This is a genomic window from Methylocystis parvus, from assembly GCF_049675845.1.
Lineage (GTDB): Bacteria > Pseudomonadota > Alphaproteobacteria > Rhizobiales > Beijerinckiaceae > Methylocystis > Methylocystis parvus_A.
The window spans coordinates 765127-984444 of the sequence record NZ_CP187161.1 but is presented as its reverse complement, the minus strand read 5'-3'; the positions used below and the strand labels follow the sequence as shown (position 1 = coordinate 984444).

At 64.4% G+C, this 219318-nt stretch carries 211 protein-coding genes, 2 tRNA genes and 18 pseudogenes (1 of these 231 only partly in view); 113 read left to right on the top strand and 118 right to left on the bottom strand.

Going from position 1 to position 219318, the window contains the following annotated elements; translation table 11 throughout:
• Positions 1-47: 47 nt before the first annotated feature.
• The 4 genes from ACPFMJ_RS05300 to ACPFMJ_RS05285 all read right to left on the bottom strand — a co-directional run bounded on the left by ACPFMJ_RS05300 (position 48) and on the right by ACPFMJ_RS05285 (position 3363).
• Complete coding sequence (locus ACPFMJ_RS05300; RefSeq protein WP_424362805.1) at positions 48-1376, bottom strand: sigma 54-interacting transcriptional regulator; 1329 nt, start codon at positions 1374-1376, stop codon at positions 48-50.
• A 523-nt stretch (positions 1377-1899) separates the two neighbouring features.
• Positions 1900-1975, bottom strand: a tRNA-Asn gene (locus ACPFMJ_RS05295).
• A gap of 75 nt (positions 1976-2050) precedes the next feature.
• On the bottom strand, positions 2051-2962 hold the full coding sequence (locus ACPFMJ_RS05290) for a sugar kinase (protein ID WP_424362803.1): 912 nt from the start codon (positions 2960-2962) through the stop codon (positions 2051-2053).
• A 59-nt stretch (positions 2963-3021) separates the two neighbouring features.
• Positions 3022-3363, bottom strand: coding sequence for a HesB/IscA family protein (locus ACPFMJ_RS05285; RefSeq protein ID WP_424362802.1), 342 nt, complete (start codon positions 3361-3363; stop codon positions 3022-3024).
• Positions 3364-3408: 45 nt separating this feature from the next.
• On the opposite strand from ACPFMJ_RS05285, the gene ACPFMJ_RS05280 reads away from it, so the two are divergent.
• Positions 3409-4632, top strand: coding sequence for a deoxyguanosinetriphosphate triphosphohydrolase (locus tag ACPFMJ_RS05280; protein WP_424362801.1), 1224 nt, complete (start codon positions 3409-3411; stop codon positions 4630-4632).
• Positions 4633-4652: 20 nt separating this feature from the next.
• On the opposite strand, the gene ACPFMJ_RS05275 is transcribed toward ACPFMJ_RS05280, so the two are convergent.
• Positions 4653-4838 carry a hypothetical protein gene (locus ACPFMJ_RS05275; protein WP_424362800.1) on the bottom strand — a complete coding sequence of 62 codons (186 nt, stop codon included), beginning with the start codon at positions 4836-4838 and terminating at the stop codon, positions 4653-4655.
• A 109-nt stretch (positions 4839-4947) separates the two neighbouring features.
• Here ACPFMJ_RS05275 and argS point away from each other — a divergent pair, with 109 nt between their 5' ends.
• From argS to glpD, 12 genes and pseudogenes are all read left to right on the top strand, one after another.
• Positions 4948-6729: an arginine--tRNA ligase gene (gene argS / locus ACPFMJ_RS05270; RefSeq protein WP_424362799.1), complete on the top strand. Its 1782-nt coding sequence runs from the start codon at positions 4948-4950 to the stop codon at positions 6727-6729.
• Between the two features lie 78 nt (positions 6730-6807).
• The gene (locus ACPFMJ_RS05265; RefSeq protein ID WP_424362798.1) at positions 6808-8139 is read left to right on the top strand and encodes an SPOR domain-containing protein; all 1332 of its coding nucleotides are present in this window, start codon (positions 6808-6810) and stop codon (positions 8137-8139) included.
• 115 nt (positions 8140-8254) lie between these two features.
• A complete protein-coding gene (gene nagZ, locus ACPFMJ_RS05260) occupies positions 8255-9256 on the top strand; it encodes a beta-N-acetylhexosaminidase (protein WP_424362797.1) in 1002 nt (333 codons plus the stop codon).
• 128 nt (positions 9257-9384) lie between these two features.
• Complete coding sequence (locus ACPFMJ_RS05255; protein ID WP_424362796.1) at positions 9385-9876, top strand: hypothetical protein; 492 nt, start codon at positions 9385-9387, stop codon at positions 9874-9876.
• Between the two features lie 104 nt (positions 9877-9980).
• Positions 9981-10649, top strand: coding sequence for a hypothetical protein (locus ACPFMJ_RS05250; protein WP_424362795.1), 669 nt, complete (start codon positions 9981-9983; stop codon positions 10647-10649).
• 300 nt (positions 10650-10949) lie between these two features.
• The gene (locus tag ACPFMJ_RS05245; RefSeq protein WP_424362794.1) at positions 10950-11762 is read left to right on the top strand and encodes a segregation and condensation protein A; all 813 of its coding nucleotides are present in this window, start codon (positions 10950-10952) and stop codon (positions 11760-11762) included.
• Between the two features lie 12 nt (positions 11763-11774).
• A complete protein-coding gene (scpB, locus tag ACPFMJ_RS05240; RefSeq protein WP_424362793.1) occupies positions 11775-12524 on the top strand; it encodes an SMC-Scp complex subunit ScpB in 750 nt (249 codons plus the stop codon).
• Positions 12525-12662: 138 nt separating this feature from the next.
• Positions 12663-12878: a twin-arginine translocase TatA/TatE family subunit gene (locus ACPFMJ_RS05235; protein WP_424362792.1), complete on the top strand. Its 216-nt coding sequence runs from the start codon at positions 12663-12665 to the stop codon at positions 12876-12878.
• Positions 12879-13035: 157 nt separating this feature from the next.
• A complete protein-coding gene (locus ACPFMJ_RS05230; RefSeq protein WP_424362791.1) occupies positions 13036-13491 on the top strand; it encodes a Sec-independent protein translocase subunit TatA/TatB in 456 nt (151 codons plus the stop codon).
• A pseudogene (gene tatC / locus ACPFMJ_RS05225) lies at positions 13488-14275 on the top strand (twin-arginine translocase subunit TatC). The gene ACPFMJ_RS05230 and the pseudogene tatC overlap by 4 nt, the downstream one beginning before the upstream one ends.
• Before the next feature lie 218 nt (positions 14276-14493).
• Positions 14494-15828, top strand: coding sequence for a serine--tRNA ligase (gene serS / locus ACPFMJ_RS05220; RefSeq protein ID WP_424362790.1), 1335 nt, complete (start codon positions 14494-14496; stop codon positions 15826-15828).
• Between the two features lie 257 nt (positions 15829-16085).
• Positions 16086-17546 carry a glycerol-3-phosphate dehydrogenase gene (glpD, locus tag ACPFMJ_RS05215; protein WP_424362789.1) on the top strand — a complete coding sequence of 487 codons (1461 nt, stop codon included), beginning with the start codon at positions 16086-16088 and terminating at the stop codon, positions 17544-17546.
• 205 nt (positions 17547-17751) lie between these two features.
• Here the strand turns inward: glpD and ACPFMJ_RS05210 are convergent, their stop codons facing one another.
• A complete protein-coding gene (locus ACPFMJ_RS05210; RefSeq protein ID WP_424362788.1) occupies positions 17752-19476 on the bottom strand; it encodes an acyl-CoA dehydrogenase in 1725 nt (574 codons plus the stop codon).
• Between the two features lie 128 nt (positions 19477-19604).
• Between ACPFMJ_RS05210 and ACPFMJ_RS05205 the strand changes: the two genes are divergently transcribed.
• The 4 genes from ACPFMJ_RS05205 to ACPFMJ_RS05190 all read left to right on the top strand — a co-directional run bounded on the left by ACPFMJ_RS05205 (position 19605) and on the right by ACPFMJ_RS05190 (position 22380).
• Entirely contained in the window at positions 19605-19829 is a 225-nt protein-coding gene (locus tag ACPFMJ_RS05205) for an FmdB family zinc ribbon protein (RefSeq protein WP_424362787.1), read from the top strand.
• Positions 19826-20698 (top strand): alpha/beta fold hydrolase, encoded by an 873-nt coding sequence (locus tag ACPFMJ_RS05200; protein ID WP_424362786.1) that lies wholly within the window; start codon positions 19826-19828, stop codon positions 20696-20698. Before ACPFMJ_RS05205 ends, ACPFMJ_RS05200 begins: the two co-directional genes overlap by 4 nt.
• Before the next feature lie 185 nt (positions 20699-20883).
• Positions 20884-21411: a translation initiation factor IF-3 gene (infC, locus tag ACPFMJ_RS05195; protein WP_424362785.1), complete on the top strand. Its 528-nt coding sequence runs from the start codon at positions 20884-20886 to the stop codon at positions 21409-21411.
• A gap of 192 nt (positions 21412-21603) precedes the next feature.
• On the top strand, positions 21604-22380 hold the full coding sequence (locus ACPFMJ_RS05190) for a hypothetical protein (protein ID WP_424362784.1): 777 nt from the start codon (positions 21604-21606) through the stop codon (positions 22378-22380).
• Between the two features lie 12 nt (positions 22381-22392).
• Here the strand turns inward: ACPFMJ_RS05190 and ACPFMJ_RS05185 are convergent, their stop codons facing one another.
• From ACPFMJ_RS05185 to ACPFMJ_RS05150, 8 genes and pseudogenes are all read right to left on the bottom strand, one after another.
• On the bottom strand, positions 22393-23133 hold the full coding sequence (locus tag ACPFMJ_RS05185) for a class I SAM-dependent methyltransferase (protein WP_424362783.1): 741 nt from the start codon (positions 23131-23133) through the stop codon (positions 22393-22395).
• Positions 23134-23969: pseudogene (locus ACPFMJ_RS05180) on the bottom strand (ABC transporter permease).
• The gene (locus ACPFMJ_RS05175; protein ID WP_424362782.1) at positions 23966-24712 is read right to left on the bottom strand and encodes an ABC transporter ATP-binding protein; all 747 of its coding nucleotides are present in this window, start codon (positions 24710-24712) and stop codon (positions 23966-23968) included. The pseudogene ACPFMJ_RS05180 and the gene ACPFMJ_RS05175 overlap by 4 nt, the downstream one beginning before the upstream one ends.
• Before the next feature lie 181 nt (positions 24713-24893).
• A pseudogene (locus tag ACPFMJ_RS05170) lies at positions 24894-25859 on the bottom strand (YVTN family beta-propeller repeat protein).
• Complete coding sequence (locus ACPFMJ_RS05165) at positions 25856-27034, bottom strand: ABC transporter substrate-binding protein (RefSeq protein WP_424362781.1); 1179 nt, start codon at positions 27032-27034, stop codon at positions 25856-25858. The pseudogene ACPFMJ_RS05170 and the gene ACPFMJ_RS05165 overlap by 4 nt, the downstream one beginning before the upstream one ends.
• A 72-nt stretch (positions 27035-27106) precedes the next feature.
• A complete protein-coding gene (locus ACPFMJ_RS05160; protein WP_424362780.1) occupies positions 27107-27508 on the bottom strand; it encodes an EF-hand domain-containing protein in 402 nt (133 codons plus the stop codon).
• 114 nt (positions 27509-27622) lie between these two features.
• The gene (locus ACPFMJ_RS05155; protein WP_424362779.1) at positions 27623-30061 is read right to left on the bottom strand and encodes a TonB-dependent receptor domain-containing protein; all 2439 of its coding nucleotides are present in this window, start codon (positions 30059-30061) and stop codon (positions 27623-27625) included.
• 187 nt (positions 30062-30248) lie between these two features.
• Positions 30249-31562, bottom strand: coding sequence for an ATP-binding protein (locus ACPFMJ_RS05150; RefSeq protein ID WP_424362778.1), 1314 nt, complete (start codon positions 31560-31562; stop codon positions 30249-30251).
• A gap of 120 nt (positions 31563-31682) precedes the next feature.
• Here ACPFMJ_RS05150 and ACPFMJ_RS05145 point away from each other — a divergent pair, with 120 nt between their 5' ends.
• On the top strand, positions 31683-32303 hold the full coding sequence (locus tag ACPFMJ_RS05145) for a response regulator transcription factor (RefSeq protein WP_424362777.1): 621 nt from the start codon (positions 31683-31685) through the stop codon (positions 32301-32303).
• Between the two features lie 65 nt (positions 32304-32368).
• Here the strand turns inward: ACPFMJ_RS05145 and ACPFMJ_RS05140 are convergent, their stop codons facing one another.
• Both ACPFMJ_RS05140 and pqqA read right to left on the bottom strand, forming a co-directional pair.
• Complete coding sequence (locus ACPFMJ_RS05140) at positions 32369-33403, bottom strand: cytochrome-c peroxidase (RefSeq protein WP_424362776.1); 1035 nt, start codon at positions 33401-33403, stop codon at positions 32369-32371.
• A gap of 263 nt (positions 33404-33666) precedes the next feature.
• Positions 33667-33744, bottom strand: coding sequence for a pyrroloquinoline quinone precursor peptide PqqA (gene pqqA, locus ACPFMJ_RS05135; RefSeq protein ID WP_154420341.1), 78 nt, complete (start codon positions 33742-33744; stop codon positions 33667-33669).
• A gap of 325 nt (positions 33745-34069) precedes the next feature.
• On the opposite strand from pqqA, the gene ACPFMJ_RS05130 reads away from it, so the two are divergent.
• The 7 genes and pseudogenes from ACPFMJ_RS05130 (at position 34070) to ACPFMJ_RS05100 (ending at position 40223) form a co-directional block, all read left to right on the top strand.
• Positions 34070-34924 (top strand): xanthine dehydrogenase, encoded by an 855-nt coding sequence (locus ACPFMJ_RS05130; protein ID WP_424362775.1) that lies wholly within the window; start codon positions 34070-34072, stop codon positions 34922-34924.
• A gap of 98 nt (positions 34925-35022) precedes the next feature.
• Complete coding sequence (locus ACPFMJ_RS05125; protein ID WP_424362774.1) at positions 35023-35229, top strand: TOBE domain-containing protein; 207 nt, start codon at positions 35023-35025, stop codon at positions 35227-35229.
• A gap of 263 nt (positions 35230-35492) precedes the next feature.
• On the top strand, positions 35493-36605 hold the full coding sequence (locus tag ACPFMJ_RS05120) for a formylmethanofuran dehydrogenase (protein ID WP_424362772.1): 1113 nt from the start codon (positions 35493-35495) through the stop codon (positions 36603-36605).
• Positions 36599-38236, top strand: a pseudogene (locus ACPFMJ_RS05115) (formylmethanofuran dehydrogenase subunit A). The gene ACPFMJ_RS05120 and the pseudogene ACPFMJ_RS05115 overlap by 7 nt, the downstream one beginning before the upstream one ends.
• Positions 38224-39132 (top strand): formylmethanofuran--tetrahydromethanopterin N-formyltransferase, encoded by a 909-nt coding sequence (gene fhcD, locus ACPFMJ_RS05110; protein WP_424362771.1) that lies wholly within the window; start codon positions 38224-38226, stop codon positions 39130-39132. Before ACPFMJ_RS05115 ends, fhcD begins: the two are co-directional and overlap by 13 nt.
• Complete coding sequence (locus ACPFMJ_RS05105; protein WP_424362770.1) at positions 39129-39938, top strand: formylmethanofuran dehydrogenase subunit C; 810 nt, start codon at positions 39129-39131, stop codon at positions 39936-39938. The genes fhcD and ACPFMJ_RS05105 overlap by 4 nt, the downstream gene beginning before the upstream one ends.
• A 69-nt stretch (positions 39939-40007) precedes the next feature.
• Positions 40008-40223, top strand: coding sequence for a hypothetical protein (locus ACPFMJ_RS05100; protein WP_424362768.1), 216 nt, complete (start codon positions 40008-40010; stop codon positions 40221-40223).
• Positions 40224-40258: 35 nt separating this feature from the next.
• On the opposite strand, the gene ACPFMJ_RS05095 is transcribed toward ACPFMJ_RS05100, so the two are convergent.
• On the bottom strand, positions 40259-40660 hold the full coding sequence (locus ACPFMJ_RS05095; protein ID WP_424362767.1) for an META domain-containing protein: 402 nt from the start codon (positions 40658-40660) through the stop codon (positions 40259-40261).
• A gap of 88 nt (positions 40661-40748) precedes the next feature.
• Between ACPFMJ_RS05095 and putA the strand changes: the two genes are divergently transcribed.
• The 3 genes from putA to ACPFMJ_RS05080 all read left to right on the top strand — a co-directional run bounded on the left by putA (position 40749) and on the right by ACPFMJ_RS05080 (position 45011).
• A complete protein-coding gene (putA, locus tag ACPFMJ_RS05090) occupies positions 40749-43793 on the top strand; it encodes a bifunctional proline dehydrogenase/L-glutamate gamma-semialdehyde dehydrogenase PutA (RefSeq protein ID WP_424362766.1) in 3045 nt (1014 codons plus the stop codon).
• A 125-nt stretch (positions 43794-43918) separates the two neighbouring features.
• Complete coding sequence (locus ACPFMJ_RS05085; RefSeq protein WP_424362765.1) at positions 43919-44431, top strand: Hsp20/alpha crystallin family protein; 513 nt, start codon at positions 43919-43921, stop codon at positions 44429-44431.
• Between the two features lie 103 nt (positions 44432-44534).
• Complete coding sequence (locus ACPFMJ_RS05080; RefSeq protein WP_424363792.1) at positions 44535-45011, top strand: ferritin-like domain-containing protein; 477 nt, start codon at positions 44535-44537, stop codon at positions 45009-45011.
• A gap of 226 nt (positions 45012-45237) precedes the next feature.
• On the opposite strand, the gene ACPFMJ_RS05075 is transcribed toward ACPFMJ_RS05080, so the two are convergent.
• Together ACPFMJ_RS05075 and ACPFMJ_RS05070 are read right to left on the bottom strand one after the other, a co-directional pair.
• Positions 45238-46299, bottom strand: a complete 1062-nt coding sequence (locus ACPFMJ_RS05075) for a methyltransferase domain-containing protein (protein ID WP_424362764.1) — start codon at positions 46297-46299, stop codon at positions 45238-45240.
• 103 nt (positions 46300-46402) lie between these two features.
• Positions 46403-47656, bottom strand: a complete 1254-nt coding sequence (locus tag ACPFMJ_RS05070; RefSeq protein ID WP_424362763.1) for an FAD-dependent monooxygenase — start codon at positions 47654-47656, stop codon at positions 46403-46405.
• A 256-nt stretch (positions 47657-47912) separates the two neighbouring features.
• On the opposite strand from ACPFMJ_RS05070, the gene ACPFMJ_RS05065 reads away from it, so the two are divergent.
• The 3 genes from ACPFMJ_RS05065 (at position 47913) to rlmH (ending at position 50239) form a co-directional block, all read left to right on the top strand.
• Positions 47913-48884 carry a quinone oxidoreductase family protein gene (locus ACPFMJ_RS05065; protein ID WP_424362762.1) on the top strand — a complete coding sequence of 324 codons (972 nt, stop codon included), beginning with the start codon at positions 47913-47915 and terminating at the stop codon, positions 48882-48884.
• A 432-nt stretch (positions 48885-49316) separates the two neighbouring features.
• Positions 49317-49739: a ribosome silencing factor gene (gene rsfS, locus ACPFMJ_RS05060; protein WP_424362761.1), complete on the top strand. Its 423-nt coding sequence runs from the start codon at positions 49317-49319 to the stop codon at positions 49737-49739.
• 20 nt (positions 49740-49759) lie between these two features.
• Positions 49760-50239, top strand: coding sequence for a 23S rRNA (pseudouridine(1915)-N(3))-methyltransferase RlmH (gene rlmH / locus ACPFMJ_RS05055; RefSeq protein WP_424362760.1), 480 nt, complete (start codon positions 49760-49762; stop codon positions 50237-50239).
• A gap of 393 nt (positions 50240-50632) precedes the next feature.
• Here rlmH and ACPFMJ_RS05050 read toward each other — a convergent pair whose 3' ends face one another.
• A complete protein-coding gene (locus ACPFMJ_RS05050) occupies positions 50633-50962 on the bottom strand; it encodes a hypothetical protein (RefSeq protein ID WP_424362759.1) in 330 nt (109 codons plus the stop codon).
• A gap of 17 nt (positions 50963-50979) precedes the next feature.
• Positions 50980-51807, bottom strand: coding sequence for a hypothetical protein (locus tag ACPFMJ_RS05045; protein ID WP_424362758.1), 828 nt, complete (start codon positions 51805-51807; stop codon positions 50980-50982).
• Between the two features lie 681 nt (positions 51808-52488).
• On the opposite strand from ACPFMJ_RS05045, the gene ACPFMJ_RS05040 reads away from it, so the two are divergent.
• From ACPFMJ_RS05040 to ACPFMJ_RS05030, 3 genes are all read left to right on the top strand, one after another.
• Positions 52489-52998 carry a lysozyme inhibitor LprI family protein gene (locus ACPFMJ_RS05040; protein WP_424362757.1) on the top strand — a complete coding sequence of 170 codons (510 nt, stop codon included), beginning with the start codon at positions 52489-52491 and terminating at the stop codon, positions 52996-52998.
• Between the two features lie 15 nt (positions 52999-53013).
• Complete coding sequence (locus tag ACPFMJ_RS05035; RefSeq protein WP_424362756.1) at positions 53014-54117, top strand: alpha/beta hydrolase; 1104 nt, start codon at positions 53014-53016, stop codon at positions 54115-54117.
• Between the two features lie 104 nt (positions 54118-54221).
• Entirely contained in the window at positions 54222-55772 is a 1551-nt protein-coding gene (locus ACPFMJ_RS05030) for an arylsulfatase (RefSeq protein ID WP_424362755.1), read from the top strand.
• Between the two features lie 414 nt (positions 55773-56186).
• Here the strand turns inward: ACPFMJ_RS05030 and ACPFMJ_RS05025 are convergent, their stop codons facing one another.
• On the bottom strand, positions 56187-56393 hold the full coding sequence (locus tag ACPFMJ_RS05025; RefSeq protein ID WP_424362754.1) for a hypothetical protein: 207 nt from the start codon (positions 56391-56393) through the stop codon (positions 56187-56189).
• A 325-nt stretch (positions 56394-56718) separates the two neighbouring features.
• On the opposite strand from ACPFMJ_RS05025, the gene ACPFMJ_RS05020 reads away from it, so the two are divergent.
• Entirely contained in the window at positions 56719-58194 is a 1476-nt protein-coding gene (locus ACPFMJ_RS05020; protein ID WP_424362753.1) for a PLP-dependent aminotransferase family protein, read from the top strand.
• Here the strand turns inward: ACPFMJ_RS05020 and ACPFMJ_RS05015 are convergent.
• The 3 genes from ACPFMJ_RS05015 to ACPFMJ_RS05005 form a co-directional block, all read right to left on the bottom strand.
• On the bottom strand, positions 58191-58466 hold the full coding sequence (locus ACPFMJ_RS05015; protein ID WP_424362752.1) for a hypothetical protein: 276 nt from the start codon (positions 58464-58466) through the stop codon (positions 58191-58193). The genes ACPFMJ_RS05020 and ACPFMJ_RS05015 overlap by 4 nt on opposite strands.
• Positions 58467-58524: 58 nt before the next feature.
• Positions 58525-59475 (bottom strand): hydroxylamine oxidation protein HaoB, encoded by a 951-nt coding sequence (gene haoB / locus ACPFMJ_RS05010; protein ID WP_424362751.1) that lies wholly within the window; start codon positions 59473-59475, stop codon positions 58525-58527.
• A gap of 90 nt (positions 59476-59565) precedes the next feature.
• Positions 59566-61272, bottom strand: a complete 1707-nt coding sequence (locus tag ACPFMJ_RS05005) for a multiheme c-type cytochrome (protein WP_424362750.1) — start codon at positions 61270-61272, stop codon at positions 59566-59568.
• 185 nt (positions 61273-61457) lie between these two features.
• Between ACPFMJ_RS05005 and ACPFMJ_RS05000 the strand changes: the two genes are divergently transcribed.
• Positions 61458-62177, top strand: coding sequence for a metallophosphoesterase (locus ACPFMJ_RS05000; protein WP_424362749.1), 720 nt, complete (start codon positions 61458-61460; stop codon positions 62175-62177).
• Positions 62178-62244: 67 nt separating this feature from the next.
• On the opposite strand, the gene ACPFMJ_RS04995 is transcribed toward ACPFMJ_RS05000, so the two are convergent.
• The gene (locus tag ACPFMJ_RS04995) at positions 62245-62655 is read right to left on the bottom strand and encodes a hypothetical protein (RefSeq protein ID WP_424362748.1); all 411 of its coding nucleotides are present in this window, start codon (positions 62653-62655) and stop codon (positions 62245-62247) included.
• Between the two features lie 118 nt (positions 62656-62773).
• Here ACPFMJ_RS04995 and surE point away from each other — a divergent pair, with 118 nt between their 5' ends.
• The 3 genes from surE to ACPFMJ_RS04980 all read left to right on the top strand — a co-directional run bounded on the left by surE (position 62774) and on the right by ACPFMJ_RS04980 (position 66021).
• Entirely contained in the window at positions 62774-63559 is a 786-nt protein-coding gene (surE, locus tag ACPFMJ_RS04990) for a 5'/3'-nucleotidase SurE (protein ID WP_424362747.1), read from the top strand.
• The gene (locus ACPFMJ_RS04985; RefSeq protein ID WP_424362746.1) at positions 63556-64233 is read left to right on the top strand and encodes a protein-L-isoaspartate O-methyltransferase family protein; all 678 of its coding nucleotides are present in this window, start codon (positions 63556-63558) and stop codon (positions 64231-64233) included. The genes surE and ACPFMJ_RS04985 overlap by 4 nt, the downstream gene beginning before the upstream one ends.
• Before the next feature lie 201 nt (positions 64234-64434).
• Positions 64435-66021, top strand: coding sequence for a peptidoglycan DD-metalloendopeptidase family protein (locus ACPFMJ_RS04980; protein ID WP_424362745.1), 1587 nt, complete (start codon positions 64435-64437; stop codon positions 66019-66021).
• A gap of 101 nt (positions 66022-66122) precedes the next feature.
• Here ACPFMJ_RS04980 and ACPFMJ_RS04975 read toward each other — a convergent pair whose 3' ends face one another.
• Positions 66123-66428 (bottom strand): YkgJ family cysteine cluster protein, encoded by a 306-nt coding sequence (locus tag ACPFMJ_RS04975; protein WP_424362744.1) that lies wholly within the window; start codon positions 66426-66428, stop codon positions 66123-66125.
• Positions 66429-66574: 146 nt separating this feature from the next.
• Here ACPFMJ_RS04975 and ACPFMJ_RS04970 point away from each other — a divergent pair, with 146 nt between their 5' ends.
• The gene (locus tag ACPFMJ_RS04970; RefSeq protein WP_424362743.1) at positions 66575-66901 is read left to right on the top strand and encodes a hypothetical protein; all 327 of its coding nucleotides are present in this window, start codon (positions 66575-66577) and stop codon (positions 66899-66901) included.
• A 234-nt stretch (positions 66902-67135) separates the two neighbouring features.
• Here the strand turns inward: ACPFMJ_RS04970 and zapE are convergent, their stop codons facing one another.
• Both zapE and ACPFMJ_RS04960 read right to left on the bottom strand, forming a co-directional pair.
• Complete coding sequence (zapE, locus tag ACPFMJ_RS04965; protein ID WP_424362742.1) at positions 67136-68275, bottom strand: cell division protein ZapE; 1140 nt, start codon at positions 68273-68275, stop codon at positions 67136-67138.
• Between the two features lie 2 nt (positions 68276-68277).
• Complete coding sequence (locus tag ACPFMJ_RS04960) at positions 68278-68775, bottom strand: GNAT family N-acetyltransferase (RefSeq protein ID WP_424362741.1); 498 nt, start codon at positions 68773-68775, stop codon at positions 68278-68280.
• A gap of 89 nt (positions 68776-68864) precedes the next feature.
• Here ACPFMJ_RS04960 and ACPFMJ_RS04955 point away from each other — a divergent pair, with 89 nt between their 5' ends.
• Together ACPFMJ_RS04955 and ACPFMJ_RS04950 are read left to right on the top strand one after the other, a co-directional pair.
• The gene (locus ACPFMJ_RS04955) at positions 68865-69461 is read left to right on the top strand and encodes an N-acetyltransferase family protein (protein ID WP_424362740.1); all 597 of its coding nucleotides are present in this window, start codon (positions 68865-68867) and stop codon (positions 69459-69461) included.
• A gap of 27 nt (positions 69462-69488) precedes the next feature.
• Positions 69489-69707 (top strand): hypothetical protein, encoded by a 219-nt coding sequence (locus ACPFMJ_RS04950; RefSeq protein ID WP_424362739.1) that lies wholly within the window; start codon positions 69489-69491, stop codon positions 69705-69707.
• Here the strand turns inward: ACPFMJ_RS04950 and ACPFMJ_RS04945 are convergent, their stop codons facing one another.
• Positions 69708-70184, bottom strand: coding sequence for a hypothetical protein (locus ACPFMJ_RS04945; RefSeq protein WP_424362738.1), 477 nt, complete (start codon positions 70182-70184; stop codon positions 69708-69710).
• 27 nt (positions 70185-70211) lie between these two features.
• Positions 70212-70718: an NUDIX domain-containing protein gene (locus ACPFMJ_RS04940; protein ID WP_424362737.1), complete on the bottom strand. Its 507-nt coding sequence runs from the start codon at positions 70716-70718 to the stop codon at positions 70212-70214.
• Positions 70719-70784: 66 nt separating this feature from the next.
• On the opposite strand from ACPFMJ_RS04940, the gene ACPFMJ_RS04935 reads away from it, so the two are divergent.
• Both ACPFMJ_RS04935 and ACPFMJ_RS04930 read left to right on the top strand, forming a co-directional pair.
• Positions 70785-71669 carry a metallophosphoesterase family protein gene (locus tag ACPFMJ_RS04935; protein ID WP_424362736.1) on the top strand — a complete coding sequence of 295 codons (885 nt, stop codon included), beginning with the start codon at positions 70785-70787 and terminating at the stop codon, positions 71667-71669.
• A 111-nt stretch (positions 71670-71780) separates the two neighbouring features.
• Positions 71781-72695, top strand: coding sequence for a hypothetical protein (locus ACPFMJ_RS04930; RefSeq protein WP_424362735.1), 915 nt, complete (start codon positions 71781-71783; stop codon positions 72693-72695).
• Positions 72696-72714: 19 nt separating this feature from the next.
• Here the strand turns inward: ACPFMJ_RS04930 and ACPFMJ_RS04925 are convergent, their stop codons facing one another.
• Positions 72715-73437 carry a hypothetical protein gene (locus tag ACPFMJ_RS04925; RefSeq protein ID WP_424363791.1) on the bottom strand — a complete coding sequence of 241 codons (723 nt, stop codon included), beginning with the start codon at positions 73435-73437 and terminating at the stop codon, positions 72715-72717.
• Between the two features lie 48 nt (positions 73438-73485).
• Complete coding sequence (locus ACPFMJ_RS04920; RefSeq protein WP_424362734.1) at positions 73486-75498, bottom strand: hypothetical protein; 2013 nt, start codon at positions 75496-75498, stop codon at positions 73486-73488.
• A gap of 211 nt (positions 75499-75709) precedes the next feature.
• On the opposite strand from ACPFMJ_RS04920, the gene ACPFMJ_RS04915 reads away from it, so the two are divergent.
• Positions 75710-76492, top strand: coding sequence for a hypothetical protein (locus tag ACPFMJ_RS04915; RefSeq protein WP_424363790.1), 783 nt, complete (start codon positions 75710-75712; stop codon positions 76490-76492).
• A 102-nt stretch (positions 76493-76594) separates the two neighbouring features.
• Here the strand turns inward: ACPFMJ_RS04915 and ACPFMJ_RS04910 are convergent, their stop codons facing one another.
• Positions 76595-77005 (bottom strand): hypothetical protein, encoded by a 411-nt coding sequence (locus tag ACPFMJ_RS04910; protein ID WP_424362733.1) that lies wholly within the window; start codon positions 77003-77005, stop codon positions 76595-76597.
• Between the two features lie 47 nt (positions 77006-77052).
• Between ACPFMJ_RS04910 and ACPFMJ_RS04905 the strand changes: the two genes are divergently transcribed.
• The 4 genes from ACPFMJ_RS04905 to ACPFMJ_RS04890 all read left to right on the top strand — a co-directional run bounded on the left by ACPFMJ_RS04905 (position 77053) and on the right by ACPFMJ_RS04890 (position 80520).
• On the top strand, positions 77053-77685 hold the full coding sequence (locus tag ACPFMJ_RS04905; RefSeq protein ID WP_424362732.1) for a hypothetical protein: 633 nt from the start codon (positions 77053-77055) through the stop codon (positions 77683-77685).
• Positions 77686-78014: 329 nt separating this feature from the next.
• Positions 78015-79106: a GH36-type glycosyl hydrolase domain-containing protein gene (locus ACPFMJ_RS04900; protein WP_424362731.1), complete on the top strand. Its 1092-nt coding sequence runs from the start codon at positions 78015-78017 to the stop codon at positions 79104-79106.
• Between the two features lie 182 nt (positions 79107-79288).
• Positions 79289-79522: a hypothetical protein gene (locus tag ACPFMJ_RS04895; protein WP_424362730.1), complete on the top strand. Its 234-nt coding sequence runs from the start codon at positions 79289-79291 to the stop codon at positions 79520-79522.
• A 149-nt stretch (positions 79523-79671) separates the two neighbouring features.
• Positions 79672-80520: a hypothetical protein gene (locus tag ACPFMJ_RS04890; protein ID WP_424362729.1), complete on the top strand. Its 849-nt coding sequence runs from the start codon at positions 79672-79674 to the stop codon at positions 80518-80520.
• 12 nt (positions 80521-80532) lie between these two features.
• On the opposite strand, the gene ACPFMJ_RS04885 is transcribed toward ACPFMJ_RS04890, so the two are convergent.
• Complete coding sequence (locus tag ACPFMJ_RS04885; RefSeq protein ID WP_424362728.1) at positions 80533-80883, bottom strand: septal ring lytic transglycosylase RlpA family protein; 351 nt, start codon at positions 80881-80883, stop codon at positions 80533-80535.
• A 436-nt stretch (positions 80884-81319) separates the two neighbouring features.
• Between ACPFMJ_RS04885 and ACPFMJ_RS04880 the strand changes: the two genes are divergently transcribed.
• Positions 81320-82105 carry a hypothetical protein gene (locus tag ACPFMJ_RS04880; protein ID WP_424362727.1) on the top strand — a complete coding sequence of 262 codons (786 nt, stop codon included), beginning with the start codon at positions 81320-81322 and terminating at the stop codon, positions 82103-82105.
• Positions 82106-82146: 41 nt separating this feature from the next.
• Here ACPFMJ_RS04880 and ACPFMJ_RS04875 read toward each other — a convergent pair whose 3' ends face one another.
• Positions 82147-82722 carry a hypothetical protein gene (locus tag ACPFMJ_RS04875; RefSeq protein WP_424362726.1) on the bottom strand — a complete coding sequence of 192 codons (576 nt, stop codon included), beginning with the start codon at positions 82720-82722 and terminating at the stop codon, positions 82147-82149.
• A 227-nt stretch (positions 82723-82949) separates the two neighbouring features.
• On the opposite strand from ACPFMJ_RS04875, the gene ACPFMJ_RS04870 reads away from it, so the two are divergent.
• Complete coding sequence (locus tag ACPFMJ_RS04870; protein ID WP_424362725.1) at positions 82950-84122, top strand: AAA family ATPase; 1173 nt, start codon at positions 82950-82952, stop codon at positions 84120-84122.
• A 170-nt stretch (positions 84123-84292) separates the two neighbouring features.
• On the top strand, positions 84293-84607 hold the full coding sequence (locus ACPFMJ_RS04865; RefSeq protein ID WP_424362724.1) for a GIY-YIG nuclease family protein: 315 nt from the start codon (positions 84293-84295) through the stop codon (positions 84605-84607).
• Positions 84608-84926: 319 nt separating this feature from the next.
• Here ACPFMJ_RS04865 and ACPFMJ_RS04860 read toward each other — a convergent pair whose 3' ends face one another.
• From ACPFMJ_RS04860 to ACPFMJ_RS04840, 5 genes and pseudogenes are all read right to left on the bottom strand, one after another.
• Positions 84927-86690, bottom strand: a complete 1764-nt coding sequence (locus ACPFMJ_RS04860) for a hypothetical protein (RefSeq protein ID WP_424362723.1) — start codon at positions 86688-86690, stop codon at positions 84927-84929.
• Entirely contained in the window at positions 86650-86790 is a 141-nt protein-coding gene (locus tag ACPFMJ_RS04855) for a hypothetical protein (RefSeq protein WP_424363789.1), read from the bottom strand. The genes ACPFMJ_RS04860 and ACPFMJ_RS04855 overlap by 41 nt, the downstream gene beginning before the upstream one ends.
• Positions 86791-86890: 100 nt before the next feature.
• Positions 86891-87331, bottom strand: a pseudogene (locus ACPFMJ_RS04850) (vitamin B12-dependent ribonucleotide reductase); the annotation flags it as partial.
• 514 nt (positions 87332-87845) lie between these two features.
• A pseudogene (locus tag ACPFMJ_RS04845) lies at positions 87846-88064 on the bottom strand (hypothetical protein); the annotation flags it as partial.
• Between the two features lie 143 nt (positions 88065-88207).
• Positions 88208-88759: a hypothetical protein gene (locus ACPFMJ_RS04840; protein WP_424362722.1), complete on the bottom strand. Its 552-nt coding sequence runs from the start codon at positions 88757-88759 to the stop codon at positions 88208-88210.
• Positions 88760-88895: 136 nt separating this feature from the next.
• Between ACPFMJ_RS04840 and ACPFMJ_RS04835 the strand changes: the two genes are divergently transcribed.
• Positions 88896-89786, top strand: coding sequence for a GNAT family N-acetyltransferase (locus ACPFMJ_RS04835; RefSeq protein ID WP_424362721.1), 891 nt, complete (start codon positions 88896-88898; stop codon positions 89784-89786).
• 138 nt (positions 89787-89924) lie between these two features.
• Here ACPFMJ_RS04835 and ACPFMJ_RS04830 read toward each other — a convergent pair whose 3' ends face one another.
• From ACPFMJ_RS04830 to ACPFMJ_RS04815, 4 genes are all read right to left on the bottom strand, one after another.
• Positions 89925-90665, bottom strand: coding sequence for a lysophospholipid acyltransferase family protein (locus tag ACPFMJ_RS04830; RefSeq protein WP_424362720.1), 741 nt, complete (start codon positions 90663-90665; stop codon positions 89925-89927).
• Between the two features lie 48 nt (positions 90666-90713).
• Positions 90714-91907 (bottom strand): alpha/beta hydrolase family esterase, encoded by a 1194-nt coding sequence (locus ACPFMJ_RS04825; protein ID WP_424362719.1) that lies wholly within the window; start codon positions 91905-91907, stop codon positions 90714-90716.
• A gap of 29 nt (positions 91908-91936) precedes the next feature.
• A complete protein-coding gene (locus ACPFMJ_RS04820; protein WP_424362718.1) occupies positions 91937-92356 on the bottom strand; it encodes a CopG family transcriptional regulator in 420 nt (139 codons plus the stop codon).
• A gap of 178 nt (positions 92357-92534) precedes the next feature.
• The gene (locus ACPFMJ_RS04815) at positions 92535-94187 is read right to left on the bottom strand and encodes a DUF262 domain-containing protein (protein WP_424362717.1); all 1653 of its coding nucleotides are present in this window, start codon (positions 94185-94187) and stop codon (positions 92535-92537) included.
• Positions 94188-94357: 170 nt separating this feature from the next.
• On the opposite strand from ACPFMJ_RS04815, the gene ACPFMJ_RS04810 reads away from it, so the two are divergent.
• Both ACPFMJ_RS04810 and ACPFMJ_RS04805 read left to right on the top strand, forming a co-directional pair.
• Positions 94358-94909, top strand: coding sequence for an SRPBCC family protein (locus ACPFMJ_RS04810; protein ID WP_424362716.1), 552 nt, complete (start codon positions 94358-94360; stop codon positions 94907-94909).
• A gap of 34 nt (positions 94910-94943) precedes the next feature.
• Positions 94944-95534, top strand: coding sequence for an SRPBCC family protein (locus ACPFMJ_RS04805; protein WP_424362715.1), 591 nt, complete (start codon positions 94944-94946; stop codon positions 95532-95534).
• A gap of 199 nt (positions 95535-95733) precedes the next feature.
• On the opposite strand, the gene ACPFMJ_RS04800 is transcribed toward ACPFMJ_RS04805, so the two are convergent.
• The 5 genes from ACPFMJ_RS04800 to ACPFMJ_RS04780 form a co-directional block, all read right to left on the bottom strand.
• Complete coding sequence (locus ACPFMJ_RS04800; RefSeq protein WP_424362714.1) at positions 95734-96069, bottom strand: hypothetical protein; 336 nt, start codon at positions 96067-96069, stop codon at positions 95734-95736.
• 250 nt (positions 96070-96319) lie between these two features.
• Complete coding sequence (locus ACPFMJ_RS04795) at positions 96320-98674, bottom strand: phage protease (protein ID WP_424362713.1); 2355 nt, start codon at positions 98672-98674, stop codon at positions 96320-96322.
• Position 98675: 1 nt separating this feature from the next.
• Positions 98676-99314, bottom strand: coding sequence for a helix-turn-helix domain-containing protein (locus ACPFMJ_RS04790; RefSeq protein WP_424362712.1), 639 nt, complete (start codon positions 99312-99314; stop codon positions 98676-98678).
• 295 nt (positions 99315-99609) lie between these two features.
• The gene (locus ACPFMJ_RS04785; protein ID WP_424362711.1) at positions 99610-100599 is read right to left on the bottom strand and encodes an ImmA/IrrE family metallo-endopeptidase; all 990 of its coding nucleotides are present in this window, start codon (positions 100597-100599) and stop codon (positions 99610-99612) included.
• A 71-nt stretch (positions 100600-100670) separates the two neighbouring features.
• Positions 100671-101309 carry a hypothetical protein gene (locus tag ACPFMJ_RS04780; protein ID WP_424362710.1) on the bottom strand — a complete coding sequence of 213 codons (639 nt, stop codon included), beginning with the start codon at positions 101307-101309 and terminating at the stop codon, positions 100671-100673.
• Positions 101310-101556: 247 nt separating this feature from the next.
• Here ACPFMJ_RS04780 and ACPFMJ_RS04775 point away from each other — a divergent pair, with 247 nt between their 5' ends.
• Together ACPFMJ_RS04775 and ACPFMJ_RS04770 are read left to right on the top strand one after the other, a co-directional pair.
• On the top strand, positions 101557-102462 hold the full coding sequence (locus ACPFMJ_RS04775) for a hypothetical protein (RefSeq protein ID WP_424362709.1): 906 nt from the start codon (positions 101557-101559) through the stop codon (positions 102460-102462).
• Positions 102463-102574: 112 nt separating this feature from the next.
• Positions 102575-103060: a hypothetical protein gene (locus ACPFMJ_RS04770; RefSeq protein ID WP_424362708.1), complete on the top strand. Its 486-nt coding sequence runs from the start codon at positions 102575-102577 to the stop codon at positions 103058-103060.
• Between the two features lie 313 nt (positions 103061-103373).
• On the opposite strand, the gene ACPFMJ_RS04765 is transcribed toward ACPFMJ_RS04770, so the two are convergent.
• From ACPFMJ_RS04765 to ACPFMJ_RS04735, 7 genes are all read right to left on the bottom strand, one after another.
• Positions 103374-104174: a hypothetical protein gene (locus tag ACPFMJ_RS04765; protein ID WP_424362707.1), complete on the bottom strand. Its 801-nt coding sequence runs from the start codon at positions 104172-104174 to the stop codon at positions 103374-103376.
• A 10-nt stretch (positions 104175-104184) separates the two neighbouring features.
• Positions 104185-104481 (bottom strand): hypothetical protein, encoded by a 297-nt coding sequence (locus ACPFMJ_RS04760; protein WP_424362706.1) that lies wholly within the window; start codon positions 104479-104481, stop codon positions 104185-104187.
• A complete protein-coding gene (locus ACPFMJ_RS04755) occupies positions 104478-104666 on the bottom strand; it encodes a hypothetical protein (protein ID WP_424362705.1) in 189 nt (62 codons plus the stop codon). The genes ACPFMJ_RS04760 and ACPFMJ_RS04755 overlap by 4 nt, the downstream gene beginning before the upstream one ends.
• 54 nt (positions 104667-104720) lie before the next feature.
• Positions 104721-105023 (bottom strand): hypothetical protein, encoded by a 303-nt coding sequence (locus ACPFMJ_RS04750; RefSeq protein WP_424362704.1) that lies wholly within the window; start codon positions 105021-105023, stop codon positions 104721-104723.
• A 462-nt stretch (positions 105024-105485) separates the two neighbouring features.
• Positions 105486-105893, bottom strand: a complete 408-nt coding sequence (locus tag ACPFMJ_RS04745; RefSeq protein ID WP_424362703.1) for a regulatory protein GemA — start codon at positions 105891-105893, stop codon at positions 105486-105488.
• A gap of 11 nt (positions 105894-105904) precedes the next feature.
• Complete coding sequence (locus tag ACPFMJ_RS04740) at positions 105905-106861, bottom strand: AAA family ATPase (protein ID WP_424362702.1); 957 nt, start codon at positions 106859-106861, stop codon at positions 105905-105907.
• A gap of 62 nt (positions 106862-106923) precedes the next feature.
• Entirely contained in the window at positions 106924-108510 is a 1587-nt protein-coding gene (locus ACPFMJ_RS04735; RefSeq protein WP_424362701.1) for a transposase domain-containing protein, read from the bottom strand.
• A gap of 554 nt (positions 108511-109064) precedes the next feature.
• Here ACPFMJ_RS04735 and ACPFMJ_RS04730 point away from each other — a divergent pair.
• Both ACPFMJ_RS04730 and ACPFMJ_RS04725 read left to right on the top strand, forming a co-directional pair.
• A complete protein-coding gene (locus tag ACPFMJ_RS04730; protein ID WP_424362700.1) occupies positions 109065-109607 on the top strand; it encodes a helix-turn-helix domain-containing protein in 543 nt (180 codons plus the stop codon).
• A 489-nt stretch (positions 109608-110096) separates the two neighbouring features.
• On the top strand, positions 110097-111041 hold the full coding sequence (locus ACPFMJ_RS04725) for a YncE family protein (RefSeq protein ID WP_424363788.1): 945 nt from the start codon (positions 110097-110099) through the stop codon (positions 111039-111041).
• On the opposite strand, the gene ACPFMJ_RS04720 is transcribed toward ACPFMJ_RS04725, so the two are convergent.
• On the bottom strand, positions 111025-112257 hold the full coding sequence (locus ACPFMJ_RS04720; protein ID WP_424362699.1) for an FAD-dependent oxidoreductase: 1233 nt from the start codon (positions 112255-112257) through the stop codon (positions 111025-111027). The genes ACPFMJ_RS04725 and ACPFMJ_RS04720 overlap by 17 nt on opposite strands.
• 131 nt (positions 112258-112388) lie before the next feature.
• On the opposite strand from ACPFMJ_RS04720, the gene ACPFMJ_RS04715 reads away from it, so the two are divergent.
• Both ACPFMJ_RS04715 and ACPFMJ_RS04710 read left to right on the top strand, forming a co-directional pair.
• Entirely contained in the window at positions 112389-112796 is a 408-nt protein-coding gene (locus ACPFMJ_RS04715; protein ID WP_424362698.1) for an NADH:ubiquinone oxidoreductase subunit NDUFA12, read from the top strand.
• Positions 112797-112884: 88 nt separating this feature from the next.
• Positions 112885-113661, top strand: coding sequence for a DUF2155 domain-containing protein (locus tag ACPFMJ_RS04710; protein WP_424362697.1), 777 nt, complete (start codon positions 112885-112887; stop codon positions 113659-113661).
• Positions 113662-113692: 31 nt separating this feature from the next.
• Here the strand turns inward: ACPFMJ_RS04710 and aat are convergent, their stop codons facing one another.
• The 10 genes and pseudogenes from aat to lptG all read right to left on the bottom strand — a co-directional run bounded on the left by aat (position 113693) and on the right by lptG (position 121926).
• The gene (gene aat, locus ACPFMJ_RS04705) at positions 113693-114361 is read right to left on the bottom strand and encodes a leucyl/phenylalanyl-tRNA--protein transferase (RefSeq protein WP_424362696.1); all 669 of its coding nucleotides are present in this window, start codon (positions 114359-114361) and stop codon (positions 113693-113695) included.
• A 510-nt stretch (positions 114362-114871) separates the two neighbouring features.
• Positions 114872-115030 (bottom strand): annotated as a pseudogene (locus tag ACPFMJ_RS04700) (acetyl-CoA carboxylase biotin carboxylase subunit); the annotation flags it as partial.
• Between the two features lie 179 nt (positions 115031-115209).
• Positions 115210-115590: pseudogene (locus ACPFMJ_RS04695) on the bottom strand (hypothetical protein); the annotation flags it as partial.
• Positions 115487-115999: pseudogene (locus ACPFMJ_RS04690) on the bottom strand (biotin carboxylase N-terminal domain-containing protein); the annotation flags it as partial. The pseudogenes ACPFMJ_RS04690 and ACPFMJ_RS04695, both read right to left, overlap by 104 nt.
• A pseudogene (locus ACPFMJ_RS04685) lies at positions 115921-116109 on the bottom strand (biotin carboxylase N-terminal domain-containing protein); the annotation flags it as partial. The pseudogenes ACPFMJ_RS04690 and ACPFMJ_RS04685, both read right to left, overlap by 79 nt.
• 9 nt (positions 116110-116118) lie before the next feature.
• On the bottom strand, positions 116119-116727 hold the full coding sequence (accB, locus tag ACPFMJ_RS04680; RefSeq protein ID WP_424362695.1) for an acetyl-CoA carboxylase biotin carboxyl carrier protein: 609 nt from the start codon (positions 116725-116727) through the stop codon (positions 116119-116121).
• Positions 116728-116743: 16 nt separating this feature from the next.
• On the bottom strand, positions 116744-117175 hold the full coding sequence (aroQ, locus tag ACPFMJ_RS04675) for a type II 3-dehydroquinate dehydratase (protein ID WP_424362694.1): 432 nt from the start codon (positions 117173-117175) through the stop codon (positions 116744-116746).
• A gap of 159 nt (positions 117176-117334) precedes the next feature.
• Positions 117335-118132, bottom strand: a complete 798-nt coding sequence (locus tag ACPFMJ_RS04670) for a DsbA family protein (protein ID WP_424362693.1) — start codon at positions 118130-118132, stop codon at positions 117335-117337.
• 108 nt (positions 118133-118240) lie between these two features.
• Positions 118241-120841 (bottom strand): LPS-assembly protein LptD, encoded by a 2601-nt coding sequence (locus ACPFMJ_RS04665; protein WP_424362692.1) that lies wholly within the window; start codon positions 120839-120841, stop codon positions 118241-118243.
• Positions 120841-121926, bottom strand: a complete 1086-nt coding sequence (gene lptG, locus ACPFMJ_RS04660) for an LPS export ABC transporter permease LptG (protein WP_424362691.1) — start codon at positions 121924-121926, stop codon at positions 120841-120843. The genes ACPFMJ_RS04665 and lptG overlap by 1 nt, the downstream gene beginning before the upstream one ends.
• 385 nt (positions 121927-122311) lie before the next feature.
• Here lptG and ACPFMJ_RS04655 point away from each other — a divergent pair.
• From ACPFMJ_RS04655 to ACPFMJ_RS04590, 14 genes and pseudogenes are all read left to right on the top strand, one after another.
• A pseudogene (locus tag ACPFMJ_RS04655) lies at positions 122312-123855 on the top strand (leucyl aminopeptidase).
• Between the two features lie 224 nt (positions 123856-124079).
• Complete coding sequence (locus ACPFMJ_RS04650; RefSeq protein WP_424362690.1) at positions 124080-124484, top strand: DUF4383 domain-containing protein; 405 nt, start codon at positions 124080-124082, stop codon at positions 124482-124484.
• A 66-nt stretch (positions 124485-124550) separates the two neighbouring features.
• Positions 124551-124856, top strand: a complete 306-nt coding sequence (locus ACPFMJ_RS04645; protein WP_424362689.1) for a BON domain-containing protein — start codon at positions 124551-124553, stop codon at positions 124854-124856.
• A 60-nt stretch (positions 124857-124916) separates the two neighbouring features.
• The gene (locus ACPFMJ_RS04640; RefSeq protein WP_424362688.1) at positions 124917-125402 is read left to right on the top strand and encodes a DNA polymerase III subunit chi; all 486 of its coding nucleotides are present in this window, start codon (positions 124917-124919) and stop codon (positions 125400-125402) included.
• Complete coding sequence (locus tag ACPFMJ_RS04635; RefSeq protein ID WP_424362687.1) at positions 125399-126103, top strand: class I SAM-dependent methyltransferase; 705 nt, start codon at positions 125399-125401, stop codon at positions 126101-126103. Before ACPFMJ_RS04640 ends, ACPFMJ_RS04635 begins: the two co-directional genes overlap by 4 nt.
• Positions 126100-127140 carry an ABC transporter ATP-binding protein gene (locus ACPFMJ_RS04630; protein WP_424362686.1) on the top strand — a complete coding sequence of 347 codons (1041 nt, stop codon included), beginning with the start codon at positions 126100-126102 and terminating at the stop codon, positions 127138-127140. Before ACPFMJ_RS04635 ends, ACPFMJ_RS04630 begins: the two co-directional genes overlap by 4 nt.
• Before the next feature lie 187 nt (positions 127141-127327).
• The gene (locus tag ACPFMJ_RS04625; protein ID WP_424362685.1) at positions 127328-128239 is read left to right on the top strand and encodes an ABC transporter permease; all 912 of its coding nucleotides are present in this window, start codon (positions 127328-127330) and stop codon (positions 128237-128239) included.
• Positions 128236-129027 carry an ABC transporter permease gene (locus tag ACPFMJ_RS04620; RefSeq protein WP_424362684.1) on the top strand — a complete coding sequence of 264 codons (792 nt, stop codon included), beginning with the start codon at positions 128236-128238 and terminating at the stop codon, positions 129025-129027. Before ACPFMJ_RS04625 ends, ACPFMJ_RS04620 begins: the two co-directional genes overlap by 4 nt.
• Positions 129028-129055: 28 nt before the next feature.
• Positions 129056-129604, top strand: coding sequence for a CDP-alcohol phosphatidyltransferase family protein (locus tag ACPFMJ_RS04615; RefSeq protein ID WP_424362683.1), 549 nt, complete (start codon positions 129056-129058; stop codon positions 129602-129604).
• 4 nt (positions 129605-129608) lie between these two features.
• Entirely contained in the window at positions 129609-130871 is a 1263-nt protein-coding gene (locus ACPFMJ_RS04610; protein ID WP_424362682.1) for an AI-2E family transporter, read from the top strand.
• Positions 130872-130877: 6 nt separating this feature from the next.
• The gene (locus tag ACPFMJ_RS04605; RefSeq protein WP_424362681.1) at positions 130878-131405 is read left to right on the top strand and encodes a hypothetical protein; all 528 of its coding nucleotides are present in this window, start codon (positions 130878-130880) and stop codon (positions 131403-131405) included.
• A 140-nt stretch (positions 131406-131545) separates the two neighbouring features.
• Positions 131546-133719, top strand: a pseudogene (locus ACPFMJ_RS04600) (RNA degradosome polyphosphate kinase).
• Entirely contained in the window at positions 133712-135238 is a 1527-nt protein-coding gene (ppx, locus tag ACPFMJ_RS04595; protein ID WP_424362680.1) for an exopolyphosphatase, read from the top strand. The pseudogene ACPFMJ_RS04600 and the gene ppx overlap by 8 nt, the downstream one beginning before the upstream one ends.
• A gap of 108 nt (positions 135239-135346) precedes the next feature.
• Positions 135347-135958, top strand: a complete 612-nt coding sequence (locus ACPFMJ_RS04590) for a hypothetical protein (protein ID WP_424362679.1) — start codon at positions 135347-135349, stop codon at positions 135956-135958.
• Positions 135959-136022: 64 nt separating this feature from the next.
• Here ACPFMJ_RS04590 and ACPFMJ_RS04585 read toward each other — a convergent pair whose 3' ends face one another.
• A complete protein-coding gene (locus tag ACPFMJ_RS04585; protein WP_424362678.1) occupies positions 136023-136310 on the bottom strand; it encodes a hypothetical protein in 288 nt (95 codons plus the stop codon).
• A gap of 156 nt (positions 136311-136466) precedes the next feature.
• Here ACPFMJ_RS04585 and ACPFMJ_RS04580 point away from each other — a divergent pair, with 156 nt between their 5' ends.
• The 5 genes and pseudogenes from ACPFMJ_RS04580 (at position 136467) to ACPFMJ_RS04560 (ending at position 143280) form a co-directional block, all read left to right on the top strand.
• The gene (locus ACPFMJ_RS04580) at positions 136467-138131 is read left to right on the top strand and encodes a hypothetical protein (protein ID WP_424362677.1); all 1665 of its coding nucleotides are present in this window, start codon (positions 136467-136469) and stop codon (positions 138129-138131) included.
• 312 nt (positions 138132-138443) lie between these two features.
• Positions 138444-140687 (top strand): annotated as a pseudogene (uvrB, locus tag ACPFMJ_RS04575) (excinuclease ABC subunit UvrB); the annotation flags it as partial.
• Between the two features lie 337 nt (positions 140688-141024).
• A complete protein-coding gene (locus ACPFMJ_RS04570) occupies positions 141025-142248 on the top strand; it encodes a diguanylate cyclase domain-containing protein (RefSeq protein WP_424362676.1) in 1224 nt (407 codons plus the stop codon).
• 150 nt (positions 142249-142398) lie between these two features.
• Complete coding sequence (infA, locus tag ACPFMJ_RS04565) at positions 142399-142617, top strand: translation initiation factor IF-1 (RefSeq protein ID WP_016920926.1); 219 nt, start codon at positions 142399-142401, stop codon at positions 142615-142617.
• 24 nt (positions 142618-142641) lie between these two features.
• Complete coding sequence (locus ACPFMJ_RS04560; RefSeq protein WP_424362675.1) at positions 142642-143280, top strand: Maf-like protein; 639 nt, start codon at positions 142642-142644, stop codon at positions 143278-143280.
• 116 nt (positions 143281-143396) lie between these two features.
• On the opposite strand, the gene alr is transcribed toward ACPFMJ_RS04560, so the two are convergent.
• Positions 143397-144542 carry an alanine racemase gene (gene alr / locus ACPFMJ_RS04555; RefSeq protein WP_424362674.1) on the bottom strand — a complete coding sequence of 382 codons (1146 nt, stop codon included), beginning with the start codon at positions 144540-144542 and terminating at the stop codon, positions 143397-143399.
• A 174-nt stretch (positions 144543-144716) separates the two neighbouring features.
• Here alr and ACPFMJ_RS04550 point away from each other — a divergent pair, with 174 nt between their 5' ends.
• The 8 genes and pseudogenes from ACPFMJ_RS04550 to ACPFMJ_RS04515 form a co-directional block, all read left to right on the top strand.
• Entirely contained in the window at positions 144717-145445 is a 729-nt protein-coding gene (locus ACPFMJ_RS04550) for a trypsin-like peptidase domain-containing protein (RefSeq protein WP_424362673.1), read from the top strand.
• Positions 145446-145507: 62 nt separating this feature from the next.
• Positions 145508-146713, top strand: coding sequence for an MFS transporter (locus tag ACPFMJ_RS04545; RefSeq protein WP_424362672.1), 1206 nt, complete (start codon positions 145508-145510; stop codon positions 146711-146713).
• A gap of 155 nt (positions 146714-146868) precedes the next feature.
• Positions 146869-147615 carry an outer membrane protein gene (locus tag ACPFMJ_RS04540; RefSeq protein ID WP_424362671.1) on the top strand — a complete coding sequence of 249 codons (747 nt, stop codon included), beginning with the start codon at positions 146869-146871 and terminating at the stop codon, positions 147613-147615.
• A 185-nt stretch (positions 147616-147800) separates the two neighbouring features.
• A pseudogene (locus ACPFMJ_RS04535) lies at positions 147801-148034 on the top strand (succinate dehydrogenase, cytochrome b556 subunit); the annotation flags it as partial.
• 90 nt (positions 148035-148124) lie between these two features.
• Positions 148125-149830, top strand: a pseudogene (sdhA, locus tag ACPFMJ_RS04530) (succinate dehydrogenase flavoprotein subunit); the annotation flags it as partial.
• 1 nt (position 149831) lies between these two features.
• On the top strand, positions 149832-150611 hold the full coding sequence (locus ACPFMJ_RS04525; RefSeq protein WP_424362670.1) for a succinate dehydrogenase iron-sulfur subunit: 780 nt from the start codon (positions 149832-149834) through the stop codon (positions 150609-150611).
• 93 nt (positions 150612-150704) lie between these two features.
• Positions 150705-151070 (top strand): hypothetical protein, encoded by a 366-nt coding sequence (locus ACPFMJ_RS04520; protein WP_424362669.1) that lies wholly within the window; start codon positions 150705-150707, stop codon positions 151068-151070.
• Between the two features lie 34 nt (positions 151071-151104).
• A pseudogene (locus ACPFMJ_RS04515) lies at positions 151105-152094 on the top strand (aspartate-semialdehyde dehydrogenase); the annotation flags it as partial.
• A 65-nt stretch (positions 152095-152159) separates the two neighbouring features.
• Here the strand turns inward: ACPFMJ_RS04515 and ACPFMJ_RS04510 are convergent.
• Complete coding sequence (locus ACPFMJ_RS04510; protein WP_424362668.1) at positions 152160-152501, bottom strand: hypothetical protein; 342 nt, start codon at positions 152499-152501, stop codon at positions 152160-152162.
• A 113-nt stretch (positions 152502-152614) separates the two neighbouring features.
• Here ACPFMJ_RS04510 and ACPFMJ_RS04505 point away from each other — a divergent pair, with 113 nt between their 5' ends.
• Positions 152615-153217 (top strand): hypothetical protein, encoded by a 603-nt coding sequence (locus tag ACPFMJ_RS04505; protein ID WP_424362667.1) that lies wholly within the window; start codon positions 152615-152617, stop codon positions 153215-153217.
• Positions 153218-153220: 3 nt separating this feature from the next.
• On the opposite strand, the gene ACPFMJ_RS04500 is transcribed toward ACPFMJ_RS04505, so the two are convergent.
• Entirely contained in the window at positions 153221-153619 is a 399-nt protein-coding gene (locus tag ACPFMJ_RS04500; protein ID WP_424362666.1) for a hypothetical protein, read from the bottom strand.
• Positions 153620-153843: 224 nt separating this feature from the next.
• Between ACPFMJ_RS04500 and scpB (ACPFMJ_RS04495) the strand changes: the two genes are divergently transcribed.
• Positions 153844-154650, top strand: coding sequence for a methylmalonyl-CoA decarboxylase (scpB, locus tag ACPFMJ_RS04495; protein WP_424362665.1), 807 nt, complete (start codon positions 153844-153846; stop codon positions 154648-154650).
• A 9-nt stretch (positions 154651-154659) separates the two neighbouring features.
• Here the strand turns inward: scpB (ACPFMJ_RS04495) and ACPFMJ_RS04490 are convergent, their stop codons facing one another.
• Complete coding sequence (locus ACPFMJ_RS04490) at positions 154660-155463, bottom strand: outer-membrane lipoprotein carrier protein LolA (RefSeq protein ID WP_424362664.1); 804 nt, start codon at positions 155461-155463, stop codon at positions 154660-154662.
• A 132-nt stretch (positions 155464-155595) separates the two neighbouring features.
• On the opposite strand from ACPFMJ_RS04490, the gene ACPFMJ_RS04485 reads away from it, so the two are divergent.
• Positions 155596-156387, top strand: a complete 792-nt coding sequence (locus tag ACPFMJ_RS04485; RefSeq protein WP_424362663.1) for a sulfotransferase — start codon at positions 155596-155598, stop codon at positions 156385-156387.
• A gap of 174 nt (positions 156388-156561) precedes the next feature.
• Here the strand turns inward: ACPFMJ_RS04485 and ACPFMJ_RS04480 are convergent, their stop codons facing one another.
• Both ACPFMJ_RS04480 and ACPFMJ_RS04475 read right to left on the bottom strand, forming a co-directional pair.
• Entirely contained in the window at positions 156562-159099 is a 2538-nt protein-coding gene (locus ACPFMJ_RS04480) for a DNA translocase FtsK (RefSeq protein WP_424362662.1), read from the bottom strand.
• An 85-nt stretch (positions 159100-159184) separates the two neighbouring features.
• Positions 159185-160051, bottom strand: coding sequence for a YihY/virulence factor BrkB family protein (locus tag ACPFMJ_RS04475; protein WP_424363787.1), 867 nt, complete (start codon positions 160049-160051; stop codon positions 159185-159187).
• Between the two features lie 83 nt (positions 160052-160134).
• Between ACPFMJ_RS04475 and ACPFMJ_RS04470 the strand changes: the two genes are divergently transcribed.
• On the top strand, positions 160135-162003 hold the full coding sequence (locus ACPFMJ_RS04470) for a DUF1963 domain-containing protein (RefSeq protein WP_424362661.1): 1869 nt from the start codon (positions 160135-160137) through the stop codon (positions 162001-162003).
• A 44-nt stretch (positions 162004-162047) separates the two neighbouring features.
• On the opposite strand, the gene ACPFMJ_RS04465 is transcribed toward ACPFMJ_RS04470, so the two are convergent.
• Together ACPFMJ_RS04465 and uvrC are read right to left on the bottom strand one after the other, a co-directional pair.
• Entirely contained in the window at positions 162048-163415 is a 1368-nt protein-coding gene (locus tag ACPFMJ_RS04465) for a multicopper oxidase domain-containing protein (protein ID WP_424362659.1), read from the bottom strand.
• 87 nt (positions 163416-163502) lie between these two features.
• Entirely contained in the window at positions 163503-165491 is a 1989-nt protein-coding gene (uvrC, locus tag ACPFMJ_RS04460) for an excinuclease ABC subunit UvrC (protein WP_424362658.1), read from the bottom strand.
• A 147-nt stretch (positions 165492-165638) separates the two neighbouring features.
• Here uvrC and ACPFMJ_RS04455 point away from each other — a divergent pair, with 147 nt between their 5' ends.
• Positions 165639-166748, top strand: a complete 1110-nt coding sequence (locus ACPFMJ_RS04455) for a calcium:proton antiporter (protein ID WP_424362657.1) — start codon at positions 165639-165641, stop codon at positions 166746-166748.
• A 26-nt stretch (positions 166749-166774) separates the two neighbouring features.
• Positions 166775-167419, top strand: coding sequence for a glutathione S-transferase family protein (locus ACPFMJ_RS04450; protein ID WP_424362656.1), 645 nt, complete (start codon positions 166775-166777; stop codon positions 167417-167419).
• Positions 167420-167671: 252 nt separating this feature from the next.
• Here the strand turns inward: ACPFMJ_RS04450 and ung are convergent, their stop codons facing one another.
• The 5 genes and pseudogenes from ung to tolQ form a co-directional block, all read right to left on the bottom strand.
• The gene (gene ung, locus ACPFMJ_RS04445; RefSeq protein ID WP_424362655.1) at positions 167672-168340 is read right to left on the bottom strand and encodes a uracil-DNA glycosylase; all 669 of its coding nucleotides are present in this window, start codon (positions 168338-168340) and stop codon (positions 167672-167674) included.
• Between the two features lie 27 nt (positions 168341-168367).
• Positions 168368-169668: pseudogene (gene tolB, locus ACPFMJ_RS04440) on the bottom strand (Tol-Pal system beta propeller repeat protein TolB).
• Between the two features lie 202 nt (positions 169669-169870).
• Positions 169871-171178 (bottom strand): cell envelope biogenesis protein TolA, encoded by a 1308-nt coding sequence (locus ACPFMJ_RS04435; protein ID WP_424362654.1) that lies wholly within the window; start codon positions 171176-171178, stop codon positions 169871-169873.
• A 7-nt stretch (positions 171179-171185) separates the two neighbouring features.
• Positions 171186-171635, bottom strand: a complete 450-nt coding sequence (locus ACPFMJ_RS04430; RefSeq protein WP_424362653.1) for an ExbD/TolR family protein — start codon at positions 171633-171635, stop codon at positions 171186-171188.
• A gap of 3 nt (positions 171636-171638) precedes the next feature.
• A complete protein-coding gene (gene tolQ, locus ACPFMJ_RS04425) occupies positions 171639-172379 on the bottom strand; it encodes a protein TolQ (RefSeq protein WP_424362652.1) in 741 nt (246 codons plus the stop codon).
• A gap of 317 nt (positions 172380-172696) precedes the next feature.
• On the opposite strand from tolQ, the gene ACPFMJ_RS04420 reads away from it, so the two are divergent.
• Positions 172697-173524 carry a fatty acid desaturase gene (locus ACPFMJ_RS04420; RefSeq protein ID WP_424362651.1) on the top strand — a complete coding sequence of 276 codons (828 nt, stop codon included), beginning with the start codon at positions 172697-172699 and terminating at the stop codon, positions 173522-173524.
• A 2-nt stretch (positions 173525-173526) separates the two neighbouring features.
• Here the strand turns inward: ACPFMJ_RS04420 and ybgC are convergent, their stop codons facing one another.
• Together ybgC and ruvB are read right to left on the bottom strand one after the other, a co-directional pair.
• Entirely contained in the window at positions 173527-173955 is a 429-nt protein-coding gene (ybgC, locus tag ACPFMJ_RS04415) for a tol-pal system-associated acyl-CoA thioesterase (protein ID WP_424362650.1), read from the bottom strand.
• A gap of 292 nt (positions 173956-174247) precedes the next feature.
• Positions 174248-175285, bottom strand: coding sequence for a Holliday junction branch migration DNA helicase RuvB (gene ruvB / locus ACPFMJ_RS04410; protein WP_424362649.1), 1038 nt, complete (start codon positions 175283-175285; stop codon positions 174248-174250).
• 131 nt (positions 175286-175416) lie between these two features.
• On the opposite strand from ruvB, the gene ACPFMJ_RS04405 reads away from it, so the two are divergent.
• A complete protein-coding gene (locus ACPFMJ_RS04405) occupies positions 175417-175854 on the top strand; it encodes a hypothetical protein (protein ID WP_424362648.1) in 438 nt (145 codons plus the stop codon).
• 34 nt (positions 175855-175888) lie between these two features.
• Here ACPFMJ_RS04405 and ACPFMJ_RS04400 read toward each other — a convergent pair whose 3' ends face one another.
• The 5 genes from ACPFMJ_RS04400 to ACPFMJ_RS04380 form a co-directional block, all read right to left on the bottom strand.
• Complete coding sequence (locus ACPFMJ_RS04400) at positions 175889-176461, bottom strand: methyltransferase family protein (RefSeq protein WP_424362647.1); 573 nt, start codon at positions 176459-176461, stop codon at positions 175889-175891.
• Between the two features lie 88 nt (positions 176462-176549).
• A complete protein-coding gene (gene ruvA, locus ACPFMJ_RS04395) occupies positions 176550-177170 on the bottom strand; it encodes a Holliday junction branch migration protein RuvA (protein ID WP_424362646.1) in 621 nt (206 codons plus the stop codon).
• Positions 177167-177532, bottom strand: a complete 366-nt coding sequence (locus ACPFMJ_RS04390; RefSeq protein WP_424362645.1) for a hypothetical protein — start codon at positions 177530-177532, stop codon at positions 177167-177169. Before ACPFMJ_RS04390 ends, ruvA begins: the two co-directional genes overlap by 4 nt.
• Positions 177529-178038, bottom strand: coding sequence for a crossover junction endodeoxyribonuclease RuvC (gene ruvC / locus ACPFMJ_RS04385; protein ID WP_424362644.1), 510 nt, complete (start codon positions 178036-178038; stop codon positions 177529-177531). The genes ACPFMJ_RS04390 and ruvC overlap by 4 nt, the downstream gene beginning before the upstream one ends.
• A 66-nt stretch (positions 178039-178104) precedes the next feature.
• Entirely contained in the window at positions 178105-178548 is a 444-nt protein-coding gene (locus ACPFMJ_RS04380) for an acyltransferase (protein ID WP_424362642.1), read from the bottom strand.
• 9 nt (positions 178549-178557) lie between these two features.
• Between ACPFMJ_RS04380 and ACPFMJ_RS04375 the strand changes: the two genes are divergently transcribed.
• Complete coding sequence (locus ACPFMJ_RS04375; protein WP_424362641.1) at positions 178558-178890, top strand: hypothetical protein; 333 nt, start codon at positions 178558-178560, stop codon at positions 178888-178890.
• Between the two features lie 82 nt (positions 178891-178972).
• On the opposite strand, the gene ACPFMJ_RS04370 is transcribed toward ACPFMJ_RS04375, so the two are convergent.
• Positions 178973-179407: an iron-sulfur cluster assembly scaffold protein gene (locus tag ACPFMJ_RS04370; RefSeq protein WP_424362640.1), complete on the bottom strand. Its 435-nt coding sequence runs from the start codon at positions 179405-179407 to the stop codon at positions 178973-178975.
• Between the two features lie 256 nt (positions 179408-179663).
• Here ACPFMJ_RS04370 and folE point away from each other — a divergent pair, with 256 nt between their 5' ends.
• From folE to ACPFMJ_RS04350, 4 genes are all read left to right on the top strand, one after another.
• Positions 179664-180356, top strand: coding sequence for a GTP cyclohydrolase I FolE (gene folE / locus ACPFMJ_RS04365; RefSeq protein WP_424362639.1), 693 nt, complete (start codon positions 179664-179666; stop codon positions 180354-180356).
• Positions 180356-180742: a phosphoribosyl-AMP cyclohydrolase gene (gene hisI, locus ACPFMJ_RS04360; protein WP_424362638.1), complete on the top strand. Its 387-nt coding sequence runs from the start codon at positions 180356-180358 to the stop codon at positions 180740-180742. The genes folE and hisI overlap by 1 nt, the downstream gene beginning before the upstream one ends.
• 89 nt (positions 180743-180831) lie before the next feature.
• Entirely contained in the window at positions 180832-181101 is a 270-nt protein-coding gene (locus ACPFMJ_RS04355; RefSeq protein WP_424362637.1) for a phosphopantetheine-binding protein, read from the top strand.
• Between the two features lie 286 nt (positions 181102-181387).
• On the top strand, positions 181388-182377 hold the full coding sequence (locus tag ACPFMJ_RS04350) for a patatin-like phospholipase family protein (protein ID WP_424363786.1): 990 nt from the start codon (positions 181388-181390) through the stop codon (positions 182375-182377).
• 48 nt (positions 182378-182425) lie between these two features.
• Here the strand turns inward: ACPFMJ_RS04350 and ACPFMJ_RS04345 are convergent, their stop codons facing one another.
• Both ACPFMJ_RS04345 and ACPFMJ_RS04340 read right to left on the bottom strand, forming a co-directional pair.
• Positions 182426-182857: a CBS domain-containing protein gene (locus tag ACPFMJ_RS04345; RefSeq protein WP_424362636.1), complete on the bottom strand. Its 432-nt coding sequence runs from the start codon at positions 182855-182857 to the stop codon at positions 182426-182428.
• Between the two features lie 138 nt (positions 182858-182995).
• Positions 182996-183769, bottom strand: a complete 774-nt coding sequence (locus tag ACPFMJ_RS04340) for a rhomboid family intramembrane serine protease (RefSeq protein WP_424362635.1) — start codon at positions 183767-183769, stop codon at positions 182996-182998.
• Between the two features lie 424 nt (positions 183770-184193).
• Here ACPFMJ_RS04340 and ACPFMJ_RS04335 point away from each other — a divergent pair, with 424 nt between their 5' ends.
• The 4 genes from ACPFMJ_RS04335 (at position 184194) to ACPFMJ_RS04320 (ending at position 187482) form a co-directional block, all read left to right on the top strand.
• A complete protein-coding gene (locus tag ACPFMJ_RS04335; RefSeq protein ID WP_424362634.1) occupies positions 184194-184814 on the top strand; it encodes a PAS domain-containing protein in 621 nt (206 codons plus the stop codon).
• A 90-nt stretch (positions 184815-184904) separates the two neighbouring features.
• Positions 184905-185519, top strand: a complete 615-nt coding sequence (locus ACPFMJ_RS04330; protein ID WP_424362633.1) for a PilZ domain-containing protein — start codon at positions 184905-184907, stop codon at positions 185517-185519.
• A gap of 101 nt (positions 185520-185620) precedes the next feature.
• Positions 185621-186931 carry a DUF2157 domain-containing protein gene (locus ACPFMJ_RS04325; protein ID WP_424362632.1) on the top strand — a complete coding sequence of 437 codons (1311 nt, stop codon included), beginning with the start codon at positions 185621-185623 and terminating at the stop codon, positions 186929-186931.
• Positions 186928-187482 carry a GDYXXLXY domain-containing protein gene (locus tag ACPFMJ_RS04320; RefSeq protein ID WP_424362631.1) on the top strand — a complete coding sequence of 185 codons (555 nt, stop codon included), beginning with the start codon at positions 186928-186930 and terminating at the stop codon, positions 187480-187482. Before ACPFMJ_RS04325 ends, ACPFMJ_RS04320 begins: the two co-directional genes overlap by 4 nt.
• A gap of 22 nt (positions 187483-187504) precedes the next feature.
• Here the strand turns inward: ACPFMJ_RS04320 and ACPFMJ_RS04315 are convergent, their stop codons facing one another.
• The 9 genes and pseudogenes from ACPFMJ_RS04315 to ACPFMJ_RS04275 form a co-directional block, all read right to left on the bottom strand.
• On the bottom strand, positions 187505-187651 hold the full coding sequence (locus tag ACPFMJ_RS04315; protein WP_424362630.1) for a cysteine rich repeat-containing protein: 147 nt from the start codon (positions 187649-187651) through the stop codon (positions 187505-187507).
• Between the two features lie 102 nt (positions 187652-187753).
• A complete protein-coding gene (locus tag ACPFMJ_RS04310) occupies positions 187754-188113 on the bottom strand; it encodes a hypothetical protein (RefSeq protein WP_424362629.1) in 360 nt (119 codons plus the stop codon).
• 124 nt (positions 188114-188237) lie between these two features.
• Complete coding sequence (locus ACPFMJ_RS04305) at positions 188238-188435, bottom strand: hypothetical protein (RefSeq protein ID WP_424362628.1); 198 nt, start codon at positions 188433-188435, stop codon at positions 188238-188240.
• A gap of 188 nt (positions 188436-188623) precedes the next feature.
• Positions 188624-189448, bottom strand: a complete 825-nt coding sequence (locus tag ACPFMJ_RS04300) for a hypothetical protein (RefSeq protein ID WP_424362627.1) — start codon at positions 189446-189448, stop codon at positions 188624-188626.
• 505 nt (positions 189449-189953) lie between these two features.
• A pseudogene (locus ACPFMJ_RS04295) lies at positions 189954-190768 on the bottom strand (SDR family oxidoreductase).
• 49 nt (positions 190769-190817) lie between these two features.
• Positions 190818-192176, bottom strand: a complete 1359-nt coding sequence (locus ACPFMJ_RS04290) for an MBL fold metallo-hydrolase RNA specificity domain-containing protein (protein ID WP_424362626.1) — start codon at positions 192174-192176, stop codon at positions 190818-190820.
• Between the two features lie 152 nt (positions 192177-192328).
• Positions 192329-193522, bottom strand: coding sequence for a hypothetical protein (locus tag ACPFMJ_RS04285; RefSeq protein ID WP_424362625.1), 1194 nt, complete (start codon positions 193520-193522; stop codon positions 192329-192331).
• A 485-nt stretch (positions 193523-194007) separates the two neighbouring features.
• A tRNA-Pro gene (locus tag ACPFMJ_RS04280) sits at positions 194008-194085 on the bottom strand.
• A 77-nt stretch (positions 194086-194162) separates the two neighbouring features.
• The gene (locus ACPFMJ_RS04275) at positions 194163-194819 is read right to left on the bottom strand and encodes a MerR family transcriptional regulator (RefSeq protein ID WP_424362624.1); all 657 of its coding nucleotides are present in this window, start codon (positions 194817-194819) and stop codon (positions 194163-194165) included.
• Between the two features lie 162 nt (positions 194820-194981).
• On the opposite strand from ACPFMJ_RS04275, the gene ACPFMJ_RS04270 reads away from it, so the two are divergent.
• Genes ACPFMJ_RS04270 through ACPFMJ_RS04255 form a run of 4 tightly spaced genes read left to right on the top strand, consistent with a single transcriptional unit; the run spans position 194982 to position 198409 of the window.
• Positions 194982-196091: a COX15/CtaA family protein gene (locus ACPFMJ_RS04270; RefSeq protein ID WP_424362623.1), complete on the top strand. Its 1110-nt coding sequence runs from the start codon at positions 194982-194984 to the stop codon at positions 196089-196091.
• 11 nt (positions 196092-196102) lie between these two features.
• Complete coding sequence (locus ACPFMJ_RS04265; protein ID WP_424362622.1) at positions 196103-197041, top strand: TIGR04222 domain-containing membrane protein; 939 nt, start codon at positions 196103-196105, stop codon at positions 197039-197041.
• Complete coding sequence (locus ACPFMJ_RS04260) at positions 197028-197864, top strand: DUF692 domain-containing protein (protein WP_424362621.1); 837 nt, start codon at positions 197028-197030, stop codon at positions 197862-197864. The genes ACPFMJ_RS04265 and ACPFMJ_RS04260 overlap by 14 nt, the downstream gene beginning before the upstream one ends.
• Positions 197855-198409: a hypothetical protein gene (locus ACPFMJ_RS04255; RefSeq protein WP_424362620.1), complete on the top strand. Its 555-nt coding sequence runs from the start codon at positions 197855-197857 to the stop codon at positions 198407-198409. The genes ACPFMJ_RS04260 and ACPFMJ_RS04255 overlap by 10 nt, the downstream gene beginning before the upstream one ends.
• On the opposite strand, the gene ACPFMJ_RS04250 is transcribed toward ACPFMJ_RS04255, so the two are convergent.
• Positions 198406-198810 (bottom strand): flagellar export protein FliJ, encoded by a 405-nt coding sequence (locus ACPFMJ_RS04250; RefSeq protein WP_424362619.1) that lies wholly within the window; start codon positions 198808-198810, stop codon positions 198406-198408. The two genes, ACPFMJ_RS04255 and ACPFMJ_RS04250, sit on opposite strands and share 4 nt — an antisense overlap.
• A 190-nt stretch (positions 198811-199000) precedes the next feature.
• Between ACPFMJ_RS04250 and ACPFMJ_RS04245 the strand changes: the two genes are divergently transcribed.
• On the top strand, positions 199001-199477 hold the full coding sequence (locus ACPFMJ_RS04245; RefSeq protein ID WP_424362618.1) for a cupin domain-containing protein: 477 nt from the start codon (positions 199001-199003) through the stop codon (positions 199475-199477).
• On the opposite strand, the gene pqqE is transcribed toward ACPFMJ_RS04245, so the two are convergent.
• From pqqE to pqqB, 4 genes are all read right to left on the bottom strand, one after another.
• Positions 199469-200926, bottom strand: a complete 1458-nt coding sequence (gene pqqE, locus ACPFMJ_RS04240) for a pyrroloquinoline quinone biosynthesis protein PqqE (RefSeq protein WP_424362617.1) — start codon at positions 200924-200926, stop codon at positions 199469-199471. The genes ACPFMJ_RS04245 and pqqE overlap by 9 nt on opposite strands.
• Positions 200927-201074: 148 nt before the next feature.
• Complete coding sequence (gene pqqC, locus ACPFMJ_RS04235; RefSeq protein ID WP_424362616.1) at positions 201075-201830, bottom strand: pyrroloquinoline-quinone synthase PqqC; 756 nt, start codon at positions 201828-201830, stop codon at positions 201075-201077.
• Positions 201831-201889: 59 nt separating this feature from the next.
• Positions 201890-202357, bottom strand: a complete 468-nt coding sequence (locus ACPFMJ_RS04230; protein WP_424362615.1) for a hypothetical protein — start codon at positions 202355-202357, stop codon at positions 201890-201892.
• Positions 202354-203283 carry a pyrroloquinoline quinone biosynthesis protein PqqB gene (gene pqqB, locus ACPFMJ_RS04225; protein WP_424362614.1) on the bottom strand — a complete coding sequence of 310 codons (930 nt, stop codon included), beginning with the start codon at positions 203281-203283 and terminating at the stop codon, positions 202354-202356. Before pqqB ends, ACPFMJ_RS04230 begins: the two co-directional genes overlap by 4 nt.
• Before the next feature lie 252 nt (positions 203284-203535).
• Here pqqB and ACPFMJ_RS04220 point away from each other — a divergent pair, with 252 nt between their 5' ends.
• The gene (locus ACPFMJ_RS04220; RefSeq protein ID WP_424362613.1) at positions 203536-204711 is read left to right on the top strand and encodes an alpha/beta hydrolase; all 1176 of its coding nucleotides are present in this window, start codon (positions 203536-203538) and stop codon (positions 204709-204711) included.
• Between the two features lie 51 nt (positions 204712-204762).
• On the opposite strand, the gene ACPFMJ_RS04215 is transcribed toward ACPFMJ_RS04220, so the two are convergent.
• The 12 genes from ACPFMJ_RS04215 to ldtR all read right to left on the bottom strand — a co-directional run bounded on the left by ACPFMJ_RS04215 (position 204763) and on the right by ldtR (position 216619).
• Positions 204763-206409: a hypothetical protein gene (locus tag ACPFMJ_RS04215; RefSeq protein ID WP_424362612.1), complete on the bottom strand. Its 1647-nt coding sequence runs from the start codon at positions 206407-206409 to the stop codon at positions 204763-204765.
• Positions 206410-206912: 503 nt separating this feature from the next.
• Positions 206913-207725 carry a CDP-alcohol phosphatidyltransferase family protein gene (locus ACPFMJ_RS04210; RefSeq protein WP_424362611.1) on the bottom strand — a complete coding sequence of 271 codons (813 nt, stop codon included), beginning with the start codon at positions 207723-207725 and terminating at the stop codon, positions 206913-206915.
• Positions 207726-207736: 11 nt separating this feature from the next.
• On the bottom strand, positions 207737-208435 hold the full coding sequence (locus ACPFMJ_RS04205; RefSeq protein WP_424362610.1) for a phosphatidylserine decarboxylase: 699 nt from the start codon (positions 208433-208435) through the stop codon (positions 207737-207739).
• Between the two features lie 97 nt (positions 208436-208532).
• Complete coding sequence (gene glp / locus ACPFMJ_RS04200; RefSeq protein ID WP_424362609.1) at positions 208533-209750, bottom strand: gephyrin-like molybdotransferase Glp; 1218 nt, start codon at positions 209748-209750, stop codon at positions 208533-208535.
• 111 nt (positions 209751-209861) lie between these two features.
• Positions 209862-210341, bottom strand: a complete 480-nt coding sequence (moaC, locus tag ACPFMJ_RS04195) for a cyclic pyranopterin monophosphate synthase MoaC (RefSeq protein ID WP_424362608.1) — start codon at positions 210339-210341, stop codon at positions 209862-209864.
• Positions 210342-210469: 128 nt separating this feature from the next.
• Positions 210470-211081 (bottom strand): PilZ domain-containing protein, encoded by a 612-nt coding sequence (locus ACPFMJ_RS04190; protein ID WP_424362607.1) that lies wholly within the window; start codon positions 211079-211081, stop codon positions 210470-210472.
• Positions 211082-211293: 212 nt separating this feature from the next.
• Positions 211294-212085 (bottom strand): indole-3-glycerol phosphate synthase TrpC, encoded by a 792-nt coding sequence (gene trpC, locus ACPFMJ_RS04185; protein ID WP_424362606.1) that lies wholly within the window; start codon positions 212083-212085, stop codon positions 211294-211296.
• A 110-nt stretch (positions 212086-212195) separates the two neighbouring features.
• Positions 212196-213215 (bottom strand): anthranilate phosphoribosyltransferase, encoded by a 1020-nt coding sequence (gene trpD / locus ACPFMJ_RS04180; protein ID WP_424362605.1) that lies wholly within the window; start codon positions 213213-213215, stop codon positions 212196-212198.
• A 136-nt stretch (positions 213216-213351) separates the two neighbouring features.
• Entirely contained in the window at positions 213352-213966 is a 615-nt protein-coding gene (locus ACPFMJ_RS04175) for an anthranilate synthase component II (protein WP_424362604.1), read from the bottom strand.
• Between the two features lie 93 nt (positions 213967-214059).
• Positions 214060-215160, bottom strand: coding sequence for a site-2 protease family protein (locus ACPFMJ_RS04170; RefSeq protein ID WP_424362603.1), 1101 nt, complete (start codon positions 215158-215160; stop codon positions 214060-214062).
• Positions 215161-215239: 79 nt separating this feature from the next.
• Positions 215240-215977 carry a DUF5765 domain-containing protein gene (locus ACPFMJ_RS04165; protein ID WP_424362602.1) on the bottom strand — a complete coding sequence of 246 codons (738 nt, stop codon included), beginning with the start codon at positions 215975-215977 and terminating at the stop codon, positions 215240-215242.
• 129 nt (positions 215978-216106) lie between these two features.
• Positions 216107-216619: a transcriptional regulator LdtR gene (gene ldtR, locus ACPFMJ_RS04160; protein ID WP_424362601.1), complete on the bottom strand. Its 513-nt coding sequence runs from the start codon at positions 216617-216619 to the stop codon at positions 216107-216109.
• Between the two features lie 353 nt (positions 216620-216972).
• On the opposite strand from ldtR, the gene ACPFMJ_RS04155 reads away from it, so the two are divergent.
• Together ACPFMJ_RS04155 and ACPFMJ_RS04150 are read left to right on the top strand one after the other, a co-directional pair.
• Positions 216973-217998, top strand: coding sequence for a bifunctional nicotinamide-nucleotide adenylyltransferase/Nudix hydroxylase (locus ACPFMJ_RS04155; protein WP_424362600.1), 1026 nt, complete (start codon positions 216973-216975; stop codon positions 217996-217998).
• Positions 217999-218233: 235 nt separating this feature from the next.
• Positions 218234-219318, top strand: the 5' portion of a protein-coding gene (locus ACPFMJ_RS04150) for a nicotinate phosphoribosyltransferase (protein ID WP_424362599.1). 310 nt of this gene lie beyond the right edge of the window; only the first 1085 of its 1395 coding nucleotides appear in the window; it begins with the start codon at positions 218234-218236; its stop codon lies beyond the right edge, outside the window.

Genomic DNA, 219318 nt, shown 5'->3' with positions numbered 1-219318 from the left:
ACAATCACTGGACGGGCAATTGCTAGCGGCTTTGCGCTAGCGGCTCGTCACATCCCCAGCTTCTCCAGCTTCTTGCGCAGGGTGTTGCGGTTGAGACCGAGAATCTCGGCCGCCTTCAGCTTGTTGCCGCGCGTCGCCAGGAGCACGCGGCGCAGGAGCGGCGTCTCGATCTCGCGCAACAGCCGGTCGTAGAGATCGGGCGGCGACTGGTTCGCGCCGCGCAACATGTCGCTCACGTAATCCTCCACCGCGCCCGCCAGGGACGGCTTTTGAGGTGCGAGTTCGTTTGGCCTGATTTCCTTTGGCTGCAGCGGCCGACGGGGCTCGCGCGCCAGCTCCGTCCGCACCATTTCCGCCGTTATCACGTCGCTGCTGTAGAGAACGGCGATGCGGCGCAGGAAATTGCTCAATTCGAGAATGTTGCCGGGCCAGTCATATTGCTTGATGCATTCCAACGCCGAAGCGTCGATGCGCGGCGCGGGCAGGCCTTCCTCGCCGGCGAGTTTCAGCACGGCGTCGACGATATCCGGCAGATCTTCGAGACGTTCGCGCAGGGGCGGCAGACGCAACGGCACGACATTGAGTCGGTAAAACAGATCCTCCCGGAACGCGCCTTGCGCAACGAGCTGCGCCAGGTCCCGGCGCGTGGAGGCGATGATCCGCGACGGCACTGGCGTCAGCGCGATTTCCTCTTTCAAAAGGCGCAGGAGCCGCGCTTGCGCGTCGAGCGACAGATCGGCGATCTCCTCGAGATAGAGCGTGCCCCGCCGCGCCCTTGCGATCGCGCTCCAAGCCGCCTCGCCCGGCGCCGCGCTGTCCGGGAAAGCGGATAGCTGCGGATCGCCCAGCCCGGGGATGTCGATGGAGACAAAGGCGCCGGCTCGGCGCTTGCCGAATTTGTGGAGCGCCCTCGCGACCAACTCGGCGCCGGTTCCGGATTCCCCGGTGATGAGAACGGGATGGTCGGTCTGCGCCAGACGAAGGAAGGCGCGGTAGAGTTCCTGAATTGTCGACGACTTGCCAATCAGCGGAATGGCTTCCGTCTCCCCGCCGAGCGCGGGGGTCTCGCTGGCGGCCTCCTCGCACAGCGCAACGAGACCCTTGAGATCGATGGGCTTGGCGAGCCGTGCGCGCAGACGCGGATGATCATGCTGCGCGGGCGCAGCGGGAGCCGCGGCATGGGTTACGACGACCGGCAGGTCAGGCGCGGCCTTGCCGAGAAACGGCAGAAGCCGACCGTCGTCCAGCACGCTCTCATCTGCGATGACGAGATCGGCGGCGCGATTCGCCGCCCAGAGGCGCAGCTCCGCGGCGTCGCCTGTGGTCAGCACCTCGAAGCCGAAACGCGCCAGCGTCTGCTCCAGGATGGCGCGCATCGCCGCACTTTTGTCGGCAACCAGCACCGTCTTCCGCCGTAATCCCGGAAATGGCGCCACTCGCGATTTGTCTGCATCGCACCTGACCCGATTCATAGCCGCACATGCATCTAGAGAAACAATCCGGAAACAATCTATATGATCGCGACGCGCTCACAAGACGAGGCGAGGCAAAAAGCACAGGGAACGCCACTGGCCTCAGTAGTTTAATTCCCTATGGAACTGAAAATACGCCTCTGGCCCTATGTCGTCATTCTATACTGGTGCGATGACTTGCGCGCAGACGTCACGAATCTCGCCCGCTTTCAGCGCGCGCGACTCAAAAATGCTCAGCGGAGGGGTCGCCGCGTGCACGGCCTCATGGCGTCGATCCGAATGCCTGTATGCGAAGCCGCCATCGCGCAGTGGCGGCGCCGGCGGCCCTGCGCAAAGCAGGCTATATCGCTGTTACGCTCTCAGGGAACCGCAGCGGCCTTGAAGCGCCCACGGCGCAGGCGCATCGTCTCTGACTGGTTGGAAAGAATGGCTCCCCGAGTAGGACTCGAACCTACGACCTAGCGATTAACAGTCGCGTGCTCTACCAGCTGAGCTATCGGGGAACGTCGTGGTGAGGGGCGTATACAAGGGGCGGATGGGTTTGCCAAGCCCTTTTCCGCAGATTGTGGAAAACCCAGCTAAACAAGGGCTTCCGTTGTGAGGCTTTGGCCGAATTCTGCGCTGGCGCGGGCGATGTCCTCGCGACTCGGCAGGCCGGCCTCGTTGCCGAGATGCTGGACTTTGTGGGCTGAGGCCGCCCGGGCGAATTCGAAATGGGCGCGCCAGGGGGCGTCGGGCCGCTCGAGATAGGAGGCGCAATAGGCGCCGTGGAAGACGTCGCCGGCGCCGGAAGTGTCGACGACGCGGTCCGAGGGCACATGGAGCGAGGGCAGGTGCTGGAGCTCCCCGTCCTCGCCGTACCAGAACATGCCCTTCTCGCCGACGGTGACGGCGCCGACCCGGCAGCCTTTCGACTTCAGCCAGGCCAGCATCTGCGTTTCGGTGAAGGACATCTGCTTGCAGAGCTGCTTCGACACGACAGCGACGTCGACGAAGTCGAAAATCTCCTCGATATGCGGGCGCAGGGCCCCGCCGTCGATGGAGACGAGCACGCCGCGCTCGCGCGCCGCCCTGGCGTAATGAAGCGCGGCGTCGGCCATATGGCCGTCGAGATGGAGGATCCGCGCGGAGGAGATGTCCAGCCGGATGAAGGGATGCAGATAACTGTCATCGCGCGCGCGCAGGATCGCGCGTTGGCCGTCATTGGGCCAGACGAAAGAGAGCGAGGAGCGCGCCACCTTTCTCGGATACAATTGTATCCCGTAGCAATCGGCCATTTCCGCGAACATGTGGCCGAGCCAGTCGCGCGCCTGCGTCGTCAGCATATGCACATCATGGCCGAGCTTGGCGCAGGCGAAGCCGGCCGTGACCGCGTTGCCGCCGAAGCTCACCGCATAGTCGCGTGCGACCGCCTTTTCGTCGCCCGCCGGCATTTCGTCGGCGAGCATGGTGACGTCGATATAAGCGTGTCCGATAAAGAGCGCGTCCAAGGCAATCTCCGCTGTCCGGCATTCCGCCTAGTATGGCCGAAACGCATGGCGCGCGCGTCTCAGATCGAGAAGCTCGTGCCGCAGCCGCAGGAGGCGGTGGCGTTGGGGTTCTCGACGCGGAAGGACTGGCCCATCAGATCGTCGACGAAATCGATTTTCGAACCGGCCAGAAAGCCGATGGACGCAGGGTCGATGGCGACGCGAGCGCCGTCGCGCTCGACGAGCGCGTCTTCCGCCCTGGGCGCGGCGTCGATCGCGAACTGATACTGGAAGCCCGAGCAGCCGCCGCCCTCGACCGAGACGCGGAACACGGCGCCGGGCGCCTCATGGGAAAGAAGCGCGACGATTCGCTTCGCCGCCTGTTCGGTGAGCGCCACATCGCTTGCCAAGGTCGCCGTCATGCTCAAGTCCTCGTTGCTTCTTGCTTCCATCAGGAGTTGCGGTCTATGCGCTGCAACATAAGCCCGCCGTCCGGGCCTTTCAATGACTGGAGCCAGACCGTGGCGCTGCGACAGCCTCTCGCGCCCTATGCGTGCGACGCGACCAATTCTCGCGGCCGCCTTTACGCCGTGTCGCCCTCGCCGACGCGCAGCGCGTTTCAGCGCGACCGCGACCGCATCATCCACTCCACGGCCTTTCGCCGCCTCGCGCACAAAACGCAGGTTTTCGTGCCGCTCGACGGCGACCATTTTCGCACGCGCCTCACCCACACGATCGAAGTGGGCCAGATCGCCCGCGCCCTCGCTCGCGCGCTCGCCGCCGACGAGGATCTGGCGGAGGCGGTGGCGCTGGCGCACGACCTCGGCCACACACCCTTCGGCCATGCCGGGGAAGAGGCGCTCGAGCGGTGCATGAAGCCCTATGGCGGCTTCGATCACAACGCCCAGGCGCTGCGGGTCGTCACGCTGCTGGAGCGGCGCTACGCCGACTATGACGGTCTCGACCTCTGTTGGGAGTCGCTGGAGGGCATCGTCAAGCATAACGGCCCGCTCGAAGGGCCGAAGGCGCTGCGGCCCTTGTCGCGTTACATCCGGGAATTCGACGCCGTCTATCCGCTGGAGCTGTCGACCTTCGCGAGCGTCGAGGCTCAGGCGGCCGCGCTCGCCGACGACATCGCCTATCTCGGGCACGATCTCGACGACGGGCTGCGGGCCGGGCTTTTCTCGCTGGAGCAGATTGCGGCGGGCGCGCCCTTCATCGCTGGGCTACTGAATGAGGTTCACGCGAAGCACCCGGGCCTCGAACGCGGTCGCGTCATTCACGAACTGGTGCGCCGCGTCATTACGCATTTCGTAGAGGACGCGATTGCAACGGCGACCGCGCGTCTCGAACGCCTCGCGCCACAAAGCGCGGCGGAGGTGCGCAACGCCGGCGAGGTCATGGTGGCGTTGTCGCCGGACATGACGACGGCGGAGCATGATCTCAAGCGTTTCCTCTTCGCGAATATGTACCGCCACGCGCGCGTTCTCGGCGTCTGGGAGCGCGCGCGCGGCGCGATTTCGCGACTCTTTCCCGCGTTTCTGGAAAACCCTGCTTTGATGCCGCCCGAATGGACGACGCTCGCCGCCGCCCGCGAAGAGGGCGCGCGCGCGGTCGTCGTCGCGGATTACATCGCAGGCATGACGGACAGATATGCTTTGCAGGAAGTGAAGCGGTTATTCGGCGCATAGCGTCGCGCCCGCCCTCGCGCTTATCCTCCTGTCGTTCCTTCGGCTTTGCGCCGCCGGACGTCACGGCGCGCTGCAAGCTCGATAGGGACACCGCCGGCAAGTCGGTCTTCAGGCAGATTCAGCGCCGGCTCGATTTCGACGGGATCGTCAAGGGTACGGGCCGCTACCCCCTCGTCGAGCACGAGGACATGGGCATGATGCTGCATTTCGAGGTCCAGCCCAGGCCGGGCGCCTGAGGCTCCGGGGCCGGCGGAGATGCATTCGCGCGCGGGGTCTGCTAGACCCGCGCGCGAAAACCTGTGCAGCCGGACCTCCATGAACATTTTCGACATCTTCCACGACCGCATCGCTTCGATCCTCGACGGCCTCCAGGCTGAGGGGCGCCTGCCGCCGCTCGACCTCGCGCGCTTCGTCGTCGAACCGCCGAAGGACGCGGCGCTGGGCGATCTCGCCTGCAACGCGGCCATGGTCTACGCCAAGGAAGCCAAGGCGAGTTTCGCCAATCCGCGCGAGCTGGCGGTGGCGATCTGCTATGCGCTGGCGGAATCGGAGGGGGTGGCGACGGCCGAGGTCGCCGGGCCGGGCTTCATCAACATCAGGCTGAAGCCCGAGATCTTTTCGCAGGTGCTGCGGGCTGCGTTGAACGCCCCCGAAAATTTCGGCCGCGTCGAAAAGGGCCGGGCCGGGGCGCTCCAGGGCAAGGTCAATGTCGAATATGTGTCCGCCAACCCCACTGGCCCGATGCATGTCGGCCATGGCCGCGGCGCGGTCTTCGGCGACGCGCTCGCCAATCTCCTCGCCTTTTCCGGCTGCGAGGTGACGCGCGAATATTACATCAACGACGCCGGCGCCCAGATCGAGGTGCTCGCCCGCTCCGCCTTCATGCGCTATCGCGAGGCGCTCGGCGAGACGATCACGATTCCCGAGGGGCTCTATCCCGGCGACTATCTCAAGCCCGTTGGCGCGGCGCTCGCCAAGGCGCATGGCGAGGCGCTGCTCGACAAGCCGGAGAGCGAGTGGCTGCCGATCGTCAAGGACGCGGCCATCGACGCCATGATGGACATGATCCGCGACGACCTCGCCGCGCTCAACATCCGTCATGAGGTCTTCTTTTCCGAGCGCACCCTGCACGACGCCTCAAACGGCCCGTCCAGGATCGACGCGGCGATCGAATGGCTGCGCGGGAAAGGGCTCGTCTATGAAGGCCGCCTGCCGCCGCCCAAGGGCCAGTTGCCCGACGATTGGGAGGACCGCGAGCAGACGCTGTTCCGTTCTACGGATTTCGGCGACGACGTCGACCGCGCGCTGAAGAAGTCCAACGGCTCGCCGACCTATTTCGCCGCCGACATCGCCTATCACAAGTACAAGATCGACCGCGGCTTCGACACGCTCGTCGACGTCTGGGGCGCCGACCATGGCGGCTATGTGAAGCGCATGGGCGCCGCCGTCGCCGCGCTTTCCGACAGGAAAGTCTCGCTCGACGTGAAGCTCTGCCAGCTCGTGAAGCTGATGCGCAATGGCGAGCCGGTGAAGATGTCGAAGCGCGCGGGCGATTTCGTCACGCTGCGCGAAGTCGTGGACGAAGTCGGCGTCGACGCCGTTCGCTTCATGATGCTTTATCGCAAGAACGATGCGCCGCTCGATTTCGACCTCTCCAAGGTCATCGAGCAGTCTAAGGACAACGCCGTCTTCTATGTGCAGTACGCCCATGCGCGGGCCAAATCCGTCCTGCGCCAGGCCCTGGCGGCGTTCCCCGATCTCGACGCGTCGCTCTCGGCGCTCTCAAAAGCGAAGCTGGAGCTGCTCACGGACGAGGGCGAATTGCAGCTCGCACGCATGATCGCTCAATATCCGCGCGCGATCGAGGCGGCGGCGGCGGCCCATGAGCCGCATCGCGTCGCTTTCTATCTCCATGAGTTGTCGAGCGTCTTCCACGCCCATTGGAACCGCGGCAAAGATCAGCCACAATTACGCTTTGTTAATGCAACAGAGAGAGAGTTAACGAGCGCCCGGGTCGCTTTGGTTTTATCCTTAACCGTCGTCCTGGGGTCGGGCCTGAGACTTCTCGGCGTGAGCGCCCCCGACGAAATGCGTTGACGCGTGAACTTCGGCCGTCGGCCCCCGCGCGACGCTTGACGATAAGCTCCGCCAACGGGAAGACCACCGAGGTATATCATGCGTGAATCGTCCGTCAGAGGCCCCGCCATCGACCTCTCGGAATTCGAGCGGCGCATGCGGGGAGGGGAGCCGCCCAAGGCCGCCCCGAAAGCCGATCCGTTGAGCGAACTCGCCCGGCTGATGCAGGGTGAGCCGGCCGAGGCCGATCCTTATCGCGAATTGCTGCCCGATCCGCGTCCCCAGCGCGCCGCCCCGCAGGCGCAGCCCGCTTCCTCCTGGGACGCGCATCTGCGCGGCTCCTACGATGCGCCGCCGCCGGTCCCCTCGGAGCCGGCGCCCCATTACGACGACAGTCACGGCCACCAGCATTACGCCGAGCACAACGTGGCCTATGGACAGGATCATGGCCACGCCGAGCATGGCTATTCCGAGCATGGCTATTCCGACCAGCAATATGACCAGGCCTATCATGGCGGCGCCGAGGGCGGCTGGGGCGACGACGCCCAATATCTCGACTACGGGGACGAGGATGGGCTTGAAGGCGACGAGCGCGGCGCCGGCATTCGCAAATATCTGCGCCCCTGGCACGCAGTGGCGGCGATCGCCGTCGTCGCGGTCGGCAGCATCGCCTGGGGCTTCATGCACCGAAATGGCGGCGGTTCGTCCAAGGACATCGCTGTCATCAACGCGCCCGAGGGGCCGGTGAAGGTCAAGCCGAGCGCGGACGCCGATCAGGACGCGCCGAACGCCAGCGGCGCCGCCGTGCTGGACCGCAAGGACCCGACGCCGGTCAAGCAGGTCGTCACCCATCAGGAGCAGGCGGTCGATCCAACCGTCGCGCCCAAGGTTGTGAAGCTCGGCAACGGCCCGGTCGATGCGCCGCACGAGCCCGCGCTTGGCGCGCAGCCCAAGAAAGTGAAGACCGTCACGGTGCGCCCCGACGGCAGCCGCGTCGAGGACGCAGGGGTGCCTCCGGCGGTGGCCAGGAACGCCGCTCCAGCCCCGGCCGATCCGGCGCTCGCCAAGGGCGCGACGCCGAAACCCGAGGCCAGGACCGTCACGACGCCTGTCGCCAAGCCAAAGCCCGCGCCCAAGGTCGCCGCGACCGAACCTCCGGCTGCGGAAGAGGCCGAGACGGCTGCGCCGGCTGCTTCTTCGAGCGGTAATTACGCCGTGCAGTTCGGCGCCGCCGGCAGCGAGGAAGAGGCGCGGAACCTGCTGAAGACGGTCTCCGCCAAATATGGCGTCAAGGCTACCTTCAAGCCCGCCAAGGTCGGCGACAAGACGGTCTATCGCGTTCGCGTCGCCGGGGTGAGCAAGGACTCGGCGAACGCGATCTGCAATAAGGTCAAGGCGTCTGGCGGCAACTGTTTCGTCGCGGGGAACTGACCGCTCGCAGGACCACGAAACCTGAGGCGGCCCGGAGCGATCCGGGCCGCTTCGTTTTTGCGGGTTGGAGAGGGCGGCTATTCTCTTCCCAAACCGCCTGCGATTCGGAGCAGACATGCGCGCCTTCATCTGCGGCCTGAAAGGCCTTTCCCTCGACGCCGAAGAGCGCGCCTTTCTGCGCGACGCCGCGCCATGGGGCGTCATCCTCTTTCGGCGCAATGTCGACACCCGCGAACAGGTGGCGCGACTGACTGCCGACCTGCGCGACGCGCTCGGCCGACATGCGCCGGTGCTGGTCGATCAGGAAGGGGGCCGCGTGCAACGGCTCAATACGCCCAACTGGCGCGCCTATCCCAGCGCCGCGCGTTTCGAGGCGGCGGGCGCCGACGAGGATCGGGCGGCGCGGCTCGCCTGGCTCGGCGCACGGCTCATGGCGCATGACCTGCGCGAGGTGGGGATCGACGTCGATTGCCTGCCGGTGCTCGACGTGCCGGCGGAGGGCTCGCACGCCATCATCAGCGACCGCGCCTATAGCCGCGATCCCGCCCGCGCCGCCAAGATCGGCCGCGCCGCCGCCGAAGGACTGATGGCCGGCGGCGTCGCCCCGGTGATGAAGCACATCCCCGGCCACGGCCGCGCGAAGGCCGACAGCCATCTGGAGCTCCCTGTCGTCGATGCGCCGCGTTCGGAGCTCGAGGCCGTCGATTTCCCTCCGTTCACGGCGAACGCCGACCTGCCCATGGCGATGAGCGCCCATGTCGTCTACACGGCGATCGATCGCACGGCGCCTGGCACGCAGTCGAAGACCGTGGTGGGCGAGATCATCCGCGGCCTCATCGGCTTCGACGGCCTGCTGATGACCGACGACCTTTCCATGAAGGCGCTGACCGGCAGTTTCCGCGAGCGCGCGGAACGCGCCATCGCCGCGGGTTGTGACATGGTCCTGCATTGCAATGGCGACCTCGCGGAGGCCGCGCCGGTGGCCGAGGGCGCGCCGCTCTTGTCTGGCAAGGCGCTGGAGCGCGCCGAAAAGGCGCTCGCCTGCGTGCGGGAGATCGAGGCTTTCGACATTGCGGCGAGCCTCGCCGAGTTCGAGGCGGCGATGGCGGTCGCCTGAGCATTAAACTTTTATAAATGCTATATTTTTTCGTCACAATCCTGGCGTTCCATTGCGCGCGCGGACCCGGTTTCCAACACCGCGCCCGCTTCCAGGCGTGATTAGAGATATTTTCGAGGAGAACTAATATGCGTTCAGCCTATAATCGTATTTTACAATCGCTCACCGTCGCGGCGATGTGCATTCTTGCTTCTGGCGCAATGGCCGATGGGGGGCGCACATGCTCCTTGTCGACCCTCAAAGGCGCTTACGGAGCCAAGCTCAACGGCGTCGTTCAGGTCCCGTCCTTGCCTGAACGCAAGATCAACGCCGTTGCGAAGCTCACCTTTAACGGCGCCGGCGCCTTCGATGCGAGCTTCATCGGCCGGATCAATGGCGATCCGCTGGCGCCCTCTACGATCACGGCGGGCCTCTACAGCGTCAACGCCGATTGCACGGGGATCCTCGAGCTGACGCAGGTCTTCAAGAATTTCAACAATGTTCAGGCGGCTTTCGTCATCGTCGAGCAGGGCGGTGAACTGTTTTTCGTCGTCAATGCGGCCCCGCCGCCCGCCAATCCGGCCATCATCCAGATCGACGGCGAGGCGGATCGGATCAACGGCGGTGGCGAACGCCGCTGATCAGCCTTCAGCGAGGGGCGCGAATCGCCGTGCCCCTCGCTCTTTCGCAGAGCGCAAGCAAAGGTCTTCCAGCGCGCAATAAACCTGTCTCGAAAGAGCATGACGTGAATTACTGGCATATTGTCGGCGACAGTCACATCCGAGCGTTTCGACATGCTTCGAATGTCGGTTTGATCAATAGCCCCTGTGTGTTTACCGAAGTCGGCGGAGCGACGGCGGTCGGGCTCCGCAATCCGAACGCGCTCACCGACGCGGTGAGCGTTTTCAGAGCTTCATTATTGCCGCGCGCAACCGGAGCACGACCGGTAATTCACTTGGGAGAGGTCGATTGCGGCTTTGTCATCTGGTACAGGGCCAAAAAATACAGTGAGAGCATCGACTCCCAATTCGAGCAATCCATCGCCGGCTACATCGGCTTTGTCGACGAACTGCTAGGCGATGGCTACTCGACTGTCGTGATCTCGGGCGCAACGCTGCCAACTATTTTAGATGGACAGGATTGGGGCGAAGTCGCGAATGCAAGGCGAGAAGTGACGGCGACGCTCGTGCAGAGAACGGAATTGACTTTGGCCTATAATGAGCGGCTTCGCGCGGCAGCTGATCTGCGATCTCTTCCTTTCATCGACATATCTCATTCGACGCTCGATGAAAAAACCAAAGTCGTTGCTGAGCGTTTTCGCAATCCGGATCCGACGGACCATCATCTCGATCCGGTAGAGGCAGGCGCGCTCTGGGCAATGGAGTTGAACCGGGTGGACGACCGTTTTGCGTGATCGTCGCGCAACAACGATCTTTGCGAGACGCCGTTGCCCTCCCGGATGGATTGTCCGGTCGACTATTCCGGATGGCAAAAACGAGCGCGATCTTCGCCTTTGCCAGCCGCTCCTTCTGCCCCTCGCGCGCCTGATGCCGCCGTGCGTCTACGGAGAGTAGCTGGCCGAGTTATCCACCCCTCTATCTTGTGGATGGAGCCCGCAGCGGCACCGACGCGCTTGCGGGGGCGCCATAAAGCGACCAATCTCCGGGCGTCATGGTGAATAGTCCGTAAACGGGCTTGAGTCGCCGGAGAATCAATGGCTCAGGAACTGTCATTCGATCTGTCGGAGGAACCGCGCGAGGAGGGCGAGGCCTTTCTCGTGGACCTCGACGGATTCGAAGGGCCGCTCGACTTGCTGCTCGAACTGGCGCGCCGCCAGAAAGTCGATCTCTCCCGCATCTCCATTCTCGCGCTTGCCGAGCAATATCTGGCCTTTATCGAGGCGGCGCGGCGGGTGCGGCTGGAGCTGGCGGCCGATTATCTCGTGATGGCGGCCTGGCTCGCCTTCCTGAAATCCCGCCTGCTGCTGCCCGAGCCGCCCAAGAACAGCGACGAGCCCTCGGCGGCCGACCTCGCCGCCGCGCTCGCCGAGCGGCTCAGGCGGCTGGAGCTGATTCGCCTCGCCGCGGACAGGCTGACCCAGCGCGGGCGCCTCGGGCGGGACATGTTCCTGCGCGGCGGCCCGGAGGGTCTGGAGACGATCTCGCAGGCCCGCTATCAGGCGAGCCTTTTCGACCTCCTGTCGGCCTATGCCCGCCAGCGGCAGAAGACCGCGGTCACGCGCGTCGTTCTGCGGCAGCGCGCCGTCTGGTCGCTCGCCGAGGCGCGCGAGGCGCTGGAGCGGCTCGCGGGCGTCGCGGCGGAATGGACCGTGCTCGACGATTATCTGCTGCAATACTGCGTGGACTTGCAGACCGCGCGCACCGTCCGCGCCTCGTCCTTCTCCGCCTCGCTGGAGATGGTGCGCGAGGGCCATTTCGACATTCGGCAGGATCGCCCCTTCGCGCCGCTCTGGCTGCGCCGCCGGACGGAACGCCCGCCAGTGCCCGCCGCAGAGACTCTCTTTTAAGGAGGACGCGCATTGGCGCAGCCCGCGGAAAAAATCGAACTCTTCGACGTCAACAGCGACGAGGCGCTGGCCCGTAACGAGGTCGCCCTTCGCGAGGCCGAACGCATTGTCGAGGCGATGCTCTTCGCCTCGGCGGAACCGCTCGACGAGGCCGAGATGACCCGGCGCGTCTCCGACGAGGTCGAGCTGGCGCACGTGCTGGAGCGGCTCAAGGCGCATTATTCCAATCGCGGCGTGAACCTCACCCGCGTCGGCGCCAAATGGTTCTTCCGCACGGCTGCGGATCTCAACTGGATCCTCGCCCGCGAGCAGGTCGAGGAGAAGAAGCTCTCCCGCGCCGCGCTGGAAACGCTGGCCATCATCGCCTACCACCAGCCGGCGACCCGCGCGGAGATCGAGGAAATCCGCGGCGTCGCCATTTCCAAGGGCACGCTCGACACGCTGCTGGAGACCGGCTGGATCCGCCTGCGCGGTCGCCGCAAGGCGCCGGGCCGGCCGATCACCTATGGCACGACCGACAGCTTCCTGATGCATTTCGGGCTGGAGCAGATCGGCGACCTGCCGGGCCTGGACGAGCTCAAGGCGGCGGGGCTGTTCGACGGCCGCCTGCCCAAGGGCTTCGGCGTGCCGCAGCCCTCCGACGACATTACCCTGCGGGACGACGAGGACCCGCTGGAGGACGACGCCCCGCAGGCGCTGGAGATGGACTTCCCCGAAGAGCCGGAGCCTGTCGAGGCGCCGGAGGCTCTGAACGACGACTGAAGAGCCCCTCTCTCCCGTAGCGGGGAGACAGGATTAACGCCACCTCTCAGAACCGATCATTCCGGTAGTCTGTCGCCTTGTTTTTGAGCCCCGGGCCGCATAGGTTCGCGAGAGTTCTCGCATTCGGAGGTTCCCGCCATGGGCGGTTTGTCGATCTGGCACTGGATCATCGTCGGCGGCGTGGTGTTCATCCTGTTCGGCGGCAAGTTCAAGATCTCCGACGTGATGGGCGACGTCGCCAAGGGCATCAAGGCCTTCAAGAAGGGCATGGCCGAGGACGAGGTCGCCGAGGCGGCGAAGCCCGAGACCCGCGCCATCGAGGGCGACAAATCGGCCGACGGCAAACAGGTTTAACAAGGGAGGCGTTTTCTCCTCCCTGTCTCTCCCCCGAAAGCGGGAGAGGGAACACTCGCGATCAGCGCGCTCGATGAAGGCCACGATCTACCCCCCTCTCCCGCGAAGCGGGGGAGGGCTGGGGAGGGGGCTTCAGGCCATCCGCCCGGACCAGGACATGTTCGATCTCGACCCCGGCAAACTCATCGTCATCGGCATTGTCGCGCTCATCGCGATACCGTCGAAGGATTTGCCGCGCGTGCTGCGCACGCTGGGGCAGGTGACCGGCCGCATGCGCCGCATGGCCTCGGAGTTCCAGGGCCAGTTCATGGAGGCCATGCGCGAGGCGGAACTCGCCGATCTCAAGAAGGAGATCGAGGAGACGAACCGCTCCATCATGTCGAGCGCGAAGCTCGACGGCGCCTTCGACCCGATGACCGAGGTGAAGAAGCAGATCACGAAGGCGATAGAGGGCGAGCCCAAGGCTGAGAAATCCGCCGAGGTGGCGAAGGAAGACGATCCGGACGATGTGACGGCGGCCTTCGGGGCCGCGCCGGCGCCCGAGCCTTCCGGGCCGCCAGACGCGCAGGGCGCCAGCGAGGCGCAGGAACCGGCGGAGAAGCCCAAGGAATGAACGAGGCCGACGAAGCGGAAATCGAAGCCTCAAAGGCCCCGCTGATCGAACATCTGATGGAATTGCGCGAGCGCCTGATCAAGGCGCTGCTCGCGTTCCTCGCGATGTTCGTGCTGTCCTTCTTCTTCGCCAAGGACATCTACAACATCCTCGTCATCCCCTATACGCAGGTCGCGGGGCCCGAGGCGAAGCTGATCTACACGGCGCCGCAGGAATATTTCTTCACGCAGATCAAGGTCGCGCTCTTCACGGCGGCTTTCCTGTCCTGCCCCGTCGTCTTCTCGCAGCTCTACGCCTTCGTCGCGCCTGGCCTGTATCGCCATGAGCGCGCGGCGTTCCGGCCCTATCTCTACGCGACGCCTATCTTTTTCGCGGTCGGCGCGCTGGTGGTCTATTTCCTCGTCATGCCCAATCTGCTGCATTTCTTCATCGGGATGCAGCAGGCGAACGAACCGGGCAAGGCGCAGATCGAGCTCTTGCCGCGCGTTTCGGAATATCTCTCCTCATCATGACGCTGGTGCTCGCCTTCGGCGTCGTCTTCCAGATGCCGGTGATTCTCACGCTGCTCGGGCAGGTGGGCATCGTCTCTTCCGAGTTTCTGAGAGAAAAGCGCCGTTACGCCATCGTCATCGTCTTCGTCGTCGCGGCGATCCTCACGCCGCCGGACGTCTTCTCGCAACTCGCTTTGGCGCTGCCGGGCATGCTGCTTTACGAGGCGTCGATCTATTCCGTGCGCATGGTCGAGAAGAAGCGGGCCGAGCAGGAAGCGGCGGCGCAGGAATAAGCGACATCTCGTCGGCTTGACCCCCTTTCGCGGCTGCGAGACAAAGGCGCCCGAACAGCCCGCCGTCATGGCCGGGCCTGTCCCGGCCATCCACGCCGAGAGGCTTCTGCCATCTCTCCGCATGTCGTTACAGCGGCGCCGCGTGGATGCCCGGCACAAGGCCGGGCATGACGGGTTGAGCATTTTGCCTGTTACTTCCCTCCGCGCGGTAGCCCGACATGTACGACATCAAATGGATTCGCGATAACGCCGAGACCTTCGACAATGGCCGCAAGCGCCGCGGGCTGGAGCCTCTGTCGGCGCAGCTTCTCGCGCTCGACGACGCGCGCCGTGCGGCGATCGCCGGGTTGCAGCAGGCGCAGGAGCGCCGCAACGCCGCCTCGAAGGAGATCGGCGCGGCGATGAAGGCGGGCGACAACGCCAGGGCCGAAGCGCTCAAGGCGGAAGTCGCGCAGATCAAGGAAAACTGGCCGTCTCTGGAAGAGGCCGAGCGCTACGCCGTCGCCGAGCTTGAAAACGCGCTGTCGAGCATTCCGAACACGCCGCTCGACGCTGTGCCGGACGGCAAGGACGAGCATGACAATGTCGAGGCGTTGCGCTGGGGCGAGCCGCGCAAATTCGACTTCACGCCGAAGGAGCATTTCGAGATCGGCGAGGGCCTGAGCCTCATGGATTTCGAAGTCGCCGCCAAGCTGTCGGGCGCGCGCTTCGTCGTCAACAAGGGCGCGCTCGCGCGGCTGGAACGCGCGCTCGCGCAATTCATGCTCGATCTGCATACGAGCGATCATGGCTATGTCGAGGTTGCGCCGCCGCTGCTGGTGCGCGACGACGCCATGTTCGGCACGGCGCAACTGCCGAAGTTTCGAGAGGATCAGTTCTCCGTCACGGCGGGGCGCCAGAGCGGGCAGCCGGATCCCACCGCGGAACCGCTGATGCCGGCGGCGGATTACTGGCTCATCCCCACCGCCGAAGTGCCGCTGACCAACCTCGTGCGCGAAACGATCCTGGATGAGTCCTATCTGCCCATGCGCATGACCGCCGGCACCTATTGCTTCCGCGCGGAAGCGGGCGCAGCCGGCAAGGACACGCGCGGCATGATCCGCCAGCACCAGTTCTACAAGGTGGAGCTCGTCTCCATCACGACGCCCGAGCAGTCGCTCGAGGAACATGAGCGCATGACCGGCTGCGCCGAGAAGATCCTGCAGGCGCTGGAGCTGCCCTATCGCAAGGTCACGCTCTGCACGGGCGACATGGGCTTCGCCTCGCAGAAGACCTACGATCTCGAAGTCTGGCTGCCGGGGCAGGGGAAGTATCGCGAGATTTCCTCCTGCTCGGTCTGCGGCGACTTCCAGGCGCGCCGCATGAACGCCCGCTCGCGCGGCCCGGACGGCAAGCCGCGTTTCGTGCACACGCTCAACGGCTCCGGCGTCGCGGTCGGCCGCGCCATGGTGGCGGTGCTGGAGAATTATCAGGAAGCCGACGGCTCGGTGACGATCCCGCTGGTCCTGCGGCCCTATATGGGCGGGCTGACGAAGATCGAGCGGAAGGGGTAATAACCGCTTCCCTTAAAGTCGGTCTGACGACCCTCGTGCTTCGAGACGCCTACTTCGCAGGCTCCTCAGCATGAGGGGCTCCTTCTTGCTGCGCCGAGCACTTAGGCCTCATCCCGAGGAGCGAGCGCAGCTCGCGTCTCGAAGGACGAGGCCGCCTCGGAGGTTTTTCGGCAAGCTGCGGAAGGCTTTAAAGCAGCCTTCCTTGCGTCCGCCGGCCCCTTCCTTAGATTGAGCATGAGCGGGAGCGGGCGGCGCGCATGTTATACGATCTTCTGATCATCGGCGGCGGCATAAATGGCTGCGCGATTGCACGCGACGCGGCGGGGCGGGGGCTTTCGGTGCGCCTCGTCGAGCAGAATGATCTTGCGAGCGGCACGTCCTCCGCCTCGACGAAGCTCATCCATGGCGGCCTGCGCTATCTCGAACTCTACGAGTTCCGGCTGGTGCACGAGGCGCTGGCCGAACGCGAGCTACTGCTCGCCGCCGCGCCGCATATCATCTGGCCGCTGAAATTCGTGCTGCCGCACGAGAAGGGTCTGCGCCCCGTCTGGATGCTGCGGCTCGGACTTTTTCTCTACGACCACCTCGCGCGCCGCAAGCGGCTCGAGGGTTCGCATATGGTCTCGCTCAAAGGCAACGCGCTCGGCGCGCCTTTGCGCGAGAGCTACAATGTCGGCTTCACTTACGCCGATTGCTGGGTCGAGGACTCGCGCCTTGTCGTCCTCAACGCGCTCGACGCCAAGGAGCGCGGCGCGACGATCACCGTGGGAACGCGACTGACCCGGGCTAGGCGCGAGGACGGGCGTTGGATCGCGACGTTGGAGGGCGGCCCGGAAATCGAGGCGCGCGCATTGGTCAACGCGGCGGGGCCCTGGGTTTCGGAAGTGATCGAAGGCGCTCTGCACGCGCATTCGCGCAAGCATGTGCGGCTCGTGAAGGGCTCGCATCTCGTCGCGCGCAAGCTCTATGAGGGCGAACACGCATACATCCTGCAAAATCCAGATGGCCGCATCGTCTTCGCGATCCCTTACGAGCATGACTTCACGCTCATCGGCACAACGGATGTTCCTTATGAGGGTGCGCCGGGCGGTGTGTCGATCAGCGAGGCTGAAACCGATTACCTGATGGAGTCGGCCAACCATTTCCTCCGAAAGCCCGTTGCGCGCGGCGACATCGTCTGGAGCTATTCGGGCCTTCGCCCGCTTTACGACGACGGCTCGCTGAACGCGTCCGTCGTCACGCGCGATTACGCCTTCGATCTCGACGCGCCCGAGGGCGCCGCGCCGGTTCTTTCCGTCTTCGGCGGCAAGATCACCACCGCGCGGCGTCTCGCCGAACATGCGCTGGATGATCTGCGGGATTTCCTGCCGCCGCATGGCGAGGCTTGGACGCAGGGCGCGGTGTTTCCGGGCGGCGACATGGAGTTTGACGAGTATCTGGTGAGTCTGAAGGCCGAGAGGCCGTTTCTGGGCGACGCGCTCGCGCTGCGCCTTGCGCGCGCTTACGGAACCCGCGCCGAGCGCTTCCTAAAGGCGGCGCATTCGACGGCGGATTTGGGTCGCGATTTCGGCTGCGGGTTTACCGAAGCGGAGCTGCGTTATCTCGCCGAGAATGAGTGGGCGCGGAAGGCGGACGATGTTTTGTGGCGGCGCTCGAAACTGGGACTGCATATGAGCGCGGAAGAGCAGGGGGCTTTGCGGGCGTTCATGGGTGGATAGCCGCCTCCCCAACCCTCCCCCGCTTCGCGGGAGAGGGGGCAGATCGTCGCCCTCACCGGGAATGCCGGAAACCCCCTCTCCCCGCTTGCGGGGAGAGGGCTGGGGTGAGGGGCGGGCCGCACGCATGGCTCTTTGGGAACGTTGAGGCGGACGCCTCTCCCCTCACCCTAACCCTCTCCCCGTTGCACGGGGAGAGGGAATGCGATCACCCCCCAAACCACCCGCTGCCTTCCGTCACGGACTTCGCCCCTTCCATCACAACCCTCGCCAGCCCCGGCGCCGCAACGGCGATGTTCTTCGCGAAGAAATGCGCCAGCGTGTCATAGCGTGCCGCGTTGTGATCGCCGGCCTGACGCGCGACCCGCGCGCCTTTCTCCAGAAGCGTAGCGCCGCGCGCGAACGCGAAGAGGCGCAGATAGGGCGTGGCGCCGGCGAGCGCTTCGCTCGGCGCGGATTTCATTGCGCCGGCTAGATAGTCGCTCGCTTTCGCAAACGCCTCCACCGCTTCAGCGACCGCCGCATAATTGCTCTCGCGCGCAATGGCGCGCATGTCCTCGATCTCGCGCTTCAGCGCCGCGCCGCCGCTCATCGGCAATTTGCGGCCGACGAGGTCGATGGCCTGAATGCCATTCGTGCCTTCATAGATCGCGCAGATGCGCGCGTCGCGCATGAGCTGGGCGACGCCCGTCTCCTCAATATAGCCCATGCCGCCATGGACCTGCACGGCGAGCGACGTCACTTCATTGCCAATATCGGTCGAGAAAGCCTTGGCGACGGGGGTGAGCAGGCTCGCCCGCTCATCCGCTTCCTTCGCCTTCGCGGCGTCGTCTGAGCGATGCGCGCGGTCGAGCGACGCGGCTGTCTCGAAGCAGATCATGCGCGCCGCCATCGTCAGGCTCGCCATGGTGAGCAGCATGCGCTGCACGTCGGGATGCGCGATGATGGCGCTTGTTTCAGAGGCGCCGATCGCGCGTCCCTGCTTGCGCTCGCGCGCATATTCGAAGGCCGCCTGCGTCGCGCGCTCGGCCAGCGCCACGCCCTGCAGTCCCACATTGAGGCGCGCATTGTTCATCATCGTGAACATGCAGGCGAGGCCGTTATTTTCCTCGCCGATCAGGAAGCCGATGGCGTCCTCATAGGCCATGGTGCAGGTCGGCGACGCATGGATGCCGAGCTTGTGTTCGACGCCGACGCAGCGCACGGCATTGCGCCGCGTGAAGGCTCCTTTTTCGTCCGGGAGAAATTTCGGCACAAGGAAAAGTGAAATGCCTTTCACGCCGGCCGGCGCGTCGGGCAGGCGTGCGAGCACGAGATGGATGATGTTGTCGGCGAGATCGTGCTCGCCATAGGTGATGAAGATTTTCTGGCCCGTGAGGCGATAGGAGCCGTCGCTGTTTCGCTCGGCGCGCGAGCGCAGCAGCGCGAGGTCTGTGCCCGCCTGCGGCTCGGTGAGATTCATCGTCCCGGTCCATTCGCCGCTGACGATCTTCGCGAGATAGGCGTCCTTCAGCGCGGTGGCGGCGTGCGTCTCCAGCGCCTCGATGGCGCCGTGCGACAGCAGCGGGCAGAGGGCGAAGGAGATGTTCGCCGCGTTCCAGATTTCCGTGCAGGCGGCGTTGAGCAGAGCGGGCAGGCCAAGCCCGCCATATTCCGGATCGGCGGAGATGGCGTTCCAGCCGCCGTCGCGCCAGGCCGCGTAAGCCTCGCGCCAACCGGGCGCGGTGATCACGGCGCCGTCGACGAGCTTCACGCCGGTTCGATCACCGATCCGGTCGAGCGGCAGAAGTTGGCCTTCCGCGAATTTGGCTGCTTCATTCAGGGTCTGCTCGCCGACGCCGCCAGCGATGTCCGCATAAATCCCACCGGCGTCCGCGCCTGCGGCGAGGCGCAGCGTGAAGAGAATATCCTGGAGCGGAGCGCGATAGGTCATGGGGTCTCTCGAAGCGGGTTCGTCGTAATCAATCTAGTGCGCATTGGCGCGGCGCGGGCGGTCCCGCTTTGCCGCGGCGCAGCGAGGGCGTAACATAGGCATGTTGATTTTCCACCCCGTGAGAGACCATGCCCCTCTACGCCTTTCGCTGCCAGGACTGCGCCCATGAATTCGAGACGCTGGCGCGTTTCGAGGAGACGCCGCAATGCCCCGCTTGCGGCGCGAGCCATGTCGAGCGCCAGCTCTCGCTGATCGCCAAGCCGGCTCCCGGCGGAGACGCTGGCGCGGGCGAGAGCTGCGCCGCCATGTCGGGCGGAACTCCCTGTCCGAGTTGCCCGGCGCTCGCCGGTTGACGCGCGAGGAAGCCCTTCTCGGCGCCCGCCGCATTTTCATTCCGGCCAATGGCCTGACTTTCGAGGTTTTCGAGGCCGGGGAGGGGGAGCGGCTCGCTTTGCTGCTCCACGGGTTCCCCGAACATGCCGTGATGTGGCGCCATCTCGTGGCCCCGCTCGTCGCAAAGGGTTATCGCGTCTGGGCCGTGAATCAGCGCGGCTATGGCGGAACGGATCAGCCGGCCGGCAAGGAGAACTATTCGCTCTTGGCCCTGACCGGGGACGTGGCCGCGCTCATCGACGCCGCCGGGGCGGGGTCGGTGACGCTGATCGGGCATGATTGGGGCGGGATGATCGCCTGGGTCGTCGCCATCCGGAAGCTGCGGCCCCTGGAAAAACTCGTTTTCATCAACATCTCGCATCCGCTCTGTTTCAGGCGGGCGTTCGGTAGCCTCTCGCAAAAGCTGCGCTCGGCCTATGTCGCCGTTTTTCAAATCCCGGGCTTTCCGGATTGGCTGCTGTCCGTCGGGCGCGGGTTCCTGACCGCCGCGATGATCCGTCAGGCGGCGGGTCGCGCCAGCGCGGTCCCGGCCGACGTCATGGACGTCTATCGCGACAATGCCGCCGCTCCGGGCGGGGCGACGGCGATGCTCAATTGGTATCGGCAGGCGGCGCATGACCTGGCGCGGGCGCGGGATCTCTCCGAGCCAGTGGAGATTCCGACGCTGATCGTCTGGGGATTGGACGATGTCGCCCTGGGCGTCGCCTGCCTGGATGGAACCGACCGCTACGTCCCCGGCGTGAGAATCGAGAGGCTGGCGGGCGTGAGCCATTTTTCGCCCGAGGACGCGCCGGCCAAGGTTGCGGCGCTCATCGATGATTTCCTTTAATTCGGACTTCCGGGGGAATAATGCCCCAACGGCCGATTTGGCCAGTTGACATGCCGCGCTTTCGTGTAAATCTCCCGTACTTCGGATTTCCCTCCGGGAAGTCCCCTATGCGCGCGTCGCGCGCTGACTTTAATCAAGGCCGAGATTTTCGGTCTCGCAAAGGAGAATGATCCATTCGCAGGCCAATGAAGAGCACCGCGGCGCCGCAAAAGGAAGGCCCGCGCACCAACCGAGAGATTCGCGCGCGTGAAGTGCAATTGATCGATTCCGAAGGCAAGAATCACGGCGTCGTCCAATTGCTGGACGCGCTGAACATCGCCGAACAGGCCGGGCTCGATCTTGTCGAGATCGCGCCGAACTCGGTTCCCCCCGTCTGCAAGATCCTGGACTACGGTCGCTTCCGCTTCGCCGAGCAGAAGAAGGCCGCCGAGGCCCGCAAGAAGCAGAAGGTGGTCGAGGTCAAGGAAATCAAGCTGCGCCCCGGCATCGATGAGCACGACTACGGCGTGAAGATGAAGGCGGTCCAGCGCTTTTTCGAGGAAGGCGACAAGGTCAAGGTGACGCTTCGCTTCCGCGGCCGCGAAATCGCCCACCAGGATATCGGCTACCGACTCATGACTCGGGTGAAGACGGAGACCGCGACTGTTGCTAAGGTCGAGCTTGAGCCGTCCATGGAAGGCCGGCAAATGGTGATGGTTCTGGCGCCGAGATAAGGCGCTCTGCTCGTCGGACGCCGCCGGCGGGCTCGGAAGGGGTTGGGCTTGCCGATGTCGACTGCGCCGTCCTGGACAAATTTAACTCGGGCGGCCGCCGGGGCGATGTCGGCCGCGCTGCTATGCGCCGCTGCGCCTGTTAAGGCTCAGCTTGCGCTGCCGGGCGCGGTTGCGCCGACCCCGGAGGGGACAGTGACCTCTCCGACGCCGAAACCGAAGAAAAAAGTCAGCAGCGGCGAAATGGGCGCGGCGCGCGGCCCGATCGTGATGCCCAAGGCGCCCTCCGAAGACACGATCGTCGGCAAGACGCTGAAGCTCGACGGCGCTGGCAGCGCCATCGAATTTTCGCGGGCCGGAACGGAACTTCAGGTCGCGAAACTTACCCTCTCGGGCGACCGCCTGTCGCGTTCCGGCGAGGAATGCCGCGTCGACGTCGCCGGCATGCCGCTTAAGCTGACGCCGCAAAACAGCGGCTCGGGCCTGCGGCGCTATCAGATCAATTTCCCGGCCTGTCCCTTCACGCTCGACGTGCTCGACGGCGCCGTCCTCGTGACGAATGAGGGCAAGGCCTGCGAGATCAAGGTCGCGGATTGCCGCGCCGACCCCAGCGGCCTCTGGGGCATGGCCGAAAGCGAGTTCGACCCGAAGAAGGCCGAGGAAATGCTCGGCGCCCGCGCCAAGGTCGAGAAGAATGTGCGCGCCGATTTCCGCGAGCTCTACCAGCGCAACAGCAAAGACAAGCTGGTGCGCAATTTCGTTGTGAAGGAGCAGGCGGGCTTCTCCTCCTGGCGCGAGGAAGTCTGCCGCAATTACGCGAAGGAATCGGACTTCGGCTATTGCGCCCTGCGCCTGACCGAGGCCCGCACCATCGTACTCGGCGCCCAGCTCGCTGGCGGCGTGAAGCTGCCCGAAGGCTATGCGGAAGCTGCGGCGGCCGAGGAAGCGGCGGCGAAGACCAAGAAAAAATAGGGCGCCGGCCCGCTACAGCCGGGCGAGGACGCGCAGGCGGACATAGTCCACCGTCCAGTTTCCTTGCTCGTCGCACAGCACTGGCCGCAAGAGATCGATTGCTTCGTCGCGGGCGGAGCGACGCTTGTCCGCCGCGAGGGTCGCGAAAACGCCTGACGCGAACACGTCCAGCCAACCGCCCATGTCCGTCGGCAAGGGGGTCGGGCGCGGTATGAGCCCAATTTCCAAGACCCTGAAGCCGAACGCTTCGAGACGCTGGCGATAATCGTCCGGGGTCGGGAAATACCAGGGCAGGACGTCCTCGGCGTTCGCGCCGTATTTTCTCACCGTCGCGAGCAAGGCGACGCTGATCGCGGCGACATTGCCATGGCCGCCGAACTCGGCCACGAAGCGGCCGCCGGGTTTGAGCGCGCCGCGCACGCCGTCGATGACGGCGTCCGCGTCACGCATCCAATGCAGAGCGGCGTTGGAAAAGACCGCGTCGAATTCCTGATCGAAGTTGAGCGCGGCGCCGTCGGAGATATGCGCGTCGAGCCCTCTGGCGCGGGCGGCCTGGACCATCTGTGGCGAAGCGTCCACGCCAACGACAGAGGCGCCGCTTTGGGCAATCTGCAACGTCAGAGCGCCGTCGCCGCAACCGAGATCGAGTATCCGCTCCCCTTCCACAGGCGCCAGCAGGTCGAGGAGCGGTGCGCCGAGCTGCGGCACGAAGGCGGCGTGACGCTGATAGCCCGCCGCGTCCCAGTCCCGCATTTATCCGCCCTTCCGCATCAGCATCCCCCGCGCCGGGTCGTATGCGATGATCGCCGCGACGAGGAATGCGGTCGTGTAGCCCGCGACAGCGAGCAGCGAGACCCATTCTACCTGCTGATAGAAGGCGAAGCGGATCAGCTCGACGGCGTGGGTGAACGGGTTCACCGAGCAGACGTAATAGAGCCACGGGCTCGACTCCTTCACGCGCCAGAGCGGATAGAGCGCGGAGGAGGCGAAGAACATCGGGAAGATGACGAAGTTCATCACGCCCGCGAAATTCTCGAGCTGCTTGATGAGCGACGAGAGCAGCATGCCGAGCGCGCCGAGCATCAGCCCGCCCAGCGCCAGCGCCGGCAGCACGGTGAGATAGCCCCATCTCGTCGGCGGCTCGATCTCCCAGAAATAAGCGATGAAGAGGAAGGCGTAGACCTGCAGGATCGACACCGCGACGCCCGCGAAGAGCTTCGCGCCGAGCAGGAACCGCGCGGGAAGGGCGATACGAGCAGGGTGCGCATGTTCCCCATCTCGCGGTCATAGACCATGGAGAGCGAGGACTGCATGCCGTTGAAGAGCTGGATCATCGCCATGAGGCCCGGCGCGATGTAGACCTCGTAGAGGATGTAGGTCTCGTAGGGCGGGATGATCGAGATGCCGAGCACCTGCCGGAAGCCCGCCGCGAAGATGAAGAGCCAGACGAGCGGCCGCACGAGCGCGGAGATGAAGCGCTCGCGCTGATGCAGAAAGCGTAGCCCCTCGCGCCAGACGACGCCCATGAGGCAGATGGCGTATTGGCGCGCCGTGAAGCCAGTTTGGGAAAGATCGTTCGTAGCGGTCATGCCGAAAGCTTCTCTCCCCCGACGCCGGTGATCTTCGAAAACGCCGCCCCGATATCCACCGCGCCGTTTTGCGTCACAATGTCCGCCGCGCGGCCCATCGCCAGCACCTTGCCGTGATGCAGGATCACCACCTGATCGTCGTCCGAAATCTCGTCGATCAAATGCGTGGTCCACAATACGCCGAGCCCCTCGTCGCGCACGAGGCCGCGCACATGGGCGAGGAGATCGGCGCGCGCCTTGATGTCGAGGCCGACGGTCGGCTCGTCGAGGAGGAGCAGCTTCGGCGCGTGCAGCAGCGCGCGGGCGATTTCGACGCGTCTCATCTGGCCGCCCGAAAGCGCGCGGGCCTTGTCGTTGGCGCGTTCCCCCAGCCCGGCGCGCGCGAGCGCTTCTAGCCCGAGGCGGCGCGCCTCCAGCGGCCCGATGCCATGCAGCGCGGCGTGATAGAGCAGGTTCTGCATCAGGCTCAATTCGAGATCGAGCGTGCGGGCCTGAAAGACGACGCCGAGCCGTCGCAGCGCCGCGCCCGGCTCACGCATGACATTCGCGCCGAAGATGTCGATCTCGCCGTTACGCGCCGCGTAAAGGCGCGTGACGAGCGAGAACAGCGTGCTCTTGCCGGCGCCGTTGAGGCCGAGCAGCACGGTGAAGCTGCCGGGCGCGACGGTTAAGGACACGTCGTCCAGCGCCTTACGCTGTCCGTAAGAGTGGGAGAGGCCGCGGATGGAGAGAGCGTCGGTCATGAGGCGACTGCTTGGTTGCAGGCCACGCCCCCTCTCCCCGCTTGCGGGGAGAGGGCTGGGGTGAGGGGCGAGCGGAATAGCGGACGCTGCGCGGGAAAAAGGCGCGTCGATGCGGCGTTGCCCGTCACCCTAACCCTCTCCCCGCTTGCACGGGGAGAGGGAATTCGGTTCGCCGCATCGTTCATTTCGGCGCCACCACGACGCCCCACGGGAAAGAACCCACGGGAATCGACTTCACAACCTTGAGATTCGCAGCGTCGATCACCGAGATATCGTTCGACACGCCATTCGCGGTCAGCAGATATTTCTCGTCGGGCGTGAAGGCGAGATGCCAGACGCGCTGACCGACGAGGAGATATTTCTCGATCTTCTTCGTCTCGGCGTCGAGACAGCGACGCGGTTCGCCGGGCCGAGCGCAACGAAGGCGCGCTTGCCGTCCTTGGTGATGGAAATGCCGATGGGCTGGATCGCCTCTTTCGACATTCCGGGAATCTCGAAGCTGATCTTCTGCTTCAATTCCTTCTTGATCGGATCGATAACCGCGACGGTGCCGCCGACTTCGGAGGACACCCAAAGCTCGGAGCCGTCCTTCTTGAATTCGGCAAAACGCGGTCGCGCATCGACGAGTATATTCGCGACGATCTGCTTGGTCTGCGTGTCGATGAAATGCGCCATGTTCGTCGTTTCCGACGTGTTGACGAGCAGTCTTTGCCGTCGGGCTCACCGCCATGCCTTCGGGCTCGACGCCGACCGGAATGTCGCCGATCTGACCTTCGCGCTTCACGTCGATCAGCGTGACGAGATTGTCGTTCTCGTTGGAGACGTAGATCGTCTTGCCGTCCGGGGAGAGCGCGAGCAACTCGGGGTCCGGGCCGGAGGGCAGCTTGCCGGTTAGCTTCAAGGTCTTGGTGTCGAGCACCTGAATGGCGTCGTCGTCGCCGGCGCAGATGTAAAGCTCGGTGCCTTCCTTGTTCAGCTCGATGCCGCGCGGGCGGCGGCCAACTTTCACCGTCGCGACAGCTTCCAGCTTGTCGGTGTCGATGACGGTGATCGAGTTGCCTTTTTCGTTGCTGATATAGGCCGTGTAGGCGCAAGCGGGGGAGGCGAGCGCCGTCGACAGCAGCAAGGTCAGAACAGACTTATTCATTTCAACCTGCACTTCGTTTCGGGCTGATCCGGACCCAGCGTGTCGAGTTCGCTCACCTGATGCAGGAAGCCTTCCTGCGGCGAGACGGAGACGGTCATGCGGCCGTCGGAGAGAAGGATGGGCTGGCGCAATTGCTGGTTCCACGGACGCAGCGTGAGGCGCACGCCCTTGAACGCGGCGATGGAGAAATCCTTGCCGAGCATGAAGTCGCGCAACTTGTCGGGCGCGTTGGAATTGGTGCGCGTCGTCGCTTCGCCGATCATGCGCATGGCGAGCCAGGCGTTGTTGTCGCGCGCATTCATCAGTCGGCGAAAGGCCGCCATGAAGCGGTTCTGCAATTGATGCGCGCCCCACTGCTCATGCGCGGGGTCCCAACTGGTGGGATAGAGTCCGGCCGAGCCGGCGACGGGGCGCGGGTCCCATGTGCGATAGGGGAGATAGCCCGCGAACACGTCGCTCTCGTCGACGGCGACGAGCGCGTCATAGGCTGGCGCATTTTGAGTCATCACGGGCATCTGCCGCTGCGTCTGCACGGAGCCGGAGTCGCTGCGCCGTCCGCTGCCTGTATCTTCATAGACGCGTTCTTCGACGATCTTGGCGCCGAACTTCTTCGCCGCGCGGCGATAGGCTTGCGCGAGCAACTCGTCTTTATCGTGCGAGCCCTTGATCAGCAGCCATTTGCGCCACTGCTTCCAGACGAGATATTGCGCAAGACCGTCGGCCAACATCGCGCGCGACGGGGCCACATGGATGACGTTGGCGCGGCAGTCTTCCTCGCGCAGCCGCTCGTCCGGCGCCGAGGCGTTGAAGAGTATCGCCCCCTTCGCCTTGGCGCGTTCGCTCGCCGCGAGCAGTCGGTCTGGCGAGAGATCGGCGATAATGAACAACGCGCCCTTTTCAACGAGCGCGTCGACGGATGCAGCGACATCCGCGCCTTCTTCAAGCTTCTCGTCGATCGCTTCGAATGACTGATTGGTGAACTTGCCGGTCGTATTGTTGTCGGCGACGCCGAGAAGCGCGCCCGCGAGCGTGTCGTCGGCGGCGGGAATGTCCAGAATGGAGAGCGTTTCGGTCGAATGCGGTTCGCGCAGCACGCCAACCTTGACGTTCAGCGCATCGGCCGCGGCCGGGGCGACGGAGAGTAATAGAAAGCAAGCGGCGGCGAGGCGTTTCATGGCCTTCTAAATGGCCGCTTTGGCGCGCGGGATCAAGTCGAGAAACCCCGCGCGCCCGATTGGACAGCCGGCTTAGCGGGTCACGCGCAGCAGCGCCTTGCCCTGCTTGGAGGCGAATTCCTTTTCGTCGAGCGTTCCGTCATTATCCGGGTCGGCTGCCTTGAAGAGGCTCTCGACGACGGCGAGGAATTCGTTCTTGTCCAGCGTGCCGTCATTGTCGGGGTCGGCGGCCTTGAACTCTTTCTTCGACAGGCGGCCCTGAAGCTCTTTGGGCTCGATCGTGCCGTCGCTGTCCTTCTCCAGTTTGGCGAAAAGCTCTTCCGCGGATTTCTTGATCTCGTTGAGATCGACAGTCGAGTCGTTGTCGGTGTCGAGGGTTGCGACGGGCGACGCTTTCTTGGCGAGCGCGGGGGAAATGGGGACAACCGCCAGCGCGGCCGCCGAAACGACGACGGCGAAAAACAACTTCTTCATGTCAGCCTCCTGAATCGGGAAGAACGCCCGAGATATATGGGCTCTCTTCCCGTATTGCCAGCGCGCGGGCCACGACAAAAAAGGCGGCCCCGGAGGGCCGCCAGTTGGTCGAGGTCAGTATGTCACCTTTATGCCGCCGAAGGCGCCGATCGGCGGGCCGAGCGAAACCATGCGCGGATTGTTGAAGGTCAGGAAGGAAATGTCGCCCGTGTCGAACCAGGAGCCGAAGCTGCGGGTGCGCGTATTGGTGACGTTTTCCAGCAGTCCATAGACCTGAATATTGGGCGTGATCTGATAGGAAGTGCGCAGGTTCAGCACGCCATAGGACGGCAAGCGGCCGCCAATGTTGATCTCATCGCCAAACAGGAAGCCGCCTGCGGCGTAGTGGAAGTCGGCGCCCACGCGCCATTGCGGCGTCACGGCGTAGTCGGCGCCCGCCTTGAAGCGATGCGGCGCGACTGAGGACAGATTGGCGCCCGGCGTCACAACGATGTAGCCCGTCCCATAGAGCTGGGCCAGCGGGTTGTCGGGAGCGCCCAACGCGAAGGTCGAACGGAAGGTGGCGTTGACCATGGTGTAATTGGCGTAAGCCTGGAGCCGCTCGTCCGTGTAGCGGAGCGATACTTCGACGCCCTCGCGCCGCGTCGAACCCGCGTTGGTGAAATAGCCGCGGCCGTTGATCGTGCTGGGAACGGCGAGGATGTCGTTGAAGCTGTTGGTTCGATAGACTCCTGCGCTCCAGGTGAGCTGGCCCGGTAGATAGCCGCCGGCGTTGGGGAAGATCGTCGGCATTTCGACATTGCCGCGCAGGCCGAACTCGGTCGTGTTGGATTCGACCTGCTTGAGCGGCGGGTCGGCCACGAGGAAGGTGTCGATGAGGCAGGGGCGGGCCGGATCGGCGCAGCCGAGCTCCAGCGGCGTCGGCGCGCGATTGGCCTCGGAGTAGCTGCCGTAGGCGAAAGTATTCGGCAGCACCTCGTAAGTGGCGCCCGCCACCGGATTGATGCGCGTATAGACATCCGCGCCATTGAGCGCCGAGCCGCGCAGATCATAGAGCGCGATGCCCGCGCGGTTGAACCGCGCGCCCGCCGTCACTTTCAGCCGGTCGGTCACGTCGAGCGTGTCGAGCGCATAGACGCCAAGATAGGTGTTGGAGGCGCGAACATTGACGCTGGCGATGCCGCTCGCCTGCTCCTCGGTGATATGGCCGATGCCGCCGACGACGAGATTGGGCTGAATGATTCCAAGTTCCTGGTTGGCCTGGAAGCCCGACCAGCCCTTGTCGATGCTGGCGCCGACGGTGATCTTGTTGTGGAAGCCGAAATAGCGGTCGTCATTCGTCACCTGAACGGTGCCGCCGACGGTGCGCGAGCGCGTCCAGGTCCGGTCAATGGCGCCGAGCGGAGCCTGACCATCGAAATAATTCGGGATCGTGGTTTCGTCGCCGTTGTCGTTCTCGCAGACGGGCTCGCCCGGCTCGCATTCGAACTCGGTCGTATTGCCGTCCACGCGCGCCTGATCGAAGGCGCGATAATGCACGTCGCCGAAGAGCTTCCAGCTCGGCGTCGGCGTATAGACGCCGTTGAGGTCGAACATGGAAAGGGTGTTCTTGAGAGTCTGCGGCGTCGTATAGACTGCGCTCTCGTCGATGGCCGCCAGGTTGACCGGCGCCGGACCGGAGGCGCCCGACTTGTTGCCCGCGAGCGTCACATTGGCGTGCACCTCGAGCCCCTCGGCGTTGCGCCAGCCTATGTCGCCGTAAAGGCGCTTGATGTTCGTGCCGGAGAATTGGCGATAGCCCTTGTCGCCCAGGGCCTCGAGGGCGAGATAGGCGGCGAAGTCGCCCTTCTGCACGCCATATTGCATGGCGCCCTGACGGCGGCTGAAGCTTCCGCCGCGCCCGTCGATCTCGAAGCCCTGATAGGTGAAGCCGTTCTTCATGTCGAGCACGACGGCGCCGCCGATGGCGTTGAGGCCGAACAGCGGATTGCCGGTGACGATGGTCGACCGGTCGATCGCGATATTGGGGATCATGTCCCAATAGACGTTGTCGCCCCAGGCCTCGTTGATGCGGATGCCGTTCTGATAGACGGCGAGGCCCTGCGGGGTGCCGGCGACCGGCGAGGCCGCGAAGCCGCGGAAATTGACCTGCGGCTGCAGGGGGTTGCCATTGACGTCGGTGACGTCGACGCCTGGTGCCTGACGCAGGAGGTTGTTGACGAGATCGAAGGCGCGGGTGTTCTGCAGCTCCTTGGCGTCGAGCGTATAGGTCGCCGAGGGCACGGCGTATTTCACGACGACAGGCGAAACGGCCGGCCCGGCCTGGGCGACGCCCGCAGCCGGCTGGGCCGGTTGGCCCGGCGACTGGCGCGAAGCGGCGCGGGGCGCGGGCGCGCGGGAGGGCGCGTTTTCCGCGGCGGGCGCCGGGCGCGAGGTCGCGCGAAGGGGCGCGCCGCCCACTTCGATCGTCGGGAGCGACTGCTGCGCGAAAGCGCCGCTGGAGATGAGCGCGGCGCCGATCGCAATAGAAGAAACGTGCTTGTCGAAGGTCATACTATGGCCTGATGAATTTGTGTCCCGTCGAGCAGCGTTATAACGTCGGCGAAGCCCGGCCGTCCTGCCCGGAAAACGCTTTCACGGCAATAATCCTCGCCTGTGGCGCCCTCGCTACACTTCTGAAAAATAACGGCTTTATGGGGACGTCGTCCTATTGGCGTCGGGAAAATCTCCCGACTTCCCTCTATACTTGGGAACTTGTCCCGAGGCGCAGCGTCGCAACGAGGCGCGTCCCGCCTTCCGGGCGGTTCGACAGGACCAGCTTTCCGCCCAGAGCGCCGACTCTTTCGGCCATGCCGCGCAGTCCGAGACCGCCATTTCGCGCCTCCGGCAGGCCCGCGCCGTCGTCATTCACCTCGATGCGCAGCGTATCGGGGTCGCGCGCTACAATGACGTCAATTCGCTCGGCGCCCGAATGCCGGAAGGCGTTGGTCAGGCCTTCCTGCGCCACGCGATAGGCCGTGAGCGCCGTCACCTCGTCCATTGCGCCGCGCGCGCCGTCCAGCGAAAGCATGATCTCCACGTCGGCTCGCGTCTCCCGCCAGCCGCGCGCCAGCGCTTCAATGGCGTCGGCGAGTCCCATTTCCTCCAGCGCGGCGGGGCGGAGGCGGCCGAGAATGCCGCGGTTCACCTGTTGGAGCGCGGCGATCTGCGCGTCGATCTTCTCGCAATCTTCCGCCAGCCGCGCCGGCTCGGCGCCGGGAGCCTTCGACTTGCGCGCCAAGGCGCCGACGCCCGCGCGCACGGTGAAGAGAAACGGGCCGATCTCGTCGTGCAGGTCGCGTGCGATATCGCGCCGCTCTTCGTCCTGCACATGGATCATGCGGCGCATGAGCTGGTGGTTCTCGTCGTCGAGCCGCTCCAGCGTCGAGGCGAGCGCGTTGATGCGTTCGCCGATGACGACGAATTCCGGCGGACCGTTGGCCGCGACGCGCACGGCGTGATCGCCCTGTTCGAGGCGGCGCAGGCCGTCCGACAAGGCGCCGATGGGGCGCAGCGTGCGCGACACCGCATATGAGACGAGCGCGAAGGCGATGACAGCGACGGCCGCCGCGCCGATGCCGAGCCAGACGATCTCCTCCCAGATTTCCGCGATTTCATCAGCCGCGCTGGCGGTGATGTCGATCGCGCCGAGGGGCGTGTCGAAGCGCGTCGGCGCCGGGGCTCGGAAAACGAGCGCGCTGAACCATTCCGGCGCGCGCTTGTCGCTGTCCTCGGCTGGCGTGGCCTTGCCCACGACGAAGACGCGCACATGGCGCAAGCGCTTCGCGTCTTCGAGCACTCCGGCGAGCTCCGCCTGCGGATTTGCGGAGGTCGCGAGCCGGGGCAGCGTGGCCTGGACGAGATCGCGCGCCAGTGACGCGGCTGCTTCCACCTCGGCGTTGACGCGCGCCCCGGCATGCAGGCTCAGCAGCGAGACGCCGAAAACCAGGCCCGCCGCGAGCACGCCGCCGAGCAGCAGCGACAGGCGCGCGCGCAGGGACAGACTTTGAAGCATGGCCGGGAATTCCTTTCGGAGAAGCGGCGACTTTGACGACGGCGCCGCTTCTGGTCAATCTATGGCGGCTGCTGATCGCTCGCATGTGACGCGAGCGGCAAGCGCGTGAACGGAGAAGAGATGCGGGTTCTGATTGTCGACGACCATCCGATCATCGTCGCCGGATGTTCAGCGATGCTGGCGGGAGAGGGCGACATCGAGGTCGCCGACGCGCGCGACGCCGAGACGGGCCTCGCCGCCTTCCTTGCTCAAAAGCCGGACGTGACCGTCGTCGACATCGCCATGCCGGGTCTCTCCGGCCTGGAGTTGACCCGGCGCATTCTCGAAAGCGATCCCGCCGCGCGCATCGTCGTCTTCAGCATGAATGACGACCCGATCTTCGCTGCGCGCGCGATCGAAGCGGGCGCGAAAGGCTATGTGACGAAGAACGACGATCCCTATCTGCTGCTGAAGGCGGTGCGCGAAGTGGCCGAGGGGGGCGTGTTTCTCATGCCGAAGATCGCCAACCAGCTCGCTTTCGAGAAAAGCGGCTCCGCGGTGAGCCCCCTCTCGGCGCTCACAGGGCGGGAGCTCGAGATTCTACGCATGCTGGGCGCGGGCCTCGGCATGGCCGAGATCGCTGAAGCCACGCAAGTCTCCTACAAGACCATCGCGAATAGCTGCTCGATCATGAAACGCAAGCTCGGCGCCCGCACGCCAATGGAGCTGATGAAGATCGCGCTGGAGCAGAAGCTGGCGTGAGGTTGCCGAGCGCAGGCCGTGTCCCTCTCCCCGCGCGCGGGGAGAGGGGGGCCCGAGCGGCCGCTCTACTTCGCCCCTGCGTCCGGATAAGGCTCCGGCGCCGAGTAATTCGCGGGCACGGCCCCCGTCAGGCTCCCAAGAAACGCGACAATATCCGCCGCATCCTTGTCGGACAGCGTCTTGCCGAGCTGAACCTTGCCCATGATCTTCACGGCCCTGGCCAGATCCTCGACCGAGCCGTCGTGGAAATAGGGCGCGGTCTTGGCGGCGTTCCGAAGGCTCGGAACCTTGAAGACGTAAAGGTCGGCGTCGTCCTTCGTGACGTCCGCGCGCCCCTTGTCGGGCGTCTTTGACCCCGTTTCCTTCCAGTAATCGCCGGTCACGCCGAATTTCTGGAAGGAATTGCCGCCGACGCCCGCGCCGTTATGGCAGGTGGCGCAGCCCGTATCGATGAACTTGCTCAAGCCCGCCGCCTCCTGCGGCGAGAGGGCGTTGGCGTCGCCGGAAAGGAAGGCGTCGAATTTCGAGGGAGTCAGCAACGTCCATTCAAATGCCGCGACGGCGGTTCCCCAGTTCTTGGGATTGATGGGATCCTTGTCGTCGGGAAACGCCTTGGCGAAGGCTCCCGCATAGGCGGGAATCGCCTTGAGCTTGCCCATGGCGCTCGCCTGATCGGGATTGCCGAAGCTCGCGGGGCCGAGGAGGGATTTTTCGGCCTGTTCCTCCAGCGATTCGCGATCGCCGCGCCAATGCTGCTTGAAATTGAGGGCGGCGTTGAAAATCGAGGGCGCGTTGCGCGGGTTCTCCTTGCCGAACACGCCGATTGCCTTGGGCAGGCCGTCGCTCGCCTGCTTATCCGGGAGGTGGCAGTGCGAGCAGCTCACATTGCCGTCCATCGAGACGCGATTCTCGAAAAACAGCCGGCGGCCGAGCTCGGCGCGCACGGCTTGCAGCGAATCCTTCGCAAGAGGCGTTGGCGCCAGCGGCTGAAACGATTGCTGCGCGGCGTCGAGCAGCTTCTTGGCGTCGATCGGCTCCGCACGTGCGGAGTTCGAGAGAATCGCGGCCGTCAGCGAAACGAGGAGTGTCGGAAAGCGCATCGTCGCCCCTGTATGAGGGAGCCGTCATCGCAAGGAACGCTGCGGCGAAACAAGGCTGAGGGGCGACGCCGCTCTGGATTGCTTCGCATCGCCGACGCCGGGCATGCCCGACGACGGAAGCAGGCTCGCAATGACGGGGAGCCCAGAATTAGGCAAAAAAAATCGAGCCAAGTAAGAAACGCCAGCATCTCGCGGCGCCAATCCTACTGGCTCGATTTTTTGCTGAGCAATCCGCCGACGGGCGGCGGAACTCGTGCGAAATCTTAGATTTCAGCCGACGAGTAGGCGGTGACTTCCATGCCCACGCAAACTTCGACGATCACAGGGGTGGTCCAAGCCATTGTCATTTCCTCCGTTTGGAACTTCGGCGGCTGTGTCCTGCTCTTGTTTCCCGGCTTCTTGGGCCGGGCGATGGGGGCAGGTTCAAGCTCGGCGAGACCATTATCATGATCGGCAGGGGCGTGCAATTGGCCCCACCGCCCCTCTTTCGGGGGGAAAGCGGAGCGGCGCCCGTCGCGCGGGCGTCGGCTTCCCGACAAGACGAACATGCGCGTGGCACGCTGGGCGCGTCGACAATCCGCTGTGTTCAATCATTTCCAGCATCGCGGGCTCTGGTTCGGAATTTGCTTTATATAGCGCGTGACGACATGGAAAGGCAGCCATCCTATGAGCCGCGCGCGCCAGCAAAGGGCGGCCACCGCCCTGATCCTTGGGACAAATGAGATCGCCTCGGCCGCCGCCCTTGCGCTTCACGCCGACGGCTACGCCTGCCTGCTCTCCCACGACCCGTTCCCGCCGGTGATCCGGCGTGGAATGGCTTTCCATGATTCGCTGTTCGGCGAGACGATCGTGCTGGCGGGCGTGGCTGGCAGAAGGGTCGAGACCGGCGCGGAAATCGCCCGCGCGCTCGACTCCGCGCGAGAGATCGGCGTGACGCCCCTGTCCCTCAGCGAGCTGATTCCACTCCGCATGCCCGACGTCCTCGTGGACGCCCGCATGCAAAAATACCAAGTGACCCCCGACTGGCGGCGCATTGCACGGGTGACCGTCGGCCTCGGTCCCAACTTTGCCGTCGGACGGAATTGCGACATAGCCGTCGAGACACGCCCGTCGGATGTCGCGCGCATCGTCGAGCGCGGCGAGACGGAGGCTGGCGACAGGACGCCCCGGCCACTCGGCGGCGTGGGCGCCGAGCGCTTCGTCTATGCGGACCGCGACGGCCCCTGGCATACGGCCCTGGACATCGGCGCGCGGGTCTATCGCGGCGTGGTGATCGGCCGGCTCGGCGGGGCGGTGATCGCTTCGCCGATCGACGGCGTGTTGCGCGGAATCGCGCGAGACGGCTCCACGGCCTTCGCCGGCGCCAAGCTCATAGAGATCGACCCGCGCGGGCGGGAGGCCTGCTGGACGGGAGTGGACGAACGCGGGGCGCAGATCGCCCGGGCCGTCGTCGAGGCCGTTCGCCTGAAACAGGCAGAGCTCAACGTGCGGTTGGAGGAGAGAGGAGCGGCGGCGATTTGAATGCGGGCGCCTGAAATTTGGGCTTGCCGCGGCTGCGCTCGGAGCTGAGCTTACATAGCGCTTTGAGTGTCGAAGCGCTCAGATCGGAGGAGAAAGACATGAAAATATCCGCCCGCAACGCCTTCGACGGCGTCGTGAAGGAAGTAAAGAAGGGAACGACGACAGCGCACGTTCTCATCGACGTGAACGGACTGACCGTGACCGCCTCAATCACGAACGAGTCCGTCGACGATCTCGGGTTGGCGGTTGGCTCCAAAGTAAAGGCCATCGTCAAATCTTCCGACGTCATCGTCGCCGTCGACTGAGCGGCGAAGCCTCGACCCGCAGCAATCGTCGCCGCCCGAATCCTGCACGCCCCCGTGGATGCGACGCGCAGGCGTCTCGACATGGGGCGTGACGGCTGCTAGGCATAGCGCGCCTTCCGGCGAAGAGGCCGGAAGCGCGTCAAGCAAAAACCCTAGAGTTTTCCTTCGGCTGAGACCATTAAGAGGGCGACTCTGGCCCGCGCGGATTCTTATGGCGCGCGGCAATCAACCACCGCCAACAAGCGGGACGGGGCAGGAAGCGGATGAGCAAGGCTTCGCTCGACGGCAAAGCGATTGCGCTCGAAGACGCCTATAAGCAGGCGGCGAGCATTTTGAGCGGCGCCAAATTTCCTCTCGTCGCGGGGCTGGGCGCCGACGTTCCCGGCGCCCGAGCGGCGATTCTTCTGGCTGAGCGTCTGCGCGGCGCTTTCGACCATCTCGCCTCGCGCGATCTGCTGGTCGATCTCGACGTGAAGCGCTCCTTCGGCATGTTCACCACGACCGCCAACGAGGCGCGCGTGCGCGCCGACGTGGTGATTCTCGTCGGCCCGGGCCTGACCAAGCAGTGGCCTGGCATGCTGGAGCGCCTTGCGCTCGGCGAGGCTCCGCGTCACGGCGCGCATGCCGGCCAGCCGCGAAAGGTGATCTGGGTCGGGCCCGACGCCAGCGAGGCGAAAGCCGTCCCGGGCGCGACGGTGATCCCGGCGACCTTGCAGGAAATCCCCGGCGTTCTCGCCGTGTGGCGCGCCCGCGTCGGCGGCCGCCGCGTGAATCCGGCCAAGATCGACGCGGCCAAGCTCCAGCTCGTCGACGGCGTCGCCGAGACGCTGAAAAACGCCAAGTTCGGCTGCTTCATCTGGGCTGCTTCGGTCGGCCTCGACGCGCTGACCGTCGAGATGATGCAGGCGCTTGTCACCGAGCTCAATGTCACGACGCGGTTCACCGGCATCCACATCGGCGGCCGCGCGGGCGCTTCGGGCGTGACGCAGGTGGCCGGCTGGATGACGGGCTTCCCGCCGCGCACGGGCTTTGGCCGCGGCTATCCCGAGCACGATCCCTGGCGCTTCGAAGCGAACCGCCTCGTCGACAGCGGCGAGGCCGACGCGGCGCTTTGGATATCGGCCTTCGACGGAGAGGCGCCGTCCTGGTCGCGCGGCGACATTCCGCTCATCACGCTGGCCCCGGCCGGCGCCGCGCCTGCGCGTGGTCTTTACATCGAAGTCGGCCAGCCCGGCGTCACCCATGACGCCGTGCTCATGGCCCAGGAGACGGGCGGCATGACGCTGCGTACGGCTGCGACGCCGTCCGACGCGCCGACCGTCGCGGAAGTCATAGACGCCATCATGGCGCATGTTTCGGAGGTCGCGCCTTGCTGACAGTTTTGCGTGGCGGCCATGTCGTCGATCCGGCGACGGGCAAGGACAGCGTTGGCGACGTCTGGTTCCAGGACGGCCGCATCGTCGCGCCGCCGGCCGGCGGCCGCAAGGCCGATCAGGAGATCGACTGCTCCGGCCATGTCGTCATGGCGGGCGCGATCGACATCCATTCGCACATCGCCGGCGGCAATGTGAACACGGCGCGCCTGCTGCTGCCCGAGCTGCATCGCGCGCATTCGCGCGCGCCTCGCCAATACGCCGCTCTCGACGGCCAAATGGTCGACCTACGAGACGGGGCGTCTCTATGCGCAGATGGGCTTCACGACGGTCGTCGAACCGGCGATGGCGCCCCATCACTCGCTTCAGACGCATTACGAACTCAACGACGTGCCGATCATCGACAAGGGCGCGCTGACGGTACTCGGCAATGACGACTTCCTGCTGCGCCAGATCCGCGCGGGCGAGTCGGAAAGCGCGATCAACGATTATGTCGCGCAGACCGTGAGCGGCACGCGTTCGCTCGGCCTGAAGTGCATCAATCCGGGCGGCTGCGAGGCCTTCAAGGAGAACATGCGCGCCTTCGGGCTCGACGACGAGGTGCCTTTCTACGGCCTCACCTCGCGCCAGATATTCCAGACGCTGCAAAAGGCGACGCAGGCGGTGGGCATCCACCATCCGCTGCATTTGCACATGAACAATCTCGGCATCGCCGGCAACATTCAGACCGCGCTCGACACAATCGACGCGGCGCAGGGCCTGCCGATGCATCTCGCGCATGTGCAGTTCTACGCCTATGGCAAGGACGGCCAGCACGCCTTCTCCTCAGCCGCCGCGGCTTTCGCGGATAAGATCAACGCCAACCCCAACATCACGGTCGACGTCGGGCAGGTGATGTTCTCGCAGACCGTGACGATCTCCTCCGACGTGCTGAAGCAGTTCAACAGCATGCCGGGCGGCAGCCCGAAGAAGGGCGCGATCTTCGACGGCGACGCCAATGGCGGCGGCATCGTGCCTTACGCCTACAAGATCTCGAACTACTACAACGCCGTGCAGTGGGCGGCGGGGCTCGAATTGTTCCTGCTCATCGACGATCCGAGCAGGTCTATTTCACCACCGACCACCCGAATGGCGGCCCCTTTACCGCCTATCCGGAGCTTTTCGCGCTGTTGATGAGCGCCGAGTTGCGCGACGAGATGTGTTCGCGCCTGCCGGCCGAGGCGTTGGAGCACACCACGCTGAAATCTATCCGGCGCGAATATAATTATTACGAGATCGCGCAGATGAGCCGCTCCGGCGCCGCGAAGCTCTTCGGCTTTACGGACCGCGGCACGCTGGAGCCGGGCGCCATCGCCGACATCGCGGTCTACAAGAAGAATCGCGATGTCGCCGGCATGTTCCGCAAGGCGGCTTACGTCTACAAGGACGGCGATCTCGTGGTGAAGGACGGCGAGGTGTCGCATTACAAGCGCGGGAAGACGCTGCATATCAGCCCGCGCTTCGACACCAACATCAACAAGCGTCTCGACGCTTATTACGAGGAGCTTTACGGCCTGCCGCGCGGCATCTTCGATGTGCCCGACGCCGCTCTGCCGAACAAGGACGCCTTTGCGGAGGTTGCATGCAAGGAATAATTCGCAACGGCGTGCGCATCGACGAGAGTTTCGCCGAAGCGTTCCCCATGGCCGCGACGGGGCTGATCGTCACCGCGCCGACGCGCAAATGGGCCAATCAGGCCGCCGCGACGGCGACTGGCTACGCCACCTCGGTTATCGGCTGCGACTGCGAGGCGGGCGTCGACCGTGAGCTTTCGGAAGACGAGACGCCCGACGGCCGTCCCGGCGTGCGCATGCTGTTCTTCGCCTTCTCGGCGAAGGGCGCGGAAAAGGCGCTCGTCAACCGCGTCGGCCAGTGCATCCTCACCTGCCCCGGCACCGCGCTCTATTCGGCTTTCGACGGCGATCTGAAGATCAAGGTCGGCGACTCGATGCGCCAGTTCGGCGACAAGTGGCAGATGTCGAAGGCGATCGATGGCCGCCGCTTCTGGCGCGTGCCGGTCATGGACGGCGAATTCTTCGTCGAAAGCCAGGTCGGCGTGCTCAAGAAATGCGTTGGCGGCGGCAATCTGCTGGTCATGGGCTCCGATTGGGAGTCCACCATGCGCGCCACCGAGGCCGGCGTCGAGGCGATCAACGCCGTGCCGGACGCCATCATGCCGTTCCCGGGCGGCATCGTCCGGTCGGGCTCCAAGGTCGGCTCGCAGTACAAGGGCATGAGCGCCTCGACCAACGACGCCTATTGCCCGACGCTGAAGGGCGTCACCAAGACCGCGCTGGAGGACGATATCGGCTGCACGCTGGAGATCGTCATTGACGGCCTCACCGACGAGGCGGTGCGCGTCGCCATGCGGGCGGGCCTCAAGGCCATCATCGACATGGGCCCGGAGAAGGGCGCAAAGCGCGTCGGCGCCGGCAATTACGGCGGCAAGCTCGGCCCGTTCCACTATCATCTGAAGGATTTGCTGCCGTGAGTTCCTTCACCTTCACGCTCCGCCAGGAACCGCCGCAGCGCGTCGACCTCTCGGCGCTCACGCCCGACCGGCTCGCCGGCAAGTCTGTCGCCGATATCGAGAAGATCGAGATCGGCACGACCCGCGCTTCGACCAGGGTCGGCGACGTGTTCAAGATCGCGTCCGGCGACCTCAAGACGCTCCGCTACGAAGGCGGCTCCTCGCGCTTCGACCTCGTCGGCGCGAAGCTTCTTCCCGAGTTCTCGATCCATGTCGAAGGCGATGTCGGCCTGCAGGTCGGCCGCCTCGCCAAGGGCGGCAGTATCACCGTCTCCGGCAACGCCGGCGCCTATGCGGCGTCCGGCAATGAAGGCGCGCATATCGAGATCAAGGGCGATGTGGGCGACTTCCTCGCCGCGCCGCTCGCGGGCGAGCTTGCCGGCATGTCCGGCGGCCGCGTCGTCGTGCGCGGCAAGGCCGGCGCGCGGGCGGGTGATCGGCTGCGCCGCGGCATTCTGATCATCGAGGGCGACGCCGGCGAAGATCTGGGCTCGCGCATCATCGCCGGGACGATCATTGTCCTGGGCGAGACCGCCGGCCGCGTCGGCTATCTCAACAAGCGCGGCTCTCTGGTTCTGGCCAAGCGCAAGGATTTTGGCCCGACCTATATGGATTGCGGCCCGCATATCCTTGCTTTCGCGGGCTTTTTCGCGCGCGGCCTGAAATCGGACAGCCCCGCCGCCTCCGCCCTTCTTTCGGGCCGGCTGCAGCGCTTTGGCGGCGATACGGCGGTCTATGGCAAAGGCGAGATATTGACGCCCGCCTGACCGGCATTACCCTTGCTTCATATCAAGCGCCGCCGGACTCCGGCGGCGTTTACGCAAGGGGTGTCTGCCATGATTTTCGTGGAATTGATCCTCACGGTCTGCACGCTTTCCCAGCCGGCGGCCTGCGACGAGCGCAAGCTCATGCTCGAATCCGCCACCGGCTCGACCCGGAACTGCATGATGCAGGCCATGCCGTATATCGCCCAATGGTCGGGCGATCATCCGAATGTGCAAGTCACGCGCTGGCGCTGCGTGACGCCGGGCGGCGAGGGGAGCAGGATCTAGGTTCGGTCGGCTCTCGCTCCTCCCCGGCGGAGCCCCTACATCCTCGTGAGCGTCAGCAGCGCTTTTCCTTTTCCCGTCAGGATTTGTAAGCGCCCCATGGCGTCGCGGCGCGCCGTGCGGGCTTCCTTGAGCGCAGCAAGAAATTTGCGTTCCTGATCCGCCAGGGCGGGCGGGCAGGCGCGGTAGGTCGTCGCCAACGGCCCGAAGCGCAACGTTGCGCCGTCGAGGATCGCCTTGCCGAAATAGCGGTTGCAGCCGGTCGAACCGGAGACCTTTCCGTCCGCGTCGATGCGTAGCGTCGTCTGCGCATTGTCGATCACGCCGCGCCCGCCAATGTCCTCGACCAGCCAGGTTGCGCCGACCCATCCGACCCCTTGCGCGAAGGCCGGCGAAAGAAGCGCCGGAACCAGGATCGCCGCGAGAGCCAAGCTTTTCATTCACGCCTCCTGCGCCGCGCGTCTCTTTGCGGACCCCGCATGCGCGCCCATATTGCATATGGGGACTTGAACGAGGCGCTGCGACGCCATGCAGAAGACACCGCCGCCTTTCGCCGCGCCTTACGCGCCGCCGGACGAGGGGTTTGCCGCCGCCTTTCTGGGCGAACGCCCCGACCCCGCCATGCGCGCGGAAATCGACGCCAAGGCCCGCGCCCTCATTCGCGGCATGCGGGCGCAGCACAGCGCGCTCGGCGGGGTGGAGGATTTCCTACACGAGTTTTCGCTATCGTCGCGCGAAGGCCTCGCCGTCATGGCGCTCGCCGAGTCGCTGCTGCGCGTGCCCGACGACGCGACGGCCGATCAACTTATCGCCGACAAGCTCGCCGCCGGCGACTTCTCCCATCACGAATCCGCCTCGGATACGCTGCTCGTGCAAGCCTGCGCCTTCGCGCTCGGCTTCTCGGCGCGGCTCGTCGGGCAGGGGGAGCCGCGCGGCGTCGTCGCCGACCTTGCGCGCCGCCTCGGCCTGCCGACATTGCGCATCGCCGCTCGCCAGGCGATGCGGCTCATGGGCGCGCATTTCGTGTTTGGCGAGACGATAGACGACGCGCTCGCCCGCGCGAAAGGCGCAAGCGAGCGTTCCTCCTTCGATATGCTCGGCGAGGGCGCGCGCAGCGCGGCGGACGCGGCCCGTTACTTTGAGGCTTACGCGAACGCCATCCGCGCCATCGGCAAGGAAGCGGGAAGCGCGCAGCTCCCGGACCGCCCCGGTATTTCGGTGAAGCTGTCCGCCCTGCATCCGCGCTATGAAGCGATCTCGCGCGAGCGCGTCCTGCATGAGTTGCCGCCACGCGTGCTGGATCTCGCGCGGCTCGCGAAAGCGCGCGACCTCGCCTTCACGATAGACGCGGAGGAAGCGGATCGGCTGGAACTCTCGCTCGACGTGATCGCGCGCGTCGTCGCGGATCCGTCGCTGGCGGGTTGGGACGGCTTCGGGCTTGCGGTGCAGGCCTATCAGAAGCGCGCGGGCGCCGTGATCGATTATGCCGCCGCGCTGGCCGAGGCGCATGATCGCCGCTTCATGTTGCGGCTCGTGAAGGGCGCCTATTGGGATAGCGAAATCAAGCGCGCGCAGGAGCGAGGGCTCGCCGACTATCCGGTCTTCACCCGCAAGGCGATGACCGATCTCAATTACGACGCCTGCGCCGCGCAGCTCCTCGCGCAGCCGCGGATCTATCCGCAATTCGCCACGCATAACGCCCGTAGCGTTGCGGAAATTCTCATGCGCGCGGGCAAGCGCGAGGACTTTGAATTCCAGCGCCTGCATGGCATGGGCGAGGCGTTATATGCTGCGCTCGCCGATATGAGCGACGCCCGCGTACGCGTTTACGCTCCGGTCGGGCCGCATCGCGATCTGCTGGCATATCTCGTGCGGAGACTCATCGAGAACGGCGCCAATTCTTCTTTTGTGGCGCGGGCGGCAGATCCGCAGACGCCGGAAGAAGCGCTTGTCGCCGATCCGCACGAGGCTGTGCGCAACGGCGCGCGTCACCCGCGCTTGCCTTTGCCTGGGCAAATCTACGAGCCGCTGCGCGCGAACTCGCAAGGCGTGGAGTTTGGAGACAGGCGCGCGCTCGCGGCGCTGCTCGATGTCATGCGGCGCGCTGACGAGCCGCCCGAAGCGCGCCCGAGCGCATTGTCGAAAAGCGCCGCTCGTGATGTCGTTTCGCCAATCGACGGATCGAGCGTCGGCCGCGTTATTGACGCAGACGCGGACAGCGCCCGCGCGATGATGACGAACGCGTCGACGGCTTTTCCGCGATGGAACGCGGCGCCAGTCGAAAGGCGCGCGCAAATTCTCGAGCGCGCCGCCGATCTTCTCGAAACGCGTCGCGGCCCGTTCATGGCGCTGCTGCAATGCGAGGGCGGCAAGACGCTCGATGACGCGCTCTCCGAGCTGCGCGAGGCGGCCGATATGTGCCGCTATTACGCAGGGCAGGCGCGGTCGATCTGTTGCGAACACAGGCTCCCCGGCCCGACGGGCGAAGACAATCGCCTGCGCTACGAGGGGCGCGGCGTCTTCGTCTGCATCTCGCCCTGGAATTTTCCGCTTGCGATCTTCCTCGGACAAGTCGCCGCCGCTCTTGTCGCCGGCAACGCCGTCGTCGCGAAACCGGCAGAACAGACGCCGCTCATCGCCGCGAAGGCGGTCGCGCTTCTGCATGAAGCCGGCGTCCCGCGCGAGGCGCTGCAACTGGCGCCGGGCGCGGGTGAGGTCGGCGCGGTGCTCGTGGAAGATATGCGCACGGCGGGCGTCGTCTTCACCGGGTCGGTTGAAGTCGCGCAGAGCATAAACAGAACGCTCGCCCTGCGCTCGGGCGCGATTGTCCCCCTCATCGCGGAGACCGGTGGGATCAACGCGATGATCGTCGACTCGACCGCCCTGATCGAACAGGTTGTCGACGACGTTCTCGCCTCGGCCTTCCGGTCTGCGGGACAGCGCTGTTCCGCTCTGCGGCTTTTGTGTTTGCAGGAGGACATCGCGGCCGGCGCCATCGAAACGCTGATCGGCGCCACCAGGGAATTGCACATCGGCGATCCGCGCGAACTCGGCGTTCATATCGGCCCGGTCATCGACGCCGAGGCAAAGAAAAGGCTGGTCGATTACCTTTCGAACCAAAAGGCGGCGGGGCGCGTGCTTTACGCGGGCGATGCGCCCGAGAACGGAACCTATGTCGCCCCCTGCATCGTGCGGGTCGATCACGCCTCCGACGTTCGCGAAGAGGTTTTCGGCCCGGTGCTGCATGTCGCAACCTGGCGCGCAGGCGCGTTCGACGCCGTCTTGAGCGAGATTGAGGCGAGCGGCTTCGGCCTCACCTTCGGATTGCAGACACGGATTGAAGAGCGCATCCGCCATGTCGCCGCGCGCGCGCCGGCCGGCAACGTCTATGTCAATCGCAACATGATCGGCGCAGTCGTCGGGAGCCAGCCTTTTGGCGGCTTCGGCCTCAGCGGTACGGGGCCGAAAGCGGGCGGGCCGGACTATCTTCGCCGCTTCCTGCGCGAGACGACCGTCACCGTCAACACGGCGTCGTTCGGCGGCGACGCCGCGCTCCTCTCGCTTGGCGAATAGGCGCGACATTTCGCGCGAATGGCTTCGCTTGAATCGGGCGGGGGCGGAAGCGACTTTTTGCTCGGGGCTGACATTACGAATGTCGATCAGGTCGCGTAATTGCGATCCCCCTTACGGAGGCGGACATGGCCCAAGAGCAGACACCCGTGAAAAAAGATGGCGGCGGCGCGCTGGTACCTCCCGATCTTTGGGATTGGCGGCCTTTCGAGGCGCTGCGCCGTCAGCTCGACCGTTTCTTTGACGAAGCGCCATTGCAGAAGCGGTCGGGCGAAATGGAGCCCTTCGAGCGCTTCATGGGATGGCAAGGAACGCCGCCCGTCGATTTCGTCGAGCGCGACGGCGAATATGAAGTGACCGCCGAACTTCCCGGTCTCGACCAAAAGGATGTGGAAGTGAAGGTCGCCAATGGCGCTCTCATCCTTCACGGCGAGAAGAAGATGGAGCGCGAGGAAAACAAGGAAGGCATGTTCTTCTCGGAGCGCCGCTACGGCTCGTTCAAGCGCAGCTTCCGGTTGCCCGAGAATGTGGATGTCGACAAGATCGCCGCGAATTTCGAGAAAGGCGTGCTCAAGGTGACGCTGCCGAAGTCGGCGCAGACGAAGACGGAAGAGAAGAAGATCGACATCGCCGTCAAATGAGGCGCCGCCAAGAAAGGCGAGGCGCACAGCATATGGACTTTGAGCAATGAAGGCGGCGCGCGACAATCGCGCGCCGAATTTTTTGCCGCAAGGGGTTCAGGACATGAAGGTGGAGGACTTCCTCGCCCACGCCATCCAGCTCGAATCCGAAGCCGCCACGCGTTTCGGCCAACTTGCCGACGCGATGGCGACCAACGGCAATGAGCAGGTGAGCAAGCTCTTCCGCCGCCTGTCCGACTATTCGCGCCTGCATCTCTCGGACGCCAAGGCGCGCTCGGGCTTTCGCGAACTGCCCGAACTCCGGCGCGACGAATTTGTGTGGCCGGATCTGGAGAGCCCCGAAAGCGCGGCGATCTGGGGCGCCGATCCCTTCATCGGCCGCGAGGAGGCGCTGAACATCGCGCTGCAGGCCGAACTCGCCGGCCTCGACTATTATCAGTCCGTCCACGACACGACGGACGACCCCGAGACGAAGATTCTGGCGAAAGAATTCGTCGAGGAAGAGCGCGACCACGTCTCCGAGTTGCGCAAATGGATCGCAGCGCATACGGCCGGCGACAAGCTGCCCAGCGAGCCGTAATCAACGCAGCATGTGGCGCAACGCCTCGTATAGGCTGACGTCGATGGCGATGAGCATGGTCCCGATCAACGCCGCCTGCGCGACATATCTGTAGCTTTTCCGCGCCTGCATTTTTCGCTCCCGCGAATGATGCGAGAGGTAGAGGGCGGAGGAAGCGCGGCAAGTATGCCGCGCCGTCGGCGCGCAAGAAATGCTCAAAGCGAGCGGCCGTCCCAGCCTTCCACGCTTACAGCGTGGCTTCGAGAACCATGTTCGTCGGCGTGACGCTCGCGCGGCGGACGTTGGGGAAACCCGCCTCGTTGAGCACTTCCGTCAGCGTCTTCTGCCCGGCCTGCGCGCCGAGCCCGCGTCCGATTTCCTGCGCGAGCGACGCGGGCGTGCAGACGATCGTCGAGAAGCCGTAGAAGATCTGGCCCAGCGGATGCAGGTTCTCCCGCATGTGGTCTCCGGCCAGCGGCTCGACGAGCATGAATGTTCCGTCGGGTTTCAGGGTCTCCCGAATGTGCCGGGCCGCGCCGACGGGATCGCCCATGTCATGCAGCGCGTCGAAAATGCAGGCCAGGTCGTATTCCGTTCCGGGGAAGTCCTTCGCCTCGGCGACATGGAACTCGATATTCGATACGCCCGCCTCGGCGGCCTTGCGGCGCGCAGTCTGAATGGACGGCTCGTGAAAATCGAAGCCGACGATGCGCGAATTCGGGAACGCCTGTGCGAGCAGTATCGTCGATGAGCCATGGCCGCAGGCGATGTCCGCCACCTTGGCGCCCGCCTTTAACTTCGCCTCGACGCCACTGAGCGCGGGTATCCAGCGTTCGAGCAGATTGGCCATGTAACCGGGACGGAAGAAGCGGTCCGTCCCGCAGAAACAGCCGGAGGCATGTTCGCCCCACGGCCGGCCGCGGCCGGATTTGAAGGTCTCGACCGCCTTTTCATGCGTCTCGAATTGCGAGACGACGGTCTGGAAGAAGCCCTGCATGCAGGCGGGTTGTCCTTCCCGCGTGAAGATGTGAGCCTGTTCGGGCGTGAGCGAGAATGTCTCTGTCTCGGGCTCGAAAGTCACGTAACCCGCAGCGGCGTTCGACCCCAGCCATTCATGTAGATACTTGGCATTGAGTCCGGTCTTCTGCGAAAGCTGAGCGACGGTCGCCGGGCCCATCTCGTCCAGCGCGCGATAAACGCCGGCCTGATCGCCGATATAGGCCATCAGAACGCCCATCGCCCCGGCGACGTCCACCACCACCTTGCCGGTAAGCGCCTCTAGTTTCTTCTCGTCGAGAGATTCGGACATCTTTGTTCTCCTGCCTCGCACGCGAATAGCCAGCTCGGCCAGCTTGCTTCGACGTCATGATCGCAGACGCAGGCGTCGACGCGGGAGCTGGGCGAAAGGCGCCTCAGCCCGCCCGCGCCTCTCTGACCGGCTTGCGCATCATACGCGGCAGAACGAGATGCGGCAGCACGCCCTCGCGGATCACGGCTCTCCGCAGCGGGCCGAGCGCCGCGACGGCGATGAAGCTCGCGCCGCGGAAGAGGTCCACCGGCAGATAGGGGATGATCAGCGAGCGGTTGAGCACGTCGACGCCATGGGTGCGGAAGCCGATGTCGGCGCGACGATGGCGGTCGTAGCGGTTCAGCGCGCGCTCGAGCTCGCGCGGATTGCGCAGATCGACGCTCGCCAGGCAGTCTTCGAGATCGGCGACGTCGCGCAGGCTGAGATTGAGGCCCTGCGCGCCGATCGGCGGGAAGACGTGGCAGGTTTCGCCGACGAGCGCGAGACGGCCCTTGGCGTGCTTCGACACCTGCATGCCGCCCATGCGGAACTGGCCGATGTCGCTCTCGATCTTCATCGTGCCGAATTCGGACTTGGCGTAGTCCTCGATCTCATATTCCAGCTCCTCGCGCGGCTTGGCGAGCCGGCGGCGGGCGTCGTCCACGGTCATCAGCCAGACGAGGCTGGAGCGATGCGGCGCGTCCTCGCGCGGGGGCAGGGGCACGAGCGTGAACGGACCGGAGCGTGTATGCCACTCGGTCGACATGTTGTCGTGCGGGAATTCGTGGCGCAGCATCATGGTCAGCGCCACTTGCGGATAGGTCCATTCCTTCACGTCGATGCCCGCGACGGCGCGCGCGCGGCTGTTGCGGCCGTCGGCGGCGACGATGAAATCCGCCTCGACGCGGCGCCCGTCGGCGAGGATGGCCGCAGCGCCGGCGCCGTTCAGTTCGTAATCGACAATGTCGGCCTCGATCAGCGTGATCTCCGGCTTGCCGCGCACGAGATCGAGGAGCACGCCGACGAGTTCGTCATTGGAGATGTTCACGCCGAGCGCCGGCAGATCGACCTCGCTGGCGCGCAGGCTGAGTTCCGGCACGGGGAAGAGCTGATCCGTGTCGTCGATCATGCGGATCGCCTCGACAGGGCAGGCCAGCTCCTTCACGCGCTCCAACGCGCCAAGCGCGTCGAGAAAGCGGACGGACGCCTCGAAGAGCGCGACCGTCCGGCCAGGCAGAGGCGGCGGAATGCGGCCGACCAGCGCCGTCTTCAGGCCGGACCGGGCGAATGCGAGCGCTGCGGCGAGGCCGGTCGAGCCGGCGCCGGCGATGAGAATGTCGAACTTCGTCGCGCCGCCCGGCGCGGATTGCTCGGTCATAATGGGACTCCTGATCTTGGCGACGTTATAGCGGCCCGCGCTTCACAGTGCGAGAGTCGACGCAGCGCAAATTGACGCGCGTCCGGATCGAAGCCCCAGGGCGGCGCTTGCGCGCGCTTCCAGCCATTCTTGGGCGAAGCGCTGTTCGTGGGCGCGGCGCTGTCATGCAGACGCCCGTTTGGGAGGTTACGCGCTGGTCTCGCGCCATGATAAGCAGGCGGGCAAATCGTTTTGCGGCGGCGAGTGGAGGTTTCAGATGGTCAAGGCGATCCGCGTGCACCGGCCGGGCGGCCCCGAGGCTCTGCAGCTCGAGGAGGTCGATCTTGCGGCGCCGGGGCCGGGCGAGGTGCAGATCCGCCATCGCGCGATCGGGGTGAACTTCATCGATATCTACCGCCGCACTGGCGCCTATCCGGCCGAATATCCCTTCATTCCCGGCCACGAGGGCTCGGGACAGATCGTCGCCGTTGGCGAGGGCGTGAAGGATTTCGAGGAGGGGGACCGCGTCGCCTATGTCGGGGCGCTGGGCGGATACAGCGAAGCCCGCAACATCGCCGCCGATTCGGTCATCCACCTGCCGAAGTCCATAAGCTACGAGCAGGGCGCGGTCATGATGCTCAAAGGCCTCACCGCGCAATATCTCCTGCGCCGCACCTTCCGGGTGAAGAAGGGGCATCGCGTCCTCGTCCACGCCGGGGCGGGAGGCGTCGGCCAGCTTCTCTGCGAATGGGCGTCCGCGCTCGGGGCCAAGGTCATCGCCACCGTGGGATCGCCGGAAAAGGCCGCGATCGCCGAAAAGGCGGGCGCGCAGCACACGATCCTCTACCGCACGGAGAATTTCGCCGAGCGGGTCAAGGAGATCACGAAGGGGCGGCTCTGCGACGTGGTTTACGACGGCGTCGGGCGCGCGACCTTCCCGGCCTCGCTGGACTGCCTGGCGCCGCTCGGCATGTTCGTGAGCTTCGGCTCCGCCTCCGGCCCGATCGAAGCCTTCGACCTCGGTCTTCTGGCGCAGAAGGGGTCGCTCTACGCGACCCGGCCCTCGCTATTCACCTATATCGCCAAGCGGAAGGACTATGAGGATATGGCCGAGGACATGCTCCACGCCATCAAGCGGGGACATCTGACCATCGAACCGCCCCAGGCGTTTCCGCTTTCGGACGCCGCCAAGGTCCACGCCGCGCTCGAATCACGGCAGACGGCGGGGGCCATGGTCCTGATCCCCTGATTTGGCGGGTTGGAGGCGGGACCGGCGCCTTGCGCTTTCACAATTGTCACGTGTGTTGCCCCCGCGCCACGAGGCGAGCGAAGGAGGACGGGGCCTCGCCGACAACTTGATGAATTTGAAAGCTTCACGCCTCCGGCCTCGCGTTGCCGGAGTCGCCTGCGAGCGTCGTTTGACCCGCGTCAAACGCGTATTTTCGCCCAGAGATGGCGCTTGCGGCGAAAAAGGCGCGAGCAATTTTCCCAAAATGGTCTATCCTTCAACTCGTTCCGGCTTTGAGGTTCCTCCCGCCTCTCGATTAGCCCGAACTGCCTTGAAGACCCGGCCGCGGAGCCGGGTTTTTTTCTGCGGCGCAGGCTGCCGCGTCCCTTTGATGTTGCAATCCGTGACAAAGAGTCCCATCCTCTACTTGCGACCCCGAGAGGGCCGTGAAGCATGAGGGTTGCAACGCTGTCGACAAGTGTTCATCCGGGGGTGGAGACTCGCTCCCAGCCGAAGATCGGCGCCAAAGCGCCGCTTCCTGGCTCAGTCGTGCAAAATGTCCTCAATGCGCTGGACGAGACCAAGGCGGAGGACATCATCGCCATAGATCTGCGCGGCAAGACCGCCCTCGCTGATGAGATGATCATCGCGACGGGGCGTTCGACCGTGCATGTCGGCGCCATCGCCGACAAGGCGCTCAGGGCTCTGAAGGATGCCGGCGTAACCGCCCGCGTCGAGGGGCTGCCGCAGTGCGACTGGGTGTTGATCGACGCCGGCGACGTCATCGTCCATGTTTTCCGTCCCGAGGTGCGTCAATTCTACAACCTCGAGAAAATGTGGGGCGGCGACCGGCCGGTGGAGATGCGGCTGGTCTGATCCCGTAAAGACCAGCCGTCGTGCGATTGGGCATTATCTGCGTGGGCCGGATGAAGGCCGGTCCCGAGCGCGAGATTTACGCGCGCTACGCCGAGCGCATCGCAGCGCTACGGCGCATCGGTCTCGAAGGCCTTGATCTCAGGGAAATCGACGAGAGCAAAGCGAAGAGCCCCGCCGAGCGCATGGCGCGCGAGGGCGAGGAGATGCTTGCGCTCCTTCCCGCCGATTCGGCGCTCATCGTCTTCGACGAGCGGGGCAAGCCCGCGGACAGCGCGGCTTTCGCCGGTATCATCGGCCGCGAGCGAGACGCCGGCCGCAAGTCCGTGTGGTTCGCCATCGGCGGCTCGGAGGGCCTCGACGGGGCCGTGCGCGCGCGGGCGACAGCCGTCTTCTCTTTCGGCGCGATGACGATTCCGCACCAACTCGTGCGCATATTGGCGGCCGAGCAGATTTATCGCGCGATGACGATCCTGTCCGGCCACCCTTATCATCGCGCCTGATCAGTAGACAGGTTGCGTCCAGGGCGCAGAAGTCGGGATGGAGGTCGGTCGCCCGTCGGCGCCAGGAATGCCGCCATATCCCCCATTCCCGTAGCCGCCATGATTGCCGTGCCCTGGGCGAACGACGGGCGCGTAGAGATTGGCGGGAGTGGAGCCGCCCGCACTGGTTGGCGGACGCGGCGGAAAGAGTGACGGGTACGATCCGTAAATCATGCCCCCGGCAGTGGAAGCGCCGGGCGCTGCAACAGAGCCGGCGCTATTTGCAAAAGCGACGCTGGAAGCGGCGAGAAGAAATGTTGCTGCGGCAATGAGCCTCTTCATATCAACCTCCGACAATCGCTCGATATCGAGTGACCTAGGAGGCGGCGCATTTGCAGACAGGCGCCTATTTGGTCAGGAGCGACAACCTAAAGCGCGCATACAAACGGCCATCAGCAACCGCGAAGCGTTTCCAGCGCCTTGCATTTTCGCCAGCGCGACGACGCGATCGAGCGCAGGGCCGTGCGCCGCTATGCCGGCTGTCGCGCCTTCTTGCAGGAGACGCACAAGCAATGCATCCGTCGCCTCGACGAGATCGTCGTTAGCGTCGCTTTCCCGGCGACGCGGCGGCGGCGTCTTCATAGTCGAAATGAGCCAACCGAACGCGGCGCCGGCCAGCGCGGGCGGCGTGTCGCGATAACCGAGAATGCGCTCGAAGGCTCCACGCGCCGCGACCGCTTTCATGCGCCTGCGCTACATGGCTAGCGGGGCGCGCGGCGCGGCGGTTCGGACGGTTTCGGCGCGGGGGCGGGCGGCGGCTCCGCATCGATGGCATATGTCGCCAGCGCATTGGCCGTGTCGATCATGGGCTGCGCGCTGACGCGGACCGAGCCGGAATCCGGGCGGTCTATGTCCTGGATCAACAAAATCACCGAGGCGACGAGAACGGCGACGAGATAGACCGGCAGGCGCCATCGGCGCCGCTCGAGGCCGCTGGCGTAGCCGGAAAAGCCGACGCCGAGCGCCGCTATGCCGTAGAGGGCGAAGAAAACGATGCGCGGCACGCGGTGCCGGTAAGCCGTGAGGCGCGTTTCCTGAGCGTCGAAGACGTCGTTGAGCGCCTGAATGAAAAGCCCGGTCGGCACCATGCCGTTATCTTTCGCCGCGGCCGACTTCGCCTCCCGCCACAGGCTCTCCTGCAGTGCGTTGGCGCGCGCGACGGCGGCATCGAGCGACGGCTGTGCGCCGGTAGTTTCCGTCAGGGACACGCGGACGCCGACGTAATCCCGCAGCAGGTTGAGGCTTTCGGCGTTGTGCGGCGCCGGGAGGAGGCGCGCGCGCAATCCGGCCGTGCCGATGGCGTTGGCTTCCTTGAGCAGCGCGTCGCGCCGCGCGTCGAAGCGCGTTACGGCCATGGCGAACGTAAAGCTCAACATCAGCGCGAGGAGACCGAGGACGGAGGCCTCCAGAGTCGCGACGTTGGCTTCCTTGTCGGCAAAGACGCCAAGCCGGTGGCCCGCTTCGGAGGCGAGCGCGAAAAGAATAAGACTAGCGAAGAAGATAAAGGGCAGTGGGGTGTCGGCGAGCATGTCGATGGGCGTTCAGTTACTCCGCATGCTTGCGGGAGCAAAGCGGCGTTGCGCCACTCTGTCGGCGACTCCGAATCCGCTAGGGAAGGCGGCTCAGGCGACGCTACGCCGGGGGCGCACGCAGAGCAAGGAGCCTAATCCTGCACAGCGAGATCCATCAGCATGTGAATCTTGATGGCGATGTTCATGACAGCGAGGACGAGGCAGAACCAGACCGCTGCGAAAAACGCCCAGAACCTTGGGTCGGAATGCATCGCAAATTCCCCGCGCGAGCGCCGCGCGGAAAAGGATGCGCTTCTTCCCCTCCAGGGGCAAGTTCGCCGCCGGGAGCTCTCCAAAAAGACAGCCCACCGGGGGCTTACGCCACCCGGCAGGCCGTCGCTTCCCCTCGAAATCCGCCCTGAAACAAGAAAAAGCCTAATCTCGCCACATGCGTCGGCCAAGCGTGGCCATGAGGACGAACGGCGTTCGGACGACACTCTGTCCGAGCGTTGCAAAGAGGCCACATTCTTGTCTGCGAAAATCCAAGCGGCCCGGCGCGTGGGGGGCCCACCCGCCGGGCCTGGTCGCTCGAAACGGGCAGAGAATCGAACGACTTGAGCTGGACAATAGACTCTGAAAACTAAAGGACAAGTTCTCGTGGCCGGAACGAGGTCGGGAAAATTTCCAATGGAGGTCGGGATGACGAGCGCCGGATGGAAGATCGTCTTGCTGGCGGCGGGGTTGAGTTCGCCGGTCGCTGCGGAGGAAAAAGCGACCGCTTCACCGAATGCGAGCGAGAAAGGCTGGATCGCTGCTTGCCTGAAGGACAAAGCGGAAGAGGACGGCGCCTTTTCCTCCTGCGTCGGCAAGGTGACGGGCGCATGTCTTGGCCTTGAAGACGCGCCCAAGGAGATCAAGCCGTCGGACAAGAACGGGCATCCGCGCAGCTGCGCGCCCGTTGAGGCGAGAATATGGGACGACTATCTCAATCGCTGGTATGGCGACGCGGCCAAGGTCATCCCCGCCGAAGCGAAAGAGAAGCTTCGCGACGCCCAACGGGCATGGCTCGCTTATCGCGCCGCCCGTTGCGATACGGAAAGCGCGTTGCATCCATTCCCCCTCGGGGAGGATAATCGCGCCGATTGCCTGATGCGGGAAACCGCGCGACGGGCCCTGCAATTGCGAACCATTGCAACGGATTCTTATTGATCCGAGGAGCGGCTGTTGAATAGATTTCCCTTCACCGTTCTGTCTTTGAGCGCGCTCCTCGCGTCTCTCTCCGGGACGTGGGCCAAGACTCGGCCGCCAACGCTGCCCCAGGACGCGCCGGCCGCTGCGGCGGCCAATGCGCAGCCCGGCCCGCGTCGCGTGCCGCCGCGAGTCATTCCCGTGCCCGGCGACGTCAGCAAGCAACTGCAAGAATTCATCCGCATGCCTTATCCGCCGGGCGTGCTGTCGCCGCCGCCGAAGACGCCGCAGGAATGGGGCGCGCTGAACAAGCGCTTCGAGTCGGAATGGATCGCCCCGCTCGGGGATCTTCGCAAGCAATTGAAGGTCACGGTGGAGCCGACGAATGTCGCCGGCGTCAAGGCCTGGCTCGTGACCCCGCGCGACCTGCGGCCCGACAACGCGAACCGGATGCTCCTTCATGTGCATGGCGGCGGTTATGTTTTCGGCGGCGGCGAGGCGGCCACGAACGAAGCGATCATGATGGCCGGCATTGGCGGCTATCGCGTCATCTCGGTCGACTATCGCATGCCCCCGGAATTCCCGTTCCCCGCCGGGCTGGACGACGCGCTGACGGTCTGGCAGTCGCTGGCGCAGACGATCAATCCCAAAAACATGGCTGTCTTCGGCTCGTCCTCGGGCGGCGGGCTGGCGCTCGCCATGGTGCTCAAGGCGAAGGACGATGGCCTGCCGCTCCCGGCGGCGGTGGGCGCCGGAACGCCCTGGTCCGATCTCGACAAGATTGGCGACAGCTATTTCGCGAATGAGTATGTCGACAACATGCTTGTCACCTGGGACGGCTGGCTCGGCGGCGCGGCGCGGCTTTACGCCAACGGTCACGACCTCAAGAACCCTTATCTGTCGCCAGTCTACGGCAATTTCGCCAACTTTCCGCCGACCATACTCACGACGGGAACGCGCGACCTGTTTCTTTCCAACACCGTGCGCGTTCATCGCGCGCTGCGCCGCGCGGGCGCCGAAGCCGATCTCAATGTCTATGAAGGCATGAGCCACGCCCAATATGCAGGGCCGGGCATGCCCGAGGCGCGGGAGGTCTTCACTGACATGGCGCGATTCTTCGACGCGCATCTCGGGAGGTAGGCAGTCGCGCTCGCCTCCTGGTGGCATGTTGATACCAATCGGGTTACGCTCAGGCCGGGCGGCCGATGGCGGACATGCCCGACATATTTCAGGAGGCATAAGAGATGGCGTTTTGGAAGCGCGTCGCGGTCGGCGTCGCCGTCGCCGCCGGGTTGCTTGCGCCGGGCGCGCAGGCGGCGCCGCAAGCCGGTAAGAAGCCCAATATCCTCATCATCTGGGGCGACGACATCGGGCAGTTCAACGTCAGCGCCTATAACCGCGGCATGATGGGCTACAAGACGCCCAATATCGACAGGATCGCGCAGGAAGGCGCGCTCTTCACGGATTGGTACGGGCAGCAGAGCTGCACCGCCGGCCGCGCCGCCTTCATCACAGGACAGTCGCCGATCCGCACGGGTCTGACGAAGGTCGGCCTTCCTGGCGCGCCCGAGGGCATGAAGAAGGAAGATCCCACTATCGCGGATCTTTTGAAACCGCTCGGTTATGTCACCGGCCAGTTCGGCAAGAACCATCTCGGCGACCGCGACGACATGCTGCCGACGAACCACGGCTTCGACGAGTTCTTCGGCAATCTCTATCACCTCAACGCCGAGGAAGAGCCGGAGAATCCCGACTATCCGCAGAACCCGGAATTCAAGAAGCGCTTTGGTCCGCGCGGCGTAATTCACAGTTTCGCGGGCGGCAAGATCGAGGACACCGGCCCACTGACGCGCAAGCGCATGGAGACGGTGGACGAGGAAGTCACCAAGGCGGCGCTCGGCTTCATGGAGAAGGCCGTGAAGGAGGACAAACCCTTCTTCATCTGGTGGAACTCCACGCGCATGCACATCTTCACGCATCTCAAGCCGTCTTCGGAAGGCAAGACGGGCCTTGGCGTTTATGCCGACGGCATGGTCGAGCATGACGGCATGGTCGGCGAGTTGCTCGCGAAGCTGAAAGAACTCGGCGTCGAAGACAACACCATCGTGATGTATTCGACGGACAACGGCGCAGAGACCTTCACCTGGCCCGACGGCGGCACGACAATGTTCCGCGGCGAAAAGAACACCAACTGGGAAGGCGGCTATCGCGTCCCGACGGTGATCCGCTGGCCCGGCGTGATCAAGCCCGGCTCTGTCATCAACAATATCGGCGCGCATGAGGACATGCTGTCGACGCTTCTCGCGGCGGCCGGCGACCCTGACGTCAACGCCCAGCTTCTGAAGGGCAAGCGCATCAGCGGCCGTAACTACAAGGTCCATCTCGACGGCTACAATCTGTTGCCGGCGCTGAAGGGCGAGGGCGCATGGCCGCGCAAGGAGTTCATCTACTGGACCGATGACGGCTCCGTCGCCGCGCTCCGTCACGAGGACTGGAAAGTAACCTTCCTGAAGCAGAACGCTGTCGGCGTGAATGTCTGGCAGGCGCCTTTCGAGCAACTGCGCGCGCCTTTGCTCACCAACCTTCGCATGGATCCGTTCGAGCGGGCGGAAGAAGAGAACGCGATGGGCTATCAGCGCTGGTTCATCGACCGCATGTTCGCGATCGCGCCGGCGGCTGGCTATGTCGGCCAGTGGCTCCAGAGCTTCAAGGACTTTCCGCCGCGCCAGAAGCCCGGGAGCTTCAATCTCGACCGGGTGATGGAGTCGGTGACGCGCGGAGCGTCGGACAAATGATCCGAGCGGGGCCGCCGGTGGAAACCTGGCGGCCTCCCGCGAGACGTTTAGCCGTAGGCCCATCCGGCAAGAGCCGCCCCGAGGAAAAAGATGACCACGCCATAGGCGATGATTTTCCAGAGACCGTCGGGCATTCTCTCGACCTATCCTCGGCAAAACGGCCCGTCGCTACATCCGCGCTCGGGCCGCTTCTTCAGACGACGTCTCTACCGTCGCCTTTGGCACAGATAGGTATGCGTTCGCCGCATGACAAGGCTGGCGCGTGCGCCTTTTGGCTACATCCAGCCGTCAAATCTCGAAATCGCCATGAGCATTAGAAGGCTGATCAGCTCCATGGCGAGGAAGGACAAAACCGCTGCTGGAAGGCTCATGTGAACGACTCTTGCCGCTTGCAGTGAAGATATCGGTTAGGACTTAATCTTGGGTCTGAACGCCGGTCTTCAACACGGCGGGCTTTTCGGTCTGGGCGACCATGGCCTGCGTTTGCGCCGAGGTCTTGGCCGGTCGCGCGGCGTGGTCCACGCGGTGCTTTGCAGGTCCGCCGAGGCTCGTAGCGAAACCCAGCGCGAGAAAGCCGACCCAAAAGGCGGCCGGGACGATCTTCGAATTGGCGAGCGACATTTGGTCCTCCCGGATCCCGTTTCGTTTTCTGCGCTGTGAGAGTTCCGCAAGAACTGTCTATGGAAAAGCGCCAGAGGCGAGCCAGATAATGGCGCCAGTTAAAACTTTTTTGACAAAGTGGATGCCGCGTCCCTGGTCGCGCGTTTTCGCCGCAGCCACTTAAGCGGGTGGCGCCAGAGGAGCGGCCAGTCGTGGATCTATGCGGTTGCAAAAGACAGCCTTAATCGTCGGATATGGCAACCGCGTAGGTTCGCTGATCGGAAACCGTGAAATGATGAGCATTACATCTGTCGGTCGTCCGGCTCCGGTAGTCCGGAGCGGCCATGTGCAACTGTCGATCATTCTGAAAGAATCTGAGAAATCGACTCTGCAGACGCAGATTTTCGATCAGATCCGCACGATGATTCTCAACGGCCAGCTTCGCGGCGACGATCCTCTGCCGACGACGCGCGAGCTGAGCGCGCAGCTTGGCGTTTCGCGAAATACGGCCGTGCTGGCATATGAGCGTCTGATTGCCGAAGGCTATATCCGAACCAAGCCCTATGTCGGCACGTTCGTCTCGCCGGATCTGCCGGATACGGCTTTTCTTTCGTCGGCCGCGAACGCCACGCCCACGGCGCCTCATCTGCCGGAAGAACCTGAAACGGGTTTGGCCGTGCGTGAATTGCGCACCCATCGCCTCGCCGACCCCGATCGTCGCCGCCTCGCCGCGGATTTCTGGGTGGGCCGTCCCGACGCGCGAACCTTCCCGCTCAAGGCGTGGTCGCATCACATCAAGGGGCGGCTGAAATCGGCTGCGACCAAGCTGACGAGCTACAACGATCCGGCGGGACTGCTGGAGCTTCGCCAGGCCATCGCCAAACATCTCGCGCCCGCGCGCGGCGTCGTCTGCGATGTGGACCAGATCATCATCGTCGGCGGTTGCCAGGAGGGCTTCAATCTCGTTGGGCGCATGCTGGTGACGCCGGGCTCAACGGCGGTGGTCGAATCGCCTTGTTATCAGGGCGCGGCCTTCGTGCTCGAAAGCCTCGGCGCCAAGCTTCACCCCGTGCCGATCGACCGCGACGGTCTCGACGTGACCCAGCTCCCGCATGTTAACGGCGCCGTCGCCTATGTGACGCCGTCTCATCAATATCCCGTCGGCGTGACGATGAGCCTGCAACGACGCATCGAGCTCCTGTCATGGGCGACGCAGTACGACGCCTATATCATGGAAGACGACTATGACAGCGACTTCCGCTTCGTCGGCTCGCCGTTGACCGCGCTCAAAGGCCTCGATCGCAACGAGCGCGTCATCTATCTCGGCACCTTCTCCAAATGCATGGGGCCGGGCCTGCGCCTTGGCTATGTCGTCGCGCCGCGCCGGCTCGTCGACAGCTTCCGCCGCATGAAAATGCTGATGAACAACGGCCAGAGCTGGCTCGAGCAGGCGGCGATGGCGGATTTCATGGCGAGCGGCGAATTCGGCCGCCACCTGCGCCGTATCCGCCAGCTCTATCGCGAGCGTCGCGACGCGCTGCTCGGCGCGCTCCACAAGCATTTCGGCGAATGCGAAGTGTATGGCGAGCAGGCCGGCATGCATCTCGTGTGGAAGCTGCCGGAAGGCTTCCCGCCGGCGGAGGAAGTGGAAGCCAGGGGCCTTGCCGCCGGCGTCGGCGTCTGTTCGCTCGCGACAGGTTCGGCGCTGCGTTTCGACAAGAATGACGGCGGCGATCGCTTGCTGATGCTCGGCTTTGTCGCGCTCTCCGAGAAGGAGATCGAGGACGGCATTGCGCGGCTCGCGGGGGCGTTGAAGGCCTAGTTGGGCCTTACGCCCGGCGCGCAACTGACCATGGCGGTGTATTTTTTGCCGTCCCAATCTTCCTCGACGCGACAGCCGCGTCGCTCATAAGCGTCGTGATAGGGAGATTCCGCATCTCGCTCGTCCACGCGCGTCCAGACGCCGGGGGTCTTCCGAACCCAGCCGCGCGCAATCGCGGCGGCTTCTGCGCTCCCATTTCCTGAAAGGACGGTCTGCGCCGCCGCCGCCGGGCCGGCGAGGGCGACGAGCAGGACGAGAAGCGGGAACTTCATCGCAGGGCTCCGGTCAGGAAAGCCCATGAACCGCTATCGGGTCGCGCTTGTTCCGCGACTACGCGCGCAGGCGGTAAACCCACCAGCCCTTGTGCTGATAGACGAGCTCCAGACGCTCGAGCTGCGCGGGGTTGGATGTCGAGAAGGGCAGGAGCTTCGCGACCAGCGCGTCGCTGTCGGCTTTGCGCGTGAAGTAATGCAGCCTCAGCGCCCCGCCTGTCGGCTCCGCCGCATAGGCCCCCTCGATTTTATTTTCGCGCATCCACTGCGTCGCGGATTTGATGACGCCATGCGACACGCCTGAGGCGGGGAAATCCTTGTAGCCGATCGAGAGCCGATCCGGCCGCGCGGCCGCGGCTTTCCAGACGTCCGAGATATGCACGGCGACAAAGGCGGACTTGCCGCCCGCAAGTTTGGCCAGAATGTCGGCGCCATGCTTTTCGTCGGACGTCAACGCGTCGATGAATTGCGTAAAGCTTTCATGCGACGCAGGCTCCGCGCCGGCTCCCCAACGCGTACGTTCAGCCTCCCGAGCTTCAGTCCACGATGAGGGAATGAGGAGCCCGTCGGCGTGGGCGTCATCGAGCGGCGCATTTCGTTTCGTCGCGACGCGAATGGCGCGCGAGAGATCCCACCAGGAGAGGACCACGGCGTCTTCGGGGACATGCTCGCGGATGGCCGTGAGGACTTTTGCGATGTCCGACGCGGAGACGTCCGAAAACAGGATCGGCTCGGTCACCTCATTGCGCCAGACGAGCGGCGCAAGGCGCGCGCCATCTTTCGCGACGAGGCCGCTTGCAATCGGGCGACGTTCTTCCGGGCTCTTGATCTCGATGCGCTGCAAGGCGTCCGGCGCAAGGCCGAGTCCCGCGAGCTCCTTCGTTTCGTCAGCAGGGGCGGCCGCGAAGGTCAGCGCGTAATGCGCTGCGGGCCTGAGCGTCGAATAGCCAGCCCAGCCGAGGAGGGCGAGCCCGCCGGCGATGAGGCCTGCGCCAATGAGGCGTCTCATGCGATCTCCATTCGCTAGAATAGCGCACGGCCCGGAAACCCTTGCGAGCTTCCGGGCCGCTCTGTCTTTCTGCCGATCAGAGGAGAGGGCTTACGCCTTCGTCCTGTCGCGGCGCATCAGCATCAGGCCGCCGACGATCACCGCGAGCAGGCCGAGGCCCGCGGCGATGCTGCGGCGCATCGGGGAATCGAGCTCGAGATCGCCGCGCTTCTCGCCGGAGATGCGCTTCAACTCGGCGCGAATTTCCGCCGCTTCGCGCAGCTTCGTGTCCTCGTCGTTGATCCTCGCCGCGGCGCCGATGAGCTGCGACCAGCCTTCCGAATAGGTGTAGCCGCCGGGATTCATGTGAGCGAGCGCCTTGTAGTGCTTGATCTGGTGGTGCTCCCACATGTCCGCGAAGACATATTCGATCATGCTCGGATTATTGCCCTTCTGCCAGAAGAGCTGGAAGAAGCCGCCGGCTTCATCCTTCTCGGGGGCAGGCGGCGCCGGGCGGTTCGTCTTCTGACCCGGCAGCAGCTTGTCGTTGAAGAGCTTCACGAGCACGCTGCGCGACTTCTCGGTGATCTCAAGGCCCGAGATGATGCCCTTGTCCATGTCGTCGAGATAGGCGCGGGCAAAGCTGTCGGAGTGACAGTTCGTGCAGGTCGAGACCCAAGACTCCTTGCGCGCCGTGAACCACGGGTGGTTCAAATTCTCGGCGATCTTCGGCATGGGCACGAAGGCCCAGCGCGCCTTGCGCACCATGTTGTGGGTGAACTTGCCCTGATACTCCATGTGACAGAAGGCGCAGGTCGGGGCGTTCATATGGCCCTTTTCCATCGCTTCCGAGAGCGGCGCGTTCCAGTCCCACTGATCGCCGCGCGCCTGATAGACCGTGCCGTGCTTCGAGAGCATGTAGCCTTCGAATTCGTTGTGGTCGACGCCGTTGTGGCATTGCGCGCAGGCCTGCGGCTTGCGAGCCTCGACCGCCGAGAATTCGTGGCGCGTATGGCAGGAGTTACAGGTCGTCTGCGGCGTGTGGCAGAAGGTGCAGCCTTCCGCGACTTCGCGCTGCTCCATCGCCGCCCAAATGGCGTTCTCGACATTCGCCTTCATCGACAGCGCATGCGAGGGATGGCCCGGCTTCCACTGATCCTGCGGCCAGGTGAAGGTGTCGCGCTCGGATTCGCGCTCGGCGAATTGCTGAACGTGGCACTGTCCGCAAGCCGCGGCGTCCGGCATCTTCAGCTCGGCCTTGTGCTGACCATGCTGCTGGCCGACGCCCATGTGGCAGTCGATGCAGCCGACTTCCTTCAGGCTTTCGCCGGCTTTCAGCTTGCCCATGGACTGGAGGTTCGCTTCGACCTCCTTGATCATCGCCTTCTTGTAGGCGCGCGAGTCGCTCTCGGGCAGCTTGCGGATCTCGTCGAGATTGCCATGGACGCTGCTCTTCCAGCTATGCGTCCAGCCGGGCGTCGTCTGCTGATGGCACTCGACGCATTGCTGGCGGGTCGCGTCGACGTCGACGGTCTGCGGCGGCTTATAAAAAGTGTGGGGGTTGAGGTATTTCGAAATCGGGATCGGCTCCCAATATTTCGAAAGCGAGCCCTTGCCTGCGCCCTGGGCCTCGTCGTGATAGCGCTTCTCGAGCGCGTCGAAGAGTTCCTTGGGGGAGGCTGTTTTGGCGAGGCCAAGCGCCTTGTATGTTTCATCCGGCGTCTCGGCCCGAGCGGGGGCGAGCGCCAGAACGACGGCGCCGACAAGCGCTAAAAGGCCGACGCCCAAGCGTCGGCGAAGGACACCAAAATTCAACATTTTCCCCTCGGCGCGGAAGATTCCCCCTGTGGCGGCATTGTCGAGAGCGAAGCATTCGGTGGAAAGGACCACAGATTCTGGGGCTTATGGCGCCAGCCCTGCTTTCTTTCCTCTGCGCCGCTCGCCGCCGCCTTTTCGCACGATAGATGAGGTTTCCACTTTAGACCATGGCGGAAAGTACGACCTTGAACGCTGCTGCGCCAGAAGGCCTGCGAATTTATGCGATCGGCGACGTTCATGGACGCGACGATCTTCTGGCGAGGCTCTCGCAGCGCATAGCGAACGATCTTCGCGCCGGGGATTACGATAAGGCCGTCACGGTCCTTCTCGGGGATTACGTCGATCGCGGGCGCGACTCGCGCGAAGTGATCGACCGTCTTGCGCGCCACGATTTCCCCACCCCGATCGTAACGCTGCGCGGAAATCATGAAGACGTGATGCTGCGCTATCTCGACGACCCCGCCATGCTCGATCAGTTCGCCGCCTTTGGCGGACTTATGACGATTGTTTCCTACGGGGTCGATCCGGGGGAGGAAATGAAGGCCGGCGCCGCCGCGGCGGTGCATGCGGCCTTTGTGGCGCATGTCCCGGAGGAGCATCGGCGCTTCCTTGAGGAGACGCGGATGTCCGTGGAATATGGCGATTATTTTTTCTGCCACGCCGGGGTGCGGCCACATGTGCCGCTGGATCGCCAGGACCCCGGCGACCTGATGTGGATCCGTTACGAGTTCCTGAACTATCGCGGGAGTTTTGGAAAAGTGATCGTGCACGGGCATACGCCCCACGCCCACGTTCAAAATCACGAGAACCGGATCAATCTGGACACCCACGCCTTCAAGAGCGGGGTGCTAACGGCCGTGGTTCTGGAGGGGGAGGGGAGGCGGTTTCTCGATACGGCCGGGTGAGCGACGCCTGCGGTCGGATAGTGAGGACAATCCCTCCCCCGGAGGGGAGGGACTGCAGCGTCGGCGCTCAATAGGTCGCCATGACCGGGGGCTGACCGGCGCCGTAAACGCCAGCGCCGCAACAGCCAGGCGCACCGCCGCCATAGCCATAGACGTCGCCGCCGCCGAAGAGGCCGCCCACGGCGTCGAAGGGGGCCGTCAGAATGTCGAGCGGACCGCCGTCATAGTATCCGGCTCCCGCGCCGTAGTAAGCCGGGGCGGCGCCAGCGCCGTAATAGGCCGGGGCGGCGCCGTAGCGGGCGCCCACATATCCGGCGCGCGCAACGCCATAACGGGTCATCCCGTAACGGTGGTGCGTCATGCCATAATGGTGGTAGCCGCCGGTGCGCATCCCCATGCGATAGGAATGGGCGTCGGCGTAGCCCATGGAGGCGGCAAGCGCCGCGGCAACGAACAGAGGCGTAAGTTTTGAACGCATTGCTATCTCCCTACGCGTCCCCAGGACCCACGCTCCATGTAGGGCGCGGGTGGACGGCTGCTGCCGAATCGGTTCAAAAACATGAGGATTCCCTCATGCTCACGGTCGGTCGCGCCTGATGCGCATTCTCGTTACCAATGACGACGGCATTCACGCGCCGGGCCTCGCCGTGGCCGAGAAGATCGCGCGCGAACTCTCCGACGACGTCTTCGTCGTCGCGCCCGAATGGGAGCAGTCCGGCGTCGCGCATTCGCTGTCCCTGAACGATCCGCTGCGCCTGCGCGAAATCTCGCCCCGCCACTTCGCGGTGAAGGGCACGCCGACGGACTGCGTGATCATGGCCGTGCGCAAGCTCCTGCTCGACCATCCGCCGGATCTTGTGATCTCCGGCGTGAATAGCGGGCAGAACCTCGCGGAGGATGTGACCTATTCCGGCACCATCGCCGGCGCGATGGAGGCGACGATCCTCGGCATTCCGGCCATCGCCTTCTCGCAATGCTACGACTTCTTCGCGGGCCGCCGCACGATCCATTGGGAATGCGCCGAGGCCCATGGCGTCGACATCGCGCGCGAGCTTCTCGCCGCGGGCATTCCGCGCAATGTGCTCATTAACGTCAACTTTCCAGCCTGCGCGCCGCATGAGATCAGGGGCGTCGCCGTCACCATGCAGGGGCGGCGCAGCAACGACCTGATGCGGATCGAGGACCGCCAGGACGGCCGGGGCAATCCCTATCACTGGATTTCCTTCCAGCGCGGCAGCTTCTCGCCGGGGCCGGGGTCGGATCTACTGGCGGTTGAGGAGCGCAAGATCTCCATCACGCCGCTACAGCTCGATCTAACGGACCATCCGACCCTAACCCGCCTCGCCGCCGTCTTCGACGAGCGCGCGAAGGGCCGTTCATGAGCGAGGCCGCCGCCAGGGCTGCTTTCGAGGAGCGCGCCGCGCTGCTCCTCGCGGTACGTCAGGCGGGCGTGCGGGACATCTCGGTCATGCGCGCCATCGAGGCCGCGCCGCGCGAGGCTTTCGCGCCCTACAAGTTTCGGGACCTCGCCAATCGCAACATGGCCCTGCCGCTCGGCTGCGGACAGTCCATGTCGCGTCCCGCCGATCTCGGCCGGCGCATTGAGGCGCTGCGCATCGGGCGGGGCCATCGTGTGCTCGAAGTGGGGACCGGCTCCGGCTATGGGACCGCCATCCTCGCGCGCCTCTCCCGCGAGGTCGTGTCGCTCGAGCGCTACGAGACCCTCGCCATCGAGGCCGCGCGGCGCCTCACGGCGCTTCCCGCCGCCAACGCTGTCGCATTGCACGCGGACGGTCTGGCGCCCGAGGCCAGCCTCGGGGAATTCGACCGCATCATCCTTCAGGCGGCCCTCGACGCGCCGCCGGCGGCTCTCCTGCGCATTCTGACGCCTGGCGGCTCATTGGTTTACGTTCGTCGTGAATTCGCCGAGGGCGAAAAGCGCCCGCGTCAACGATTGATTAAGGTTGATCGCATCGAAGGCGGCGAATTGCGCGAAACGGATCTCGGCCCGCATAGCCTTGGAATGGCGACGATTGGAACGGCAAAAGCCCTTTAGATCGCGGGCTTGCGACATGATGAAGATTTTAGAGAACCCGTTCGTCCGGGATTCATCTTAAACGCCTCCTTAACCCGCTTGCGCATAGAACTGACGTGTTGGTGGTGCGTGCGAGTGGGTCGCGTCATGGCTATAAAGCGTCAAATTGCTTATTCGCGGGTCGCCTTGCGGCTCTTGCTGGCCGCCGGAGCGGCCGCCCTGATGGCGGGTTGTTCGGACGCCTCTCGTTTCGCCGATCCTTTCGCCAATCCCTTCGGCTCGGGCTCCGCGCCGAAGATCGCGAAATATGGCGCGGTCGACCGCTCTCCAACGGGAGCGATCGCCAATCCGGCGCCCGCCCGCGTCGAGTCCCGTCCTCTTCCGGCTCCAGGCGCCCAGCCTGCCGCGCCGCGCGCTCCGGCCCCGGTCGCCAGCGCTCCGTCGCCCGCCGGCCCCGGCGGCTCGCATTGGACCGCCGACGGCGGCACGCCGGTCACTGTCGGCTCCGGCGAGACGGCGGCGATGCTCGCGACGCGCTTCGGCGTGCCGACCGACGCGCTGCTGCGCGCCAATGGTTATTCCACCGCTTCGCAGGTTCAGCCCGGCTCGCGCATCATCATCCCGGTCTATCGCGCTGGGGGCGTCGCCCATTCGGGCCCGGCCGCTTCTCCGGCTACGGCGCCCGTGAAGATCGCCGAAGCCAAGCCCGAGCCCAAGGTCGACCCGAAGGCCCAGGCCGCCGCCGCTCGCGAGGAGCAGCGCAAGGCGGAAGCCGCCGCGAAGGCCGCCCGCGAGGAGCAGGCCAAGGCCGAGCGCGCCGCCAAGCTTGCCCGTGAGGACGAAGCCAAGGCCAAGAAGGCCAAGGCCGCCGCCGATGAGCAGGAGTTGAAGCGCCAGAAGAAGGCCGAGGCAGAGAAGGCCGCCGAGGAGGCGCGTCTCGCCAAGGTGGAGGCCGAGAAGGCCGCCGCCCAGAAGGCCGCCGAGACGAAGAAGCTCGCCGAGGCCCGCGCCGCCGAAGCCAAGAAGGTCGCCGAAGCCAAGAAGGCCGAGGCGAAGCAGCAGGCGGACGCCAAGGCCGCCGAAGCGAAGGCCGCCGCCGAAAAGGCGAAGCTCGCAAAGGCCGACGCCGCGAAGTCGAAGGCCGACGCCGCCAAGGCCGCGGAAGCCAAGGCCGAAGCCGCCAAGGCGGCCGAGGAGGCGAAGCTCGCCAAGGCCGAAGCCGCGAAGGCCGCGAAGGCCGAGCGCCTCGCCAAGGCCGAGGCCGCGCGCGAGGAAGCCGCCGCCGCCGCCGCTGAAAAGCAGGCCGCCGCGGCCGAGAAGAAGGAGCAGAAGGTCGCCCAGGCGGAAGCCGCGCCGGCCGCTCGTCAGGTCGACAAGAGCACGCCGACCGCTTCCATTCCGCCGGCGGAGGAGGCCACCAAAGTCTCGCTCGAGAGCGACAAGCCCGAATTCCGCTGGCCCGCGCGCGGCCGCATCATTCAGGGCTTCTCCTCCGGCGGCAATGACGGCATCAACATCGCCGTGCCGGAAGGCACGCCGGTGAAGGCGGCCGAAGGCGGCACGGTGGCTTACGCCGGCAGCGAGCTGAAGGGCTACGGCAATCTGGTGCTGATCCGTCACCCGAACGGCTTCGTCACCGCCTACGCCCACAATGGCGAGCTCGACGTGAAGCGCGGCGACACGGTGAAGCGCGGCCAGACGATCGCCAAGTCCGGCCAGTCCGGCAATGTCGGCTCCCCGCAGCTTCACTTCGAACTGCGCAAGGGCTCGACCCCGGTCGATCCGACGAATTACCTCGCGGGCCTCTAAACACAACGCGGGGAAGAAATTCTCCAAGCGTTCGCGAGACACTTACGCTGGAGAAAAGCTAGGCGGCGGGTCCCAGGAAAGGCCCGCCGCCGGTTTCGTTTTTAGAGGGCAGGGAGCCCGTGGACGCTCCGGGCGCGGGCGCATTTCTCATCGCCCGGCTGCACCTCCCGGCAGGGCGAGGGCCGGCTTTCATAGGCCGCGCAGCGCGTCTCTCCGCCGACCTCGCCGATCAGCGCCGCGCAATGCGGCGTCCGGCAATTGGTCCCCCGCATATTGGCGATGACCGGCGTGAGCGGCTCATAAAGCGCCTCCGGCAGCCCGCGTTCGGCCGCCTCGGCCCAGTAAAAAGACACGCGGAAGGCGGCGCAGCAGGCGCCGCAAGTCAGGCAGGGATTGGTCGGGGCCATCGGACGTAACGGCTTCGGAGAGCGGCGATCTACCGCGCTTTCGGGCGCCAGGTAAGTCCTCGCCTGCGCCGCTTCGAGAGGGCGCCAACGCGCTTGAAAATGCGCTATATCGAGCCCCGAAAACCCATCCAGAGGGATCAAAGCCTGTGAAATACCGGTTTGCCTGCCTGTTCGCCCTTGTCGTCACGCCCGCTTTCGCCGTCGATCCGACCGGCATCCCGGAATGCGACGCGCTGCTGCATCGTTACGAGGCTTGCTCGGGCCAATTGAAGCCCAAGCAGGTCCACGCGGCGCAGAAGGAGCTGCTCGACGCCGCCATGGGCATGCGCGCCGTCTCCAACGATCCGACCAAGCGGCCGGATCTGATCCGCTACTGCAACGACACGTTCGAGCAGATGAAGAAGTCGAGCGACATCAAGGAGTGCATGTCGCAGCCGGAGCCCGCGCCGCAGCCCGCCGCTCCCAAGCCTTAAGCTTACTTCGACGCTCCATGCGTGGTTGAAAGCGCCTTATTGGACAAACCTCCGAGGCGGCCTCGTCCTTCGAGACGCGAGCTTCGCTCGCACCTCAGGATGAGGCCTAGGTCATCAGTCCCGATCCAGAAGCCCTTCATGCTGAGGAGCCTGCGAAGCAGGCGTCTCGAAGCACGAGGGGCGTCAGCCGCCTTTTCAGAAGTCTCCGGTGAGCGGTCCCCCGCGCGCGGCTCCTCAGCCGGCGCCCGCCAGCGCGCTCCCGTGGACGCAGGCTTCGAGATAGGCGCGCGATCTCATCTCGGTTAGGCGGGAGATCGTGCGCTGATATTCCTGCGCTTCGGCCCCATGCGACGCATCGTAGATGTAATCCGGCTCGGCGGCGGCCGAGAGCGCCAGCAGGGCATGCGCTTCATACAGAACGTCGACCAGCATGATGAGGCGCCGCGCCTCGTTGCGCTGCTCCGGCGTCAGGACGGGCACGTCGTCGAGAATGACGGCGTCGAAGCGTTCGGCGATGGCGAGATAATCCGCGGCCGAATAGGGCCGTCCGCAAATTTCGGCGAAGCTCATGCGCGCGACGCGGCCGGCGGCCTGCGGGATGTAGATAGCGCGCTGCTTGACCTCGATCTCCGCGGGTTCACCCTGCTCGGCGCCGGCGAGCGAAAGGAAAAGCGCGTCCATCGCCGCTTGCGCGCGCGCGTCCGCGGGCGCGAAGAACACTTCGCCAGCGCAATTTTGTTGCGCGCGATAGTCGATGGGCGCCGCGAGCCGCATCACGTCCATGCGCTCCTGCAGAAGCGCGATGAAGGGCAGGAAAAGATCGCGATTGCGCCCGCCGTCATAGAGGCGCGACGGCTCGACATTGGAGGTCGCGACGACGAGGACGTTCTCCGCGAAAAGCGTCGCGAAAAGCCGCGCGAGGATCGTCGCGTCGGCGATGTCCGTGACCGCGAATTCGTCGAAGCACAGCAGGCTCGCTTCTGACGCAATTTCATGCGCGACGCGCGTCACCGGATCGGCGAGGCCGCCCGCCGACTCGCGCCGCATCCGATGCAGGCGGTCGTGAACGTCGGCCATGAAGCCGTGGAAATGCGCGCGGCGCTTTTTCTCGACCGGGGCCATGTCGAAGAAGAGGTTCATCAACATGGTCTTGCCGCGCCCGACCGGCCCCCAGAGATAGAGGCCGCGCGGCCGCTGCTCCTGCCAGAAGAAGGCGCGCAGCACTTTTGGGAGAGGGGCGGCGGGCGCGCGCCCCTTGGCAAGGAGGTCGACCAGCGCCTGGAGCTTTTTCACCGCCTCGCGCTGATGGGCGTCGGGATGGAGGCCGCGTTCGACGACCAGAGCGTCGTAGCGTTGGAGGAGCGGGCCCTTCATCGTCAGGCGCGCCGCATCTGGCCGCTAATAGCCTCGAAAGCGCCGGGCTGTAGCTCGCAATAGAGAAGGCGGTCCGGGTCGACCGGCCCAGGCATGGTGATCTTGCCGCGCGGCACGCGGTCGAAGCCGACCCGCGAATAGTAATCGTAGTCGCCCACGAGCAGCACGATCCCGTGCCCCGCGTCGCGCGCCGCGTCGAGCGAGTGCTTCATGAGCTTTTCGCCGACGCCCTGCGACCGGAAGGCGGGCTCGACGGTGAGCGGGCCGAGAAGCATGGCCGGCGTCGTGCCGACCAGAATCCCCGTCATCCGATTGGCGCCCACCAGCAGCGTGCCGACCCGCGCCACGAAGGAAAGCGACAAATCGGGCGCGACGCCCTCGCGCAGGCGATAGGCCGTGCGCGCATAGCGGCCGGGGCCGAAGGCGCGCTCGTCGAGTTTCTCGATCTGCGCTTCGTCCGCCGCCGTCATGGGGAAGAATTGGATGACAAGGTCGATCATGAGCCGGGCCGAGCCCATAACACGCGCGGCGCTCTAGGCAAAACGAGGTTCGGCGTTGCCCTCCGGCTTAACGCCTGCGAAATTGCGCCATGACCGAGATCAAGCTGCGCCGCGCCGGGCCGGACCATGCGGGAGCTATCGCCGACATCCACATCGCCTCCTGGCGGGAGACTTACGCCGCAATGATGCCGGCGGAAACGCTCGCCGGCCTCGACCCGGGGGAATGGGCGCAGAGATGGCGGGCCAATCTCTCCGACGACGATCCGGCCACGGCGACCCTTCTGGCGGAAGACGCCGACGGCCCCGCGGGCTTCGGCCTCTGCCGCCGCCAGCGCTCGGAAAAACTCCTGCCGCTCGGTTTTTTCGGTGAGATAACCTCGCTCTATCTGCTGCGGCGGATTCAGCGGCGCGGGGCGGGGCGCCGGCTCCTCGCCGAGATGGCCGGGCATCTTCTCGCCCATGGCTGCGACAGCGCCGCCGTCTGGGTGTTTCGCATTGCCGCCCATGCGCGGGCCTTCTACGAGGCGCATGGCGCCGAGCCGACGGGCGTCGCGGGCGTGTGGGAGATTTACGGCATGGTCCTGCCGGACATGGCCTATGGCTGGCGAGACTTGCGGCGGATCGCCCCGGAAGGCTTGACCTGCGGCGACAGCGTCCCAACCTTGCATGGCGGCGGCAACGGTTAGTTTGCGGGGCCATATTGCGAGGACGACATGCGCGCGCTTCTTTCGATTTCGACCTTTCTCGCCTTTTTCGCGGTCGCGCCGGCGATGGCGCAGGGGACCGAGGCCCAAAAGGCAGCCTGCGAGCGGGACGCCGAGCGGCTCTGCTCCGACGCGATTCCCGACGCCATCGCGGTCGAGAAATGCCTTGCCGCCAATATGCGGTCGCTCTCCGCCGCCTGCCGGCGACAGTTCAAGCCCAGGCGCTGATCAGTGTAGCGCGGACATGAGCTGACGAACGAAGGGCGCGCGCTGGAAGGCGGCGAAGTCGATTTTCAACTCGCGCCCCCCATGGCGCCCGACGCCCTTTTCCGCGTCGCCGAGGACGCCGGCGCGGTAATCCGCAAGCGACAGGCCGTCCGCCTTCCCGCCGTTCCAGCGCCGAAAAATCTTGTATTTGGCGCGATCGTAGGCGTCAGAACGGCCTTGATCGGCGGCGAGGTCCGCGAGGCCGAAGCTGAACCGTATCCAGGCTTCGCGCGAAATCTTCCCCGTGTGCTTCACGTCCATCTCGGCGAAAGTCTTGTCGATGAAGCGATTGGCTTCGTCGGCGGTGATGAAGCCGTCATGGTTCTCGTCGAAGGACTGGAAAATGGCGTCGAGCATGTGATGCGCGTCGCTTTGGGCGCGGGCCGGCGCGGCGCCGAGGGCGAGACTGGCGGCGAGCACGGCGAAGAGGGGCCTCATGTCGGTCTTCCTGAAAATGTTTTGCGCTCACCAATAAGGGGAGATCGGCTCCCCGTCCAAGACCTCGGCGATGCGGGCGCGGGTCGCAGGCGTGACGCCCGGGGGGAGGTCGCCAAGCGGGAAGAAGCCGGTTTCGGCGATCTCGTGATCGGGCTCCTTGCCCTGGCAGGCGAAGTGACGCACGACGTAGAGCCCCACATGATCGCGCGTCGAAACCCGACGGTTGAGATAGACGCCGTGGAGCGCCGGCGCGCTCAAAAGATCCACGCCGCCTTCCTCCTGCAACTCCCGGGTCAGCGCCTGGAGCATGGTTTCACCGCCCTCCACGCCGCCGCCGGGGAGGTAGAAGCCCGGCACATAAGTGTGCCGAACCAGCAGCACGCGGTCCTCGGCGTCGATCACGAGCCCGCGCACGCCGAGCGTCATTGGGCGCTGGAAGAGGGCGCCGAAGGTGATGATCTTCGAGACGACCCGCGCCCGCAGCGAAGGCTCCGGCCGATCCCTTGGCGGCGTCCTGGTCGTTTCCTGTTTCATGCGGTCGACTATGGCAAAAGGCGCGCGAAGCCTCTAGGACTAAGCGCACCAAAAACAGGGTCGAATGTGAGCTTTCTTCTCGCCCATCTCTCCGACGCCCATATCGGGCCGATCCCGCGCCCCAATCTGGCGGAACTGCTCGGCAAGCGCGTCACCGGCTATGTGAACTGGCTCTACAAGCGCGCCGGCCAGCACGACATGGGCGTGCTGGGGCGCCTCGTCGAAGACATGCGCGCCCATAATCCCGACCATGTCGTCATGACGGGCGACATCGTGAATATCGGCCTGCCGGGCGAGATCGCGCTCGCCAAGGAGTGGCTCGCGACGCTGGGCGGCCCGAGCGAGGTCAGCTTCACGCCGGGCAATCACGACGCCTATGTCGCCGACGCGACGAAACTCGTCCACGAGGTCTTCGAGCCCTGGACGACAAGCGAGACGCAGGCGGCGGGCTTCCCCTATCTGCGCCGCCGCGAGGGCGTCGCGCTGATCGGGCTCGATTCCGGCGTGCCCACGGCGCCTTTCGTGGCGTCCGGCAGGCTGGGGGAGGCGCAGCTCGCCGCGCTCGGCGCGCTGCTCGACCAGACGAAGGCGGAGGGCCTCGCCCGCATCGTCTTCCTGCACCATCCCCCGCATGTCGGCGGCGCGCGCGTTCTGCGCGGGCTGGACGACGCGGCGGCTTTCGAGGCGGTGATCGCAAAGCACGGCGCGGAGCTCGTGCTGCACGGCCACAACCACAAGCCGAGCGTCGCCTATATCCCCGCGCCGCACGGCGTTACGCCCGTCGTCGGCGTCGCCTCGGCCTCCGCGAAGCCCGGCGGGCATTATCCGGCGGCGGCCTACAATCTCTACGAGATCGAACGGGCGGGGGACGCCCTGCGCATCGGCCTGCGGCGACGCGGATTCAACGAGGCCGGGGAGGTCGTGGCCGTCGGTTTGGTCGACGCTTTATGAGGCGGTAACTGCGACCTCACAATGCGCGGATTCCGCGGATTCAATTCACCCAATTGCTAGGATTAGGCTCTAGCTCCTGATCGACGGGCGTTTTGTCGATCAGGAGTCTTTATGAAAAACATTTTCGCGCTTGCGCCGGCGGCGCTTTTTCTCGGAGTCTCTCCACTTGATGCAGCAGCTTTGGCCGCGCCGACCCAGAAGCTCGCATGGGTCTCCAAACTGTCGGGCGCCGACGCCGCCGATTGCGGGAGCGTCGCCAACCCATGTCGGACATTTCAGTTCGCGCATGACAACGTCGTCGTCGCCGGCGGGACGATCTATGTGCGCGACTCGGGCGGTTACGGCCCTGTCACGATCTCCAAGGCCATCTCCATCATCAATGACGGGAATGGCGTCGCCAGCATTTCAGCTTCTATGGACGGCGTGACGGTGGCGGCCGGCGTGAGCGACGTCGTCCTGATCAAGGGCCTGACGATCGACGGGGCGGGCGTGGGCCTGAAAGGGATCAAGGTCCAGTCCGTCGGCAACGTCACGATTACAGATTGCACCGTGAAGGGCTTCAAAGATGCGGGAATTTTTCTCGGGTCCACCTCAGGCGTGAAATTCGGCGTGATCAATTCGCTGCTGACCGACAACCGTTTCAATCTCTCTATACAGCCAAGCGGGTCTTCCGCCTCGGGCTTTCTTCGCAATGTCCTTCTTACGAAGGGCAATATCGGGATCAACGCCGATGGGACGGGGGCCTATGCGGGTGCGATCGTCGTGTCTCTTGAAGACAGTATCGCCGCCCAGAATGGCGATGGCCTTAGATCGCTCGGCGCGACCGTCACGGCTAACGGCTTCAAGGCGGAGCACAATCAGACTGGGGCCAACGTCAACAGCGGCGTTTTGATTATATCCCGCTCCCAGTTCATAGCGAACCAAGGGAGTGACGTCAGCGTGTCGGGCACAGGGAAAGTAATGAGCGCGGGCGATAATGTTATCGACGTTCTGTCGGGCAATCTCACGCCCTACAGTCTTCGTTAGGTCGCCAAAGCGAATTCGGCTAACCCGCCACGTAAGTCTTGTAGGCCCACATGACGATGATCGCGAGCAGGCCGAAGAAGGTGGCGGAACCTAGAAACTCTATGAAGAACAGGAATGCCTGAAACGCCTTCCCGCTCAGAATGCCCGGCGCTTCCTTCTGCGCTGCGGTCTTGCGCACGACGCGCGCCGCGCCGCCGCTGGCGTAATCCACGGCCAGCGCTTTCTCGCGCTCGATGAGCCGGTGGGCGATATAGTCGGTCGCGGCGTCGACCATCTCGTCTATATCGGCGGTCTCGCGCAGCGTGATGCGGCCGTGGCGGGTGTCCTGCAGGAAGCGATAGGTCCGCCGGTCGCGGTCCATCTCCACGAAGCCGATCTGGTCGATGAAGAGGCGCGGGCGTTCTCCCGGCGATACGGCCACGTCGAAGATGTCGCAATCGGCCGGGATCTGCGCCAGCACAGGCGAGAGCGCGTCCGCAAGCAGTTCGAGCCGGGCGATCTCCGCGGCCCGCAGATCGGCCAGCGCGGCCGAATGCTCGGCGTTCTCGACGCGCGCCTTGCGCAGCGCCGTGGCGAGGCTCGCCATGCGCTGATCGAGCGGCGCCTTGCCGGCGAGTTCGCCCTTCTCGCGGCTCGCGTCAGCGGGAACGATGGCGGAAATCTTTTCGGTCGCGGCGGGAATCGGTTTTCTCAACAAGCTCGGGCGGCCATTGTCGGTCTGCGCGGCCAGAGGGTCGTCCATTTCGCTCACTGGCTTCACCCTCGGCACGCGGGATTAACGCTTTCTTCACTATAGCGGTTTGACCAATGGATGCGAAGCGCGGCCACGCCCTCCGAGGGCGAGGGGTCGACTTTTCCCCCGCCGTCCGGCTAGGGAATCGGCTAGGTTGCCGTGAAATGCGGCATTAAGCATAAGCGGCGCCGAAAAAGGACGCCCCGGAGGAGCCTCATGGCCGCCCATGGCGAATCGGACACTGGCGTACGCTTCCAGCGATTCCTTTTCGGCCTCGCTTCCGCGGCCGTCGCGGCGTTTCACGCGGGCGGCGGCTGGGACCATGCGCTGTTCGCCGGCTTCTTCGCCGGCGCGGCGCTCTTTCTGCTGAGGCCGTCCAGCGAGGGCGGGCGCCAGGCGGTGAACTTCGCGGTCGACTTCGCGGCTGTCGCGACCTTCGCGGCGCTGTGCGACCCCTCCGGCGCGCTGTGGCGCGCGCCCGAGACAATGGAGCAGCTCTTTCGCTTCTCCTCCGCCGGCGCGGGCGTCGCGACCGGAATCTATGTCGTCGGCGTCATTTCCCTCACAGCGCGGTCGCGCCTTCCGCTGCGCATCGCGCTTTTCCTCTTGCCCTTTCTTTTCAGCCTCCTCATCGCGCTCGGCTCGCCGCCGGTCACGCAGATCGGCGGCGTCTTCTTTCTTGGCTTCGACGCGCCCGAGACCCTGAAGAAGATCGCCGGACGCACTTTCGTTCTGCTCCTGCTGAACGAGGCGGTGATCGTCGGCGTCCCGCTGGCGCTCGGGCGCTTCCTGCCGAGAGAATGGCGCCCGCATGGCATACTCGCGCTCTCGGCCTTCCTCGCCTCGCTGACGCCCTTCGTCGCGTCCAGCGTCGTGTTCATTGCGCCTTATGCGCCGGCGCCCGTCGCCGCCCTGCTGGCCGCAATCGCCTCCGCGCTGGCGCAAGCTGGACTTTGGGGCCAGACCTATCTGGTCACGCAGGCGCTCGCCGGCCTGCTGCGCGCGGCGCCGTCTCTCTCGGTGGTCGTCTTCCACGACTGGAAGACGGGCGCCGAGAAAGGCGCGGTCTATGGCTTCGTCTATATCGGCCTGCTGCTGGCCGTGGCGCTCGTCGTCTCTTTCCCGCCGGCGATGACCCTCATCACGCTGTCGGGGCCGATCGCCGGCGCCGCGCTCGGCGCCGCGCTTTTCCCGCTGGCGCGCACGATCATGGAAAGCACGGACTCGACGCCGCCCTTTTTCGGCCGGCTCGAGGAAGCTTATCTGCGGCCGGTCAATTATGCGCGCGGCGCCGTCACGGGCGTGGCGGCGAGCGTCGCGCTGATGATCGGTCTTCCGGCGGCGAGCGCGAGCGACCGCTTCCTCTTCGGCGCCCTGGCGGGGGCGCTCGCTTATGCGGGCGTCGACATCGCGCATGATTCCATCGAACTGACGCGCGGCCGCCGCCAGCATTACCGCAGTTGGCGGGTCTATACCCTCGCGGCTCTGCTCGGCGGCTTCGTGGCGGGCGGGATATTCTGGTATCTCGACGCCGACCAGATCGCGACGGTCACGCGCAAGTTCTTCGCCTACACGACGCTCGACTACGCGGTGGAAGGGCGCGGCCCGATCCCCTACACCTTGCGGCCGCTCTTCTCGAAATGGGGCGCGAGCGATCTCGGACTCGTCGATGGCGGCGTGCGGCTGCTCTACGACGAGTCGCTTTCGGGCGTGATCCAGTGGGTCTTCGCAGCGCCGCTCTTCTCGATCAATTTCTTCTTCCTGACCGCGCTGATCACGCGCAGCCTTCACCCGCTCCGTCAGCTCGCGAGCTGGGAAGGCATCGACATGCTCATCACCAACGCAGTGCATGTGCTGCGCTGGGGCTTGTGGATGGCGCCGGTCATCTACTCCTTCCTCAAGGCCGCGCCGGACCCCGCCTGGTACAATCAGGACGGCCTCATCCGCACGGCGGTCGCGACCTGGATGAGCTACATCCTGCCGGACAACGAGTTCCGCGCCTGGAGCCTCGACATCTTCACGGCGATCCTCGCCTTCGACGCGCTGCGCGTGCTGATCTGGTTCGATCACATGGGCATGCGCGTCGCGACGCTCGTGAACCTCTCCTTCGTCGGCGGCGACATGCTGGACGAGCAGGCGGCGCGCTTCGTCGGCAAGGAGCAGATGAGCCGCGCCATTCCTCGAGGGCATCCGCCATTTCGGCACATGGGCGCCGCTGCTTTTGCCCTTCTACCTTCCGCGCGGCGCCGAGTGGGACAAGGCCTGGACGGCGGCGGAGCAGATGACCATGACGCGGCCGCCCTCCTATACGTATCTTGTCGGCGGCTACCTCGCTTATGCCGGCCTCGTCGCGCTGGGTCTCGTTCTCTTCCTGCTCGGGCGCCTGGCGCAGGCGCAGAAGATCCCGCTCGAAGGCATCACCGGCGCGGGCGGCGCGCCTGGGTCGCAGCCCTTGAAGCTCACCAACGGCCTGATGACGAGCGAATGGTTTCAGGACGGGCAGGGGGCGATCCGCATCGAGGGCGTCGCCCGCGGCGGTCCGCCGATCGACCTCACGCGCCGCCCCGACGATCACGCCCATCCGCGCGGCCGCTTCCTCTTCCTGCGCGAGGAGGGCGGCGAATTATGGTCCGTGGGCGAGGCGCCGACGCGCTGCCCCGGGGCCTGCGGCAAACTCTCCGATGCGGGCGAAAACTGCCTCTTCTTCATGGCGGAGCAGAACGGCTTCGCCATCGAAGCCACCGTATCTCTCTCCCCCGACGAGGCGGTCGAGGTCCAGCGCCTCAAGATCGTCAATCTCGAGCCGCGCCCGCGCAAGCTGACGCTCTCCTCGCTGCGCGAATGGGTGCTGAACGAGACGGGCGTCGAAATGCGCGACGCCGCCTATAACGCGCTGCATGTCGGCACCTGGTTCGTCAAATCGCTCAACGCCGTTTTCGCGCAGAACCGTCTGCTGAAGGGCGGCGCGCGCCGTCATCGCGATCGCCGCCTTTCGCCCGAGATCGGCTTCCACGCCATCAGCCCGGCGCCGGGCGCGCGCGAAGATGACCGTCGTCGGCTATGAGGACGTGAAGTCGCGCTTTTATGGAATGGGGCCGACCGGCGCGCCGGACAGCCTCATCGGACTTGGCGCGTCGCCGCGCAGCCCCGACGACGAGGGCCTGCTCTACGGCTTCGAGCCATGCGCGAGCCTGCGTCTCGAGCTCGAAATCGGACCGACCGGCTCGGCCGAACTCATCATCGTCGACGGCTGGGCGAAGAACATGGGCGTGGCCACCGAGACAGTGGCGCGCCTTCTCGGCGTTCCGCCGGTCGCCACGCCGGAGATCCTCGATCGCGCGCTCTCGCGCCGCCGCCATCTGTTGCCGCCGGAACCGCCCAAGGAGCCGCGTTTCGCCTTCGCAGCGGACGGCCGCAGCCTCACGGTTGCGCAAGGCACGCCGCGGCCCTTCGCGCATGTGATCGCCAATGCGCTCGGCACGGGTTGCGTGCTGACGAACGACGGCGAGATCTTCTCCTTCTGCGGCAATTCGCGTCTCAACAGCTTCACGCCCTTCCGCATGGGCGAGGGGCGCATGGCGCCTGCGGGGCAGATGATCTACGTCTTCGACCTGGCGCGCATGGATGCTTTTCACGCCGACCTTCGTGCCGCTGCGCCGGCGCGACGCGCGCTACGAAGTGCGTTACGCCGGGCGTCGCCATTTCCGCACAGAGCGCGATCATCTCGAAATGGAGATGACCGTTTTTTCGAGCCCGACGGAGCCGATCGAATTCCGCCTGCTCAAGATCAAAAACGGCGCGGACCACGAGCGCCTGCTGCAGATCGTTCCGCCGATGGAGATCGTGCTCGCCGAGACGCCGGTCGAGACGCTCGGCAAGGTGGAGGCCGAGATCGACGACGATCTGCACACGATCTATTTCCGCAACCCTTCAAACAACTTCGTGAAGGGCTGGGCTTTCGTCACCACGTCCATTCCCGCTGAATTCGCGGAGACCTCGCGGCGGCGCTTCCTCGGCCATGAAAGCCGCAATCCCTACATGCCTTACATGGTCGAGCACGGCCATCCCGACGCCGGCGCGCCGGCGCATGAGCGCAAGGTCGCCTCCTTCGTCGGCACGATCGACCTCGCGGGAGGCGCGGAAGCGCTCATCGTCCTCGCTCACGGTCAGACCGGCTCTCGCGAGCAGGCCGCCGCGATCGCCAAGCTCGCGCGCGACCCGGAATTCGCGCGAAGCAGCAATGCGAGGCGAGCATAGAGGCGTGGAACGAGCCGACTTCGGTTCTGCGGGTCAAGACGAACCGACCCGACGTCGATCGCCTCATCAACGATTGGCTGCCCTATCAATTGCTGGCCGCGCGTCTCTGGGGACGCACGGGTCCGCGCAGCGCTCGGGCGCGACGGGCTATCGCGACCAGTTGCAGGACGTGATTCCGCTGATCGCGCTCGCGCCCGAGCGCGCCGCGCGCAGATCCTGCTGCATGCGCGCCATCAATATCTCGAAGGCGACGCGGCAAATGGTGGCACCGCGCGCCGAATGGGGGCACCGGGCCTCGCGGATCGCACCCATTCGTCGGACCCGCATCTGTGGCTGCCCTACGTCACGGCGCGCTACGTCAAGGGCGGGCGACTGGGCGCATTCTCGACAGCGTCGAGACGTTCCTCGAAGCGCCTCCCGTGCCGCCGACACAGGAAGGGGAGGCGACGGTGCCGCTCAGGTCGCGCGACAAGGACACGTTGCTGGGCCATTGCGCCCGCGCGATCGATTACGCGCTCGACCGTTTCGGCGCCCACGGCCTGCCGCTCGTCGGAACCGGCGACTGGGACGACGGCATGCACCTCGTCGGCGTCGAGGGGCGCGGCGAGAGCGTATGGATGGGCTTCTTCCTGCACGGCATCCTCCTCGACATCGCGCCCTTCTTCGAGAAGAAGGGCGACAAGGCGCGGGCCGAGCGCTATCGCGCGCGCGCCGAAAGGTTGCGCGCGGCGCTGGCCGACTGCTGGCGCGGCGACCGCTATGTGCGCGACTTCGCGGATGATGGGCGCGAAATCGCGCCGATGAGCGCCATGACGGCGCACTGGCCGACGCTGAGCGGCGCCGTCGATCCGGCGCGCGGGCGCGAGGCGATCGAGAAGGCGCTGGCCGTGCTGGCGCGCTCGAACCGAATCGTGCTCGTCTCGCCCCCCTATAACGAGCACTCCGACCCCTATCCGGGCCGCAACGCGGAATATCCGCCGGGCGTCCGCGAGAATGGCGGGCAATATTCGCATGGCGTCTCCTGGTTCGTGGATGCGTTGGCGAAGCTCGGCGTGCAGGCGCGGAACGACGGCGACGAGAAAGCCGCGCAGGAATTGTTCGAACGCGCCGTCGAATGCTGGATCGCCATCTCGCCGATCTCGAAGCTGCGCACGCCAGCGGAGGCGGACATTTACGGCATGCCCCCGCACCAGCAGGCGGCGGACGTCTATGAAAGCGAAGGCTATGAGGGCCGCGGCGGCTGGGGCTGGTATACGGGCGCGGCCGCGCGCATGCTCTCGGCGTCCTACGCCATGCTCGGGCTCGAATTCGAAAATGGCGAACTGCGTCCGCGCGCCGACGCCTTCGATCCGAAAGGCGAATTGCGGCTCGAAAGCGTGACCTACAAGGGCAAGACCTTCACCGCGACGAAACGGGGCTGAGGAGACGGCGGGGGCGGTTCGAAGGCAGTCGGCCCCGCATCGTGGAAACTACGTAGTAACTTACTAAGTGCTAGATTAAATTACATTATTTGGCGAAATGAGAGGGATTGTATACGATTTGATCCATTTTTCGGATGATGCTAGATTTTCCCCCGCAATAATTTATTGGTGCGATCGGAATAATGAACGAGGAAGACATTGCAGCCATCCTCGCAGGGCAGACCGCAGCTATCGCGGTCATTTGCGAGCTGCTTATAAAAGACAAGCAGTTACAAAGAGACGATCTTTGTCGCGGTCTTTATGATTTGCTCGAGCGGCACCGCATGGCGAACGCCAATGTCTACAGCGTCGGCCCGATCAGACATCTCCTCGCAATCCTCGAAGCGAACCAGCACGCCTTGAAGCCGGCAGAGTAAGGCGCTCTGGGGCCGTCACGCCCGGTGCGCTATTGGTCCTGGAACGTTCTGGCAACGCTGTTTACAATCAATCTTATTGTCAAGCTGACGCTTCGGCCATACCATCGTCGCCGGCGTCCGTCGTCTGACGCCGTGTTTGGCGTGGCGTCATGCGTGCCTCTTGTTTTGTTTTTTGTATTTTCGTCTGGATTTGCACGGCTTTTCCCGCCCGCGCCGGCGCCTGGCTTTATCCCGAGGGCAAGGGCCAGCTCATTCTCACGACGACCTTCGCCAATGCGCAAAACGCCTTTGACGCGAGCGGACGGCTGGTCAGAACCCCGTCGTACAGAAAGTTCGAAGCGCGCGCCTATCTCGAACATGGCGTGACGGATTGGCTGACTTTCGTGGCGGAGGGCAGCGCCATGAGCTTTCGCGGCGCGCCGACGCCGACGGCGCATCTCGATCTGCTCATCGCCGAGGCGAAAGCTGGCCTGCCGCTCAGCGTCAAGGCGCCGCCGGGCACGAAATATGAGGGGCTTGGCCTGGGCGCCGCGGGGGCGCGGCTGCGCCTCTTCGACTATGGCGATTACATCTTCTCTTTCGAAGCCGGCATTCGCGCCGCTTCGGCCGAGGCGCGCCGTTTTCTCGACATGCGCGACGCGACGCAATTCGACGCGCGGCTGCTCATGGGGCGTTCCTTCACGCTTTTCGGCATGAGCGGCTTCGTCGACACGCAGCTGGGCTTTCGCACCCGCGGCCAGAACGGCGACGAAGTCCGGATGGATCTCACCGCGGGCGTTCGCCCGCTCGATCGGCTGATGCTGATGGCGCAGAGCTTCTCGGCCATCGCGCCGCGCGGCGGCGTGGCGACGCTGGTGGCCGCGCAGAAATTCCAGCTTTCCGCGGTCTACGCTCTGACGCCGTCGATCAGCGTCCAGCTCGGCGGCGTGACCGCGCTCAGCGGCGTGAATTCGCCAGCCGAGCGCGGGATCATCAGCGCCTTGTGGTGGCGCTACTAAATCACGCGGGGCTTATTCGGCCGTGGCGACGGACGAAAGCGCTTCGACTCTGACGGTCGTGACCCCGGCCGCGCGGAAACCCAGCGCGTCGGCCGCATGGACGGAGACGTCGATCACGCGGCCGCCCGTGAACGGGCCGCGGTCGTTGATGGTGACAACGACGGACCGGCTGTTCTTCAGATTGGTGACGCGCACCTTGGAGCCGAAGGGCAGGGTGCGATGGGCCGCCGTAAAGGCGCCGACATGGCCGCCGCTCGCCGTGCGCCCGCCGAGATTATAATACGAGGCCTTGCCGACCCAGGCCGCATCGGCGCTGCAGGTGAACGCGGCAAGCGCGGCGGCTGCGATAACGAAACGCTTCAACAGAACTCTCCCTCTGCGCGCGCGGGCTTGCGCGCGTTTCACGCTGCGCTAAAAGCGCAGACGTTACCGTTGAGAGTAATGTCTCGCGCGGGCGAAATAAAGGCGGCCTATCTGTCGCACTTGCGTAGATCAGTCTGTTGCGTGTTGGTTAATCCAGCACTCCGCTGCGTTGTTATGTTCTTCTAAGTTGGCGCTATTCAACCGTATTTCGTCGCTTTATCCGCATTGCCTCGTGGAGGACTGTTGTATGACGGCCACATGACTGGAAATATTTCGCTGTGATTGAAAGGCGTCAGGCGAGCGTTTTCGAGCAGCGCGCATCCTCTTGATTTGCTTGCGGACGAACGCATCTAGCCCGTTCTGGCGAAGTGGCGGCGTGAAACGCGCGCCCTGCGCGCTTTCCCCAGCCTGCCGTCTTCGATCCAAGGAGGCGCAGATGATCATTCGGAAAATCAATGCCGTCGTCGCCGCGGCGGCGCTGACGGCGGCGCTAATCGCGGAGCCGGCGGAGGCGGCGATGACTTCCGCCGGCGGCGGCTTTGGCGGCGGGGCGGCGATCGGCGGGGGCGGCGGCTTTGGTGGCGGCGGCTTTGGCGGCGGGGGCGGCCTCCGCGGCGGAAGCTTTGGCGGCGGCGGGTTCGGCGGCGGTCACATTGGTGGCGGCTTCGGGGGCGGCGGGTTCGGGGGCGGCGGGTTTCCGTCGGCAGGATTGGGCGGCGGGTTCGGCCATCGCGGCGCCTTGGCGCCGATGGGGGGCTTCCACACGGCGTGGGGCGGCCATGGCTGGCGCGGGCGCCCATGGGGCGGCGGCTGGGGCGGCTGGGGCGGCGGCTGGCGCCGGCCTTATGCGGGCTTCGGCTATCGCGGCTGGGGATACCGGCCTTACGCGGCGGGTTTCGGCCATCGCGGCTGGGGCTATCGTCCCTGGGGCGGCTGGGGCTACCGTCGCTATGGCTGGGGCTGGGGTCGGCCCTGGCGCCGCCATTGGGGCTGGGGCGGCTGGCCGTATGGCGCAGGCCTGCTCTGGGGAGCGGGTTATCCCTATTACAGCTACGGAACCTGCTGGCGGCCTCGTATCGTCCGCACCTATTGGGGCTGGCGCCGCCGCTGGGTGAATGTGTGCTGGGGCTACCCGTCCTATGGCTGGGGCGGCGCTTGGGGCGGCGGCTGGGGCGGCGGTCTCCTTGGCGTCGGCTGGCCCGGCTGGGGCGGCTGGTGGTAAGTCGCAAGCGCCCTCCCTTCGGCAGGGAGGGCGTTTTTGTTTCAGGCGGTCGCGGAGTGGGCGTGAACGTCATGGCCGCCATTGCGCTGCATCACGTCGATGGCGGTTCGCTCCTTCGCTTCGTCCCAGGCGCGGGCCCACAGCAGCATGCCGCCATGCTCCATCTGGGCCTTGACCCATCGTGCTTCCGCGGAGCCGATCAGCTGCGCCAGCGTCGCGCCGATGAGCCCGCCGCCGCCGCCCAGCACCATCGCCGCTGCAATGGCCGCGCCCAGCGTGCCGCCGGCCGCCATCGCCATGCCGGCGCCGCCGATGGCGCCGATATAAAACAGTGCGCCGATAATGCCGGCCTTCGCCTCGTTTCGCGCTTCGGGGTCGACATAGGTTCCGTGCCGCGTGCTCGGACTTGCGCCCAGACCGTGCGCCGAGAGGCTCTGATCGCCCAGCGCCTCGCGCACGACCGTCTGAGGCGCGAGCACGCTGATCGTCGTCTGGTCGAAGCCGTCGGTCAAAAGATCGTCGATCGCCGACTGCATCTGGTCGAGATTGTCGAACACGCCGACGACTTCGCGCACCTCGCCGCGCTGCTCGGCCGTAAGTGGTTTTTGCGTTTCCATTCTTCGTGCTCCAAGAGCGCGGCGCGACCTGGCCGCCTGAACCAACCGCGCTCCCGCTTAATTAAAGGGAGCGGAAGGGCAGGGGCGGCAAGGCGGGGGTGGCTGATTTCGTCAACTGCCTAGCCTTGCAACGCGCCTTGAGCGTCCACATCTGTGCAGCCTGCGAGCAGGGGCAAGGTTCGCATGGCTTGGCCGCGCGCGGTCGACGATGGGGACGAAGGCTGCTCATGACTCTGCTCGACACCGCGCTTTCCGCGCTCGCCTCGAACCAGCTTCTCGCCGGCGGCGTCGGCACGCTCGCCTTCGGCTCGGCCATGTATCTCCTGCGCGCCGTGCCCGAGCGGGCGCTGGAGCTTGTCGAAAAGACCGTCTGGACGAAGGTTTTCGTCGAGAGCATGTCCAACGAATATGCCGACGTCGACGCTTTCATCGAAGGGAAGCGGCTCAATTTCTTCAGCCGCTCTCTGGAGATGAAGGATGGCAGCCTGAAGACGGGCTTCGGCGGCGGCTGGGGGCTGTATCAGGGCGTGCTCTTCAAATACGCCAAGACGAAATCGGCGCAGCAGCTCACCCATTTCGAGACGATCACGATCTCCTTCCTCACGCGCGACCGCAGCGTTGTCGAGCGCTTCATGCGCGACTGCAAGCCGGAGGAGCATCGCAACTCCATCCATATCTCCATGTATGGCGCGGGCGGCAGCGACGGCGCCATGCGTCGGCGCAAGCGCGGGCTGGAGACGGTTTTCGTCGACCGGGCGGTCAAGGAGCGTCTCGTCTCGCGCCTGAACTGGTTTCTCGGCGCGGAGGAATGGCACGCCGCGCGCGGCATTCCGTGGAAGCTCGGCATCGTGCTCTACGGCCCGCCCGGCACGGGCAAGACGAGCCTCATCCACGCGCTCGCCTCCGACTTCGACTTCAACATCAAATACGTCAAATCGCTGCACGGCCTCGGCGCGGCGTTCAAGACCGGGACGAAGAACGATCTCTTCGTGATCGAGGACATCGACACGATCGCGTCCGGCCTGAGCCGCGACGGAACGCGGGAAAGCGCCATCGAGGGCGGCGCGCTGCGCGGCTCGCCGCTGCATGAAATCCTGAATTCCATGGACGGCATGCAGACGCCGGATGGGCTGAAATTCATCGTGACGACGAACCATCTCGACCGGCTCGATCCCGCCATCGTGCGGCCGGGGCGTATTGATGAGGTGATCGAGGTGGGGCCGCTGTCGATTGAGAGCGCGCGGGCGATGTTTCGCGCCTTCTACGGGCGCGAGGGCATTGGCGCCTACACGCCGCGCACGGGGGCGGAGTTGCAGCGGTTGTTTTCGACGATGAGCGCGGTGGAGGCTGAGGCCGAGTTGGGGCGGAAGGTTCTGGAGCGGGTGCGGGAGGTGGCGTGAGTCATCACTGGAGACGGCCCCTCGTCCTTCGAGACGGCCTCTTCGAGGCCTCCTCAGGATGAAGGGCCTTTTATTGAGCGCCTTGATTTTAAAAAGCTGTTGCAGGGCCGACAAGCAATCCTCATCCTGAGGAGCGCCCGAAGGACGCGTCTCGAAGGACGAGGATTGCGATGCTGGTCGAGGGCGCAAACGTTTACATCCTGCTTTGCGCCGACGGCAGTTATTACACCGGGCTGACGCGCAACGAGGTCGAAACGCGCGTCAGCGAACACAATCTCGGGATCAACGCGGAATACACATCGAGGCGCCGCCCTGTGAAGCTCGTCTGGTCCGAACATTTCGAGCGTCTGACGGACGCGATTGCGATGGAGCGCCAGCTCAAAGGCTGGAGTCGCGCCAAGAAAGAAGCGCTGATCAGGGGTGATTATAGCGCCTTGCCGGCGCTCGCCGCGTGGCGGAAGAGGAGCGGCGCGCCTTGCGGCTAACGATCCCGGCCCCTCGTCCTTCGAGACGCGCGCTCTGCGCGCTCCTCAGGATGAGGGGCCTTGGATTGCCGTCGCGGCCGCTCCCAAAGGACTTTGCAGCGCCAACAAGCAATCTTCATCCTCAGGAGCGCCCACAGGGCGCGCCTCGAAGGATGAGGGGCCTTGCATTGCCGTTAATGCGGAGCCTTGCAGCAACAACAAGCAATATCCTCGTCCTGAGGAGCGCCCACAGGGCGCGTCTCGAAGGACGAGGATTGCGCTCTCTCAGATAAGCCCGGGACTCACGAACACCCCGTCGTGCTGCCACAAGTCTCGCACTTCAAACACGTCCCGTTCCCGCCGCCGAGGTACGAGCACATCGTCGGGCGAGCTCGCGGAAGATGTAGTCGAGGATCGACGTCGCGTTCTTGATCGTCGTTGCCCTGAACGAGGCCCGCCGGCTCGAAGCGGGTGAAGGTGAAGGCGTCGACATATTCTTCCGAGCGGCACGCCGTATTGCAGGCCGAGCGAGATCGCGATGGCGAAAGTTGTTCATCAGCGCTGCGGAAGGCCGCGCCTTCCTTGTGCATGTCGATGAAGATCTCGCCGACGCGGCCGTCGTCATATTCGCCGGTGCGCAGATACACCTTGTGCCCGCCGACGACAGCGCCTTCTGCGTATAGCCCTTGCGGCGGCCGGGAAGCTTGTCGCGGCCCTTCGCCGTTTCGCGCTCGACGTAGACGACCCGCTCGACGATTTTCTCGACGATCTTTTCCGTCACCGTCGCGGTGCGTGCAGCAAGCGGCTGGCTCATCAGCGCGTCCACGGCGTCGGCAGCTTCGTCCGCATCGTCGCCGAGGATCTGGCTGTTCAGCGGCTGCGAGAGCTTCGAGCCGTCGCGATAGAGCGCGTTGGCCTTCAGCGCGAGCTTCCACGACAGCATGTAGGACTGCTTGCAGTCCTCCACCGTCGCGTCGTTCGGCATGTTGATCGTCTTCGAGATCGCGCCCGAGATGAACGGCTGCGACGCTGCCATCATGCGGATGTGGCTCTCGACCGACAGATAACGCTTGCCCTTCTTGCCGCACGGATTGGCGCAGTCGAACACCGGCAGGTGCTCGGCTTTGATGTGCGGCGCCCCTTCGAGCGTCATCGCTCCGCAGACGTGCTCGTTCGCGGCATCGAGATCCTTCTTCGAGAACCCGAGGTGCGCGAAGAGATCGAACGACGGATCGTTGAGCTTGTCGGCCGGAACGCCGAGCGTGCCGGTCATGAAGTCGTCGCCGAGCGTCCAGCGGTTGAACACGAACTTGATGTCGAACGCCGTCGCGAGGCCCTTCTCGATCTTCGCCAGCGCCTCGTCCGTGAAGCCTTTGGCCTTCAGCGTTCCGGTATTGATGCCGGGCGCCTGCGCCAGCGAGCCGTGGCCGACGGCATAGGCTTCGATCTCCGCGATCTGGCTTTCGCGATAGCCGAGCGCGCGCAGCGCTTCCGGCACCGCGCGGTTGATGATCTTGAAGTAGCCGCCGCCAGCGAGCTTCTTGAACTTCACCAGCGCGAAGTCGGGCTCGATGCCGGTCGTGTCGCAATCCATGACGAGACCGATCGTGCCGGTCGGCGCGACGACGGTCGCCTGCGCGTTGCGATAGCCGTGCTCCTGGCCAAGCTCGAGCGCACGATCCCAGGCGCGTTTCGCGGCTGCGCCGAGGCGCGCGTCGGTCAGGGCTTTATGATCGAGCGGCACGGGGGCAACCGAGAGCTTCTCGTAGAACTCGGCTTCGCCGTGCGCAGCGCGGCGATGGTTGCGCATCACGCGCAGCATGTCCTGCGCATTCGGCGCATAACCCGGGAAGGTGCCGAGCTCGGCCGCCATTTCCGCGCTCGTCGCATAGGAGACGCCGGTCATGATCGCCGAGATGGCGCCGGTGATCGCGCGGCCTTCTTCGCTGTCGTAAGGAATGCCCGACGACATCAGCAGGCCGCCGATGTTGGCGTAGCCGAGGCCGAGCGTGCGGATAGTCGATAGGAGAGTTCCGCGATCTGCCGCGACGGGAACTGCGCCATCAGCACCGAGATTTCGAGCACGATCGTCCACAGACGGCACGGCGTGCTCGTAGGACTCGATGTCGAATCTTCTTCGTCCTCGCGCCGGAACGCAGCAGGTTCAGCGAGGCGAGGTTGCAGGCCGTGTCGTCGAGGAACATGTATTCCGAGCACGGATTTGAGGCGCGGATCGCCGCCCGCCGGGCAGGTGTGCCAGTCGTTGATCGTCGTGTGGAACTGGATGCCGGGATCGGCCGAGGCCCAGGCGGCGTAGCCGATCTGCTCCCAGAGATCGCGCGCGCGGATCGTCTTCGTCACCTTGCTTCCGAGACGCGACAGCAGCTTCCAGTCGCCGTCAGTCTCGACGGCGTTGAGGAATTCGTCCGTGACGCGCACCGGAGTTGTTCGAGTTCTGGCCCGAGACCGTGAGATAGGCTTCGCTATCCCAATCGGTGTCGTAGTGTCGAACTCGATGTCCTTGTAACCCTGCTTGGCGAATTGGACGATGCGCTTGATGAGATTGTCGGAGACGTCGTCGCGGCGCGCGCGGATCGCGATCTTGAGCTTGGGGTTCTTCGTCGGCTCGAAGCAGGCGTCGCCTTCCGCTTCGCAGTTGACGCAGGCTTTCATCATCGCCTTGAGATGCTTCTTGACGATCTTGGAGCCGGTGACGAGCGCCGCAACCTTCTGCTCTTCCTTCACCTTCCATTCGATGTATTCCTCGATGTCGGGATGATCGACATGTCGACGACGACCATCTTCGCCGCGCGCGCGTCGTGCCGCCCGACTTGATGGCGCCCGCCGCGCGGTCGCCGATCTTGAGGAAGCTCATCAGGCCCGAAGAACGAGCCGCCGCCCGACAGCTTTTCATTCTCGCCGCGCAGCTTCGAGAAGTTCGAGCCGGTGCCCGAGCCGTATTTGAAAAGGCGCGCTCGCGCACCCAGAGATCCATGATGCCGCCCTCGTTGACGAGGTCGTCGGCTCGATCGACTGGATGAAGCAGGCGTGCGGCTGCGGATGCTCGTAGCCGAGGACTTCGACTGCACCAGCTTGCCGTTGGGTAATCGACGTAAAGGTGGCCCTGGCCGGGCCCGTCGATGCCATAGGCCCAGTGCAGGCCGGTGTTGAACCATTGCGGCGAGTTCGGTGCCGCCATCTGCATCGCCAGCATGTAGCGCAGCTCGTCGAAGAACGCCTGCGCGTCGTCTTCGGAGTCGAAATAGCCGCCCTTCCAGCCCCAGTACGTCCAGGTGCCGGCGAGACGGTCGAAGACTTGGCGCGCGTCCGTCTCGCCGCCGAAACGCTCGTTCTCCGGCAACTCGGCAAGAGCGGCGTCATCCGGGGCAGAGCGCCACAGCCAGGAGGGAACCTGCGTTTCTTCGCACCGCTTCAGGCGCCGCGCCACGCCTGCCTTGCGGAAGTATTTCTGCGCCAGGATGTCGGCTGCGACCTGGCTGAACTGTTCGGGGACATCGAAACCTTCGAGACGGAAAATCCAACACTTAGGCCTCTCCCTGAGGAGCGAGCGAAGCTCGCATCTCGAAGGGCGAGGCCGCCTCCGAGGTTTGTCGGCGCCGCCTATTTGCAGCGCGCCTCCGGGACGGGCTGAAGCAGGAAAGCGTGATTCTCCGCATTTGAAGGGCTGAGATAAAGATATTCCGCCCTGTCTTCCGGCCCCGGCAATTCCAGCCGCTCATGGACGGTCAGCAGGAGACCCTCCGGCTTCTGGGCGAGTTCGAAGGAGCCGGCGTCGTCGAAGGCGATTCGGCAGGTGCGAACGCCGTCCGCCTTGCTCTTGCAGGCGTCTGTTTCCTGCGCGGAGAGGGCGGCGTTGCAGATCAGGCCGACTTTTTCCCAATAGCAGGCGCCGATGGAGCCGAAGCTGTTCTTGCCCGACCACATGGCCAAAAACGCATCCGCCACGATGTGCTGTTTCTCGCCGGGCGTCTGCGGCACGGACGTCTTCTGCACCGAGAGCGTCACGCGGCTGATGATCTGGCCCGAATGCGCCTTCAGCCAGGCGGCGTCGTAAATCCGCTCATAACAGCCGGCGAGGGGGACGATTTCTTCGGCCTGGGCTTGCGCCAGAAACATCGCCAGACAAGTCGCCGCCGATAGACCCTTCCGCATAACAACCTTTCCTGCCCCTCGAATGCGCGCGGGAACCTAATAGGCGCGCGCGCCCGTGTCATCCGTGCGGCGCGTCACAAAAGCTTTGTGGAATTGTGATGAGACAGTTTGCGTTGATGCGGGAGACCTATCGCGGATGTGGACGACCCACGCGGACATTGGCCGAACAATCGCCGCCCTGATCAACCTTCAGCCGCCGTCGCCTCATAAAGCGACTCTCGACGAGACGCTCGGCCGTCTCGGCTCGCTGGAGGCGCGGCTGGCGCGTGGCAAGCGCGAAATTCGCAAGGCCCAGCGCCTGCGCTTCGATGTCTTCTACAAGGAAGGCGGCGCGATCCCCGACGCGAAGACGGCGTTCACGCGCCGCGACGCCGACAGGTTCGACAAATATTGCGACCATCTGATCGTCATCGACCACGCCTGGACGAACAAGCGCGGTAAGGTGAAGCCGAAGATCGTCGGCGCCTATCGCCTGCTGCGCGGCGACATGGCGCAGAAGGCCGGCGGCTTCTATTCGGCGGGCGAGTATGACATCGCGCCGCTGCTCGCCCGCCATTCCGGCAAGCGCATTCTCGAACTCGGCCGCTCCTGCGTATTGGAGTCGCATCGCAGCAAGCGCACGATCGAATTGCTCTGGCGCGGATTGCTCGCTTACGTCCGCGCGCACAAGATCGACGTGATGATTGGCTGCGCGAGCTTCCCCGGCGTGAGCCCGCTCGTGCATGCGCAGGCGCTGAGCTATCTCGCGCATCACGCCGGCGCGCAGGGCGAGTGGAAGGTGAAGGCGAAGAGCGACCTTTATCTGCCGATGGCGATGATCGGCAGGGACGCGCTCGACGCCAAGCAGGCGAAGGACGCGCTGTCGCCGCTCATCAAGGGCTATCTGCGCCTCGGCGCGCGCTTCGGCGACGGCGCGGTGGTGGACATCAAGTTTAACACGACGGACGTGTTCGTCGTGATGCCCGTCGCGGAAATGAGCCAGCGTTACGTCGATTATTTCAGTGGCGTGGAGCGCCACGCGGCGTAGCCCCCACCCCAACCCTCCCCCGCTTCGCGGGAGAGGGGGCAGACTGTCGCCTTCATCGACAATGCGGATCGCGAGCGTCCCCTCTCCCGCTTGCGGGGGAGGGACAGGGAGGGGGCGCCGGACGCCCGCTAACTGTCGTCAGCCCCTCATTTCACCCAGCTTCGCCCGAACCTGCGCTTCCGTCTCAAACGCAAGCTGCTTGCGATCCTTGCCGCGCGGCTCGATCGCCTCGCCGCACGAGACAAGACACTCGACGCCGCCGCGCTTCATCAGGCTCCACAGATGCGGCAGGAAGGTCATGTCGCCATACCAGCCGACATCGATGGGCCGCGCGCCGTCGGTATAGCGGATCGCGACGGGCGCCACGGCCAGAGCGCCGCCATAGCCCTGTATCGCATCGAAATGCGCGGGTCTGAACGGCAGCACGTCGGCGCCGTCGCTCGAAGTGCCTTCGGGAAAAACCACGAGATCGCGACCTTCGCGCAGCACGCCGCAAAGCGCGGCGTTGACGGCCGGAATGTCCTTGCGCGAGCTCCGCGGCACGAAGACCGTGCCTTGCAGCCGCGCGAGGAAGCCCAGCACGGGCCAGCCTGCGACCTCGCTTTTCGCGAGAAACACGAGCGGATAGAGGCTGGCCAGCGCGATAACGTCCGTCCATGACACATGATTGGAGACGACGAAGCGCGGCGCCGCGGCGGGCAGGGCGCCGATGGGCGTCACCTTGACGCCGATCGTCCAGCACATCACGCGGCAGAAGCCCGTCTGTATTCTGTGCTGAACCGCCCAGCCGCGCCGCCGCGCGATGATCTGCACGGGGACGAGGAAAACGAACGCGGCCAACATGGCCGTGACAAAAGCGAGGGCGCGGAGATAGGGCATCGCCCCTGATCCTCCGCGTCCAAGACGCCTGTGTGACGGTCGCGCGCGTCAGTCTCGCGGCGGCGCCTGTAAAAAGAACTGGATCATTTCGACCGATGCGTTTGGCCCGTGTTGATCGGTGTGCGACCCCTCGGGCGCGCCGCCCGACCACGCGTGCCCCAGCCCTTCGATGTTCCAATATTCGACCTGCGGAACTCCGAGCGAGTCGGCGACCACCGTGCGGCTGTAATGACGCCCGTTGACGTTCCCGCGCTCCGTCTTTTCCTGATGATGCGCAGAGAGACCCGCGCGCGCTTCGGCGAGGATCAGTTCGCCATTCGTCGGATGCACTTTCTGGTCCGCGTCGCCGTGAAAGACGATCGTGCGCACGCGGTCCCGCGCGCGGTTGGGGCGGCCCCGCGATTTTCCGTTCATCGCAACGAAGGCGGAGGCGGTATCGCTCGCGACGCCATAGGCGAGGCCGGAATGGACGCCCGCGCCCGCGTAAAGATCGGGATAGGTGGCGCTCATCACTTCGGCCATTGCGCCGCCCGCGGACAGGCCCGCGACGAAGACGCGCTTCGGGTCGATATCCATCTCGGCAATCAAAGCGCGCGTGAGGCCCGCAATGATGCTCGGCTCGCCCTTGTCCCGCTGCTGATCCTGCGGATTGAACCAGTTCCAGCATCCAAGGTGATTGGCCCTCATGACTTGTTCGGGATAGGCGACGACGAAGCCGTGCTCCTCCGCCAGCGCGTTCATTCCAGTCCCGACGGCGAAATCCTCAGGGTTCTGCGTGCAGCCATGCAGCATGACCACCAAAGGGCGCGGCCCTTCGACCCTGCGCGCTGGCGCATAGAGCTTGTAGGGTCTCGATCCGGTCTCGCAGGCGAATGTGCGCGCCAGCCAGGAGGCGCCGTCCGGAACGGCGACCTTCGGCGCCTTGCGCAGCTTTGCGAGCGCCTCCATCCCCTGGCCAAGGCCGGGCAGCTCGCCCTTCTTGAGACGTTCGAGCGTTTCGCCGAGCGGCGCCGGAACGCGCTCCATCGAAGGGGCCGGATCAAAGCCCCCCGTAAGCGGCTTGGCGGCGCCGGTCAGCTTCTCGATCCAGGGCGCGCTCGCGGAATCCGTTTGTTGCGAAGCAGGGGCGGGGCTCTCGGCGTGTGTCAGGCCGCGCATCAATGTCTGCGTCGCCTCGACGAGGCTTTGGGCGCGCGTGAGCCTGGTCGCCCGTTCGATCGCCTCGCCAAAAATCCGTTTCATCTGTGCGTCTCCACGGCAGGGCCGGATGCCTAGTTGATGCGGTCCGCGAGCGCCGCCTTCACCGCCTTGCTCGCCTGCAGCGCGCCCAGAACGGTGATCGATTCGATCGTGTCGCGGGCGAGTTCGGGCGTGACGTCGTCATCGATCGTCGCGAGCCCCAGCACCTGTATGTGCAGCCTGCGCCCTTCGGCCTTCACCGACTCGAGTTCCTGGCGGCCGTAGCGCCGCAGCCCGAGTTCGAGCGTGTGCCGGACGATCGACTGCTTCACGGCGTCCGAATGCGTCGCAAGCTGGTTGCGGATCGCCGTGCGGATGAAGTCGGTGCGGTTGGAATAGAATCCCTCATGCACCAGAAGATCGATATGGCCGAGATCGACATAGCCGACATTGACCGTGATCTTCTCGGTCTCGCCCGCTCTGTCCCGCAACCGATGCAGCTCCGCCGCCATTGCCAGCTCCTCGCCATCCAGTTGGATGGTATATGGATGGCGCGAGTGGATTTTCAATGCGTGACAACTACGCCCGCGCCTCGGCAAGGACAGGACAGCCGAGGAGGGGCGCCGTGGGGTAACGAACGAAGTAGACAGGCTACCCCGGTGCGAGGTGAGTGTGTGCCAAGCCTGGAAGTTAGCTGCCTGGCCTCGGCCAGATTGCCTTTGCCTTGAGAAATAAGAGCCTTGATCGTTCAGCCATTTCTACTTCGGTCCATGTCTCTTTGTTGGCAATCCATTTGTTCATTTCAAAGTGGCTGTCTGCTAACAGTTTACGCTTTTCTTCGAAGGGAGAGTTGGAGAGTTCTGGATTATATCCAGTAAGTGTGAGATTGCCGAGTAGATCGAGCCATTTCTCGTGAATATCTTCTGCTTGGGAGCCCAAGTTAGTTTGCCAAACCGCAGTAAGTGTTTGTGGCATGACATGTTCAATAGTGGCATCCGAAAACATGACAGGCTCTTTATGGCCAAACGTTTCCTCGAGATTCTCAAGGATAAATTTACATCTATCATGCGGCGGCGCGTAAGCGCGATACCGGAACAGTGCCTCCTCAAATTCTTCGTCTTTCGGCCAGCGTCTCCCGCTCGCGCCGGAGGCAAGAAAATCAGCGAACCAAGAAGCAACGCCGCCTTGAGGCATATCCTTGGTAGCAGACAAAAAGATTCGCTTGAGTTGGTTCGTTGGAACACCGCAAATTGTTCGTCGAACGGTGAATGATTCGATTAAGTCGAGGCATGCTACCACCTCTGCAGCGCCGAGACCGCCGTCAGAATAAAGCTCCATCAATTTCAGAATAAAAGGATTCGCGGTCGCTACCTCCCAGCGGCGTAGGCGGGCGAGTCTCTTTGCGACTATTTCTTCCGGCGCTGCTGAAATGCCGATTATCTGAGCATAGAGACGGGCTACTTTATACATACGGTGGAGTTCGCTGGAAATAGCGATCTCAGAATAATTTAATAGTCGATGCTTAAGCACCGAGTAAATCGCCGATTTAGCAACCTCTTCACCAGTAAGCATTAGAAATTGTCGCATGAACTCAGTTAGGTGATCTCCGAGACAATGTTGGAGCGGAAGCCATGCAGCCTCATAAATTTTTTGCTGCTCGCTAGAGTGCAAGCGCAACAAGAGGTAGTTTCGAATTAGGTCCGCTTGAGTGAGTGGCGCACCTTTCGCGTTTAAGCTTTCGAATATCAAATAGGGATCGTCCGTTTCTCCAAGATGTATTGATACAACGGTCAATCGGTTCTGTATCGTTTCAAAAAGGCGGTCGGTATCGATTACATTATCGTTCGAATCGGACCCTTTTAGTTTTTTCGTAAAGAAGTCAAAGGCGTCAGAAAATCTGGTTTTTTGGGACGGCTTTTCCGCTATTAAGCTTTGAAAAGGTTCCCGATCTGGCTGTGTCGGAAGGAGTTTAAAATAGTCGAGGGCTTCATCGTCTTCATTAATAAGTAGTTTTGTAATTTTCCTGTATTTTTTCGAGTCGGGCTGAAGTAACGAGCGTATGGCGCATAAGATAATGGCGACCGTCGTGATGCGCTGCTGTCCGTCAATCACAAGGTATTTGGCGACGCCGACCGGAACGGATCTCGCCGGGGCCGTCACGATAGCGCCAGTGAAATGAGGCGCGACAAGATCTTCTTCTGTGCGTTCATATTGCTCAAACAGATCTGTCCATAATGCCTCCCATTCTCGTGGACCCCACTCGTAGGGTCGTTGAAACAGAGGCACAAGCAATTGCTTGGTTCCGTCAAAAAATTCCAAAATCTGACAGGGGCGCGCTTCCATCTGAGCCTCAAGCGATTGATTCGCTGCTTACACTCCAATGAGCAACCTTTGACATTCGGTGGCTGGCGAATGCAAGGCCATCCACCCTTGACGCCGCCGCTTCCGGCGCCCTTATGTGCGGGACCGCCCCGCAGAGGCGGCCCAGGAGAGGTTTCCCAGGAGAAATTCCCATGTCCTTTGGTATTGCGCGCCGCGCTGTCGTCGTTGCGGCCCTGTCGCTCGTTTCCGCCGGGCTCGCCACGGCCCCGGCCTTCGCGCACGGCCCCTCGCGCCAGAAGGTCGTCGAGAAGATCGAGATCAACGCGCCGGCCGACAAGGTTTGGGCCATCGTCGGCAATTTCCAGGACATGAGCTGGCATCCCGCCGTCGCCAAGACCGAAGGCACGGGCGGCAACGATGTTGGCGCCAAGCGCAAGCTGACGCTCAAGGACGGCGGCGTGATCGAGGAGTCCGTCACGAAATATGACGCGGCCGGCAAGTCGATCGCCTACAAGATCGACAATGTCGACGTGAAGGTTCTGCCGGTGAACAACTATTCCTCGACGATCACCGTCAAGGACGCGGGCGGCAAGACCGAGGTCGAATGGAAGGGCGCCTTCTATCGCGGCTTCATGAACAACGACCCGCCGCCGGAGCTCTCGGACGAAGCCGGCGTGAAGGCCGTGACCGGCGTCTACAAGGCCGGCCTCGAGGCTCTGAAGGCCAAGGCCGAAGGCAAGTAATTCCAGCGCGAGAGGGGCGCCGGGAGGATTTGGAATGTCCAGCCTGTCGCGTCGCGCCGCGCTCTTCGCGCTAGCGGCGCTCGCCCCTCTGGCCTCGGCGGCCCGCGCCGCCGAGGGCGAGGTTCCGGTTCCCGGACCGAATTCCTGGGCCGCGCATGGCGCGGCCCCGCTCAAATCCGTCGAGACGATCCTGATCGACGCGCCGCCCGACAAGGTCTGGGCGGTGATCGGCGATTTCGCCCATTACGACTGGCTCCCCGGCGTCGCGCGTGTCGAGGCGAGCGGCGGAAATACGCCAGAGAAAGCGAAGCGCAAACTCGTCATGGCCGACGGCGGCGCCGTCGAGGAGACGCTCGTCAAATGGGACGCCGAGCGCATGACGCTCGCCTTCCATCGTGACCATGACGACGTGAAGCGCTTTCCGGCGATCAATTACATGACGCATGTGACGGCGAAGCCCGCCGAGCGGGGCAAGACGCTCGCCGAATGGAAGGGCCGATTCTATCGCGGCCATCCGTTCAACGACCCGCCCAAGGGGCTGGACGACGACACGGCGCTCGCCGCCGTCACGAAGCTGCATCGCGCGAATCTCGCGGCGTTGAAGGCTCGGGTGGAGGGGCGTTAATTCCCTCGCCCCGCTCGCGGGGAGAGGGTTAGGGTGAGGGGCGAAGCGTCCGCGCGGCGCCGCGGATTCTACGACCGATGTCTCCAGACAGTAGGTTTTGAAGTTAGGGACACAAGGTTTTTTCGGGTTCACTCGGTTTTAGCCCCTTTCTCGCGAACCCTTGGGGACCGTCAAGGGAGCGCTCGCGCGCCCGAGAGAATTATTTCCGGCGCGCCGCCATATGCTTCACGTGATAGCGGTTAATCGCAGACTTACTTGGTGTCCGCGCCACCCCGAATTTCTGGACACAGGCCGCGTGGATTTCTTTCAGGAGCATCCTCCCAAGATGTTCGTTCAAGAAATCGGCCACTTCGCGGTCGCGATCGATACGTGAGCGCGTTGGGGGCGGGAGAAGGACTTGGCGGGCCGCGTTGCCGTACAACTTTCGCAGCCGAATCAGCTCCTCGTATTCGGCGAGCGGTATCGTGACGACGGGCACGCCCGCGACTGAGGACGGACCGACCGGGAGAGCGCTTTCAATCGCCTTTTCTGACACCTTCTAACCTCCTTCAAAGCCGCTTTGAGGCACCCTCAAAACGGTCTTTTGGTTCAGGCCAAATCGTGCAGCGCGCCATCGCGCGCCGAGCGGATGCACCGGTCCTGAAGCCGGGCGAGCTTCGCGTGGGCGCCCGCGAGGTTTGGCGCTGGCATAGATATTTCTGCCCGCGCACCGGGCCTGCTTGCTGGAGCGTCGCGGGCGCCGGCGCACCTGAGCGTCCAGATCAGTCATCGATCAACCCGCCTTCTCAGGCCACGCCGAGCGCAGTGGCGGCTTTGCCCACGGCCTCCAAATAGGAGACCGAACCGCCGTTCTGTGCCATCATTGCGCGAGCGTCCCTCGCGATACGATCCGCCGTCGTGACCGACGCGTCGCCACCTTCCGCGAGTGCGACGGAGCCGCACCAATCGAGCGTGTGCCCAATGGCTTCCGCTTCCGCCATCAGGACGCTCGCCTTCTCGACCAGGCGCAGAGCCCCATTGACGCCCTTTGTCGCACTGACCGAACTGGCCCGCGTGATGCTATCCAGCGCTTGCAAGAAGCTCACTGGTCGGGAAGAGCCCGCCGTGCGAGCCATGATTTCGCGGCTTTGCGACAACAGGTGACCGACCTCGCGAGAAAAGGCTTCTGCGCCGCCATGCCCGTCGCGTTGGGGGTCGTTTCCGGCGGTTGCGAGCTGGACGGCTTCGCACCAGTTCAGGGCGTGGCCGGCGGCTTCAGCCGTCCCCATGAGTGCGTTCGCCCGCTCGACAATCGCAACGGGATTGTCCTTATCGACCGGCTGCGAGACGTTCGGGCGAGAACTGCCGCTCGCCAAAGCAGCGGAGGCCTGCTTTTGGAGCCCAAGCCGACGATTGGCTTCGGCGATAGCTTCCTCTTCGGCCATCACGCGCCCGGCTGCGAGCGCCGCCATGCGGATTTCATGGGCCTTCACCCCGACGATGGTCGCTTGCTCCAATTCGTCGAGATGCTTTCCGCCAAGTGCGCCTTCGGCCATCAATTGCGCCAGTCGCTTCGCGTCGTCGCGGCTGAAGCGAGCGCCGTTTTTCAGACCCTCGACAACAAGCGCGGAAATCGTCGCTTCGTCCGCGCCATCGCCCGTCTTGACGGCGCCGCCAGACGCCGAGAGCCGCGCGTCCGCGACCGCTACGGCGTCCGAAAAGCTCATCATCAGCCCTTCGGCCGCAGCGTTGGCGACAAGCCGCTGCGCCTCTTCGGCGATAATCCGGCCCTGTCGCTGCGCCTCAATATTTGAGGCGGCTGCCTGACGCCGCTCTTCGTCGAGACGCTGGACAGGATCAAGGGCGCGCGAGGCTTTCGCGCTCTCTGTAGAGGACTGCCCCCATTCCTGAAGCTGTTGGAGCGCATAGGCAGGGTCGCGCCTCACGAGCGCATCTGCATCGGCGCTGGCCCTGCTGGTGGAGAGCCCCGCGCGCTTATACTCGGTTTCGAGCCGAGTCGTCGTGTAAAGCAGCAACTCGCCTTCGCTCAAAGCTCGGCTGCGCGCATATTCGGCCATAATGTCGATTGCGTCGCCGCCTGGCGCTGCCGCCATCTGGCCAGCGTCGTCAGAGAGCTTCGGGGCCTGATAGCCGCGCTCTTGCCGCGCAACGTCATTGCCGAGAGCGCGAGCCTTCACGAAATTTCGAGCCCGACGCACAAGGGAAAGCGATTTCAGCCGCTTCACCTTGCCGCCCGGCTCCACAAAGAAGGCGGGCGACACAGCGGCATAGACTGCGAAAGCGCTTTCCGCTTCTCTTTCCCACTTGATCTTCGCTTCGAGCCGACCTCCGCTGATGCGAAGATCAACCACGTAGCCGAGCGGCGGCTCCGAGAAATCTTCCCCCGCCTCGAATGCCCGTTCGGCGCGGTGATCCAATCCAACGGGGAATTCGCGATAATCTTCGTCCCGGCCTCGCGTCGCCTTCGCGAAATTGTCGACAACCGACTTGCCGTCGATATAGAAAACGTGTTCTTCGAAAGTCTCGACGAAGCCGAGGGCCGGGAACACGTCAACCCAGTCAGGCAAGGAGCGCCCGCGCGGCACAGGCGGGGCTACGACGCCGTAAATCAGCTCTCCTGTCTCCGCTGCCGCGAGCGCCGCGCTACGCGCCGAGCCGTGCACGCCCTGAGCGCTGGCCAACGCCTGCTGCTGTCCAAGTGCCGGCGCGGTAACGAGGGCGACCGCTTTCAGTCGCGTTGTCTTGTTTCCATCGCCCTCAGCGGTATGCCAAAAGGAGGGGGAAACGTAGCGATACTCACGCGCTGCCAGCGCTTCCTTGCCTTTGGCGCCCCAATCGACCTTGCCCCGCAAGGCGCCGCGCTCGATTTTCAGGGCCGTGATCCAGCCGACGGCGGGCGCGCCCATGCCTTGCGCCATGGCCGTATCGGTCGCGTGATTGAGGTCAATGGGAAGCTCGAGCCCATCGGCCTCGAAAGCGCGCATAATGGCTTCCGCATCCACGGTGTAGCTGCGTCCGTCCCGCGTTTTTATCTGTCCGATCTTGGGAAAGATCGTAATCCACTCGGGCGCCGATCCGTTCTTCGGGAGGGGCGCGTCGATGGCGAAAAGCGAGAGTTCTTCAGTCTTGCGAGAGCGCATGTCAGAGGCTTCCCTTTTTTTGTTTTTTCTTCCGCCAGCGCGCGCGATAGCGGTGAACGGTCCTCACGTGGCAGCCGACTTCGCGCGCGATGTTTCGGGCGCTCTCCCCACGGCTCAGCAGTTCTGAAATCCGTAGCTCCCGCGCAAGGCGCGGCATGGGGTCCATCGGGACCAGCATCTTTCCGCCGATCGGAAACAGCTCGCGCGCGATAAGGAGCGCGTTCTCGCGCCCAACCACGCGCACTAACCAATCCCCTCTTCCCGCGCGGATGGTTTCGGCACAGGGAAAGGTTACTTCCGTTCCGCCATAAGCGCGTGCGAGGGCGAGAGCGGCTTCGACGCCAGCGACATCCGCGACCTCCCGCAGGAAGTTCGGAAGCTCATGCAAGTATGGGGCATTCTCTCGCCGTGCTTCCTGGGAAAGCGGAACATCGAACGCGCCGCCGCGCGGGAAGACCTTGCGCGCGATGGCGAGCGCAGGACCAGGCCCCACCAGATCGACCAGCCATCCTCCATCCCCGGCACGAACGGCATATTCGCTGGGGAACTCGGCGCGCGTTCCACCTTTGACGCGCATGATGGCCGTCGCAACGTCTGCGCCCGCTACTTCGGCGATTTTCGCCAGCAATAGATTGCCCACGCGCAGCCCTTCTTGAAGAGAGCGCGCCGCCGTTATGGAGCCCCCGGCGGCGCGCTCAATACGCGAGCAAGCCGTCCTCGCGCGAGAAAACGCTACGCGGCGGCGTGACACGTGTCCGCCCTGACATTGTCAGGCGGGCCACAACTTCGCAGGAAGGGGGTCGCGCTCGCGCCGCTGACAGTTGTCAGGCAGTCCGCGCCAGAAGGGTGCGGCAACAGGATGCGCGCTCTTGCGGGCTCGTCAAGAGAGGTTGATGTCAGTTGACGGGCGTCAAGCTTTCGCCAACAGCCAACGATTACACTAGTCTAAGTCCGCCAAGGTTCCGCGCGCCGCCATCCTGTAGGGGGGCCGCTATTCCAAAGAGCAGGTTTGAGAGCTCCCTTTCTGGGATGAGAAGCTCCTTCGCAATATGAGCCAGCGTTATTCCTTCTGACCACAGTGCAGTCAGAATTTTTTTCCAGATTTGTGATGTCTCGCGCTCTATTCCGTTCGGCTCTTCGCTCCGCCCAATTTTGTTTAGCTGGATGTAGTTTCCTCGATAGCTCCAATCGGACAGTAGCCCATGTTTATGAAGGGCGTAGTTTAGGGCGGCGGCCGAGACACGCCAACGCTTCTTTCCCTCAAGGATGTCATTGAGTGACCTCACATACGGTAGGTGGGCGCACAAATCAGCTGGAGGCATTAAGAACGCGGAAGCAAAAGCATTTGCTTCATCCTCTGCATTTCTATGAATGGGGCCGCCATGTTTATGCATCACCAAGTGACCAAGTTCGTGGGCCGCGTCGAACCTGCTATGCTCCGCCGTTTTCAGAGTATTCAAAAATACGTATGGCCGTTCATTGCGCCAAAACGAATAAGCGTCGAGATGGCGCGTTTCCTCAACAAGCGAAAACACCCTGACGCCGTGCGCTTCTAGAACATTTATCATGTTTGCAATCGGCTTTTCTCCGATACCCCAGTGGGCGCGCAATGCAGCTGCCGCTTCGGTTGGGGTTCTGTTGATTACCTGCGGAAGAGAATGCGTCGGAAGCTCAAAGCGGTCATGAACCCAATCGTCAATCTCGAAGGCAAGCATGGCCGCAGCTAGCGCCGCATCACGAGCGCCAGCTGTCAACGATCTATGAGACCTAAAGCTCACCGCTCCCGGATTTGGAGCGTCTAGGATGGGGCGCTCAAAAAACGCTCTTCCATATCCGGACAGCGAGCAAACTTTGTCCAAAATATCGTCGCTGAGAATGCCAGTGCTCTCGAAACGATGCAGAGTTTTCCTGTCGACGCCGAGCATCTCGGCGAATCCAATCTTAGTCAGTCCAAGCCGCAGCCTGACCAACTCAACCCGGTCCGGATTAGGCATGACTATTTGCGTCTTACGGTGATGTCGATCACTTCGAACGCCGACTCAGATTTCTTGGCCGGTGAGATGGGCGCATCGGTGCCGTCCAGGAGAAAAATCCTCGTTGCGAAATTCGAGAAGAACTGGCCGTCGAAATCGATGGGCATCGATAGTTCAGCTTTGGGCGGCCGTTCATCGTCCAGGTGCATTCCTAGAATCCATGTCCGGTAACCGTCCACATCGATCGGGGCCCCCTTGTCGATCAGGCCGGGGATCCAGGCCGTTCGATTGCACAAAGACTTTTGTCGGCTGATCTCGCCTTTTGGGGAACGATTTGAAGGAGTGACCAATCGATCACCCGCCCCCTCATCAAAATTACAGGGAACAACTCGTATTCGTGTTCTTGGGTTTTTTATCGCGACCTGATTGTAGGAATTATCCAGCTCCCAATCCCGGTCGCGGCGAATGTAGAGCTCCCGCAGCTTTCTTCCGGCACGGGCATAGGCGACCATATTGCCAAAGCCGAGCGGATCATAAGGGGTGCAAAGGGCGCGCTCGGCTTCAGCATACAAGACAGCGGTCACAAGCCCCGCCTTGTCGAGCGCCATAGACGCAAGATGGGCGTCGACATCGAGGGGATTGGTAACGAGTTTCGGTTCCATAGCAATGCCCCAGTTTCTTGCATCAGATGATGCAGAAAAATGGGACATTCGTCAATGGCCATCACGGCATCTCGGCGCATCCTGGGGCGGTTTCTGACGATTCGGCATAACTGCTCGTCAGGCGCGGCGGCGCAAAATCCCGATATTATGGCACAAGCGAGACAAAGGGCCGTTTCTCATTAGAATCGACTCCACTCAGCGGAGCTTACGTGAGACAACTTCGGACATTGCCGAGTCGGAGGTTTCTATGGCGCGAACGAATTCCTACCTGTTTTGTCGATACCAGATTTTGATTGATGGTGTTCCGCTAACCGCAGATGGCGAGTGGGAGACGTTCGAAGAACTCGTTGGCAGGCCGATAGCCTATCGTAAGCGTGACCCGAAGCCGGACGATGCCGACACTTACATGCTCAAGACGCGTCAGAAAACCGTTGGTAAATATAGAATACATACTTGGGAAATAGCTCAAGATATAAAATACAGAGAGCGGAGCAGGTACCGCAAATCGGATGACGAAATAGTTAATGAGGTTGTTGCAACAGATGAAATGAAGCATACAAAATTCGTAGCTATCCCGAGGCTCGGTGTATTTGCTGTTAGCGACAATGTTAGTGAGCGATCTCTCGGCGCGCGTGCGGCCGTAAACAGGTTCAAGGCTATATTGGAAACGTCAGACGAAGAGTGCGATGTAATCATCAACTTCGCGGGCAGCCCGCAAGATGCGGCGAGAGCTTTGGAGACGTGGGAGCTCGACCAGTTCTCTTTCACAGTAAGACCCTTCAACCCTCACCCTATGAAGCTCGGCGAGACACTGAGCGAAATGATCAAGTCCGACAATATCGCATCAGTTAGGGGCCTAGCTCTGCCCAATGAGGGGCAGAAAATGCAGGACAGCAGCAAGGGTTTGATATCCGAGGCCCGTGGTTTAGCGGACGCCGGCTATGGCCAATACGGAGCCAAAGGAACGACGCCGGATGGGCTGAAGGCGAGCATCGCAAAACCTAAATTTTCACTCGATAAAACAAAGAATTCCGAAGCTCAGGCTAGAAATAGAGTCTTAAAGGTATATATTGACAAAGGAGAGGCTGAAGAGGACGAGGAGAGAGCGATCGTAAAAGCTCTAATAGACCTATATGAGCGACCAGAGGAATAGGCCAAGATTTTTAGAATCTTGGCTAGACGACATCAGAGATGATATCTCACGCTACGGTGCAAGGGCGCTTGTTCCGTGGACAGTTCTTGTTTGCCTTGCGTCCGGCTCATTGGTGACATGGGTGATCCCAGAAGAAGGTTTTTGGGATAAGCCAGAAATATCCATGGTGTTCTTTACCGCCATACTTACTTTGAACGGGCTTCTGCTCGCGTTATCTTGGAGTAGCTTCGGTAAAATTTACGAAATCGCAGCGCGCCCTCAATTGGCAAAATTTTTAAGGGCGAAGAAGCTTTTGCAACAATATATCTTTCACGTTGATTTTATTCATTATACGCAGGTTTTTGCTTTGGCGATGTCTTCAGTAGCGTTGGTTGCGTGCGTGGCAAAAGAGCCTCCACTTGCGGTCTCAATCGACTACATATCGCTGTTAACAATCCAGCGCGCGGCGATGGTCCTATGTGTGTCTAGCTCGATTTATGCACTACGATACGCGCTTGGGGCGGTGCGGATGATGCAAGATTTGGTTTGGCACGCTTCTGATCCAAAGTTCGCCGAAACGCCTGAACTAACAGTTCACAGCGGCGGCAACCAGCGATAGTCTTCTCGCGGAGATTGCGTTCATCTTCACCGTGCACGTTTCGCTAACTGGTTTTTTTCCGCCCCGGCGCTGACCCAGTTCGAACCCTGGTCCATAACGCGGGCGTTAAAGCACCATCAAACGCGCTGGGCACGTTTTTCCGGCCGGCAGGGCCCATGACAGCGGAAATCCGTCGCAACGCATCCATGGGCCATTTCTGAGGCTTTGCCTCTTCGGGTTGGGAGAGTCTGGAAAACGGCCCCCAAAACGCGCGAAGCCGGCGGCGCCCTGTCGGCGCGGCCGGCTTCATATCTTCCCGCCGTTTGGCGGGCCGTCAGTTGGGGACGGATGCTGCCCCATCAAGGGCCGCGTCGGCGGGGCAGGCGACGCCCAAAGAGAGCGGGAAGGGCTGGCGCCCGGCCACTTCGTCGCCAAGCTCGGCGGCGACGGCGTCAGCGAGGGCGGCGGCGCCCGGAACAGGGCGCATCTGGTCCCCGCTGGCCTCGGGTGTGGCGACGCCGATCAGCCGGCCATCCAGGTCCAGGACAAGCGCGACGGCGACAGGGTCCGCATTCGGGGTCAGCACGCGCACCCGCTCCCCGTGCATCGGTTGCAGCGCATCGCAACTGAAGAAGTGCGCGCCGATCAGGACGCCCCCGTGTTCCACATTGGAGGCGATCTCTCGAAAGTCCCTTACCGAGCAAATATGCGGAGGAACGTGGCCGCCTTCCCGCGCCTGAGCCAAAGCGATCTTGGCGAGCGCAAACGCTGTGGCTTCTTTCAGCCCCGGCGCCTCGGAGGCCTCGCTCGCCAGGACCTCGATAGAGCGGCCGAGCGCGGCGGCGCCGCGAAGCAGCTTGCCGGCCCCGTGCGCTCTTTCCGGGATGGCGTCCAGGGCGCCGAGCGCCTGGCCAAGGCGGCCGGCTTCGGAGAGCGCCTGTCCCGCGCCGGCCCCGTCTTCAGGGAGCGAGCCAGAAACCTCTTCAGCCAAAGCGGCGACGCGCCGGCCGATCGCCGCCGCGCCGGGCAAGAGAACGCCCGCGTCGGCGTGGGCGCGGGGAACCGCTTCCAACGCGTTGAGAATGGCGCCGAGGGCGCTGATATCGGAAATGGCATTCGAAAGAGCATGGGTCATTTGAGGCGCCTCAATTGGCAGGAAGGGAATGGAGAGCGCCGGCGCGACGCCGCGCCGGTTTGATGGTTGGAAGGCCCGCGCGGCGCGGCGCGCGGAGTCGCGGCGGCTTGCGCTTCTTCGGCGGCGCCAGGGCGACGCCGAGAAACTCGGCGCGGCGGATGCGCGCCTGAGCCCAGAAGAAGCAGAGACAGCGCTTGCGGGGCCAATCGTCCGCGCCCTTCGCCCGCATATAGGCGAAGAGCCGGTTGGCGCCGGCGACGATCGCCGCGCGGTCGTAGCTCCCGTCTTGTTTAAGGAGCGGCTTCATCGGCGCGCGGTCCTTAGCTCTTCCACCCTGGCGACGCCGAAGGCTTCCTCCGCATCCAAAATCCGGTCGGACAGCAGCCTTCCGAACATGCGCAGGCCGCGACTTGCGGCGTCTAGGTCGCACTCTTCCGAGGTGAAATCGACAACCGTCAGAAGCTCCGCCAGTTGCGCTGCCTCCCAAGCCATTCGCCGGGCCTCGACAGGGCTACGCTCTTCATTCTTCTTCATAGCCGCCCCCTCTCAGCGCAGATCCAGCGCGTCTCTACCGCGCATCAGTTTGTCCGCCGCTTCGCAGGCCAGACCGGAAAGAACGCCGCCGAATTCGCGAAGGGCGGCGCTGACCGGCTCCCGCTCTTCGTCGCCCGCTTTGGTCAGGTCGACCACGCGAAGCAGCTCCGGGAGGGCGGCGAGGCGCATCAGAAGAGCGTCAACGTCGTCGAGAAAGGCGAAGTCCTGGCCCGTGAGGTTGTGTCGCGCGGCACTCGCCGCGTGGTTGAATTCTTTACCTTCTTCCGCAATGGTTCCAGCGGGTCGCTTCGTCATGGGTTCTCTCAATCTCTTGGGGTTGCGATCCATGCGAGGCGGGCGGTTGCTGCCGCTCGTCTCGCGCTTTTCAAGCCGCGATGCACGGCCTGATCTCTTCAGCCGGAAATAAGCGCAGTCTTTGCGATTATCTCCGGGATTGGCGCGCGGCTTGCCGAGTCTTGGACCAGGTAAGCCCATTTGGTCCTCGCCGGCGGTTCATCTTGGTTGCTTCCATCGAAAGGAACCGTGTCAGCTCTGCGAGTGTCTGAAAGCCGAGGCCCATTAATTCGCCGGAGGGGTAACAGATGGCGAGGGTCCAGCTATTATTTAGAAGGTGTCCGTTTGGCGCTTTAGCGGGCTCACAATATGTGATTAGAAATGTTGCTCTGTGCACATCGTTGCAGCCGATCAATACGCGTTGCAGCTTGGCCTCGTAGCCAAATTTGCACGCCGTTCGCGTTCTCGGTTTCATCACGATCCTCATGCCGCCTTCGAGTTCTTACGCGCAACCATTTTGCGGAGGCCGGTGATCGCCTTGCCCGCCGCTTCAGCGGGGAGGAACCGCAGCGCCGAAATTTGAAAGCTGCGTTCGAGCCAGGCATTGAGCGCCTTTTCATCTCCGTCCGAGGCCCACTGCGCCCAAAGCTTGCGGATCAAGGCCACCTGTCGCGAAGTCGCCATACCACGGCGCAGGCCGAAGCTGCGTTGCGGCGTGAGCGGGAAACCCTGGCGCTTCGCTTCCGCGACAAGGGCGTCCAGCCCATATTCGGTCAGGTCCTTCGCGCTGTCGACGCCTGCCGTCCGGCGCAACAGATGGCGGTAGGTTTCTTCGTCGCCGAGATGCTTCTTGATCGCCTGGACAAGGCGCATTTGCTTCGTCGTCAACATGGTTCCTTCTCCTACTCACGGGCTTCCAAGGTCACGGCCGCGAGATTGGCCCAGGCCCGCTGGATGTGTTCGAAGCCGATTTCCTGATCCTCGTTTGCGGCGAAGAGGGCAGCCCTTTCATAGGCCCGCGCGATGCGCCGCAATCCCGTAGCTTGGCTGGCATATTTGCGAAGGAATTGTCGCGTTTCCTTGCAACCGTTGCCCCACGCTGAAAGCAGAGCGTCGACATCGTTCGGCTTCGCCGCCCCGATCCGCAGCGGAGCAAAGACGCGCCCTTCCAGTTGCGGAAGCCGAGCGATCTTGTCGGCGAGGTCCGAATGGCCGGCGAAAACGACGCCGATTTTCGCCCGATCGTGCAAGGTGCGGATCGCTTCGAAGCCGTTGTCGCTAAGGTGTTGCGCTTCGTCGCAGATCAAGAGGCCGTGGGTGCGCGTCAAGCGCGCGACGATTTCCCGGCGTAGTTCATCCGGTCGCCTTGGCAGATTTGAGATGCCCAGAGCGAACGCGACTTCAACAAAGGTCGCATAGACGCTCTTCGTATCGCGGGAGAACTCGCATCGCCAGACGGACGGCTGGGTTTGTGTGAAGTGTTCCGCGGCCATTGTCTTGCCAATGCCGGAAGCAGCGGCGACGTAAGTGATATATCCGCCGGCCTTGGCGAGGTGGAGGGCGTTGAGGATTGCCTTGGTTGTCGGCGGCTCCGGCGTAAATACGCGAATGCGTTCCAGCAAGGCTGTGACGCTCGCAACGCTATCGGAGGTCGCAAGCCATGCACTGAGTTTGCGAGCGACTTCTTCAGTGTCTCCCTTGTAGCTGTTGCTCAGGAATTGAGAAATGGTTGCCGAGCTAACGCCGATTTGTCTCGCCGCCTCAGCCTGCGACAGGCCGCGCTCTCGCAACGCATCGCGGGCTTTGAGGATGACGGCTTGATGATCCGTTGTCGTTGAGTTAGCGTCATTATTGTCCATAGCGATCTTCCATCGTCAGTGGCAAAGCGGGGCTGGGCGAAGGCGATCGTCCGGCCCCTTCGTTATCCGCCAAACCCATAGCGGCGAACTTTCTCCAGGCCTGCGAGTGTGGCGGCGATGTCCTTCTCAAGGTCGACGGAGGAAGCGGGTTTCGGCGTCTGCTTGAAGACAGGCGCGATGATGGGCGTATCCGGCGGCGGCGAGGGCGACAGCGGAGCGGGAAGCGCAGCCGACATTTCGAGCGCGTCCATAAGATTGCGCGCTTTTGCGGCTTCCTTCGTTGCCCGCGCGACAGCCCGTTTCTGACGGATATGCTCGCGCGCTTGGTCAACGTTGTTGAAGCCGCGTTTTTCGATTAGCGGAACGGCTTCATCGATCACGCGTTCGTCGATCGTCTCGGCGAGGATTGGCGCATTAAGGTCGTCGGGATTGAACCGAATGACGATTTTTTTGCCGGCATATTCGCGAAGCTTTTCCGATTGGAAGCGGTTTTGATAGGGGCGCTTGCCGAGAAAAACCTCACCGGACGGCGATACGGTTTGCTTCGACGCGATAGAGAAGAAGTATCGGCGCTGGATTTCCGTGAGCTTGCGGACCGCGACGCCTTGCAACCCGGCCTCGAAGGTCTCCTTATGCGATTTATTGAAAGCGACCTTGCTGCGGCGATCGATGCGCGTGTTGTAGGCTTCGACGGCTTCGGCGAGCACGGCTCGAAAAGCCTCTATGTCAACCGCGCACTCGCCGTAATTGGCGGGCTTGTGGACGGGCGAGCGTCCGCAATAAGCCCCTGCGAGACGAGGGTGCTTCTCTGACCGCTCTTTGAGTTCGGCAAATCCTCTTTCAATAAGCTTCGAACGGCCGTTGTAAGGGAGCGTGAAGCGCACCTCACAACCAACACGTGGCAGAATTCCGGGGATGTCTTCTGCACTTTCGGAGAACCTGAAGCGGTTCTTGGCGCCCGCTGTGAGCCCTTTGTTTGCGGCGGCGCGTGTGTTGTCGAAGGTGATAGACCGGGCGACTCCGAAGGACGAAAAGGCTTTGACGATCACGCGGCGATAGGACGCCGAGCTTTCCGTCTCCGCAACCTCCCAGCCGAGAATGAAATTGCTCGCGCTGTCCTGGAGCATGGTGACGGTTGGACGAAAGATGCGCTCTCCGTCGCGGACCATTACATCGTGCCTACGGGCGTCCATATTCCAGTTGTCCGGTGATTTCATCCCGGACCGGTCGCGCTCGGCGTGAATAAGCGCATCGCTTACGGCCTTGTCGCCCTCCCGCAGTTGCTTTCGGACGAGCGACGGGAGGTCATTGAAGCGCCGCAGTAGCGTCTTGAGAGAGGGCGCTTGGCCCCAGCCATTGTGCTTGGCGGCGGCGAGGGTGCGTTCATAGACGGCTTGCGCCTGGGGCTGTTCTACCCGCCCGTAGTCGCTGAAGAAGTAGCGGACGATTTCCGGGTTGATTTCGCCCTTAGGCCGGCCCTTGTAGTCTTTGACGAGCGCAGAGAGCCAATCATTCTCGGGAAGGCCATCTATGGCTTTCAGGGCATTCCTGACCGTCGCGGGCGTGATGCCGAAGGCGGTTGCAGCCGCGCGCCGCGCCACCGATTTGGGGGCTCCCGCTTTAATCTCGGCATAGTAGCGGAGGACCATCGCATGGCGCCGGGCCGCATCTTCCTTGACCGATTTTGGAGCCGCGAGGTAGCGACGGTGAAGGGAGAGCGACTCGTCTTCGCCTTCCGCCTTTGCTGCCAGTGCGACGGTCCTGAGGGCGGGCGGCAACGTGTCTACTTCGAAAAGCAGTCCCTTTTGCCCTCCGGCGACCGTCCCTTCAATCGCCTTCGCGCCTTCTTTTTGAAGCCGCGCCCTAAGCGTCGATTTGTGACTCGGGAAATTGGCTCCCCGCGCTATTTCGGCTAGTTCTGAGAGGCTAATGGCCTTCATATCTGCGAGCCTCGCTCGCGGAGATATTCGGCGATTTCTTCACGCACTTGCCGCGCTTTAGGCCCCTCCCAAGAGCCAAAGCAGGCGGCTCTCACATTTTGATGGCGAAGGCCCCTGGATCGGCACCAACCGGTCAAACTCTCCCCGACGCGCACGAAGCCGGCCCGCACTTCATTGTAGAATTGCGGTCCGGGCTGGGGCGTGATACGCATTTTCGTTGAAGGCATATGCCAACGGTATAACGCAACCACGGTGATGTCAACGTGAATGAGTTGAAATCGATCGACGCGGGAGAGGTTCTCGACAGGCTTATGGCTGTTGTCGGGGCGGAAAACGATAATCAACTGTCCGCCAAGACTGGGGTTGCTCAAACAACGATTTCTACCTGGCGGAAACGTGGGAAAGTGCCTTATGAGATGTGTGCAGACGTTTCGCAGAAATATAATATTTCGGTGGATTATCTACTGTTTGGATCGATACCTAGCACTCCGCTTCAATATGTCGAGATTGCTCCCATCGTCCCCGACCTTTTTATAATTTGCTGGGGTCGTGCAGAAAGAATAGTCCGGCTTAGGAAGTCGCTCGATACCCGAGAAGTCTGCGTTCTCCTCTATAATCACATCGTCGAAAGCGCCCTTAAATCGAAGAAAGGCAAGGAGATTACAATCGAGCAATTGGTTTTTGCAGAGGAACTAATGGAGGAAATCCACGATGCAGATTATTACGCATCGATTGGAAAGGTTATCGAAGATCGTTTAAGAGCGCTGCCAGACGGTTTCTTTGGGGATTTGATCCGCCAGAAATAGCGAAAATGCGTGTGCCTTGACGCCGCACACCGCACACCTTTAAATGCCGCAAGATCCGCTAAGTCGCTGTTTTCACTACGGCCAGATTCTCGGCAGGTGTGCGGTCTTAGCCCTCCCACGCCCCACACCCCCTCACCTTTTTGGGCAGAGGCCAACACCGTAAGGGGTTGTTTTTCCTACCTTTGCTTTATGGGGAGGTGTGGGGTTTTTCGTGAACACTGCCTAAATTTGGAAAAACCATTTGTCTGCCACCCATCACAACTCATTGTTTTTGCTCGCGCGCAAAATCAGCCCGTGAAAAACCTTTTGTCCGCCTTCAACCGAGAGAACATCTTGTTGCTTGATAACGGCCTTGCCCCTCACCCCAACCCTCTCCCCGCGCGCGGGGAGAGGGGGCAGGGCGCCGCCTTCAACGACGCTCTCGATGAAGGCCGCAATGTGCTCCCACTCCCGCTTGCGGGGGAGGGTTGGGGAGGGGGCCGCCCGTCTATTCGTGCGGCGCTTGCCTCGATTGCATTGCTCCTCGCGACGCCGGCCCTCGCCGACGAAGCCTTCGTCACGACCCAGGGCGCCGACGCGCTCGACATTATCGACGTCGCGACCATGAAGCCGCTGGCGCATCTCCCTATCGGCGGAAAGCCGGCGGGCGTCGCGGTGAGTCTCGACGGCGCGCGGGCTTACGTGACGAGCCCAGAGGGCAAGTTCCTCACAGTGGTCGATGCAAAATCCCGCAAGGCGGCGCGTCGGATCGACGTGCAGGGGGGCCCCCTCGGCGTCGCCGTCGCGCCGGACGGCAAGCATGTTTATGTCGCCGATCTCTACGGCCGCCGCCTCATTGAGATCGACCCCGATAAAGGCGAGACGCGCAGCGTCGGCGTCGGCGCCATGGCGTCTGGAGTCGCGGTGACGCCCGACGGCAAGACCATCCTCGTCGCCGACCGAGACGACAACTGCGTTTCGATCATTGACGCGGCGAGCTTTCAGCGCGTCGCCATCATCCCCGTGGGCAAGCATCCCTTCGGCGTCACGATCGACGCCGCCGGCGCCCGCGCCTATACGGCCGATGTCGAGTCCGACAGCGTGAGCGTGATCGACATCGCGGCCCGCAAGGTCGTGGGGACGCTGAAGACCGAAAGCCGGCCTTACACCGTGGCGCTTGCAGGCGGTCGCATCTTCGTCGCGAACCAGCACGACGACAGCGTCAGCGTTTTCGAAGCGGCGACGCTCGCGCCGGGCGGGACGATCAAGGTGGGCGAATATCCGGAAGGCATCGCCGCGAGCCACGACGGCGCGCGGGTTTACGTCGCGAATTGGTTCTCGAACGAGCTTTGGGCGATCGACGCGAAGACCCTGCAGGTCGTCGGGAAGGCCGAAACGGCGGATGGGCCGCGCGCCTTCGGCGCCTTCGTGAGAAAGGTCACGCCCTCTCCCTGATATACGGCGCGACGTGTTCCGGGCGCAGACCGATGCCCATGACGCGGGCCGGGATCTGCCGCAGGAACGGGACGGCGTCGAGCGCGCGCAAGGCCAGCGGCGGCTCAAAGGGCTTGCTCGGATCGAGCGCGCTTGTGACGACCCGATTCTGGATCGCGAGCTGAATGCGTTGGGTGGCCTTGGCGGGAAATTCCCGCCGCGCCTGAACGGCGGCGACATCGCTGTCCTGCAGCGTCCCCGCAGCCAGCTTGGCGCCGAGCAGATTGGCGGTCGCGACGGCGTCCTGCACAGCGAGATTTACGCCGACGCCGCCGACCGGCGACATGGCGTGCGCCGCGTCGCCGATGCAGAGCAATCCCGGCAGGCTCCATTTCGCCAGCCGGTTCACCTGAACGGTCAGGAGGTTGATCTTGTCCCATCCGTCGAGTAGGCCGGCCCGGTCGCCGAGATAGGGCAGGGCGTCGACGAGCGCGGCGCGAAACGCCTCGAGGCCCCGAGCGCGTATGGCGTCCGCGCCTCCCTTGGGGATCACCCAGCCGCATTGCCAATAGTCGCCGCGGTCGATCATCACGATCATGCGGCCGGGCGCCATGCGTCCGAAGCTCTGGTCGGGATCGCTTTCCTTGCGCGGCATCTTGAACCAGAAGACGTCCATTGGCGCGCCGTAATCCTCGGGCGCGAGATGGGCCACGGCGCGCAGCGTCGAGCCTCTGCCGTCCGCCGCGACGACGAGATCTGCGCGGATTTCGACCGGCCCTTCCGGGGACGTGGCCATGACGCCCACGACGCGCTCGCCCTCCCAGATAAGCTGGTCGCCGGCGGTGCGCATCATCAGTCGGAAATTCGGCAGCTTCTGCGCCTCGCAGGCGATGAAATTGAGAAAGTCCCATTGCGGCATCAGCGCGATGAAATTGCAGGGCTTCGGCAGGCCGCTGAAATCCCCGAAAGCGTAGGTGCGGTCGCCAATGCTCACGCCGATCCGATAGGCCTTCTGGTGCGGGAGGCGCAGAAATTCATCGAGGAGCCCGAGCTCCTGCATAATTCTGAGAGTCGAGGGATGGATCGTGTCGCCGCGGAAATCTCGCAGGAAATCGGCGTGCTTTTCCAGCACGATGACGTCCGCCCCCGCGCGGGCGAGGAGGAACCCCGCCATCATGCCCGCCGGGCCGCCGCCCACGACGCAGCATTGGCAAGTGGCGCGGAGCGTTTCAGCCATTGGGCAAGCCTTTCATCCTCAATAATTTGTCGAACGATGCCGGGAGACGGCCCGCGCGGCCTTAGAATCGCTGGACACCGGCCCCCGCCGACGCCATAAGGGGCGCAATCCGACTACACGCTGGAGCCAGCATGTCCATCATTACCCGATTCTTCACCTGGTGGAACAAAGCGACCCTCTCGACGGGCCTTTGGACGATCCTCTACGGAGAGCGCGTGGGGACGGACGAATTCGGCAACGTCTATTATCGCCGTCGCGGCGGCAAGAAGGACAAGGCGCTGGGCATCGAGCGCCGCTGGGTGATCTTCAACGGCTATTGCGAGGGGTCCGCGATCCCGCAGGGCTGGTATGGCTGGCTGCATCATACGGTGGACACGCCGCCGACGAAGGAAAACTACGTCCGCAAGGAATGGGAGCTGCCGCATCAGCCGAACATGACCGGCACGCCGCTCGCCTATCGCCCGCCGGGCTCGCAGCTCTCGACCGGCGAACGCACGCCGACGGGCGGCGACTATGTCGCGTGGCGGCCGGAGGGCTGATCAGGCCCTCTCCACGGAAACGCCTTTCTTGTCTGTTTATGTTGCTCCAGCGTTTTCCTCTGGCCGCCTCAAGCGGCGCGGTGACCCCATGATCTCATCTCTTCGTTACGGCCTGGCGCTGGGCGCTTTCGCGGCGGCTCTCCTTGGCGTGGCCGCCGCCGAGCCGATCCGCCATCCGACGGCCGTCTTCGCCGGTCTCGACAAGACGACCGGCCGCATCATCAATTTCGACGTCGCCATCGACGAGACCGTGCAGTTCGGCTCGCTGAACGTGACGCCGCGCGTCTGCAACACCCGCCCACAGACCGAGGCCCCGCAGACCACCAGCTTCGTCGAAGTTGACGAACTCGTCGCAAAGCAGGAACGCCAGGCCAAGCTCGAGCTGAAGGAAGCAAAGACCGACGCCAAGCCGGATCTGAAGCAGGAAGCCAAGCGTATCTTCTCGGGCTGGATGTTCGCCGCGAGCCCCGGCCTCCATGGCGTCGAGCACCCCGTCTATGACGTGTGGCTGGTCGATTGTAAGGGCGGCAAGGAGAACGCCCCGGCGCCGGTCGCCGCCTCCGAAACGCCAGCGGCCCCCGCCGACGGCTCGGCTGCGCCCGCGCCCGAGTCGGGCAAGAAGAAGAAGTCGCGCAAGGTCGAGCCCAAGGCCCCTGCGCCTGTCGAGAATGCGCCGATTGGCCCGGCAGACGCGGCGCCGCCCCAGCCAGCTCTGGACGCCGCCCCCGCGCCGGACGCCGGTGCGGTCGGAGAGGCGCCGGCGCAACCTGCGCCTGCGAAGAAAAAGAAGAAAAAGCCGGCCGCGAACGCCCCTGCTGCAACGCCGGTCGAACCGCCGGCGGGCGGCGGTCTGCTGCCGTTCTGAGGCGTCCGCTCGCGGTTTGCGGCGCGAGCGGTCAATCCTCCAGGGCGGCGAGCGCCTGTCGGCCGGAGACCTTCTCCTCCGGCTTCCAGACGTCGAACTTCGCCACGACGCAGAGCGCTTCCTCCAGCGCCCGGTGATAGGCCTCGCGGGAAATCTCGATCGCGCCGAGCGAAGCGAGATGCGAGGTCATGAACTGGGTGTCGAGGAGCTGGAAGCCGCCGGCGCGTAGCCGGGCGACAAGGTGGGTGAGCGCGACTTTCGAAGCGTCGCGCTCGCGGTGAAACATGCTCTCTCCGAAAAAGGCCCCGCGCAGCGCTACGCCATAGAGGCCGCCGACGAGCTGACCCTCGCGCCAGCACTCGACCGTATGCGCGAAGCCCATGTCGAACAGCTCGCGGTAGAGACGGCGGATCTCGCAATTGATCCAGGTCTTTTCCCGGTCCGGCGCCGGGGCGGCGCAGGCGTCGATCACTGCGTCGAAGTCCCGGTCGACGACGACCTCGAAGCGGTCGGAACGCACGGTCTTGGCCAGCGAACGCGAGACGATGAATGTGTCGAGCGGAAATATTGCGCGCTTTTCCGGGTCGACCCAGAAGAGCTGATCGTCCTCGGCGCTTTCCGCCATGGGAAAGAGGCCGATGGAATAAGCGCGCAGCAGGAGCTGCGGGGTGATGGCGTAGGGCGCGCCCGGCTTGGACATGAATTCAGGATAGCGCCGATTTCAATAAAAAGCAGCGGGATCAGGCCGACTCCGGGGCCGAATGCGGCCCATATCAGGCGCCCAGCCAGGCTAGCGCCAAAATGGGCCGAGAGGTTCGACTGCGTCAGTCGGCCATCTTGCCTGCAATCCGATCTGGCTGGGTCAGCGCCTGCGCCCAGAAGGCGGCCTCGGATTCGGCAGCCGCGTTGGGGCACCGGAACTCATCGTGACCCCGGCTGCGGAAATGCTCTGCAGCGGATTTTAACGAGAAGGCGGCGGGGGCCGACGCGCCTATTGCACGCGCCTGAAAGTAAAAGGCTACACTCTAAACGATAAGGGCGGCTCGAATTGCTTCGAGCCGCCCTTGAATGCCGACAAATCTGAGTGTGGCTTCTCAGAAGCCCGGCTCGATGCCCCCGGTCGCGAGGAAGTGCTCGAGCCAGTGGATGTCATAGACGCCGTTCTGCACGTCGGAATTGCGCACGAGCGTGCGAAACAGGGGCAGCGTGTGTCGATGCCGTCGACGATGAACTCGTCGAGGGAGCGGCGCAGGCGCATCAGCGCCTCGGTGCGATTGCGGCCGTGAACGATCAGCTTGCCGATGAGCGAGTCGTAGTTCGGCGGGATCGCGTAGCCCTGATAGACCGCTGAGTCGACCCGCACGCCGACGCCGCCCGGCGGGTGGTAATAGGCGATACGGCCCGGCGAGGGACGGAAGGTCGCGGATGCTCCGCGTTCACGCGGCACTCGATCGCGTGGCCGTAGAACTGAATGTCTTCCTGCTTCATCGACAGCGGCGAACCCGCGGCGACGCGGATCTGCTCGCAGACGAGATCGACGCCGGTGATCATCTCCGTGACGGGATGCTCGACCTGGATGCGCGTGTTCATCTCGATGAAGTAGAACTCGCCATTCTCGTAGAGGAACTCGACCGTGCCTGCGCCGGCATATTGCAGCTCGCGCATCGCCTTGGCGCAGGTCTCGCCGATCTCGGCGCGCTGAGCGTCGTTGAGGGCGGGCGACGGGCTTTCCTCGAAGACCTTCTGGTGGCGGCGCTGCAAGCGAGCAGTCGCGCTCGCCGAGATGGATCGCTTCGCCCTTGCCGTCGCCGAAACACCTGATCTCGATATGGCGCGGCTTCTGCAGATATTTCTCGATATAGACCGTGTCGTCGCCGAAGGCCGCTTTGGCTTCCGTGCGCGCCGTGGCCATGGCGACGCCGAGGTCATGCGCGTCGCGCGCGACCTTCATGCCGCGCCCCCCGCCGCCGGAAGCGGCCTTCACCAACACGGGAAAGCCGATCTTCTGCGCGACCTTCAGCGCTTCCTTCTCGCTGAGCACCGGACCGTCTGAGCCCGGGACGCAGGGGATGCCGAGGCGTTTGGCGGTCGCCTTCGCCTCGATCTTGTCGCCCATGATCCGGATGTGCTCGGATTTGGGACCGATGAAGGTGATGTTGTGCTCTTCGAGAATTTCCGCGAAGCGCGCGTTCTCCGAGAGAAAGCCGTAGCCGGATGCACGGCGTCGGCGCCCGTGATCTCGCAGGCCGAGAGCAGGGACGGAATGTTGAGGTAACTGTCGCGCGCCGGCGGCGGGCCGATGCAGACGCTCGTCGGCGAGCTTGACATGCATGGCGTCGGCGTCGGCCGTCGAATGGACGGCGACCGTCGCGATGCCGAGCTCTTTCGCCGCGCGGAGATGCGGAGCGCGATTTCGCCGCGGTTGGCGATCAGGATTTTATCGAACATTCGCGAACCTTATTCGATCACGAGGAGCGGTTCGCCATATTCGACCGGCTGTCCGTCTTCGACAATGATGGCCGTCACCACGCCGGATTTCGGCGCGACGATGTCGTTGAACGTCTTCATCGCCTCGATCAGCAGCAGCTTGTCGCCGGCCGAAACGCGCGTGCCGATCTCGATGAAGGGCTTGGCGTCGGGATTGGGGCGCAGATAGGCGGTGCCGACCATGGGCGACTTCACCGCGCCGGGATGGTCCGCGTAAGACTCCTCGACGACCGGCGCAGGGGCCGGCTTGGGAGCTGCGGCAGGCGCCGGGGCGGCGGGCGCGGCGGCGACAGGGGCCGGCGCAGGCGCATAGGCGTGGGCGGCGGGCGGCGCCGCGATCGTCACGGTAGCGGGAACGGAAACCGGCGCCGGGGTGCGGGCGGCGCGAATGCGCAGATCGCCCTTCTCCACCTCGAATTCCGTCAGGTCGCTCTCGGCGACCAACTCCGCGATGGTGCGCAGGAGCGCCGGGTCGATCATCGGGGCCGGCGCGGCGGGCGCGGGCCGGGCAGCGGCGGGAGCGGCGGCCGGTTTGCGGCCGCGCGCGGCTTTCGAAGGCGTTTGAGCTTTGCGCGCCATGTTTCCCAGGTCTTTCTCAGATGTTTTCTAGAACGGCCTCGAGGGCCAGGTAATATGAAAGTGGGCCGAAGCCCAGGATCACGCCCCGCGCCGCCGGGGAGATGTAGGAGTGGTGACGGAAACTCTCCCGCGCATGAACGTTGGAGAGATGCACCTCGATCAGTTCGGCCTTGGCGCCCTTGATCGCGTCATGGATGGCGATCGACGTATGCGTGTAGGCGCCGGCGTTGAGGATGACCGGCGCGCCCGCTTCTCCCGCCTCCTGAATCCAGGTGACGAGATCGCCCTCATTGTTCGACTGTCGGAAGACCAGCGAAACGCCACGCGCTTTGCAGCGCTCTTCGAGTGTCGCGCGGATGTCGTCGAGGGTCGCGGTCCCGTAGACAGTCGGCTCCCGCTTGCCGAGGAGGTTCAAATTCGGACCGTTGAGCACGTATACGACAGGCATTGCGGTCCCGAACGATCAAATATCCCCAAAGCGCGACGCGCGTTCTCTCTTAGCCTCATTGCAGCCGCAAAGGAAGCCCGTCCGCATGACTGCGCGCTCCGCGAAGTCACACGGAGCGCGCAGCCAAACCGTCGATTGAACGGGTCTTTTGCAAGCCGCTCAGCAACTCGCCTTGCCGCATTTGTGCATGTTGTCGATCTTCGCCTTGAGCTGGGCGTAGGGCAGGCCGCCGACAATCGCTTCCTTGCCGATGACCCAGGACGGCGTGCCGTCGAACTTCAACTGCTCGGCAAGCGTCGCGACTTCTTTCAGCGCGGCCTGCGTCTCGGGGCTGTTGGCGTCCTTCTCGAGACGATCCATGTCGGCCCCGACTTCCTTCGCTGCGGCGAGGGCCTGCGCCTTGCCGATATGGCCGCGCGTCGAGAGGAGCTTCTTGTGGAACTCCCAGAATTTGGCGGGCGAAAGCTGCATGCGCGCGGCGGTCGCGACATGCGCGGTTTCAACGGAGTCGGCGCCGAGAATCGGGAAATCCTTGAGCACGACCCGCAGCTTGGGGTCGCCCTCGATCAACTTGGAGACGGAGGCGAGCGACTGTTTGCAGTAGCCGCAATTGTAGTCGAAGAATTCGACCAGCGTGACGTCGCCGTCCGGATTGCCCACGACGGCCTGGTTCGCGGAGTGGACGATCTTGTCGCCATTCTCGTTCACGGCCTTTTCGCGGGACGCGAGCTCCGCGGCTTCCTCGCGCTTCTTGAGTTCGTCGATCGCTTCGCGGATCACTTCGGGATTGGTGATCAGATAGTCGTGGATGATCTTCTGAATGCCGGCCTTCTGCTGATCGGTGAAGGCGTCGGCGGCCTGCGACGGCGTCACGGCGACGGCCGCGCCGCAGAGAGCGCCCGCGAGCGCAAGGGCGCGCCACGAGACGAGGGCGGCCAGGGACATGGAGCGGCGCATCTTTTTCTCCTTAACGCGGGGAAGGCTTTTTGCTGACGGGCTTTTATCAGACGCGCGCGGCCGTGTCATTGATAGCCGCGCGCGGTGCGATAAGGCGTTGACGGCCGATCAATATTGTATGCCGCTGCCGCCATAGGAGCCGCCGGGGCCTGCATTCCGCACGCCGTCATTCACCAGCACCGAGCCGAGGCCGTAATTGAAGCGCGCCTCGCCCAAAGTGCGGAAGCTCAGGGTCACCATCACGGACTGGTTGCGCGCGGGCAGACCCGTATAGGACTGCGGCTGATAGATCTGCGAATAATTGATCGACAGCGTCGTGCATTCGTCGTGATAGCCGACGCCCGCGCCGAGCGCCGCGACGGAGAAGAGCGGCGCCGTGCCGATCAGGTTGATGCCGGTGAAATTGGTGTAGAGCGCCGGCTGCTGGGTGAGGCCGTTATAGAGGTAACGGCTCATGTCGAAAGTGACCGTGCCGTTGAGGAAGTAGTTCTTCGTGATGTCATAGCGGCCGGTGGCCGAGAGGCCCTGGCGGCGCACGTCGAAGCCGATCGCCGGCTGCGACGCGTAATTGGCGTATTGCAGCTGCAGAGTGACCGGATCGAAGTTGAAGGTCGAGAAGAGGTCGATGCGCCTCGCGTTCAAGTCCGTCTTGTCGAAGCGCCCCTTGGCGACGAAGCTGACAAAGGCGTTCGGCGCAAAGGCGAAGCGGCCGACAATGTCGGAGACGCGCGAGTTGAGGCCGGAATTCAGGCCCACATTCGCGGCGTCGGCCTGCGCGTAGGAGTTTGCGCCGGCGACCTGCGACGACTGGCCCAGCATGGCGTTGATAAAGCCGCCATTGGCCAGCGAAAGCGTCGCCTGCCCCCCGTAATTCAAGCGCGTGCCCGTCTCGAAGCGGTCGTAGCCCGAGAACTTGCTCCATTCGAACAGCGTCGAGTCGTCGAAGACGAGGCTCTGCGCGTCCATATTGACGAGCGAGGGGATCGAGGTCTGGTTCGGACGCGCGACCAGCTGCGCGATCGGTTCGAAGACGATGTTCCCGATCGGGCTGCGCGCCAGGATCGGATAGCGCCATTCGGCGCCGAAGCCGGGGGTCGCCTGGCCGCGGAAACGCTGATCCTGGCCGTTGAAAAACAGACCCTGATTCGCGTTCGGGATCGGCTGCCAGAAATTGTTGTAGGCGGGATAGACGCCCTCGCGATCGTAATCGAGATAGCTGCCGACGAAGCGCGCGAAGGCGAAGGCCGTCCAGACGCCGCCGACAGGGTCGATGACCTTGCGCTTCCAGTTGCCGCTCAGCGTCGCGTGCTCGTAAGCGCCGCCGACGCCGCGCAGCAGGCATTGGCTGCGATTCGGATCCGCGTTGGGCGCGTAAACCTGGCAAACGTTATAGAGGCCATAGAGGCGGTCGAGCGTGCGCGGATTGATCGACTCGTAATTGGCGATATCGGCCGACGTGCTGGTGACGTTGGCGTCGATCTCGATCTGGCCGCCAATCCCGCCGGTCTTTTTGGGATCGACGTCGAAGACGCGGTTGTAGTCCCCGACCGGATGAACGACCGGCTGCTGGGCCTGGATATCGTTGGGCGAAAGGCCCTGGAAGTAGTAGCCGCGCAGGTCGAACCAGCTGCGCGGACCCTGGCCGGTCAGATAGATCGTCGAGGACGACTCGCGGAAGAAGTAGTTCTGCAGGAGGTAGTTGTACTGCTTGTAGTCCTGCAGGAAGTAGCGATCCGACAGGGCGGTGATGTCCCAGCCGAATTTCCAGCGATCATTGAGCGCGAATTCGCCCAAGGACTGGATGGCGCCGCGCCACTCGCGATCGCGCGCGCCGAGCGGCGGCGGCGCGAAGGCGCCCGGATTGCCGACATGCGTGCCTTCGGCGCGGATCGAGAAGCCGCCATTCTCGAAGCGCTTGCGGAATTCGGCCGTCAGGAACGGGCCCTGGCTCGTGAAGATGGTGGGCGTGACCGTGAGGTCGGAATTCGGCGAAATGGCCCAGAAATAGGGTACGCCGAAGCCGGCGCCGAGCTGCGAGCGATAGGTGAAGACGGGCGTGAGGAAGCCGGACTTGCGCTTCACCGTCGGGTCGGCGGACGACCAGAAGGGAACATAGGCGATCGGCGTTCCGAGGAGTTCGAAAGTCGCATCCTCATAATAGATCATCTTCTCCACGTTATCGTGGATGATCCGCTTCGCCTTCACCACCCAGGTGCGCGGTTTGCTCGGGTCGTCCTTGCAGGCCTCGCAGGCCGTATAGGCGCCCATGTCGAATGTCGTCTCGTCGCCGGCGCGTTCGGCGCGGGCGGCGCTCATATGGGTGTTCTGCGGCGTGTCGACCTGCAGGCTCTCGATGAAGCCGGCCTTGAAGTCGTCGGTCAGATCGAAGCGCTCGGCGCGCGCGATCGTGCCGTCCGTCTCGGTCAGCTTCGCGTGGCCTTCGGCGAAAACGCGCGACGTGTTGCGGTCATAGACGACACGATCAGCCTCCAGCAGGCGACCCTTGTAGAGGATCTGCACCTGGCCGCGGGCCGTGACGGTGTTCTTCTTGTCGTCATAGACCATCTCCTTGGCCTCGACGACCATGCGCTCGCCGGCGCCCGAAGGGGCGGCGGCGCGAGCCGGCGTCGCGGCGAGCAGCAGCGTTCCGCCCGAGAAGGCGGCGACCGTTGAGAGGAGAGCCGAGAGACTGCGGAGGCGGCGACGCATCAACCGTCCTCCGAGTAAAGCAGAGTAAGCGTGCCCAACATGCTCCCGACAAGCGCAGGCGACCAAGCGGCTACGAGGGGGGAAATCATTCCTGCGCCGCCGAGATCTGAGAGGACTTTGGTAACTATGTAAAGCACGAAGCCTGCCACGACGCCACCGGAAAGGGTTTTGGCGACGCCGCCAAATCGAAAGAACCTTAATGAAAAACTAGCCGCCACGAGAACCATGGCGACGAGAAGTAGCGGACGCGCCAGAAGAGTCTGGAATTGCAACCTGTAGCCGGTGGCGTCGAGGCCCGCCTCGGCCGTGCGGGCGGTGATGGCCGGCAGACGCCAGAAGGGCGTGCCTTCGGGGGGCGTCGTCGCCGCGGCGGCCTGATCAGGGGTGAGATCGGTCGCGAGCATATAGGAGGTCACCTGACGCGCAGGTTCGCCGGGGGCGCTGACCGTTGCGTCCTTCAACACCCAGACGCCGGGCTCGAGATGCGCCTTGGCCGCCTCGACGCGCTCCACGAAGCCGCCGTCGGCGGAATAGATATTGACGCTCACGCCCGTCAGGTCGACGCCGGCGTTCGCGGTCTCCAGAGCGTGTATGACGGCGAGCCCGTCGACACCGTGCTGGCGCAGCCAGACGCCATGGTCGATTCGAATGCTGCCCGGGCGCCCGAAAATCTCGAGCTCCATTTGCTCGGAGCGCTGCTTCATCTCGGCGGAGAGCGGATTGTAGATCGTCACCGAGACGATTCCGATCAGAAGGGCCGTGAGCGCCGGCGCGGCGATGAATTGCCACACGGACATGCCGGCGGCGCGCGCCACGATCAGCTCGAGCTTGCGGGTGAGGTCGACGAAGGTCGCCATCGAGCCGAAGAGCACGGCGAAGGGAAGAATCATCTCCGCGGCGGAGGGCACCTTCATCGCGGTCATGAGAGCGACCGTCCCGGCGCCTGCCGCGGGATTGTCGCTCGAGCGCCGAAGCATCTCGACGAAGATGACAACGAACATCAGGCAGAAGATCGTGAAGAAGATCGCAAGGATCGTCTTCATGAAGCGCATCGCGAAGTAGCGGGTGATCGTCAGGCCGATCATGCGCGCGCTCCGGCGCGGGGCGCAAGGCGGATCGGCGCGGGCGTTCGCGTCAGCGTCGTCATCGGCCCCCGGTTCGCCCCTCTATCCAGATGAAATCCGCCCCGCTTAGGGCTTCGTTAACGATCGCTAGACGCTTCCGCAAAAGTCGACAGGCTTTTGCGGAATGCGCTCCAACATATTGAGCTAGCACGTTTTCTTATCGGACGGGGCCGACAACGCATTCATTTTGCGAGCGTTGCCTTTCCGCAACGGCGCCATTTTCGCCCGGATCGCGGCGTTTTGGGGGCGCGATTTGACCCGCGCCCTTGGCCGGGATATTGCGCGCCCAATGTTCCTTTAGCGCGGCCACTCGGCCCCCGGCGCAACCCTTCAGCGAGGCTCGTCCATGTCTCTCAACGCAAAATTCGAGGTTTTGTCCTTCGACGAGGCGGAAGCCGCCCTGCGCGCGCCCGAGGACGCGGGCCGGCCGCGCACCCTCGTCGTCTTCGCCGGGACGGACCTCGCGCTGGGGGACCGCGCCAAGTCCATTCTGAAAGACGCCGGGGCCCTGATCGAGCGCGCCGCCGGCGCGGCCAAGTTCAAGGGCAAGACCGGCTCGTCGCTGGAAATTCTCGCGCCCGCGGGCGTCCCGGCGAGCCGCCTGCTCGTGGTTGGCGTCGCCGCCATCGCCTCGGACGAAGAAAAGCCCGCCAAATTCGAGGATTATCTGGCGCTTGGCGGCCAGGTCTCCGCGAAGCTCGGCGCGGGCTCCTCGGCGGTGATCCTCCTGGATCTGCCGGAGGCGCCGGCAGAGCCGGCCGCGGCGGCGGCTCAATTCGCCCTCGGCGCATGGCTGCGCGCCTACAAGTTCGACCAGTACAAGACCAAGAAAAAGGACGAGGATAAGGACGGTCCCGTCGAGATCCAGCTTGGCGTCGCGGATGCGGAGAGCGCGAAGGCTCAGGTCGCCGAGGCGGCCCACACGGCCGAGGCCGTGGTTCTCGCCCGCACGCTCGTCAACGAGCCGGCCAATGTTCTGTCGCCCGCGGAATTCGCCCGCCGCGCCTCGGAGCTGATGAAGCTGGGCGTCGAGGTCGAGATTCTCGACGAGAAGACCATGGCCGAACTCGGCATGCGCGCGCTGCTGGGCGTGGGGCAGGGCTCCGAGAATGAGAGCCGCCTCGTCGTGCTGCGCTGGAATGGCGGTGCGGCGGACGCGGCTCCCGTCGCCTTTGTCGGCAAGGGCGTCGTCTTCGACACCGGCGGCATCTCGATCAAGCCCGCCGCCGGCATGGAGGACATGAAGGGCGACATGGGCGGGGCGGCCGCGGCCGTGACCGGCCTCCTGCACGCGCTCGCGCGCGCAAGGCCAAGGTCAATGCCGTCGGCATTCTCGGCCTCGTCGAGAACATGCCCGACGGCAAGGCGCAGCGTCCCGGCGACATCGTGAAATCCATGTCCGGCCAGACGATCGAGGTCATCAATACCGACGCCGAGGGCCGGCTCGTGCTCGCCGACGCGCTGACCTACGTCATCGAGAAACACAAGCCTGCGGCGATCGTCGACCTTGCGACGCTTACCGGCGCGATCCTCGTTGCGCTCGGCCAGGAATATGCCGGCCTCTTCTCCAATAATGACGAACTCGCCGACCGCCTGGCCAAGGCGGGAACGGCGACGGGCGAGAAGCTGTGGCGCTTCCCGATGGGCCCCGTTTACGACAAGCTGATCGACTCCAAATTCGCCGACATGAAGAACACCGGCGGGCGGCACGCCGGCTCGATCACCGCGGCGCAATTCCTGCAGCGCTTCGTCGGCAAGACGCCATGGGCGCATCTCGACATCGCCGGCACGGGCATGGGCTCGCCGTCGAGCGACATCAACCAGAGCTGGGGGTCCGGCTTCGGCGTGCGCCTGCTCGACCGGCTGGTGAAGGATAATTACGAGGGGTGAGTTTGCCCCGACGCCCTACCTACTTTGTGAGCAGTCTGAAGCAGCAGCGCCGCGCAGCTGCTTTGAACGGCGTCTTGCCGGCGGTGAGTGGTGGGCAAGGCTAAGCTGCTGAATTTAATTTGAAAACATCTTGCTGTGTCCCACCTATCGCGCGTGTGGGAATGCGGGCATTCCCCGGTCGATCCACGCATCTCAAGCGATGCGAAGAGCGAAAGGAACATGCAATGGAACGCAGCATCGCCGGTCAGAACGTCAACGCCGATACGCTCGCGAAAGTCCTCGGCTGGATTTTCATCGTCGTCGGCATCCTCGGCTTCTTCCCCAATCCGCTCGTGTCCTGGCGCGGCGTCTTCGAAACCGACGTCGTACACAACATCATCCATCTCATCAGCGGCGGCGTCCTGCTTGCGGCGCCCTATTACAATTCCTCCGTCGTGACCCTCCGCGTCGTGGGCGTCATCTACGCCATCATCACAATCATCGGCTTCATCTCGCTCAACGCGCTGAGCTGGATGGCGGTGAATGGGCCGGACAACTGGCTGCACCTCGTCCTGGCGATCCTTATGCTGTGGGGCGGTTACGCCCTGACCGCCGAAGGCGGGGACCGCGTGACCACCGCCCATCTGTAAAACTTGTCTTGCGCGCCGCGGCTCGAAACCGCGGCGCGCCCCTCATTCCCTTTGGGAGCGCGACCGATGACGGCTCTGCCGCAGGACGTGAAAACGGCGATCATCGAGGCGCTGAGGGAGGGCGGAGTCGATCCCTCCCGCATCCTCGTCGACCTCCATGGCGAAGAAGTCATCGTAAAGGGAGACGTGAATTCGGAAGAGGAAAAGGCGGCCGCTGAACGGGTGGTCGAGCGCCTGGCGCGCCGCGCCAAGGTCCAGTGCGAGCTTGCCGTGTCGCTCATCTATCACGCCGGCAAGGACGCGGTTTACGAGGCCAGCATCGAGTCCTTCCCCGCGAGCGATCCGCCGAGCTGGACGCCCGGGACCGCCTGAAGGCTTGCGCGCCGCCGCCGAATTGGCCATCAAAGGCCCCGCCGCCGGTCGCGAGGGCCCATGGTCGAAATCTCCTTCTACCACCATCAGACTCGCACAATCGAAGACACGCTGCCGAAGCTGCTCGAGCTTTCCCTCGGTCGCGGCTGGCGCGTGATCGTGCAGGCGGCGAGCCCGCAGCGGCTCGACGCGCTCGACCAGCGTTTGTGGGCCTATAAGCCCGAGAGCTTTCTGCCGCACGGAAGCGCGCGAGACGCCTCGCCGGAAACGCAGCAGATCTATCTGACCTGCGCCGACGACAATCCGAACGGCGCCGACGTGCGGTTTTTCATCGAGGGCGCGCGGATCGCGCCGGTGCTTTCCGGCGCCGCGGCGCCAAAGACGCGCGCCGTGCTGCTCTTCGACGGCGAAAATCCGGATGAACTCGCAAATGCGCGCGCGCAGTGGAAGGAATTGCGCGACGCTGGGCAAACGCTCGTCTATCAGCAGCAAGACGAGAGCGGGCGCTGGATAGAGAAAGCGCGCGAACCCAAGGCCAAGGCATGACCGATCCAGATTTCGCCGAAAGGCGCGCCCGCGCGCGTGAAAAGCTCGACGCCATCGACCCGCACAAGCGCGCGGGCGGCGTCGCCGCCGATCCGCAGCGGCGCGAATGGTTCGAGGCCGTGTACGAGCTTGCGGGCGACGACGCTGCGGGCGTTCCCTGGGCCGGACTCGCCTCGCATCCCGTGTTGGCCCAATGGCTCGAGGGGCGTTCGCTCCAGGATTTTCGCGTACTCGACGTCGGCTGCGGCCTCGGCGACAATGCCGAGGCTTTGGCCGCCGCCGGCGCGCGCGTGACAGCCTTCGATCTCGTGCCGCGCGCCGTGGAATGGGCGGTCAGGCGTTTTCCGCAGAGCGCGGTGAACTATCGCGCCGCCGATCTCTTTCATGCGCCGCGGGAATGGCGCGGCGCTTTCGATCTCGTGCACGAGCTTTACACGTTGCAAGCGCTGCCCGATGCGCTGCTGCCCGATGCGGCGCGCGCGCTTGCGTCTTTCGTCGCGCCGGGCGGGATGTTGCTCGTCATCTCCCGTGCGCGGGACGAGGGGCAGGAGATTGCGGGGCCGCCCTGGCCGCTGACGCGCGCGCAGATCGAGGCGCTTGCGGTTGGCGGTCTGGTTCTTTCCTCGCTTGAACGCATTGCCGGAAGCGAGACGACGGCGCCGCATTGGCGCGCAGAATTTGTTCGGGACGACCGCGGGTGAGCGCGCCGCTTCTCTCCGTTGTTGACGTAACGAAAGCCTATGGCGCCGTGGTTGCGCTGGATGGCGTGTCGATTGACGTCGGCGCCGGCGAATTCTTCGCGCTGCTCGGACCGTCGGGCTGCGGCAAGACCACGCTCATGCGCTCGATTGCAGGCTTCGAGACGCCCGATAGCGGCAAGCTCACGCTGGGCGGCGAAGACCTCGCGGGCGTTCCGCCTTACCGGCGCCCCGTGAACATGATGTTCCAGAGCTACGCGCTCTTTCCACATCTCAACGTGTTCGAGAACGTGGCCTTCGGCCTGCGCCGCAAGGCGGAGGCCGAAGACGCGATCCGCGCGCGCGTTTCTGAATTGCTGGAGATGACGCAGCTCGCGCCCTTCGGCGCGCGGCGCATCAACGAGCTCTCGGGCGGCCAGCGCCAGCGCGTCGCGCTCGCCCGCGCCTTGGCGCCGCGGCCCGCGCTTCTGCTGCTCGACGAGCCGCTCGGCGCGCTCGACAGAAAGCTACGAGAAGAGACGCAGTTTCAGCTCAAGGAAATTCAGCGCAAGACGCAGACGAGCTTCGTCATCGTCACGCACGACCAGGACGAAGCCCTTGCGCTCGCCGACCGCATCGCCGTCATGCGCGCGGGCAAAGTGGAGCAGATCGCCTCGCCAATGGAGATTTACGAGAAGCCTGCGACGCGCTTCGTCGCGGGCTTCGTCGGCGAGACGAATTTCATCGACGGCGTGATCGACGGCGCGGCGTTCGTCGGTTCTTTCGCGCGCCTTCAGCGCGCCGACTGCGCGCTTGCCTCGGGCTCCCGCGCGACGCTGAGCGTGCGGCCAGAGCGAATCGAGGTTTCGCGAGACGGGGAGGGGATAGCTGGCCACGTGGAGGACTACGTCTTCCGCGGCGAATATACGCTGCTGCGCGTGCGCGTCTCGCCGGATGCAGTCCTGCGGGTGGGCGCCTATGACGGGCGGTTCGCCATTGGCGACGAGGTGAGGCTGAGCATTGCGCCGGATGCGGGCGTGTTGTTCGCGGGGGAGAAGTGATGCGAGCCATCGCGAGCTTTCTCGACGTTGCCGGCGGCCCCCTCCCTGTCCCTCCCCCGCAAGCGGGAGAGGGGACGCTCGCGATCAGCCGCGTCGATGAAGGCGACGGTCTGCCCCCTCTCCCGCGAAGCGGGGGAGGGTTGGGGAGGGGGCCACTCGCTTCTCGCAATGGCGGGAGCGCATTGCAATGAAGCAGCGCCGTCTCTCCATCGGCCAGCGCCTGACGCTCGCGATCCCCTATCTCTGGATCGCAGCCTTCTTCCTCGCGCCGATGCTGCTCATCGCGAAGATTTCGCTGTCAAATTCGGTGCTGGCGCGCCCGCCTTACGCGCCGCGCTTTCTGCCCACGGACTCGCTCGCGGAGCTCTGGGCGAAGGCGCAGACGCTCACATTCGAGAGTTACCGCGCGCTCGTCAGCGATAGTCTTTACTTCGACGCCTATGTCTCGTCGCTTTGGATTGCCGCTGTCTCGACTCTCGCGACGCTTCTCGTCGCCTATCCCTTCGCGCTCGCCATGGCGCGAAGCCCGCAGGCGTGGCGGCCGTTTCTTATCGGCATTGCGGCGGCGCCGTTCTGGACGAGTTTTCTGATCCGCGTCTATGCCTGGATCGCGCTGCTGAAGGACGAGGGCCTCATCAACAATGCGCTGATGGCTCTGGGGCTCATCAACGCTCCGCTGGAGATGTTCGCCACGACCGGCGCAGTCATCATCGGCATCGTCTATTCCTATCTGCCTTTCATGCTGCTCCCGATTTATGCGGCGCTGGAGGGACAGGACCCGAGCCTGCGCGAGGCGGCGGCCGATCTCGGCGCCTCGCCCGCGCAAGTCTTCCTGCGTGTGACGCTGCCGCTCTCTCGCGATGGCGTTATTGCCGGCGCTTTGCTCGTCTTCATTCCGGCGGTCGGCGAATTTGTCATTCCGGATCTTCTGGGCGGCTCCGACACGCTGATGATCGGCCGCACGCTCTGGAACGATTTCTTCGCCAATCATGACTGGCCCGCCGCCTCCGCCGCCGCCATCGCGCTCGTGAGCATCCTGCTCGTTCCGCTCCTTCTGTGGGAGCGCGCGCGCTTGCGGGAAGAGGAGGGGCGCCGGTGAGCCGATCCGCCAATGCCGCGCGCATCGCCACGCTGATCGCGGGCTTCGTCTTCCTTTACGCGCCCATCGTCATTCTCGCGGCGATGAGCTTCAACGCCTCGCGCCTCGTTTCGGTCTGGGGCGGCTTCTCGACGAAGTGGTACGCCGCGCTCTTCGAAAACGAGTTGCTCATCGCCTCGGCCAAGATCAGCTTCGCCGCCGCGACGCTCTCGGCGACCATCGCAACCGTTCTTGGCCTCCTCGCCGCGATCGCGCTCGCCCGTTACGGCGCCTTTCGGTCGCGCATGCTGTTTTTCGGCGCGGTTCATGCGCCGCTCGTCCTGCCCGAGGTCGTGCTTGGTCTGGCGTTGCTTTCCTGCTTCGTGGCGCTGGGGATCGGACGCGGCTTTGCGACGCTCGTCATTGGGCATGTGACGCTGACCATGTGCTTCACCACGGTCGCCCTTTTCGCCGCGCTGCGCGGCTGCGATCCGACTTTGGAGGAGGCCGCGATGGATCTGGGCGCGACGCCCGTCCAGGCATTCGCCCTCGTGGCTTTGCCGCAGATCATGCCGGCCGTGGCGAGCGCTTTTCTGCTCGCCTTCACGCTCTCGCTCGACGATCTCGTCATAGCGAGCTTCGCTACGGGGCCCGGCGCCACGACGCTGCCCATGCGCATCTATTCGCAGGTCAGGCTTGGCGTCTCGCCGCAGATCAACGCCATCTCGACCCTGCTTCTTGGCCTTGTCGCGCTCGCGCTCGGCGTCTCCGCGCTGGTCATGCAGGCGGGCAAGCGCCGGGGATTGTGAAAGGCCTGCGACGCGCCACATAGGCGTCATGGCCTCCCGCTGGTTCGCGTCTCTCCCCAATATGATCACGATTGGAAGACTGGTGCTCACGCCGGCGATCATCGGCATGGGCATCGACGAAAGATGGAGCGCGGCCTTTCTCATCTTCATCGTCGCGGGCGTCTCGGACGCGCTCGACGGCTGGCTCGCCAAAACCTACCACTTGCAGTCCGAACTCGGCGCCGTGCTCGATCCGCTGGCGGACAAGGCGCTGATCATCTCGATCTATGTCCTGCTCGCCAGCGCGGGGCTTCTGCCTCCCTGGCTCACGATCCTCGTCGTCTCCCGCGACGCCCTGATCGTGGGCGGCGTGCTGGTGGCGTGGTTCCTCTCGCGGCCCGTCAAGGTCAGGCCGCATATGTCATCCAAGATCACGACCGCCCTGCAACTGGGGCTCGCCGGTTTCGTTCTGGCCGGGGAGGCCTACGGGTTCCGGCTGGAAGCTCTGGAAAGCCTCCTCGTGGCCGGCGTCGCCGCATTGACCGTGACTTCCGCAAGCGTCTATCTGTGGCTCTGGGTCCAGCATATGAGGCCTTGAGCATATGGCGAAGCAGAAGCTGCCGGCGACCCCCCGCGCACAGGGGCAGGGGGCGCGTAAGCCCGCGAATTTGTCTTCGGCCGTCGTGACGCCGGCCGACATCCAGCAATCCGAGCCCGTTCAGGTCGTCGCCGTGAAATGGGCGGGGCTGAGCCTGGAGCGCCAGCTGGCCCTCTGGGGCGTGACGCTCCTCGTGCTGGCGTCGATTCTCTATGTCTTGAGCCCGGTTCTCGCCCCCTTCGTCGCAGGCACGGCGCTGGGCTACCTGCTCGACCCGGTGGCGGACCGCCTGCAAAGGCTCGGCTGCTCGCGCCTCGGCGCAGCGCTCATCCTGCTGTCGCTTTTCATCGCCATCGTGGTGACCGGGATCGTCATCCTGCTCCCGATCCTGACCCAACAGCTGGCGGGCTTCCTTACCGCGCTCCCGGGCTATCTGCAGACCCTGCATGGCCTCGTGACGGACTGGAGCACGCATTTCACCAGCGAATATCTCAAGGAATTTCTGGATAAATACGGCCTCGGCGGCGCGGGCGCGAATCTTAGCCTCGACGTTGAGAAGTATTTCAACGATCTCGCCAGCCAGGGCGCAGCGCTCGTCGGCGACTTTCTGAAATCGCTGCTGTGGCGCGGCTATGCACTCATCAATGTGATTTCGCTCATCGTCATCACCCCGGTCGTGGCCTTCTATATGATGCTCGACTGGGACCACATGGTGCAGATCATCGACGATCTCGTGCCGCCGCGCCATCGCGAGGACGTGCGGATGCTCGCCCGCGACATCGACCGGGCGCTCGCGGGCTTCGTGCGCGGCCAGTCGCTCGTCTGCCTGTTTCTGGGCGTGTGGTACGCCGTCGGCCTGTCGGCGATCGGCCTCAATTTCGGCTTCCTGATCGGCGTGATTGCGGGCTTCCTCAGCTTCATTCCCTATGTCGGCTCGATCACGGCCTTCGTGCTCTCCATCATCATCGCCATCGTGCAGGCCTGGCCGCATATCAACCTGCCGGTCGAGGCCATCGCCATCGTGTCGACGGGCCTCGTCATGGACGGTTACGTGCTGTCGCCGCGCCTCGTCGGGGCTTCGGTTGGTCTGCATCCGGTCTGGATCATGTTCGCCTTGCTCGCCTTCGGCGCGCTGTTCGGCTTCACCGGGCTGATCGTCGCCGTGCCGGCGGCCGCGGCGCTCGGCGCCCTTATGCGCTTCCTCGCCCGCCGTTATCGGGCCAGCGCGCTCTATCGCGAATCTCCCTACGCGCGCGACCGGGCCTGATCCGGCATGGCGGAGGTGAAGCCGGCGCAGCTGCCGTTGGAACTGCCCTTGGAGCCGCGTCTCGGTCGCGCCGATTTCCTGGCGGCGCCGTCCAACGAGGCGGCGCTCGCCATGGTCGAGCGCTGGCCGGACTGGCATGACCGCATCCTGCTGCTGATAGGTCCGCCGGGGAGCGGCAAGAGCCATCTGTTGGCGATATTCGCAGATCGCGCCTCGGCGCTGCGCGCGGACGGCGCCCGTCTGCCCTCGCTCCATGCGCTGAACGCAGGGGCGCCGGCGGCCATCGCGATCGACGACATCGATCGCCTCGGGGACGAGACGGCGCTGTTCCACCTCCTGAATTTCGCTGTGGAGCACCGGGTCTTCGTGCTTATGACCGCGAAAAAGCAGCCGACCGCCGCCGAGGTGCGGCTGCCGGACCTGCTGTCACGGTTGCGTCGCGCGCCTGTGGTCGAAATCGGCGCGCCGGACGACGACCTCATGCTGGCGGTGCTGGACAAGCTCGAGGCGTCCGGCTCCGTGACGGACGATTAACCGGCAGGCGTTTTCTGTCTGCCTCCGCCGCCGCCATTGTGGCATGATGGGGAAAACGGGAAAGCGGCATGACAACTGCCAATATTCGAGAGAAGACCGAGCGCGGCGCGACGCAGGTTGAGGCCGCCGCGATCGAGGTGATGGACCCGGCGGGCGAAATTCTGGAGCATCCCGACGAATTGGCCGTTTCGCCGCGCCGCTTCATCAATCGCGAACTCTCCTGGCTCGAATTCAACCGTCGCGTTCTGGAGGAGGCCTCCAACAAGAACCATCCGCTGTTGGAGCAACTGCGCTTCCTGTCGATCTCCGCCAACAACCTGGATGAATTCTTCATGGTCCGCGTGGCGGGCCTGCGCGGCCAGGCGCGCGCGGGGCTCACGACGGCGTCGCAGGACGGCCTGACGCCGCCGAACAGCTCGCCAAGATCAACGAGCGCGTGGTGCTGCTCACCAATGAGCAATTGCGCCGCTGGCGCGAGCTGCGTCGCGAGATCGAGGAAGTCGGCATCGTGATCGTCGAGCCCGCCGATCTCTCGAAGACCGACGCGAATGGCTCGAAGATCACTTCCTCGCGCGATCTTCCCGGTGCTGACGCCGCTCGCGGTCGATCCGGCGCATCCGTTTCCCTTCATTCCCAATCTCGGCTTCACGCTGGCGCTCGAGCTTGTTCGCCCCGGCGATCGCAAGACCCTGCAGGCGCTGGTGCGCCTGCCGCCGAAGATCGAGCGCTTCGTGCAACTGCCCCGGAGGCGAAAGCCGACGCGCACGCGCGAGCGCTTCATGCTGCTCGAAACGCTGATCGCCATGAACGCGCAGCGCCTGTTCCCCGGCTATGTGCTGCGCGGGCAGGGGCTCTTCCGCGTCATCCGCGACAGTGATCTCGAAGTCGAGGAAGAAGCTGAAGACCTCGTGCTCTTCTTCGAGACCGCGCTGAAACGCCGCCGTCGCGGTTCGGTGATTCGCCTCGAAGTGGCGTCCGACATGCCCGACACATTGCGCGGGCTTGTCGCCGAGGAGCTCGAAGTCGATCAGAGCGAAGTCTTCCAGATCGACGGTATGCTCGCGCTCAACGATCTTTCCGAACTCGTCGCGCTCGATCGCCCCGACCTGAAGTTCAAGCCCTACAACCCGCGCTTCCCGAGCGCGTGCGCGACAATGGCGGCGATTGCTTCCTCGCGATCAAGCAGAAGGACCTCGTCGTCCATCACCCTTACGAGTCCTTCGACGTCGTCGTGCAGTTCCTGCAGCAGGCGGCGCGCGATCCCAACGTCATCGCGATCAAGCAGACGCTCTATCGCACCTCCAACAACAGTCCGATCGTGCGCGCGCTGGTCGAAGCGGCGGAGGCCGGCAAGTCGGTGACCGCGCTTGTCGAGCTCAAGGCGCGCTTCGACGAGGAGGCCAATATTCGCTGGGCGCGCGACCTCGAGCGCGCCGGCGCGCAGGTCGTGTTCGGCTTCATCGAGCTGAAGACGCACGCCAAGCTGTCGATGGTCGTGCGCCGCGAGGGCGCGGCCTCGCCACCTACTGCCACATCGGCACCGGCAACTATCATCCCGTCACGGCGCGCATCTATACGGACATTTCTCGTTCTTCACCGCCGATCCCGTCATCGGCCGCGACGTGTCGCGCATCTTCAACTACATCACCGGCTACGCCGAGCCCGCTGGGCTCGAACGCATGGCCGTCTCGCCGATTTCGCTCAAGAAGAAGCTGCTCGAGCATATCGAGCAGGAGATCGAATTCGTGAAGGCCGGAAAGCCCGGCGCGATCTGGGTGAAGTGCAACGCGCTGGTCGATCCCGAGATCATCGACGCGCTCTACATGGCGTCGCAAGCCGGCGTCTCGATCGATCTCGTGGTGCGCGGCATCTGCTGCCTGCGGCCCGGGGTGCCGGGGCTTCTCGGAAAACATCCGCGTCAAAGTCGATCGTCGGGCGCTTTCTGGAGCATGCGCGCGTCTATGCTTTCGGCGGCGGGCATACGCTGCCGCATCCGCGCGCGCATGTTTACATCTCATCCGCCGATCTCATGCCGCGCAATCTCGACCGCCGCGTCGAGACGTTGCTGCCGATCATCAATCCGACGGTGCATCAGCAATTGCTCGACCAGATCATGATGGCCAATCTCATCGACAATGAGCAGAGCTATCGCGTTTTGCCAGACGGCTCGTCGCAACGAATCTCGCCCGCCGATGGCGAGGAGCATTTCAACGCGCATAAATATTTTATGACGCATCCGAGCCTCTCCGGCCGCGGCAAGTCGCTCAAGGACTGGCGTCCGCGTTCGCTGTTGAAGCGCAAGCAAGATGCTTAAACGGTTCCTGCGTCCGCAGCCCGTCGAGGCGCCGAGCGCCTCGCGGCCCGTCGCCATTGTCGACATCGGGTCCAACTCGGTGCGTCTCGTCGCCTATCAAGGGCTCTCCCGCGCGCCCACGCCCATCTTCAACGAGAAGGCCATGTGCGGCCTCGGCAAGGGCGTGGTGACGACAGGGCGGTTGCCGGAGGAGGGCGTCGAGAAGGCGCTGAAGGCGCTCAAGCGTTATCGCGCGCTCTGTGAAACCATGGGCGTGCTCGACGTCGAAGTGATCGCCACCGCCGCCGCGCGCGACGCCGAGAACGGGCCGGCTTTTCTGGAAGCCGCGCGCGCCGCCATTGGGCGGGAAATCGTTCTTCTATCGGGAAGGCGCGAAGCGGAGCTGTCGGCGCTCGGCGTCGTCTCCGCCGTTCATGCGCCGGACGGCGTCGTGGGCGATCTCGGCGGCGGCTCGCTCGAACTCATCGACGTGAAGGGCGACCAACTGGGCAAGGGCGTAACGCTGCCGCTCGGTGGCCTCGCGCTCATGGACGCCTCCAGGAAATCGCCGCGCGAGGCGACGCGCATCGCCCGCAAGGCAATCGCCGGCGCCAAGCCGCTCGAGCATCTCAAGGGCCGCACTTTCTACGCCGTGGGCGGCACCTGGCGTTCGCTCGCCAAGCTGCACATGCGCCAGCGCAATTACCCGCTCGGGGTCATGCACAATTACCGCATCCAGACCAATGAGGCCGCGGATTTCGCCGCCCTTGTCGAGCATGTCGACAGCGCCGCGATCGAGGACATCGAGAGCGTTTCCGCCGCGCGCCGGCCGCTGCTCGCTTATGGCGCGATCGTGCTGGACGAAATCATCCGGCGCGCAAAGCCGCGCGAGATCGTGATCTCCGCCGCCGGCGTCCGCGAGGGGCTTTTGTTCGAACGCCTGTCTGACGCCGAGCGCAGGGTCGATCCGCTTCTCGCCGCCTCGCGCGAACTGGAGTCGCTCTATTCCCGCGCCCCGGGCTATGGCGACGAACTCATTGCCTGGACCGACGCCTTCATGGCCTCGACCGAGATCGACGAGTTGCCGGAGGAGAAGCGCTTGCGCCACGCGGCTTGCCTCCTTTCCGACATCGCCTGGCGCGCACATCCCGAATATCGCTCGCAACGGGCGCTGAATGTGGTCACGCACGGCCCCTTCGTCTCGGTCGATCATCCCGGCCGCGCCTTTCTCTCGCTCGCCATCGTCATGCGCCATGAGGGGCCGGAGGGCGGCGAGGGAATCGGCGCGATCCGCAGCCTGCTGACGACGCGCCTCTTCGTGCGGGCGCGCCTGCTCGGCGCCGTGATGCGCGCGGCCTATGTGCTTGCGGCCTCCATGCCCGGCATCCTGCCGCGCACGAGCCTCGCCATTCGCGGCGGCGTGCTCGCGCTGTCGCTGCCGGCCGATTATGCCGACCTGGCCAGCGACCGCGTCTTGAATCGCCTCAAGTCGGTGGGCCGCTTGGTGGGGGTGGACGCACAGATACAGATCGAGGGCTAGCGCGCTCGACTGGCTGGATTTGGCGGGCTTTTGGCGAAGATCGTTCTTTGCCAAAGGTCAATTCCCGACGCAACTTGAGCGTTCATCGCGGCGATCCGGGAGCGTCACATGCTGAAAAAGCTATTCCTCGCGGCGGCGCTTTGCGCCGCGACTTCGGCCCAGGCCCAGATCAAGGCGGAGCACCCGCGCTTCTGCGTCATGAGCGTCGGGCCGACGCAGATGATGTTCAGCGCCTTTCAGGAAAACAGAAGCGACGAAATCTACTGCCAGCATATCGCCGCCGCCGGGCCGACGATGATCATCCTCGACGCCAAGAGCAACGAGCTCCGCGATATGAATGTCGAGGTGCGGCTGATCAAGAATGTCGGCCAGAAGGACTGGCGCGACGATCTAGACGCCACGACCGTCGCGGCGATTCCGGCCAAGAAATACCTTGCGGATCGCGGCACGACGAGCTTCACCCACGATTTCAAGGGCGATGGCGACTACATCGCCATCGTGCGCGCGACGAGCGATGACGGCGCGAAGGAATATGTCGGCGAATATCAGTTCACCGTCGGCTCTTCTTATGAAGAGGCGCTGATGACGGGGGCGCTCGCGTCGCTGCTGGGCTTTGCGGGTTTCCTGATGTGGCGTCGCGGCACGGGCGCCACGAAGAGCGCATCCCCGGAGGGGCAGGCGAAGCCGGAAGGGTCCGCAGCTCGACACTCGACCATGTAAGGCCGCAATTCACCCTCCCCTCGAGAGGGGAGGGTGGAAATCCGCTTCACTCACGCGTTCCAGGCTAGCCGCCCGTCAGCCGCAGCAAGTTGCGCTCGACCTTCCGCTTGTATATCGCCACTGCGCGCCCGGCGGCGTGATGCGCTTCGCCGGCGAAGATGGCCCGAGCGGCCGCCATCGAGGCCTCGGCCGCCGCGTCGATCTTCTCCGCGACCATCAGGCTGCTTTCGTGCTTGGGATCGACCACGCCGAACGCCATTTGCGTCAGCCGCACGGCGATGACCGCATTGGCCGTCACGCTCAGCGCGAGCGTATCGACAAAAAGCGTGGTCAGGCCCGACTTGCTGTCCATTGGCGTGAGTCTCCCTCGGCAAGAGGCCAAGTCTGCGCCATCTGTGACAGAAATGCAAAGGCTGGGCCTGCCAGAGGGTTAGGCTTTCGTTGTTGCGATGCGGGAGGGGCGTGGTAGCTTGGTTTTACTAAACGTATCGCGGCTCGGAGCGTTGAGTTGGTCGAATCGGAAGCGACACCAGGGCGGGAAGAATTCGAATCTCAGATAAAGCAACTTTCTAACGACGCGTTGGTAACTATTGCCGCGCGCGCGGCGTTGCGTGTGTTGCCTCTTACTGTTGGAGCGAGTTCCTCCGAGACTCCAAGCCGGGACGAAACCGAACGATTCCTTCGTTTGTTATCCGCAGCCTTTCGGGCAACCGCTTTAAGCTGGTATGCGGCTCGCTATCGGCGAGGCCATGAGATTGATCGTCTTGCCTTTGAAAGGGCGTCAGAAGCTGCGGGGGCAGCAGCTAGAATTGCGTCAGTTTCTGTGAAGTCTCCGACCGCTCCCTACTTCGGTGCCGCTTGTGCTTCCGCGGCCAATGCATCCTATGCGGTTATTACGAGCGGCTCTCCGGTTTCCAATACCGCTACCGCTGTCGATAGCGCGGCTTACGCAGCATTAGGCGCAAACGAAACAAATGGTTTAGGTCGGGCACTAGCGTACAATGACATTTGGCGGGCAGCACGAGACGATCTCGCGATAATCAAGAAAGGGGACCCTCCGCAGGTGTTAGCGGGTACCCCTCTTTGGACAGGTCTTCCGCCGACCTGGGTGGCATCGTGTTTGAATATGATCAGGTTGAGGCTGGCCAAGTCCGGCGAGTGGGCTCCCTGGTTGCGATGGTATGATCGCAGGATGGAAGGGTTAGAGAATTCGACGGAAATCGAAAGCATCTTTGTTTCTGTCCCAATTGAGGTTTGGAACAAGGGCAACACTGCTGTAAACGCTTGGGTAGCTCAGGCGTTAGAACCATTTGTCCAAGAGCCGATAGCCGACGCACCACTTTTAAGCTCGCTACCCCGGCCTATAGAGGACGCTCCATCGCTGTTCACGTTCGGAGTAAACCACACCGGCCAAATCGATGTAATGGCTGGTCCTCAGAACGAACCTGTAATTGAATATGGTGGAGACGAAGAGACACATCGGCAATGGTTGGAAGTTGCCCGTGAGCAGGCGAAGCGGCTTGTCGCGGATCTGAGTATCGGAAAATTTGCGAATGTACGTCGGGACTACCTAGACGGACTCAGCCAGTATCTCATCGATCTTCCTTCAGAGCCAGGTGAAGGTAACTTCATGCTCGCTGACGCTGAACTCATTACTTTACTGGAACTTTTTGGCGCAGAAGCGAGCGTTCTTCCTGATGCTTTTTCCGCAAGACTTAATCGTGTTCTCGCCGGTCACTTTGCACTGCTCGATTTTTATCCCGTTGCGAGGCGCTATCATGAAGCGGCGCGCAAGGGGCGGTTGAGCCCGCCCTTGCCTCAGGGAGCGTATAACGGATTCGCGGAAGTCGTTAGAAAGAACTCTCCTACGACTTTTGCCCCGCGCGTTACGAAGGGGCTCGCAGAGGCAGCTAGGGAGGCGCCGAAAGTCGAACTTGACGAGGCTGATAGAGCTATTCACGCGGCAATCATTCCCCTGAAATATCCGTATGATTATGATCGAAATGTCGAACGCCGCTTCGGAAAGGCTGGAGCGGCAAATGCGCTTTACAAGGCCGTTCTTGAGCGTGCAAAGGACCCCGAAAAAGCGTTAGCTATGATGACAATCGCGAAGGAGCTTTCACCTCACGCGCAAGAAATAATCGATTGGTTACGCAAGACCATGAGTGGCTGATAATCTAGCCTCATGCCGTTTCAAAAGCCGCGCCGATTCAAAGCGCTCTTTCTACGGGGCGGTAACTCCCCGCTTCCCTCAGCCGCCAGCACCCCCCATATTGCCGCCATGGCGAAGTCCCCCGAAAAGCCCAAGAAAGAGAAAGACCCTGCGCGGCCCACGCGCGCCAAGGCGTCGAAGCCCGAGCTCGCGCCGCTTGCGCCGCATCTGGCGCAATTGCTGAATCCCGCGCTGGCGCCCGGTTTCGAGGATGCGGGGCAGGCGTCCTACGACCCTTCCGATCCGCTCGGCGACGAGGAGGTTCAAAAGTGGGTGCTGGGCGATCTGCCGCCGCAGGGCGGGGGCGTGCAGGCGACGCAGGATTTGCTCGACCAGTTGCTGCGGCTCGGCGATCCGAATCTGCGCGACAAGAAACCGTGGGTTCCGCACCGGCCCGAGCGGCCCGAGAAATCCGAGGGCGGCGTCAACTTCGACCTCGTCTCCGACTACACGCCGAAGGGCGACCAGCCGGCGGCGATCGCGGAGCTGGTGAAGGGCATTCAGGCCAATGAGCGCGACCAGGTGCTGCTCGGCGTCACCGGGTCGGGCAAGACCTTCACCATGGCGAGCGTCATCGCAGGCACCCAGCGCCCGGCGCTGATCCTCGCGCCCAACAAGACGCTGGCGGCGCAGCTTTACGGCGAGTTCAAGAGCTTCTTTCCCAACAACGCGTCGAATATTTCGTCTCCTATTACGACTACTACCAGCCCGAAGCCTATGTGCCGCGCTCCGACACCTACATCGAGAAAGAGTCGAGCGTGAACGAGCAGATCGACCGCATGCGCCACGCCGCGACGCGCGCGCTGCTGGAACGCGACGACGTCATCATCGTCGCATCTGTGTCCTGCATCTACGGCATCGGCTCGGTCGAGACCTACACGGCGATGACCTTCTCCGTGCAGCTCGGCGAGAAGCTGGAGCAGCGGCAGTTGGTGACGGACCTCGTCGCGCTCCATTACCGCCGCGTACAGGCCGATTTCACGCGCGGCACGTTCCGCGTGCGGGGCGACACCGTCGATATTTTCCCGGCGCACTATGAGGACCGCGCCTGGCGCGTTTCCTTTTTCGGCGACGAGGTGGAGTCGATCTCCGAATTCGATCCGCTCACCGGCAAGAAGACGGTCGATCTCGAATTCGTGAAGTCTACGCCAACTCGCATTATGTCACGCCGCGCCCGACGCTGCTGCAATCCATCAAGGCGATCAAGGACGAGCTGAAGCAGCGCCTCGACGAGCTGAACCGTTCGGGCCGCCTGCTCGAAGCGCAACGCCTCGAGCAGCGCACGCGCTTCGATATGGAGATGATGGAGGCGACGGGCTCCTGCGCCGGCATCGAGAACTATTCGCGCTATCTCACCGGCCGCAAGGCCCGGCGAGCCGCCGCCGACGCTTGTTCGAATATCTGCCGGACAATGCGCTCGTCTTCGCGGACGAGAGCCACGTTTCGATGCCGCAGATCGGCGGCATGTTCCGCGGCGACTTCCGCCGCAAGGCGACGCTGGCCGAATACGGCTTCCGTCTCCCGTCATGCATGGACAATCGCCCTTACGCTTCGAGGAATGGGACGCGATGCGGCCGCAGACGGTCAGCGTTTCGGCGACGCCCGGCAATTGGGAGCTGGAGCAGACCGGCGGCGTTTTCGTCGAGCAGGTCATTCGCCCCACCGGCCTCATCGACCCGCCTGTCGAGGTGCGGGAGGCGCGCTCGCAGGTTGACGATCTTCTGGACGAAGTGCGCGCAACCTCGGACATCGGCTATCGCACGCTCATCACCGTGCTGACCAAGCGCATGGCGGAAGACCTGACCGAATATCTGCACGAGAACGGCGTGCGCGTGCGCTACATGCACTCCGACATCGACACGCTGGAGCGCATCGAGATCATCCGCGATCTGCGCCTCGGCGCCTTCGACGCGCTGGTCGGCATCAACCTGCTGCGCGAGGGCCTCGACATTCCCGGAGTGCGGCCTCGTCGCCATTCTCGATGCGGACAAGGAAGGCTTCCTGCGCAGCGAGACCTCGCTCGTCCAGACCATCGGCCGCGCCGCGCGCAATGTCGATGGGCGTGTGATCCTCTACGCCGACCAGATCACCGGCTCCATGAAGCGCGCCATGGACGAAACGGAGCGCCGCCGCGCCAAGCAGATGGCCTATAATCTCGAAAACAACATCACGCCCGCCTCGATCAAGCGCGGCATCGCCGACATTCTCGGCTCCGTCGCCGAGCAGGATCATGTGACGATCGACACGGGCCACGACATCGCGCCCGGCCACAATCTGGCGGCGACAATCGCCGATCTCGAAAAGCGCATGAAAGAGGCGGCCGCCGATCTCGCCTTCGAGGAGGCGGCGCGGCTGCGCGACGAAATCCAGCGCCTGCAGAAGATGGAGCTGCTCGGCGATCTGCCGCCGCTGGAGCGCGCGCAACGGGCGCGAGAGGTCTCGCGTCACAAGGGCCGCGAAACCGAGGGGCGGCTGTCCACCCGCGCGCGAAAGCCGACCGACGCCGATATGGGGCCGCACAATTTTGGCGGCGGCGAAGCGCGCCCTGTGGGCCGCATGCCGCCGGCGCGCCCGGCGGGGCGGTCGAGCGGGGGAAAACCGGGGACGCGGACGGTGAAAGGGAAGCCGAAGTAAGGCGGTTTCGCCTGCATTCTAATGGGCGGCGCGCAGATGAATAAAATTGCGCAAATAATCTTTTGCACTTATACATTTACAAACAAAATCATAGGGTTGATCTTTAATCTCTGTTTACCCGCTTCTGGTGATTTATTTGAGCTTTTGGAAGCCTTGACCTCAAGAGCAAGGCTCGCTGCCGAGCAGGCGCGCGAGCGCGACAGCTTTCGCGCAGGCTCATATGACAGACGGGACCATCACCTTCGAGTCGGTAGAGGCGTATATCCGCGAGCGGCGGAAGGACTCGGCTTTTCCGCCGGCGCTCGAAGCGTGCTTCGTTCGCGACACATGGAAGCGCCGCGCCAAGCTGTTGCGCATCACGACGCTGAAGCTCGCCTTCGTCTACAACATTTTCATGCTGGGAGACTGGTATCTGGCGAATGACGTCGTCGGCCCCGCCATCGCCATGCATCTCCTGCTTGTGACGCCCTGGATCCTGTTCGTCGCCTGGTATGTGGCGCACGCGCCGTCGGCCCATATGCGCGAGCTTGCGGCCGCGTCTGCGCCGGTGGCGATCGTGATGCAGATCCTCGCCACCTTCTGCATCACCCGGTCGCCTTTCGCGGGCTATTATCTCTATTTCGTGCTCATCACCACGATTGGCGCGAATTCGATTCACAGGCTCAATTACAAATACGCCTCCGCAGGCTCTCATCTCATCTTCGCGATGCTTTTGACCGCTATTCTCTTTAAGGCCGATCTCCCTTTCCAGATCGCCGTCATGCATCCCGTCACCTATCTCATTGCGGCGTCGGTGACGCTGAGCTCCAACAAGGTCATCGAGCGCGACCAGCGCCGCTTCTATCTGCAGGCCTTGCGCGACCGGCTCGCGGCCGCGCATGCGTCCGAGGTGGCGAATCTCGACGCGCTCACCAATGTCGGCAACCGACATCTGCTCTTCTCGAGGGCGGAGGAGATCTGGGGGCAAAGGACCGAGCCGACCATCGTCTCCGCGATCCTCTTCGATCTCGATTTTTTCAAGTTCTACAATGACTGTTTCGGGCATTCGGCGGGCGACGCCTGCCTGCGCCGGGTCGCCGAATGCGCGAAATCCGCGTTGCGGACGCCGAAGGACATCCTCGTGCGCTATGGCGGCGAGGAGTTTCTCCTCCTCCTTCCCGAGACCGACTTGCCCGACGCCTTGCGCCTCGCCGAGAAAATCAGGCGCGGCGTCGAGGAGTTGCGAATACCGACCGAGAAACTCGACGGCGCGGGCGTCATGACCGGAAGCTTCGGCGTCGCCGCCAACTTCACCTCCCTGACGAGCCTGGACGCGTTGATCGCCCAGGCCGACACAGCGCTTTACGCGGCAAAGCGCAATGGCAGAAACCAGGTGTGGCCGCCCTTGCCCCGGACGGCGGACGCGGCGAATGTGGAGTCCTTCATGCTGGCCCATGTGGGCTAACGGGCCGCCCCAACTCTCCAGTTCACAAATTCAACTTTCTCGATTAGGGTCCGCGCCGACTCCGCCGCCCAGCCCGGGCGTGCGGCCTTTTTGCTTTTCCGCGCTATCTGTCCGACCGACCCGGCTGGAGGGCGCTGCTCAAGGAACCACATGGCCAAGGAAGAACTGCTCGAATTCCCCGGAATCGTGACCGAACTGTTGCCCAGCGCGATGTTTCGGGTGAAGCTCGAGAACGATCATGAGATCATCGCCCATACCGCCGGCAAGATGCGTAAGAATCGCATTCGCGTGCTCGAAGGCGACAAGGTGTTGGTCGAAATGACGCCCTACGACCTCACCAAGGGCCGCATCACCTATCGTTTCCGGTAATTCCTTTCGGCGGAGCCGCTATTCGTGACAGCCGATCCCGCCGCCCCCAAGACGAAGCTCATCCTGGCTTCCGCATCGCCGCGTCGTCTCGCCCTCCTGCAACAGGCGGGGCTGGAGGCGGATGCGCTGCTGCCCGCCGACATCGACGAAACGCCGCATAAGGGCGAATCGCCCCGCGCGCTGGCGGTTCGCCTCGCGAGCGAGAAGGCCGCGGCCTCGGCGAGGGTTCGCGCGGCGCATGAAGACCTGAAGCATTCCTATCTGATCGCCGCCGACACGGTCGTGGCCGTCGGCCGACGCAGCCTGCCCAAGCCGGAGACGACCGAGGAGGCGGAGGAGTGCCTCCAGCTTCTCTCCGGCCGCCAGCACCGGGTCTATACGGCCGTGAGCCTCATCAATCCGCGCGGCTTCGAGCGCAGGCGCCTCGTCGAGGCGCGGCTGCGCTTCAAGCGCCTGTCGTCCATGGAGGTCGACGCCTATCTCGCCTCCGGCGAGTGGCGGGGCAAGGCCGGCGGCTACGCCATTCAGGGCCTCGCCGGGACGTTCGTGGTGAAGCTCGTCGGCTCTTACTCGGCCGTGGTCGGACTGCCGCTTTACGAAACCGTGTCGCTGCTGGCGGGGGAGGGATATCCCGTTTTGCAGCCCTGGTTCGCAAAGGCGTAACTGCACTCTCCCCGTCCCTCCACCGCAGGAGAGGGGATGCTCACGATCAGCAATGTCGAAGAGGGCGGCAATATGCCCCCTCTCCCGCGAAGCGGGGGAGGGTTGGGGAGGGGGCGTTACCCCACATATCTCCGCGCATAACGGCGGCCAAGCCGCGTCAGCACCTCATACCCGATCGTCCGCGCCCGAAGGGCCAGCTCCTCCACGTCGATCGTCTCGCCCAGCAACTCCACCCATTGCCCGCGTTCGGCGGCGACCTTCGGCGCGTCGGTGACGTCGAGAACGATGTAGTCCATGGAGACTCGGCCGATAAAGGGGCAGCGCACGCCCCCCACGACCGCTTCGCCCGCAGGCTTGCCGGGGGCGGCGGTGGCGGAGACGGGCAGGCCGTCGGCATAGCCCGCGCCGATGGTTGCGACGCGCGACGGGCGGGGCGCTTTCCAGACGCCGTCATAACCGACTGTGTCGCCGGGGCCGAGGTCGCGCGTGGAGACGATCCGGGCCGAGAGCCGCGCCGCTGCGCGCATTGGGTTGGCGACGCCGGGCGTCGGATTCCCGCCGTAAAGCGCGTAGCCAGGCCGCACGAGATCGAAATGGGGCTTTTGCGGCAGGAAGACGCCCGAGGAGTTGGCGATCGAGCCGGCGATTCCGGGGAAATGGGCGCGCACGGCCAGAAAATCGCCGATCTGCCGGGCGTTGACCGGATCGTCGGGCAGTTGTGAACTGAGGAAGTGGCTCATCACGAGCGTCGGCGCAATTCCGTGCGCCCGCGCCGCGACCTCGCCGGCGGCCCGAGGCGGGAAGCCCAGCCGGTGCATGCCTGTGTCGAAATGGAGCGCCGCCGCGAGCTTGCGCCCGAGCGTCGCGCCGGCCGCCGCCCATTCCTCGAGTTCGGCGAAAGAGCCGATGCAGGGGCGCAGATCCGCAGCCGCGAGGCGCGGCGCGCATCCGGGGACGACCCCGTCGAGCACATAGATGGCCGCGTCCGGCGCCAGGGCCCGCGCGGTCTCGCCCTCCAGCAGATTGGCGACGAAGAAGGTCTTGCAGCCCACGCCCGCCAGCGCCCGCATGACGGCGGCCTGTCCGAGCCCGTAGCCGTCAGCCTTGACCACGGCCCCGCACTCGGCGCCGCCGGCGAGGCCCGCGACCTTGCGCCAGTTCGCTGCGATCGCGGACAGATCCACGGTCAAGAGCCCGGTCTCGACCGGCTCGTGAAGATCGGCGGCGGCGAGCAGGCGCTCTGCGGGCGAGATGATTCCCATGGAAGACGAGTGTAATCCCCGAAAGGCGGCGGGGAAATGGCGGGTCGCCGCCTGAGGCGAGCGCTCGAATAATAGGCGCGCCGGAACAAAAGCGCCCCGTTTGCGGTCTACATTCCACGACGTCGCCGAGAACCGCCGTTTTCTGGAAGGGCTCGACGCGGTGAGGGAGTGGTTATGGCGATAGATTCACTGCTCCTGACATGCGCGCGGTTGTGCACCTTTGCGGGCGACAGCCACCTCACCAACGCCAGCAGTTTCTTTTTCGAGCGCGACTCGCGTCTCTTTCTGGTCACGAGCCGTCATGTGATGCGCGACGAAGCCAGCGGGCATCATCCGGATCGGATCGAGGTCGATCTGCATGTCGATCCGGACAATGTTGCGCAATTCGTTCCTTTCTCGATCCCCCTCTACCGCGACGGCGCATCCTTGTGGCGGCAAGGCGTCGACGCGGCGGGCGGCGTCGATGTCGCGGTGATCGAGATCGATCGCGCCGCCTTGCCCCCGTCCTGCGCCTATTGCGCCTTCACCCCGAGCCACATGGTCGACCCGGGTGAGGATATCGACATCGGCGCCTCGGTCCTCATCGTCGGCTTTCCGCTTGGTTTCTACGATACGCTGCATCACATGCCGGTCGCGCGGCAGGCGGCGATCGCCTCCGCATTCGGGCTGCGTTTCCAGGGGCAGGGCTATTTCCTCACCGACGCCCGCACCCATCGCGGCGCCAGCGGCGCCCCTGTCGCGATGCGGGTCGCCGGTTCTGGCGCGGACAAGCTTCCGTGGCGCCTGCTTGGCGTTCATTCTTCCCGTCTCGACGTATCCGCGCGGGATTTGAATCAGGATGAGGCTCTGGGGCTCAATTGCACATGGTACGCGGATATTCTGATGACGCTGACGGAAGCGTGACCAGTCGCCAGAAGAGCGATCCGTGTTACACCCCGCCGCGAAGCAACGGCGCGGGGTTTCCAATGACCGACGACACGACGATCCGCTTTTCGCGCCTACGCCAGATCCATTCGAGCGTCTGGGCGCTCGGGGTCGTCTCGCTGCTGATGGATTTCTCGTCCGAGATGATCCACGCGCTGCTGCCGATCTATCTCGTCTCGTCCATGGGCGCCTCGATGGCGCAAGTCGGGGTGATCGAGGGCGTCGCGGAGGCCACCGCGTCGATTGTGAAGATCTTTTCCGGCGCGGTCTCGGACTGGTTCGGCAACCGCAAGCTGCTCGCCATTCTCGGCTACGGCCTCGCGGCGGCGACGAAGCCCATGTTTCCGCTCGCCCCCAATGTCGGCTGGGTGACGGCCGCGCGCTTCATCGACCGTGTGGGCAAGGGGATTCGCGGCGCACCGCGTGACGCGCTCGTCGCGGACGTCACGCCGCCGGAGCTGCGCGGCGCGGCGTTCGGCCTGCGCCAGTCGCTCGACACGGTCGGCGCCTTTCTCGGCCCGGCGGTGGCGATTCTCGTCATGTGGGCGACGGTGGACGATTTCCGCGCCGTCTTCTGGGTCGCCTGCATACCCGCGATTCTCGCCGTGGCCGTCCTCGCCCTCGGCGTCCGCGAGCCCGAGGAGACGCGTCCCGCGCGGCCGGCCCGTTTTCCGTTGCATTGGGACGAACTCAAGGGCCTCGGCGGCGACTTCTGGCTCGTGGTCGCGGTCTCGACCGCTTTCAGCCTGGCCCGGTTTTCGGAGGCCTTCCTGATTCTCAAGGCGCAGTCCGTCGGCCTGCCGAACGCGCTTGCGCCTCTGGTCCTCGTGGCGATGAATGTCGTCTATGCGGGGGCGTCCTATCCGGCCGGCGTCTTCTCCGATCGCGGCGACCGCATCAAGCCCCTCGTCGCAGGGCTTGTTCTGCTGATCGTCGCCGACGCTGTGCTGGCTTACGCTGAGGCGCAACCGCTGGTCTGGATCGGCGTCGCCCTTTGGGGCCTGCATATGGGCCTCACCCAGGGCCTCTTCGCTGCGCTCGTCGCCGACACCGCTCCAGGCGGCTTGCGGGGCACGGCCTTCGGCGTCTTCAACCTCACGAGCGGTCTCGCCCTGCTTGCGGCGAGTTTCGCCGCCGGGAAATTGTGGGATCTGTACGGACCCGGGGCGACATTCGCGGCCGGCGCCGGCTTCGCGGGCCTCGCGCTCGCCGCGCTCTTGTTATCGGCGCGATTGCTGCGCCGATAGGATGCGCGCCGTTGCGCCGCTGCAACATCGTCGATCTATCGACGGACCGCTTCGCGACGATGTCCGAGTTGCCTTTTTTATGACCACATTGTGAACGCTTCTTGGTCGGGGCGGCGACTCGAAATGCAGAGATGCTCAGAAACAAGGCATATGAAATGAAAAAGATTGGCTTCGGCATTGTAGCGGCGATGCTTGCCTCCGTCCCGGCTTTCGCGGCGGATCTGCCGTCCACCAAGGAGGCCCCGGTCTATGCGCCGCCTCCGCCCGCGTTCAGCTGGACCGGCTTCTATATCGGCGCCAACATCGGCGGCGGCTGGACCCAGGACTTCAACCGCACCGGCTGGGGAACGGCCTTCAACGGAATCGTCTGGGTTCCGACCTACGCGGCTGGCAATGGCGGCGGCTCGTCGGGCGGCGGCGTCGTCGGCGGCGGGCAGGTGGGCTACAACTTCCAGCTCACGCCGATGTTCGTCATCGGTCTCGAGGCCGACTTCCAGGGCACGAGCATCAGCAGCGGCAATGGCGGCTGGTGGGGCGGCGTCGGCCGCGGCGTCGATGATTTCGGCACGGTGCGCGCCCGCGTGGGCCTGACGATGCCGGGCTGGTCGCAGCTCATGGTCTATGGCACGGGCGGTTTCGCCTATGGCGATCTGCGTATGAATTACGGCCCGTTCGGCACGCTGCATGCCGGCGCCATCGGCTGGTCGGCTGGCGGCGGCGTCGAATACGCTGTCCTGCCGAACTGGTCGGTCAAGGCCGAATATCTCTTCACCGACCTTGGCAGCGAGCGCTGGGGCGGCGCCAATCTCGCCGAGCACCACGTGCCCTTCCACACGGTGCGAGCCGGCGTGAACTACCGCCTGAATTGGGGTGCCGCCGCTCCGATTATGGCGCGCTACTGATCCCGTCTGCTGGCAAGCAAAGCAAAAGCCCCGCACTGCGGGGCTTTTGTGCTTGTGCCTCGCCGAAATTTCCCGCGTGGCGCGGTCGCGGCGATGGCCTAGTTGCGGCGCCGCACCATTTGAATTATCCACTCTTTAGGAAGCCTTTTCGGACTCATTCCGAAAAGCGCGCGAGAGGGACACGCATGGCAAACGCCGGAACGGACGAGCGCGCCGCACAGCGCCCGCTGTCGCCGCATCTGACCATTTTCAAGCCTTGGCTCACCATGGCGATGTCGATGGCGCATCGCATTTCCGGCGCCGGGCTCTATGTCGGCATGGCGTTGATGGGGCTCTATCTTCTCGGCGCCGGGTTCGGCGGCTGGCTGCATGCGCTGACCGGCTGGTTGGCCTCGGGCCTTATCGGCGGACTGATCGTCTTCGTCATCTCCTGGGCGATATTCCAGCACATCGTTGGCGGGATTCGACACGCGCTGTGGGCGCGCGCGCCGGGTCGCGCCGTGCGCTGCGAGGCGGGCCTGAACGTCGCCTGCGTGACCAAGGTTTTCCGACGCGCTCGCACACGGTCGCGGCCCAGGGCGGCGTCGCCGCGGCGCTCGGCAACATGGGGCCGGACGACTGGAAATGGCACATGTACGACACCGTCAAGGGGTCGGACTGGCTGGGCGACCAGGACGCGATCGATATATCTGTGCCGCAACGCGCCGCAGGCCGTCTACGAGCTCGAGCATTGGGGCGTGCCCTTCTCGCGCACCGAATGAGGGCAAGATCTATCAGCGCCCCTTCGGCGGCATGACCACGGATTTCGGCAAGGGCCCGCCGGCGCAGCGCACGTGCGCCGCCGCCGACCGCACCGGCCATGCCATGCTGCACACGCTGTATGGGCAGGCGCTGAAGCACGAGACGAAGTTCTTCGTCGAATATTTCGCCATCGACCTCATCATGGACGCCGAGGGCGCCTGCCGCGGCATCGTCGCGCTCAAACTCGACGACGGGACGATCCATCGCTTTCCGCCGCGCTCACCATTCTCGCGACCGGCGGCTATGGCCGCGCCTATCTCTCCGCGACCTCGGCGCACACCTGCACGGGCGACGGCAACGCCATGGTGCTGCGCGCCGGCCTGCCGCTGCAGGACATGGAGTTCGTGCAGTTCCATCCGACCGGCATTTACGGCGCGGGCTGCCTCATCACCGAGGGCGCGCGCGGCGAGGGCGGCTATCTGACGAACAGCGAGGGCGAGCGCTTCATGGAGCGCTACGCGCCGTCCGTGAAGGATCTCGCGCCGCGCGACATGGTCTCGCGCGCGATCACCATCGAAGTCCGCGAGGGCCGCGGCGTCGGCAAGCGCAAGGACCACGCCTTCCTGCATCTCGAGCATCTCGACCCGGCGATCCTGCACGAGCGTCTGCCGGGCATTTCCGAGAGCGCGCAAGATCTTCGCGGGCGTCGACGTCACGCGCCAGCCGATCCCGATCCTGCCGACCGTGCATTACAACATGGGCGGCATCCCGACGAATTATCACGGCGAAGTGCTGACGCAAGAAGAACGGCGATCCGGATTCCGTCGTGCCGGGCCTGATGGCGCTGGGCGAAGCGGCCTGCGTCTCGGTGCATGGCGCGAACCGCCTCGGCTCCAATTCGCTGATCGACCTCGTCGTGTTCGGCCGCGCGGCCGGCCTGCGCGCCGCGGAGCTGGTGAAGCCCGGCCAGTCGCAGCCGGAGCTGCCCGCGGATTCCGCCGAGCTGCCGCTCTCGCGTCTCGACTTCGCGCGCAACGCCAACGGGTCGCTTTCGACGGCGACGCTGCGCGACAAGATGCAGCGCACGATGCAGTCGCATTGCGCGGTCTATCGCACGGGCGAGGTGCTGGCCGAGGGCGTCGCTGGCGTGCATGAAGTCTGGCGGGAAGCGGCCGACGTGAAGGTCTCCGACCGCTCGCTGATCTGGAACTCCGATCTCGTCGAGACGCTGGAGTTCGACAATCTCATCGTGCAGGCGGCGGTGACGATCGAATCCGCCGCCAACCGCAAGGAATCGCGCGGCGCCCATGCGCGCGAGGACTTCCCCGACCGCGACGACAAGAACTGGATGAAGCACACGCTGGCGACGATCGACCGCGACAAGAAGACGGTGTCCATCGATTACCGCCCCGTGCACAGCTACACGATGACGAACGAAGTCGCTTATATCGAGCCGAAGGCGCGGGTGTACTGAGATGGTCGAATTCACCCTTCCCAAGAACTCCGTCATCGGCGAAGGCAAGGTCTGGCCGAAGCCCGAAGGCGCGTCCAATCTGCGCGAATACAAGATCTATCGCTACAATCCCGATAGCGACGCCAATCCGCGCATCGACACTTTCTTCGTCGATACGGACGATTGCGGGCCGATGGTGCTGGACGGCATCATCTGGATCAAGAACAAGGTCGATCCGACGCTGACCTTCCGCCGCTCCTGCCGCGAGGGCATTTGCGGCTCCTGCTCGATGAACATCGACGGCGTGAACACGCTCGCCTGCACCAAGGGCATGGACGAGATCGAGGGGCCGATCAAACTCTACCCGCTGCCGCATATGGGCGTGGTGAAGGACCTCGTGCCCGACCTCACCATCTTCTACGAGCAGCACGCGGCGATCGAGCCCTGGCTGCATGCCGGCGCCAATCCCGAGAAGGAGCGGCTCCAGTCGCCGGAGGACCGCGCCAAGCTCGACGGCCTTTACGAGTGCATCCTCTGCGCCTGCTGCTCGACCGCCTGTCCGAGCTATTGGTGGAACTCCGACCGCTTCCTCGGCCCGGCCGCGCTGCTTCAGGCGCATCGCTGGGTCTCGGATTCGCGCGACGAGGCCAAGGATGAGCGTCTCGGCTATGTCGACGACACCTTCCGCCTCTATCGCTGCCATACGATCATGAACTGCACCAAGGTCTGCCCCAAGGGTCTCTCGCCCGCCAAGGCGATCGCGGAGCTGAAGAACATGGCGATCGCCCGCCAGGAGGGCTGATTTCTAGCGGCGCCTCGGCGTTTAAACCGGGGCGCCTTGATCCCGCCGCCGCGCGGCGCTAGGACGACGCGTTATTTTCTCGGAGACAAAGCCATGCGTCTTTGCGCGCGTCGTTTTCGCGGTTCTCTCCTCGTCGCCGCTCTCGCTTTCGGCGGCGCCGCCGTCGCCCAGGAGCTGCAGCTCGATCCCAAGGCGCTCGACACCGGCGGGGCCCCGTCGGTTCAGGTGAAGCGCGGCAAGGGCAAGAAGGGCGCGGACGCCGCCGCCCAGCAAAGCGCGCCCGGCAAGCCCGCTGCTTCGTCCGGCGTTCCGAACCGCCAGTTCGGCGAACTCGAAGGCTGGTCGCCGGGCAAAGCGCCGCCCAAACCCAAGGACAAGCAGGACGACACGGATTCGTCGTCGAAACCGCCCGTCACCGTCAGCCCGTCCGGCAATATGGGAACGGGCTTCGCCTTCTAGTTGACGCGCCGGGAGCCGCCGGCTGGAGAAAATCATGGCGTATAAGGTCGCGATCGTCGGCGCCACAGGCAATGTGGGCCGCGAAATGCTGGACATTCTGGCCGAGCGCCGATTCCCCGTGTCGGAAGTCGTGCCGCTCGCCTCGTCGCGCTCGATCGGCCTGGAGGTTTCCTTCGGCGAGAAGACGCTGAAGTGCAAGCATCTCGACACGTACGACTTCTCGGACACGGATATCTGTCTGATGTCCGCGGGCGGGTCGGTGTCGAAGGAATGGTCGCCCCGGATCGGCGCGCAGGGCTGTGTCGTCATCGATAACAGCTCGGCCTGGCGCTACGACGCCGAGGTGCCGCTGATCGTGCCGGAAGTGAACGCCGACGCCGTCGCGGGCTTCCGCAAGAAGAACATCATCGCCAATCCGAACTGCTCCACCGCGCAGCTCGTCGTGGCGCTGAAGCCGCTGCACGACAAGGCGAAGATCAAGCGCGTCGTCGTCTCGACCTATCAGTCGGTCTCGGGCGCCGGCAAGGACGCCATGGACGAGCTTTCGCGCAGACGCGCTCCGTCTTTGTTTCCGATCCGGTCGAAGCCAAGAAATTCCCCAAGCGCATCGCCTTCAACCTCATTCCGCAGATCGACGTCTTCATGGAAGACGGCTTCACCAAGGAAGAGTGGAAGATGGTCGCGGAGACGAAGAAGATCCTCGACCCGAAGATCAAGCTCGTCGCCACCTGCGTGCGCGTGCCGGTCTTCATCTCGCACTCCGAAGCGGTGAACATCGAGTTCGAGAACCCGATCAGCGCCGACGAGGCGCGCGACATTCTGCGCGAGGCCCCCGGCGTGCTCGTGATCGACAAGCGCGAGCCGGGCGGCTACATCACGCCGCATGAGGCGGCGGGCGAGGACGCGACCTATATTTCGCGCATCCGCGAAGACCCGACGGTCGACAATGGCCTCGTGCTCTGGTGCGTCAGCGACAATCTCCGCAAGGGCGCGGCGCTCAACGCCGTGCAGATCGCGGAAGTGCTGATGAACCGCAAGCTTCTGACCCCGAAGAAGGCCGCGGCTTAAGGCAGACCAGCGGCGGCGCGCTCAGGTGGAGCGCGACCGCCGGCTTTGCGCCATCTCCTCCATCAACGCCGAGACGGTGTCGAGCAATCGGATGGCGCCAGGCAATCGCGCATGCGCCTCGCGCTGGCGCTCGTCTTGCGGTTCGAGCGCGCGCCACCAGTGGATGAACTTGCCGATCAAGTTGCGGCCGGGAAGGGTCGCCAATGACGCGCCCGGAAAGGCCTCCAAGTCGAAGGCCGTCTCGACGCCGCGCAGGCAGGTCTCGATGTAGCGGGCATCGTCGCCGCTCAGGAGAAAGGGTCGCTCCGGCGCCCGGCGCACCATGCGGACTTCGCTGAGCTCCGGGATGTAGTCGGTTTTCAATGCGCGACGCTCCGCATATCAATCTAGCGCCTCGTTCAATTCCCATGCCGCGGGCGTTCGCATGGCTCGCTCATTGCATTCTCCCAGGCCAGGCGGGGAGGGACAAGCAAGCCATGAATGCGGGCGTTGAGACAGCGCGGGATGCGAGAGGCCCTGTCCCCGAGGCCCTTAGAAGATTCATCTGGGACATTCAATCCGTGGTGGAGCTTGCGGAAAGCGAGCGGGAGATCCTCATGATCGGCCGCGATCTCATGGCGCGGCTGATCGCGAGCCCGAATTTCCTGCCCGCGGCGTTCTCCGAGCCGATCTCCGGCGGGGGACAGTATCAAATTTACATCGACGCCATGGAGCGCTTCTGCGTCGTCGGCACGGTGCTCGCGGGCGGCGCCGCGCTCGCGGTTTCACACTCAGGATGGGAAATTATGGGCGTGTCTGCTGGCGTGGCGGGCCACGGCCCTGCCGGCGATCCGGGCGCCCGAAAGTCGCTGGAGAAAGGCGCGGTTGCGACTCTCAGATCGGGCGCCGCCGACGTCGCCCTGACCAATCCTTCCAGCGATGAATTGGCGATCGTCCTTCACGTCTATGGCGGCGAGGTCGGCAAACTGACACGCCGCCTAGTTCCCGGAGAGCCAGATGCGCAGGCGCTCGGCTACGCCAATGGCGCAAACGCCCCGCCCTACGACATCTTCTCGATACAGGCCGGCATTCGCGATTGACCGCTAGCGGACGTCCATCACGATGCTTTCGAGCCGCGGCCCGTCGGGGCCCATGTCGCGGATGGAGGAGTGCAGGCGACAGCGGCCAGTATTGATCACGCTGGTCCCCGCCGCCATCGGCACGACATTGGCGCAGACGACGCGGCCGAACAGGATTTGCCGGCTGGCCGGGTCGAAACGAAGCCTGGCGAGCGGGAATTTGGGGTAGGTCGTCCAGTCGCCGCTCGTATAGCCGTTCATGTCCATTTCCTCGATCCAGGCGCCGCCGTTATTGTCGTAACCGAACATCAGCCAGGTCGCGCCCCCGCCCATCTCGATCGGACGGGTCGCCACCGGAACGACGCCGGCTTCTGCCGCATGCGAGGCCAGAACGAGCGCGAGAGAGATCGCCAGCTTCTTCATCTTTTGTCTCCAGGAGACTTGGCCCGCAGGCCGAAGCGATTAATCGAAATCAAGCGATCGCGAATCTAACACAGCGGCGCCAAAAACGATGTCTGTGTCGAGCGCCCGGGCTCGATGCGCGCAGAGGAGCGTTGACGCCGCATTAACGCTCTGCCGCAACCTTGCTATCGCGGCGCTTCGGACGGGCTATCGTTCGGCCGCCAAAGAATCTGGAGCGCGCCGCGATGACCGATAGCAGCGAGATGGAAAAGCCCGGCCTGATCTCCGTCTCCGTCGACGAATATATCGGCGTCATCGCCTTGCGAAATCCCGCGAAGCGCAACGCGCTCAGCCGGGACTTGATGGGCGCCTTGACCGACGCCTTCGCGCGCTTCGCCGCGCAAAAGATCCGCGTTGTGGTCCTGCGCGCCGCGCCGGACATGAAAGTCTGGTCGGCTGGGCACGACATTGGCGAGTTGCCGCAAGCCGGCCGCGACCCCTTGAGTTACGCCGACCCGCTCGAGGAAACGCTCCGCGCGATCCGCAGCTTTCCCGGTCCGGTGGTCGCCATGGTGCATGGTTCCGTCTGGGGCGGAGCGTTCGATCTCGTTCTGAGCTGCGACCTCGTGATCGCCGACGAGACGGCGACCTTCGCGATCACGCCGGTCAATCTGGGGCTGCCCTACAACACGACCGGCCTTCTGCATTTTACTGGCAGGCTGCGCGCGAACGTCATCAAGGAGCTTTTCTTCACCGCCGCATCCGCCAACGCGGACACCGCGCTGGAATGGGGGATCATCAACCATCTCGTGCCGGCAGCGGAGCTCGAGGCGCACACGATGGCGCTGGCCCGGAAGATGGCGGCGAAAGCGCCACTCGCCATGGCGGCGATCAAGGAGCAGCTTCACATTTTGAGCGACTACCAGCCGATCGCCGCGCAAGTCTTCGAGCGCGTTCAGGAGACGCGCCGGCGCGCCTATGAGAGCGCCGACTACAGGGAGGGCGTCGCGGCCTTTCTCGAAAAGCGCGCGCCAGTCTTCAAGGGCGAGTGAGCGGCGGCCTTATTTGTTGATTTTGAACAAGGCGGGGTCCGGCGTCTTCGTCTGGTCGATGTTGAACAGCGTGATCAGCGTCTCGTAGCCCTGCGGGTCCTTCACCTGCCACTGCTTCAGCTTGAAGGTCTTCGGATCGAAGATCAGCCGCAGATGCGAGGTGCCGCCGAAGGTCGCCTTGTCCTCGATGAAGATCGTCACGCCGGAATCGTCGATCTGGACGTCCTGGACGGTCACGTCCTTTTCGAGGTCGATCTTTTCCTTCATCAGGAATTTGAGCGGCGTCTGATTGATAAAATAAAGGTCCTGCGTGCCGAGCTTGCGGTCGCGGATCGCGACCTGCGCGCCGTCGGCGACGACCTCCATGGTCGCGGGCTGCGCGTATTCGAAGCGCACGCGGCCGGCGCGCTGGACGTGCAGCTTGCCCTCGGAGCGCTTGCCGTCATTTCCGATCTGCACGAAGTCGGCCGTCATCACCGGCGAGGCGTTGAAGAAGGCGTTGGCGCGCTTGATCGCCTCTTCGCGGTTGAGGGGCTTGGGCTGCTCGGCGGGGGCGGCCGGGTTGGTGAGCTGGACGGGATCGCCATTCTTGGCGGCGGGGGCGGGTTTCGCGCCCTTCTTGCCCTTGGCGGGCTTCGCATCCGCCGGCTTCGCATCCGCCGGCTTGGCGTCGGCCGGCTTGGCGTCGGCTGGCGCCGGCGCGGCCGGTTTGGCTTCCGCGGCCGGGGCGGGCTCCTTCTTCGCCTCCTCGGCGATGGCCGGCGCGACGAGCGCGAATGCGAGGGCGAGGGCGGCGAGGGGCGTGTGTTTCACGGCGCTAATCCGATTCGAAGGGCTCTGCGCCGTCTTCGTAACACAAGTTGGCGAATTGGGGGCGTGGATCCCCTCGACTTGCGCGCCGGGGGCCTGCCATAGTGCCGTAAATTCAGCCGCGGGCGAGATTGCATGACCAGATATTTCGACGGGCCGCCGATCGTCGTCGGCGGGGTGGGCGGCAGCGGCACGCGGGTCGTCGCCGCCATTCTGCGTGAGGCGGGCATTTTCATCGGCGCCGAGCGGAACGACGCCAACGACAATATGCTCATGGCGCGCAACCTGCCGCTGATCCGGGACGCCGCCATGGCCGTGGGGCCGCGTCCGGCGCCGTCCGGCGACGACTTCCCCTTTGATTTCGGCGTCGAGGTCGACGAGATGGTTGCTTCGATGCTCGAAGGATTCGAGCGGGAGATGCACGCCGCCTATCTCGCGCAGGACGCGCTGCGCGCCGGCTGGGGCTGGAAGAACCCCAACAACCTCCACATCCTCGCGCCGCTCGCCAGGCGCTTCGGCGCCTTTCACTACGTGCAGGTCGTCCGCCATGGCCTGGACATGGCCTTCAGCTCCAACCAGAACCAGTTGCGGCTCTGGGGCTGGCGCTATCTCATCGATCAGGAAAAGCTCGGCCCGGCGGAAGCGTCCTTCCGCTTCTGGGTCCGCGCCAACCGGCAGGGCGTGCGCGACGCGAAGCGGCTGGGGCTGAAGCTGACCGTGCTGAATTTCGACCGGCTCTGCACGGACCCGAAGGGCGTGATCGACGCGCTGGCGAAGGAGATCGGCTTTCAGGCGCCGCCGAGCCCGGCGATGTACGCTTTGGTGGAGCGGCCGGAGAGCATCGGGCGGTTTCGGCGGGAAGATGTGAGCTTTGTGACCGAAGAGGATCGGGCGGCGCTGCGGGAGTTCGGATTCGAGGAGCCGTGAGCCGCTGATGAAGTGTTGACGCCCCTCGCGCTTCGAGACGCCTGCTTTGCAGGCTCCTCAGCATGAGGGGCTCCTTCATCGGCGGACACTTAGGCCTCATGCTGAGGAGCGAGCGAAGCTCGCATCTCGAAGCACGAGGCCGCCTCGGTGTTTCGCCAACAAAATGAGGCCGACTTACTCCGCCGCCTCGATATCGAACGCTCCGCGATCGATCCCGCCGCCAACCAGAATTTCCCGCTTGCCCGCATGGTTCGGGGCGCTGACAACGCCTTCCTTCTCCATGCGCTCCACGAGCGAGGCGGCCTTGTTGTAGCCGACGGACAGGCGGCGCTGGATGTAGCTCGTCGAGCATTTCTTGTCGCGCAGGACGATGGCGACGGCGCGGTCGTAGAGGTCGCCGCCTTCCTCCGCGTCCATTGAGCCGGGCGCCGGGGCGTCGCCCTCGTCGCCCATCTCGTCGTCTTCCGAGGTGATGCTTTCGAGATATTGCGGCGCGCCCTGGGCTTTCAGATGCGCGACGACATGCTCGACTTCGGCGTCCGAGACGAACGGCCCGTGCACGCGCGAGATGCGGCCGCCGCCGGCCATGTAGAGCATGTCGCCCTGGCCGAGGAGCTGCTCGGCGCCCATCTCGCCGAGAATGGTGCGGCTGTCGATCTTCGACGTCACCTGGAAGGAGATGCGGGTCGGGAAGTTCGCCTTGATCGTGCCGGTGATGACGTCGACCGAGGGACGCTGCGTCGCCATAATGAGGTGGATGCCGGCCGCGCGGGCCATCTGCGCAAGGCGCTGGATCGCGCCTTCAATGTCCTTTCCGGCGACGAGCATGAGGTCCGCCATCTCGTCGACGATGACGACGATATAAGGCAGGGCGGAGAGATCCATCTCCTCATGCTCGAAGATCGCTTCGCCGGTCTCGCGGTCGAAGCCGGTCTGCACGGTGCGGGTGATGGTCTCGCCCTTGGCCTGCGCTTCCGCGACGCGCGCGTTATAGCCGTCGATATTGCGGACGCCGACCTTCGACATCTTCTTGTAGCGGTCCTCCATCTCGCGCACGGCCCATTTGAGCGCGACCACCGCCTTTTTGGGGTCGGTGACGACGGGCGTGAGGAGGTGGGGGATGTTGTCGTAGACGGACAGCTCCAGCATCTTCGGATCGACCATGATCAGGCGGCACTCTTCGGGTTTCAGCCGGTAGAGCAGCGACAGGATCATGGTGTTGATCGCGACCGACTTGCCCGAGCCGGTGGTGCCCGCGACGAGCAGATGCGGCATGCGGGCGAGGTCGACGATCACCGGTTCGCCGCCGATCGTCTTGCCGAGCGCGATGGCGAGCTTGTGGTTCGAGTGGATGAAGTCTTCGCTCGCGACGAGTTCGCGGAGGTAAACCGTCTCGCGGCGCTGGTTCGGGAGCTCGATGCCGATGGCGTTGCGGCCGGGAACGACGGCGACGCGCGCCGAGACCGCCGACATGGAGCGGGCGATGTCGTCGGCGAGGCCGATCACGCGCGAGGACTTGATGCCCGGCGCGGGCTCCAGCTCGTAGAGCGTGACGACCGGGCCGGGGCGGACATTGATGATCTCGCCGCGCACCGAGAAGTCTTCCAGCACGCCTTCGAGAACCCGGGCGTTGGATTCGAGAATGTCCTCGGAAATCTCGACGCCGCGCGCGGGCTTCTTCGGCTCCGCGAGCAATTCGAGTTCGGGATATTCGTAGGTGTCGGGCGAAACCGGCGCCGGTTGGCGCATGGGCTGGCGGGTGACGCGGCGCGCAGGGGCCGGAGCCGCGCTCGCCGGAGCGGCGGCGCGGGCCGGGGGAACGGCGGCGGCCGGCATCGCGTCCTCGTAATCCTGGTCGAGATTGCGGGCGCGGCGGGGCGCGTAGGTCATGTAGCTGTCCTCGCCGTCGAAAATCGGTTCGCGGCGCGGATGGGCGGGCGCGGCCTCTTCAGCGGCGGGGAGGGCGGCGCGGCGCTTCAGGCGGTCGACCAGGCGAAGAACGCCGCCTTTCAGCGTCAGCCAAAGATGGATCAGCGCGCCGAGCAAGATCAGCGCGAAGCCGGGCTCGCCAGCGCGGTCGTCGTCGTCTTCGGCGGCGTAGGGCGCGCGCAAATCCTCTTCGTCTTCCTCGAAGGCCGCGTCGCGGATGTCGTTGGGGGATTCGAAGCCGAGTCCGGCGGCGCCGCTCACCGAGAGGATGGCGACGAAGGCCGCCGCGAGGCCGAAGATCGCCATGATGACGCCGGAGCCGGCGAAGATGGTGCGCGGCACGGCGAGGATCGCGTCGCCCGCGACGCCGCCGAGGCCCGTCGGCAGCGGCCAGCGGTCGGTGGCCGGCAGCAGCGAGGCGGTCGCGGCGGTCGCGAAAATGCCGGCGACCCAGAGGCCGAGGCGCAGCGTCGCGCGCTCGATGCGCCGGCGCTTGACCATGCGCATGCCCTGTATGGCGAGCGGCACGATGGCGGCGATGGCGCCGAAGCCCACGAGCTGCATCAGGAGATCGGCGACGACCGCGCCGGGATGGCCCAGAATGTTGCGGACATGGCCGCCGGTCGCATGGTTGAGCGACGGGTCGTGCGCCGACCAGCTCACCAGCGCCAGCGTCATGGCTCCGGCGCTCGCAACCATCGTCGCGCCGGCGGCCTCGGCGAATCGGCGGGCCGAGAATTCGCGGACCTGTTCGGAATAGTGACCAAATCGATGGCTGCGCATGAGAGGATAAAGCCCGCGTGGCGCGGCGACGCCGATAGGGCGCGCCGACTCTTGGGCAGGGTAAAAAAGCTCGGTTAAGGCGCGCTTAACCCTGGCTTGGCGGCAGCGCGTCCGGCGAAGGGCCCGGCCTGACGATGGCCTGATTCAGCTCGGCGCCGAAAATGAAGATCACAGCCAGAGTCTGCAGGAAAACGATGGCGATCATGATCGAGGCGAGGCCCGCATAGGTCGAGACATAACTCGCAGCAAAACGCGCGAGATAAGCGCCGAATCCCGCGCCGAAGGCAAGCGAGGCGACGAGGGTGAGAATGAAACCGGGCGCGAGGTTGAGCAAAGGCGGCCGCCCCGCGGGCAGCAGGACATGCGCCGCGAGCACGGCGACGCCGACGGTGGCGGAGGTCACGCCGTAGCGGATGGGCGCGTAAAGCGAGGCGAGCTGCGGCTCGATCTGGCGCATGAAGCCCGGCAGGAATTTTTCGGCGAGCGCGATTGCGAGCGGCGCCAGCACCATCAGAAAGGCGATGGCGAGAAGCGAGGCCGCGCCGAGGAAAATATAGAGAATCGACTCCAGCCTCAGCAGCCACCACGCCCGCGTGTCACGGATATCGTAGGCGCGGTTGAGCGCGACGCGCAGCGCCTCGACGCCGCTCGACGAGAAATAGATGGAAAGCACGGCGCCAACCGTGAGCAGCCCCCCGCGCGGCTGGGACACGACGTTGCGGATTTCCGCCGCGATCGGCTTCGCGACAGTGGGCGGCCAGTTCTCGAAGATCAGCTTGATCGCGGCGTCCGCCTCCTCCTGGATGCCGAAGAAGGAGGCGAGCGCCGTCAGGAAAATCAGAAATGGAAACAGCGAGGTGAGAATGGAGAGCGCAATATGGCTGGCGATGGCCCAGCCGTCGTCGCGGTTGAACTTGAGATAGGCGTCGTAAAGGATGCGGAAGAAAGGCATGGCGGTCGAGAGTAGCGAGGGTCGGCGGGCGGCGCCACCTCGGGACGCCAAGTGAGGCGTCCTCATTCAGCCAAAGCTAACGCGTGCGCGCCATCGTCTTCAACAGTTCCGCCAGAGACGAAGCCTTGCCCTCCACGCTCCCCGCAATCATCCTCTCGCGCCGCGCGCGCCACCCGGGGCCCGAATGGTGGAACGCCCGAAGCTGGTTCGGCGGCGCGCCGAGGCTAGGGGGCGCCCAATGGCCTCGGACGGAAACCGGCGAGCCCATGCATTTCCTCGCGCAGATCGACCTCGCGGAAATCGCAGAGAAGGCGGGAGATGCGCCGTTGCCGAAGGAAGGGTCGCTGGCCTTCTTCGTCGGCGGAAAGGGAGCCGTGATCTGCGCGCCCCATCACATGAGCGGACCGCCAACCCAGCCGCCTGCCGGAATGGCTGATTTGACCACCGTAGGCGGCGATCCCGAATGGCCGCTCGACCAAAAGGGGCGCGCGCTTTTTCCCTTCTGGCCGATGGATATCACGCGGCTCGACGTCGAGACGCGGGAAGGCGACGACGAATGGGAGCGGCTCGACGCGCAGAACGCCGTTGTGGGAAAACATTTCGTTCGCCGCAAAGGCAGTTTGTCGCCCGGCGTCATTTTCGCCGGTCCGCCCATCCCGGATTGGTGGCGCTGCGCGATCTATGTCGCCGATCAGCTGGACGCCGCTGTGAGAAATGCGCCGAAGCTGATGGAGGGCGAGCGCAAGATGCTCGCTTATGTTCAGGGCAAGCTCGAAGACGCGCGCCAGCAGGGCGCGGCGGCGGCCGAAGAGGCGCAGAGCGCCGTGGATCAGCAGGGAGCCGGGAAGGGCGGGCTGTCGCGCTTGCTGTTTGGGCTCAGGCAAGCTGTTAACAAGGATCGATCCAATGACGGACTCGATCACGCCCGGCGCAAGGTGGACGAAGCTAACCGCAAGGCAGTCGATGCGATTAAAAAGGCCGAGGCCAGCGTCGCCCTCTATGCAAGCCGAATAGAAAAGCTGCATGGGTCGCTGCGGGGACTCGAGGCCTTCGCCGCCGAAGTCACGGAATGGACGCGCGGACGCGATCCCTGGAGCCTCATGGGGCAAGACGACCGGGCGCGGCTCGACCTTTATTGGGCGCGCATGACCGAGTTTCCGGAATATACGGTCCATTACGGCAAGACCACGCTCGATTATCTCAAGACGCAGATGTTCGCGACGTTGCCGAAAGGAGACGATCCGGCGGCCTTCGCGGCTCTGCCTGCGAATGTGTGCGAGGTGATTGCAGGACGCCTCGCGCCTCGTCCGCAATGGTGGCGTACGACGATCGTCTTTGCAGAGGGGCTGGAAAAGGCGCTCGCCAAGGGTGAGCCGGCGGGCCTGAAAAGTAAGCGCGAACAACTTGTCGCCGGCGGCGCCGAGAAGGCGGACGCGCTCGCGAAACTCCTCGCGCAGGAAGCGGCGTTCTCGCAATTCGTCACGGAATTTGCCGCATGGGCGAAGGGGCGCGTCCCCTGGAGCCGGATGACGGACGACGAGGCCGCGGCCCTATGGGCGCGGCTCGAGCGCCTGCGCAAGGAATTCAACGACGTCGCCTCGACCTATTATTTCGAGCGGTTCGAGACGCTGGAGGGGGCGACCCTCGTCGCCGTCGCAACAGCGGAGGACGAGATTTACGAGACGCTGCCGGCGCATGCGCGGGAACTGGTCAATCGCAGTTATCTCCTGCCGATCGACATCATGCACCAGATATTTGGGCAGCCGGTCTTCATCCAGGGCGACGCCTGCGCGCAGGCCGAGGAGGGGAAGCTATTGCTCCTGCAACTTGGTTTCGACGACCTTCTGTTCTGGTCCTTCGGCGACAATGGCGACTATCAGTTCTGGATATCGCCGGAAGATCTCGCGCTACGAAAATGGCATCGCGCGACCATGACCTTTGAGTGCCATTAAAGAAACGCCTCGCCGTCACCGCCGGACCCTTGGCGGCTGCCTTGTCACTTCCGCGCCCGGCGCTCGTGGGTTTGCTTATCCTGACCCGATCCTTCGACAATGAGATCGCCGACGAGGCCGCGCTCCATTCGCGAGAGAGCGTGGTCGATAAGCACATAATGGCCGGCGCGGTTGAGATCGAGTTCGAAGACCGCTGCGCCCCCGGGCGGGACTGCGACCGTCTGCTCGTCCCGTAACCGGGCGGCAAGGCCTGCGCCTTCCCTCACGCGGTCGAAAATCTGCCCGATAACATGGAAAGAGGAGGCGAAATTCGGGCCGCCGACCCCGAAGAAGATGCGGACGCTTTCACCTGACGCCGCGCGGAGCGGATGCTCTTTCGTCAACGCGCCAACGGCGCCGTTGAAAATGAAATAGTTGGGGCGCTCGGACATGAGCCTTTCATAATCCATCTCCTGCTGGCCCGCCGTCCCGAAGGGTTTGGTCGTGTAGAGCTCGCCCTGCATGACGTAGAATTCCCGATCCGCTTCAGGCAGCCCGCCCTCCGGCTCGACCAGCAGGAGCCCATACATGCCGTTCGCCACATGGTCGGCGACGCTGGGCGTCGCGCAATGATAGACGAAGAGGCCGGGAACAAGGGCCTTGAAGCTGAAGACCTTCTCTTCTCCCGGAAAGGCCTGCGTGTCCTCCGCGCCGCCGCCGGGGGCGATGGCGCCGTGAAAATCGACCGAATGCGCCAACACGCTGTTTGGGTCGTTTCTCAGATGGACTTCGAGCGTATCGCCCAGCCGCGCCCTGATGAAGGGGCCGGGAATCTTTCCGCCGAAGGTCCAGAAGCGATAGGTGGTCTTGTCGTCCAGCCGGCCCTGCAATTCTTCGGTCGTGAGATCGACGCGAAGCCTGCGGGGCGGGCGCTGGCGGATCGGCGGCGGCAGATCCGAAGGGTCGCGCGACAGGTCCGGCGCGATGAGCGCCGTCCTGCCTCGGGGCCCCGGCTCGACCTTTATCTTGCCGACCATGCCCGCGGCGCGATGCCCCGGAACCGAGCAGTAATAGGCAAACGAGCCGACCTTGTCCGCAACGAAGGACGTCGTGCTGCTGGCGCCTTTGCCGACGACGCGATTGGAGCGAACGTCGTAGAACTCGAAGACGATGTCATGCTCGGCGCCCTCGCCATTGACGAGGTTTACCTGCGCCCTTTCGCCCTCATGAAAAATAAGGTCGGGATTGACCTTGCCCTCGATCTCGCCGCCAACGCCGAGGAAAACGAGGCGACCTTCGGCGATGCCGGTGCGCAACGTGTAGACGACGCTGGGGGCCGCTGTGATTGGCTGGCGCTCCGCAAGAGAGTCAGAGCCCCAGGCGAGCGAGGACAGTAATGCAAGACAGAAAAGGAGCACCCTGAATATTTTCATCTGCCAGGCCTTCTCGGGCGAGGCGGCGGAATGCGCGCTTCCTATAACTAGGCTTCGATCAAGAGAAGGAAAGGAAGTTGCGCTCCGTCAGTCGCCGCGCTGGAAATGGTCGTACACCATGCGCGCCGTGGCCTTGTTGATGCCGGGCGTCTTTTCGAGGTCCGACAGCGCCGCCCGCGCGACGCCCTTCGCCGAGCCGAAGGCGAGCAGCAGCGCGCGCTTTCTCGACGGTCCGATCCCCTGAATTTCATCCAGCGGATTCTTTGTGAACTCCTTCTTGCGGCGCGCGCGGTGCGTGCCGATGGCGAAGCGGTGAGCTTCGTCGCGCAGACGCTGCACGAAATAAAGCGCGGGGTCGTGCGGGGGCAGGCGGAAGGGTTCGCGGCCCTCTGCGAAGAACTGCTCGCGCCCCGCGTCGCGGTCGCGGCCCTTGGCGATGGAGGCGAGCGCCACGCCTTCGACGCCGCTCTCGCGCAAGACCTCGCGCGCCACGTCGAACTGCCCGCGGCCGCCGTCGATCAGAACCAGATCAGGTTTCGCCGGGAAGGCTTCGGGGTCTGTGTCTTTCTCCACGTCTTTCGCGAGACGCGCGAAACGGCGGGTGAGCACTTCGCGCATCATGCCGTAATCGTCGCCGGGCGTGATGTCCGTGCTCTTGATGTTGAACGTGCGGTAATGCGCCTTCATGAAGCCCGACGGTCCCGCCACGACCATGGCTCCAATCGCTTGCGAACCCCCGGTGTGCGAGTTGTCGTAAACCTCGACGCGACGGGGCGCGGCGGGCAGGCCGAAGACCTCGCCCAGCGCCGCGAGCAAACGGAGTTGGCTGGCGTCTTCCGCAAGTTTGCGGCCCAAGGCCTGCCTGGCGTTGTTGAGCGCATGCTCCACGAGCTCGCGCTTCTCGCCACGCTGCGGCGCGATGACGTCGACGCTTCGGCGCAGCTTCGCGGAGAGCGCGTCCTCCAGAAGCGCGCTGTCCTCGATTGGATGCGAAAGTAGCACGCAGCGCGCGGAAGGATGCTCGTCGTAGAATTGCGCGAGGAAGGAATCCAGCACTTCCGATTCAGAGAGGCTCGCGTCGGCGCGCGGGAAATAAGAGCGGTTGCCCCAGTTCTGATAGGCGCGGAAGAAGAAGGCCTCGATGCAGAAGCGTCCGGCGTCCTTGGCGATCGCGAAGACGTCGGCCTCTTCCACTGTGCGGGGGTTGACGCCCTGCGCGCCCTGAATGGCTGACAGCGCCGAAATGCGGTCTCGCAGCCGCGCAGCGCGCTCGAATTCCAGTTTCTCGGCCGCTTCGGTCATTTCGTGCGCGAGCTGCTCGCGCACGCTGCGGCTCTTGCCGGAGAGAAAGTCGCGCGCCTCCTGCACCAGCACGGCGTAGTCGTCGATCGAGATCTCGCCAGTGCAGGGCCCCGCGCAGCGTTTGATTTGGTAAAGCAGGCAGGGGCGCGTGCGATTGTCGTAGAAGCTCTGCGCGCAGGAGCGCAAGAGAAAGGCGCGCTCCAAAGCGTTCAGCGCGCGGTTGACGGCCCAGACGCTGGCGAAGGGGCCGAAATAGTCGCCCTTGCGCACTCGCGCGCCGCGATGCTTGGCGATCTGCGGCGCGGCGTGGTCGCGCGCGATGAGGATGTAGGGAAAGGACTTGTCGTCCCGCATCAGCACGTTGAAGCGGGGCTTCATCTGCTTGATGAGGTTCGCCTCGAGCAGCAGCGCCTCGGTTTCGGTCTCCACCGAGATGAAAACCATGGAAACGGTGGCCGAGATCATGCGCGCGATGCGGTTCACATGGCCGGCGAGGCGCGTATAGCTCGCGACGCGCTTCCTGACGTTCTTGGCCTTGCCGACATAGAGCACCTCGCCATTCTCGGCGATCATGCGATAGACGCCAGGGCCGTTGGGCGCGTGCTTCCAATATTTCTTGATGACCGCGACGCCGCGCTTCACGCTCTCCGGCGTTTGCGGCGCGTCGTCTTCCGGGGCGGGCGCGTCGTCGGGCTCGGGGGACGAGTCGGCTGCGTCCAGGCCCTCGTCTTCCTCGGGCGGGAGGTCGCGCGGCGCTGTGGGGGGAGGGGTCATGGCCCCCAGATTTATGCCCCGTTTGCGGCGATGAAAAGAGCCGTCAGCGGCTCAGGCGGCGGCCGCGAGCCGAAGCGCCGCCGCGCCGCTTGCGCTCGAGCCGCCCCCGCTCCAAAGTCTGGGCGCTATCGGGAGCAAGGGGGCAGGATGCAGGGGAGGCGGATCTCGATCGGCGGATTGGTCTTCCCAGCGCTCGCGCTGGGACTGGCCGGAGTGTTCAAGGCTTCGGAAAACTGGATCGCCAACACCGATCCCGCTTTGGCCTTCGCGCCGCCGCTCCTGGCCGGGGCCATGGTGATCGGCGCGGTTTTCGCAGCCTTGCAGCATGCGGAGATCGTCGGGGCGAGGGTCGGGGAGCCGTTGGGAACGCTCGTCCTGACGATCTCCGTCACGATCATCGAGGTCGCCATCATGGCCTCGATGATCGAGCATGGCGCCGAAGACCCCACCGAGGCGCGGGAAATGGTGTTCTCGGCGATCATGATCGTATGCAACGGGCTCGTCGGCCTGTGCCTGCTGCTGGGGGGCTTTCGCCACGGTGAGCAGGAGCTGCATCCGATGGGCGCGAGCGCTTACCTTGCCGTGCTCATCGCATTGTCGATCCTCACCCTTGTCTTGCCGAATTACACGACGTCGACGCGAGGCCCGAGTCTGTCCGCGGCGCAGTTGGGTTTTGTCAGCGTCCTTTCAATGCTGCTCTACTGTTCTTTTCTCTTTATCCAGACCGTCCGCCACCGCTCTTACTTTCTGGACGCGCACGCCGCGGCTCTCGGTCATAGTGAGGAGAAGCCGTCGCGCGGCGAGACAATGTTCTCCGCCGTCGGTCTCGGCGCGAGCCTGCTTGGCGTGTCGCTTCTGGCCGAGCGCGTCATTCCCGCGCTCGAAGAAGGGCTGAAATGGGGAGGCGTCGAGGAGGTGAACCCGGTCACCGGAGCGATCGTTTCTACCCTCGTCCTGTTGCCGGAATCCCTCAACTCGCTCCGCGCGGCGCATCGCAACGCGCTGCAGACGAGTCTCAACGGCGCGCTCGGCTCCGTCGTCGCGACGATCGGACTTACCGTGCCGGCCGTGGCGTTGATGGGCATCGCGACCGAACGGGACATCATGTTCGGCCTCAATCAGCGCGACTCGGCCATGCTGTTGCTGACGCTGATGCTCTCGGTCGTCAGCTTCGGGGCCGGGCGCACCAACGTGCTGACGGGGCTTGTGCATCTCGTTGTATTCGCGACATATGTTTTCCTTCTATTCGTGCCCTGATCCAGAGGGTGGTGACCGAGCAGGCGATGAGCGATTCCGATCTGATTTTTTTCCATTCCCCGAATACGCGTTCATCGAGCGTGCTCATTTTGCTCGAGGAGCTGGACGCGCCCTACACGCTGCGCGACGTCAATTTCAGGATCGGCGCGCAGCGACAGCCCGACTATCTCGCCGTCAACCCGCTCGGGAAGGTGCCGGCCGTCGTGCATAACGGCGCGCTGGTTACGGAGCTCGGGGCGATTTTCATTTATCTCGCCGACGCCTTTCCGCAGAAGAATCTCGCGCCCGAAATCGGCGATCCGCTGCGCGGGCCCTATCTGCGCTGGCTCGTCTTCTACGGCTCGGCCTTCGAGCCGGCGATCATGGACCGCCATATGAAGAACGAGCCGCCGAAGAGCATGAGCCCCTATGGCGATTTCGAGGGCGTCATGACGCTCATCAACACGCAACTCGCAAAGGGGCCGTATCTTTTGGGCGCGCGCTTCACTGCGGCCGACATACTGTGGGCGACGGCGCTGCGCTGGACGACCGGCTTCGGGCTCGTGCCCGTGACGCCGGAAATTTCGGGCTATATCGAGCGCGTCGGATCACGGCCGTCTGTCGCGCGTGTGGCCGAGACGGACAAGCAGCTCCTGAAAATTCACGAGGCGGCTGCCGCGGCGAAGGGGTAAGTCGCTTCCGCCTTGTCGCGAGCGGCGAGATTGCCATCGCGCTTTTTTCGTCGTCACCGCCGCGCGGCCTCCCACCCTCAATCCCTCCCCGCCACTCCGTGGGGGAGGGACGCGGCTCGCAAGCCAGGCGCGCAGTACTGCTCCGTGATGATCCCCCACGACGCCACATCATCCCTCCCCCCACGGAGTGGCGGGGAGGGGCAGGGGTGGGGGGCGGTTCAGCAACGCGAATATCGAACGTCTAGCCGCAAGTCACCATTCAATCGGCGCCTGTCCATGCGCGGCGAGATAGTCATTCGCCTTCGAAAAATGCTTGCAGCCGAAGAATCCGTTATGCGCCGAGAGCGGCGATGGGTGCGCGCATTCCAGCACAAGATGCTTTTTGCGATCGATCCCCGCGCCCTTGCGCCGCGCATAGGAGCCCCACAGCATGAACACGATGCCTTCGCGCTCTCGCGAGAGCGCATGCACGGCGGCGTCGGTGAAATGCTCCCAGCCCTTGTTCTGATGCGATCCCGCCTGCGACGCGCGCACAGTCAATGTTGCGTTCAGCAGCAGCACGCCCTGTTTCGCCCAGCGCGAGAGATCAGGATCGCGCGAGACGGGATGGCCGAGATCGGCCTCGATTTCCTTGAAGATGTTTTGCAGCGACGGCGGCGGCGGCACATTCGCGCCTACCGCAAAGCAGAGGCCGTTCGCCTGCCCGGGACCATGGTAGGGGTCCTGGCCTAAAATGACGACCTTCACGCTGTCGAACGGGCATTCGTCGAACGCGCGGAAGATCTGCGCGGCAGGCGGATAGACCGTCGAAGCGGCGTATTCGTTGCGCACGAATTCCCGAAGCTCGGCGAAATAGGATTTCTCGAATTCGGCCGCGAGATGCTTCTTCCAGCTTTCATCGAGGCGGACGGGTTTGGTCATGCGGAAGAGTTAGCACGCTCGCTCGCCTCAATCCTGCAACGGCCCCCAGGCCGGGTCACTCGCATAATTCGGCGTCGGCGCCAGCGTCTCGGAGCGGCCGAAAACGTCCACCATATGGATCTTCGGCCCGCCCGCGCCGCCGCTTTCGCGGAAGAACATCAGGAACAGCCCGTTCGGCGCCCAGGTCGGCCCTTCGTTGTGGAAGCCTCGGTGAGGATGCGCTCGCCCGAGCCGTCGGTCTTCATCACGCCGATGGCGAAGTTGCCGCCGTTCTGCTTGGTGAAGGCGATGTAGTCGCCCTTGGGCGACCAGACCGGCGTCGAATAGCGACCGCCGCCGAAGGAGATGCGCTTCGCTTCGCCGCCATGCGCGCCCATGACGTAAATCTGCTGCGAGCCGCCGCGGTCGCTCTCGAACACGATGCGCGAGCCGTCCGGCGAGTAGGACGGCGCCGTGTCGATGGCGCTCGTGTCGGTCAGGCGCGTCGTCGTGCGCGAGCGCAGGTCCATCGTGTAAAGGTTTGTCGACGAGCCCTGCGACAGCGACATGATGATCTTCTGGCCGTCGGGCGAGAAGCGCGGCGAGAACGTCATGCCGGGGAAATTGCCGACGACCTCGCGCTGGCTGTTCTCGATATTCATCAGCAGCACTTTGGGATCGCCGTCGTCATTGAACGCCATGTAAGTGACGTCGAGCGAGGAAGGCGAAAAGCGCGGGGTGACGACCAGTTCGTCGCCGCGCGTCAGGTAGCGGACGTTCGCGCCGTCCTGATCCATCATGGCGAGGCGCTTGCGGCGCTTGTCCTTCGGGCCGCTTTCGTCGACGAAGACGATGCGCGTGTCGAAGAAGCCCTTCTCACCCGTGACGCGCGAGAAGACGGCGTCGGACAGGAGATGCGCGACGCGGCGCATGTTCGAGGCTTCGGTCACATATTGCTGGCCCGCCACCTGCTCTCCGGTCGTGACGTCGAAAAGGCGGAACTCCGTCTTGAGCCGGCCGTCGCCCGCGCGCGCCGAGCGGCCAGTGAGCACGAATTGCGCATTGACGGTCTTGTAGGCGTCGAGATTCGGCTGGTCCGGCGAGCCGCCTTCTCCGACATTGGCGTCAACGGGATGCAGGAAGACCGAGCGCTTGAAGTTGTTCTGAGTGACCGACGTGATCGTGCGCGCCGCCTCGTCTCCGACGAAAGGCGCGATCGCGATGTTGATCGGCTGGAAGCCGCCGCCCTTGAGGTCGATGATGCGGCCGGCGCGTGCGGGCGCGAAAGGCGCGAGAGCGGCGCTGGCGATGAGGCCGGCGGCGGCTCGGCGAGTGATGAGGCGGGTCATGTGCGGTCCGTTATCAGACTCCCTCTCCCCGCTTGCGGGGAGAGGGCGGGGGTGAGGGGCGGGCGACAGAGGCAATGTTCGTCCTGGCGGCCTGTGCTCGAAAAGCTGGGTGCGTCATCGTGGCTCGCCCCTCACCCCAACCCTCTCCCCGCCATGCGGGGAGAGGGAGCCGGGCGAGATTTGAGAGAGCCCATCGCGCGCATCAATTCGCATCCTGGAAGCGGATGGTCACTTCATGCAGCGCTTCTTCGTAATAAGGCATGAACTCCGTCGGGATGCGCATCGGGCTGCAGCGGCGCACGGCTTGCAGCGCCTGTTCGCCGCGGGCCTGCTCGACGGGGTTCGCGGAGGGGTTCACGAGGCGCGGGCGTCCTTCCAGGGCGCCGTCGCGCGAGAGGTGGAACTCCACGACCGGGGCGAAAGTGGCGCCGCCGAGCGAGAGCGCCGAGGCCCAGCAGGGATGATAATGATCGTGGATAAAGGACGCGATGCGCGCCTCCATCGACGCCGACAGTTTCGGCGCGGCGCCTTCGGGCGAGCCGATCGACGCCGTCCGGATTTCCTTGTCGGTCGCGGCGCGGCGCTGCGGCGCCTCCTTGCTCAGGAGGTTCGAAATGCTCGCCGCGTCGAATTTCGACTTCGGCGCGGTCTCGTCGCCGGTTTTCGGCTTCGAGCCCTTCACGCTTTTTTCGGCCGCTTCGCCTTCGGCGTTGTTCTCCGCCTTTGCAGCCTTATCCTTGGCGGGCTTTTCTTCGGCCTTCTTTGAAGCGAGCAGCTTCGCCACGTCGTCGACCTTCAGGCGCGGCTTATCCGGAGCGGGCTTCACATCCTCTTTCGAATCGGCCTTCGCCTCCGCCTTCTCGGACTTCTTCTCAGGCTCCGGCTTTTTCTCAGGCTCCGGTCGCTTCTCGGGCTTCGGCGTCTCCTTCGCCTCCTTCTGAGGCTCCTTTTCGGGCTTCGGACGCACGGGCGGCTTCGGTTTGATAACCTCGGCCTCCTTCGGCTCGTCAGGCGCTTTTTCGGGCGCGGCGGCTTTGGGCTTCATGGGCGGGGTCGGCGCGGGCTTCGCCTCGGCCGGCTTTTCGACAGGCTTCGGCGGCTCGGGCTTCTCCACGGGGCGCGTCGGCGGCTCGGGCGCCGGGGGCAGGGCGGCGACGCGCTTGGGCGGGATCGGCTCGGGCTTGTCGTCCTCGCCGGGGTCAGGGAGGCGTTTCAGGGGCGGCGGCGGGACAGGCACGTCCTTCTTCGCTTCCGCGAGCGGCGGATGGGGCTTGGCCTCCGGCTCCCTGGCGACCTTGTCGGCGCGATGGGCGGGCTTCGCCACATGCGCCGACTTCGCGCCCTTCGTCACCTGCGTGACGGGCTCCTCGGTGACAATCTCGACGGGAACCGGCTCCTGAACGTCTTCGAACCTGTTCGCGTCCGAGAACAAGACGAGCGCCGCCACCAGCAGGCCCGCATGGGCCGCGGAGGAGATGACAACGCCAGGCTCGGAGCGCGAAACTCTCATCGGAGCCTCACTTCTTCTCCTGCTCCGTCACCAGAGCCACTTTCTTGTAGCCCGCCGTGGTGACGAGCGACATGACTTCGGCCACGCGGCCGTAATTCACCGCCTTGGAGCCGCGCACATAAATGCGCTCGTCGAAGCCCTGCTTCGTCGTCTCCTTCAGCTTGTCGAGGAGCTGTCCGATCTCGATGGGCTGATCCATCAGGAAGATCTGGCCCTTGTCGTCGATGGCGACGGAGACCGGCTTCTGGTCGATATTGAGCGCGCCGGCCTTGGTCTGCGGCAGATCGACGGCGACGCCTGTCGCCAGCAGCGGCGCGGCGACCATGAAGATGATGAGCAGCACCAGCATGACGTCGATGAACGGCGTCATGTTGATCTCGGCCATGGCGCCGTAGCGCGGCACGCCGCGGCGGCGACGTCCGCCCTTGCGCCCGGGAGCGGAAACGGAAGCGCCCATGGATCAGGCCGCCCGGTCGCGGTTGGCGGCGTGCTGGTCGATCTGGCGGGAGAGAATGGCGGAGAATTCGTCCGCGAAGCTCTCCATGCGCGCCTGTGCGCGGGCCACGTCGCCCTGCATCTTGTTGTAGGCGATAAGCGCGGGGATGGCGGCGAAGAGCCCGATGGCGGTGGCGAGCAGCGCTTCGGCGATGCCGGGCGCGACGACGGCGAGCGAGGTGTTCTTGGAGGCCGCGATGGAGCGGAACGAGGTCATGATGCCCCAGACCGTGCCGAAAAGGCCGACGAAGGGGCCGGCCGAGGCGACCGTCGCCAGCACCAGCAGGTTCGATTCGAGCTTCTCGACCTCGCGGGCGATGGAGACGTCGAGCACTTTCTCGATGCGCGCCTGCAGGCCCATGAAGCTGGCGGAGGCGCCGCCCTGGAAGGAGCGCTTCCATTCCTTCATCGCGGCGACGAAGAGCGTCGCCATGCCGGAGGTCGGGCGCTCGGAGAGCTTGGCGTAAAGCTCCTCCAGCGAATTGCCGGACCAGAAGCTCTCCTCGAAACGGTCCATGGCGCGGCGCATGCGCGAGAAAAGCAGGGTTTTGTCGATGATGATCGCCCAGCACCAGACGGAGGCGAGCAGCAGGCCCACCATCACGATTTTCACGACGATGTGCGCGCCCCAGAACATGCTCCAGATGGTGATGTCGGCGACGGGAGCGGCCCCGGCGGCGGTCGCGGCGATGTCGGTCGGATTCATGATTTGTCCTTGAAGCGGAGTTGGGCGCGCACTTCGCAAATAGCGACGCCCCTTATTCCCCGCAATTTCGCCCTTTCTGGGGCTGCGGGTGCGCCGCACAATGATACTTATCCCGGAAGCGTTAACAAGCGGTAAGGGTTAAGGATTGGTGGAGAGGCCGGAACTTTGCCGTTTGCGGGCTTGCAGGCGACTTTGACAAAGCTGCGCGGATGAAAAAACCTGTGCGCTATTTTCCGGATTGGACAGCTCTTATGGCGATTTTCGATTCTTTATTTGATCGGTGGGCCGCGGCCGGATTTTGCCGTCGCGAAGACGCTGTGGGGATCGTCCTGTCGATGGTCTTGCCAGCGCTTTTCTTTATTCCCTTCGTCTTCGATTTCACGGTGGCGCAGGCGGGGGCCTATATCGCCCTGTTCACCGCGGTCGACGGGCGCGTGAATTATCTTCTGCACTGGCACGTGCATCGCCCCTTCACGACGTCGCGGCCGGTCAATCTCCTCCTCGATTTTCTGCTTGGCGCGGCGACCGGGATCACCGCATCGAACTGGCGCATCCAGCATGTGCATGGCCATCATGCGGGCAGGGACGCCGCCTATCGCGCGGCGGGCGCCGATCTGAGCGCGCCTTACTCGGTCATCGATGCGGTCGGCTTTTGCTTTCGTTCTCTCTGGCCCAGCATGGTGGCGCCTTTCGTCGAAGCGTTCGACAAAGGCGTCCGCAATAATCTGAATTCGCCGATCAATTATCGCTGGGCGTTCGCCGAGCAATTCTTGTTCGCAACATTCGTCGTCACGCTCGCCGTCTGGCGTCCCGCATTGACCGGGTTGATCCTGGTTCCGTGGTATCTCGCCGTTGTCTTCTGCACCCGCTACGTCGATTACATGAACCATTACGGCTGCGACGAGAGGGGCGCCGATCCGATGGCGCTGGCGAATAACACCTTGCACGCCGGGTATAACGCGGTCAGCGGCAATCTCGGCTACCACACGGCGCACCATCTCGATCCGAGCGGGCATTGGGCGGATTTGCCGAAGCGGCATGCGGAGATCGCAGGAGGCCTGGCCCCGGGTTACGTGAAGGAATTCAGTTGGTCTTTCCTGAACTTCCCGCACCACGCCTATCTCTCGCGGTTGAGGCGGATGTAACGTCAGTCCGCCGCCGCCCTGGCGTGCGCGCGCAGGAATTTCTCGCGCACGTCCGGCGGCAGGCGCTTGGCGCGCCCCGCCTCGACGCAGACGACCTTGACCGTCGCCGTTACCAGCTTCTCTTCCCCTCGTAAAACGCGCTGATCGAGGGTCAGCGAGGCGCCGCCGAGCTCGAGAACGCGCGTCTCCACGCTCAGCAGATCGTCCATCACCGCAGGCCGCATGAAGTCGAGCTGCATGGCGCGCACGACGAAGAAGGTCGGCGCGCCCGCCGAGCCTTCAAGCAGGGGTCGCTGATCGAGCCCGAGCGTGCGCAAGAGTTCCGTGCGCCCGCGCTCCATGAAGCGGACATAGGAGGTGTGATAGACGAGCCCGGAGGCGTCGGTGTCCTCCCAGTAAACACGGACGGGCATTGTGTGGGCGGCGGTCATGAAGGCTCTCGCTCGAATTGCGATGTGCGCTTTAGCGCATCTCTAGCCATATGCCCGGGCCATCATGGCAATTGCAATGATTAGCTAAGGGTCGGGGCCTAGCCTCCGGGTCGGAGGCTGGAGTTTTCGCCAAGACGGCCCATACGATTACTGGAGTGACGACATGAAAACGCCATTCGAACATATCGCCGAAGCCGCCAATCGCGTTGTCGAAATCATCGCCGCCATGCTGTTTCTCGGGTTGATGTATTACGTGGCGACGGCAAGCTGAGTGGCGCCCCCGGCGCGGGGCTCAATCCGCTTCGTCCCCAAACAATCCGAACTGCCCCGCTGGTCGCGCCGGTTCCGCCAGTCCCAAATGCCGGAAGGCGTGCGGCGTCAGCAGTCGCCCGCGAGGCGTCCGCTGTAAAAAACCCTGTTGCAGCAGGTAGGGCTCGATAATGTCCTCGATGGCGTCGCGCGGCTCGGAGAGCGCCGCGGCGATCGTTTCGATGCCGACCGGCCCGCCGCCGAAATTCAGCGCCACCATGTCGAGATAGCGGCGATCCATGATGTCGAGGCCAATGGAATCGACTTCGAGCAGCGAGAGCGAGCGGTCCGCCAGCTCGCGCGTGATGGTCGCGATCCCTTCCACCACGGCGAAATCCCGCACGCGGCGCAAGAGTCGCCCGGCGATGCGCGGGGTGCCGCGCGAGCGGCGCGCGATCTCGCGGGCGCCTTCGTCGTTCATGCCGATCCCGAGCACACGCGCGCCGCGCTTGACGATCAGCTCCAGCTCCTGCGGCGTATAGAAATTCAGCCGCACGGGAATGCCGAAACGGTCGCGCAGCGGCGTCGTCAGCAGGCCGGCGCGGGTCGTCGCGCCGACAAGGGTGAATTTCGCGAGGTCGATCTTCACCGAGCGCGCGGCCGGGCCTTCGCCGATGATGAGGTCGAGCTGAAAATCCTCCATGGCGGGGTAGAGGATTTCCTCCACGGCCGGGTTCAGCCGGTGGATCTCGTCGATGAACAGCACATCGCGCGGCTCGAGATTGGTGAGCTGCGCCGCGAGGTCGCCCGCCTTGGCGATGACGGGGCCGGAGGTCGAGCGAAAATTGACGCCAAGTTCGCGCGCGACGATCTGGGCGAGCGTCGTCTTGCCCAGCCCCGGCGGGCCGACGAGCAGCACATGGTCCAGCGCGTCCCCGCGCGTCTTGGCCGCCTCGATGAACACCTTGAGATTGGCGCGCGCCGCCTCCTGTCCGGTGAAATCGGCGAGGGTCAGCGGGCGCAGGCTCGAATCCGTGTCGTCGTCGCGCTGTTCGGGGCTGACTAGGCGGGGATTGCTCAAGCGTGATCCAGTTTTGCCGGGGCTCCAAGGCGCGGCGTCGCCGCCGGGTGCGCTCCCACACGAATCGTCGGGTCGATCGTGTGTACCGTGCTTTTCGTCGAGATCAAAACGGCAACCTTGCTGAGGGGACGATGATGCATAGGGGCTTTCTAAGGTCTGTCGCGGCGGCGGGGCTGTCTATTCTTGGCGCCGCTCCGGCCCTGGCCGGCTCAGGCGAGCTTTTGAGCGGCGACGCCTACGAGACAGTCGAGGCGCAGGTCGACCGCGACGGCGGCGTTCTGCTCGGCCCGTTTTCGACGACCTCCGCCCAATGCCGCAAGACCGGCGATTCCCGCGCATGGGTGCTCGAGAGCCCGCGCTACGGGCGGGTTGCGATCATCAAGCGGAAAGGCGAGATCGCATTCGAGGAGGGCGAACCTTACGCCCATTGCAATGACCGCCCGCTGTCGGGAACGACCATTCGCTATCGTCCGGCGCGCGGCTATGTCGGGGACGATACGTTCGTCTTCCGGATTATGTTTCCCGATGGCGAGGTCCGCACGAAGCGGGTGAACGTGCGCGTCGAATAGGCTATCGGGAGCGCCCCAGCGGGCGCTCCTCGCCTTAGCCGCGCCGACCAAACCAACGGTTCACCCGGGCGCAATAGGCGGCGAAGGCCTCGCCGTGTCTCGCGCGCAGCGCCGCCTCTTCATGGGGAACGATGAGCTGGTCCATGCCCCACCAATGGCCATAGAGCAGCGTCGGCGCCGCGAGGAGGGCGAGACCGCCATAGGGGTGGCCGCTCAGGCCGAGGCCAACGAGGCCGATCGACCAGCAAAGGCTCTGGATAAACGACATCACATAGACGGGGTTGCGCGACCAGGCGTAGACGCCGCTCGTCACCAGCGTCTCCGAGCCAACAAACTCCCGCGCATCGCCGCCGCGCTTCTCCAGATAGACGACGAGCAGGACCTTCAGGACGAAGAACAGCGCCCACCCCAGCGCCGCAAAAAGCAGCGACCGGACGCCGCCTTCCGTAGGGTCGGCGAGGCCCAGCAGGATGAGCGTCGTCGCGGCGTAGGAAGCGGAGGCGGCGAAGTCGACCAGGAAAATACGAGAAAATTGAAGGTCTTGCCGGATTCTCTGCGCGATGAACGCCAGAATGGAGGTGGGCTTGTTGTCGGCGGACAAGCTCATTTGAGAACCCTGAGGAAGCTTCAACGCGGCAAAGCTTAGCCCGAAGACGTTAAACTTGTGGAAGCGGGAAAAGACGGCTCCACGCCGTTTATGCCTTCGCAAGCTCCTTGAGCCCCTGCCGGATCAGGGCGCCGGTCTCGGCCCCTTCGCCCAGCGCCTTGACGCTCGCCGCAACAGCGGCGGCGGCCTGCGGGCGTCCGTAGCCGAGATTCACCAGCGCCGAAATCGCGTCGTGCAGGGAGGAGGGCGCGTTCGCCTCTTCGTCTTCCCCCGCGAGCTTCGCCACCACCGGATCGACCGAGCCGAAAGCCGGCGCCTTGTCCTTCAGTTCCGCGACGATGCGGGCTGCGAGCTTCGGCCCGACGCCCGGCGCGCGGGCGACCATCGCCTTGTCCTGCGTCGCGATGGCCGAGCCTAGTTCGCCGGACGACAGGATGGAGAGGATGCCGAGCGCCACCTTGGAGCCGACGCCCTGCACGGTCTGTAAGAGGCGGAACCAGTCGCGCTCGCTCTCGCTGGAAAAACCGAAGAGCCTGATCGCGTCTTCGCGCACCTGCGTCTCGATGGCGAGCGCGGCCGCCTCGCCGGGGCGCGGCAGCTTTTGCAGCGTGCGGCCCGAGCAATGGACGACATAGCCGACGCCATTGACGTCGATGATGACGAAATCTTCCCCATAGCTGTCGATCAGGCCCTTGAGCTTGCCGATCATGGCGCACACCGGGTGAGGACCGCGCTCTTCGAGTTGTCGGCCCAGAGGAATTGCAGACCGGCGGGGTCGAGGACGAGGGTGAAGGTCGCCTTGTGCGGCTTGGCCGACTCTTCCCCGACGCACGATTTCGCCGTCGCCTTGTAGACGGCGCGGCCGTCCTTGTTTTCTGTCTGGTCGTAATCGACGCCCTTGCAGCCGAAAGTCGGCATCCGCGCCTCGCTCTCGGTCAGGGTCACAAAATGGTCTTTCGCCTTGCAGGCGGCGGCGTCCAGCGCATATCGCCCGACCGGCGAGTCCTTGTCGACGGACGCGGCGAGGGCAGGGGCGGCGGCGAGGCCGAGGAGCAGTGCGTAGCGCCTCACGCGAGCGCCGCCTTCAGCGCCCGCGCGCCGCGATGCTGGGCGTGGCAGATGGCGACGGCCAGCGCGTCTGCGGCGTCGGCGCTCGACGCCTGGCTGGTGGGCAGCAGCACGCGGACCATCATTTGCACCTGAGTCTTTTCAGCGTGGCCGGCGCCCACGACGGTCTTTTTCACGAGGTTCGCGGCGTATTCGGCGATTTCCAGCCCGGCCAAAGCCGGCGCCATCAGCGCGACGCCACGCGCCTGTCCGAGCTTCAGCGTAGATTGTGGGTCGCGATTGACGAAAGTCTCCTCGACCGCCGCTTCATCGGGCTGGTAGTCGGCGATGACCTGCATCAGCCCTTCGTGAAGCTGCCGTAGCCGGTTGCCCATATCGAGCGCGCCATCCGACTTCACGCGCCCGCAGGCGACAAAGGAGAGGCGCGAGCCCTGGGTCTCGATCACGCCCCAGCCGGTGTTTCTAAGGCCGGGGTCGATGCCGAGGATGCGAATCGGTGGGGCGGACATGCCGCAGGTTAGGCGCAGCCGGGGCGGCGAGGCTAGGGCGCTTTCGTCGATCGGGCAAAGCCCGGCCTATGAAAGGCGCGCCGATTCCTCGCGCGCGAATTGGAGGTCGCGCGGCTCGACATGATTTACGGGCCTCGACCAACTCACGCCGCGCTTGGCGATTTTCGCGGGCGCCCCGACGGCCAGGCTGAACGGTTCGATGGGTTTATTGGCGAGGCTGCTCGCGCCGACGATGCTGCCGCGGCCGATGCGCTCGGGCGCAAGGATCAGGGCGCGGTAGCCGATCCAGACATGCTTGTCGATCACCAAGTCCTTGGGCGGCCGATTGAGGATCGCCCCGCTTTCGACGTCGAAGACCGTGTGCATGTCGTAGTTTCGGATATTAATTTCGTCGCTGAACATGCAGTCGTCGCCGATGACGACGCTTCTACCTTCGCCCTCGATCTCGGCCCTGCAACCAACCACCGTCGTCTTTGGGCCGACATAGAAGGTTTGGTTGCTTGAGCGCAAATATATGTCGTGGAAGCGCATGAAATCCACGATTTGTGGAAAGAAGACGCGTGTATTGGCGCCAGCGGCCCTGATGACGATATATGTTCGCGGCGGATATTTGCTTCTACCGAAAACGAATATGTTACCGGGTTTGTGATTGTGAATAATAATCCGTCCCACGGGAGCGGTCGGGTCCTGAACGAAAATCCGACAGTCCCTGCTGCCATGAAGCTCGATGCCGAGTTCCTTGATCGTCGCCAGGTCGTGGCCATGCACAGGGTGGAAGCTCTCGAGGTCTTCTTCTTTGAAGTCGGAAACCGATCTGGCGAAAGAAATGTCTCCAACGGGACAAGACTTTGAAGTTGTCGCTCCATTTGCAGGAGACAACTCAGATGTATTGTTGTTCAATTACGTCTCCCCGGACCTGCCGTCCCGCGACGAGCTATGACCGTTCCGCCTCGGCCTTCTCCAGCGCATCCACCACGGCGTCGAAGGCCAGCATCGTCGACCCATGGCGGGCCTTGTAGTCCCGCACGGGCTCGAGCACGGCGAGATCGGCCCATTTGCCCTCGGGCGGCGGGCCGTTCTCCTTCAGCATCCTGCGCAGGGCTTCGCGGGCCTCCCGCAGCTCTTGCGGCGTCGAGCCGACGACGTTCCGGGCCATGATAGAGGCGGAAGCCTGGCCAAGCGCGCAGGCTTTCAACTCATGCGCGTAATCGGCCACTTTCCCGTCATGCAGAGTGATGTCCACCGTGATCGTCGAGCCGCAGAGCTTGGAGTAGCCCTTGGCGGTCGCGTCTGGGCGCTCCAGCCGGCCGAGGCGGGGGATGTTCCCGGCAAGTTCCAGGATTTTGGCGTTGTAGACCTTATCGAGCATCGTTCAGCGCGGGCTCTGGCGCGGGGCTTACCTTCGCTCCCGCTCCACTCTATATAGCTAGGCGAGGGGCGTGGCGAAAGCGCGCTCCCGGCGCAACGCCGAGGCGCCGCATTTCTTGCATTGACTCAGGCGAAGTCTCGAATTCTCGCGGTTTCTCGACTGTCGGAAGGGCGAAATTTGAGGTAAGTCCCATGCGTCTTGACCGCATGGGGGTCCCGCGTTGCGCGTTTTGCGACGCGATTGTTGGAGGCGCCACATGGATGACGTGGTTAAGACCTTTCCCGTTCGCCCAAGTTTCGAAGAAGACCGCATCGACGCTGTGACCACTTCCGAACCCGCCGCCGCCCATGCCGAGGAGACGGCGCCAAAGTCATTGGAGCGCCCCAGTCGCGAGGAGGCGGAGGCGGCCGTTCGCACGCTGCTGCGCTGGGCCGGCGACGACCCGGACCGCGAGGGCCTTCTCGAGACGCCGCGCCGCGTCGTGAAGGCCTATGAGGAATTCTTCAAGGGCTATGGCGAGAGCCCCGACGAAGTGCTGTCCCGCGTCTTCGAGGAGGTCGAGGGTTACAACGACCTCGTGCTCGTGCGCGACATCCCCTTCACCTCGCATTGCGAGCACCATGTCGTGCCCTTCGTCGGCAAGGCGCATATCGCCTATTATCCGACAGGCGGGGTCGTCGGCCTTTCCAAGCTCGCGCGTCTCGTCGACGTCTTCGCCAAGCGCCTGCAGACGCAGGAGGCGATGACGGCGCAGATCGCCGACGCGATCGAAACGCACCTCAATCCGCGCGGCGTCGCTGTGCTCATCGAGGCCGAGCATATGTGCATGTCGATGCGTGGCGTGCTGAAGCAGGGCTCGTCAACCGTCACGGTGCAGTTCTCCGGCGTCTTCCAGGACGATCCGAAACAGCAGGCGCATTTCTATACGCTGCTGCGCGGCGCGCGCTGATGGCGGGCTCGAAGGAGCTGGAAGAGGGGGGCGCGTTCACCCCCCGCTTCGACGCGAACGGCCTCATCGTCTGCGTGACGGTCGAGGCCGCGACGCGGGAAATCCTCATGGTCGCCTATATGAACCAGCTCGCGCTCGACAAGACGGTCGAGACGGGCGTGGCGCATTACTGGTCGCGCTCGCGCAATTCGCTCTGGCGCAAGGGCGACACGTCGGGCCAAGTGCAGCGCGTGATCTCGCTGTCCGTCGACTGCGACCAGGACGCGATCCAGCTCATGGTCGAGGCGGGCGGCGACGGCAAAGCCTGCCATACGGGACGCAAGTCCTGTTTCTACCGCAAGCTCGTGACCGAGGGCGACGCGCGGCGTCTCGTCTTCAGCGAATGAATCGCCGCGTGCGCTTTCGCACGGCGATAAAGATTCCCCTTCGCTACTCTCTCAGCATCGAAATTCAAAAAGCGGCAGGGAGAGCCAAGATGTTCGCCACCATTCAGCGCCTGATCGAGCAGGAAACCCGGATCGACGCGCAACCGCTTTCGCCCGAGGCCAATCTCTATGAGCTGGGCATGACGTCCTTTGATGCGGTGCGCCTGCTGATGGCGGTCGAGCGGGAATACAAAGTCATGTTTCCGCGCGAGGCGCTCAATCGCAAGACCTTGTCGTCCATCGAAGCGATCGCCACATCCGTTCTCGCGCTGTGGCAGCTCGAAATTGAGCCGCCGAAAAAATTGCGCATTGCGGCGTGAGCGCGCCGTCGCTGCATGAGTTGATGCTCTTTTCCTCCCAGACTGCGCGCCCGGTCTCATCAGCCGGGCCTTTTCTTTTCCCGTTGTGCAGCGCGCAACAAGAAACTCGGCAGTATGAAATAAGGTTAACCTTCTGGACATTTTCCGAGAGCAGCCTCGCTCCTACATAAAATCGAAATGTTGGGTAGAGAGACGAACAAGCAGGAATAATGCAATGTTATCGCTGCTACGACGCACGGATAATTCCGTCACCAGCGAGTCTCGCGACGCGATGAGCGGCTCTGATATGAATGTCGACTCCAGCCCGCCCGCCGTCGTCGACGGCGCGGAAGGCGACAAGCCTACGCGCCGACGCGGACAACCGTTGATCGGTCTGGCGCTCGGCGCCGGGGCCGCGCGGGGCTGGTCGCATATCGGCGTTCTGCGCGAACTCGCCGAGCATGGCATTCAGCCGGACATTGTCGCTGGCACCTCTATCGGCGCGGTCGTCGGCGGTTGCTACGCCGCCGGCAGGCTCGACGCCATCGAGGCATTCGCCCGCTCGCTGACGCGGCGGCGCGTCTTCACGCTGATGGATCTTTCTTTCTCCGGCGCAAGCCTCATCACGGGGGAGCGGCTGAAATCGGCGCTCGAGCAGGAGCTGGCGGGCTTCAATATCGAGGATGTGTCCATCCCATTTGCGGCGGTCGCGACCGAGGTCGGCACGGGCCATGAGGTGTGGCTGCAACGCGGCGTGCTCGCCCAGGCCATCCGCGCCTCCTACGCGCTGCCCGGCATCTTCGAGCCGGTGCGCATCGGCGACCGCTGGCTCTTCGACGGCGCGCTCGTCAATCCCGTGCCGGTCACGGTTTGTCGCGCGATGGGCGCCGAGTTCGTCATCGCCGTCAACGTCACGGCGGACACGATGTATCGCGCCCGCGTGATCCGCGACGATCCGGCGGCGCAGAAGAAGGCGGCGGAGGCTGGGCCTTTCGGAGAGAAGCCCGACGTCTCTTTCGTGGACCGGATTCTGCCGCGATATTTCGACCGGCACGCGGGCGACGCGCCCAATGTCGCGACGGCGATGATCGACGCCTTCAATATCATTCAGGATCGCATTTTGCGGTCGCGCCTCGCGGGCGACCCGCCGGACGCCACCATCACGGCGCGGATGGAGGACATCGGCATGTTCGACTTCCACAAGGCCGATCAGCTGATCAGCGTCGGGCGGCAGGCGGCCAAGCGCGCGCTCCCCAACATCTTCGCCCATATCCCGATTCCGGGCGCCACGGCCTGATCGCGGGGGCTCGCTCGCGTGGGGGCCACGCGAGCGAAGATCGCCGCTTCAAGCCTGCGCGATATATTCGCGCATGGAGCGGTGCTCCTCCTCGATCACGCGGATGCGGTATTTCACCACATCGCCTATCGAGACGAGGCCGGCGAGGCGGCCTTCCCGCAACACGGGAAGGTGGCGCCGACGCTCGAGCGTCATGGTCTGCATGGTGGAGTCGACCGTGTCGTTCTCATGGGCCGACACAGGATTGCTGTGCATGTGCTCGGCGACGGACGAGTCGAGCGCCTGAGGGCCGAAGGCCGCGATGGCCGCGACGAGATCACGCTCGGAGATGAGGCCCATCACTGTGCCGTCGCCATCCACGATGACGAGCGCGCCGATGCCGTGGCGGATGAGTTCCTGCGCCACTTCGCGTAGCGATAACGTCGGCGGCGACGTGACGACGTGACGACCTTTTTCGGAAAGGATCATTGCAACGGTCATGGCTTCCTCCTCGGCGACCCCCAAAACCCAAAGCCCCGCGCGCGATTTTGCTATCGCGCTTGCGGCGGGGCGGCTGATGGCGAGACGCTCTGGAACGCATGCCTGTTTGCAAGAGTCGCGGACTCCTGCAAACCGCGTTCACCCGCGTCGCGCCCAGGGTTCAAAGGCGCCGAAGGTTAGAAGACCGAACATAAAACCTCCGATATGCGCTTCCCACGCCACGGGCTCGGAGGAGCCCGACGCCGCGGGGAGGGCGCCGAGGAGGAAGTTAGCGCCGAACCAGACGACTAGAAAAAGCATCGCCTGACGATTCTCGCCGATTTGCGAAAGGGAGGCGGTCGTCGCTTCCCGTCCGTCTATTGCGCCGTTGTCGCCCAGCCGCGCGCCGGGGGTAAAGGCGAAACGCACGATCGCGGCCATGGTTCCTGAGATCGCTGCGGAGGCTCCGACAACAGGAGCCGCGTCGAGGGGATGAAAGGCGAAATGCGCCAGCGCGCCCGCCACGGCGCAGGCCGCGAAAAAGGCGAGGAAGCGCGCGGGCGCGAGCCGCCGCGCCACGGGAGCGCCAAAAGCCGCGAGCGTCAGCCCGTTGATCGCCAGGTGCGTCCAGCCGCCATGCAGAAAGGCGTAGGTGAGCAGCGTGAGATAGACGGCGCCGCCGCCATTCAGCGTCGCGGCGATTTGCTCTTGCGCCGCGCCGCCGAGCGCGTCCGCATCCGCGAGAGAGGAGAGAACCGTCTGCGGCGCAAGCGCGAAGCTCAGTCTCAAGGGCACGAAGGACAGGGCGTCATAGACCGCGTAGACGAGTCCCTTCGGGGCGACGCCCGCGAAGAGCTGGATTGCGAACATGACGCCAAGAAGGGCGGTCACCACGCCGGGCAGATTGAGAATGGGTTCCCTGTCGGCGCTCACGATTTCCTCACGGCCCTTTTCTGGTGCGGATTAACTTAGAGGGGCCAGCGTCCCGCAATGGGACAAAACCCGCTCGTCGTCGAGCGATTTATGAAACGGTCGTGGCTGAGGAGAGGGTCGGCGACCGGGGTGGAACAGGGGAGGGGGAACGTCGGAGCAAACGTCCCCCCTCTTGTCTCTTTCCCTTCGCTTGGCAAAAGCAACAAGTCAAATTTGTTCTTATTGGTTCATAACTTGCCGGTTGTCTTCGAGGGGTCGGAGCATCTCCCCCTCAACGTCCCGGCATGAGAACAAGGTCTCACAGGGCGACGTTTCCGGCAAGGAGAGCATTGAAAAAGGGTTAATTTCGTTAACCGATGGCACGCCCGCTGCTGTTGACGCCGCATGAGGCCCCCGATGACGAGGAGCCGTTTCAATACGGGTCATGGGGCCGGTGATTTACGGCGGGCGAAGCATGAGACAGCAGGTAAGCAAGGACTTGTTCGCTTACTGGAGCGAATTGAAGGGCGAGAGATTGGCGCCCGACCGCGCGGATATCGATCCGGGCGCGATAAAGAACATACTTGCCGACACCTTCATTCTCGAAGTCGACGCCGAGGCCCAGTTCCCGTTGCGTCTCTCGGGCGGGCGGGTCAACGCGCTCTGGATGCGCGAACAGAAGGGGCGATCTTTTATCGAATTCTGGCAGCCGGCGGACCGGCGCAGCGTCGGCTCGGCCGTCACCACTGTCGTCGACGGAGTTGTCCCCGTGGTCGCCGGGGTGAAAACCTATATCGAAGGCCATTCGCTGCTGGAGCTAGAGCTGCTGCTCCTCCCGCTTCGCCACTTCGGAAAGACGCACTCTCGGGTGCTCGGCGCGCTTTCTCCCGTTTACCAACCCGAATGGCTTGGCCAATTGCGGGCCGGTCCTCTGGAACTGATTTCGCTGCGCGTGATCGAGGCGGCCCACGCCCCCGCAAGCGCTTCGAATGTCCAGCCTTTTCCGTTTGCCAAATCCGCCCGGTCGCGCCCCCGGCTCGTTGTTTACGATGGCGATAAACTATGATCGCTCTTTTCCTTTCGGACCCGGGCGTAAGCAATCTTTAATTGGACCGGCGGTATTGTCTGGAAACTCAATGCGGAAGTACGACCAGACATGGCCGCAATTCAACCCCAACTGAATTACCTCTACGACTCGCGCGAGAACCGTCGGTTTCAGCGAGTCCCCGTGACCCTTTTCGGGCGCTACATGCTTGAGTCGCGGCGGGAGTATCCGTGCCAGACCGTCGAAATGTCTCCAGGCGACATGACGCTGTTTGCGCCCGTCAAGGCGCAGATCGGTGAGAAGGTCGTCGTCTATCTAGACGAGATCGGCCGTTTCGCCGGCGTCGCCATGCGTCAGACCGATGTCGGCTTCGCGCTTTCGATGAATCTGCCGCCGATGAAGCGCGACAAGCTCGCCGATCAGCTCACCTGGTTCGCAAATCGACACGCCTTCAATCTGCCGGAAGACCGCCGCCACGAGCGTATTGTGCCGCTGATGCAGCGCACGCTCGTGCGTCTTCCCGAGGGGAACGAGATCATCGCCAAGATCAAGGATATCTCACTCTCCGGCGTCGGCATCGAGACCGAGGCGCGTCCCTATCTCGGCGCCAAGATCATTATCGGCACGACGCCCGCCGTCGTCGTTCGCCATTTCGAGGGCGGCATCGGCGCGGAATTCGAGAAGCCTTTCAATCCGGGCGACATCGACGAGTCGACGCGACTCTGAACCGCGGCGCCAAAGAGTTGCGCGCCGAGGGGTATTAGACTTCAATTCGTCTTTGAACGCTTCGCCGCCCCGGCGAGGTCAATCGATTTGAGCGTCTCGCCATGCAGGATCGCAAGCATGTGGCCTGGCTCTACAGCCAGTTGCCGGATCTGGTGCGGGCCGGAATCATTCCCCAGGAGTCGGTCGCACGGCTTCAAGAGCGCTACGGCGACGTCGAGCAGAGCGGACGAAGCCGCGCCATTGTCCTTTTCGGCATTCTCGGGGCCGCGCTCATCGGCGGCGGCGTCATCCTGCTGCTCGCGCATAATTGGGACGATCTGAGCCGCGCGACGCGGACCGCGCTTTCCTTCGCCCCGATGCTCATCGGGCAGGGCCTCTGCGGATGGACGCTTGCGCGCCGCCCCGACAGCGTCGCCTGGCGGGAAGGGGCGGGCACTTTCCTCACCCTCGCCATCGGCAGCTCCATCGCGCTCGTCGCACAGACCTATCATCTGGGCGGGAGCTTCGAGGATTTTCTGCTGAGCTGGGCGCTTCTCGCGCTGCCCGTCGCCTATCTGATGCGCGCGACGCTTCCCGCGCTCCTCTATCTCATCGCCATCGCGTCATGGGCGGGAATGACCTATCCATCCGCCTGGCTCGGAATCAGAACGGCCTTCACGCGCTCGCTCAGCTATTGGGGCCTGCTGGCGCTCGCGCTGCCCTGGTGGTTCCTCCAGATCAGGGAAGGGCGCTATCGCTCGCAGGTGACGCTCTTCGGCTGGATCCTCGTTCTCACCCTGCCGGTCGGCTATTTCCTTACCTTGGAGGAGCGCACGATCGGCGGGCTCTGGCCCGTCTGGCACAGCGCTTTCTGGACCGCGCTCTTTCTTGCCGGCAAGAAATGGTGGGGCGACGCGGGGTCGGCCAGCCAGCGCCCGCTGCAGACTGTCGGCGCGCTCGGTGCGATCGGTCTCGCCTTGGCGCTCACCTTCGAAGACGTCTGGCGCCTTCACGAGACCGTGCATGGAACAAGCGCCGGCCTATTCCTCGCCATCGCGTGGCTCGTCGCGAGCCTGGCGCTGTGGGGCGATAGCCTGCGGCGCGGCGAGCTTTCGTCGCAAACGCTTCTCGGCGCGCTGCCGCTCGTCGCGGGCGCCGCCTATGTCGTTGCGCAGGCGTCCCCCTGGGCGTCCGTCGCGCTGATGAACCTTTACGTCTTCGGTCTCGGCGTCGGCGTGCTGTCGGCGGGCGTGCGTTCGCAGGGCCTCGGCACGATGAATGCGGGCATGATGATCCTCTCGGCGCTCATCTTCTGCCGCTTCTTCGACTCCGACATCGGCTTCGTGGCGCGCGGCATAGGCTTCATCCTGATCGGCGTTGGGTTCCTGACTGCAAATCTCGTCATGCTGCGCAAACGCGGAGGGGCGAAATGAAACGCGCCTGGATTTACGCGGCCTTCCTCCTCGTCTGCCTCATTCAACTCGCCGCGCCGGCGAGCATGATCTGGAAGCAGGAGCGCGCGCTCGCCTATGGCCAGCCGTTTAGAGTTCGAACGGCGCCGGTCGATCCCTACGACGCCTTTCGCGGGAAATATGTCGCGCTGAATTTCCGCGAGGGCCTTCCAAAGCTGCCGTCGAATTTTCCGCCATCCTTCCGGGGAAAGGTCTATGCGCCGGTCATCGTCGGCGACGACGGCTTCTCGCGCTTTGGCGAAGCGGCGCTCGCGCCGCCGCAGAGCGGGCCGTATCTGACGCTGAATGTCGAACGCGGCTATCCCGGTCAGGATCTGCGTCTGCCCTTCGACCGCTATTACATGGAAGAAGCGAAGGCGCCGGCGGCGGAGACCGCCTATACGAAGGCGACGCGCGAGAAGGACGCCTATGTCGTCGTGCGCATTCTCGACGGCGACTGGGCCGTCGAGAATCTCTATGTCGGCGGCAAGCCGATCATCGACGTGCTGAGCGAGGCGGCGAAGACGCGCTGAGCTTATTTGCCCATGCTCTTTTTCATCTTCTGAAGGCCCGCGCGCAGCCGACGCTCATCTCCGCCTTGCGGCTCTTGAGGCATTGAAGAATGCGGCCGCCGCCCGGCTGGACGCCGGCGCAAAGACGCTCGACGTCGTCCTTGCAATAGGTGAGCACCGCGTCGTCCATCGCCGCCGCGGGCGTTGCGGCTGCGAGCAGTTAGCGAAAACGGCGGGGCTCGATATAACCGCGTCGTCGTGACTCGGATCAATGCGCGCTGCAGCAGAGCCGCTATTGGCAGACGTCCCAAAAGCCCTGCGAGGCGTTGTCGTCGGTGTAATACCAGCACAGTCCTTCCGCCGGGGCGGCGATCGTGGCGTAGCCATAGGCGTCCGCCGCCGACATGACGCCGACCGCCGCACCGGCGGCGATCGCTCCGCCCGGAGGCCAGGCATAGGGCCGTCGCCACGCGCCGACATAGGCGCCGCCGCCGCCGCGATAGCCGACGACCGGACCGACGCGCGCGAAACCGCGCACGAGCGTGACGGTCGATTGATCATCGAACCTTGTCACGACCGACGCGGCGTTGGCGCTTGTGGCGACGAACGCGGCCGCGCCGCAGAGCAAGTGGCAGATCCCGCGCTTCAACATTACGCCCTCCAAAAAGCTGTTGCTTTCTTGGACGTCAGCAAAGCGGCGGGCAGGGGAAAAAGCAAAGCTCTCTTCGCTTCTTGGAGACCAGCCTGTCTCCAAGATCGAGAGAATTGCCGTCAACTTACCCGCCGCCGATCCCCTCGATGATGCGGCCTGTGCCGTCGCAGCGCGGGCAGGGGGCGTCCGCCTGTGCGCCGGTTTCGAGATCGGTCGCTTTTCCTGTGCCGTGACATTCGGGACAGACGTCCTCGCCGGTCGCAGGCGCGCCGGGGGCAGGGTCGTCTTCGGGCGTTCGCTGTCGCGGAGGGATCGGTTGCATCGCTCGCCTCGCCTTTCCTTGGAAAGTAGAGGACATAGCGCGCCGCGCCGCGAGGTCGCCTGTCTAACGCTTCCGGGTTCATCCGTCGCGCCCAGAACGGGACCGTATCGTCGACGGTGCAATGTCGCACCGTTCGGCGCAGGCTGACGTCGTCGCAGGCGACGACGCCTGATCTGCGCTAATACGGCCTACTCGAGCGCGCCCTGTACGAGCGGTTGATAGCGGGTCACGATGTAGTTGTCCCCGAGGGTCTGGATTGGGCCCGATTGGTTATAAACGTCCCAGGTTCCGTTCCTGCTGATGCTGGAGCGCATGATCCGGATGGCTCCGCCGTTCTGGGCCCAGAGTCCGTAATTCGAGTTGAAACTGGAATTCAGCCTTTCGCCGATGAAAACGGTGTTGGAGGTGCCGTCGCTGATCGTCGAGACGCCGGTACCGTTGTTCGTAACCGCGCTGTTCTCGAGATAGGCGTTGACGCCGGTCGTATGGGCGCCGTCGATCAGGATCCCGTATTGGGCGTTGCTCGCGTTGACGTTCCGCCCGAGAAAACGCACCGATCCGTCATTGGGCGCGATGCGGATGTTCGCGGTCCCATTGCCCGCGATGATCGTGTCGAAGACCGTCGATGTGACGAGCGCGGTTGGCACGAAATTCAGGCCGGCGGTTACGAAGCCGCTGATGGTGCAATTCGCGATGGCGATCGAGCCTGCCGAAACGATGTTGACGCCGTGTGTGGCCAGATTTGCACCGTTGATCGTCAGACCTTTGAGAATAACAGCGTCACTCGCTCCAGCCGCAATGATGATGGCTTGTCCCGACGTTGCGAAAACGCCGGCGCCGCCCACGCCGTCATTGATCACGGCGATCGCCTTGGTGATAAGAAGCGGACCGTAACCCCCGGGATCGCGCACCTGGATGGTTCCGCCGGCGACAACGATGTTGTCGTGCGCGTATTGGAATGTCCGGCATGGGCTCGTTACGGAGCCGCATGTCGGGACGTCGTTGCCGAACATCTTCGAGACCCATCCCACAGGGGAGGTGGGAGCGGCATGCGCCGAGAAGGACGAAAGTCCGGCAAGAGCCGTCGAGGCCAGGAATAGGCGTAAAACGCTTCTGTTCATGTTGCCCAAAAAGCCCCCATGCAATAAGCGCCGCTTGAGCATTATAAGAGCCTAGCCTCGGGTGTCGCCAGCAGATTATTTGCAGCCGGCATTCCCGCACCCCCGCCATCCGGCTGTCATGCGCCGAACGCACCTTCCGACTCTGTGAAGCCTGCCGTTTTTCCAGCGGCCGCTCAGCCCGCGCGGGACGCAGCCATGCCCAAGCTGTTCTCTACGCTCAACGCTAGGCTATCTGAACGGCGCCGGTCTGGGCGCCGTGTCCTACGGCTTTATCACCCAACTCGGGGCCCACCAGGATGCGCGGATCGCCTTGGTCGCGGCGCTGGCGACCGGCCCGCTGGGCGCGCTGCTTGCACTGATATTCGCGGGTATGCGGCGCGACGGAGGCGACAATTCCTCAAACATCGAGCAGGCGGGCCATCAGGCTTTCAAATAGCTTCTGCGGCAGGATGCTCTTCAGCGCGAACAGCAAGCGCTGTTGCGGCATGGCGACGACATAGCGCGCCTTTGGCCGCGGGTCGTTCAAGATACGCTCGACAAGGGCCGCGACGGGTTCCGGCGTCGGGCATGAGGCGGCATGGCGGGTTCGACGCGCAAGGAAAGATTTGAGGCCGGCTCCGTAGGCGCTTCCTTCCGGCGCCGCCATGCGACGATTGGCGTCGATCTCCGATTTGAAGTCGCCGGGCTCCACCAACACGACATGCACGCCAAAAGGCCGGGTTTCGTAGCGCATGCTTTCGGTCAATCCCGCAAGGGCGAATTTGCTGGCGCTGTAGAGGCCGGTGTGGGGACGCCGGCGATCCCCGTCAGCGACCCCATGTTCACGATATGTCCGCGGCCATTCGCGCGCATGACTGGCAGCACGGCCTGGCTGACGCGCAGCGCGCCGAAGAAATTCGTCTCGAACAGCGCCTTGGCGTCTTCAATCGCTGTGTCTTCGACGGCGCCGCGCATGGAAAAGCCGGCATTGCTGATAAGGGCGTCGATGCGGCCGGCGCGGCCGATGATTTCCGCGACGCCGCGTTCGACCGACGCGGCGTCGTCGACGTCGAGCGTCAGCATCTCTACGCCCTCGACAAGTTCGCCGTCACGCGCGCTGCGCCCCGAGCCGAAGACGCGCCAACCCTGCGCGGCGAGATGCCGGGCGCATGTCCGCCCGATGCCCGATGTCGCGCCCGTCACGAGAACCACGCGCGCCGTCGCTTGCGTCATGCCGATTTCCGTTCTTGTCTAACCACAACGAGGCCGTGCGGATGAGAGGTCAGGAGAGCGTCACGCTTTGGAGATGATCCGGCGTCATCACGCGCCAGCCGCGTTCGTCCTGTATCCGGCGACGCAGCGTGTCGGCGGCCGTCGGCTCGCCATGCGTCACGAAAGTCATGCGCGGCGGATGCGAGAAATTACGCAGCCAGCGCATGATCTCGTCTGCGTCGGCATGCGCCGACAGCATGGCGAGATTTTCGACCTCGGCCCGCACGGGCACGAATTCGCCATGCATCTTGATGGTTCGCTCTCCTGCAACCATCGCCGCGCCGCGTGTGCCCGCGGCCTGGAACCCCGTGAACAGGATCGTATTGCGAGGATCTGGCGCAAATTTCCGCAAGTGATGCAGCACGCGGCCGCCGGTCGCCATGCCGCTCGCGGAGAGGATCACTTTGGGCGTCTCGTCCTCATTGAGCGCCTTCGATTCATCTACGGACTCGACGTATTTGGCGACGCCCACGGCGCGCCTGCGCTCGTCCTCGGAAAGACGCTGGCCGTCGTCATGCTTGGCGAATATCTCGCTCGCCGCCGCCGCCATGGGCGAGTTGAGGTAGACCGGCACATTGGCGAGACGGCCATCCGCCTTCAACTGTTCCAGGTAATAGAGGAGCATCTGAGCTCGGCCGACCGCGAAGGCGGGAATGACGACCGTGCCGCCGCGCGCAATCGTGCGGTCGATGACGGCGCGCAACGCCTCTTTCGGGTCGCGGCGGTCATGCAGCCGGTCGCCATAGGTCGACTCGACGATGAGATAATCCGCGCCGTCGATCGGCTCGGGATCGACCGTGAGCGGATCGCCGTAGCGCCCGAGGTCGCCCGAGAAAACGATCCGCCGTCCCTTCCAGTTCACTTCGAGCGACGAGGCGCCGAGAATATGGCCGGCGCGATGCAAGCGCAGCGCGACGCCTTCGCGCAGTTCGTGGTTTTTTCCGCAGGCGAGCGAGGAGAACAGCCGCATCGCGCGCCGCGCATCCTGCGAGTCATAGAGCGGCAACGCCGGATGGTGCTTCGAGAAGCCGCGGCGATTGGCGTATTCGGCGTCCTGCTCCTGCAAGTGCGCGCTGTCGGCGAGCAGAATCTTGCACAAATCGCGCGTGCCCTTCGAGCAGTAGATCGGCCCATGAAAACCATCGCGGGCCAAAGCCGGCAGATAGCCCGAATGGTCGAGATGCGCATGCGTCAGCAGCACCGCCGAGATCGCCTTCGGCTTGACCGGAAACGGCGCCCAATTGCGCAGGCGGAGATTCTTGAGGCCCTGAAAGAGCCCGCAATCGACGAGGATGCGCTCGCCTTTGCTTTCGAGAAGGTAGCGCGAGCCCGTAACAGTTCCGGCGGCGCCAAGGAATTGGATCTTCATGTCTCGCCCTTGTGCCCGGCCTGCCGAGGCTCTTTCGTTTAAGGAGCCTAACAGCCATAGCGTCGGCATTTCAACGCCGCTGCGCGATCCCCTGCCGCGCAGCCAGTTTGGACATGAGCAAAGCAGGAAACCGCCCGCTCGCGCCTATTCGCTCACTTCGTCCAAATGAACCCGGCGGCGGCGCCTTGCGCGTCGCAGCAATATGTTCCTGCGACGGCTCCGCTCGGATTGACAGCCGCAGGATACGTGTCGAACGCGCCCGGGACATTGAAGGTCGTGAAGGCGCCGCTGCGCGCGCGTATGAAGCCGCATGTCCCGGAAGGGCCGGAATAATATCCGACAACTTCTCCGCCCGGCGTGATGCCCACAGGGGTCGTGAGGTCTGATAGATTGCTCACATTAAACATTGTGAAGTTTCCGTCGGGAGCGCGCACGAATCCGTGTGACGGGGTCCGGAAGCTCCCGAATTTATAAACGCCCGTGATGACGCCACCCGGGTTGATGGCGACAGGAGTTGTGTAGCAAACGCTTTCGCAATGCTGGGGATCGACGACATTGAACGTGACAATGCCGCCGCCGGCGCCGCGTAGAAAGCCGCTTCTGAGCGTGCGGCCGGTTGGATCGGCTCGCCAGTTGCCCGTCACCTCGCCCTCTGGATTGATTGCAACAGGCTCGGTCTCCATCTCCGAGGCGCCCGAAACCGGCGGAACGTCGAACAAGGTGAGCGCTCCATCGCGGCTGCGAAGAAAGCCGCGTTGCCGGCCTCCGCACTCATAAAAGAATCCCGTCAGGTCGCCGGCCTGGCTGAATGCGACAGGCCTCGTCTCATAGGCGTTGGGGATGTCGAAATAAGTGATCGCTCCGTTTTTCGCGCGCACAAAACCGTGCTCCCCGCCGCTGCAATCGCCGCTTTCGTCACGATGGAAGTATCCGGCGATTTCGCCGGAGGCCGAGATGGCGGCGGCATGGGTGTAGGTGGCGGCGGGAATGTCGATCAGGGTCAATGCGGCCTGATGACTGAAGATGAAGCCGTGCTCGCCATTCGAGTCGAAGTAATTTCCTGTGACGTCGCCCGCCGCATTGATCGCCTTGGGGTCGGCGTTAGGAATCAGGACGAACCGCCCTTCCGGCGCGGGCCCGACCCGCTGCGTCGCGCCCGCTTGCGACTGCCGGCATTTCAAATAAGCGCGCGTCCGAAACAGGTGCTCGAATGGCGGAGGCGGGTTTGCGTCTCCTGTCAGGTCGGGCGCGAGTGCGCCGCAGACATTTTTGGTGGGAGTCTGCGCGGAGAGGTCCGTAACGACGAACGCCGCCACGAAAAGCGAAAGTGACAGAACGCGATACATTTTGCTGCCCTTCCTGAAATGCTGCGCTTTTTGTTCACGCGCTTGATCGAGACAATGAAAAAGTTGAGCCGAAGCTTGTCTGACTGGCCGGATTATCGCGGTAACCGGCGCAAGTCTGCCCCCATGCGGAGAATCTGACAACGTGGCGTTGGCGAGCAGGGCGGCGGCATTTTACCGCGCCCCAATCCTGCGCTTGGAGATGGGGGTTAGGGGAGTGTGGCGGAGCCGGCGCTTCCTACGCCTGCGTTGCTCGCTGTTGGAAAGGGCGGCCGGCGCCGGGGCGCGTAGCGGAGACGCACTTACTCCGACGCCTTTGTCGAACTCGAAGGACCCGGCTTACCGACCGGGGACATGGATGAGGCTTTGAAGCCTCTCGTGGTGCGTAGAGCCTTTTCCAAGGAGGCTTCCGGCGATTGTCGCGTCGCCTGAGCAAAGCCGCGGCAAGGGTCAGCTTGCTCGCTACCTTCACCGGTATGTTGCGGTAATGGTCGGAGTGGCGGGATTCGAACCCACGACCCCTTGTCCCCCAGACAAGTGCGCTAACCGGGCTGCGCTACACTCCGACTGGCCGCCCTTATAGAGAGGCGACGGCCCGCTGGCAACGGGGAAGGCGCCTTCGTCTGATTTTCCAACAGCCTCCTTAGCGGCGCGTGAGGTTTAGCAGCCGCTTGCACTCCTCGATTTCGGCGAGGACCTGCCGCAAAATCTGGGACTGCTCCTGATCCAGACGCCTTGTGACGACCACAGGCGCGTTGAAAACCGGGGCGGGCGCGGGAGGTCGGGCGGGCGCTTCGACCGGCGGCTCGGCCAGCCGAGCGTCCACCGCCGGCGCGACGGGGGGCGGCTCGGGCGCGAAGACGAGCGGCTCCGGCTCAGGCAGATCGAGCGTCGCCTGAAGGCCGGGACCGGAAGCGGGCGGCGGAAACTCGGGCGCCTGCGGCTCCGTGCGGACCGGCTCCTGCTCCGGGGCTGCGGTCGGCGCCGAAGGCGATTCGCCGTTCTGGCGGCGGCGCACGTCGGCGATGACGTTGTCGACGCCCTGTTCCTGGAGGATGCGCTGCACCCCCTTGATGGTATAGCCTTCGCGATAGAGGAGATGGCGGATGGCCTCGACGAGCTCGATGTCGCGCGGCCGGTAGAAACGGCGGCCGCCCGCGCGCTTGACCGGATCGATCTCCTTGAAGCGCGTCTCCCAGAATCGCAACACATGCTGCGGCAGATCGAGATGCTCCGCGACATCTCCGATCGTGCGCAGCGTGGCGATCTCTTCCCTGGATAACGCGCCTCTCGCGGCCACCTTCTATCCCCGACTCAATCTCTGCGAGACATTCTTACATCTCGGGGGCGCGTCATATCAGCCCAAAATCTGGCCCTGCGCCAACGCTGGCCGCGCAAGGTGTGGACAAGCGTCGCGACCATCCCTTAAGTGCCCGAACCCTTAAACCTCCTGGCGAGCGCAATGGAAGACTGGCTTCTCTTTCCCCATCCCGTCCCCGAGGTGAAGCACCACGCGACGGAGGCGAACGCGGTCGACGTGCGCAACTGGCTCTGGATCGTAGCGGGCCTCGTTTTTCTGATGGTCGTCGTCGGCGGCGCGACGCGACTGACCGAATCCGGCCTCTCCATCGTCGAATGGAAGCCCGTCACCGGCGTGATCCCGCCGCTCTCGCACGAAGAATGGACGCAGGCTTTCGAGGATTACAAAAAGATCCCGCAATACAAAGAGCTGTTTCCGGACATGGACCTCGCCGGATTTCAGTTCATCTACGCCTGGGAATGGGCCCACCGCCTGCTCGGGCGCCTGATCGGCGCGGTCTTCGCGATCCCGCTGATCTGGTTCTGGGCGACGAAGCGGCTGCCTTCGGCGGTAAAGCCCAAGCTGATCGGCATTCTCGCGCTTGGCGCGCTGCAGGGCGGGGTCGGCTGGTGGATGGTTTCCTCCGGTCTCGTCCATCGCACCGAGGTCGCGCAGGAGCGCCTTGCGATCCATCTCGTCATCGCCGCGCTCATCTTCTCGTCCTGCCTCTGGGTCGCCGGCGGGCTGGGGCCGCGGCGCGAATCGAGCGCGCATGACCATATCGGGCGGCTGCGCGCGGTCGGGGCCCTCATTCTCGCGCTCGTCTTCGTGCAGCTCTTCATGGGCGGCATCGTCGCCGGCCTGCGCGCGGGTCTGGTGGAAAACACCTGGCCGCTGATCGCAGGCGCGTTCATCCCTCGGGCCGACGTGCTGTTCCCGACAGAGCCCTGGTGGGCCAATATCGTCGATACGCCCATAACGGCGCAGTTCTTCCATCGTATGATCGCTTACGTGATCTTTGCGATCGCAACGCTGCATCTCGTCGACGCCTGGATGAACGCGGCGGGCAGGGCGCGCAGCGGCGCGGTCATCCTCTTTGCGCATATTCTCGGGCAGATTGCGCTCGGCGTCGCGACGCTGCTTCTCGTCGAGCCGCCTTACGCCGGGACGCCGCATCTCCTGCTCGCGCTCGGGCATCAGGCGCTGGGCATGGGCGTGCTGGCGGTGGCGACGCTGCAGGCGCGGCGTCTTTTCAACGACATCAGGGATTAAGGGGGCGCGCTTTGGAAAACCTTCCCTTCCTAAATCTGCCGGGGCCGGAGTTTCTGAACGTCTTCGGCTTGCTGGCGATCATCGTCCTCGTCGCGGGGTGGCTCCTGATCCGTTTCGCGGACCAGACCGGCCAGCGCCCGCCGCCGCCCGTGCCGCAGGAGCCCGATCCGATCGAAGTGGCGTTCCTCCAGGGCGGCGTGAATCAGGTCATTCGCATGATCTGCTACGACCTGGTGCAGCGGGGCTATGCGGCGCTCGGCTCGGACGATCGCATCGTCCCGACGACCAAGCGCCCCGAGCCCGGCGCGCTCGACGCGATGGAAAGCCGCGTGCTGGAGTCCATTCAGGCGAAGCCAAAGGCGCATGAGCTTTTCGCCAACCGCACGCAGCGGCGTGAGTTGCTGGAGCAGCTCAAGCCTGTGCATGACAGACTTGCGTCGCGGGAGCTGGTGAAGCCCGAGTCCGTCAAGACGTGGCGGACGCGCGTGCAGATCGTCGGCACGCTGCTGCTGGTCGGCTTCGCGGGCGCCAAGATTTACGTCGCGCTGAGCGCCGGGCACAAGAACGTCTGGTATCTCGTTTTCCTCTGCCTCGCCGCCGTGATCGGGCTCTTCGTGCTCTGCTATGTCGCGACGCGCAGCCATGCGAGCCGGCGCGGGCAGGCCTATCTCGATGCGATGAAGCTCGCCTACAAGCCGCGTCTCGACGAGCAATTGCTGGAGGTCGGCGCGCCGGCCCCGGTGAAGGCGTTCGAAGGCGCGTCGCTCTTTCTCATCGGCCTCTACGGTTTCTCGGTGTTGAAGGGCACGGCCGACGCCGCTTTCACCGAGCATTTCAAGCGCGCCTCGGGCGACGGCGGGAGCAGCTGCGGTTCAAGCTGCGGCGGATCGTGCGGCAGCAGCGATGGCGGCGGCGGCGGTTGTGGCGGCTGCGGCGGTGGCGGCGATTAGCGCGCCCGCGCTCGGTTCCGGGTTGGGATATCGGCCGCCCTTTCGCGCCGATCTCTTCGCGAACCGCGCACGCGTCGATTTTCTGGAGATCATCGCGGATCATTATTTCGACGCCTTGCCCGAGAAGCTGCGCGAGCTCGATCTTCTGCGTGCGCATTTCCCAGTCGTCGCGCACGGACTCGATCTGTCGATCGGTTCGGCGGAAGGGATCGATCACGCTTATCTCGACAAGTTCGCGGCTCTGATCGAGCGCATCGAGCCGCCCTGGTGGAGCGAGCATCTGTGCTTCACGCGCGCGGGCGGGATCAACATCGGCCATCTCGCCGCGCTTCCCCATACGCGCGAGGCGCTCGACGTCGTGGCGCGCAATGTCGAGACCGTGCGCAAGCGCATAAAGGCGCCGCTCGTGCTCGAAAACATCACGACGGTCGTGCGCGTGCCGGGCGCGGAGATGGACGAGCCGGAGTTTCTCACGCGCGCGCTCGACGCGACGGGATGCGGCTGGCTGTGCGACGTGGCCAATCTCTATACGAACGCCGTCAACCACGGCGTCGACATCGACGCCACTTTCGAACGCTGGCCGTGGGACCGGCTCGTGCAGATCCATTACGCGGGCGGTCGCTGGCGCGACGGCGTGCTGATCGACAGCCATGACGCGGCGACGAGCGAGGCGGTCTGGGCGCTTTACGACCGCATTGTCGCGCGCGCGCCGGTAAAGGGCGTGATCCTCGAACGCGACGAGCGCCTGCCGCCTTTCGGCGAACTGCTGGACGAGGTCGAACGCGCCCGCGCGACGCTGAAGGAGTGCGGACGTTGGGGCTGAGAGGGACGCAGGCGCTGCTTGCGCGCCTCTTCACCGACGCGAAGCTGCGCCGCGCCTTTTTCGAAGATCCTCAAGGCGCCGCTCGCAGCTTCGGCTTCTCCGATGGCGACGCGGCGACGCTCGCCGCGCTCGATAAGCGCGAAGTCGAGGAGTTCGCCCGCTGCCTTCTCGGCAAGCGCGCTCTCGATGTTCGCAAGATTCTGCCCCTTACGGCGAAGGCGCTGGGAGAGGATTTCGACAGGCTGCTGTTCGAGGCGATTGACGGACCGCCGTCGCCGGAGCGGCATCGCGGCGACGCGGCGGCGCTTGCGCAGCTTCTGGCGGCCCGGAAGAGCGAACCCGCCTGGATTGGCGATCTCGCCCGTTTCGAGATGGCCTTCGTGAGCGCCGCGCGCCCGGGGATTATTTTTCGCCGTTTTGGCTGGCCCATAAACGACATTGCGCGCCAACTTCTCGCGGGCGCGCAGGTCGTCGCCGCGCCGGGGCGGCGGTTAGGGCTCTGGTTCCGCCTGCCAGGCGGCAGACTTTACTGGCGGCTGGTTTAAGCGCCCCGCCGGAAGGCGTGCGTCTCCGCCTGACGGCGTTCCGCAACGACGTCCACCATGCGCTCGGCGCCGCGGTCGCGGGCCTCCTGGCTCTGCGCCTTGGCGAGTTCGTCGCTTGCTTCCTTGAAATGCGCTTCCGCCTCTTCAAGCTGACCCTTGAGCTCGTTCAGCGACGCCACGATGTTGTCGCGGCGGGAGCGCGCGGCGCGCGCATAGGTCGGATAAGCGAAATGACTGGGGTCTGAAATATTGGCGCGCTGCTCTTCATGCGTGATTTCGCGCTCCAGGTCGTTCGACATGCGCGTGAATTCCGCAATCATTGTGTTGAGCTGCACGACGCGCCGGCGCTTTTCTTCTGCCTGAAAGCGTTTCAGGCGAACAAGTGTATCCCGCGACTTCATGCCTTGAACTCCATTACGCGACGCTTACGCAAAACAAACCTTTAACTCCGCGAGACGATTTAAATATGCATGCCGTAGGTTGCTCTTTGGTTACCGCGTTAGAAAAATCCAAAGGGTATCGGGCAAAGGCCTCCTCGCCGCCCTATTTGCCGCAACGCGTTCTCACCTTGAAATGGAGGAGGCGGAGCCGATGCGGTCAATTGCTCTCACATTTGGCGCTCTTTGCGTCTTCAGCGCGGCGGCGCTGGCCCAGACCAGCGGCTTGCGCCGCGCCGACGGACTCGAATGGAGCCCGGCGCCCGCCGATCTTCCCAAGGGCGCGGAGGTGGCCGTTCTTTTTGGCGATCCACGCGCGCCGGGGCCGTTCGTCGTCCGGCTGCGCGCAAAAGCCGGCTATCAGGTGCCCGTGCACAAGCACCCGGATCTCGAAACGGTAACGCTCATTTCCGGCTCGGGGCGCTATGGCGAAGGGCTGAGGCTCGACCCGAAGGCGGAAACCTTCATCCATGCAGGCGACTTCTTCGCAGCGCCGGCCGGCATGGGCCACTGGATCGCCGTAAATGAAGACGCGGTCTTGCAGGTGACCGGCACAGGCCCATGGACGATCGAATATCTCGACCCGCGCGACAAGGCGCGGATCGGGCAGCAAGGAGCCGCTCTAGACTGACTCCTCGGCCGGCGCGCTTTGCGGCGCGCCGCCGTACCGCCGATAGATGAAATCGGGCGGCAGGGCGTGCGACTCTGTCTCGGCATAGGCCGCAAAGCGCGCATGATCTGGCGACAGATGGCAGGCGGGGTCGGTCGCCGCCGCGTCCCCGGCGATGGCGAGCGCCTGGCAGCGGCATCCGCCATAGTCGATTTCCTTGCGGTCGCAGCTTCTGCACGGCTCCTTCATCCACTCCGTGCCGCGATAGGCGTTGAACGCGTCGCCGTTCCGCCAGATGTCCGCGAGCGGACGCTGACGAACGTCGTCGAAGACGAGGCCCGGTATCGTCTGCGCCGCATGGCAGGGCAGGGCCTTGCCCGAAGGCGTGACGACCATGATCGAGCGGCCCCAGCCGCCGGTGCACTGCTTGGGCCGCGTCGCGTAATGGTCGTGAATGACGAAGTCGAAGTTCAGCACGCCTTGTAAGCGCTTCTTCGCCTCGTCGACGACGCCGACGGTCTCCATGAAGACCTCGCGGGTCGGGATCAGCGCCGCGCGGTTCTCCTGCGCCCAGGCGTAATACTGGATATGCGCAATCTCGATGCGCTGCGCGTCGACTTCCACGGCGAAGTCGATGATCTGCGGCAGATGCGCGATGTTCTGGCGATGCATCGGCGCATTGATGGTGAGGCCCATGCCAAGCTCGCGCGTCCAGCGCGCGACGTCGCGCTTCTTCGGCACGCCGCCTTCATAGCCGGAGATGCGGTCTGCGCTCTCGGGCACGACGTCCTGTATCGAGACCTGCACATGGTCGAGGCCGATCTCGGCCAACCGCGCCAGCTTCTCGCGCGTGAGAAGAACGGCCGAGGTGACGAGATTGGTATAGAGGCCCGCCTCGACGGCATATGTGAGGATTTCTTCCAGATCGCGTCGCGCGGTGGGTTCGCCGCCGGAAAGATGCAGTTGCACCGCGCCGGCCGCGGCGGCCTGACGGAAGGTCTCGCCCCATTGCGTCGCCGTCATCTCGACATTGGATTTCTCGAGCTCCAGCGGGTTAGAGCAGTAAGGACATTGCAGCGGGCAGCGATGCGTCAGCTCGGCGAGAAGCCCGGTAGGGCCGCCGGCGAAGGGCGCGATAGACGTGGCGAAGTCCGAGAGCTTGGGCGGCGAGAACGGATCGACGCCGTCGCGCAGCAGCCGCTTGTCGGCTAGCCCTTGCAGCAGATTCGTGACGTCGCGGGTGATGACGTCGACCGGCGCTGAATATTGGCTGGCGAGGCGCGCGCAGAGATCGGCGATTGTGGTCTGTCCGTCGATCGCCTTGAGCACGATGAGGCCGATCGGATCGAGTTCATAGGCGCGCTCGGGCGCGAGGATGACGGTGCGCTGGCGTGCGCGATCCTCGTGCAGGCGCGCATAGCGCGTGAAGGCGGGGCGAGAGTCCGGGCCGATGATGTAGCGTTGGGTCATTCGTTGCTCGGCATTGTCGGGACTGTTTCGCCCCCTCCCTGTCCCTCCCCCGCTTTGCGGGAGAGGGGACGCTCGCTATCAGCGCTGTCGATGGAGGCTTCGGTCTGCTCCCTCTCCCGCGCAGCGGGGGAGGGCTGGGGAGGGGGCCTTATTCCGGCCGCCAAGCGCCCGGCGGGATGAGCCCCGGCGTGACGTAAGCGTGATGTAAGGCGTCGAGCTGCGCCCACAAGACATCGCATTTGAAGCGCACGGCGCCGACGCAGGCTTCCTGCTCCTCGCGGGTGCGCGCATTGTCGAGCACATAGCCGAGCGCAAACTCCGAGTCGCGCGGCGCCTGCGACAGACGGCGCTTGAAATAGGCCATCACATGGTCGTCGACGAAGTCGTAACTCTCCAGCATCCCGACGATGCGCTCGCGGTGGATGGAGGGCGCGAAAAGCTCCGTCAGCGACGACGCGACCGCGACGACGAGCGGCTGCTCGACGACGAAGCGCACATAGGCTTCCACCGCGAATTTCGTCGCGGGCAGGGCGCCCCGGCGAGAGGTAACATATTCGCGCGAGAAGCCGAGCGCATCGGTGAGCACAAGCCAGCGCTCGATGCCGCCCGCTTCCTCGCCGAGGCCGTCATGGTCGTGGATGCGATGTATCCATTCGCGGCGCAGCTCGCGGTCGTGCACGCGGCTCATGAAGGCGGCGTCCTTGCGCGGCACGGCCTCCTGATAGCAGTAGCGGTTGAGCGCCCAGGCGGCGACCTGATGTTTCTGGAGCTTGCCGCCATGCAGGAGCTTATGGAATTCGTGCTTGTCGTGATAGCGCTCGACGCCGACATTGCGGATCGCGGCTTCGAAATCGGCGCGCGAAAGCGGCGCGGCGTCGCGCCAATCGGTGACGATCTGGTTCATCTCAAAGCTCCTGTCCGCGTCGTCTGGGGCGGCGGCGCGAGCGCCGCCGCTTGGCTCAATTACAGAGCGCCTTCATTGGTCTGCGACATGACGTCGGAAACCTTGCCGCGCTTTACAAGGCAGCGCCACGGCGCCTTTTCCGGGCCGACGCCGAGAGTGACTGTATTGTTCGCCTCGGACGACACCGCGCCGATGACGACGACCTTGGGATTATGCGTCTGCTTCTTGACTGCGCGCACGCAAGCCTGCTTGTCCTTCGCGGGCACGCTGGCGTCCATGAAGGGCTTTTCCGCAGGGGCCGCCTGGCTCGCGTCGGGCGTCGCGGCGCCTCCCGAATTTTTCTTCGCCTCGGCGGCGTCACAACCCTTCTTGTAGGATGCGCCATGCTGTTCCTGATCCCAACGGCCGGCGGAGCAGTCTGCGTAGCCGCGCTTATATTCGCGTTGCGACGCGGTCGAGGCGAGGGCGCCGGTGGTGAAAGCCAAAACGAGCAGGCTCACAAGGCTGAAATTGCTCTTCAAGTTCATAGCGTCACCTCCATGCCGTCCACCCCGACTTCCCAGCCAGCGGCCCGCACGGCTGCATGTTCATGGGAATTCGCATTGAGAACCGGATTCGAATTATTGATGTGCACATAAATTTTGCGCGCAACGCCCAGGGGCGCGAAGGCGGCGATGGAGCCGTCCTCGCCGCTCATATTGATGTGTCCCATGCGCGAGCCGGTCTTGCCCATCAGGCCCTGCTCGATCATCTCGTTCTCATGGAACAGCGTGCCGTCGAAGAAGACGAGCGATGCGCCGCGCAGGCGGTTGGCGAGCGGCTCGTCCACTTTCGCGCAGCCGGGAATGTAGAAGAAGGATTTGCCGGTCTTCGGCTCGCTGATTTCGAGGCCGAGAGTGTCGCCCGCGCTGGTGCCGAAATTCGGCGCGTTCTTGTCTTCGAGATAGAGCGCGATCTTGCCCGGCACGGGGAAGGCGCGGATGGCGAGGCCGAGATCGACGCCGGCGCCTTTGAGCGGGATCGTCTCGTCCATGCGCAATTCGATGCGCGGCACGAGCTGCGTTTGCAGGATCGTGAAGATCGGATTGGCGCCCAGCGCCTGCAGGACGCGGCCGGCCGCATAGACGCTGAAAGGCTGCGCCTCGCGCAGATTCAACAGACCGGCGACGTGGTCCACGTCGCCATTGGTCAGAGCGACCGCCTTGATCGGGCTTGCGCGCACGGGAGCGCCCTCGGCCGGGGCAAGATCGGGCGCCGCGGCGATCTGCTCGCGCAGGTCAGGAGAGGCGTTGAGAAGCACCCAATTGACGCCGTCGGCGGAGACGGCGAGGGAGGACTGCGTGCGCGGCGAAAAGCCCGGCGCGCCCGCGCGCACCGCGCGGCAATTGGCGCAATTGCAGTTCCACTGCGGGAAACCGCCGCCGGCGCCCGAGCCCAAAATCCTGATCCGCATCGCGTTTCCCGGCGGCTCCGAGGGAGCGCCGTTTCCCCTGTTATTGTTTTGATTGGCGCGCACTATGCACCGTCGGCGCGGCCGCGCAAGTGCGGCAAATTTGCTTGTTGTTTACCCAAGGATTCAACTTTTCAGTGTGCGGCGCCGAAGGGCCGCCCCGTTTTGGTCGCTTTCTCCGGTAAGAACAGGGGCCGGCCGGGCGGCTTCGCTACGCGAGGCGGGTAAAAAATCCCGGCCGCGCTGGACAACCAATTGCGCAACGCTTCGCTGACACTGACCGCCATCCTCGCCGCGACGCTGCTCTCGAGCTGCGTCTCCGACGGCATGCGCGCGGTGGACGGCCATATCTCCAACGCCAGTTCATTTGTTGCGGGATCGCAGGGCGAGCCCAACCGTGTGCCGCTCTTCGTCGCCTCGACGCGGCGCGGGGAGGGCGCGAGGGACGACGGAAGTCCGCATTTCTCGCTTACCGCCATCGGCGTCCCACAGAACCATCGCCCCGGCGCTGTCGAGCGGCCGAGCTTCGGCTCCGCCGACAAGAGCCGTCATTTCGCGGTCCTCTCGAAGCGCGGCATGGACGAGGACGAGTTCTACGGCGAGATCGCGTCTCACGTATCGGGCCGCGTCGGCAGTTCGCGCGACATTCTACTTTATGTGCACGGCTTCAACACCAGTCATGACGAGGCGCGTTTCCGTCTCGCGCAGATCGTCGCCGATGGCGGCTTTTCCGGCGTCCCCGCGCTATTTTCGTGGAACTCGCGCGGCGGCCTGTTCAACTATGAATCCGACAAGGAGGCCGCGACGGTCTCGCGCGATGCGCTGGAGAAAGTCGTGCTTTCGCTCGCAAAAACGCCGGGGGTGGGGCGCGTCCATATCCTCGCGCATTCGATGGGCTCATGGCTCACCATGGAGACGCTGCGCGGCGTCGCTCAGGCGGGGCATCCAGATCTGGACGGCAAGCTCGGCGAGGTCATGCTCGCCAATCCCGACATCGACCTGAACGTGTTCCGCCAGCAGGTCGCGCGGGTCGATCCGCACCGCGTCTCGATCTTCGTCAACAATAACGACCGGGCGCTCGCGCTCTCCTCGCGCATCGCCGGCGATCGCCAGCGGCTCGGGGCGATGGACCCATCCAAGCCCGAGGATAAGGCCGAGCTGGACCGGCTCGGCGTCGCCGTTCACGACATCTCGTCCTTCTCGACGGATTACATCGGCCATGGCGCCTTCGCCGAGGCCCCCGACGTGGTGCGCAAGATCGGCGCCCATATCGCGGCCCCGCGCGCGGGCGACGCGGACAAGATGGCCATCCCGGATTTCAGGGGCGATGAGGTCGCGGGGACGACAAACGTGACCCAAACCCCTCCGCCGCCTCCGCCGGTCGTGCAAAAGGTGGAGAGCTCGCCGCTCCCGCCGGTGGCGGGGCGATAAAAAAGCCGGGAGCGGAAAATCCGCCCCCGGCCAAAAAGCGAAGTGACGCGCTCACCAGCTCGAGCAAGTGGCTCCGCAGTCATGGACGTAAATGCCGGCCCAGCTCGCCGTCGTCGCCGCGTTCAGCATGCTCGCGGTGATCGCGACCTTGCTTCCACGGAAACCATCGCGCTCGACGCCGATCGCGGAGACGAGTGAACCAATAGGAGCGGCGGGATCGACGCTGCGCCCGTCCATCGTCGTGTCTAGGACGCGAATGATGGTCGATGAATTGGCGTTTCGCGCATACAGCCCGTCGACGGCGCCCTTTTGGCCCTTGAACACCATCGAGTTCGTCGTCACCGCGGTGAAGGCGGAAGAACGCCAGCGCGGCGGCTCCGCGTCTTCGGCTTCTCCAGAGCTTCCCGGCGGCTTGCCCGAATAGGTCCAGTACAGGAAGTCGGTGAATCCGTCTGCGTTGGTCTTGGCGATCAGGGTGATTACGCTCGTCTGCACATCGACCAGAAAGATGCCCTGATTCACCGGCACAGGCAGGTCCGCGCCGCTGGGGTATTGCTGCAGGCAGTAGGCGATCAGATCCTTATTGCCGTCGGCAGGGCAGTCCTTGTGAACGATTTTCGTCTCCGAACCCCACGCGCCCCAGAAGGTCACGAAGCGCCCTTCGAATGACAGTCCTTCGCCGAACTTGTTGAAGGTCGTGCCTGCCGGCATGGTCGGCACCTGCGTGCCGATGGCGGCGAGCGCGCGCAGATAGGTCGCATCCGCAAGCTTGGTGATGTAGATGCCGCCCGCGGTCGGCGCTTCCTCATTGTCGAAGCCCGCGAAGACGACCTTTTTCACTCCCAACGTATTCGTCGCCGCGCTGGGCGGAGCGGCCGAGCCAAAAACCTTGCCGGGAGCGTCGGGGATTGGCATCCCGCTCTTTACGATGAGCTTGACCGGCTGGGTGCCGCCCTTCGTGTTCCGCAAAAAGACGCCGGTCTTGCCCACACCGTCGACAGTGTAATTGCCTTTGAAGACGGCGATGCCTGCGACAGGAGACGGCGAACCGGGGAATTGGTCGAACTTGGTGCCCGGCGCTTCAGTCGGCACGGAGAAGTAAGAGTAAGCCGGGACATTGCCGACCAGGCTCGCGCCCGTCACGAGCGCCGGAGCAGCCTCCGTAGTGTCGCCGCCGACGCGCAAATACACGCCCGAGGTTCCGACCTTCGTTCCGTCGGAAAGGGTCACGACCGGCTGGGACTGACCGCGGGTTGCGACCGTGGCCGACAACGCGTCGGCGCGCGGCGTGGAAGGGAATTCGATGAATTGAGCGCCGGTCGTGTTGGGCTGGGGGACGAGAACGCCCAGATTGTCAGCGACAATTCGGATGCCCCCAGCAAGGCCGCCGGTCCCCAGCGCCGTGTAAACGCCGCGTACCGGCTCGCCGCCGCCGCCGCCTTGGCCTTCGAGCGTCAGCGGTTTTGCGCGAGCGCGGAACACGACCTGACCCGCGGTGTTGATCGCCGGTTGATTGTAGCTGAAAAAGTAGGGGGTCTTGGGTTGTGTCACCGATTGGGGCGCAACGACCCCATTGTTCACGACCATCTGCCACGTGGCCCCTGAGGCGGCGCCGCCCATTGCCGGAATCGCGACGCCAATCATCAGCGCCGCCTTCAGCACGCTGGCGCTCCTCGCGCCGTTCTTAGAAATTCGCATAAATGCGCTCCATCTAACTCTTAATTGCTTTGGCGTTGATCGCAGTTCGCTGGAGAGCCTTCAAACGTCTCGATTCTGGAGCGACCGCCTCAACTGGAGGTATATGAGCGCTGACTAATGTGTCGTGCAATGCGACAATCTGATCTGCGACAATTTGCGCCTAAATCTGCCGTATTTTGATTTGTATGAGTACTATCTGAAGAGAAGGAGATTTTCGCCAAATCTTCCAAAGGGTTTGCCGGTGCTTCGATAAGGCTAAGCTTTTGACTATCTAAGAGGCCTTCGTTGTTTTCCTCTCAAGTCGCCCAAACAACCGGGGTTATGCTTTGTCTTGAGAGCCCATGGCGGCCTGCCTCACCGTCGTAAACCGGGCGTGCGGCGGGCCGGCGTAGAAATGCGGTGCAACCTAAGCGGGAAGAGGTTCACGGCGTCGAGCTCACCGGCCTCGGGCCGGCAGAGATGCGCAGCCGTCGAGATTTCCGCATTGGGTGGCGGGTCGCGCGCTAGGCCCCGCCGGCCTTCTCGGTTTCCGTCTTCGCCAGCGCGTTATACCGCTTCACGCTGAAGGGGATCAAAGCGAGAAAGGCGATGCTCACCACCGCCAGCAGCTCCATCGGATAGATCGCCAGCAGTAACGCCGTCACGCCGACGCCGAACAGCACCGGGATGACGAGGTCGCGCGGGATGCGGCCGATGCGCTTGCCGGAGAAATGCGGGATCGTGCTCGCCATCAGGAAGGCGATGCCCAGCACATACAAGATGTAAAACGGCACGAAGGCCTTGGAGGCCGGCAGCTCCAAAGCCGAGAAGTGCAGATAAAGAGGCAGCAACACCGTCACGGCGCCGGCGGGCGCCGGCATGCCGACGAAGAATTCGGCATGCCAGGCGGGCTTGCCGGGATCGTCGATCATCACGTTGAAGCGGGCGAGGCGCAGCGCCGCGGCGATGGCGAAGGCGAGAACGGCGAACCAGCCGAGACCCTTGATCTCGTGCAGGCTCCACAGATAGAGCAGCAGGCCCGGCGCGATGCCGAAGTCGATGAAGTCCGCAAGCGAATCGAGCTCGGCGCCGAAGCGCGACGTGCCCTTGATGGCGCGGGCGAGGCGGCCGTCGAGGCCGTCCAGCACCGCCGCCGCCATGACGGCGGTGACGGCCTTCACGAAATCTTCCTCAATGGCGTATCGGATCGCCGTGAGGCCCATGCAGAGCGCGAGCAGCGTCACGAGATTGGGCAGCACCACGCGCAGCGGGATGTTGCGGAAGCGCAGACGCCGCAGTTCGGGAGGCGAAAGCTGGAAACCCTGATCGTCGCTCATGCTCTTTGGCCTCAGCCGCTCTTGAAGGTCAGTGTCGGCGCGTCGGCCGTCAGGTCCGCGAGAACGGTCTCGCCGGCGACGGCGCGCGTGCCGACCGCCACCATGGCGCGGGCGGATGACGGCATGTAGACGTCGACGCGCGAACCGAAGCGGATGAGGCCGAAGCGCTCGCCCACGCCGAGGCTCTCGCCTTCCTTCACGAAGCAGACGATGCGGCGCGCGACGAGGCCCGCGATCTGCACCACGCCGAAGCGGCCGCGCGGCGTCTCGATGACGAGGCCGTTGCGCTCATTGTCCTCGCTCGCCTTGTCGAGGTCTGCGTTGACGAAGAGGCCGGGCTTGTAGGCGATCTTCGTGATGCGGCCCGTGACCGGCATCCGGTTCACGTGGCAGTCGAAGACGCTCATGAAGACGGAGATGCGCTGCAGCGGCTCGGCGCCCATGCCGAGTTCCGGCGGCGGCAGGAAGAAGCCGATCGAGCAGACGACGCCGTCGGCCGGCGACACGACGAGACCGTCTCGCAAGGGCGTGACGCGCGGCGGATCGCGGAAGAAATAGACGCACCAGGCGGTGGCGATGAAGCCGATCCAGCCGAGCGTCGGCGATATCCAGTCGAGCACGAAGGCCGCGACGGCGAAGACGGCGATGAAAACATAGCCCTCGGGATGGATCGGCACGAGGACTTTGCGAACGGAATCGATGACGGACATGGGCAGGGCTCCCGTTGCGCGACTCTCTATCGAATGACCGCGCTTCTTTGCCATGTTGCAGCGCCAAAGTCACGGGCGGGGAGGGCCGCAGGCCGCTCTATCTCGGCAACCGCCATATCCGGCAGGGGGAGCCCGCCGGCAGCGGGGCGTCGCCCGGCTCCCGGATGAGCAGCGCCTGCGATTGCGCCAACTCGGTCAGCAGCGACGAATCCTGCATCGGCATCGGCGTCGCGACGAGGCGGCCCTCGGCGTCTTTCGCCAGCATCGCGCGCATATAATCGCGGCGGCCTTTATTGGCGGGCAGGTCCGCGCCGGCGATGGCGGTTTCCGTCCGGTCGGCGCCGGCTGTGGGATCGCCCTGCAGCGCCCGGACCAGCGGCGCCAGAAACACGAGCGCGCAGACGATCGAGGCGACCGGATTGCCGGGCAGGCCGAGAATATGCGCGTCGCCCAGCCGGCCGGAGATGAGCGGCTTGCCGGGGCGCATGGCGATCTTCCAGAAATCCAGCGTCATCCCCTGACGCGCGAGGGCGGGCTTCAGCAAATCGTGGTCGCCGACGGAGGCGCCGCCCAGCGTGACGAGAATGTCGGCCTTCGCTTCGCGCGCAAGCGTGATTCCGCGTTCGAGCTCCGCGAGGTCGTCGCGGAAAACGCCGAGGTCGATCACCTCCGCGCCTGCTTCTTGCGCAATGGCGCCCACGGCGAAGCTGTTGCAGGCGATGATCTGCGAGGGGCCGGGCTCCGCGCCCGGCAGGACGAGTTCGTCGCCCGAGGCGAGGAGCGCCACGCGCGGTCGGTGCGCGACGGGCAGGGTCGCATGGTTCATGGCGGCGGCGAGGGCCAGCTCGGCGAAACCGAGCCACGTCCCGGCAAAGAGCGCCGCGGCGCCTTCGCTGAAATCGAGCCCTTTCGCGCGGATGTGATCGCCAGCCTTGGCGCCGGGCTTCAGGCGGACATCGCCATCCGCAACCTCCGCGTCCTCCTGCAACAAAATGGCGTCGGCGCCCGCCGGCACGGGCGCGCCGGTGAAGATGCGCACGGTCTCGCCGGGTTTCAGCGCCGCCTCATAGCCGTGGCCGGCGGCGCTCTCGCCAACGAGCCTTACCGGGCCGCTCGCAAGATCGGCGGCGCGGACGGCGTAGCCGTCCATGGCCGAGACGTCGACCGGCGGCTGGGTGCGCTTCGCAACGAGGTCGCGCGAGAGAGTGCGGCCGCGCGCTGCGGCGAGGGTGACGTCCTCCTCGCCGAGTCGCGCGGCGCCGGCCAGTACGCGCGCAAGGGCGTCGTCGACGGGAAGGAGTTTATTCTCGGACATATCGAACCAGACCTCCCTCGTCACTGTGAGGAGCGGAGCGAATGAAGCAAGCCAGGGCTCCCTGGGATGGATTGCTTCGCTTCGCTCGCAATGACGGTTACATTGGTTGCGCTAATCTTCCCGCCGCCAGTCGCCGCTCTTGCCGCCTTCCTTGGCGACAAGCTCCACGCCCTCGATGCGCATGGCGCGGTCGACGGCCTTGAGCATGTCGTAGATGGTGAGGCAGGCGACCGAGACGGCGGTCAGGGCTTCCATTTCCACGCCCGTCTTGCCCGTGACGCCGGCTTCGACTTCGACGCGAAGTCCCGGTAGCGCTTCGTCGGGCGTGATCTCGACGCTCACGTTGGAAAGGGGCAGGGGATGGCAGAGCGGGATGAGGTCGCTCGTCTTCTTGGCCGCCATGATTGCGGCGATACGCGCGACGCCGAAGACGTCGCCCTTCTTCGCCTGCCCGGCGACGGCGAGCGCCAAAGTCTCCGGCGCCATCACCACGCGGCCCCGAGCGCGCGCGACGCGCTTCGTGTCCGCCTTGGCGGAGACGTCGACCATGTGGGCGTCGCCGCTTGCCGAGAGATGGGTGAGCTTAGTCATGCGGGCGCTTTTGCGCTTTTGCGGGGCCTGTGACAAGAGTCCGCAAGGCCAAGTTATACGGACATCAGCGATCCATAGGTGCGCCAGCTCGCTTTCCGGAGCAAACAATTAGCTGTGCAATTGCGCCTTTACAGAATGATTGTCTCGTCGATCGAGCCTTCCTCGAAATCTTCCTCGAATTCGGCGACGAAGCCTCCCTCCTTGAGGCGGAGCACCGTCGCCTTCTTGCTGCCCACGAACAGGGTGCTGCCGACGAGAAGCGTCGTCTTCAGATTGACTGTGACGCTCACGCCAGATGCGGAAACGTCGTTGATCCGCGCCATGCATTCCTTGCCGTTGGGAAGGCGCAGCGTGGTCAATTGCGTGAGGGGGACGAAGCGTTTGTGGCGGCGGTTTTCGGCCACATCGAAGGCGTTGCGGTTGGCGTACCAGACGAGAAGCTCGGCGATCTTCCTGTGCTTGAGCGGCGGAAGGCTCAAGGCGACCACGAAGCCCTCGGTCTCATGACGCTCGACCGTCCCTTCGAGACGGCCGAGTGCGGGGAGATAGATGATCAGCGGCGCGCCGAGCGGCGGCGTCAGCTCGCAAGCGATCAGCATCTCGCCTGTCGACATCTCCTGAACCTGGCACGAATATTCCTGTTTCGAAGGCAGCATGAAGCGGCCGTCGAGGTCGACGCGCACCTTGTTGTGAAGCTTTACCCTGGCGTCACTCGCGTCGAATCCCAGTCTCGATGACATGTGCAACCTTTGGAGGAATATGGCCAAGCCAGAGATGACCTGATGTTGTCATTAAAGGCTTAATTCAATCTGGCGGGGACGCCGAAGATTGCTGCGCAATCGGTGGATAAATCTGGATTTGTCTTGTTTTTCAAAGAACAAGACCCAGCAAATAAAACGCCGATCTCGACTAAACGTGAGATCGGCGCTTATGGATTGCAAAAAGGAGGCGCTCAGCCGTTCAGCAGCTTGCGCGTCGCCGCCTCCACGTCCTGCTGGCGCATCAGGCTCTCGCCGACAAGGAAGGTGAAGATGTGCGACTTCTCCAGCCGCAGGCAGTCTTCGTGGGTCATGATGCCGCTTTCGGCGACGATGATCTTGTCGCGCGGCGCCTTCTCGGCGAGACGCTCGCTCGTTTCGAGCGCAACCGAGAAGTCATGCAGATTGCGGTTGTTGATGCCGATGAGCTTCGTCTCCAGCGCGAGGGCGCGATCCAGCTCGCGCTCATTATGGACTTCGACGAGGACGTCCATCTGCAAATCATGCGCGGCGGTGTTGAGGGCTTTCGCTTCCTCGTCGCTCACGGCGGCCATGATGATGAGGATGCAGTCGGCGCCATAAGCGCGCGCCTCGTAGACCTGGTAGGGGTCGAAGAGGAAATCCTTGCGGATCGCGGGGAGATGGGTCGCCTTGCGGGCGGCCTCGAGGTCTTCGAGCTTGCCCTTGAAGGAGGGGCCGTCGGTCAGGACCGAGAGGCAGGCGGCGCCGGCTTTCTCATAGGCGCGGGCGAGTTTGGGCGGATCGAAGTCCTCCCGGATGATCCCCTTGGAGGGAGAAGCCTTTTTGACCTCCGCGATCAGCGCGATCCTGCGTTCGTTAAGTTTGGCCTCGATCGCGTGAACGAAGCCGCGCGGCGGATCGTGGTCCCGCACATTGCGCTGAAGCGTGGCGAGCGGCATGCGCACCTTGGCCTCCGAGATTTCGGTGCGCTTATAGGCTTCAATTCGGTCGAGAATGTCGGTCATGTCGTTCGCCTGAAGGAAGCGCGCCGCGCGCCGCCGATGATTCAGCTAGATGAATAGCGGATCGGGGGCTGCAAGCCTATCCCACAGAAAGTCGCGCCGGCGCCGCGCCCTCACCCCTCGGCGTTGGAGCGCCGAACCAGCGCCTCCAGCTTTTCCGCCGCCGCGCCGCTGTCCAGCGCCGCCGCTGCGAGACGTGCGCCCTCGCCAATGTCCGCGGCGCGCTCGGCCACGATCAGGGCGATGGCGGCGTTGAGCACGGCGATGTCGCGATAGGCGTTTTTCTCTCCGGCCAGCACGGCCCGCAGGGCCTTGGCGTTGTGGGCCGGGTCGCCGCCGACGAGTTCCTGCGCCGTCGCCCGACGGAGGCCCGCGTCCTCGGGCGCGATGTCGAACGCGCGTATATCCCCGTCCTCCAGCGCGACGACATGGGTGACGCCGGTCGTCGTCGCCTCGTCGAGCCCGTCGCTGCCATGCAGCAGCCAGACGCGCCGGGAGCCGAGTTCCCGGAGGACCAGCGCAAGCGGCGCCAACCAGTCGCGCGAATAGACCCCGATGGTCTGCCGCTCGACCCGGGCCGGGTTACAGAGCGGGCCAAGCAGGTTGAAGATCGTCCGCACGCCCAGTTCCGCACGGACCGGGGCGGCGTGCCGCAAAGCCGGGTGGTGCGTCGGGCCGGCCATGAAGCAGATGCCGGCGTTCTTCAGGCAGGCGGACGCCGCGGCCGAGGAAATGCCCACTTTCACGCAGAGCTCGCCCAGCACGTCCGAGGCGCCGGAGCGGGAGGAGGACGCCTTGCCGCCATGTTTGGCGACGGTGGCGCCGGCGGCCGCGGCGATGATGGCGGCGAGCGTCGAGATGTTGTAGGTGCCCGCGCCGTCGCCGCCCGTTCCGACAATGTCGATGGCGCCCGGCGGCGCCTCCACGGGCGTCATGGCGGCGCGCATGGCCTCCACGGCGCCGATGATTTCATCGACCGTCTCGCCGCGCATGCGCAGGCCCATGAGGAAAGCGCCGAGCTGGGCTTGCGTCGCGGCCCCTTCGAAGATCAGGGAAAAGGCGGCGCGCGCTTCCTCGCGGGCCAGCGGATGGCCTTCGGCGAGAGCGGCGATATAGGGCTTGAAATCTTGCATCGAAGGTCGTGCCCGCTGCCCCCTCCCTGTCCCTCCCCCGCGAGCGGGAGAGGGGACGCTCACGATCAGCGCTGCCGGATGAGGGCGACGATTTGCTCCCTCTCCCGCGTCAGCGGGGGAGGGTTGGGGTGGGGGCTTACGCCGCCTTCGCCCGTCCGCGGGGTCCCTGGTTCCACTCCGCCGCAAGATCCAGGAAATTTTGCAGGATCTTGTGGCCGTGCTGCGAGGTGATGCTTTCGGGGTGGAACTGCACGCCATGCGTGGGCAGCTCGTTGTGCGACAGGGCCATGATCAGCCCGTCGGGTGTCTCGGCGGTGATGCGCAGGCAGGCGGGAAGCGTCTCGCGCTTCACGACGAGCGAATGGTAGCGCGTCGCCTGGAAGGGGCCGTCGATGCCGCGGAAGACGGCGTCGCCATGATGAAGGATCGTCGCCATCTTGCCGTGGATCGGCAGCGGCGCGCGGATCACCTCGCCGCCGAAAACCTCTCCGATCGACTGGTGCCCGAGGCACACGCCAAAGATTGGGACCGTCGCGGAAGCCGCCTTGATGAGGTCCATGCAGATGCCAGCCTCGTGCGGCGTGCAGGGGCCGGGCGAGAGGACGATGGCGTCCGGCGCCTCGGCGAGCACGTCCGCGACCGAAACTGCGTCGTTGCGATGCACGGTGACATTCGCCCCGAGCTGGCCGAAATAATGGACCAGATTGAAGGTGAAGCTGTCGTAATTGTCGATCAGCGTGACGTTGGACATGACGATTCCGAGGCGGGCGCGGGGCGCGGCGTAAGTTGATTTTCCAATAGGACGGGAGGGGGCGTTAGGCAACCTTTCCCGGCTCGGGCGCTGCTAGGACGCAATCTCCCGCCGCGGAAACCGCCAGTCCGGCCGCGCGTCGCGGATCATCATGATCTCCGCGAGGGACTGCCGCGTAAGCAGCCCGAGAAGCCGCCCCTCGGCGTCCACGACTCCAACGGGGTCGCCGGCGTTGAGGATCGGCAGAGCGGCGTCGATCGTCTCATGGGAGCCGATGGTCGGGACTTCCTTTTTGGAGAAGGGCGCAACCGGGGCGCCGGGATCTGAAACGCGCAGCGCCTCGACGATCTCGGCGCGGGAGAGAAGGCCGGCGGGCCGCCCGGCATGGTCCACGACCGGAAAATCGTCTTGCGACGTCGCGAGAAGAATGTCGACGGCCTCGCCCACAGTCGAGCCGCGGTTGAGCGTCGCGATGCGATGCTCCATGGCGTCCACGGCGGGGAGGCCCCGCGCGGCTTCGGCCATGGTCGTCATCTGCGCCTCGCCCGCCGCCGCCATGTAGACGAAGATGGCGATGAAGAGCAGCATCGGGTGGCCGAAGAGACCGGCGAAGCCTAGGACGAAGGCGAAAAGTTGCCCGATTGAGGCGGCGATGCGCGTCGCCTTGCCCTGACCGAGCCACATGGCGAGCGCCGCGCGCAGCACGCGGCCGCCATCCATGGGGAAAGCGGGGATGAGGTTGAAGACGGCGAGAAAGACGTTGGTCGCCGCGAGCCGCTCGAAAATGTTGATCGAGGGGTCGCTGATATGGGCCGCGTCTCCGAAGTTGAAGGCGCCGGAGACGGCGATGAGGATCGCGGCGATGACGATATTCACCGCCGGGCCGGCGAAGGCGATCAGCAACTCCTGATAGGGCTTTTGCGGCATGGACTCCATATCCGCCACGCCGCCGATGGGCAGCAGCGTCACCTCCGGGGAGACGATGCCGAATTGCCGGGCGGTGAGGATATGCCCGAATTCGTGCAGCACGACGCAGAGGAAGATGGCCGAGATGAACAGCACGCTCTGGCCCGCGGCCTCGGCGCCGCCGCGCTGGAAGGCGGCCATCCCGATCCATGCCAGGAAGAGCAGCAGGGTGACGTGAATTCGCACGGCGGTTCCCTTGAACGTGCCGAGCGTAAAGGACCAGCGCATGGCGCCCCCAAACGTGATTAACTTTTCAAGAAATAGGCGCTCGGAGGAGGTTAGGCCAGAGCGCGTCGGCGAAGGGCGGTCATCCGGCCGCCCAGCTCCTCGGCCAGAGCGGCCACGTCTTCACGCGGAACCAGTCCATCAGTGGCGGCGTGAAGGCCAGGACGACGATGCCGATGGAGAACAGGCACCAGATCGCCGGCACCTCGTTGTTCTGCGTTGTCAGCGCATTGGCGAAGACGGGGCCGAGAAGCAGATGGAAAAGCGTGAAGCGCCAGGAGCCGTAAATAACCGGCATGACGAAGACCGCCAGCATGTAAAACGGCAGCCCCCAATTGGCGCCGATGAGATCCTCGATCCCGGTCCCGAGGCCGTTCAGAGGAATGTCCCATGCGATATGCCAGTCGCCGGATCGCGTGCAGAGCGACGGGCCGCACATGGTTTCCGGGATGCGGCAGGAGCCGGCCCATTCGATCGGCAAAAGCTGGGCCAGCGTCAGGGCCGAGCACAGGCCGCAGACGAGATAGACCCAGAACTGAAGGCGCCGACGGGGCTCAGCCGGGATCAGCTCCAGCGATATGGCGTTGATAAAGGCGGGTTGTATCGCGATGTGCAGGAAGGACAGGAAGGTTATCACCCTGTTTGCCGGCGTCCCGCAGGCGTTGATGACGAGATAGCCCGCCGCCTGCAGCGCCTCCATCGACGCGAAAAACGCCAGCGCCACCCAGATCGCGGTGGGAGCGCCCCGGCGCCGCGCCAGGACCGACGCCCCGCCGCCAATTACGGTCATGCCGACGGAAACCGGCAAATTCCAGCACATGAAGCCCCCAATTCGCTTGCTCGATTTGCCGCTTCGGGAGCTTAACAGATTAGGCTGACTTAAATCAAAAGCGCCGGCTCGCGCCCGAGGGCGGCGGCCGGCGAAGTTTGCGACAGAAGAAAGGAAGGATCAGAGGCGGTAGCGGATCTGGTCGGTCCAGAAGCGCTCCAGACGCGTCAGCGACTGGTTGAGGTTCTTGAACTCATCGCAGGAGACGCCGCCAATGTGCTCGATCGTCGTGGCGTGCTTCTCGTAGAGCTGCGAAACGATGTCGTGCACTTCCTTGCCCTTGGGCGTCAGGCTGATGCGGACCGAGCGACGGTCGAGGCGCGAGCGGGCGTGATGCAGATAGCCCATCTCGACCAGCTTCTTGACGTTGTAGGAAACGTTCGAGCCGAGATAATAGCCGCGGGTGCGCAGCTCGCTCGCGGTCAGCTCCTTGTCGCCGATGTTATACAGCAGCAGGGCCTGGACCGAGTTGACATCGCCGCGATCGCGACGGTCGAATTCGTCCTTGATGACGTCGAGAAGGCGGCGGTGAAGGCGCTCGACCAGGGTCAGGGCTTCCAGATAGACGGGACGAATCTCGCTGATGCGTTCCACGCGGGCCTGCTGGGGGGCGGTCTTCGTAACGGCGCTCATCTTCTTCTCCATCGTCTATTCGTGTGACGCGTTGATCGCTTGATGGGTTCAAATTAGACCGACGCGAATGAACTTGAGTTTAAATAACAGGCTGAATCCGATGTTTACCGAGGATTGCCGCCTTTCGGTGAACATCCGATAAATTGCAACGATCGATTTACACTGAATCCGCCGTAAAGGTTTCGCAGGTTTAGCTAAGATTTGTCGCAGGATTTAATAAGTGGGACTCTGCGGTATTAAAAAGGCTGATCCTTCCTCCTTGTGAAAAGCTGTGGATACGCTAAGCTCTGCAATATCGGCGGATCGCCGATCCGTCCGGGCGGACCGGACGCGCCATCGCATGAGGGAGCCTCATGACACGCTACGACCTCGCGGTCTTCATCGGCCGTTTCGAACCCTTCCATCTCGGACATCTCGCCATTCTGCAGCGCGCGCTCGCGCTCTCCGGGCGTGTCGTCGTGCTCGTCGGCTCGGCGGAGGCGCCGCGCACGGCCAAGAATCCCTGGAGCTTCGCCGAACGCGCATTGATGATACAGGCCGCGCTCGGCAAGGAGGCGCGCCGCGTGACGGCGCTGCCTTTGCGGGATCATCTCTATAATGAAAACGCTTGGCTTTCCGAGGCGCAGGCTCAAGTCGCGAGCGTCGCGGCTGAGGCGAAATCGTTCGCGCTCTTTGGCTTCAGCAAGGACGCGTCGAGCTATTATCTGAAGGCGTTTCCGCAATGGGAGCTTGTCGACTCGACGAGCGTGCCGTTGTTGTCGGCGACCGAGTTACGGCGCCAGCTTTTCTCGGAAGAGCCCGGCGCGTTGCGCCTCCTCGAGGCGAATGTGCCGGCGCCTGTGTTCGAGATCATCGACGCCTTCCGCAAGACGGAAGCCTATCGGCAGACGCTCGACGAGTTTCGACACATCGAAACTTATCGCGCCGCCTGGGCCAGCGCGCCCTATGCGCCGGTCTTCGTCACGGTGGACGCCGTCGTCGCGCATTCGGGCCATGTGTTGCTCGTGAAGCGCAAGGCGCAGCCGGGGCGGGGATTATGGGCCTTGCCCGGTGGCTTCGTCGGGCAGGACGAGACGCTGCGCGACGCGGCGCTGCGCGAATTGCGCGAGGAGACGCGGCTGAAAATCCCCGCGCCTGTGCTGCGCGGCAGCATTCGCAGCGAAGCCGTATTCGATCACCCGGATCGTTCGCTGCGCGGACGCACCATTACGCATGCTTTCTATTTCGAATTCCCATCCGGCGAACTGCCGTCCGTTCGCGGAGCAGACGATGCGGCGCGTGCGCGGTGGGTTCCCATCTCGGAAGCGCAGGGCATGCGCGCGAGCCTGTTCGAGGATCATTTCTTCATTCTCGAGCATTTTCTCGGGGCAGGGTGGTGAACTGCTGCGTCAATTGCGAGGAGCGGGGCGACGAAGCTAACCAGCACGGGCGTCGCTGCTTTGGATTGCTTCGCCTTCGGCTCGCAATGACGGGACACCCTACCTGAGTAATTTTCAGGGAAGCTGGCGCGTGCCGCTCCGCACATCGGCGATACGCGCGCCATGCAATGAACTGAACAGTTCGCCCCAAAGGGGAAAGACCCCGAAGCGGGCTCACGCGCGAAGGAGTTTCGCCATGTTTACGGTCAACCCGATCCTCAACACCGACAGCTACAAGACCAGCCATTACCTGCAATATCCGCCGGGGACGACGCGCGTCTTCTCCTATGTCGAGAGCCGCGGCGGCGTTTGGGACCGCACGCTTTTCTTCGGCCTTCAGGCGATCCTGAAGCAGGAGTTTCTGACGCCCGTCACGCGCGCGCATGTCGAGGAAGCGCGCGATCTCCTCGCGCCCCATGGCGTGCCGTTCAACGAAGCGGGATGGCTCAAGCTCATCGACAAGCATGGCGGGTTGATGCCGCTGGAAATCCGAGCGGCGCCGGAGGGGAGCGTCATTCCCGTTCACAACGCCATGATGAGCGTCGTGAACACGGACCCGGATTTCTTCTGGCTGACGTCCTATGCCGAAACCGCGTTGCTGCGCGTCTGGTATCCGGTCACGGTCGCGACGATCAGCTGTCAGGTGCGCCGGTCGATCAAGGCGGCGCTCGAACAGACCGCGGACAATCCATTGGCCGAGCTGCCCTTCAAGCTGCACGACTTCGGCGCGCGCGGCGTATCGAGTTACGAAAGCGCGGCCCTTGGCGGTCTTGCGCATCTCGTCAGTTTCAAGGGAACCGACACGCTCGCGGCGCTGCTTGCGGCGCGGGAATTTTATCACGAGCCGATGGCGGGCTTCTCCATCCCGGCGGCCGAACACAGCACGATTACGGCCTGGGGCCGGGAAGGGGAGGTCGACGCCTACGCCAATATGATCGCGCAGTTCGGCAGGCCCGGGAAAATCTTCGCCTGCGTCTCGGACAGCTACGACATCTTCGCCGCGGTCGAGCGCCTCTGGGGCGAGACGCTGCGCGAGAAGGTCGTCGAAAGCGGCGCGACGCTGGTCGTGCGTCCCGACAGCGGCGATCCGGAGACGATCGTTGCGAAGACGCTGGAGCTGCTCGCGGCGCGCTTCGGCTTTAACGTCAATTCCAAGGGCTACAAGGTGCTGCGCAACGTCCGCGTCATTCAGGGAGACGGCGTCAATCCCGAGAGCATCAAGGCGATGCTCGCCCGCGTCGTTCGCGACGGTTTCAGCGCCGAGAATGTCGCCTTCGGCAT

What these genes read in the sequence shown, in the direction of transcription:
- tolQ (WP_424362652.1), bottom strand. Translation starts at nt 172,379, where the DNA reads ATGAATCCGACCGACATCGCCGCGACCGCCGCCGGGGCCGCTCCCGTC.
- ACPFMJ_RS04190 (WP_424362607.1), bottom strand. Translation starts at nt 211,081, where the DNA reads ATGTCATCGAGACTGGGATTCGACGCGAGTGACGCCAGGGTAAAGCTT.
- ACPFMJ_RS05050 (WP_424362759.1), bottom strand. Translation starts at nt 50,962, where the DNA reads ATGAAAGCGGTCGCGGCGCGTGGAGCCTTCGAGCGCATTCTCGGTTAT.
- pqqE (WP_424362617.1), bottom strand. Translation starts at nt 200,926, where the DNA reads ATGACCCAACGCTACATCATCGGCCCGGACTCTCGCCCCGCCTTCACG.
- ACPFMJ_RS04830 (WP_424362720.1), bottom strand. Translation starts at nt 90,665, where the DNA reads ATGCCCTATCTCCGCGCCCTCGCTTTTGTCACGGCCATGTTGGCCGCG.
- ACPFMJ_RS04540 (WP_424362671.1), top strand. Translation starts at nt 146,869, where the DNA reads ATGAAAAAGATTGGCTTCGGCATTGTAGCGGCGATGCTTGCCTCCGTC.
- ACPFMJ_RS05235 (WP_424362792.1), top strand. Translation starts at nt 12,663, where the DNA reads ATGGGCGGTTTGTCGATCTGGCACTGGATCATCGTCGGCGGCGTGGTG.
- ACPFMJ_RS04715 (WP_424362698.1), top strand. Translation starts at nt 112,389, where the DNA reads ATGTCCATCATTACCCGATTCTTCACCTGGTGGAACAAAGCGACCCTC.
- ACPFMJ_RS04875 (WP_424362726.1), bottom strand. Translation starts at nt 82,722, where the DNA reads ATGGAAACGCAAAAACCACTTACGGCCGAGCAGCGCGGCGAGGTGCGC.
- ACPFMJ_RS05280 (WP_424362801.1), top strand. Translation starts at nt 3,409, where the DNA reads ATGCGCTGCAACATAAGCCCGCCGTCCGGGCCTTTCAATGACTGGAGC.
- ACPFMJ_RS04750 (WP_424362704.1), bottom strand. Translation starts at nt 105,023, where the DNA reads ATGACGAAGCGACCCGCTGGAACCATTGCGGAAGAAGGTAAAGAATTC.
- ACPFMJ_RS04215 (WP_424362612.1), bottom strand. Translation starts at nt 206,409, where the DNA reads ATGCGAATTTCTAAGAACGGCGCGAGGAGCGCCAGCGTGCTGAAGGCG.
- ACPFMJ_RS04370 (WP_424362640.1), bottom strand. Translation starts at nt 179,407, where the DNA reads ATGCTCGATAAGGTCTACAACGCCAAAATCCTGGAACTTGCCGGGAAC.
- ACPFMJ_RS04765 (WP_424362707.1), bottom strand. Translation starts at nt 104,174, where the DNA reads ATGACCCATGCTCTTTCGAATGCCATTTCCGATATCAGCGCCCTCGGC.
- ACPFMJ_RS05245 (WP_424362794.1), top strand. Translation starts at nt 10,950, where the DNA reads ATGGCTCAGGAACTGTCATTCGATCTGTCGGAGGAACCGCGCGAGGAG.
- pqqA (WP_154420341.1), bottom strand. Translation starts at nt 33,744, where the DNA reads ATGGCTTGGACCACCCCTGTGATCGTCGAAGTTTGCGTGGGCATGGAA.
- ACPFMJ_RS05145 (WP_424362777.1), top strand. Translation starts at nt 31,683, where the DNA reads ATGCGGGTTCTGATTGTCGACGACCATCCGATCATCGTCGCCGGATGT.
- ACPFMJ_RS04940 (WP_424362737.1), bottom strand. Translation starts at nt 70,718, where the DNA reads ATGAAACAGGAAACGACCAGGACGCCGCCAAGGGATCGGCCGGAGCCT.
- ACPFMJ_RS05150 (WP_424362778.1), bottom strand. Translation starts at nt 31,562, where the DNA reads ATGCTTCAAAGTCTGTCCCTGCGCGCGCGCCTGTCGCTGCTGCTCGGC.
- surE (WP_424362747.1), top strand. Translation starts at nt 62,774, where the DNA reads ATGCGCATTCTCGTTACCAATGACGACGGCATTCACGCGCCGGGCCTC.
- ACPFMJ_RS05300 (WP_424362805.1), bottom strand. Translation starts at nt 1,376, where the DNA reads ATGCGCGCCATCCTGGAGCAGACGCTGGCGCGTTTCGGCTTCGAGGTG.
- ACPFMJ_RS04585 (WP_424362678.1), bottom strand. Translation starts at nt 136,310, where the DNA reads ATGGACAGCAAGTCGGGCCTGACCACGCTTTTTGTCGATACGCTCGCG.
- ACPFMJ_RS04485 (WP_424362663.1), top strand. Translation starts at nt 155,596, where the DNA reads ATGACCAGATATTTCGACGGGCCGCCGATCGTCGTCGGCGGGGTGGGC.
- ACPFMJ_RS05165 (WP_424362781.1), bottom strand. Translation starts at nt 27,034, where the DNA reads ATGAAACGCCTCGCCGCCGCTTGCTTTCTATTACTCTCCGTCGCCCCG.
- ACPFMJ_RS04285 (WP_424362625.1), bottom strand. Translation starts at nt 193,522, where the DNA reads ATGTATCGCGTTCTGTCACTTTCGCTTTTCGTGGCGGCGTTCGTCGTT.
- ACPFMJ_RS04670 (WP_424362693.1), bottom strand. Translation starts at nt 118,132, where the DNA reads ATGCGCCGCTCCATGTCCCTGGCCGCCCTCGTCTCGTGGCGCGCCCTT.
- ACPFMJ_RS04400 (WP_424362647.1), bottom strand. Translation starts at nt 176,461, where the DNA reads ATGAGCTTGTCCGCCGACAACAAGCCCACCTCCATTCTGGCGTTCATC.
- ACPFMJ_RS04985 (WP_424362746.1), top strand. Translation starts at nt 63,556, where the DNA reads ATGAGCGAGGCCGCCGCCAGGGCTGCTTTCGAGGAGCGCGCCGCGCTG.
- ACPFMJ_RS04550 (WP_424362673.1), top strand. Translation starts at nt 144,717, where the DNA reads ATGGCGATAGATTCACTGCTCCTGACATGCGCGCGGTTGTGCACCTTT.
- ACPFMJ_RS04795 (WP_424362713.1), bottom strand. Translation starts at nt 98,674, where the DNA reads ATGCGCTCTCGCAAGACTGAAGAACTCTCGCTTTTCGCCATCGACGCG.
- ACPFMJ_RS05065 (WP_424362762.1), top strand. Translation starts at nt 47,913, where the DNA reads ATGGTCAAGGCGATCCGCGTGCACCGGCCGGGCGGCCCCGAGGCTCTG.
- ACPFMJ_RS04805 (WP_424362715.1), top strand. Translation starts at nt 94,944, where the DNA reads ATGTCCAGCCTGTCGCGTCGCGCCGCGCTCTTCGCGCTAGCGGCGCTC.
- argS (WP_424362799.1), top strand. Translation starts at nt 4,948, where the DNA reads ATGAACATTTTCGACATCTTCCACGACCGCATCGCTTCGATCCTCGAC.
- moaC (WP_424362608.1), bottom strand. Translation starts at nt 210,341, where the DNA reads ATGACTAAGCTCACCCATCTCTCGGCAAGCGGCGACGCCCACATGGTC.
- ACPFMJ_RS05045 (WP_424362758.1), bottom strand. Translation starts at nt 51,807, where the DNA reads ATGCTCGCCGACACCCCACTGCCCTTTATCTTCTTCGCTAGTCTTATT.
- trpC (WP_424362606.1), bottom strand. Translation starts at nt 212,085, where the DNA reads ATGACCGACATTCTCGACCGAATTGAAGCCTATAAGCGCACCGAAATC.
- rsfS (WP_424362761.1), top strand. Translation starts at nt 49,317, where the DNA reads ATGAGGGTTGCAACGCTGTCGACAAGTGTTCATCCGGGGGTGGAGACT.
- ACPFMJ_RS04915 (WP_424363790.1), top strand. Translation starts at nt 75,710, where the DNA reads ATGACCATGACGCGGCCGCCCTCCTATACGTATCTTGTCGGCGGCTAC.
- ACPFMJ_RS05085 (WP_424362765.1), top strand. Translation starts at nt 43,919, where the DNA reads ATGGCCCAAGAGCAGACACCCGTGAAAAAAGATGGCGGCGGCGCGCTG.
- ACPFMJ_RS04475 (WP_424363787.1), bottom strand. Translation starts at nt 160,051, where the DNA reads ATGCCTTTCTTCCGCATCCTTTACGACGCCTATCTCAAGTTCAACCGC.
- ACPFMJ_RS05015 (WP_424362752.1), bottom strand. Translation starts at nt 58,466, where the DNA reads ATGAAGTTCCCGCTTCTCGTCCTGCTCGTCGCCCTCGCCGGCCCGGCG.
- fhcD (WP_424362771.1), top strand. Translation starts at nt 38,224, where the DNA reads ATGCAAGGAATAATTCGCAACGGCGTGCGCATCGACGAGAGTTTCGCC.
- ACPFMJ_RS04505 (WP_424362667.1), top strand. Translation starts at nt 152,615, where the DNA reads ATGAATGCGGGCGTTGAGACAGCGCGGGATGCGAGAGGCCCTGTCCCC.
- ACPFMJ_RS04650 (WP_424362690.1), top strand. Translation starts at nt 124,080, where the DNA reads ATGGAACGCAGCATCGCCGGTCAGAACGTCAACGCCGATACGCTCGCG.
- nagZ (WP_424362797.1), top strand. Translation starts at nt 8,255, where the DNA reads ATGCGCGCCTTCATCTGCGGCCTGAAAGGCCTTTCCCTCGACGCCGAA.
- ACPFMJ_RS04995 (WP_424362748.1), bottom strand. Translation starts at nt 62,655, where the DNA reads ATGCGTTCAAAACTTACGCCTCTGTTCGTTGCCGCGGCGCTTGCCGCC.
- ACPFMJ_RS04330 (WP_424362633.1), top strand. Translation starts at nt 184,905, where the DNA reads ATGGCCGCAATTCAACCCCAACTGAATTACCTCTACGACTCGCGCGAG.
- ACPFMJ_RS04205 (WP_424362610.1), bottom strand. Translation starts at nt 208,435, where the DNA reads ATGTCCGTCATCGATTCCGTTCGCAAAGTCCTCGTGCCGATCCATCCC.
- ACPFMJ_RS05230 (WP_424362791.1), top strand. Translation starts at nt 13,036, where the DNA reads ATGTTCGATCTCGACCCCGGCAAACTCATCGTCATCGGCATTGTCGCG.
- ACPFMJ_RS05100 (WP_424362768.1), top strand. Translation starts at nt 40,008, where the DNA reads ATGATTTTCGTGGAATTGATCCTCACGGTCTGCACGCTTTCCCAGCCG.
- ACPFMJ_RS04335 (WP_424362634.1), top strand. Translation starts at nt 184,194, where the DNA reads ATGGGGCCGGTGATTTACGGCGGGCGAAGCATGAGACAGCAGGTAAGC.
- ACPFMJ_RS04835 (WP_424362721.1), top strand. Translation starts at nt 88,896, where the DNA reads ATGTGGACGACCCACGCGGACATTGGCCGAACAATCGCCGCCCTGATC.
- ACPFMJ_RS04545 (WP_424362672.1), top strand. Translation starts at nt 145,508, where the DNA reads ATGACCGACGACACGACGATCCGCTTTTCGCGCCTACGCCAGATCCAT.
- ACPFMJ_RS04325 (WP_424362632.1), top strand. Translation starts at nt 185,621, where the DNA reads ATGCAGGATCGCAAGCATGTGGCCTGGCTCTACAGCCAGTTGCCGGAT.
- ACPFMJ_RS04665 (WP_424362692.1), bottom strand. Translation starts at nt 120,841, where the DNA reads ATGCGTCGCCGCCTCCGCAGTCTCTCGGCTCTCCTCTCAACGGTCGCC.
- ACPFMJ_RS05140 (WP_424362776.1), bottom strand. Translation starts at nt 33,403, where the DNA reads ATGCGCTTTCCGACACTCCTCGTTTCGCTGACGGCCGCGATTCTCTCG.
- ACPFMJ_RS04305 (WP_424362628.1), bottom strand. Translation starts at nt 188,435, where the DNA reads ATGCAACCGATCCCTCCGCGACAGCGAACGCCCGAAGACGACCCTGCC.
- ACPFMJ_RS04570 (WP_424362676.1), top strand. Translation starts at nt 141,025, where the DNA reads ATGACAGACGGGACCATCACCTTCGAGTCGGTAGAGGCGTATATCCGC.
- ACPFMJ_RS04610 (WP_424362682.1), top strand. Translation starts at nt 129,609, where the DNA reads ATGGCGAAGCAGAAGCTGCCGGCGACCCCCCGCGCACAGGGGCAGGGG.
- ACPFMJ_RS04605 (WP_424362681.1), top strand. Translation starts at nt 130,878, where the DNA reads ATGGCGGAGGTGAAGCCGGCGCAGCTGCCGTTGGAACTGCCCTTGGAG.
- ACPFMJ_RS04230 (WP_424362615.1), bottom strand. Translation starts at nt 202,357, where the DNA reads ATGAACTTGAAGAGCAATTTCAGCCTTGTGAGCCTGCTCGTTTTGGCT.
- ACPFMJ_RS04525 (WP_424362670.1), top strand. Translation starts at nt 149,832, where the DNA reads ATGGTCGAATTCACCCTTCCCAAGAACTCCGTCATCGGCGAAGGCAAG.
- ACPFMJ_RS04455 (WP_424362657.1), top strand. Translation starts at nt 165,639, where the DNA reads ATGCAGGGGAGGCGGATCTCGATCGGCGGATTGGTCTTCCCAGCGCTC.
- ACPFMJ_RS04270 (WP_424362623.1), top strand. Translation starts at nt 194,982, where the DNA reads ATGGAAGACTGGCTTCTCTTTCCCCATCCCGTCCCCGAGGTGAAGCAC.
- glp (WP_424362609.1), bottom strand. Translation starts at nt 209,750, where the DNA reads ATGTCCGAGAATAAACTCCTTCCCGTCGACGACGCCCTTGCGCGCGTA.
- ACPFMJ_RS05185 (WP_424362783.1), bottom strand. Translation starts at nt 23,133, where the DNA reads ATGCGGGACTGGGACGCGGCGGGCTATCAGCGTCACGCCGCCTTCGTG.
- ACPFMJ_RS04810 (WP_424362716.1), top strand. Translation starts at nt 94,358, where the DNA reads ATGTCCTTTGGTATTGCGCGCCGCGCTGTCGTCGTTGCGGCCCTGTCG.
- ACPFMJ_RS04175 (WP_424362604.1), bottom strand. Translation starts at nt 213,966, where the DNA reads ATGTCCAACGTCACGCTGATCGACAATTACGACAGCTTCACCTTCAAT.
- trpD (WP_424362605.1), bottom strand. Translation starts at nt 213,215, where the DNA reads ATGCAAGATTTCAAGCCCTATATCGCCGCTCTCGCCGAAGGCCATCCG.
- ACPFMJ_RS04450 (WP_424362656.1), top strand. Translation starts at nt 166,775, where the DNA reads ATGAGCGATTCCGATCTGATTTTTTTCCATTCCCCGAATACGCGTTCA.
- ACPFMJ_RS04735 (WP_424362701.1), bottom strand. Translation starts at nt 108,510, where the DNA reads ATGGTCCTCCGCTACTATGCCGAGATTAAAGCGGGAGCCCCCAAATCG.
- ACPFMJ_RS04740 (WP_424362702.1), bottom strand. Translation starts at nt 106,861, where the DNA reads ATGGACAATAATGACGCTAACTCAACGACAACGGATCATCAAGCCGTC.
- ACPFMJ_RS04760 (WP_424362706.1), bottom strand. Translation starts at nt 104,481, where the DNA reads ATGAAGCCGCTCCTTAAACAAGACGGGAGCTACGACCGCGCGGCGATC.
- ACPFMJ_RS04480 (WP_424362662.1), bottom strand. Translation starts at nt 159,099, where the DNA reads ATGCGCAGCCATCGATTTGGTCACTATTCCGAACAGGTCCGCGAATTC.
- ACPFMJ_RS04930 (WP_424362735.1), top strand. Translation starts at nt 71,781, where the DNA reads ATGAAAAACATTTTCGCGCTTGCGCCGGCGGCGCTTTTTCTCGGAGTC.
- ACPFMJ_RS05040 (WP_424362757.1), top strand. Translation starts at nt 52,489, where the DNA reads ATGACGAGCGCCGGATGGAAGATCGTCTTGCTGGCGGCGGGGTTGAGT.
- serS (WP_424362790.1), top strand. Translation starts at nt 14,494, where the DNA reads ATGTACGACATCAAATGGATTCGCGATAACGCCGAGACCTTCGACAAT.
- ACPFMJ_RS04865 (WP_424362724.1), top strand. Translation starts at nt 84,293, where the DNA reads ATGCTGGTCGAGGGCGCAAACGTTTACATCCTGCTTTGCGCCGACGGC.
- ACPFMJ_RS04840 (WP_424362722.1), bottom strand. Translation starts at nt 88,759, where the DNA reads ATGCGGAAGGGTCTATCGGCGGCGACTTGTCTGGCGATGTTTCTGGCG.
- ACPFMJ_RS05080 (WP_424363792.1), top strand. Translation starts at nt 44,535, where the DNA reads ATGAAGGTGGAGGACTTCCTCGCCCACGCCATCCAGCTCGAATCCGAA.
- ACPFMJ_RS04245 (WP_424362618.1), top strand. Translation starts at nt 199,001, where the DNA reads ATGCGGTCAATTGCTCTCACATTTGGCGCTCTTTGCGTCTTCAGCGCG.
- ACPFMJ_RS04820 (WP_424362718.1), bottom strand. Translation starts at nt 92,356, where the DNA reads ATGGCGGCGGAGCTGCATCGGTTGCGGGACAGAGCGGGCGAGACCGAG.
- ACPFMJ_RS05120 (WP_424362772.1), top strand. Translation starts at nt 35,493, where the DNA reads ATGAGCAAGGCTTCGCTCGACGGCAAAGCGATTGCGCTCGAAGACGCC.
- ppx (WP_424362680.1), top strand. Translation starts at nt 133,712, where the DNA reads ATGCTTAAACGGTTCCTGCGTCCGCAGCCCGTCGAGGCGCCGAGCGCC.
- ACPFMJ_RS04895 (WP_424362730.1), top strand. Translation starts at nt 79,289, where the DNA reads ATGAACGAGGAAGACATTGCAGCCATCCTCGCAGGGCAGACCGCAGCT.
- ACPFMJ_RS05130 (WP_424362775.1), top strand. Translation starts at nt 34,070, where the DNA reads ATGAGCCGCGCGCGCCAGCAAAGGGCGGCCACCGCCCTGATCCTTGGG.
- ACPFMJ_RS05005 (WP_424362750.1), bottom strand. Translation starts at nt 61,272, where the DNA reads ATGTTGAATTTTGGTGTCCTTCGCCGACGCTTGGGCGTCGGCCTTTTA.
- ACPFMJ_RS04615 (WP_424362683.1), top strand. Translation starts at nt 129,056, where the DNA reads ATGGCCTCCCGCTGGTTCGCGTCTCTCCCCAATATGATCACGATTGGA.
- ACPFMJ_RS04755 (WP_424362705.1), bottom strand. Translation starts at nt 104,666, where the DNA reads ATGGCTTGGGAGGCAGCGCAACTGGCGGAGCTTCTGACGGTTGTCGAT.
- ACPFMJ_RS04170 (WP_424362603.1), bottom strand. Translation starts at nt 215,160, where the DNA reads ATGCGCTGGTCCTTTACGCTCGGCACGTTCAAGGGAACCGCCGTGCGA.
- aroQ (WP_424362694.1), bottom strand. Translation starts at nt 117,175, where the DNA reads ATGCCTGTCGTATACGTGCTCAACGGTCCGAATTTGAACCTCCTCGGC.
- ACPFMJ_RS05025 (WP_424362754.1), bottom strand. Translation starts at nt 56,393, where the DNA reads ATGTCGCTCGCCAATTCGAAGATCGTCCCGGCCGCCTTTTGGGTCGGC.
- ACPFMJ_RS05070 (WP_424362763.1), bottom strand. Translation starts at nt 47,656, where the DNA reads ATGACCGAGCAATCCGCGCCGGGCGGCGCGACGAAGTTCGACATTCTC.
- ACPFMJ_RS04710 (WP_424362697.1), top strand. Translation starts at nt 112,885, where the DNA reads ATGATCTCATCTCTTCGTTACGGCCTGGCGCTGGGCGCTTTCGCGGCG.
- ACPFMJ_RS05125 (WP_424362774.1), top strand. Translation starts at nt 35,023, where the DNA reads ATGAAAATATCCGCCCGCAACGCCTTCGACGGCGTCGTGAAGGAAGTA.
- ACPFMJ_RS05275 (WP_424362800.1), bottom strand. Translation starts at nt 4,838, where the DNA reads ATGCAGCATCATGCCCATGTCCTCGTGCTCGACGAGGGGGTAGCGGCC.
- ruvC (WP_424362644.1), bottom strand. Translation starts at nt 178,038, where the DNA reads ATGTCCGCCCCACCGATTCGCATCCTCGGCATCGACCCCGGCCTTAGA.
- ACPFMJ_RS05075 (WP_424362764.1), bottom strand. Translation starts at nt 46,299, where the DNA reads ATGTCCGAATCTCTCGACGAGAAGAAACTAGAGGCGCTTACCGGCAAG.
- ACPFMJ_RS05210 (WP_424362788.1), bottom strand. Translation starts at nt 19,476, where the DNA reads ATGACCTATCGCGCTCCGCTCCAGGATATTCTCTTCACGCTGCGCCTC.
- haoB (WP_424362751.1), bottom strand. Translation starts at nt 59,475, where the DNA reads ATGAGACGCCTCATTGGCGCAGGCCTCATCGCCGGCGGGCTCGCCCTC.
- ACPFMJ_RS04645 (WP_424362689.1), top strand. Translation starts at nt 124,551, where the DNA reads ATGACGGCTCTGCCGCAGGACGTGAAAACGGCGATCATCGAGGCGCTG.
- ACPFMJ_RS04955 (WP_424362740.1), top strand. Translation starts at nt 68,865, where the DNA reads ATGACCGAGATCAAGCTGCGCCGCGCCGGGCCGGACCATGCGGGAGCT.
- ACPFMJ_RS04635 (WP_424362687.1), top strand. Translation starts at nt 125,399, where the DNA reads ATGACCGATCCAGATTTCGCCGAAAGGCGCGCCCGCGCGCGTGAAAAG.
- ACPFMJ_RS04780 (WP_424362710.1), bottom strand. Translation starts at nt 101,309, where the DNA reads ATGGAACCGAAACTCGTTACCAATCCCCTCGATGTCGACGCCCATCTT.
- pqqB (WP_424362614.1), bottom strand. Translation starts at nt 203,283, where the DNA reads ATGCGGATCAGGATTTTGGGCTCGGGCGCCGGCGGCGGTTTCCCGCAG.
- ACPFMJ_RS04300 (WP_424362627.1), bottom strand. Translation starts at nt 189,448, where the DNA reads ATGTTCGGCAACGACGTCCCGACATGCGGCTCCGTAACGAGCCCATGC.
- ACPFMJ_RS05160 (WP_424362780.1), bottom strand. Translation starts at nt 27,508, where the DNA reads ATGAAGAAGTTGTTTTTCGCCGTCGTCGTTTCGGCGGCCGCGCTGGCG.
- ACPFMJ_RS04910 (WP_424362733.1), bottom strand. Translation starts at nt 77,005, where the DNA reads ATGCGCCCCTCGCCCATGCGGAAGGGCGTGAAGCTGTTGAGACGCGAA.
- ACPFMJ_RS05205 (WP_424362787.1), top strand. Translation starts at nt 19,605, where the DNA reads ATGCCCCTCTACGCCTTTCGCTGCCAGGACTGCGCCCATGAATTCGAG.
- lptG (WP_424362691.1), bottom strand. Translation starts at nt 121,926, where the DNA reads ATGATCGGCCTGACGATCACCCGCTACTTCGCGATGCGCTTCATGAAG.
- ACPFMJ_RS04430 (WP_424362653.1), bottom strand. Translation starts at nt 171,635, where the DNA reads ATGGGCGCTTCCGTTTCCGCTCCCGGGCGCAAGGGCGGACGTCGCCGC.
- ACPFMJ_RS04815 (WP_424362717.1), bottom strand. Translation starts at nt 94,187, where the DNA reads ATGGAAGCGCGCCCCTGTCAGATTTTGGAATTTTTTGACGGAACCAAG.
- ACPFMJ_RS04250 (WP_424362619.1), bottom strand. Translation starts at nt 198,810, where the DNA reads ATGAAGTCGCGGGATACACTTGTTCGCCTGAAACGCTTTCAGGCAGAA.
- ACPFMJ_RS04405 (WP_424362648.1), top strand. Translation starts at nt 175,417, where the DNA reads ATGATGCATAGGGGCTTTCTAAGGTCTGTCGCGGCGGCGGGGCTGTCT.
- ACPFMJ_RS04315 (WP_424362630.1), bottom strand. Translation starts at nt 187,651, where the DNA reads ATGGACGACGCGGTGCTCACCTATTGCAAGGACGACGTCGAGCGTCTT.
- accB (WP_424362695.1), bottom strand. Translation starts at nt 116,727, where the DNA reads ATGGCGCGCAAAGCTCAAACGCCTTCGAAAGCCGCGCGCGGCCGCAAA.
- ACPFMJ_RS04310 (WP_424362629.1), bottom strand. Translation starts at nt 188,113, where the DNA reads ATGTTGAAGCGCGGGATCTGCCACTTGCTCTGCGGCGCGGCCGCGTTC.
- aat (WP_424362696.1), bottom strand. Translation starts at nt 114,361, where the DNA reads ATGTCCAAGCCGGGCGCGCCCTACGCCATCACCCCGCAGCTCCTGCTG.
- ACPFMJ_RS04155 (WP_424362600.1), top strand. Translation starts at nt 216,973, where the DNA reads ATGACACGCTACGACCTCGCGGTCTTCATCGGCCGTTTCGAACCCTTC.
- ACPFMJ_RS05095 (WP_424362767.1), bottom strand. Translation starts at nt 40,660, where the DNA reads ATGAAAAGCTTGGCTCTCGCGGCGATCCTGGTTCCGGCGCTTCTTTCG.
- ACPFMJ_RS05265 (WP_424362798.1), top strand. Translation starts at nt 6,808, where the DNA reads ATGCGTGAATCGTCCGTCAGAGGCCCCGCCATCGACCTCTCGGAATTC.
- ACPFMJ_RS04350 (WP_424363786.1), top strand. Translation starts at nt 181,388, where the DNA reads ATGAATGTCGACTCCAGCCCGCCCGCCGTCGTCGACGGCGCGGAAGGC.
- ACPFMJ_RS04855 (WP_424363789.1), bottom strand. Translation starts at nt 86,790, where the DNA reads ATGTTCCTCGACGACACGGCCTGCAACCTCGCCTCGCTGAACCTGCTG.
- ACPFMJ_RS04890 (WP_424362729.1), top strand. Translation starts at nt 79,672, where the DNA reads ATGCGTGCCTCTTGTTTTGTTTTTTGTATTTTCGTCTGGATTTGCACG.
- ACPFMJ_RS04355 (WP_424362637.1), top strand. Translation starts at nt 180,832, where the DNA reads ATGTTCGCCACCATTCAGCGCCTGATCGAGCAGGAAACCCGGATCGAC.
- ACPFMJ_RS04905 (WP_424362732.1), top strand. Translation starts at nt 77,053, where the DNA reads ATGCTTTTCACGCCGACCTTCGTGCCGCTGCGCCGGCGCGACGCGCGC.
- ACPFMJ_RS04165 (WP_424362602.1), bottom strand. Translation starts at nt 215,977, where the DNA reads ATGTGCTGGAATTTGCCGGTTTCCGTCGGCATGACCGTAATTGGCGGC.
- ACPFMJ_RS04925 (WP_424363791.1), bottom strand. Translation starts at nt 73,437, where the DNA reads ATGGACGACCCTCTGGCCGCGCAGACCGACAATGGCCGCCCGAGCTTG.
- infC (WP_424362785.1), top strand. Translation starts at nt 20,884, where the DNA reads ATGAAGAGCACCGCGGCGCCGCAAAAGGAAGGCCCGCGCACCAACCGA.
- ACPFMJ_RS04720 (WP_424362699.1), bottom strand. Translation starts at nt 112,257, where the DNA reads ATGGCTGAAACGCTCCGCGCCACTTGCCAATGCTGCGTCGTGGGCGGC.
- ACPFMJ_RS04880 (WP_424362727.1), top strand. Translation starts at nt 81,320, where the DNA reads ATGATCATTCGGAAAATCAATGCCGTCGTCGCCGCGGCGGCGCTGACG.
- ACPFMJ_RS04775 (WP_424362709.1), top strand. Translation starts at nt 101,557, where the DNA reads ATGGCGCGAACGAATTCCTACCTGTTTTGTCGATACCAGATTTTGATT.
- ung (WP_424362655.1), bottom strand. Translation starts at nt 168,340, where the DNA reads ATGACCAAACCCGTCCGCCTCGATGAAAGCTGGAAGAAGCATCTCGCG.
- ACPFMJ_RS04945 (WP_424362738.1), bottom strand. Translation starts at nt 70,184, where the DNA reads ATGAGGCCCCTCTTCGCCGTGCTCGCCGCCAGTCTCGCCCTCGGCGCC.
- ACPFMJ_RS05285 (WP_424362802.1), bottom strand. Translation starts at nt 3,363, where the DNA reads ATGACGGCGACCTTGGCAAGCGATGTGGCGCTCACCGAACAGGCGGCG.
- ACPFMJ_RS04745 (WP_424362703.1), bottom strand. Translation starts at nt 105,893, where the DNA reads ATGTTGACGACGAAGCAAATGCGCCTTGTCCAGGCGATCAAGAAGCAT.
- ACPFMJ_RS05175 (WP_424362782.1), bottom strand. Translation starts at nt 24,712, where the DNA reads ATGACCGACGCTCTCTCCATCCGCGGCCTCTCCCACTCTTACGGACAG.
- ACPFMJ_RS04590 (WP_424362679.1), top strand. Translation starts at nt 135,347, where the DNA reads ATGCTGAAAAAGCTATTCCTCGCGGCGGCGCTTTGCGCCGCGACTTCG.
- ACPFMJ_RS04520 (WP_424362669.1), top strand. Translation starts at nt 150,705, where the DNA reads ATGCGTCTTTGCGCGCGTCGTTTTCGCGGTTCTCTCCTCGTCGCCGCT.
- ACPFMJ_RS04825 (WP_424362719.1), bottom strand. Translation starts at nt 91,907, where the DNA reads ATGAAACGGATTTTTGGCGAGGCGATCGAACGGGCGACCAGGCTCACG.
- alr (WP_424362674.1), bottom strand. Translation starts at nt 144,542, where the DNA reads ATGGGAATCATCTCGCCCGCAGAGCGCCTGCTCGCCGCCGCCGATCTT.
- ACPFMJ_RS05155 (WP_424362779.1), bottom strand. Translation starts at nt 30,061, where the DNA reads ATGACCTTCGACAAGCACGTTTCTTCTATTGCGATCGGCGCCGCGCTC.
- glpD (WP_424362789.1), top strand. Translation starts at nt 16,086, where the DNA reads ATGTTATACGATCTTCTGATCATCGGCGGCGGCATAAATGGCTGCGCG.
- ACPFMJ_RS04320 (WP_424362631.1), top strand. Translation starts at nt 186,928, where the DNA reads ATGAAACGCGCCTGGATTTACGCGGCCTTCCTCCTCGTCTGCCTCATT.
- ACPFMJ_RS04625 (WP_424362685.1), top strand. Translation starts at nt 127,328, where the DNA reads ATGAAGCAGCGCCGTCTCTCCATCGGCCAGCGCCTGACGCTCGCGATC.
- pqqC (WP_424362616.1), bottom strand. Translation starts at nt 201,830, where the DNA reads ATGAACCAGATCGTCACCGATTGGCGCGACGCCGCGCCGCTTTCGCGC.
- ACPFMJ_RS04465 (WP_424362659.1), bottom strand. Translation starts at nt 163,415, where the DNA reads ATGAAAATATTCAGGGTGCTCCTTTTCTGTCTTGCATTACTGTCCTCG.
- ACPFMJ_RS04960 (WP_424362741.1), bottom strand. Translation starts at nt 68,775, where the DNA reads ATGATCGACCTTGTCATCCAATTCTTCCCCATGACGGCGGCGGACGAA.
- ACPFMJ_RS05255 (WP_424362796.1), top strand. Translation starts at nt 9,385, where the DNA reads ATGCGTTCAGCCTATAATCGTATTTTACAATCGCTCACCGTCGCGGCG.
- ACPFMJ_RS04870 (WP_424362725.1), top strand. Translation starts at nt 82,950, where the DNA reads ATGACTCTGCTCGACACCGCGCTTTCCGCGCTCGCCTCGAACCAGCTT.
- ACPFMJ_RS04345 (WP_424362636.1), bottom strand. Translation starts at nt 182,857, where the DNA reads ATGACCGTTGCAATGATCCTTTCCGAAAAAGGTCGTCACGTCGTCACG.
- uvrC (WP_424362658.1), bottom strand. Translation starts at nt 165,491, where the DNA reads ATGACCCCTCCCCCCACAGCGCCGCGCGACCTCCCGCCCGAGGAAGAC.
- folE (WP_424362639.1), top strand. Translation starts at nt 179,664, where the DNA reads ATGGATGACGTGGTTAAGACCTTTCCCGTTCGCCCAAGTTTCGAAGAA.
- ACPFMJ_RS05030 (WP_424362755.1), top strand. Translation starts at nt 54,222, where the DNA reads ATGGCGTTTTGGAAGCGCGTCGCGGTCGGCGTCGCCGTCGCCGCCGGG.
- zapE (WP_424362742.1), bottom strand. Translation starts at nt 68,275, where the DNA reads ATGAAGGGCCCGCTCCTCCAACGCTACGACGCTCTGGTCGTCGAACGC.
- ACPFMJ_RS04500 (WP_424362666.1), bottom strand. Translation starts at nt 153,619, where the DNA reads ATGAAGAAGCTGGCGATCTCTCTCGCGCTCGTTCTGGCCTCGCATGCG.
- ruvA (WP_424362646.1), bottom strand. Translation starts at nt 177,170, where the DNA reads ATGATCGGCAAGCTCAAGGGCCTGATCGACAGCTATGGGGAAGATTTC.
- ldtR (WP_424362601.1), bottom strand. Translation starts at nt 216,619, where the DNA reads ATGAGCGCCGTTACGAAGACCGCCCCCCAGCAGGCCCGCGTGGAACGC.
- ACPFMJ_RS04210 (WP_424362611.1), bottom strand. Translation starts at nt 207,725, where the DNA reads ATGAGCGACGATCAGGGTTTCCAGCTTTCGCCTCCCGAACTGCGGCGT.
- scpB (WP_424362665.1), top strand. Translation starts at nt 153,844, where the DNA reads ATGACCGATAGCAGCGAGATGGAAAAGCCCGGCCTGATCTCCGTCTCC.
- ACPFMJ_RS04290 (WP_424362626.1), bottom strand. Translation starts at nt 192,176, where the DNA reads ATGAAGATCCAATTCCTTGGCGCCGCCGGAACTGTTACGGGCTCGCGC.
- ACPFMJ_RS04640 (WP_424362688.1), top strand. Translation starts at nt 124,917, where the DNA reads ATGGTCGAAATCTCCTTCTACCACCATCAGACTCGCACAATCGAAGAC.
- ACPFMJ_RS04980 (WP_424362745.1), top strand. Translation starts at nt 64,435, where the DNA reads ATGGCGGGTTGTTCGGACGCCTCTCGTTTCGCCGATCCTTTCGCCAAT.
- hisI (WP_424362638.1), top strand. Translation starts at nt 180,356, where the DNA reads ATGGCGGGCTCGAAGGAGCTGGAAGAGGGGGGCGCGTTCACCCCCCGC.
- infA (WP_016920926.1), top strand. Translation starts at nt 142,399, where the DNA reads ATGGCCAAGGAAGAACTGCTCGAATTCCCCGGAATCGTGACCGAACTG.
- ACPFMJ_RS04975 (WP_424362744.1), bottom strand. Translation starts at nt 66,428, where the DNA reads ATGGCCCCGACCAATCCCTGCCTGACTTGCGGCGCCTGCTGCGCCGCC.
- ACPFMJ_RS04950 (WP_424362739.1), top strand. Translation starts at nt 69,489, where the DNA reads ATGCGCGCGCTTCTTTCGATTTCGACCTTTCTCGCCTTTTTCGCGGTC.
- ybgC (WP_424362650.1), bottom strand. Translation starts at nt 173,955, where the DNA reads ATGACCGCCGCCCACACAATGCCCGTCCGTGTTTACTGGGAGGACACC.
- putA (WP_424362766.1), top strand. Translation starts at nt 40,749, where the DNA reads ATGCAGAAGACACCGCCGCCTTTCGCCGCGCCTTACGCGCCGCCGGAC.
- ACPFMJ_RS04435 (WP_424362654.1), bottom strand. Translation starts at nt 171,178, where the DNA reads ATGAGAGTTTCGCGCTCCGAGCCTGGCGTTGTCATCTCCTCCGCGGCC.
- ACPFMJ_RS04785 (WP_424362711.1), bottom strand. Translation starts at nt 100,599, where the DNA reads ATGCTCGGCGTCGACAGGAAAACTCTGCATCGTTTCGAGAGCACTGGC.